This window comes from Stieleria magnilauensis (assembly GCA_007753675.1).
Taxonomy (GTDB): domain Bacteria; phylum Planctomycetota; class Planctomycetia; order Pirellulales; family Pirellulaceae; genus Stieleria; species Stieleria magnilauensis.
The window spans coordinates 8827576-9058261 of record CP036432.1; the positions used below are offsets into that span (position 1 = coordinate 8827576).

Sequence of the window (230686 nt, forward strand, 5' to 3'; positions counted from 1 at the left end):
ATTGAAACCCTTGGTCGACAAGACCGCGGGCGACGCCGAACGAGACGCGTTCGCGACGTTGGCTGCGGTGATCACCCAGCGGATCAAGCCCCACGCCCCGAGCGGAACCCCATGATGCGCGCGGCGAAACGGATTCGAATCGAAACCGGCGCTCGGCTGCACTTCGGGTTACTCGACACGTCGCCGCCATTCGGTGGTCTTGGTGCGATGATCGACCGGCCGGCGACCGTCGTCGAACTTTCCGCGGCCGAGCAATGGACTGTCGCGAGCGGCTACCAACAACGCGCCTGCCCGATCGCCAAACGTTTTTGCCAAGCCACCGGCCAGGCGGCGTTACCCGCCGTGGCGATCGACGTCGTCAAGGCCGCGCCGCCGCACCGTGGGTTCGGCAGCGGCACGCAACTCTCACTGGCCATCGCCGAAGGGTTGCGTCAATTGACCGGTCAGGAGATGACCGATGAAACACTCGCCGTCCAGATCGCCGATCGGGGCAAACGCTCGGCGGTCGGAGTCCATGGCTTTTTCAACGGCGGCATGATCTTCGAAACCGGTGATGACGATCACCAAACGCTGAACCCGATTCGCCAACGTGTCGAATTACCCGAGCGATGGCGGTTGCTGACACTCAGCCCCACGACGGTTGCCGAAACCGTTTCCGGCAACCACGAATCCGATCACTTTGACAGGCTGCAATCCGAACCTCTCCGCTCGGCGGCAAACCGTCTTCGCGATGAGCTACGCCGGCACATCCTCGACGACATTCTGCCGGCTGCCCAGGCCCGTCGCTTCACCGAATTCGCCCGCGCGATCGAAAGCTACAACCATGCCAGCGGCATGCTGTTCGCCAAAGCCCAAGGCGGTCCGTACAACGGCCGCTGGGTCACCGAACTGATCGCGTCGCTACAAAACGCCGGCGCGATCGGCGTGGGACAAAGCAGTTGGGGGCCAGGCGTGTTCGTGTGGTGCGAAGACGAATCGTCCGCCCAAGGACTGGCGGAACAGTTTGCCAGCCCCACGATGAACATCCAAATCGCCCGCATCAAACGCACCGGGCGAACGGTGAGCCGCGCGTAGGTCATGCTGTGCATGACGACCAACCGTAGGTCATGCTGTGCATGACGACCAACCGTAGGTCATGCTGTGCATGACGATCAACCGTAGACGATTGGCATGCACAGCATGACCTACTTACTGCACCGTCAACCTGTCGGCCGCCCCGGCCGCGGCGTAAACCTTTTGGACCAATCCCATCGCCCCTTCGGCCTCGCCCTGGATCGACAACGCGTGGGGTGCCCGCAACGACAACAGCCCCGGCAAATCAAAGTACTTCGCCGCGCCCGGCACAAAGTGTTCGTCGCTGTAATCGGGCACGCTGCTCAAACGAAATCCGCCGCTGTCGAGATGAACTTCGTCAACCAAATCGCCGGCGACCACGGAGGCTGCGGCGGTGCTGACGCAACTGGATTGATTCGCGACCAGCGTCAACGGTCCATCGGGCGTGGAGTGATCGAGGTACGCCACGACGCACAACAGTTGCTCGAATCGCTTGACGGTGAGCGGCCGGTTGTAGCCGAACGTCAATCCGGAATAACTTCGTTCGTCGTCAATCAACGGTTGCTGGTGTTCACTTGCCATCGCTTCTCGCGCGTGGTCTGCGGTCGCAGCAAGCGCCGGGGTCAGGTAGGCGATCACCGTCGTTCTGCCGTCGCCCTCGGCGGCAACCGACTTCACGATCGCATCACGCCGCGCCCTCTCGCGAGCCGATGTCGTCGGCACCACGACGTGCCCCGTCGCGCTGCTGTTTTTCCCCGCAACGACGTCGAGGTCCACGACCGTCTTCCAGTCCCGATGCTCAAGCCGATAACTCACCACGCGATCGTCGCCAGCTCCTTCGCTCCTCTTTGTGACGACCAAATCTTGTGCCGCTGGCATCGATCGATCAAAGATCACGCTCCAAGCCCCGCCGACGACGCGACGATACTCGGCAAGCCGATCGGCCGCCGCGGCAGTGTCCGCCGCCGGATCAGGAATCAACGCGTTTAACTTTTGATCACTCTGCCGCTTCCACCAAGCCAGCACCTTGCGTTCGTGCGAAATGGAGACCTCCGTCGGCGCCGGATGATCGTCGTCCCAAACCTTCATGTCCGCTTCACTGAGCGGTTCGAAATCGCTTTCCACCAGCGGCACATCGGCGGGCAACCCCAGGTGCTTGGCCATCCAGGGATACATCATCGCGCGTGTGACGTAGTTGTAGTTGTGCGGGTAGGTGAGCACGTCACCACACATCACGTTTTCTTTGGCGCCCAACATCGAATAGAGTTGTTGCAACTGGGGAAAACCGTCGGTCAGCATGTCCTTGGTCCAGTCATTGGCCGCCGTCATGCCTTGCGGTTTAGGTGCGAACAGGGCAGCCAGTTCGACATTGCCGGTCCCGATCCGCAGATAGTTGCAGTTTTCGCAGTAGCAACCGCCCTGCATGGACGTCGACACCATCCCGTTTGGAAATCCGACTTTGATTCGCGGATCGATCGCGCCCAAGAGAATCGTTTGCGTCCCACCGCCGCTGCCGCCGGTCACGCCCAATCGATTCGGATCGACATCGGGTAGCTCGGCCAAGAAGTCCAACGCGCGGATGGCATTCCAAGTCTGCAGCCCCATCACGGATTGCAAATTCAAATCGGCGTCGATGCTGAACAGACAAGGCCGCTCGCGATCGGACTCTTCAGGTCGGGGCTGGGCATGGCGATGCGCGGTCTCGAATTCGACCTGCTGCGAATCGGCATAGCCGAGCATGTCAAAGATCAACGTGACGCAGCCCATGCGTGCCAGGTGCGCACAGCGAGCCAGCTTGGGGTAACGCCCTGAATTCTCAAAGACCTCGCCGCCGGATTGGATCTGCTTGGCCAGTTCGCCGTCGCTCAGTCGCATCGTTCGGCCCCCGTGTCCGTGCGGCGAAAGCACGGCGGGACGTTTGCCATCGACCAGTCCAAACGAATTCTCTGCCGCAGGACGGAACAGCATCCCGGTGACGAAGTGCCCCGGCAGCGATTGAAAGTAGACCTTTTCAACCGTGAACCCGTCGCGCCGGATTTTGCCGTGCAAGACCGGCTGCAACGGAGTGCGGTCCGGCATCGGCCAAAGTCCCGTGGCGACCAACACGCGACGACGTAACGCATCGGCCCGGTCGTTCCAGCGGTCGACGGAATCCGGTACCGCGAAGGGGAAGTGGCCGTTGAGTGTCTTGAGGTCTTGTTTTTCCGACTGGGCCTGCGACGTCATACCGGATGAAACGACGACCAGGACGACGAGCGGCCAAACGGAGAAACGCGGCATGGCGGTGGGACTTTGATGTGCGTGGCGGGAGGGGAAGCAGGCCTATAGAGTACCAAACCCGGCGGTGGCCTTGGTGAGACGGGGATGGCAGAATGATGGGATGGCAGAATGATTCCGGCTCCGCGAACGGATCGCCCAAACTATCATTCTGCCCCGTATCATTCTGCCACATTGAATCATCCTGTCCTTCCGCTCCTGCAGCACCAGCCATTCCCGGCGACTCGTTTCCTTCGTGCACGGCACATTGGCCAAAAGTGACAGATCTCCTAGGCTAGGGGCGAGACCATCGAATCCTGCCATCGTCCCCTTGGACCGTTCGCCCATGTCCGCACTGCATGCCGATTTTTACGCCGACCAGATGGTCCAGCACGAAACGGTGCTGGAGCAAAACGAGTGCATCGCCGAAGCGACCTATCGGCTGCGAGTGTCGGCCCCGGGGATCGCATCGATCGCGGTTCCCGGCCAATTCGTGATGATCCGGCTGGCGGGTGTCGATGCACCGCTGATCGGTCGAGCCCTGGCGATCTGGGACGTGCTGCCGGGCGAGGATGGCAAACCGAAATACATCGATCTGATCTATCTGAAAAAAGGCAGCTTCACGACGGCCTGTGCCGAAAGCCCGCTGGGAACCAGAGTCAGCTTGTGGGGGCCGCTGGGCAACGGTTTCTCCGCACGGCCGTGTGACCGCTTGATCATGGCCGTCGGTGGGATCGGGCAAACACCGATGTTGCTGCTCGGACGCGAAGCGATCGGCAGCCAATCGTTCGGCCGGCCGGGCGGCTGGGCGAACCACGTGGAACTGATCTACGGGGCGCGGCGTGAATCATTGCTCGCCGGCGTCCCCGATTTCCGCCAGGCCGATTTCGACGTCCAGCTCTGCACCGATGATGGATCCACAGGCCGACAGGCGCTGGTACCGGATGTCTTGGCCGCCCGGCTGGATGAACTCGATGACGCCTCTTCGGTGCGCGTCGTCACCTGCGGACCGGAGATCATGATGGAAAAGGTCGCCGACGCTTGTCGACAACGCGGCGTCGATTGCCAGGTTTCGATGGAAACCCCGATGGCCTGCGGAATCGGCATCTGTTTTTCATGCGTCGCCAAAGTCAAACAAGACGACGGCGAGTGGGATTACAAACGCACCTGCGTCGAAGGCCCGATCTTTGACGCCGACAAGATCGTTTGGTGACATCGATCCCGATGTAGGTCACGCTGTGCGTGACGGAGAGTATTGACGGACGGCATGCACAGCATGCCCTACGCCATCAACAGTGCTGCTGCGCCGAGCCCACCGGCGACCAGGAACCCGGTGGCATCGATCAACGCGATCCGCCAAATCGGTTCGGCTTCGGTTTGGTAATACGCGCGAACGCTCTCGCCGTGCAGCCAAGCCCAGATGCCGGCGCCGATCAGGATTCCTCCGACCCCCTTGATGATGCTGAATTCCACGTCGTCTGCCATCGCCTCTTGCGCCACTTCGAAAATCTTAAACGCCAGCCCCCAACCATAGCTGAGCAAGACGACATACCAGCACACCCTGCCGCGGAAGAAGCAGCAGATGCTGGTCGCCAACGACAGGGCCGCCATCAACCCCAGCATCCCGGCGATCAGGTAATAGACGAACCCGACCACGTCGGCCATGGCATCGTCCATGTTCTCCAGCATCTCGGCATCGACGAAGCCGAGAAACAGCAGCATCAAACCGCCGTAGAAGATCGCCGAGAGTCCGTTGATCAGTCCGATAAAGATCAAGAAGGGCGGCCGCGGCGCCTCCCCTTTCATCACCAACGCTTCCCCCCGCCGGTCACTTCCCGAAATCGCCTCGTTGAGCATTTTCGCCGCGTTGGCGCCGGGCGCCTTGACCGCCACCTTGGCTCCCGGAATCTGCACCGCCTTGATCGGCGCCAGATCGGTCTCGGTCAACTCGTCGAACAACCCCGCTGCCGCCGCGGGTGCGGGCGTCGCGAGCGGTCGAGACTGGGCGGGTGCCCGTGTGGCGGCGGATGCTCCCTGCCGTGCCTGTCCGGGCGGCTTGGCTTGTGCCGACGTCGCCGCAGGTCCCCCGGGTGCCCGCAGCTGTTTCCCGCACTTGCATTTGACCACCTTGCCGGCCGCCGTGTCGGGGATTTGAAGCAGAGACGCGCAGCCGGGGCACTTGATTTTCATGGATGGAAAAGCGTTCTTGGCAAAGGAAACGATGGCGATTCGGGGTGCCCATCTTAGCAACTCGGTGCCATTTGTCTGTCAAAATGCCGCGTCAGACTGGAATAAATGGGCTCGGCCGGTCCATTTCTATGCGGCAAGTTTCCTGCCCCGATTTTTCGGCCCACGCTATCTGAACAGTCGCGGCAACCCTTCCCCGACACTCTGCGCCTTTTGACTCAATGCCGCGTTCATCAACTCGATCGCGATCCGCGACTCCAACGTCACGCCGGCACGGACACCGACGCAAGGGTCATGACGACCTTTTTCAAGCTGGAAATCGATCTCGCTGAGATCTTTCGTGACCGACTGTTGCGGCTTATTGATCGTCGAGGTGGGTTTGAATCCGACGCGAAACACCAGCGGCATGCCGGTGGTCATCCCGCCGATCAGTCCGCCGTGGGTGTTGGAAACATACCCACCGCTGCGGATCGGATCGTTGTTCTCGCTGCCGACCCGCTCGATCACCGCCGCACCGGCGCCGACCTCGCAGGACTGGACCGCGTTGAGCCCGCCGAGTGCCCCCATGATCCGTACCTTTAAACTTTGATACAGCGGATCTCCCAGCAGCGGCGGCACATTGAGCGCCACCACCTCGACTCCGGCACCGAGTGAGTCGCCGGACTTGCGTGTCTCTTTGATCAGCTCCGCAGCCTCGGACGCAAAACCGCTGTCGATCGATGGGATGACCGCAGCGTCGATGTCTCGCTGCATCGCGGCGATGGTGTCGGCATCGATCGTGACCGAATCCTGTTGGGCCAACAGTGCCTGGCAGCGGTCGGCCAGCGAAACGTTCGCCCGCAACGGCCCGACTTGATCGATCGAGGACAGCAACACGGTGCCGAAGGTCTGCTGCAAGAACATTCTGGCGATACTGCCGCCGACGACATCACTGATCGTGACGCGGTAACTGCTGCGTCCGCCGCCGCGGACATCGACGAATCCACGCGACTTGTGGTACTTCACCAGATCCGTGTGCCCGGGCCGGACCTGACCCTTGGGGCCAATGAATTGTGTGTAGTCGCCCGATTTCTTGCTAGTCGACAGCACCATCGCCGCGATCGGCTCGCCGGTGGTGTACCCCGCCTCGTAGCCCTGGGATTCAAAACTCGCCCCCTCGACCTCGACGGTGATTTTTGATTCACCGCGGGTTGCGTCTCCCAGCAACGCCTCGTGATCGGTCTGATACAGGCCGGAGAGAAAGACGACCTTGTCTTTCTCGTTTCGGGGCGTGCCGTATTTATTGCCACCGGGGCGGCGGCGATCCAAGAACGCTTGGACTTGGTCGCGTCGGATCATCAGCCCGGCCGGACAACCGAACACGATGGTCGTCACCGCCGGGCCATGAGATTCGCCCGCGCCCGCGACGCCAAAGTAAGGTCCACCAAGAATTTCCATGGTTGTTTCTGTCAGGAGCAGTAAGTGGGAGAGGCGTCCGGCACCATGCCGCTAAAGCCCCAGCGCGTCGCGTCCCTGGGCCTCGATTTCCATGACTTTGTCCAAACGACGCTGGTGGCGTTCGCCCGGCGTGTAGCGTGCTCCCAAAAACGCGCGAACGATTTCCAGGGCGAGTTCGCTGCCGATGATCCGTCCGCCGATGCACAGCACGTTCATGTCATCGTGTTCGACGCCCTGATGAGCCGAATAGGTGTCGTGACAGATCGCCGCCCGAATCCCGGGAATTTTATTCGCCGCGACACTCACTCCGACCCCACTGCCACAGACCACGATGCCGCGGTCGGCGTTGCCCAAAATGATCTCGCGTGAAACCGCGATCGCAAAATCCGGGTAGTCGCACCGCGCCGTGCTGTCGGTGCCGCAGTCGATGACGTTGCCGACCAACGTCGCATAGGGTTCGGCAGCAAGCTGTTGGACGACCACCTGTTTGAGCGGGTAACCGGCGTGGTCGCCGCCGATGGCGACGCGCAACCGGTCGCCGGAGGGGTTCTGATCGATCATGAATGAATGGGCGGGAGGGGCAAAATACTAGTCAGGGCGGACAGTTTAGCCGCCAAGTTGAAAATTCGTTAGCCGCGAAAAGAACGTCGCCGCCATTTGTCCGCCGTGCATCAACGATCACCGTTGACCTGATCCATCAAAAAACCTAACCTAAGCCCCCCAAAGCATTTAGCTTCTCCTGTCCGATCCGGGGTGTGCCCAGAGCGGAGCGTAAATCTGGACTTTCGTCGGATTGGCCCCATATTGGCTGCTCTAGACGCGGGGGCCATTGCGCTGCCAATCTGACTCTCTTGCGGGCGAATCTGTATGCTCGCGACGAAACATACATAGAAACTTACTAAGCGATTCAGCGATGTCGTTTTTTGAAACCCTGGCAGATGTCACCGGCGCAGTCTTCGGCGGTGCCCTCAGCTCCTTTGAACGTGCGATCACGTCCGTGTTCGGATCGGCCAACGCGCGTCAAGTCACCGCACTCCGCGCCAAAGCGGAGGAGATCACGGCGCTGGAGCCGAAATATGAGGCGATGACCGACGACGAGTTGCGTGAACAGACGCAACTGTTCCGAAAACGGATCCGTGACGGCGAGACCTTGGACGACATCTTGCCCGAGGCGTTTGCGGTCTGTCGCGAGGGCGGAAAACGCTTCCTGGGCATGCGTCACTACGACGTCCAGTTGATCGGCGGCATGGTGCTGCACCAGGGCAACATCGCCGAAATGGTCACCGGGGAAGGAAAAACGCTGGTCGCGACCCTGCCGGCCTATCTCAACGCGCTCGAAGGCAAAGGCGTTCACGTCATCACGGTCAACGATTACCTGGCCCGCCGTGACATGGAATGGATGGCGCCGCTGTACATGAACCTGGGTCTGACGGTCAACGCGATCCAATCGGGGATGTCGACCGGCGAAAAACAGGCCGCCTATCGCTGTGACATCACTTACGGGACGAACAACGAATTCGGTTTCGACTACTTGCGCGACAACATGCGGCCGGCCGCCCAAGGCGATGACCGTTTTCCGCCCGAAGCCCAGCAATGCCAAGGCCCGCTGAACTACGCGATCATCGACGAAGTGGACAATATTCTGATCGACGAAGCGCGGACGCCGTTGATCATCAGCGGCCCTAGCGAGATGGATCTGGGGCGATATGCCGACGCCGACCGCGTCGCCCGGGCCCTGCGAAAAGAAGAACACTTCACCGTCGACGAAAAACAGCACAACGTCACGCTGACCGACGAGGGTGTCCGCGAAGCCGAACGCCTGGCCGGCGTCGAAAGCTTCTACACCGCCGGCAACATGGAATGGCCGCACCTGATCGACAACGCGCTCAAGGCCCACTACCTGTACAAGTTGGACGTCAACTACGTCGTCAAAGATCGCCAGATCGTGATCGTCGACGAGTTCACCGGTCGCTTGATGGACGGCCGGCAATGGAGCGACGGGTTGCACCAAGCGGTCGAAGCCAAAGAAGGCGTTCCGATCAAACCGGAAACCCAAACCTTTGCCACCGCCTCGCTGCAAAACATCTTCAAGATGTACAAGAAGCTGTCCGGCATGACCGGCACCGCGATGACCGAGGCCAACGAGTTCTGGAAGATCTACAAGTTGGACGTGATCGCGATCCCGACCAACCGCGTCTTGCAACGGATCGAACATCCCGACGTCATCTACCTGACCGAAGAATTCAAATACAAAGCGCTCGCCGAAGAGATCGAACGGACCAACAAGTGGGACGTCGTGGGATTGAAGGACGGAACCGAACGGTGGGGCAAGATCACCGAGGAACAGAACGACCAGGTCAAGTTCATCGGCAAGGGCGAAAAGAACCCTGACACAATCCCCAAATCAAAGATCACCTCGATCGAATACGCCGGACGCCCCGTCCTGGTCGGTACCGTCAGTATCGAAAAGAGCGAAAAACTGAGCGTTTTGCTCGAACGCCGTGGCGTCAAACACGAAGTGCTCAACGCCAAACAGCACGAACGGGAAGCCGACATCGTTTCCCAGGCCGGACGCAAATACGCCGTCACGATCGCCACCAACATGGCCGGTCGTGGTACCGACATCATCCTCGGCGGCAACCCCGAAACGAAAGCCTGGGCCCAACTGCAACACAAGTACGCCACTCGCCTGGATGTTCCCGACGACGAATGGAATGAGTTGGTCGAATCGATCGACAAAGCCGAAGGCATGAGCGAGCAGGGCGAGCACGTCCGCGAACTCGGCGGGCTGTACGTGCTGGGAACCGAACGTCACGAATCGCGACGTATCGACCTGCAGCTTCGCGGGCGTTGCGGACGCCAAGGCGACCCGGGCTCGAGCCGCTTCTTCTTGTCTCTCGAAGACGACTTGATGCGGATCTTCGCCGGCGAGTGGGTCAAGAACATGATGGAACGAATCGGCATGAGGGAGGACGAGCCGCTAGAGTCCAAGCTCGTCACGCGCCGAATCGCTGCCGCCCAAAAGAAAGTCGAAGAACGCAACTTTGAAATGCGAAAGAGCTTGCTGGACTATGACGAGGTCATGGACGAGCAACGAAAACGCGTCTATCGCTATCGCCAAAACCTGCTCGACGGCCACAGCTCTCGGACGATGATTTTGGATCTGATCCGATCCCAGATCCAAGAACAGGTCGAAACGTTCTTGGAACCAGGCTACGGCGCCGAAACGTTTGCCTCCTTCGCCGGCGCCCAACTCGGCTGCACGCTGGATCCCAAGGATTTCCAAAACATGGAAATCTCCATGGCCACCAGCTACGCCCGCGAACAAGCCGAGCGAGCCGCCGAAGTCACGGTCGAAGAAACGGTCGAAGAAAACCTGCCCGAAGGCATGGAGGACGAATGGAACTGGCAGGCGCTCGCCAAATGGTGCAACACCTCCCTGGGCACCAACTATCAAGACCATCAACTGAAAAAGATGGAACGTGATGAGCTGATCAACACCTTGATCGAGAAGAGCCATCAAGCCATCGAAAAAGTCGATCTCAGCGAAGGCGAACCGTTCCTCGATGCCGACTACGGACTCCGCGTCCTTTGCGGTTGGATGCGTCACCGGTTCGGAATCGAAACCACCCCCGAAGAGTTTCGCGATGTCGAAGATCGGCGTGCGGTCACCAAGGCGTTGGTCTCACGCGCCGAAGAAGCCTACGCCGAAAAAGAAACCGAATACCCGGCGCTGGCCGGTATCTCGCAATTCACCGTCCAGCAAGGTGCTCAAGTCATCTTGGATCGCGAAAACCTGGTCGGCTGGATCAAACGTCGATTCGAGAAAGCCGTCGACATCGATGAGGTGCCGCTGAACCGTGACGACCTGAAAGCGCAACTGATCCAGTTCAGCCGCGAAACCAGCGACTCCGCCGGCGCCATGTACGCCAAAGCCGATGAGATGGTCCAAAACGTGTTCGGTGATGTCCAGGATGATACGACCGCCGCGGTCGCAGCCAGTGGCACCGACAAATTGGAAACCCTCGCCGCGTGGATGAAAAACGAACTGGGGGCTTCGATCGAAGCGGAAGACCTGGCGCGGATGAATCGCGAAAAACTTACCCTGGCCGTCGACGGTGCCGTCGATGATCGCTTCCATCCCGAAATGCGACGCATGGAACGCCAGATCTTGCTGAACATTGTCGACGACGTCTGGAAAAATCACCTGCTGACGATGGACCACCTTCGCAGCAGCGTCGGATTGAAAGGCTATGCCCAACTGGATCCCAAAGTCGAATACAAACGCGAAGGCATGCGACTGTTCGACCACATGTGGGAATCGGTCGGTGAACAAGTCACCGGATTGATCTTCCGCATGGAATCGTTCAACCAAGACTTCATCCGCAGCACCTGGGTCGACGCCAAAGCACGACACGATGAAGTGCACTCGGTCGCCGGCCAAGCGGGCACGGCCACCGCGACCAAAGCCGCCACCCAAACGGCCGCACAGCAGGCCGCCGAAGCGAGCAACCAGCAAACCGATGCCAAGCCCGAGCCGATTCGCAACACCGGCGTCAAAATCGGTCGCAATGATCCCTGCCCCTGCGGCAGCGGCAAGAAATACAAAAATTGCTGCCTCAGGAAATAGCGAATCAATCCACCCAGACCAGGCGGAGCCTGGGCACGAGAACGAACCACGCCCCGAGAACGGAATCTCAAATGTTCGCCAACGCCGTCTACCTGATCGCACTTGCGGCGCTCTCCCCGTGGATTCTGTATCGCCGCATCCGACACGGACGATACCGCCGCGGATGGCGACAGAAATTGCTGGGCCTGTCACGTGCCGACGCGTTTCGCCTGGTCGGTGCAGCGCCGACATCGCAGTGCATTTGGCTACACGCGGTCAGCGTCGGCGAAGTCAACTTGCTCGGTGGGCTCGTCAAGCGTTTGCAGAGTCAGTTTCCGCAGACGTCGATCGTGATCAGTTCTAGCACCGACAGCGGATACGACTTGGCGGTCCGGCGGTTCGGAACCGAGCGCGTGTTCTTTTGCCCGCTCGACTTTTCGTGGGCGGTCAAGCGCACCCTGGCCCGGCTTGAACCGAAACTGTTGGTGCTCGCCGAACTGGAACTCTGGCCGAACCTGATCAAGACCGCCCGACAGCGAAACACCGACGTGATCGTCATCAATGGACGGTTGAGCCAACGCAGCGCCGCCGGCTATCAACGATTCGCCTGGCTGACGCGCCCGATCTTTACGTCATTGAGCAGCGTTCAATGCCAAGACGAATCTTCGGCAGACCGTTTCGTCGCCTGTGGAACGCCACGGTCACGCATCGCCATCAGCGGTTCGCTCAAGTTTGACGATGCCCCGCAATCGCGCGAATGCGTCGAGGTGCAGTCGCGAGCGAGATGGGCGGGCAGCGATCCCTGGCACATGGTCTGGGTCGTCGGCAGCACGCAAGACGGCGAAGAAAAAATGGCGTTGGACGTCTACCGACGGCTCTGCCAACGTCACTCCGAATTGCGGTTGATCCTGGTGCCACGCCACCCCGAACGGTTTGACCGCGTGGCGCAAGTGATCGACGCCGAAGGGCTGCTCGCGCACCGCCGCTCGCGAGACGGTTCGTTGGAAGATTTGAAATGGACCGCCGATCGAGTCCTCTTGATCGACACCATCGGTGAACTGCGGCACTGGTGGGGCGTTGGCCAGATCGCCACCGTCGGCGGCACCTTCGGCGACCGCGGCGGACAAAACATGCTTGAACCGGCCGGCTACGGCAATGCCATCGCTTTTGGTCCGGACACGCGAAACTTCACCGACATCGCACAACGGCTGCTCGATGCCGGTGGCGCGGTGCGGGTGGCCGACGCGATTGAATTGGAAGCGTTCCTCGAGCGTTGTTTGACCGATATTCCGGCAGCCGATTCGCTCGGCCGCGCTGCAAAGCAGGTCGTCGAACAACACCGCGGCGCGACCAAACGCACGGTCGACGCCATCGGCCAGTTCCTCGCCCCGGACACGCAGTCACAACGACGCGCGGCTTGAACCGCCGATTCGCTGCTCCGCAGCGCGGGAGGATGCGCCTGAAGGCTGGACACCAACATGCGCTGGTGTCCAGGCTTTAGCCGCTCCATCTTGCTGCTCCGCAGCGCGGGAGGATGCGCCTAAAGGCTGGACACCAACATGCGCCGGTGTCCAGGCTTTAGCCGCTCCATCTTGCTGCTTCGCAGCGCGGGAGGATGCGCCTGAAGGCTGGACACCAACACGCGCTGGTGTCCAGGCTTTAGCCGCTCCATCTTGCTGCTTCGCAGCGCGTGGGGATGCGCCTGAAGGCTGGACACCAACATGCGCTGGTGTCCAGGCTTTAGCCGCTCCATCTTGCTGCTTCGCAGCGCGGGAGGATGCGCCTGAAGGCTGGACACCAACACGCGCTGGTGTCCAGGCTTTAGCCGCTCCATCTTGCTGCTTCGCAGCGCGTGGGGATGCGTGAGGTGGTGACCTGATTCCGGGCGCGCCGAAGTCTTATTTTTGACCTGGGTGAGTGGATTCAAATTGTGTAGGTGTCTGGTAGCCAAGACTCGAGTGCTTTCGATCTCGGTTGTAGTAGCCGAAGTAACCTCCCAACTTACGTTCTCCTTCAGTCACAGTCTCGTATTCGGTTATCTCCAGCTCGGTCTTGATCGTTCCGAAACAACTTTCCATGAATGCGTTGTCGTAACAGTCGCCGGCACGGCTCATGCTCTGTCGGATCGAAGAACGCTTCAATATCTGACGAAACCGATTGCCAGCGTACTGGCCGCCGCGATCGCTGTGATGGATTAGGTCTCGACCAGGTTGCCGACTCCTGATCGCATCCTTCAAGCCATCAATGACAAGTTGTTCAGTCATCGTCACATCCAATTTCCACCCGATGATTCGTCGTGAGAATCGGTCCATCACCATCGACAGGTAGGCAAACCTTCGACCCGCGATGGGGATATAGGTGATGTCTGCGACCCAAAGCCTGTTGATGGTGTTGAGTTCGAATGGATCCAACAGCAAATTCGGACTGTATCCCAATCGATGTCGACTTTCGGTTGTTTTTGGTTTGAAGGATTTGGGCTGAATTGCCCTCAATCCCTGTAATTTCATCGCTTCCGCCACCGTCCTTCGGCAGACGACGATGCCGCGATCGGCCAATTCACTGACGATTCGCCGAGCGCCGTAACGTCGCCGATGCTTCCAGAAAATGTCGATAATCATGGGTGAAAGCTCCTCGGTCCGAGTCGGCTCGTCACGTCGACTCACCTGTTGAAATCCGTAGAACGAACTTCGCGAAAGTGATAGAGCGTTACAAACCTCGCTGGCCGATACGTTCGTCGAGTCAATGACTTCTGCTGCGGCGACAAACCGATCAATCAGTCGCTTCGGCTGAAAATAGACAATGCTTTTTTTAAGATGTCACGCTCTCGCTCAACTCGCCGCAGCTCGACCTCCAATTCCTTCACCCGATTGTCAAGCGACGAGGCAACTGGGCCGCTTTGCCGAAGCTGCTCTCGTTTCCAACGGTATAGCAAATTGGTGCCTGATAAACCGAGCCGGTCGACTATCGAGGTCGCCGTGTGCCCGTCGAGCAGCATCTGTACCGCGTCCCGCTTAAATGGATCGGAATACTGACGTCGTGATTTGCTGTTGTCTTTAAGAGGCTTCTTGCTCATTCTGGGGATCTCCTTGGTCGGCCATTCTAAGCCCCAAGCGCGCCCGGAATCAGGTCACCACCTCAGCGCCTGAAGGTTGGACACCAACGTGCGCTGGTGTCCAGGCTTTAGCCGCTCCATCTTGCTGCTTCGCAGCGCGGGAGGATGTGGAATTGCCCACGAAAAGTTGACAGTGGACCGATCTTAACGGGAAGGTAAATAGCGAGCCCTGATGGATCAGGTTTCACCAACGAGTGACGTTCTGGTAATCGCTTGCTCAAAGTCGATTGGACTTCGGTAGTCCAGTGACGAGTGCAAGCGGCGAGGGTTGTAAAATTGTTCGATGTATTCTGACACGCCGCGTGTGGCGTGTTCATGGGTGCCGTAGACTTCTTGGACTTCCTCGGTCTTGTAGCTCTTGAAGAAAGATTCCATCGGTGCGTTGTCGTAGCAGTTCCCGCGGCGACTCATGCTCTGAACAAGTTCACGTTCGGCCAACCGGCGTCGAAACGCTGCGCTCGCATACTGAGAACCGCGATCGCTGTGGACGATCAACCCCGCACTTGGGGAACGAAACGCGATCGCTTGATCGAGCGATTCAATCACCAGCTCGGAATCGATCTTACGACTGGTTTTCCATCCGATGATCTTTCGTGAATGCAGGTCGACAAACGCGCACAGGTAGGTGAATCCTTCTTTTGTAGGGATGTAGGTGATGTCGGTAAGCCAGACTTGATTGATGTCTTCTGTCGAGAAATCTTGGTTGAGTCGATTGGGGGCGATCGGCTGATCGTGATTGGAATCGGTTGTCGATATTCGGAACTTAGTCCGCCGATTCGCCTGGATTCCGGCCTTCTGCATGTATTTGGCTACGGTGTTTCGGCAGCACTGGATGCCTTGCTTAATGACCTCACGATGCATCCGCGGACTTCCGTAGGAATCGAAGTGATTCTCCAACCGGATTTCGTGGATGGCCTGAGTGACCTGCATTTCTTTGACTTTGGTTTCGCTAGGATCACGGGCGACAAACCGGTAGTATGCCGCACGCGTCACTTCCAGGACTCGACAGAGGACCGCGATCGGCCATCGATCGCGATGTTCGCCGATAAACTGCAGCCTCAGTTGCTTTCTTTCGCAAAGAACGCCGTCGCTTTTTTTAAAATGTCTCGCTCCATTTTGAGCTGCCGGTTCTCTTCACGCAGTCGTTTGAGTTCAGCTTCAACCGACTGATTACCAGCGACCCCGTCTGCGAGAGTCCCATCTTCCTCGAAAGACTTCTTCCAATTGCGGATCAGGTTATCGCCAACGCCAAGGTCTCGGGCGACAACGGTATACGACAGTCCTTGTTCCATCACTTTCTTGACGGCGGCCAGTTTGAATTCTCGGCTGAATTTTCGACGCTTGTCCATGAATCGGTTCTCCTGTCAGAGAAGTCTGACATCTGCCAATCCACTGTCAACTTTTCGTGGGCAATTCCAATGCGCCTGAAGGCTGGACACCAACATGCGCTGGTGTCCAGGCTTTAGCCGCTCCGTCTTGCTGCTTCGCAGCGCGTGGGATGCGCCTGAAGGCTGGACACCAACATGCGCTGGTGTCCAGGCTTTAGCCGCTCCGTCTTGCTGCTCCGCAGCGCGTGGGATGCGCCTGAAGGCTGGACACCAACATGCGCTGGTGTCCAGGCTTTAGCCGCTCGATTCGCTGCTCCGCAGCGAACCGATTACAAAGACCGCGATCGTCATCATCACGCACGCTCTATCGAGCGGCCAATTGGCTCTGCGATGGAAGGGGCGTGATATCGGCCCGTGCTTCATCGATCAGACTTCGCAGGAACGCTTTGGCTTCCAAGTAGTCGCTCTTTTCGTAGTACGCGACGTTTGCTTTCAGTTCGCGTTCGATTCGCTCAATCCAATCTCGCATCGGCAGAAAATGATCGGGGTTGATGCGTCCGACGCGGCTGCGTTGATCAAACACCAGATCGATGGGGCCACGAGCCTTTTCATAGTAGCTCGACCGCAGCAAGATCGGCCACGCGACTTGCCCGGTCATCGGGTCGACGGGGCGACGGCGCGGGACGCTGGACACCAACCGCTCCTCGGCCTGTTTCTGCTGGCGAACTTGTTCACCGCGAGCGTGCAGGTGACCGAAACGACTTTGTGAGTTGATTTGTTTTCGTTCCAAGCGGGTCGCCAGGAATTCGACACTGTTTTGCATTTCCAACCGGTCGGCATGCAGGTGTTGCGTCCGAGCGCTGGCGTTCAAGACGTTTGCCGTCGCCGCCGCCCTGAGCAATTCGGCACGCCCGAAGGCGGGGTCATAGCCGTAGCCGTGGTGGCGGTATCCGTAATGGACCGGACGAACGTAGTGGACTCGGTGGTGCGAGACGTGTCCGCTGTGACAGTGCCCCGAATCACACCCGCTGGAGCTCGACTGGGCCGCCGCCGGATCCGCTGCCGCCAAGATCGAGAGCAACACAACCGAGCAAAAAGCGACGTTTGCAAAAGCAACCTTCATCGAACAAATCCCCGTGAAATGACTGGTTTGACGTGCCAACACCCAGCCAAGCGGAGCAAACGGGGCGGTGTTACAGAAAAACGCGTCAGAGGCCCCAAGCCAGGGAAAATGGTCTACCTGGTGCCCTGTCAGAATTGAGACTTCGGATTGCGATTGCCGAGCGGAACAGGGGGGCAGGCTGTAACTTGCGGAGCGACAAAACGACTGCTGAGCCCACGGATCGCAGCGCGAACCCACGGATGGCTGGCCCCCTGCCATCGGTGGGTTCGACCTGCCATCTGCGGGTGTTATTTTCGATGGTTCGCCGTTATAGCCCGGTCGGCGCCGATTTGGACTTCATCCGATTGATCAGCGGAACCGTCACCGCGATGATCATCAACGTCACGGCTACGGGAAACGGGATCAGGAACAGCCCCAGGACACCGATGACAAACAACCAGACCGCCGGCTCTTGAATCCAACCTTGGAACCGACCGCGGAACGGCCACATCAGGATGATCGCCAAACCGAATGTCAAGAGCGTGATGCCGTTGACCAACAGGTCCTCAAGCGACTCGCGCTGCGTAAACGCCTGCGTCAACGGCGGCCCCTGGTCGATCGAATCCAAGCGTCGGATGGCGACCACATCGAAACTGGAAAATCGATGTTGTGCGAACAACGTCTGCGGCAATCTGGGATTCGATTGCAAGAAGCGTCCGGCCAATTGCAGCAGTTGGCGGTCATAGGCATCCCATCGCTTTTGGGCGTCGCGATTAAGACTCGATCCGTCCGCCGCCATCGGAGACGCCTCCGCCGGACCGGAGTCCGACGTCGGCTGAGCGGACGTTGCGGAATCCTCGGTCGCCTGCGCGGTGCGGTTGGACGCCGCATTGTCCGAGGTGTTGCCCGAGGTGTTGCCCGAGGTGTTGTCGCCCGGTTGCGGGGGCGTCTCGACCATCCGAAACACGTGGCCGCTGCGGCCTGCGATTCCGTGGTAGCGGGCAATCCATGGCAACAGCCAACGTTTGATTTCTTCGTCGCTTCGTTCGGCCAGCATGTCACGGGAGCGATCGATCGCCGTGACGACACTCTCGGCCAACGCAAAGGCACGCATCGTAGCTCGTCGTTCGAGATCACGCTCGGGGCCCTCCCCGAGACCGACCTGTTGCTCAAGTTTCAATTGTCGATTTTGATCGGCCAGGGGAGCCTGATAAAACGTGACCCAAATGTCTCGCGTCGGCACGCCCACTAAGTCGCTCAAGTAGTGGGTGATGGCTCGTCCGGCGACCGGGACTTCGACCAAGACTTCCAACGATTGCGGAAGCCGGCTGTAGGCGAGCGGAACGCGCAGCTTGGTTGGGGGTGGGGGCGTTGTCTCGTCAGCGCCCCGATCTGCATCATTCGCGTCGGGGTCGGAATGCAAATCACTCAAGTCCACCTCGCGGCCGGCAGACCAGATTCCGATACAGGTCGCCCCGACCGGCAAGGCGACCGAGACTTCACTCCGGGTTTCCGGTAGCACGTCGAATCGCTGCAAAACCAGCGCGTGATCACCATCGAGAAACACCCGGGCGTCACAGGACAGGGCCAGCGGATTGATCGTCGCCTGCAACAGTGGTTCTAACTCGATCGACCAGTTGGTTTCGATCGGGGTGTAAAAGGAATAGCGTTCGGGCGATTCCACCTCGTTTTTGAATGAATCCAACCACCCTGTCGTGGCCTTGACCGAACGCACCGACTGGGCACGCCATTGAATCGCCTGGGTCGTCAACTGGCCCGGCACCGCGATTCGGTGGTTGCGTAGCCTGGCCCCCAGCACTGTCACCGCTGGCACACTGACTCGGACCTGATCCCGGTTCTTCAGGCTACCGGTGATCTGCACGCGGCGGACTTGCTCGTCGCCACGTTCCGATGGAACGGCGTCGTCGGGCATCGCGACGCGGATCACCGTCACGACGTCATCGCTGGACTCGCGTTTCGCCCAGACCCGTGCGCCGGTCACGTCCAGGTCGGCCGACCAACGTGTCGGCATCGTTAAATCGACATAGTCGGGTCGCTTGCCGCCGGGCAATTCCAACAGCGTGTCGCAAAACCACTGCCCGTCGGAGTATCGCATCCGGGTGATTTGATCACAGGTAAAAATCGAACCGGCGGCGCGACGGCTGACCACGATCTGGTCGTCCGCCGACGGTGTGCTGCCGGAGCGGGAATCCACCACCGGAATCCGTCCGGCCAACAAATCGTCCTTCGTCAACGCGGCTGGGGTCCACTTGTCGACGGGGTCGTCGCCATCGGGCACGGCGTTGTCAACGGGCGCGTTCGGGGTTTGGGTATTCGGGGGCTGGGTATTCGGGGTTTGCGTATTCGGGGGCTGGACCACCGTCACGTCGAGCGAGCGTTCACGCGTGATGCGATACGTCTCGTGGGTCTGGCCGTCGGAAGAGATCGCAAATCGGGGCAGCGAGGTCCGTCCCCGAATCGGGACCAGACTCTCGGCAAACAACTCGATCTTGGTGGTCCCATTGATTCGGTTGTCGCCGATCGCCAATTCGGTCTGCAGCCCCGTCGGCGTCTGGACCGTCAGGGGCGTGATGGACGTGACGGCTTCGTCGTTGACAAAACAATTGACCAATCGAAAGCGTGGGGGAATCGAGACGCGGATGCGTTGCAGACTCGGTCTCAGGTCGACCAGATCCGCCTTCAACCGGAGTTCCATCTTGGTCTCGGCGACGTGCAATCGGTGATCCAGTTTGACCGTCGGGGTCGGATATTTGTCTTGCAACAGAACGAAGGACGGGAACGACTCTTCGATCACAAAGGCGCGTTGAATCTTTCCGGGGTAGCCTCGCCAAACGGCGAGAAACTCGTCTTCAGTCGCCGGTTGCGATCCCTTTGCCAATTCGGAAACGCGAATCGACGCGGCCGACTCGATGGCGAACAACGTGGGGGATGAACGCTGGGACGCCGACGCGAAGACCTCGGGGATCGGCATCGTTTCACTGTCTTCGGTCGACGTCGGGTCGTTAAGCACCGACGGGAGCCGCCACAACAACCGGATCGGCGTGCTCAGACTGGATTGTTTTTCGAAGCGGTAGATTCCATTGCCGAGTGTCGCGTTGGCGTTTGAGGGGCGGTCGGGGCTATCGACAAGATCCGATTCGGCCATCGCCCAACCGACCGACGTCAGACTCGGTGGTGGCCCACCGAGAATCGTCAATTGCACCGTGTCGCCTTCCCGGAGTGTTTCTTCCGGTTTGATTTCACACTCGACAATCGTCGCTTCGATCCCGGCCGAAATCCGGTAGGCTCGGCTCAGGTTCTGCGCAGCGGTCTGCCCGGGACGCTTGACCGGTCGACACCGAATCGACAACTCACGGATCGGCCCCAAGTCAGCTTCGTATCGCCCCAATTCGGGACGGAACAACGACCGTCCCATTGGATCACCGAGCGAATCGACCTGGATTTCACGCGGCGCCTCGACGATCAACGTTGCCGAATGGATCGCCGGAATCGCCAACCGGATGACCGTGGTCGCCATCCCCGGCAACACGTCACCGTTGGCGATGTCGTTGAACAGGTCGGGACCGCCGAGCGAGTTTCCGCCGCTACGATTCTCCGACAGCGGGCGGTCAAGGCCATCCGCTCTTGCGTCGACGTTTCCCGATTCGCCGCCGAGCGTCAACACCGACGGCAGGTACGTCAGACGCAGCAGACTCTGACGACTCGACGGAATGGCCGCGGTCACCATCCCGCGTTCGTCGACGGTGAATCGGATGATTTGCGTTTCGCCATCCCCCACCCATTCAATTCGACGCAACGAGTCGGCGCGGACGGGCAGTCGCACGCGCGTCGATTCCCGCACTAACTGAATTTGATAGTCGGCTTGAACTTCTGCCGTGATCGAACCGGACGCATCACGTGGCGGCGTCAAGACGACACGGTACTCGGCCGATTGAAATTGGGCGTCGACCGGGCGGTCAGGATCAACGACCGAACGTATCGATTCGTAATCCGCACGCGACAGGTAAACCTTGTCCCCGACGGGCGCATAGTCCGCCGCCAGCGGCACCAACAACTCGATCGGATCGTTTTGCGGGGTCTCGCCGGTACCACTGCTATCGATCTCGCGACGCGGTTCCTCGCCGGACGAATCCTGCGCCGTCGCGACACCGGGGACGGCGGCAAGCATCCCGATCGTCAGCATCAAAATGGAATGCGTCGCTGAGACCGAAAAGTCCGCCGATCGGTCACGCGCACTTCGCTGCGATTGGGTGTCGTCCGACCGTAGCGTCCCACTACTGCCGTTGCTCGTCGTCTTGTCGCGGCGGCGTCGATCGGCCACCACCACCTGCAACAACCCGGCGGCGGCAAGCGGCACCGCGATCCAAGCCACGATCGCGTGCTGGGCCGGCCACCAGATGATCGATCCACTGATCGACGTCACCACCAGCACAAACAGCGTGTGAATTCCCAACGAGAACCAGCGTGCGATCGACCAGCCCAAACAGAACAGGACCGTCGCGGTCAGCCACCCCAGTCCGATGGCCGCGTCTCGCGAAACCAGAACCAACTCCGTCCCGTCCGCCGAATCCTCCGATCCCCCGGACTGCGCCGCCAACAGGTGCGGTGCCAGCAGGTCCGACGCCGAAACGCGGTGCACGAGCAGCGTTCCCGCACCGGCTTGATAGGACGCTTGATTGCGAATCACGTTGCCTTCCACCTCGACACGAGGAATCGGGCAGCGGCGAAACCAACCGCTCGACGAGTGGCGTCGACGCATCACGACGGAGACCTGATCACTCTGTTTTTGCGGGTTGATCCAAATTTCACCGGCACCGATGCGATCGGGAACGTAGCTGGTGTTGTTTCTGGAAACCGACACGAGTTCCAACTCTTCGTCGAACAAAACATGAATCGGTTTGCGAGTCGAAACGTCGGCAACCAAGTAAAACAGATCTTCAATGCGACTGTTGGCGACGACCTCCAGACGCTGGTCCCAAATCAAGGTCGCGGCGGAGTCTCGACGCGCCCGCCGCAACCGGATCTCCGGGCGAAGCAATGGTTCGTATCGCAGATGTTGCGGTTGGTCTCCAAATGGCTGCAAGGCATCGGCCGGTTCCGACCCGGGCACCAATTGAACGCCCGGCGGGATTTCGGTCACCTCCCAACTGGCATCGATCATGACCTCGGCGGTCTGCCCGCGCGTCCGCCGCACGCTCGGCAGCGAAAGCGTCAACTGGTCTTGGACGGGAAAGTACCGTCGTCCGACCAGTTCGTATTGGCGCAGGTCACGGCCTTCGAGTGTGATGACATAGGTCCCCAGCGGATCCAACGGCATCCGCTGGACACTGGAACTGGGCAGACTGACGGTTGCCGATTGATCGGTGCGGCGAAGCGACCAATCGAATTCTTCTTGCCGAGCGTTTCCGGTCAGCACCGAGAGTTCCGAGATCGGCTGCGTCGTCTCGGCGCGGACGACAATCGTTTCGGCAACGTCGCTGCCCTCGGTTTGAATCACGTGACGCAGCGCCACGCCGAAGGAGTCATCGACCGGTTCCAAGGTGACCGCGGGGATTTCGCCGGTGGGACTGCGGATCAACAAGGTTTCCGAAGTCGGTTGAAAAAAGGCGATCGATTCTTCGTCCAGCGTGGAGGACTCGAAGCGTCCCGGAAGCATCACCGAATTGCCATCCCATCGCCGTAGCGGCGGAGGTTGGATGGAGATCAGATGAGCACCGACGTGCTGCTCGGGGCGCACGATCCAAGTCGAATTCATCGCCAACCGGTTGCGATTCCTCGGCAAATTTTTTCGCGCAATCACTTCGACTTCGAATGTCGCCTGCGCCGACTCGCTCGGTGTCGGCCAAATGACCCATTGGTTGGCGCCGACGGGCACTGTGATTCGGCGTCCGGAACCGAGAACGGTGACCGAGTCGACGTTCCAGTCCGGATTGACGTTCATGCGAAAGGGCGACTGGTGGTTTTGCAACAACCGGCATCGAATACGGCTGTTGGATCGGACCTCTGGGGCCGGGGTCTGCTGGACACGCAAACGCGTCCAAATCGCCTCGATGAATCGCTCTTCCTTTTCAATCAACCTCAGCCGCGACCAGGTGGAATCCGCTTCAGCGGATTGCGGCGGCGGACCGTCGGCGATCAATAGGGTTTCGCCGGCGCGGGTCGGAGTCTGAATCGATTGCCGCCATGTCGGCGGCAAGTCCCATTGTGCGACTTCCAAGGGGTCCATCACCGCCACGATGGTTTGCGTCGACGCTTCGGTCCACAGCACGTTCGGTTCGACCGGGATCACCGACGGCAACTCGCAAATGCCATCGTCGAGCTCCCAAGTCGACGTCCCCTCGATCGTCAACGTCACCACCTCCGACACCAGTTCGGGGCGGAGTGTTCCGCCGGCCGCGTTGGCGTTCAACGAATCCATGACACCGGCGACATTGCCGGGCAGATCGACATCGATCAACGATTGTCCGTCTTCACGACGCAACACTTGATAAGGCGCTTCGATCGAGTTGACTCGGATCGCCGTGACGGTCCCCAACGGCGAACGCAGACGCAGACGGTTGCGTTGGCGAGGGAGCTGGAGCGTCATGCGGTGGATCCACGAAACGCCCGATAAATCCACCTCGTATTGTTTGGACTCTCGGCGGATGAACAACGGTTGATTGGTATCGTCGCTGGACCGTCGCCGCGCAAAGATCTCCAGCCGATTCAGGCCACCGGCTTCTAACACATACCATCGGATGTCGCCGGTACGGGTCTGGACATCCGCATCCGGGGGCGGGCCGGGACGTTCGACCAACACTCCCTGGCTGGATTCCAGAACGATGTCGCTGGGTGTCGAAATGACCAACCGCGTCTGTGATGTCCTTGGCAATCGCAAATCAAACCGTTTCGCCGCGCCCAAGGATTGACTCCGCAGCGTCCATCCGAAACGAATTTCGGATTGAGTCCAACCGTCGGAAACGACGTCTGCCGATGAACGGTTGCCGGCAGCCCCGCCCGGCTCTTGCGGTGCCCCTTGAGACGCTGCTCCCTGAGAGACGGAGTCCTGAGATGTCGCGTCCTGCGATGCTGTTCCCTGCGATGCGGAAGGCGTGTTGGCGGTAATCGGCTTGGGGATCACCGCAATCAACTCGCCCGCGGCATCGATTTCCAGCCGCGGCAAATTCACCGTCGACGCCGACAGCGGCGAACGCAGTCCGCCGGCGGAGTCCGTGATCGCCAAATTGACCTGTCCCAGCTTTCGCCGAATGATCGGGCGACGCCGGTGCTCGAGCACCAACTTGCTGCCCTCGCTGATGAACAGATCTTCGTCGAGCCGGATGTCATAAAACCCGCTGACCAAGCGGGCCTGATCGGAATCCGCGAACCGCTCGGTGCCCGTCCCGATCGCCTCACGCAATTCACTGATCGAGACCGCACGAAAATCAGGCGGGACCAAATCGACGATCTGTGAAAGGAACACACCGATCGGTCGCAGCGGCCGACCGTCGCGGTCGCGATGCGGTAGCGGCAGCGTCAAACGCTCGCGTGGTGCCAGTACCGGTGCCAGTACCGGTGCCAGTGCCGGTGCAACATCGCCCGCCTCCGCATCGGTCACCCCAGAACCGGAGCGTTCCCCCTTCATCCCCTCCGTCTCTCCTGCCTCCTTGTCTCCTGTCTCCTTGTCTCCCGTCTCCTTGTCTCCCGCCTCCTTGTCTCCCGTCTCCTTGTCTCCCGTCTCCTTGTCTCCCGTCTCCTTGTCTCCCGTCTCCTTGTCTCCCGTCTCCTTGTCTCCCGTCTCCTTGTCTCCCTCCTCCTTGTCTCCCGTCTCCTTGTCTCCCGTATCCGCCGCGGGTTGCACGACCGCCGGTGTCGGTGCCTCGCCTTGTTCTTGTTGACCGAAGCCGGTCCCCGTCCAGAGCGTCCCGCAACCGATCACGGCCAGCACACACAGCAGCACGGATCGAATGCCGGACGAGCACCGGGCACTGCCATCGGGAACGCTCGACGTGCCCGAGGAGGACGCCCCGGCGTGCCCGGCCTGGCAAGCCTTGATGTCGCTCACCGGGCGGTTCATGAAGCCACCTCGTTGGCCGATTTGGAGACGTCTTCGGGGCCAATCGAATGCGTCACGGCGATACTGCTGGGCGGCCGATAATCGGGCGGTTGCCGACGACTTTGTGTCGATGCATCGAGCCGCGGTTCACGCGTGCTGGTCAACACGCGCGAGGGTGTGGGCAAGACCAGGTTGCGGATGGCCAGCATCACGATCACCAACACCAACGACAACATCGAGACTTGTCCGACCAGAATTGCGGCATCGGGAGCCGCGGCCAACAGGCCCGCAAAACAGACAATCGCGACGACGGCCGACAACGGATTGCGCGTCGCGGGAATGTACGTCAACACCGCGGTCACAAACACGATCACGCCGGCCACGATCATCCACAGGATGGTTCGGGTACCGACCAGCGCCCGAAACGAGCGGTCATCCATCGACGAAAAGAGATAGCGATTGCCGGTCGGCATCGGACTCAGATCGACGAGATCGGGCTGCGTCGCGGCGATCCGATTGACCAGCGTGGTCTCGGTCATCAGCGGGCTGCGAATCAACCGCCAACGGTCAACCCCCCACTGCATCTCACGTCCGACCGAAGGCGTCGCCCATACCAGATGGCAATCCGATGGCACCGTCATCTGCCATACAAGTTGCCCAGCCCCCGGACCGACATGCGCCAGCGGGACGATGGTCTGAAACAGACCGCCGCTGGTTCGGTCGACCCATAATCGCACATCGATCAGGTGCTGCTGTGTGTCGGAGGGGACACGCACGACCAGGCGTTCTCCCACCATCTTAAACGCCGCGGGTTCGCCGTTGAGCGTGACTTGGATTTCAGTTTGATCGGGATACAAAAGTTCCAATTCGAATTCGCCGGTCCCCTCCAGACTGGCGATCAATTGATCGTGCTGCGAGATCTCGCTGATCGCCGTTCGCACCACAATCTTGCCGGTCAGCAATTCGCTGCTGGCCGGTGCCCGCGGCGAGATCCGCAACGGAACCGTTTTGGTCGGCAGCGTGCGAAAGACCAACTGATCGGTCAGCGATTTCTCGGCCGGCGTGATGTCATGCGATTCGCCTCCCAACAACTCCAACTCGACCTTGCCCCGCAACGTGATGTCTTGAACCAGCGGATACGGCAAGCCGATTTCGACCAGTGTTTCGGAGGTGTCGGGATTGAAGGTCACGGTTTCCGAATGGATGAAACGCACCTCCATTTTGCCATCGGCAAGCGCATCGGAAACCAGATCGTATTGCTGGGTCTGCGACGACCCCGCCGCCGGATCCTGCTCCGCGTCCTGCTGGCTATTCTCGACCGCGGCCGACGAATCCGACTCGACCGGCTGCAGCTTCGCCGCACGGTCATTCACTTCGACGGACCATTGATTGGGCGTCGAGCCCGGTGCCGCCGTGACCTCCTCGCCGGTCGGTCCATCCGATGACGTCGCCGATGCCGCCCCGGCCGATGCCGCCCCGGCGACGGCCTTGATCGGCTCGGGGATCGCAACCTGCAATCGCCCTTCCAGGTCGACGGGGGTTTCGATCAGCCACGTGACGGTCGTCACCAACTGATCACCGATCAACTTGACGTTGGCTTGGTTTTCCAGACTGATGCGGGGCGGACGCTCGACCATTTCCCCGATGATGCGGGCGGCCGATTCGGGAGGCATCACGGCGAACACTCGGATCGCGTCGACATCCCGCGGATCGTCCACCGAGGCGCGTTCACTGTTGCCGACGCGTTCCAACCCGCTGCCGGTTGCCGAATCCGCCGTTCGCTCCAGATTGACTGAGCGTTCCAAATCGACGACGAACGAACGTCGTCCTTTACCGGACAGCCGCACGATGGCTTCTTGGATCGTGATCGGATCGCGACGGTCCCCCGAACCGACGATCCGCGGCACCGGCAAGTCGATCCGCTGATCCTCCTGTGGCGACGACGCCTCCTGGATCGGACGCCGCGCCTTGATCAACACCGGAATGCTCTCTTCCATCCCCGTGTAACTGACTTCGATTTCGATCAAGTCGTCCGATTCGTACCACGGAAGCGGAGCACCGGTGCGGGCATTTTCAATTTGGGTCACCTGCCAATCCGACAAATCGACGCTCAACAATTGCGAGCGATTGCCGTTTCCGACCGATCGAATCTCCATCGCCAGATTCGCATAGTTGTCCTGCAACTCGATGTCACACTCGCTGGAAACGCGGAACTCACGTTTGGTCGCGTCCAACCAGATCGGCAACGTGAACGCACCGCGAATGAATTGAAAGGAATAGCTCCGCTGATCGACCGTCGTTTCCTCCTCGACGGCCGGCGTCGTGTTTTTGACATACGATCGTTGGTGCCACCGCAATCGATAATCCGCGCCCGTGGTGATGTTGATCGTGCCCTGGTTGCGAAGCGCCTCCTCGACGACGGGGACCTGCAAGGACAACGGTTTCTTGACCGTCGGTGAATCACTGGGCAGCTCCAATCGGAACTCCAACACGATGCTCTGTCGACGCTCGAACTTGGGGATCGTGACGAGATACAGTTCGTCGTCGTCGGCGTCGGGTTTGGAGAGTTCGACTTGCTGACCGAATTGACCGCTGGTGATCAATTTCGGCTCGTCGCGCAACGAGGCGCCCGGTGGAAGCCGGAGTTTAAAACTGGAGATCGGACCGCGCGAATCACGCACCGTCATCTTCACGTCTTGCAACAACGGATCCTGCGGAGAATTCCATTGCATCGAAATCCCGCTGGTCGCTTCCAGCAACGGCACCGAAACAGGACGATCCATCGTGCCCCACTGAAGCGTGAAACGGCCTCCGCTGCTGATCACCTTGAACTGGCTGCGTCCCGCGTTGTCGGTCGACGTTTCAATGACTTCATCGTCTCGATTGGGAATCACGCCGACGACGTCGCGCGAATCACTGACCAAGTTGATTTCCGTCGCCGCGAGCGGCAAGCGAAAATCCAGGGCGTGCAGCACATCGGTCTCGACCCGAGCGGACATCTGCATGCGGAATCCGACGACGGTGTCCCGGGCGACGGAGGCGAGTAATTCATAATCCCCGGTGTCCTGGTCGACCGATACGGCCAGCTTGTTGCCGTTCTCGGCGCCGGAGAAGAACTCGACCGGTCCCAGGCGGTGAAAGTTCTCCATCGCCAACGGAATTTCGATCATCTCTTCGGCGGTCGCGTCGACTGCCACGCGCACCTCCACCGACAACTCCGCCCGATTGCCATCGACACGCCCGTCGATCTTGACCGTGTCATAGACATAGCGACGGGTCTGGTTCTTGCCGCCCCGTTCCAGTTCCAAATACCGCTCGTAGTTCATCCCCGGCGCATAGATCGGGTTCTCGGAGACGTCCAGAAACATCATCCCCTTGATCGGCAACTTTCCCGACTCGGCCGGCGGCGCCGAGGGGCGGAGGATTTCCGGTGGCGGATACGTGCCCGGCGGCTGCCCGTGGCTCGGTCCGCCCAGCGCCAGTGACAACCACACTCCGGCGTACACCAACACCGACGCAGCGATCGATCCGGCCGACATCAATGCCGCCGAAAAGATATTCGTTACCGAATCGGTGCGATTCATAAACCAGGTGGACTCGATACGGTCTGCGGCAACGCGGCGAGCCGACCGGGACTCGCGAGCAAGCAGCACGTGGCGGAAATAGAAAGGAGAGGGAAGCGGCCCATGCTTGCGTCAATGGCGGACCATCCGTTCAGGAAACACCCCTTTAGTTTACGCAAACCACGCAACCGGAAACAGCAAAAGCGCGCCCTTCGGGCCCGGATTTCGTCGGTCCGCCCTCGGCCCGGGACTTTAAATCATCCAACCGCACAATTCTGCAACATCGTCACATTCGTCCCAGCTGCCCCACCATTGGCCGGACGCGTCCAACAGGGCGGGCCGACCCGTCGCGTCACGGGAGAACGCGCCCCAGTTCGCCACCGGGAATTGCCAAGTGTTTCGGATCCGTCGCCGAACCGCAAAAAGCCTTGGCAGCTTCCGCTTCCGCGTTAACCCCTTGGATTGAACCTGGACGAAGCACTAGTTCAGCGGCAGCGGGCTTTCCGATAACGCGTCGCTCGCCGCGCTGATCCACTTCGCGTCGATCACCGTGCCGGCACGATTGACAATCAGCCAGGGTCGGGCTCGCCGAATCACGCCCTTTTCTAGAAACTCGCCGAACAACGTCACACGCTGCGTCTGTTCGGTGTCCATCGCCCCTGACTCTCCCGCATCCTGGGGCCCGAGAATGACCGCGACGGCGCAATCGCCAGTGTTGGCGTGATGGATACGGCATTGCGATCCAGCCACGCGCTCGCCGCGGGCCCCCTCGCCGGCGGGCAAGACCAGATCGAGCGTGGGGTGGGAATCCAACAGCGTCGTCTGAATCGAAACCAGTAACTCAAAGCAGGCGTGGGTCGGGTCGGCGGCGAACCCGTTCCATCGAACCGGCCGGACGACCAATCGAAACCCGAACTGACGGTCGTCGGATTGGGGAAAAGACAGGTGCAACTCGTCGCCGCGGACGAATTGTTCATCCAAACGCGGCAACGTTTGATCACCCGGGGCGACCAACTGGATGGACTGGTCCCCGACGTGGAGTGCGACACCGTCGCGACCTCCACGGGCTTCGATTCGCCAAACCGAATCTTCGATCTGCCAAGCCGCGATGCCGATTCGATTTGGGGCCGTCAACCACATTCCATTCAGCTCGCGTATTCGGCGCCGAAGAATTCTTTGCTGTCGTCGACGTTCGGCTTGATCGTGCGAGCACCTTCCTGCCAGTTGGCCGGGCACACTTCGCCGTTTTCTTCAAAGTACTGAAGCGCCTTGACCATTCGCAGGGCTTCATCGACGCTTCGCCCCAGCGGCAGGTCATTGACCACTTGGTGCCGCACCACGCCTTCTTTGTCGATCAGGAACAGACCACGCAAGGCCACGCCGCCGTCGAGCAAGACGTCGTAGTCACGCGAAATCTGCTTGCTCAAATCCGAAACCAAGGGGTATTCGGTTTTGCCGATCCCGCCGGCGTTTCGCGGCGTGTTGGTCCACGCCAAGTGGCTGAAGTGGCTGTCCACCGAGACACCCAGGATTTGCACGCCCAACTCGGCGAAATCCGAGGCACGATCGGAAAACGCGATGATCTCGGTCGGGCACACGAAGGTGAAATCCAGCGGCCAGAAGAACAGCAGGACGTATTTGCCCTTGTAATCGCTCAAGGAGATTTCTTTGAACTGGCCGTCGGGCAGAACGGCTTGTGCTTTGAAGTCAGGGGCCTGTTGGGTAACCAATACGCTCATAGGACCGGTCAAAACTCGCAGTCGAGGAAAGTTCGAGGTGAACGGCGACTGCAGATGAGTCGCCATAGCCGGGCGGAACGTGACCGCTCCGCCGCTTCCCCACACTATCCAGCAGGTGCAAGTTTCGGACAAGCGGGCACAGAAAAAACACCCGCCCTGATCCGTCAGTCCCGAATCGCTTCGCCCTGATCACTCCGTCGGCGGTCGACGCGGTCGTTCCCCACCGGGCGTGTCCCCGCCGCGGTCCGCACCGGGTCGATCTCCGCCGGGCCGACCACCGCCGCCACGACGCATGTTGGCCATCCGCGCTTGCATCGCCTTTTCGATCTCTTCACGCGACAATTTGCCGTCTTCGTTGGTATCAGCACGGTCTAGCATCTGGGCCATCCGTTCGGGCAATTCGTCGGCAGCCAGCAGGCCGTCGCCGTCCTTGTCCTGGGTCATCAATCGATCCAACATGGCTTTGGGATCGCCAAATCCGCCCGGACCACGTCCTCCTGGACCACGGTCTCCCGGACCACGTCCTTCTGCGGCATCTCCCGGTCCGGGCCCTCGTCCGGCCTCACCGTCGCGGGGTCCGCGCCCGCCGGGACCTCCCGGTCCGCCGGGTCCGCCGGGTCCGCGGTCGCCAAATCCACGTCCACCGGGACCGCCGCGTGACGGAACCATTTCAGCCAAATCAATTTTGCCGTCTTTGTTTTTGTCCAGTGTTTTGAGCGCTGCACTCGCACCGGCGATTTCTTCCTTCGAAATCACGCCGTCTTTGTCAGCGTCCAGTGCAGCGATCACCGGCAGCCGCAGCAGCATCTCCGGTCCCGGGCCGCCCGGTCCTCCGGGGCCGCCGAATCCGCCGCGGGGGCCTGCCTGGTCTCCCCGCTCTCCCCGTTCTCCCTGTTCGCCGCGGCGGCCGCGTGGGCCCCCACGTTCGCCACCCCCGTCTCCCTCGCGAGCCTCGGGACGACCGCGTCGCCGGCCCTCCTCGGACTCCTGTGCCATGGAATGGGAAGCGGAAATCGCGACGGCGAGCCCTGCGACACCGCAAAGGGTCAACCGCAGGGCGGTCTTGGTTCGAATCTTCATTGGATGGTATCCCGGCGTGATGAGCAAACGTCTAGCGGCCAACAACCTCGATTGCCGCTGTTTCGCAAGACTCGAAGATACTTGACCAACACGTCCATCAAAGTGACGACGATGGCGGTAGAATCGAGATTGCGAAGGCCGACAAAGGTGTCGGCCCCGTGATTGAACGCTGTGCGATCGCTATGGTTTCGCAGCACCAGCCCAATTTAGCAGTGTCAGCCGACGAACGCTGGGCCTGCCGAACGCTGGGCCTGCCGATTTCCTTCGCCGAACCACTCAACATTTCCGGGCGAATTCGATGAGTGAACCAGACCATGATCCGCCGCCAGAATTGTTCGACAATGATGGCAGCTATATTTGTGACAGTTGCGGCGAAGAAATCGTGATCCCTTTGGACCCGGCCGCTGGCCACTCCCAAACGTTCGTGGAAGACTGCCCGGTTTGCTGCAACCCGAGCGTGATTCATGTCGACTGGGACGGCTCCGAAGCACGCGTTTGGGCGGAATCCGAACAAGACCGCTTCTGAACGGCGTCTCTCATTTCCCCCTTTCCCTTTGCACTGTCCCCCTTTCCCTTTGCCCTGCGCCCCGCGAGAACACCCTCCATGCGACTTCCACCCTGGGCCATCGAAGCAATCCGTAACGGCGTTGCCGACGTGGCCCGCAAAGCGAGCGACACCGAAACGATCGTGCGAGTCAAGGCACAGGCCGCCGAACTGCTTCGCGACCTTCCCGAAAACGCCTCGCGCGGCCTCGACGCGCTCGTCAAAACGGCCAGCGAGACCGCGCGCGGCGCGATCGACCAGGGCCGCGAATCGGTGCTCCGCTGGACCGAGCGTCAGACCGATCTGGCGGTTCGCTGCCTGAATGCCAGCGGGGTGTTACTTACCCGCCGGGGCTCGGGAATTTCGGTTTCGGATCATGTCTTACAACTCGGTTGCGATGTCCTCCGCGGAGACTGCGTCGACAACGACCTGAAACAACAACTGGACCGGTCGCTGACGCGTTTGCTCGATGTCGACGGACACGCCGTCGCCGTGGCCACCAGCCTCGATGCGGCGATCGCGTCGCTGAGCGTGTTGGCGAAAGAGCGAAAACTGGTCATGCACCGCAGCCAAGCAATCCGATTGCCCTCCGGCACACCGCTGCCCGATGCGTTCCCCGGCCTGACGCTGACCGAATGCGGCGGAGTCCAAACGTTGGAGCCGAGTGACTTTGACGGCATCGACCACGCCTGCGTGATCCTGGCCGACGATGGCATTCACCCCGTCACGGCGATTCCATTGAAAGGCCGCGATGTGATCAGCATCGCCGTCCTTCCCGTCGCCACGATTCACCAAGGCCATGAATCGATCCCCAGCGCCGAATCGCTGCTGCGGTCCGGAATCGATCTGGTCGTGCTGCCCGGCGGCCCGCTGACTGGAGGCACGACGGCGGGCATCCTGGCGGGAAAAAAAACATTGATCGAATCCATCCAGCAGGACAGTCGTTGGAACACGCACGCCGCATCCGCGGGAATCGTTGCGATGACAGTCGCCGCCATGACCGCTCCCGATCCCAGCCCGTTGTCGGTCCTGATCGAGACCGGCGAAGACAACTTGCGCAGTCGCGCCGAACGGATGGCGACCCGGCTGACGGCCGAAGAATCGATCACCAGTTGTCAGATCACCGATCGATCGGCCCGGCTTGTCGCGGGCGCCCGCTGGGAATTTCCCTCACGGCAACTCAACCTCCGCCACCAAACGCTTTCGGCCGAACGCTGGGCGGATCAACTGGTCAAACAAAACCCCGCGGTGCTGACCACGATCGACGGCGAGAACCTGGTGATCGACTTTCGCTGGCTGCCCGCCGGCGAAGACGCCACCCTGGCCGACGCATTGGGTTCCAGTGAAACATCCGAGACGGCAGCCGTCCCCACCGAGGGTCACTAACCGATAACGCGTTGATTGCATCGACCGACAGCGTGCGAATTAGCGATCTTCACTCCGTGGCCGCCCCGTCCAGAATTTGCCGATCTCCCAAGCGTAACCACTCGGGATGAAGCGTTCGAATCCGGCGCCCGGATAGTTCGTCAGCTCGCCGATGTACAGCTGCTGGCCGATCACGTAGAAGTCGACGCGTAGGAACTCGAACGGCTCGGCCAGGATCTCGGCCAGCTCGATCATGCGTGGCAAGCACGCCGGACACAGATCAGGTTCGTGGTTCTGCAGCGTCCAACGCGCCGGCAGCGGGTTCCATTGTGGGTCGTACACGTTGCGAGTGTGCTGATCGAAGCGGCCGCGGTCCACCTGCAGAAAACGCACCTTGCCGCCGATGACATAGGCCTTGTAGTCGGGCGGCAGCCCGCCGCAGTCGTCGCTCAACATCGTCTCTGCCATCAACCGACGTGGCACACCACGATAGCACCATTCGCGATTGACTTGGCTGTAGCAGCGTCTCAGCCAGCGACGCATTTGGTCCCGCACCTCGTCCTCATTAAGCTCGTCCTCAGCCCGTACGATCAGCACCAAGCCACTGGCAGCGGTGGGCTTGAGCACCAACGGGCGCGGCAGGGTCGACAGCGGCACGTCTTCGGGCCGGTCCCACACGCCCAACAGCGGCACCAGCACATCAGCACCGACGCGTTCGGCAATATAATGGCGCGACTTAATCTTGTCGGCGGGAATGCTCAGCATCGGATCGCGACAGCGCAGCATGTATTCGTGGATGTGCTCGTTGAAGCTGCGGGGGTGCCGATAATCGGGCCAGGTGCCGAAGAAGACGCGATAGCCCAGACGCAGGTAGACGCTGTCGGGGAACGGCCACAGCAGGACGCGGCCGATGCCTACCGACAGCTTGTGTAGATCGTATTCCCGCCAACGGCGAATGAATGCCGTGACGGAACTTCGCAGGCCCCGCCGCCGGCGTTTGAGCGGTTCGCATGGATGATTGGACAGAGCTTCTACGCTGACGGTTGTCTTCGTTCGGCTTACATGAGAGCCCGCTCCGGCGTCGGCCGCCGGAGCAGAGTGGCGGCAAGCTGAACCATCGTTGGTTTCCTTCACAGGTCGATCAACCTCTTGGACCGATCCGGTCACTTCACTGGCGAGCATCGGTCACCGTTTCGCATCTTCCAGCGACGTCTTGATTCTGCCGGGCGTCGGGATTTGCATCGCGATCCCGATCACCGCCAACACGATCGGGATCAGGTGCGCCAAGTTGTTGTCGATGAACATGAAAATGGCGTTGATGATCGCCGGGCCCTCCACCAACGCTTGGCCGATCAGCGTGTACGTTGCGACGGTGCCGAGAAAAGCCTGGCCCGACGGTGGCAGCGGTGAATCGCCTTCCAGCGGTCGCGGCAACTCCTCCGCAGACGCCTTGAGCTGTGCCGCCGCTTGGTTCTTCATGATTCCGCGCAGCACGATCGCGGCCCCCGCGGCGCCGATGAAGATGCCATAACCGATGATCAGAAACAGCATCGCGTCCCCGTCAAATCGCAGCAGTTGCTGATCTTCGGGAGGGTTCGAGAACACCAGATAAGCCAGAATCACCGTGATCATCACCACACCGCTGATCAGCGCCAATGAAATCACGGTACCGATTCGCGCCGCCGCGTTGATCGTCCCTGCCGATCGTCCCTGGGGAAACAATCCCCCTGGTGTTGTCGAACTTGCCACGTAAGGATTCTGTGCTGGGTCATTCATGTCGTGTTCGTTCGCCCTGTTTTTTGTTTTCTGACGGATCGCCTGTGCGTCTGTACTATACCGATCATTTCGAATTGCCGTTGCCGCCGACGCACCGGTTTCCGATGGACAAGTACCGTCGTCTGCGACGTCACGTCGCGACCAGCGATGCCCATCGCAACGACGTGTTGCTGGTGCCACCGGCGGCCACGGATGATCAACTGCGTCTCTGTCACGACGCGGACTACATCGCTCGGGTGGTAGACGGCAGCCTGTCGACTCCGGAAATTCGGCGGATCGGATTCCCCTGGTCGCCCAAAATGGTCCAGCGGTCACGGCGCAGCACCGGTGCGACCATCGCGGCCTCCCGCAGCGCCTTGACCGACGGCATTGCCGCCAACCTGGCCGGCGGCACGCATCATGCATTTGCCGACGCCGGTGAAGGGTACTGCGTGTTTAACGACGCGGCGGTCGCGATACGAACTTTGCAATCAGAATCGCTGATCAAGCGTGCCTGCGTGATCGACTTGGACGTTCACCAGGGCAACGGCACCGCATCGATCCTCGCCGCTGACGCCTCGGCGATCACGATGTCGATGCACGGGGCGAAAAATTTTCCGCTCCGCAAGGTCCCCAGCGATCTGGATGTTCCGTTGGACGACGGCACCGACGACGACGCGTACCTGGAAAAACTCTCGCAAGCCCTTGGCACCCTCGACCGTTGGCGGGCCGACGGCGAATTCGATTTGGCGATCTACCTGGCCGGAGCAGACCCCTACGTCGGCGACCGTCTGGGCCGAATGTGCCTGTCGAAATCCGGACTCGCCGAACGCGACCGCACCGCCTTGCAGTGGTGCATCGACCGCACGATCCCCGTCGCGATCGCGATGAGCGGCGGTTACGCCTCGAACATCGATGAGATCGTCTCCATCCACGCCGCAACCCTGCAACTCGCCAGCGGCCTGGCGGCAGACCGATAGTGCTAAGTGAAGCGAAAACTAAGCACCATGGCTCCCCTCTCCCCCGATTCCTGACGAGCCTAAGCGAGTCAGGAATTGGGGGAGAGGGGCTGGGGGTGAGGGGGATTGATTCTGTGCGCGGTTGCTGGATGACGGCAACGATGCGCTTTCGATACCCGGTGGGTCTGGCGGTATGTCGTACGCCGGAAGGCGACCTACATCAAATCGACTCAGCAGAAATCAACTTCAAATTCATTCGATCGGCCGCGCTGATCACGAGCAAACTCGGTGGCGCGAGATTGCATCGTCGGTTCATCATGCGGATTCCCCCTCACCCCCGGCCCCTCTCCCCCAAACAAGCCTCTACTCGTCGCAACGTTTTCGATTTCTAAAATCACTTGACGTCCATGATCGATCCGAATCAACCCAGAGGCTTGTTCGGGGGAGAGGGGAGCCATTTTCGGGTAAGTCGCTTCTCGATTTAGCGGCATCGCCCAACACCTCCACCAAAATTCTTTGAAACACCCGCCCGCCCCGTCCGCTTGGTTCTTCAGTCAAGGACAACGAATGCGGCGAGTGACTCGACGGACTGCCGCCTTCTAAATTCAAAATCTCTGTCGAATCGCGTGAAGGTCTAGAACCATGTTGAAACGAATCCTGTTCGCTGTCGCTCCGTTGGTGATGATTTTTGGCTCGGTCAGTGCCGATGACGACTTGCTGCAATCGCTCGCCGCCCTGGACACGAATCTGATCGCCGCGGCGGAGGCATCGGCCGACAACGTCGCGGATGATCAAGACAACTTCGGGCAAGCCGACGTCGACGCCTTGCTGGGCGATGACGACAAAGACGAAGACACCATTGCAGCCTGCTTCCGACGCGTCGGATACGGCTACGGTTATTCGTCCAGCTATCGCAGCTACGGATACAGCTACGGTTACAGCCGCGGCTACAGCTACTACCGTCCAACCTACAACTACCACTGCTACCGTCCGGTCTCGTACACGTACTACCACCCCGTGACCTACCACGTCCCGGTCTACACCAGCTACTGGGCCTGCTACTAAGACAGCAGCGTCCCCGAACAACGGTGTCGGCATGCATTGTTACCCACAGGCCCGGCGAGTGCACTGAATCACTCACCGGGCCTGTTTTTTTGACAGCACCCAAACTCTCACGAGACAAATCTCATGAAACGTCATTCTCTCCTTTGCCGGTGGATGTTCGCGGTGATCGCGGGCGCCCTGATCGGCAATTCCCTGGCCGTCGCACACGCCGACGAAGCCGCATTGCGACGATTGCTGCACGGCCCCGATCGTTGCGACCACGTGATCCCGATGCTGCTTCGATACGGTGTCAACAACGACTCCAGTCCGGCCGCAGCGATGAACACGTTTCATCCCTACGGTCCGATTGCGATCCCAGCGGCCGAACTGGGCGATCTGGAATTGATTTCGATCACGCGTCATGCCGACACGGCGGCCGGATGTGGCCCATCGTTCGACCTGGTCATCAAGAACTGCAGCACACGTGATGTCTGCGGTGCGCACGTCACGCTGGTCGGACTGCTCGGACGCATCCGTCCGACCAGCCCCAACGTGACGACCAAACTTGATTCGATACCAGCCGGGCAAGCGATTCAAGTCACCGCGACGTTACCGATCCAGTCGCTCGCGATGGGCAATCTGAACGGGCAAGCGATCGCCATGAACCAAGTCTTGGTCGTCCTCGACAGCTTTGATCAATTCATGGAATCCAACGAAGCGAATAACTTGCGGTTGTACGATGCCGCAACGATCCCGGTGGCGGCGACCGCGGCCATTGAACCAACCGCCACGACGGAAACGGCGACACCGGATCAAGTGACCAATGTCTCGCAACCGGTCATCGAACCCGCTTCGCCGAGTGATTCAGGCGTGGGACTTTCCTCGCCCGATCTGCGTTCGGCGATCGATCAGTTCACCGATGGAACCGCCACCGGGCAAGACGCCTCGTAGCAATCCACGAAACAGGGTCGCCTCTCGTCGCGCGAAGGATCGCAATGCGACGAGAGGTTTTTTTACAACGACAAAATCGTATCCTGCTTACTCGACAGCACCGGTGCCAGCACGGAGCATTGACGCAGGATGTATCGATAGGCGGAGAACGCGGCGAACAAGCCCAACCCCGTCGCCGCAATCGCGATCAACATCACGTGTTTGGCAGCCTCGTTGCTGACCAACAATAGCGTCGCGCCGAGCAACGGCACCATACAGGCCAACAACAAGTAACGCTCACATCGACGAACTAACGTGGCGACGTGTTGGTCAAACTTTGGATCTTTCAATTTCGAACGCACCATCCGAGGATACAGCACGGAGATGGCATAGATGCTCAACCCGAAAAACGGGTAGATCGCCGCGACGCCGCCGCAGATGACATGGGACAAAAAGAAGTGCCCGACTTCGCGACGCGAAAACTCGGGGTGCATGTACGACAAGATGCTCGGATACAGCACCGCCGCCAGACACCACAGCAGACCACCGATGACGGCGGCGCGATGAGCAAGCTCCAGCGCCGACGAAAGGTCTTCTTCGGTCGCTTCGTTCCCGGCGGAGGTCGATTCGAGCCCTTTGACCACACGACTGGTGTAATAAATCGCCAGCAACACCGCCAAGGGATAGGCGACTGAGTTGATACACAGCACCAAAGTGATGAACGTCGTCTGCAACCCCTCCACTTCCTCGAACAACGCTTCCAACGTGTCCTTGTTGTTATAGAAAAACCCGTACACGCCGGCGATCGCGTTGGGCACCAGGATCAGGGTCGCGGCGACCCACCACGGCGATTGACGACTGAGCCAACCCTGCCAGCTCTCGGGTTCTGGATCAAACAACTGCGCCGCGTCGGGGTGCAGTGCCAAGATCAGTCGGGCTTCCAGTTCCGCGCCCGATCCGATCCGATCGTTGGGATCGAAGGCCAGCGTTTGACGCAGAATTTTTTCCAACAACCTCGCCAGGGCATCTTCGCTTTGCGACGACGGGGCGCTTAGTGACGAGCGGGCGGTCAGCTGTTGCTCGACCGCATCGGTCCACGATTTCGGCCGCCCTTCGGATTCGAACGGGCGTCTGCCTTGCCACAGTTCCCACAACAAGATCGCCAACGAATACAAGTCTGCTTTCGGTCCCACCTCCTCGACCGCCGAGAACGTCGTCGCGGAGATCGCGCGGAGGTGCTCGGGTGCCATGTAGCCGATCGAACCGCCGAAACTGCTGGCCGCTCCGGCGCGTCCGGCGCTGCCGGAAAAGCTGACGTTAAAATCGGCCAGTTTGGGAACGCCCTCGGCCGACAACAACACGTTGGCCGGTTTGACGTCGCGGTGCATCACGCCACGTCGATGGGCGCTTTCGAGCGCGCGAGACAATTGGATTCCGACCCAGGCAACGGCCATCGGCCAAGACATCGTCCGCAACGCTTCCCGCAGCGCCGACCGTTCGGGAACCGCCTGGGCCGTCTTCAACAACGATCGGTCGACCGCATGCAAGATCATCTCGCCGGATCGATCCCAAGGCCGCGTGTGACGCACCCGTTCGACCACGTCGGCCAACGTTCCACCGGGATGAAACTGCATGTACAACAAATGCGACGGCGGATCGTCGAGCATGCGTTGATCATAGACGCGCACGATGTTCAGATGATCAAACTGGGCCAACGCCTGGGGTTCGTCACCGGTGCCCTTGGAAACCTTCAACGCCACCAATCGACTCATCGACAGCTGGCGGGCCAGGTACACGTTGGCGAACGCCCCGCTGCCGAGCGTCTGGATGATCACAAAGTCATCGACTTGTTGCCCGATTTGAAACTCGGGCGGACGTTTGCGATGGGCAACCGCGGCGGTCGCTTCGGGTTTTGCACTCAACTGCCCGCCCAGCAGTTCGGCGATCATCGAGTCGTGTTGGGGAAACCGTTTGGCATAGTCGGCCGGATCGAGCACTTCGCCGGCCTCCTTGCGCAACTGGATTTCCTCCATCAACAAATCCAGCGGCACATCCGCCGCGGTCATCACGTCGGAAAAATGCGTCAAGTAATCTTCGACACGCGGCGTCACGCCCATCTGCGATCCCGTGACCGTGGCTTCGGAGACACTGGCCATGTCCAATTTGATCAATTCGACCAACAGGAATCGCCGGGTGGTCAGATCGACATCGGGCAGAAACCGCATCAACTCTTGCGGCGAACTCAACGGGGCGGCTTGCAGGTATTGCTCCAGCGCCTGCTCCAACAACTCATCCAGCTGGTCCAGATCGATCGGCGACGGACCGTCGGATTCCTGGCTCGGGACGTCGGTGGTCGCGTTGGGATCCACCGACCGGTCCGAACCGGCGGCCGGCCCGGATGTGTCGTCAGTAATGGGTGTCCTGTCGGTCATGGAACGGAGTAGACGAGCAGGAGAGCGTTTGCCGCGTGCAAACCGCCGGTCGTTTGATCTCCGTTATACTCGTTGGTGACGATTCACGCACCCGTTGCGGAGCAGCCCAACCGTCGCGGATCAAGCCAATCTGTGCGAATCAACACTGAGCCTTGCCAACCCTTTCCATCAAGACGATTTGAAATGTCCGATGAATCCCCTGCTGAATTGGAGCTGATCGAGCGGATCAAACAAAAAGATGCGACGGCGTTGGCGGAATACATCCGGCAGCACCACGCCCAGCTCTCCGGTTTCGTGCGATCGATCACCGGCGAACACCTGCTGGCCGTCGTCGAAGTCGATGATTTGGTCCAGGAGGTCTCCGCGGCTGCCCTTGCCGGGCTGGAAACCGCTCCGCTGGACGAGTATTCGCCGATGGACTGGCTGCAACAACTCGCCCGTCGACGCGTCGTCGATGCCCATCGCTTTCATTTTGATGCCAAGCGACGCGATGTGAATCGGCAACAATCCCTCAACGCCGCCGGCAGCGGCAGTTCGTCCGGCGATTCCGCCCCCGGGCTGGAACAATTGCTGGCCGCCAGCATGACCAGCCCCAGCGCGGCGTTCAGCCGAGACGTGCGGATGATGCGTATGCAAGCGGCCGTCGAGTCACTCGGTGAAGAACAACGACAAGCGATTCGGATGCGCTATGCCGAAGGATTGCCGACCAAGAAGATCGCCGAAAAACTGGGCAAAAGCGACGTGTCGGTTCGTGTCCTGCTCTCGCGCAGCATGCGACAGTTGGAAAAAATCCTCGACGACGTCCGCCCGACGCGGAAATAGCAGCCGTTGATGGAACGCGGGTTGGCAGAATGATTCGGGGCAGAATGATGGCATCGAGTAGGGGGCCATGCGGTGCGTGACTGTCCCGTATGGCATGCACAGCATGCCCTACTGGTCCTGGTCTTCGGACACTTTCACGCGGCCCTGCTTTTCCCACATCGCTTGCCGCTCGGCGAAGCGTCGTTTGCGTTCTTCCGAGATTTCGTTGACGCAATTGGGGCAGTGAACACCGGCTTTAAAATCCGGGTGCTGCTGATCCTCTTTCGACACCGGCCATCCGCAAGCGAAACACATCACATGCTCGCCCTCGGCCAATCCGTGGCCGACCGAAACACGCTGGTCGAACACGAAGCAGTCGCCGTTCCATTTTGACTGCTCCGGCGGGACGGTTTCCAGATACTTCAAGATGCCGCCGCGGAGGTGGTAGACCTCTTGGAAACCTTTTTGTTTCAGCAGCGCCGTCGACTTTTCACAGCGGATCCCGCCGGTGCAGTACATCGCGACCTTTTTCTGCTTGGACGGATCGAGCTGCTGGTCGACAAACTCGGGGAACTCGCGAAAGGATTCCGTGTGCGGATTCTGGGCGCCTTCAAAGCTACCGATGGCGATCTCGTACTCGTTTCGGGTATCGATCAGGACGACTTCGGGATCGGAAATCAAATCGTTCCAGTCCCGCGGATCGACATAGGTTCCGACCGATTCTTGGGGATCGATGCCCTCGACGCCCATTGTCACGATCTCACGTTTCAATCGGACGCGGCTGCGTCGAAACGGTTGTTCGGCGCACCTGGACTCTTTGACGTCCAGATCCGCGAACTCGGGAATCGACCGCAAGTGGTCCAGCACGGCATCGATGCCGTCGCGCGACCCCGCGATGGTTCCGTTGATGCCTTCAGTCGCCAACAACAACGATCCCTTGACGTTGTGCTCGACAAGCACCGCTTCGATCGACGGCCGCAAGTCTTGAAACTGCGGCAAGGCGACGAATCGGTACAGCGCCGCGACGACGATCGGCAGGTCCTCGTCGGTCCGTTGGTGTGATTCGTTCGACATCGTGATAAACAGTGAATCGGGTCCGCTGACTGGGACGCGTTGACTTGAAACGACCTCAGCGCCCCGCCTTCTATCAAGCCCCCGTTGGTGTCCAGCCTTCAGCCGCAACCGTTGGTGCCCAGCCTTTAGCCGCAACCGTTGGTGCCCAGCCTTTAGGCGCGCCCCATGCCGCCGTCAGGCGCAACCGTTGGTGTCCAGCCTTTAGGCGCTCCCCATGCCGTCGTCAGGCGACACCCCCAAAGTGAAACACCGTTTCCTCTAGCTCAACGCCCGTAGGCTCGCGCCATACGGCTGATCATCGTTTGACATCAGCCGGTTCGCGCCAGCGTCCGGGCACCTCGCCGATGAAGTGAACTGAGCGGTCTTAGGCTAACCCCCAGACAACAACGTGCAGTGATCGCCTGAAGCCTGGCTTACAGCAGCATCCGCAACGCGGCCATGGCGGTGGCGTAATCGGGTTCCTCGGTGACTTCGGCGACGATTTCCTTGTGGACGATTTCGCCGTCGGCGTTCAAGACCAAGACGGCACGGGTGAGCAATTTCAGCTCTTCGATCGTCAATCCGTAGTCGTTGCCGAAGGCGTGGGTTTGGTAGTCGCTGGCCGTCCGCATCTTGATGTCCTCGGCCCCACAGAATCGGGCTTGGGCGAACGGCAGGTCGCGACTGACCGTGACGGCATTGATTTTGTCACCCAGCGAGGCGAGTTCTTCGTTGAACTTTTTGGTCTGGGTCGCGCAGGTCGGCGTGTCCAAACTCGGGACCACGCTGATGATGCTGGGCTTGCCTTTCAGATCGGCCAACGTCAACGTTTGGATGCCGCCTTCGGCGTAATGGAGTTGAAAGTCGGGTGCCGGTGATCCGACAGCGAGCGCCTCTCCGGCCAAAGTCATCGGATTGCCCTTGAAAGTGATGACGCCAGTTTGAGTCATGATAAAAACCTTGTGTGGTGATCGGTGCGACACATTTTTACAGAACAATGTTAAGCTGTTGAAATTATGTTGCCCCGACACGCAACCGGGAATGGGTCTCACCCCGGATGCACGGACGAGAGAATAAAAATTTCCAATGTTTTTGCCACATTCGCCTCCGCCAACCCTTCGTTTCCTCGCTTGCCTCGCCGTGCTGGCCCTGGCCCCCGCGTCCCCTCGGCTGACCGCCGCCGACGGGTCAAAATTCGCCCACAGCGATGGCGACGCCCGGTTTCTGCACCAGATCCACCTCTACGATGCGAACAATCGCCGCATCGAACCGGACTCGACGACGCCCTATTCCAGTCTGAACACCTGTGGCCGCTGCCACGACTATGAAACCATCTCCCACGGCTGGCATTTCAACGCCTTTCTGCCCGAGTCCGCCGATGGCCGTGAAGGCGAACCCTGGATCTGGACCGATCCCCGCACCGGCACTCAATTGCCGCTGTCCTACCGCGGCTGGAAACAAACCTTCGACCCCCGGAAAATCGGAATCGACCAGTGGGCCATGGTCCGACAGTTCGGCGGACGCCTGCCCGGCGGTGGCCTGGGACACGCCCCCGAACCGGACGACTCCGATACCGATGCCGACGCAGAGACCGACGGCGACGCCGATGCTGCGGCCGAAACCGCCGAAGCGGACGCGACCGCATCACGTTGGCCCCTGTCGGGATCACTGGAAATTGACTGTCTGGCATGCCACGGCGTTTCGGGGTCCTACGACTTCAACGCCCGGCGGGAACAGATCGCCGAAGAAAACTTCGCCTGGGCCGCCACCGCCGCGCTAAAAATCGGCACGATCGACGGCCAGGTCTCGCGGATCAAAGAGGGTTCCGACCCCGACGACGAAGCGACCCAAGAAAAACTGCCCAAAGTCACTTACAACGCCTCCCGCTTCGCGACCGATGGCACGGTGTTCGTCGACTTGGTCCGCCAACCGCAAAACAACGCCTGTTACCAGTGCCATAGCAATCGAACCGTCGACGAATCGGGCATCCAACCCCGCTGGACGCACGACGAAGACGTCCACTTGCGAGCCGGAATGCAATGTGTCGATTGCCACCGCAATGGCATCGACCACCACATCGTCCGGGCCTTTCCCGGCGAAGAACACCCCAGCGGCGAAGACATGGTCACGCTGTCGTGCGCCGGTTGCCACCTGGGCGCCGACTTTGTCAACGAACTGAATCAACCGTCCGACGACGACGAACCGGAATCCCACGCGTACGACACACATCAATTGGCCGGGCGGCTGGGTTCACCGCATCCCGCCCACGCCGGACTGCCACCGCTGCACTTTGAAAAACTCTCCTGCACCGCCTGCCACGGCGGCCCGCTGCCCCGCGACCAGGCACTCGGAATCATGACTTCCCTGGCACACTCCCTGGGCGAAAAAGGCCACCGCACCGGGACGGAACTGCCGAGGATCGCCGGTCCGGTCTACGCCAAGGGCGACGACGGCCGAGTGTACCCGCACCGCGTGGTTTGGCCGGCGTACTGGGCCAGTCTGGTCGATGGCAAACTGCAACCGCTCGATCCCGACGCCGTTTACGAGACCACGCGCCGGGCACTGCGGGTGCGAAGTGACTTCAGTAGCGAATTACTGTCACCCAAACTCGGCAGCTCGGAACTCAAGGAAGCGCTCGGCGAAGAACGCTACCGCACCAAGCCCGAAGAATGGACCGAAGAGGAAGCCGCAAAAGTCGAAGCGGCGACCAAGGCAGCCGGGGAGCAATTGTTCGGCGAAAAGATCTCCGCAGCCATCGCCGCCCTGGAAGAAGAACTCGGCGTCGCGCAGGCTGTCTACGTGTCCGGCGGTTTTGTCTATGCCAGCGGAGACGAAGAAGAGACGGTCAAGAAAATCGAAGTCAAAGACGTCGACTCGATCGACATGGTCCGTTGGCCGATGGCACACAACGTTCGCCCCGCCGGTTGGTCGTTGGGGATCAGCGGATGTGTCGAATGCCACAGCGACACGGGCATGATCTTCGCCAGCACTGTCTCGGCAGTCGGTCCCGGCCCGGACCAGGGTGAGCCGGTGGCGATGTTCACGCTGCAAGGCATCGATGCAGACCAGCGGCTGACGTGGAACGAACTGTTCACCGGACGGGCCAGTTTCAAAATCATCGTCGCCACGTCCATCACCGTCCTGTCGATCACGTTACTGCTGGCCGCCGGCATGTGGGTCGGCCGCCTGGGACGTGCTTGATCCGGTAACAGGCTTCATGGTTGCTCCAATCACGGTCCACCGATTCAACGTCCTTTGTCTGGCGGTGTTGCTGTGCATCGCCTGCCCGGTCGCGGCCGACGCCGAAACGTTGCGTGTGGGCTTGATCGATCCGATCGATGGGTACGGTCTGCCGGTCGAGCGATTGCCGCAGCTGCGACGTTGCCTGGTGACGGTGGACGACTCGGGGTCAATCGGCAATTCCATCCACTTGGCGAAGTGCCCGCACGACGTGATTTCGGTCTCTGATCACAGTGTCCAAGGCGTGTGCGGGCGACCGATCGAACTTCCACACGACTGGGACCTGGACACCGATCTTCGTCTCTATCGCGGTGTGGCCTGCGGCCCCTGGCGTCCCGCGACCGTCGTCCGCGAACGGCTGCTCGAACAGCGACCCAACCCACTGCTGTCCAGCCCTTGGTCCAAATGGAAGCCGCTGGCTGAATCGAATGTCCCCAACGATGTCATCGCTCGCATCAACAAACGTGGGGCATGGCAGGTGGCGTTTGACTGGGACGCCAACCTCGTGATCAGCGAGGACGAGGTTTTCACGTTGCCGCCCGGGTCGCTTGAACAACCGCATCTGTTTCAGCGCGACGATGCGATCTTGATGATGCAGCCGGTTGCAAATCCGACATCCGACTCGGCGGACCAGCTTCGCTTAAAATGCTGGACGATCTCAGGCTCAACTCGCGACACCAATCGACGATCGGAACCATCGCTGTTGAGCTTGTTATTGCAGGCGTCCGGCGAACTGCCGAGCGAACGAGGCGGCATCGAGTTGGTTTGGTTGGATGTCGGCGGTCTGTTGCCTGCGGACCTGGGTGCCGCGATGGACGCGGCCAAGCGTCTCGGTTGCGAGGTCGTGTTTGCGAATCTCGATTCGCCCGGAAACGTCGCAACCGACACGGCGCAGCTTCTCGCCTGGTTGTCACACCAGACCGGTGTTGCCGTCATGTTGAATCAGCGAACCACGGTCGCGCCAGACTTCTTGGCCCACCCCGCCAAAACCTCGATTCCAGACATTGCGGAATTCCGCGACCGAGTCCAGCCTGGTTCACTCGGAGCGTTTCGACAAACAACAAAATTAATTTTGCAGGACCCAACGTTGTTGCGTCGCACGGTGGCGGAACAACCCGGCAGTGAACCGTCCGGCCCAATCAACGCGCTGTTCGGTGAATCCACTGCGGCACTCAGCACCCAGCGGTTTCAGAGGATCGACGGACGAACCGAGGTGGTGGCGCGCGTGCCCTTGGATGCGATCGACGGTCGGTTGCTGTTGAGCGATGACGGACCAGCGCTGCGGTTGCATCAAGTGGAAGGCATTCGGCTCTACGATCTGCACGGACAACGGATCGGTGGTCCGGAGCTGAATCATCTCCCCGGCGGCAATCATGGCTGGCCGACGCAAACGCTCGATCATCGGGGCGGCTATGTCGTCGCCCCCGAAGCGATCTCGTGGATGGGAAAAACTTGGAACACAACCGATCCCCAATGCCAGCTCTCCTGGACGCGAGGCACGACTGCCATTGTTGAGAAGACGACCAACCGAACGGGATCGGAACAACCTGAATCGATTCGCTTGATCGGCAGCCAAGAGACTCCGGACACGCTGATCTTGTCTGCCGTCACCCGAGTGGAGCAACTGGAGAGGAAAGCGGAATCAGAAGTCCCCAGCGCCGTCCTCCAGTCGGCAAGCCACTTGTTGAATCGCGGACCGTCGGTTCAATCTTGGTGGTATCGCGCATCGACCAACGGCGGAGCGGTGCGAGACCAGACCGTCTTGCAGGCATTCGGCGGAACCGCGGCGGCCTGGGATCAAAGCCATCTGCAATGTTGGACACTGTTGGAAACGGGTTGGCTGCAAACCCCGGCGGATCGTCTGGGAGCGTTTCGACGGTCGAGTCCGCAAGCCGGATGGATTTTTGTGCAGGCTGTGAAGCTCCCGGGGTCCCCGAATCAGCCACCACGATTGGTTCTAGCCTCTAGCCTCAAGCAAGAAGCCCCTGAAGATCCTTGGGAACGAACACTGCACCAACATCGAGCGTCGGAAACCACCTTTGCCAGCGACGGGCGTTTGTGGGTCGATGAGTACCGAGGAACGATGCCGCCGATGTCGATGGACGGCGCCGACGCCCTCTGGTACGCGTTCCATTCACCGGGCGAACGAAGTCCGGCGAGGCGGTGGCTGCGACTGTTGGGCGATCCCAGCGAGCCGGCCGAACCGCGTGATTGGCTGTGGCACTATGACCACGACCCCGCCGCCGAGCTGCTGCATCAACGGTTGCTGGCCGGATCGAGCCCGTCGGAAATTTTGAGTCGAATACCGAAGCCGGCGGATTCAGTGGATGATCCCGTCGCTTGGCGATCTTATCTATTGGCACTCGACCAACCATCCCTACGCAAGCAGCACTTAAACGAAGTGGTCGTTGCTGCCGATCACGTCTTAGAACTTTGCCGGCAGCGACTGGGTCAATTGCCCGTGCAGCCGGCGTCTGCCGCGACCGAGACTAAAACGGCTGAATCAGAGCCAGCGTCACCGTTTTCGATGCCGACCGATCCGGCCGGAATTTTGGCGTACGCCTGGGCGGCCGACGCGGCGTATCGTCAAGTCCGCGCGATCGGCTATCGCGAGCTTCCCGATGTGATCGAACGACATCCGATCAAGGACATGGAATCGCAGACCCGCGAATTCGAATCCGCCTTTGCCCGCCTGTGTGGGATCGTCGACATCCTCGACCCGCGTTTTGCGCTCGCGCTGGTCCGGCATGAAAGACGGCGTGGGCATCCGGCGAAAGCCTATCAAGTGCTTTACCACCATGCCTACGAAGGCCCGGCCATGGCATGGTACTTCAAAAAGGAACGCGATCTTTGGAGCGATTCCGGTTGGGAACCGCTGCGGCGGCTCGGTCACGCCCGATGGTTTCTGCGGCAAGCAAACGAGCCGGTCATGCATTAGCCGACCGAAGCGGATGCGGAGCTAAATCTGACCGCCGAGCTGACACTGCGCGAGCAACGCCCCGCGATCGGTAGTTTGCCGGCGTTTATCGATCTTACGTGCGCGTTACCAAATTTCGACGACTAAGCCGAGGATATAAACGAGGATTCCAAGGACCCACAAGACAAAGCACGCACCCACCGCAGCAACCTCTGCGGAGCCGACGAGGAGGATGAGGTTTCGCAGATGCGATCCATCCGTTTCTGCCAGTTGCGACCGCCAACGCCATGCAAAGCCGAGAGTGAACAACAATGCCGGAAATACGATTAGCCTGGCAACATTCCATTCCCAATCGGGAATCAGACCGATCGCACCGGCGGTGCTGACCGTCACGAAATAGATCAACGAAGGCGTGAAGGTGACGACGACAAACACGAGGGGGAAAAGAGACAGGATATCGCCGATGTAACCGAGAATCACTTCAAACCAGGGATCACCACTCAGCCTTTCCTGCTCGCGAAGCGGTCTGCCGGCGTCCGTCGTTTCCTCAAGCTCCTCCTCTTCCTCCTCCTCGTCGAAACTGAGCTCCATCGGATCCTGCAGCCCGAAGACCCCACTCGACTCGTCCTCCGAATCGTCAGCGCGGTCGTTGCCCAGCGGTATCCTGTCACCGTCGTCTCCTGTGATCGTGAGCGCCAAAAAGTGGATCCAGCTCACCAGCCAAATCACGGCGCACAGGCCGCTGACCGCCGATAGGACGTACAGTCCGACGCGTGCCCCTCCGACGACCTCATCCGACCGCGTCATCAGCCAAGCGACGAGAGAAAAGAAGCCGCAAACGATTCCCTTCAACAGCACGGGAATCGAGTCACGAGCCTGTCGGCGCGGGGACTCCTCATCGACCATTGCGTTTCGCTCGCATCCGGAAATGACAGGTTTCGGAGGCACATCGCGAGAAACGATGAATCGTCATTATACAACGCAGCGTTGCACTCGGGCGAATGCGACAGAGCGTTGATCTGCGGTGATCTCCCGCGAACCGCGAATTGTGCGTGAACGCGCGGCGACGGAGGCCGTTCGCACGGTTGAGAAACGACGCCCCGGCGTTCGGTGAATCCAATCGACACGCACAAGCTGACGTCGTTTGGCGCGGCGGTCGATACAACCTCGGCCCGACCTCGGTTTTCAATGTGTGTTGCTCGATCGGGCAAGACGATGGGGGCAAAACGATCACAGCCTGAAATTGTTTTGCCGTTCGTTCGAGGATGGAGCAACGATCGTGCAACGGGACCAATAGAACAGATAGAACTTATAGGTCCCCTATGTCCTATTGGTCCTATCGATCACGGGCCCCCTACACCACATCAGCCGGACCAACCGACACCGCTCAGCGGTCTAGCCCGAGTTTGTTCAGCAACAGATTCAGATAGCTGGAACGGACGGTCGTCACTAGACCGAGACGTTCTGCGAGCGCGTCGATCCGCTCGCCCGCTGACTTGACCGCGTCGGGCGAATTGTCCTGCAGCAGTAACTCGAGTTCGGCGAACAGCCCCACCTGATCGACCTGGTCGATGGTCAAGGTGAAATCGGCGTACTGCCGATCCGTCTGTGGCCACGCGTACGACCGTCGCTCTTTTCGCACCGTCGCGACCGGATCAAACCCCAACGCCTGAAGCAGACGTGTCATTTGGCTGCCGTCGGCGTCACCGGGTGCCAGACACCACTCGATCTCTTCGCGAGCCTTCAACGCCGATTCACCGACGTCCATCTTGGGCCCCTTGTAGGTCACCGAAGCGACCGAATCAATTAGTCGAATCCGAAACGCTTCCTTGGTCTGCACAAAGTCTCGCGACGGGTGACGATAGTAGGTGTCGGCGTGGCGTTCCACGTTGCCACCCACCGCACCCATCGCGTCGAGGCGTTTGACTAAATCATCCTTGTCGGCAAGCTCGTATTTCGTTTCGACTTCAAGCATGATGGTTTCGTTAACGCTCTAGACGGCTGAGAATTTGCTGGCGGATCTTTTCATCCGACTCGCGTTCGAAGTGCTGGTGCAACGCGGCGAGCGATGGCGGGTCGCCACGCTTGGCAAGCTCGGTGACGGCCCCTTTTCGCACAAACGGACTGGGGCTCTGCAGCTGCGCGATCCAATACGACGTTGAATCAACGTCAGCGGTCATGCGCTGTTTGGTTTGGTCGGCCAGCGTGGCGGCGGGCCGAAATCGTGGCTTTAACAACCGGGCATCCGAGCGGACCGAACCTTCATCATCGGCCGCTTGATTCAACACGACGTCGGACGGTTCGATCGGATCAAGCGTCGCGACGGTCCGGCGATACAGTGTCGGCGTTGTCGATGTCGGCGGCCAATCCGTCCAGCCGGCTGCCTCAAGATCGACCTGATCAATCGGCAACGGTTGATCCTTGTCGGCAATCTCCTCAAGCGGCGGACCGCCGGGTGTGATCGTCTCCGTCGCGATGACTTGCATTAGCCTGCGATACGTCGCGTCGTTCTCCGCACAGCCCGAATCGAGCAAGTCGCGTGCGGCCAGGCGAGCCAATTCTTGAACACGGCTCCAGCGCGGATCCTGGGCGTCGGAAATCGTGCCGGAGACGGCCGCGAGCTGATCGGCAAACATGAAACGCCGCTCGGCCAATTGATCAGACGGCAACGTCGTCCATTGCCGGCTCAGGTCGGCGAGCAACTCGGCGGACCTCGCCGAGACCTCTGGTTTTTCGTCAGCGATCGCGGCCACGATGCCGGGGATGCCATCGATCCCGGATGCTTGCAATCGATCCAGCTGCGCCAGCTTTTCCGCCGTCGTGAGCTGCGAAAAACCGCTCACGATTTCAGCCAAACGGGCGCGCTGAAGGTAGACCTGGGCCGCGCTCACAATGCCAAACAAGACAAACGCGAACGTCAAGTATTTTGCGGTCGATGCGAAGTGGCGTCGCGATTGGTTGCGAGATTCCGCAAAGGCCGAAAACGGGTTGGGCGTGCGTTCCAGTTCATAATCATCCATGATCGTACGCCTGAGGATGGGGGATGGATCGGGAGGCGGCGATCATCCTCGACAAGGCCCAGGGACCGCAAGATCAGCTTGTTTGGCGAAGGGGGACGCAAGCTGGAAGCTTACGCCACTTGTATTCCGCCGCACCTTGGTTTTCGGGTAGGCGGTCGTGGACGAGACGACGAGTCCTTGCCATTACCGTAGTGGACGAGGCGACGAGTCCCCCGCCATTACCGTAGTGGACGAGGCGACGAGTCCCCCGCCATTACCGTAGTGGACGAGCCGACGAGTCCCCCGCCATTACCGTAGTGGACGAGGCGACGAGTCCCCCGCCATTACCGTAGTGGACGAGCCGACGAGTCCTTGCCAAGATGCCGAAGACAGGGGACTCGTCGCCTCGTCCACTACCGGAAAGTCGCCTCGTCCACTATCCGAAAACTGAGTGGAGGACTCGTCGCCTCGTCCACTACCGGAAATTGAGCTGCGGTAGACGATTAGCGGACGCTTAGCTCGTCCAGTTTCTCTTGGTAGGCGTCTCGATCGGCTTCCCACTGTTGGTGGATGGCCCGCGCCACATCGACTCCGGCGATTCGGTCTTGGACGATCGCCGAGAGCGAGACGATGTCGGCCGGCGAAAACGGATCGCCGATCCAAATCACTGTGCCGCGAGAATCGACCAGCATCGCCCGCCCCGGTTCCAGATCCAGGTTGCGAATCCCGTTGTCGCTACGTTGAGCCAAGACGACCCAGAACCCGTTGGCCAGTCCCGCGTCGGTGAACAATCGCCCGGTCGAATCACTGACCACCGCGACCGGACTGACTTGGTCGCGGATCGATTCGGGCGACTGACGTAGCCAAACCGACAGCACCTCCGCCGCTTGCATGTTTTTGGCATCGGCCCCATCGATCGACTGGGCCAAACCGGCGTACCACAGCGTCAACGGTCGACCGACGCCCCGTTCGGTCACCTTCACCCGCCCGGTCCGGTCAACGACCTGAAACGCGGCAACCTGACGCCCCAACCGACGATCAGGCGGCGGCGGGGGCAGCGGGACCAGCGACCGAAGGTACCTGGGACGACGCGGCAAATCCGACTCGGGCATCTGCTCCATCCGATACGGTGACTCGGGCGGCTGGAAACTCGCCCCGCTCAACACCAACTCCAGCGAGTGAACCTGCCAGCCTTCCAGCTCGATTCGCTTGCCCGCCATCGCCACGGGAAGCTCGACGCAATGAATCAGCGACCGCTGGGGATCGATCCAAAAACGATAGACCTCATCGCCGGCGACCGTTTCCACGATGACGCACTGAACGTTCTCTCGCCGCGCCATTCCCTCGTAGCGGATCGACCGTTGCTCCGACTCCCCGGCTTCTTGGCCGGAACCCTCCTGAGCGGCAGATTCACCCGCGCGGGTGCTGCGGCCGAACAACTTGCCCATCGGGTTGGGATCGAGCAGCCATTCCAACTGGGGCGGGGGGCCGCCGAGCCCGGAGACCATCCGAGCGGTCAGAACCGGGTCGCGAAGCAGTTTCTCTAGGGCAGGGCGACTGGCGGATGGCCCGTCGGCAGCTGCCCCGGCGAGCAGCACCTGCCCGTCATGGAAATCGGTTTGCTCGTCGGCGATCCAGCCGATCATTCGTTCGGGATCAGACCAGACCCGGGCGTCGTAGGCGGCGATCCAGATCGTCGGTCCGTCCATCACCACGTGCATCGGAGCGGTGCGACGGACCAGTTGTCCGTCTTTTTCCACCCGAAGTCGCACTTCGCCGCGATCACGATAGGATCGCGTGTTTTGATATCGCGTCAGGACACGCTTCAGATAATCGGCGGCGGGAATCTCGGGCAGCGAAATACTCATCTCCTCAGCCGCTGAATCCGCCGCCGACGAGGGGGCATGTTCCTTGCCACCACAGCCTGAAAATGCCACCAACGCCGCGATCGCGAGGAGTTTCGGGAGCGATCGAACAGAGGACTTCATCGTTTTCTGGGGTTGGCCGGCTAAGATTTCTGTGGCAATGGCGGGGGGCCGCGTGCGAGTTCCGCAGTGGACGGCACCCAACCGTGTCTGATAACGACTCCCATACAACATTGCGTGGCCGGACGCGAGGCGGTTGCGTTTTTTGCCCGAAAGCGTGATAACCGCGCTGGAGGCGCATCCGGAATTGAGCTTGCCCGGAGCGGCCTGCCCGGCCGACGTCGCCTGCCCGGATGACGTCACGCGATCGCATTGCCCACAGAACCTTTCAACGACATTTTGGAACGTCGCATGCCCGACAACCAAACCGAACCCTCTGGCGCTTTCGAAGCCGCATCGGCTGATGGAGGCGTCCATTTCGCGACGAAAAAGACCGGATTGAACTCCGCTGAGATCTGGGAATACGACGCGGCGACGAACCGGACTAGCCGCGATGTGGTCGCCGACACCCTGCGGGCCCTGACGGCACCCGACGATTTCCCACCGATCGAAGCGGCGATTGTTGCCGGGGACCGCGTCGCACTGGCGGTCGATCCCAACGTCCCGGACGTCGACGCCGTGATCGAAGGTGTCTTGCGGATGCTTCGCAGCACTCCGGCCGAGCACATCGAAATTGTCGTGTGGGACGAAGCGACCGATCAAACCCTCCAGCGGATCCGCGCCGCCGCGGGTGAGCACACGGTCATTCCGCATCAAAGCGACATTCGCGAATCGCTGTGTTATCTGGCGGCCGATGTCGACGCGGAACCGATCTATCTCAATCGCGCGTTGGTGGACGCCGACTTCGTCTTGCCGATCGTCGCGATCCGCCCCTTCAACCTCAGCCAGCGGCGCGATTTGACCGGCGTGTTCCCTTCGCTCAGCGATTCAGCCACGCGGACCCGGTTTGCCGACAAGATTTCCTCCGGCGTCGCTTCGTCTCCGGCGATGAAGTCGGGAAACACGATCGCCGAAGAAGTGCCTTGGTTGCTGGGCGTGCAGTTGATTCTGGGCGTGACGGCCAACTCCGATGGGGCGGCCGGAGAAATCCACGCCGGAACGTTGGAGGCGCTCGCCAAACGCATCACGCCCACGCTTCGTCGCCCCGACCCGGTTCCGCCGGCGGCGGAGTTGGTCGTTGCGGCGCTCGACGGAGACGCCCAACAACAGACCTGGGAGAACGTGGCCCGGGCCGCCGACGCCGCGTTGGCCTACGCGTTGCCCGAGGCGACGATCGTGATCTGGTCGTCGTTGGATCAGCCGCCCGAAGGAGCGTTGCTGGCACTCGACCATGACGACAAAGCACCAACGGACACGACGCAACACGGCGATGACTCGGAAACCTTGCCGCCCCGCGATCGGTTTTCCGAACTGGCCCGCACGCTCAAGCGGGTGGCGGAAAAACACCGCCTGATGCTGCGCAGCAACCTTCCCCGCGAAGTCGTCGAACCCCTCGGGCTCGGCGTCATCGAATCGCCACACGAACTGGCCAATCTGAGCCGACATTTTCAAAGCTGTGGCGTGCTCCGCGCCGCCAGCTTTGCCGGCGGCCACTAAATCTCGATTCCAACGACAAGGTTTCTTTGATGTCGATCCCGATGGAACAGGCGTACTTGCATTGCCCGCGTTGTGGCTGCAAGCAGAGTGATGTCGGTCAGATTCCGTTTCGCTGCGACCACTGCCAATTCGCCGTGTTCTTCGGTCCGGTCGCTGCCGTCGGCGGCTTGATCGTTGATTCCGCCGACAAGTTGCTGCTGGTGCGGCGGGCACGAAATCCCGGCAAAGGCCAATGGGGACTTCCCGGCGGTTTTGTCGATCGAGGGGAAACCGCCGAAGAAGCGCTCGAGCGTGAAGTTTACGAAGAGACCCAATTGCGGTTAAAGACACGTGAGCTGCTGGTCACCCGTCCCAACCAATACAACTATCAAGGCGTCGTGACCGAAGTCATCGATCTGTTTTATGTCTGCCGGGCCGTCGATCCGAGCCACGTGGAATTGGAACCGGCCGAACTGGACGACTATGTCTGGGTTCATCCCACCGACGATTACCTGGACAACATGGCGTTTCCGTCCAACCGCTACGCCATCGAATTGTGGATGAGTGAACTCCCTTGAACGGTCTGATCCTGGTTCCGACTGACAACGAACGACGCCTGATCGAGTCGTCTCTCCGCATCAAGTCCGACCAATGGACTGTCAACACGATCGGTTTTGGTGTGATCGCGGCGGGAGTCGAAACGACACGTCTGTTGCTGAGCGAACGGCCCCGCCAAGTGATTTTGGCCGGTATCGCTGGATTGTTTCCCGGCCCAAATACCGCGTCCCATCGACTCGGCGATGCGATCTGGTTCGACTCGGTCGCGATCGATGGAATCGGTGTGGGACAAGGGGACGCGTTTGTCGACGCGTCTGACCTCGGTTGGCGCGCCGAAGGCGAGGCCGAGCCGACGGAGACGATTCACCTGGCGACCGTGCCCCAGAGCCAAGCATCGATTGCCCAGCCGGCCCTGTTGCTGACGGTTTGCTCGGGGTCGGCGGCCGACGACGATGCAGCGCGCCGGCTGCGACGCGTTCCCGATGCGATCGGTGAAGACATGGAGTCGTATGCGGTCGCCTGCGCCTGTCGGTCGGCCGGCGTGCCACTGCGGGTCGTGCGCGGGTTTTCCAACCGCGTCGGCAACCGCGACAAGTCCGCGTGGCAGATCGCTCCGGCACTGGCGAGCGTCGCCGAACAACTGCAACAGTACCTCGACGGGGAGACTCCATGAGCGAAAGAATTCGACTCGGCATTTCGACCTGCCCCAATGACACGTTCGCCTTTCATGCGTTGATGAATCGCTTGGTGGATTGGCGCGGACTGGAATTCGATCTCCGGTTGCTGGACATCCAACAGCTCAACGACGAATTGTTCGCGGGCAAATTCGACGTTGCCAAATGCAGTTTCCACGCCGCGTTGTTGTTGTCGGATTCGATGGTGGTCCTACCGAGCGGCTCGGCACTCGGCTTCGGCGTGGGCCCGTTGCTGTTGTCGTCGAAATCCGTCGCCTCGACCGGCGCCGCGCCTGCGACGGCAGACCAAATCACGCTGTGCCCGGGGCAACACACGACCGCAACGCTGCTGTTTCGTTTGTTTTATCCCCACACCACGTCGATCGAGCAGGTCGTGTTTTCCGACATCATGCCGCGACTGGTGCAGAACACCGCCGATTTCGGAGTCTGTATTCACGAAGGCCGGTTCACCTGGCAGGACCAGGGGCTGGGCTTGGTGGAGGACTTGGGGACGCGTTGGGAGAACGAGACGCAGTGCCCGCTGCCGCTGGGCGGATTGGTCGGCGACAAAACGCTGCCCGATGAAGTTTTGTGGAAAGTCCAGAGCGTCGTTCGCGACTCGCTCGACTACTCGCTCGCCGATCCCGACGGTGCCCTGGAAACGATGCGACACCACGCGCAAGAATTCGACGACGAGGTGCTGATGCAGCATGTCCATTTATACGTGAACGAATGGACGGTTGATCTGGGCGACACCGGGGCCGGAGCGCTCGACCGATTGAACGAAAAAGCCAAGCTGGCCGGCATCATTCCGCCCTCGACGGCGGGCCTGCAGATCCTGCCGTAGCGGTCGGCGCCGCAGCGATCCCACACAGTATCGTTGTGAAGCATCGATTCCCTGTGTTTTGCGAGGTTTTAGCGGCAGGGCGCAAGCCCTCCGGTTCCACCGGTTCCAGCTTCAAAACACGCTGAAAGACCGGAGGGCTCGCGCCCTACCGCTAACAAATGCTTCACAGCCTTGCCCGGCAGGCTCAATTTTGACGTTCAACGGCGCGTTTGTCGCTGACGAGAGCATTGAACTGAACGTCCGTCATCGAATAATCTATCGGTACCCGTGCCGCACCGATTTATCTTCAGCCTTCAATCCACGAATCGTCACAATGTCAAAACGCGTCCTTTTTGTTTGCATGGGCAACATCTGTCGCTCGCCGGCTGCCGAAGCGGTGATGAAGCGTTTTGCCGAGGAATTCGGGCTGGACGTGGAGGTCGATTCCGCCGGGACACACGACTATCACATCGGCAAACGCGCCGACGCACGGATGTTGAAAGCCGCCGAAGCACGGGGGTATGAATTGACCAGCCGTGGTCGCCAGGTGACCCAAGACGATCTCGCCGACGGTGTATTCGATTTGGTGCTGGCGATGGACAACGCCAATTACGAATACCTGACGGCATTGGCCGGTCGGCCGACCCAGCACATCCGGGTCTTCAGCGACTACCTGGATGACAACTGGCCCAACGATGTACCCGATCCCTACTACGGCGAAGCAGAAGGGTTCGATGAAGTGTTGGACATGCTCGAAGAGGGCTGCCCGATCATCTTGCAGACGCTAGCGGGCGAAGCCATCTTCGACGACGGCTTCGTCGAGTGACGGCATGCCGTCGAAGACTTCAAAGTCATAGCGTGCCCGATAGGTCTGGCCCGGCCGGATATCAAACGCACCGACGACGCACGGCGAGATACTGAAATACGGTTTCGTCGGATGCAATCGTACCGGATCGGGATAACGCTCATTGAGCGGCGATGGAGTGACTCGGACACCGGCAATGTGGTTCTGACCCTGCGTCCGGTCCACGATTCCGAACAGCGCGGCCCACTCGGGACGGCTGTGGTTGCCGAGTCGACGATCATGGCCTTCGCTGGTGAGAAACCGATGCCGCGTCAATTCCAACGGGGGCGCGTCGGCCTGCGGTTGTTTCACGAATGCGGCCAGGGCTTTAGCCGATGGACCGGAAAACCAAGCGTTGTTGCCACGAAATCCGATTCCGCCGTAGTGATACTCGTTGATCGTTAGCGGGTGCTCGGTGATGTTGGTTTGTTCGGTCGAAAACTGGATCAGATAACGAGTCGTTTTTTGATCCGCGCCGGAATCGTTTTCGCCGCTCACTCCGGTGTTCACCCCGGTCACGCTGACCGTCCAGACGTCGTCCAGAATCGCTTCACGCACTCCCTGGTCATCGATGGCATAGTGTCTGACCGCGACGGAAAACTCGGTGCTTTCGCCTTCGTCGCCGACCGCAATCACTCGATCGTGAAGCACCACGCCGAGCTGCTTGAGTTGATTCCAGAAATCCACCTTCTTGCCACGAAAACTGGTGTCCGTCCACGCGGCGAACAACCCATGTTGATGCGGATGATCGGCGGCAAAGTCACCGCTGACCATTCGACCGGCCGGCGAATAGATCGGGTGAATGTAGCCGCTGCGTTGGTACGTCGGATCGATCCCTTCGGGCGCCTCGGGTGCAGCGATGTTGTATCGCAAGACCTCGGATCGACCGCAATAAACGATCACGTGATCCTTGGTTTGCACACAGCGAAACAACTGTTTCGGAGGCGGTCCGGTGTCGCTCGGTGCTGGCGCCGCATCCTGGGACTGCGCCCCGTCAGACGCGATCAGCGAGGACAGGAACACGGCGGAGAGGGAGAGACGACGCCAAAACGATGAATTCAACATTGCCGGACCAGAGCTCGTCGGAGGAAAGAACCACCGGACGATTGTAGCAAACGCCGCAGTCACAAGCGTCCGGCTAAACGACTCGGTAGGCCTGCTTGGTGAGTCGCCGCGCGACGCCGGTCTCCAACGCCGATTGGGCGACGGCTTTGGCCACCTCGCCGCAAACACGACGATCAAAGACGCTGGGGATGACGTAGTGGTTGGTCAGATTTTCCGGCGAGATCACGTCGGCGATCGCGTCGGCGGCGGCCAGCTTCATCGCGTCGTTGATGGCACTGGCACGAACGTCCAAGACGCCGCGAAATAGACCGGGGAAACACAGCACGTTGTTGATCTGGTTGGCATAGTCACTGCGTCCGGTCGCGACGATTTGCACGTGTTCGTCGGCGACCTTGGGGTCGATCTCCGGGTTCGGATTGGCCAGCGCAAACACCACGGCATCTTTTCCCATCGAAGCGACATCGTCACCGGTCAACACGTTGGCGACACTGACTCCCACGAACACGTCCTTGCCCCGGATCACGTCCGAGAGCGTCCCGGATTGTCCGTCTTGGTTGGTGTTTTCAGACAACCAAACCTTGATCGAGTTATGAGCGATGTCGGTGCGTCCCTTGTGGATCGCGCCTTTGCTGTCACAGACGACGATGTCCGGGACACCTGCTTGCATCAACAACTTTGCGATTGCGGTGCCCGCCGCACCGGCACCGTTGATCAAGACGCGTGCCCCGGCGAGATCTTTGTTTAGAAAACGCATTGAATTCTTGAGCCCCGCCAGGACAACGATCGCCGTCCCGTGCTGGTCGTCATGGAACACCGGGATCTCAAGCTCGCGTTCCAGCCGTTCTTCGATTTCAATGCACCGCGGTGCAGAGATGTCTTCCAAGTTGATGCCGCCGAAGGTGGGCGCCAGTTGCTTGACGGTCGCGATGATTTCTTCGGTGTCCTGGGTGTCCAAACAAATCGGGAACGCATCGACTTCGCCGAACTCTTTGAACAACATCGCCTTGCCTTCCATCACCGGCATGGCGGCGCGCGGGCCGATGTTCCCCAGCCCCAAGACCGCACTGCCGTCACTGACGACGGCGACGGTGTTCTTGCGAATCGTCAAGGCAAACGACGACTCGGGGTCTTCGTGGATCGCCGTACAGACCCGCGCCACGCCCGGGGTGTAGGCCATCGATAGATCGTCGCGGGTCTTGATCGGCATCTTCGGATTGACTTCGATCTTGCCGCCCAGGTGCATCAAGAACACACGATCGGAAACATTGACGACTTCGATGCCGGCGATTTGCCGGATCGTTTCAACGATCCGTTGACCGTGCTCGACGTTGGTGGCGTTGACGGTGATGTCGCGCGAGATCAACCCGTCCGACACGCCGACGATATCAACGGCGCCGATGAAACCGTTCGAATCGCCGATCGCGGTCGTGATTTTCCCGAGCAGCCCCGGCTGGTCTCGGTAACGGAGGCGGACGGTGATGGCGTACGAAGGGCTGTGATGCGTCATGCTTGCTGAAGGACTCGGTCTATTCGAAGGCGCGAATGCGAATGGCGCTGGCCTGGCCCTGCGGCGTCACGTTCACGTTGATGAACTGCTTGCCTGCGGCGGTGGAGTCGTCCACGCAGGCGTTGATGGGACAATCGTCCGCCGGAGCGTCGCAATTGAGGATCGGAAACAGGTTCTCGCCGAGCGACTTCAAACTGGCGATCGTTTCGACCATGCCGCCGCCGGCACCCAGATTTCCGATGTGCCCCTTGGCGGTCGTCACCGGTGGCTGTTGATCGACCGGCCCAAAGACGTCATTGATCGCGGCGGCTTCTTGAGCATCACACTCGACCGTTCCCAACCCATGGGCGTGCACGTGCCCGATGTTCGCTTTGTCTTCGTCGCCCAACGCGGCGCGTAAGACGTTGGTGATCGCCGCTTGGTAAAAACGCTCTCCGAACGCCGGGCCGACGGCACTGCTGCCGTAACCGACGATTTCACCCAAGATCGTTGCCCCACGAGCCTGGGCGTGCTCCAGCGTTTCACACACCATCGCCCCGGCGCCTTCGCCGAGCACGCTGCCGTCACGCGTGGCCGTGAACGGTCGGCTCATCGTGGACGGATCCGATTGATTTTTTGCCAACGTCTCCTGCATGTCCGCATGCAAGGACCGCAGCGGGTGAATGCGTGAACCGGTCGATCCGACCAGCAACACATCGGCTTGCCCACGCGAGATCGTCGAATACGCTTCGGCCATCGCCGCACACGCCGAGGCTTCGCGCAACGTGATCGAATTGTTCGCTCCACGCAGGTCGTTGTAGATCGCCACGTGGCTGGCCGGCATGTTCGGCAGGTACTTCAACAACCACAGCGGATTGACTTCGGGTTTGCCGTGTTCACCCCAACGGTCAAAATCAAAGTTCCCGTCGGCGTCGATGCATTTCTGAATGCCCGCTGCAAACTCGATCGGCTGTGACATGATGTAATCACAGCCATACAGCACGCCGGTCCGATCGCGATCACGCTGGTTGACTTCCAAGCCTGCATCGGAGAGCGCCAACTGTGCGACCGCGACACCCATTTCGATCTCGCGGCACATCACCTTGCTGCCCTTGCGGATCGTCCGCTGCAGTTTCTTATCCATCGGACCGTAGTCCGCGATGTCGCCGGTGAACTCGGACGCTTCGGCACCATAGTCGACCGACAGGACGCCGTGCGGGACCTGGGTCAACGGGCCGATCCCGCTGCGGCGAGAACGCAAACCGGAGAGCAAACGATCAGAGTCGTTTCCGAGGGGAGTGACCACACCAACACCGGTGATGACCACTCGTCTGGACGTGACATTTACCATGAATCAGCCGAACGACGCGGAGCAGGGAGAATACGGGATGTCCGCATTCTAGGCTCTGGGGGAATTAGCAAAGAGGGGGTGTATCTCAGTAACGACCGCGGTGGGGCGCCCCGAAACCGGCAGAAATCTGGGGGACCAGGGGGGTGGTCGTCAAATTGTCCGACGCCCGGCCACGAAACTCGATGAACATCAACGCGTCGGCCCGGCCGGCGGTCGTCCCGGTCAGCATTTCCAAGTTGAACAGCGGCATCGCCGCCTGCGGCCGCTCGGGGCTGGCGATCACCCCACACGACAACAACAGCACCATGTCCGACGGCCAGCGAAACCGCTCGTGCAGCCGCCAGCTGACGACTTGGGGCACGTCGATTTTGGTGCGATGGACCTGGGCGTTGGGCAGCGGAAGATCCAATTCGACCGGTTTGAGCTGGTCGACTTGATCGATCGACGCCTTGATCACGCAATCGATCGCCGAACCGTCCACGCTCAAGAGCGGGCTGATTTCCAAGCGGTAGCCCTCTTGGATTTCCCCCGTCTCGGGCTCATAAGGCGGCCAGCCCGTCGCGGCGGGTTTGACGTTTTGCACGTAATTGCGACCGCGTGTGCTGGCCAGTTTTTCGGTTTGGCCATTGTAGGTGATCAGATCAAGCGCCTGAACTTGCCGTGTGTCGGTCCGCTGACGCAGCAGATTCAAGACCAACGCCGCGTTCTCTTTGCTCAGCAACCAGGCCTGGACACCGGGCGAGTCGACGTTGACGTGCTGCATCAACAAGTGCGCCCGCGATCGCCAGTTCGGATTGCCAACCGTCATCACCCGCAACGACAACACCTGGGGATCTTTTTCACCGGCGACAAACCGGTCCACGATCCCCGATACCACTTGGTGCATTTCGGGGGTGTGATACACCGACAATTGATCGCGGTCGGCATTCAAAAAACCGAATGGAGACGTGAACCAGACGTCGGTTCCCGTTTCACGAAGCACCCAGTCGACGATCGCCTGCTCGGGATGGTCGTGTTTGGTCAGGTAACCGGTGTAAGGTCGCAGATCATAGATGCGGTGCTCCTGGCCGGCAGTCTGCGGCAGATTTCCGCCTCCGCTGGCTTGCCCACCGGGAAGCGGCGTCGGCCGGTTCGGAGGTGACATCGGCTGATTTTGTAAACTCGGTGGCGTTCCCGCGTTTTCGGGCATGCCTCCGGCGGCGGCGCCGGCACCGGTAGGACCAGCCGGCCCCGTGCCGGGCAGCGGCATCCCCTGAGCATGAACCGGATCGCTCGACACGGAAAAGGCGAGGAGAAAAGACGCGATCGCTGTCGCAAGACTCGCACTGGATCGATTCGGACAAAAACGCATGGCAGACCATCCCTGTAAGACCTGACGAACGGTTTCCTCCCGTCCGCTTCTTTGACCTTGGCTATAGCCGCCGCGCGGTCTCCAAGGCAAGGTGACTTCTGGTTTCTTTCCCATGCATCTCCAGCGGGACGCGTTAGCGAGCGGCGCGTGTGCAACGAACGTTCACCATGCGCCACTGGCTGACGCCGCGTGCTGGTATGCGGGCCCCAACCCACCGGTTGGTTGCAGCAATTTCACCACCCCCGCCGCGGATGCACTTGCACCACAGCCACCAGGGGGCGATAAATGCGGTTCTTGTCGCCAGCGCATTTTCTCCGAAAGCAACCGAATCGCTGAAATGTCCGAGTTGCCGAACGAACTCCAGCCCACGTCCCGATCCCAGCCTTCGCCCAATCCCCCCACCGACCCGAACACTGATCAAACGTACCGTCATCGGCTGCGTGAACTGGAACTGGAACTCGACAGAATCCGCTGCCAAGCCGACGCAGCACGACTGGACGCCCAAGCCGCCGAGTTGGAATTGCAGATTGAGCGGCTCCGCGAAGGCCACGAACACGACGACGATGCCGATCTGGAATCGGAGTTGCCTGTCGATCATCGGCCTGTCGATTCTCGACGCAGCCGGCCGGCCAAAGCCGCCACGATCTTTCACCGCGACCAAGCCACCGCAGACGATTCCGGTGACGAATCGAGTCGTGCCGAGCGCGATGCGGGATCCCGCCCGAATCCCACCGACCGGCGCTTTGAAAACTGGAACCAGGTGCGGGACGCGCTCGGTCTCTCTGTCGTCGCTCCATCGGGCGGCGACTCGTCGAGCGGCGACTGGCTCGGAAGTCATTCGCAGGACTTGCGAAAGCGGGGTTCGAAACGAGAAGGCTCGCGGGTCGACCCTGCGCACACCAAGCGGTCGCAATCGTCGTTGCCGTCGCCAAGTCTCTCAGGCGGGCCGGCCGCTGATCGGCGTCGGCGTTCGGATCCGGCGGAGAAGCCGGCGGCGAAGATTGATTTGGCCACGCAGGCGTCCGACCCGCCGCGGCGACGCAAACCCGCCGCCTGGGTGCTCAGCGCGGTGTTTCACGGCTTGATCTTGCTCGCCCTGGCGTTCTTCACGCTGGCATCGCCGCCACCGGGAGACCAGATCGCGATCGCCGGTTCGGTCGCTGAAACGGAAGAATTGGCCATCGAATCACTCTCGATCGAAACCCCCGAACTGCCGCCGACATCGAGCGAACCGACACCGAGCGAATTGGAAGCCGAGATCAGCGACATCGGAGAGATTTCCGTGGTCGATCTGATCAACGATGTTCCGCCGGCACCACCGACTCCGTTGATCGAGTCGATGATTCAGCGTGACGTGACCAGCATGACAGCGATGTCGTTGAAATCTGATTCGGATGCGACGATGAGTTTTTGCGGCGTCGATGGCGGCGGCAACCACTTCGTCTATCTGGTCGACAGCAGCGGCAGCATGGGCGACGCGTTCGATTCGGCACGTGCGGAGTTATTGCAATCGATTCGCTTGCTGAAACCCGATCAGCGTTTTTATGTCATCTTCTTCGATGCCGACCCCGACTACATGCGGCTGTCGTCTGCCGACGAAGACGAGCCACGCAGTGTGTACGCGACGGCGGAGAACAAGCAGAAGCTGCAGCGGTGGGCGATGACGATCAAGATGGATCGCGGCCGGGCGCCCTATGACGCCTTGCCGTTCGCATTGGAATTGAACCCGGACGTGATCTTTCTGTTGTCCGACGGCGAGTTCCCCCAGCGGATCGAGGACATGCTGGGGGAGATCAATCGGATCGACAATCTTTTCGGTGACGACGGTCCGATCAGCATCGTGCACACGATCGGCTATCACAGCCGAGAGGGCGAGAGCCGGATGCGGCGGATCGCGAAACAGAACGGCGGCCAATACCGGTACGTCCCCAAACCAAGCCACTAACGCTCGATCCAGGGATTGTCGGTTTCGCTGATCGGCACTTGCGAGGTGACGAACTTGACGATCTCGGGGATCACCTGAGCCGATTCATTGACCAAGAAGGGGCCTCCCAAGGGCTGCTTGACCTGCAGCAATTCCAGCCCTTCCGGATCCTTGCCGCCGGTAAGTTTCTTCTTGGCCGCCTCGACCCGTTTGTAGATTCGATCCGTGTCGCTCTGTTCGGGCGAACCTTCACCGACAACCATCATGATCGGCAATGAGGCGACGGTGGGAACCGCGATCGAGGTTTCGATCGGCACGCCCTTCAACAAGCGTTCGGGCGACACCAGTACCAACGCCTTGACGTCTTGGCCTTGTTTACGCGTCCCGACCGGCACAAAACTCCAATCGCGTTGGGTCCAGCCGGCGGCCAACACGCACCCTTCGCGGATGCCGATGACGACCAGCGCGTTCAAATTCAGCTTGCCCTCGTTGTTTTCCTTTTCCAGGAACGCTTTGGCCGCATCCAGGTCGTACTTGACGATCGCCAGAACGTGTTGCTTGCGCATCCGTTCCAAATCGAATTCCTGCGTTTCCCCGCGTGGATCGGTGTACTCTCGCGATCCACCGTGTCCGCGATAGTCGAGCGCCAAGACGGCGCAACCGGCATCGCGAAGCGCGATACAGAGCTTGCCGTAGGGTGCCTTTTGGCCTTTCCACTCATGGACGATCATCACCGGGATCGCCGCCTTGCCTTTATTGGAACCGAAATAATATCCGCTCAGTTCCAAACCGTCCTTGGTCGGCAATTCGACGGGGCCCGGCGGAGGCGGCGGCTCCACCTTCTTCCGGGGACCTTGTGCGGACAGAGTCGACTGCGTCAACAACGTCAGTGTGAACGCAAGGATGACAACTCGTACGGACAAACGGCACATTCTAAACTCCTGGGCAGACAATCTCGGTTGGCAATCTCGGTTTGCTCATTTCCCTCTATTATGCGCTGAAACAAGCCCCAATGCCTAATTGAGAAGCTCTAAAAAGGCGCGCATCCAGGCGGGATGGGCCGGCCAGGCCGGTGCACTGACCAGGTGTCCGTGCGTGTGAGCCGAATCCATCGTCGCGGCCGGCTCGACATATTTCCCACCCGCGGCGGTGACTTCGAACTGCACCGCAGGGTAGCAACTGCAGTCTTTTCCGACCAAGACGCCTGCCGCGGCCAGGATTTGCGGGCCGTGGCAGATCGCGGCGATCGGCTTCTTTTCGACGTCAAATTGCTTGACAATCTCCAACACCCGGGCGTTGAGACGCAGGTATTCCGGCGCCCGGCCACCCGGCACCACCAAGGCGTCATAGCTCGCGACGTCGACCCCGGAAAAGTCGGCGGTGATGGCGAAGCGGTGCCCGGGCTTTTCGCTGTAGGTCTGGTCACCGTCGAAATCGTGGATCGCCGTGGCCACCGTGTCACCGGGCGTTTTGTCGGGACAAACCGTGTCGACCGTATGCCCCATCGTCTGCAGGATCTGCAGCGGCACCATCGCCTCGTAATCCTCGACATAGTCTCCGACGATCATCAAAATCTTCTTGCCCATTTGAATTTTCCTTGCGGTAAGTAGAGTCTTGCGTTTTCCGACTCCGGCCGGATTCCGGATCGAAATCGTGACCTAGAGTGGCTATGAAATTTAAACCGGGGGATACGTTTATGCGATACGCGATACTACTGAGCACACTGCTGATCACATCGATCACACCCACATCAGCGACCTCTCCGACCGGCTGGAGCCCGATCATTCTGCCGACCGGTGAGTACCGGGCGAGCATAAAATCGATGCCGATCGAGCAACGCCCGGGTCGTCTGCTGCATGTCTACGGCAACACGGTCCGGTTGTTGGACCAATCCCGTCGCGGCATGCCGGCGCGACCGATGCGACAAATCTTCTTGGGCACCACAGACCTTCGCACCGACGTGCTCGGCCGAGAATAAATCGTCCTTTCGTCGCGCGGTGCGGTTTTGGTACCGAAGAATCATGAGAGTGATTCGCCCTGATCAGCCCACCCAAACACCCTCCCCGTACCTACCGCCGACGCAGCCTGACGCGATTGTCGGATTTGACGCATTGCGCGCGTTCGCGGCGTTGGCAGTCGTCGCACTGCACGCCGGCGTTCCCTATGCGCGGCACCCGATGCCCGGTTTGGTTTGGCCCGTGTGGGATACCAGCAGCCGGATCGTCGATGCCGTGTTCTGGAGCATCGAAGTCATCATCATGCCGTTGTTCTTGATGATGGCAGGATTCTTGTTGTGTCGTTCTTCACGCCGAGACTCCCCCAACCGTCTGATTCAATCCAAAGCGAAACGGTTGCTGATTCCGTTGGCCTTTGGCATCGTCGTGATCCTGCCGATCAGCCTTTACATTTGGACCGCGGGTTTGGTGGTCGAAGGCGTTGTGCCGGCGATCAAACTGAAGAGTCTGAAATTTCCAACACCGATTTCCGAACAGATCTGGGGCCTGAGTCATCTGTGGTTTCTGCTCTATGTTTTTCTGTACGTTGTTGTCGCAGCCTGTCTGATCCAGACCGCTTCGCGAACCCCGTTTGCACGAATTTCTCAAGCGGTTTCGCGGCCGAAGGTGCTGCTGGCAATCCTGGCGTGTGTCGCGGTCACCACCTTGGCGGCGGCCCCCCAAGTCGTCTGGGGGTTCCAGCACGCATTTCTGCCGGTTCCAAGTAAGTGGATCTATAGCGGTGTCTTTTTCGCAGCCGGCTACGGCCTCGCGATACACGACGGGCAACTGCAATGGGTCGCCCGATCATCCCCCCGGCTGTTGTCCCTTGGCGTCGTCCTGCTCAGTACGTCCGTCTTGCTAGGAACCTGGTCGCTGGAGCATTCGCTCGGCGGGCCGACGCCCAATCACGCCGCCACGTTCCTGATGGCGTTGCTCACCGTCGCCGCGGCAGGCACAATCACGCTGGGGTCGATCGGAGCGAGCACGCGTTACATCACCCATGTTCCCCGTCCAATTCTGTACGTCGCGTCGGCTTCCTTTTGGATCTACTTGGTCCACCACCCGCTGCTCGGATTGATCCACTGTGACATCAAATGGCTTTGGCCCGCCGCATCACCGTTGGTGAAAATGAGCGTTTCCTTCTTCACCGCGACGAGTCTCTCTCTGTTGATGTATGAATCGTTCGTCCGCCGGACACGTTTCGGGCAATGGCTCGGGTTTAGCCACCGAGAAAAACCCAAGCCCGCAACCGTGCAAACGGACCAAGAAACGACGCTCCCGATCCCGCGCCGGGTCCCCGAGACGGAAACACGACGCGCAGCGTAAGCGGTTTCTGAAAGAGGCGGCTTCTGGTCGCAGGAAGATGGCGGCGGATTCGCGAGATGCAGGGGAGGGGTCCGCTTCAGCTTCGCTTCGGACGGCATGCGGAAACGGGCGAGCACGCTCTCGAATCCCTTCCGGCCGGCAAACTGCGGACCAACCTCGCCAATCGGCAAAGTCTGCCAAGATTCCTTAATCAGACGAACCGTCAATGTCGAAAAAGTCTGTACCGGGCGCGGTGTCGGCAAATTTCCGCGCGGGCACGGCGCCACTCAACGGCGACAATCAATTGACCTGATGCAACATCTGGAATCCTCATGATTCAAGACGCACTTCGACGTTTCGCGTTTTTGACCTGCTTCCTCTCTGTCGCTTTCTTCAGCTGCGGCTCGGGCGCCATCGGCGGCGATCGCACCCTCCGTCGCAAGCAACCCGATCGAAGTACCTATCAGCCGCCGGTGCTTGAAACCGACCACCTTGAATCCGTGACGGTCACGCCAGCCGAGGCCGGCGAACAAACCAGCCAACAAAGCAGCGGGCTGGTCGACGCGCCGTTGGACACACTGCCCCAGCCGCGACGCCGCGCCGAACCGGTCGTCAGCGAAGCGTCCTTGCCAGACCCGGTGGTCCTGCCAGAGACCGGAACGGCCCAATCGCCGGTGCAGACGGTCAGCTATGAAACATCCAACCACCGACAGCAGCACGTCGCTCCGCAGCAGCACGCGGTGGAGACCTGCTCATGTGAATCCTGCCGTAGCGGCGGTGCCCATGTTCCGCTGCCGCCGGCGATGCACCACAGCGTCGATGCGACGCCCTACGGTTTCGCCGGACAGGTGTTTGACGGCGGATGCGATGCGGCACCCATTTGTGATTCCCAGTTCTGCGACGGAATCTCCTGTGGTAGCGGCGGATGCGATTCGATCGGATGCGGTCCACTCGGTCGCTTCGGGCTGTCAGCGGATGACTGGTTCGGATCCGTCGAGTTGCTGTTGATGTTCCGCTCGGGCGATCGCTTGCCCGCGCTGGCATCCGATGGCTCTTTGGACGATACCGACACGCAAATCTTTGCCGGTCGCGAAACCGTTTTCAAAGACATGACCGCGGGCGGCCGGCTGACCGTCGGTGCTTGGCTGGACAATTACATGGACCGCAACATCGTCGCACGAGGCTGGTTCGCCGGGGAACAAACCTATGGATTCAATGCCAATCAAAACACGCACGCGACACTCGTCCGCCCGTTCTTCAACGTCACCGATGGCGTGGACCCGATCGACGACACGCGGATCATCGCGACGCCGGGTGAAGCCAGCGGCGAACTGAGCATCCGCGCCGACAGCAACACGTTTGGAGCCGACGTCTCGATTCGCCAGCTGTGGTACAAACGCCAGGGTGCGACGGTCGACCTGTTGTACGGCTACCAATACATGGGAATGGATCAATCCCTTTCGATTTCAGATCGCGCGACCGCGTTGAGCGACGGTGCCCGGCCGATCGGATCGGTCTTGGCGACGTCGGATTCGTTTGATGTCGAAAACGACTTCCACGGCGGTCAGCTCGGCGTCGCGACCCACTACCGCGAAGGCTGTTGGTCGTTCAGTTCGCTGGCGAAAATCGGATTCGGATCCGTTCGCCGACGCGCCGTGTTGGCCGGTAGCACGTTCACCAGCATCGACGGCAACAATGCGACCAACCCCAACGGAATCTTAGTCCGCTCGACGAACTCGGGGACGCACAGTGACAACACCTTCGGCTGGGTTCCCGAATTGGACTTTACCCTCGGCTGGCAAAAGTACCCCTGCTTTGACGTCACGTTCGGTTATCACATCATCGCCATGACCGACGCCTTGGAGCTGAGCGGCGTGATCGACCCTGAATTGGCCGTCAACCTGGCCGATACCGCCGTCGGTGCACAACGCCCCACCTCGAACTTTCGCCACGGGACGTTCTATGTCCAAGGCATCCACTTCGGTCTGTCGTACATCTACTGATCCGACGCCTCCAACGGAACAGACGGCCCCACCACGCAAACACCCCAAGCACCTATTGAACCAAAAAGGTGTCGGACACCTTTTTCTCGTACGTGAAGGTAATGAATGATGGCGGCCAAGGAACCCGTGGGATGTCAGCGTTTTGTGGACATGTGGGCGCTGCCGGGAGTCCACCCTAGCAACGTCGAGTTCCTTCAAAAGCTGAAAACAGCCGACACCAATCACTTCACCACGCACATGGATTGCGTCGGCACGGTCAACACGTTGGACCAGGAAACCGGTGACTGGGAAAAAACGCATCTGGTCGGCATGCGAACCGACGTCTGGAAACCGGACGACGAGGAAATGCACAGTTGCTTGGATGCGATGAAGGACAAGCGGCGCAACGAGCTGAAACGTTCGATCAAACGTTCGGGGCGATTGAATGCGAAGCAGAAGCAAAAGCTAGAAGACCAACTCGCTGACGATGAAATCATGCAGATGCAATGCGACGACATCCAAACTCGTCGCCTGGTCTTGAAGCTGTTTCGCACCACCGGAGATCGCGTCCGCTGGGTCGGCACGATCGAAGAGGTCACGGCGACGGAAGTCCACAATTCGATCGGCACCGGCAAGCCCCTGCTGACGATGGCCGCGATGCTCTCGCGCAGTGATCTGGTCACCTACGTGCAACAAAACCACCGCACCTTTCGCATCCCGTCGCTGTTCAGTTTTTGCTATCACGACGGCCAACGGATGTGGAATCTCTTGCTGCGGCGCTATTGGCTATCGATCGGCGCAGATTTTGAGATCGAAGCCGAGGGACAGGGCATCGGAGAGATCGACGGTAAACTGTTCTCCTTCGGCAGTGACAGTCATTTGGTGTTGGATCCGCACCCGCTGGCCGCCCAATCGTCCTTCGTCGATCTGATCACGCTGTTCGCCGCCTCGGTCGGCTACCACCGCGCGATGCGAAAAAGTGTCAACCGCCGCGTGGAAGCCGCCCTGAGCGGGGAATCCCACCGCAACCTGCTGCAAAACGAAGAACTACGCCTTCGCCAAAACGGCCGCGCCGCCGCCTGACACGTCCAATCAGGCCTGGGGAGTCATCACGCTTGTTCATGCCCGCGATGGCAGAAAATCGATAATACGACCGTTAGGAAAACAGAACTGACGAAGCCGGGATCAGGCCCACTCCATTTTCTTGTCACCCATTTTCCTGTCTGCCATCTCCCCAACCCGCGCCCGATCAGAAATCCGGCAGCCCCGTGTCGTGTTCTTCTGATCGCCTTCCCGCAAAATCAAACCGTCCAAGTTGCGAAAAAGGGAGCAGGTACCAAGCCTGAATCCGATTCGCGTCATTCTTTTGTCACGCAGGGACGCGCCGTTCGGCACTGCATTTGCGTCCTCCTGGAACTCCGTCTCGCACCGTTCCACAACCCCGACCGTCATGACGTTTGGCGGCAGGAACGGATCGCTGAACTACCACGGTGGTATCTGTTCGGCCAACGCATTGGCGTGAGACACATCCTCCCTCTCCATGCAGGAAAAAATTCACATGAAGACTTCATTTCGATTGATGACAGCAGGCGCCGCGCTTGCCTTGACGATCCCGATGGCATCGGCACAAAACGCAATCTCCGATGCGATCGAAGATCGGTTGAGCCCGGGGAACCGCATCGATTCGCGCGATTTCCAATCAGAAGACGCGATCCGAAGCGGAATTCGGGGTGCCACCCGCAGTGCGATCCAAGGGAACAGTTTTGACCAAGTTGTTCGCGATGGAATCAACCAAGGTCTGCAATCGACCTACTCCGATCGCCAACCAAACTATGGCCCGCAATACAACAACGGTTACGGACAGCCGTACAACCAGGGATACAACCAAGGACAGGGCTACGTTCAAGGCCGCTCCGCAACCGTCTACCGCGACGAACAAGGCCGTCTGTTTCATCTCGATGGCCAAGGCCGAGCGGTCTACTTCCCAGCGAATCAACCTCAATATTCGCAGCAACCCAATCGTTCACAATGGAACGACGGCTACAACCAATCATATTCTCGGTCGTACCAAGACCAGCGGATGCAGTCCTCCGGGCAGGTGAATGCGCAAGCCTATGACCGATCGCAATATCAAGCGGATCGCAACACGCAGTATTCCGCTCAAGCCAACCAAGGCGGGCGGCTAGGCGTCGCGATCGAGGAAACCGATCAAGGAGTTCGAGTGACCCGCGTCGCACGCGGTAGCGCTGCAGCTCAGGCCGGAATTCGCGAAGGTGACGTGATCATCACCGCGGACGGACAAAAGATCGAGTCCGCGGGTTGGTTGAGCGAGCGAATCGCTTCGGCCGACGACAATGCTCAAGTGGCACTGACAGTGAAACGCAATGGCCAAGAGCAAGAATTGACCGCCACCTTGAACGAACAAAGCCACAGTCAATCTGGCGATCGTCGTTCAAACAACAACCGTCAACAAATGGACCGCGACCAAACGCAGTTCGCCAATCGAGTCGATCGTCTTGAACGCGAAATGTCAGAACTGCGGCGTGCAATCGCTTCGCTGCGTAGCGACCTGAACCTCAACCAGGCGACTGAACAGGATGCCAGCACTGAATCGGCAGCCAGCGTTCAGGTCGACCGACGCGACGCAAACCGACGAGGACAACGCGACAACGATCGTGCCGATCAATCGAGTCGCGACGAAACCACGCTCGATGTCCAAAGTCGTGTCGACGGATCGAACGACGCCGCGGATGCACGTTCGAACCGCCGTAACAATCGCAACCAGAACGCTAACACGGACGCCGAACTCAATGCCGACGCTGAAATCAATGCGGACGCTGAGGTCACCGGCGACACCAAAGTCGAAAGCAACACCGAAGTCGAGTCCGCTGTCGAGTAATCACGACAATGACGCGTGATAGATCATCGCTTCGATCAGGCACCCCGGACATGTTTCGGGGTGCCTTTTTTGATTCCTGTCGATGACGTCATGGCTGGGATGGCAGAAAAATGTCGGGCAACAGAATAACGACGTCGGAAACCAGACAAGAAAACAAGCAGAGCACCGCAGACCAAGCCGGGGTCGGATCCCCACCCTTTTCTTGTCACCCATTTTCCTGTCGACGTTCTCCCCAGCCCTCGCCCGATCGAAAATCCGGTAGACTTGTGCCGTTTTCTTCTGTTCTTCTTCCCGCAAAATGAAACCGTTTATGTCGCTCTCCATTCGCTCTTTCGGTGGGATCACTCCGCGTCTGGGCAAACGCGTTTATATCGATCCGGCGGCCACGGTAATCGGCGACGTTGTCTTGGGTGATGATGCCTCGGTCTGGCCGGGGGCGGTGATCCGCGGCGACATGGAGCCGATCAAAATCGGCGACCGCACGAATGTGCAGGACACCGCCGTCCTGCACACCACCCATGACGGTGATTTCAATCCCGGCGGATGGCCGTTGACGATCGGCGACGACGTGGTGATCGGCCACCGCGCGATCCTGCACGGCTGCACCGTCGCCAACCGCGTTCTGATCGGCAACGGCGCCGTGGTCAACGATGGCGCCGTGATCCCCGACGAAGTCATCGTGGGGGCCGGCTGTGTCGTGCCACCCGGCAAGACACTCGAAAGCGGTTTCGTGTACGTGGGCAACCCTTGCAAACAGCTCCGCCCCGTCAGCGAAAAAGAGGTCCGCTTTTTCCTCTACTCGCCGGCCCACTATGTCGAGATCAAAGATCAGTATCTGGCCGAAGCGAAAGGCCAGTGACGCGAACCTGCCTTGCGTTGCCCCACGGAAGTGCCAAGGTTGGAACCAAGACATTTTCCTGTCACCCATTTTCCTGTCGACCTTCCGCTTGTCCCCCATCGAGGCAAGCTGGAAGCTTACCCCACGGTCATACCGGCCACCGCGTCGCGGATTCTGGTGACCAGGGAATCATCCAGGTCGCTGAGCATCGGCAGCAGCGGACCGGTCGCCGCGATGCCGGCTTCGGCGACAGCATGGTGCAGCACACGGATCGGGCTGTAGGTGTTCCGTAGGTCTTCCAGCGGCAAGAACCACTGTCGAATCGACTCGGCGGTTTCCAAATCACCGGCTTGGATCGCGCGGAGCATTTCCATGCTGCGTGCCGGCGCGACGCAGACGCATCCGCTGGTGAAACCGGTGATGCCGAAGTCACGCAGGTGCACGATGGCGGGTTGCTCGCCGATTCCGCTGACCATCCGCGAGGCCGGAAAGACGTCGCGGATTTCATTGAGATAATCGTCGTGGCTGGGATCATCCCGAACGACGGCGTACTTGATCCACGAGATGACGCCGTCGCGGTGCAACGCCTCGACCCATTGGGCATCCAGCCAACGATCAAATTTCAGGTACAGCACCAGGGGTTTGCCGTAGCGTTCGGCCAGCAGACGAATGCCGGTCGCGATGCCTTGCTGGTCCACGACATCACGCGCCGGCAGCAACATCGCGGTGGCAAAGTCATACTCGCGCAAGATATCGACTTGATCGACGGCCAATCCGTAGGCCGGGCCGATCGAGGGCACGACGGAGGTCTGGTCGCCGGCGGTTTCACTGAGCATCGTCAGGGTCTTGGCGTACTCGCTGAGCCGCATGTGATAGAAGACGGCGTTTCCACCGTACAACAACGACCGGATTCCGCCGTCTTCGAGAAACCGAATCAGTTTGGCGTTCTCGACGGAACAGACTTCGCCATCACCGTCACGCGCCAGCGGCGGCACGGCGAAAACACTTTCGGACAAATGGCTGGGATCAAACGAACTGGTAAGCATGGTTTCAGTGCAATCCGGGAATCGGCATGGTGACGCGGTACAGACCGGTGCGGGCGGTGACAAACATGGTTTTCCAATCGTCGCCACCGAAGCAGACGTTGGCCGGCTGCTGGGGAAACGAGACGACGCCGATCTGTTCTCCGGCGGGAGAAAAGATCTGCACACCGATGTGGGTGGTGATGTAAACATCGCCTTGAACATCCAACGCGATCCCGTCGGCGCCGGTTCCCGATTTCCCTTCGGGTTGCTCCACGGTGCAGAACGTTTTCGGCGGAGACAACTTTCCGGGTCCGGTGACCTCGTAAACCAGCATCTCGGCCTGTTGGCTGGGACAGACATAAAGACGTTTCCGATCGGGCGACATGCCGATACCGTTGGGCGCGGCCAAACCCTCGGTGACGCGAGAGACGGTGCCGTCGGAGGCGATGTAGTAGACCGCCTGAACGGTTTGCGGCAGCGGCGTGGGGGCGCGGAACAGCGGGTCGGTGAAATAGATTCCACCCTCGCCGTCAACGGTCAAATCGTTGGGCGCGTTGAATCGTTTGCCATCGTACTGCGACGCCAACACGGTCGCGTTGGCGTGTTCGTCATAGCGAACGACTTGGCCATCCATTTGACAGGCCAAGATGCGTCCGTCGCGGGGGATCAAGATGCCGTTGGTGTGTTTGGAGTCACCGGTGAACAGGCTGATCGATCCGTCGGGGTGGAGCCGGTGGATGGCGGAGTTGGGAATGTCGGTGAACAACAGCGTTTTGGATTTCGGCTCCCAGGCAGGACCTTCGGTAAACGCGAATCCGTCTTGAACCAATTCGACCTTGCCGGTCGGCTTGATGGTCTCGGCCGTGTCGCCTTGAGTCGTGTCATCTTGAGCCGATACGAGCGGTTGCCCGATGGCTAGCGCTGCGAAACCGACCACCAACGCGTAGAGAGCAGAATGCAGATTCATTGTGGGTGCCTCACGTTAAAAGTTCCTGTCGAAGCCGTTCAAAATAGTCCAACATTGGTCGCGGCACACCGAGCGAATCGATCACGCCGGAGTGACTTTGCACGTGCCGTTCGTTGTCCGCCCAACCGTCCCAAACGATCCCATGCACCACGTGCTTGGCGAGCAACGTGCGGACGATCGGACCGGCGATGCGAAGCTGGTTGGTCGACAATTCCAATGGATTCGTTCCGCTGATCAACGTCGACTGTTTGCACATCGCTTTTTCGTCTTCGCCGGAACCGCCGGGGATCGTCAATTGGACCAACATCGGCATCCCCAACGTCGCCCAGCGGTCAATCATCTGGCCGAAGTCGAGCGCCGACCGTGGCAACGTCGCATCGCTGGAATAATTTAATCGTACGTCCAGCCCGACGCCCGCCATTCCCAACCCGCTGCGTGCGAGTGCATCGGCAAAGTGCAAGGCGGAAATCCCATCACGGTGCTTTGCCAAGTATTCGCCGAAGGGCTGATCAAACGAAATGATCGCCGGCGTATTGGGATCGATGCGGCGGACGGTTTGCAGCACGGCGACGGCGAGCCGCATGACTTGCTCGTCGTCCAACGCGATCGGCCCGGGCGTATTCAATCCCGCGGCACAATTCCAAAGCTGCACCGAACCGCGATAACGTTCAACCACCCGCTGCGTGTAATGCGTGATCGATTGCACAAACGAATCAAAGTTGTCTTCGATCAGATACATCCACGGCGGCATCAGCTCTTTGCGAAAGTCAATCAGCGGCCCTGCCAAGACGCGAATCCCACGCTCGACGCACCACTGAATCGTTCGATCGCTGGCTTCAAATTCGAAACGCCCCGCTTCGGATTCGATCGTCCCCCAGTTCAATCGGACCGCCGCGCAATTGAATGCTTTCTGGAAACGCGAACTCAACGCGGAACGGGTCGGAGACGGCGGGATCACACTGCCGGCCAGAAGCGTGCCGAGTTGTGGTTCCCGCTGCTTGCGATAAGCGATCGATTGGAGCGCGAACGATTCACCGAGATCGGCGATGGCCTGCTCGAGTGTGGCGATGGCTTGCAAGGCATGCCGAGAACACTCCTGCAGATCCGACCGCGCTTCGGCCGCATCGAGAAACTGCGACGTCCCCCGCGCGACCAGCTCCGGAAATCGATCTCCCAGCGATAGCCCCGCCCGTTCCCAATTGCTGGACTGTTCCCGTGCCCGATAACAACTGCCACGCGCCAGTTCCAGGTACAGCAGATGCGGTTGCTCCTGCGGCATCAGCGAGCAAGTGGAAAGCGTTCGATAACCGAGCCCCTTCGTCGGACAGGTCAAATACAGCTTTCCCGAGGTGTCGACCGGTCGTGAAATCGAAAGAACGCCTCCCTGGACGCTGTTCTTGCATTCCCACGGCACACCTTCGATGCCGCAGATGTACGCATCTTTCCACAGCGTTTGTTTCAACAACTGGGTCGAATCGGATGGGACAGCGAAATGAAATTGCCCCATGGTGCGGGCCAAACAATCCGGTTGCGGGATGGAAGAGGCAAAGGTCAAAATCCAGACTGGCAGAATCCGGAATCGGACGCCAGTTTACCGACTGATCGTGTCGTCCGCGACCATGGCGGCTCGCTCGTCACGAAACGCCACTGGTTGGCAGCGGCGCCAGATTCTCGACAATACGCCGGTCCAATCGGCCGCTCCCGCAGCCGGCGCCCCAGGCGGGAACGACAGACCACTCCCAACCCCGAAGAATCGCCGTGACGCAGCCCGCTGAATCGAAGTCCGAATCGCTGTACGAATTCGACGATGCCGGAGCGCTCCTGCAGACAAATCTGCCGCTGCCTCGAAAGAGCGGGAAAGTTCGCGACCTGTACGACTTGGGCGACGATTTGCTCGTCGTCAGTACCGACCGCATCAGTGCGTTCGACTTTATTTTGCCGTGTGGGATTCCCGAAAAGGGCCGCGTGCTGACGCAGATGAGCGCATTCTGGTTCAACCACCTTGGCGTCCGACATCACCTGAAATCGACGTCCGTCCCCTCGGATTTATCCGCGTCGTTCGACACCGGCCCGCTGGAAGGTCGCATCATGGTGGTCGAAAAGGCCGAGGTCGTTCCGTTTGAATGCGTCGCGCGGGGGTACCTGGAAGGCAGCGGCTGGCGGGAGTACCAGGAGACCGGCGCGGTCTGTGGCAACAAGCTTCCCGCCGGGCTACGCCAATGCGACCGCCTGCCCGAACCGATCTTTACCCCGGCGACGAAGGCCGAAGAAGGCCACGATGAAAACGTCAGCATCGGGCGGATGATCGCGGACCTGGGCAGCGATCTCGCGCTGCGTCTGCGAGCCGAAACACTGAAGATCTATTCAGCAGCAGCCGACCACGCCCGCTCGCGAGGGATTTTGATCGCCGACACCAAGTTTGAATTCGGCCTGGTCGACGGCGAGGTTGTTTTGATCGACGAAGTCCTAACGCCCGACTCGTCGCGTTTCTGGGACGAATCCGTTTACGCCCCCGGTGCCGCCCAACCCTCGTTCGACAAACAATTCGTCCGCGAGTGGCTGTCACAATGCGGCTGGGATAAACAAAGCGACCCGCCGAAGCTGCCCGACGACATCATCCGGCAGACCGCGGCCAAGTATCGCGAAGCGTTCGAGCGTTTGGCATAGCCGCGCAGTCGGCCCGTCCGCAGGCAGCGATGTAGAACAAGCCAATGCCGCTCAATCGACATTGATGGGCGCCGCTCGCGCGAACCGGCTGATGTCAGTTGATGATCAGCCGTTTGGCGCGGGGCCTACGGGCCCTGTGCTCAACGCTGTGAAGCATTGATTCCCTGCGTTTTACGAGGTATTAGCGGCATTGAGAACAAACCCGCCTGCTAGCGGACCTTGCAGTGGTCCAGGATCTCTTCGGCGCCGGCGCGATAGCCGACATAGAACGGCCCGAATTCCGCATACTTGGCACTTGCGACGTCAAAACGCATCTTATAAACGATGTCCTTCAGGTAGTCCGGGTTGCGAGCCCACAGCGTGACCATCCATTCCCAGTCATCCAAGCCGACACCGACGGTGATCAACTGAGACACCTTGCCGGCAAAGGCGATCCCGCTCTGAGCGTGCTCGGCCATCATCTTGTTGCGATGGCTGAACGGTTCGGTGAACCAGTTGGCTCCCGGCACGCGACTCTTGTTCATCGGATAAAAACACGCCGCCGGCCAATCGGGAAACTCCGGACGCAAACGCTGCTCATTCATCATCGGCAAACGGCGCTCATAGGCAGCCACCTTGGCTTTCAGTTCGTCGGATTCCGGGTCAGCCCCTTCAGAGATCAATCGATCCCGAAATCGCTCGATCGTCGGAACATATTCGCTGACTTCGCTGATCGAGACAAATGACCAAACCCCTTCGATGAATTGCCCCAACGGAGGCGCGATCAACGACTGGTGAATCGCATCGACCTTCGCCGGGTCTGGGTCCATGACGATCAATCCGAAATCAGCCTCGTGTCCGCTGATCCAATAGCTGGCGATCCGCTCGGGAGCCATATCGTCCGGCGGCGACAGTGCCGCACAAAACTGCGTCACGCATTCCGGCGTCAACGGCGCCGCCATCGCTTCACGACGAAATCGATAAAAGAAGTGACCGCAATGCCAACCGTTTTCGGGAATGGTCGAGGGCTCGGGAAGCGGGGCGGCGTGTGGACTGGGACGACCGGACATAGGCGAAGAAACGCTAGTGGACGGGGGGGAAGGAATGGCAATCGCGAGGGCGCGGTGAACGATTATCCCAGCTTTGCCGCTGGCGCGCAAGCCCCGTACATTTTCACCCCTCAACGGCTTCAGAGCCAGCCGGCGCCCTCGCCAGAGACGATCGCGTCGTCACGGCGGGAGGCGTTGCGGGGACGCACACGTAACTCGCGCCACTGGCTGACGCCACGTGCTGATGCCACGTGCTGATGCCACGTGCTGATGCCACCGGCTGACGCCGCGTGCTGACTTGCAACTCATGGGGCGAACTTGCAACTTGAGGAAAAACTGAATTCCTCTAGCGGAATCATCGACTTTTTCGCTAACAGTGATCCCACCACGGCTCACGCTGCATCCCGAGCGGAATCGACTCCTTTAATTTGATGGTGTTGATCCGGTCGAAACGCTCGGCAACGGATACGACGATTGCTCCGGATGATTGCCTGCCAGTGGAACTCCTCATCTTCACGTAGCATCTGCGGCGATACGACCACCAAGGCCGTCCTTTTTTCCGGTCGTCCGACGCACGCGCAAGGAAGCAATCGAGATGCAACGACGTCAATTTCTCGCCCTTCTGGGCTCACTCGCAGCGACCTCCGCTGCCGAACAATCGTTCGCCACGCCGCCCCACTTGGTTGAACCGGTCCATCGCGTGGCCAACGCGGCGAGCCTGGCCCCCAGCCCCCCGGTCAAACTGTCGGCACTCGACGAGGCTCTGATGCGGGCGCGCCGGAGCCTGGTGAACTGTCAAAACACAATCAACGACTACACGGCGCTGTTGATCAAACGGGAACGAATCGGCGACACGCTCGGCCCGCACGAGTACATGTCGGCAAAAATTCGCTGCCGCAAAGTCGTCGACAACCAGATCGTCCAGCCGCTCAGCGTTTACCTGAGCTTCGTCAAACCGGCCAGCATCAAGGGCCGCGAAGTCCTGTACGTCGAAGGCCGCAACAACGGAAACCTGATCGCGCACGAAGGCGGTTTCAAAGGCCGCTTCCTGCCGACGGTGAATCTGCCGCCGACCGGCACGCTAGCCATGCGCGGGCAGCGGTACCCGATGACCGAGATCGGGCTGGAGAATCTGCTCGTCAAACTGATCGAGCGGGGCGAACAAGCCAAACAATTGCCGGACGTCAAAGCCGAGATGCGAACCGGCATCAAGGTCAACGACCGACCCTGCATGCTGCTGACCGTCACCCAGCCCACACCACGACCGGACCTGCTGTTCTACCAGGCCAAGGTGTACATGGACGAAGAACTCAACGTGCCGATCCGCTACGTCGCCTACGATTGGCCCGCGCCGAACCAAGAGAAGCTGTCGGTGATTGAAGAGTACAACTACTTGAATCTGAAGCTGAACGTCGGACTGACCGACGCCGACTTCGATCCGAACAATTCGAAGTACAACTTCTATTGATCGTCGCGTGACCGAATGCTCAAGGCTGAAGCCGTAGCGGACTGTTGATTGAATCAGCCGTTTTGGGCGAGCTAGCAGCGCAAGCCGCATGCCGCCTATTGTGGCACCAATCGGGGTGCTTTTTGTGAGCGGAAGGGCGCGAGCCCTCCGGTCTTTCAGGGCGTGTTCACGCCGACACCGGACGGCTCGCGGGCTGTCGATTTAGTGAGCCGTCGGCGCTAGCCGCGGGCCTAGTGGTGACGACGTTGCCAAATTAAGTGGCATTGGGCGCAGACCCCACGGGCCTCGGTGCGGCAGCGAACGTGCTGACGACGCACTATCCCAGCACGGGCGGCACGAGAAAGCACTCGTCATCGGCCGCGGGGGCATTGGCCAAGGCGGCGGCGCGATCCAGTCCCGGCGTGATCTCATCGCGGCGCCAGCGGTTATCGACGTCCAGCGCCGTCGTCATCGGCTCGACGTCGCTGGTGTCCAGCTCGGACAACTTCGCGACGAAACCGAGAATGCTTTCCAACTGCGGGCCGAGATGCTCGACTTCTTCGTCGGAAATTTCCAGTCGCGCCAGCAGGGCCAGCTTGCGAACGTCGTCTGCCGATAATGCCATGACTTCCTCGCGGTCGGCTATTTGGCGCCACTGACGTCAAACGGCTTGGTTCGCACTCGCTTGCGAATCGCTCCGCTGCGGATGCACTGAACGCAAACGCGCATCGATTTGTTGACGCCGTCGGGCAGTGTCACGTGGACCTTCTGCAGGTTGGGAACAAACTTGCGACGGGTGATTCCGGTGATTTTGGTACCGACACCGCCCAAATACTTCGCTTTACCGCGAGTTTCGATGCGATTGCCCATCTGCACTTTCTTTCCGCAAACTTCACATTGTCGTGCCATGGCACATTTCCCCCCATCGTATCGCGTGGGGGCTCCTCAGCCGGTTTGTTCGTTGGATTGCTATTGTGATCTAATCGACTTCGACACGGCCAACCCGAGTCCATCGGAACCGAGTCCGTTTGACCTGGGTCCATCGGAACCGAGCAGGTCTCGCTCGGGTCAGCGATGGCCGGGCGAGCCCCAGAGCGGGCCGCCCGTGTTGTCTCATTTTTCGCCGGAAACGCGTCGAAGGGTCAAGACTATACAAACACAGGGGATCCGGCGAAAGAAGTAATCCCCCACCAATCTTTCTTGAGCGAAAGAGTTCAGATTTCTCAAGATCCACGCTCGGGCGGCCGAAAACTCTTCCTAAGCCTCCTTCCCCGACGCATTTCCCGTCGATTTCGGCACTTCCCCGGCGCCGTGCGACGATCACACGGCGTCTTGCGACCAACCTACCGAGCCTTGCGACCATGACCGCCTCCGATCGCACCATCGATTCACCTCGAAAAACGGCCATCACCCGCGTTCTGCCGGCCCGCTGGGCGACCGCGTCCCTCGCTCCGCTGCTGATCGCGTTGACCACCGGGTGCTCGACGCTCCCCTCGGCACGCGGACTGGACCTGATGAACCCCGCCGCGAGCCTGCTGTCCCCCGGATCGGCGAAAAACACATCGCCCTACCAAATGCTCGACGGCACCGCGCCGGCGACGGCGCTGTCGGGTCATGCCGGGCTGACCGAGGAGGCCTATCACAAAATCCGTGAAGCCAAAGCACAAAACGCGATCGTGCTGCAAGTCGCCGAAGACGAACAGCCCGTCCGTGTGCTGCCGCTGCCGCCGGGCCAAAAGAGCGTCTTTGTCAGTGAACTGCTGACCCAAACCGGCGTGCTCAAAAAGCTCGGCAACGTCCAGGCAACCCTCTACCGCCCCTCACCGGATTCGATTTCCGGGGTGCGGATGGAGATCCAATTTGCCGACGACGGGACCGTCGACCCCACGACCGACTACGGATTGCGGCCCGGCGACCGGGTTCAGATCCAAAAGAAGACGACGACCGCCATCGAGAGCCTGGTCAACATGGCCCTGCGTCGCTAGTGCAGCTCAATTTCCGGGTAGTGGACGAGGCGACGAGTCCTCTGATTGAGGATGCCGCGGAAAAGCCTGGTCAACATGGCCCTGCCTCGCTAGTGCAGCTCAATTTCCGGGTAGTGGACGAGGCGACGAGTCCTCTGATTGAGGATGCCGCGGAAAAGGGGTCAGGTACCGTCAAACGAGCCGCTGACAAAGCTCTCGTGCGGACGAGGTGAACCACTGGAAGTCGGCTGTGGTGCTACGATAATATGAAGGCAATCCGCCGCGTTGTCTTTGCCCCACCCCTCCGTGCGATCCCGATCGGGTTGCTGGCGAGCCGTCCATGTCTGATATCGTCCATTGCCCGAAGTGCCATTCCGCCGTCACGGTCGGTGCGGCCCATGCCGGCAGACGCGTGCAATGCCCCAGTTGCCTGAAGGAGTTCCTCGCCCCGTCTTCACTCGGTGGAGCCGGATCGAGCGCGGAGGATGAGGACTGGTTGTCGCTGGCCGATCCAGAGGAACTCACCGCGACACCCACCGCATCCAAATCCGGATCACCAGCGGCCGCGCCACCAGATATCGACGACGACGACGACGATCTGTTCGGCGAGAATCCGTTCGTTGACGTCTCCGATGACGATGGCCTGGAGAGCGAATCGGATCCGGCAGACCTGTTCGCTGGACTGCCATCACTGGACGAACTGCCTGGCTTCGCGGCTGGTCCCGCAGCCGGCCCGACGACCAGTCCGGCGGCGGCCAAGCCGACCCCGACACCCGAAGCGGCCCCAACGATCGACCCGAACGAAGAGTTTCGGGTGACCTGCCCGATCTGTGGCAGCATGCTGTCGGCCAAAGCCAAGCAGACCGGAAAGACGATCAAGTGCGGGGACTGCTACAGCGAAGTCCGCGTCCCCAAGCCGCCGAGAAAGAAGACCAAGCCGCAGCGTGACGACAACGCCGAGACGTTTCAATTTATCGAAACGGGCGCAACCGGGCGGCCGGAGGATCCCTTCAAGAAAAGCGCCGACGAACTGCTCCGCGAGGCCGCTCGGGAGCCCGACGAGAAGCGGTCCGAACCGGCGTTCGACGCACCCAGCACCATCGGATGGTTCAAAACCGTCTTCGGGATCTTCGTCGACCCTGGAGTCATCAGCCATTTTTTAGGACTCTCGATCCTGCTGGCGATTCCCGCGGCCCTGACGGTCGCAGTGCCGGTCTTTGCGTTGGGCATGTTTCCGCTGGGATTACTCGGGATCACCCTGACGGTGTCCTGTGGATTCGCGATCCTTTTCGGCGTTGCCAACGAACATGACCGCATCGAAGACTGGCCCACGCTCGACCCGACCGCCTGGTTTGAATCGCTGTGGCTGGTCGTTGCGGCGACCGCGATCGCCGTGGGACCGGCCTACGTCATCGCCACGGTGTTTGGCGCCGACCCGGTGGTCAAGCTGGGTCTGGTGATGTTCTCGATCTATGCCGCGTTTCCGATCATCTTGCTTTCGATGCTGGACGAGCAATCGATCACGTCGCCCTTTTCCGCCGACATCAGCAAGAGCATCACGCGGTGCCAGGAAGAGTGGGGCGCGTTCTACTTTTCGACCGGACTCCTGTTTGCCGCCCTGTTCGGCTACTTCGTGATGTGCTCCCTCTCGCCGGCCAGCATCGCGATCGGCGTGATCCTGTCGATCGGCGTGGTGTTCATGTACTTCGCCATCCTGGGGCGACTGGCGCTGGCGATCGGTGAAGTCGTCGACCTGACGGCCTTGGACACCGAGGACGACGAAGAAGAAGATTAGTCGGCAACAAAGTGGCGTAAGCTTCCAGCTTGCGTTCTCGGTTTCACTTGTGAAACGCAAGCTGGAAGCTTACGCCACCCTTTAATGTTTTGTACTTAGGCGTTGCTGCCGTAGGGCCGCGTGCTGATGACACCTTCGGCGGGACTTGATGCGGTCCCATAAAGTCGCTTGGGAATGCGGCCGGCCCGATAGGCGTGACGACCTGCGATCGCGGCGTGCTTCATCGCCTTGGCCATCAGAACCGGGTCGCGGGCGTGGGCGATCGCGGTATTCAACAGCACCGCGTCCCCGCCGAGTTCGAACGCCTGGCTGACGTCGCTCGCGGTGCCGACTCCGGCGTCGATGATCACCGGGTAATCCGGATCGTCTTCCTTGAGATATTCCAGGATGATTCGCAGGTTGTTGGGGTTGAGCAATCCCTGTCCGCTGCCGATCGGGCTGCCGGCGGGCATCACACTGGCCGCGCCCGCCTCTTTGAGTCGCCGCGCGGTGACGGGGCAATCGCTGGTGTAACAGAGGACTTGGAATCCGTCGGCGGCCAGTTCGCGACACGCCGCCACCGTCTCGGCGGGATCGGGCAACAAGGTCTTGCTATCGCCGAGGACTTCGAGCTTCACCCAATCCGCACCGGGGTTGCCGAGCGTTTTGAGGATTTCGCGACCCAGTTTGGCGGCGCGAATGGCATCCGCGGCGGTGTAGCAACCGGCGGTATTGGGCAGCAAGGTGTAACGATCCAGATCGATGAAATCCAGGATATTCTTGCCGCCGCGGTCGTAAAGCCGTTCGCGGCGGACGGCCACAGTGACGCAATCGGATCCGGACGCATCGAGCGAGTCACGCATCTGCTCCATCGTGTCGTAACGCCCGGTGCCGACGATCAGCCGGCTGGCCAGGGTGTGAGAGCCCACGACGAGCGGTGCGTCATCGGTCTCGGCGGAAGCGTTGGATGTAGATGCGATGGACAATGGATTATCCGCCTCCGACCAGGGTTACGACTTCGACGTCGTCGCCGTCACGAACGATCGTGTCGGCATACGTTTCACGTGGGACCACGTCCGCGTTGATCTCGACGGCCAAGTAGTTCGGCGGCACATCGACGGTGTCGAGCAGTTGCTCGACACTCATTTCCGAATCGATTTCGACGCGTCGGCCGTTGACGGTGATAGAGATCATCGGTTGGACTCAGTCATTGTCGTCGTCAAAGGCCGCGTCAAAGGCGCGGGTGCTGGGCGAGAAATCCAGCTTTTTGGTGAACTGGCAGGCTTCGGCGGCGCCGAACTCGCGTTCCATTCCACTGTCTTCCCACTCGATCGACAGCGGTCCGTTGTACCCGATGTCGTTGAGCGCGCGAATGATTTCTTCGAAGTTCACCCCGCCGCGTCCTGGGCTGCGGAAGTCCCACCCGCGTCGTGGGTCACCGAAATTCAGATGGCTGCAGTTGATCCCGCTCGTTCCGTCCAAGGTCACGATCGCATCCTTGATGTGCACGTGGTAGATCCGATCGGGGAAACGACGCAGGAACTTGACCGGATCGACGCCCTGCCAAATCAGGTGGCTGGGGTCAAAGTTGAACCCGAATTCGGGCCGGTGGTCGAGAGCTTCGAGCGCTCGCTCGGCGGTGTAGATATCGAAAGCGATTTCGGTCGGGTGGACTTCCAGCGCGAACCGCACGCCGCATTCGCCGAACACGTCCAGGATCGGATTGAATCGCTCGGCCAGCAGATCGAACCCGGCATCGATCATGCTCGGCGGAACCGGGGGAAAGGAGTACAGCAGGTGCCAAATGCTGCTGCCGGTGAAGCCGTTGACGACTTCGACGCCGAATTTCTGGGCCGCCCGTGCGGTGTTCTTCAGTTCTTCGATCGCCCGGGTGTTGACCCCATCGGGATCACCGTCGCCCCAAACATATTCCGGCAAGATCGCTTGGTGGCGTTGGTCGATCAGATCCAAGACGGCTTGGCCGACCAGGTGGGCGCTGATCGCATGGCATTGCAGCCCGGCGTCGTCGAGCGCCTGGCGTTTCTTGTCGCAGTAATCGTCCTCCGCGATCGCCTTGTCGACCTCAAAATGATCGCCCCAGCATGCCAGTTCGATGCCGTCATAGCCGAATCCGCTCGTTTTTTGGACCATGTCGGTGAACGGAAGGTCTGCCCATTGACCGGTAAACAGGGTGACAGGACGCGACATGAAGCTCTCCAGAGGGAAACGGGATGGTCGGAATAATGAAAAGATGAAATTGGAAGAAATGCAATCCGATGCTTCCAGGGGTATTTTGCGCACCCGCTGCTAAAACCTGCAACAACCCTGAAAACCCTGCGAGAACCCCCAAATCGCGATTCCCGGTCAAAATGGTGGTCATCGGACCCAATTTGGGTGCCCCGGTCACCGAGAGAGTTTCGATTCAAAGCGGATCGAGCCCACGCCGAGTCCATTGAGCGTTACCATCCTTGGCCTAGAATAAGATGGCTGAAACTCCCGCAAGGCGATTTCTGACCCGTGTGCATTTCTGACCCGCGCGTTTGGCCCGGCTCCTCCTTTTTCTGTAAGACTCGAAATGGCTCATAAAAACGGCAAGACTGCTTCGGCTCCCCACCCCACCGGTTCCACCACCGCAGAAGCTGTCGCCAATCGACTCCGCCAATCGCTGCTCCATCAGCGGGAAGAGCTGGAGGTCGATAAACTGTTCCGAGCCCTCGTCAAGCTGGAAGGCAGCGACTTGCACCTCAAGGTCGGCCAGCCGCCAATGGTCCGCGTCGGCGGGTCGCTCAAACCACTCAACCGCGGCCCGATCGACTCCGAAGAGATGGTCGACCTGTTGCTGCCGATGATGGACGAGCGGAACCTGCTGATCTTCGAAGAAGAAGGCGGTGCCGACTTTGCCTACCTGATGATGGTCGACGGCGTGCGGTGGCGTTTCCGTGTCAACATGCTCAAGTCGCTGGGGAATATCGGCCTGGTCGCCCGGCGGATCAATAACTTCATCCCCGACTTTCGCGGGCTGTACCTGCCCGATTCGATCGAAGGCCTGTGCCACTACGAACAGGGCATGGTGCTGCTGGCCGGGGTGACCGGTAGCGGCAAAAGCACGACGATCGGATCGATGCTCAACTACATCAATTCGATCTACCGTAAACACATTCTGACCCTCGAAGACCCGATCGAATTTATCTTCACCGAAGACAAGTGCCTGATCAACCAGCGGGAAATGGGACAGGACGTCAAGGATTTCAGCATCGGGATGAAGCATGCGGTGCGGGAAGACCCCGACATCATCTTGGTCGGGGAACTTCGTGACGAAGAGACCTTCATGACGGCGATTCACGCCGCCGAAACCGGTCACCTGGTGTTCGGGACCATCCACGCGGCGAGTGCGTCGACGACGATCGGCCGGATTTTGGACCTGTTTCCCGAAGAAATGCACAACGCCATTCGCAGCGCCATCGCGTTCAACATGAAAGGCATCGTCGCCCAAAAACTACTCAAAAGCATCAAACCCGGCGTCTCGCGGGTTCCCACCTGCGAAGTGATGACGTTCAACCCGACGATCCGAAAACTTGTCCTGGAAGGCAAGGACGAGAAACTGCCCGACGCGATTCGCATCGGTGCCGATGACGGAATGCAAGACTTCACCATGAGTCTGAAAGGCCTGATCGATGACGAATTGATCGATCGCCCCACCGCCTTCGCCGTCGCGCCGAACAAAGACGCGCTGAAAATGGCTCTCAAGGGCATCGATGTGAAAGCCCCCGGTATCTTGTAAGCTCTTGCGGCGACCACTTCCTTTGCCAACTCAACTCATCTGCTCTTGCCCGTAATTGATGGCCGAACAACCCCCACCACAGCTCTGGCAATCCGTTGCCCCCGTCGAATTCTCGCCCAAGCTCAGCGACAACACGAAAGTCCAGGCACTGCTGATCAGCACCCGCCAGGGTGCCGGTTATGAAGTCGCCGCCGGGCAGATCTCCCACGCGATTCAGTCGCGTGCCACGCAGGTCTTGCTCGACTTCACGGCCGCCGGCTGCGCGATGCGGTACCTGATCGACGGCCTGTGGGAACAGTTGCCGGCACTCGATCGCGAAACCGGCGACGGCATGTTGTTCGCGCTCAAGCAACTGTGCCTGCTCAACCCCGCCGATCGACGGAGTGCCCAGTCGGGATCGGTCGCGGTCAAACTCAAGAAAGAAAAGTTCGACCTGGTGATGCAGTCCCAAGGTGTGCCCACGGGCGAACGCGTCCTGGTTCGCCTGGATTCGCTGCAGATCCCCTTCGAGACGCTCAGCGATCTCGGCATGCGGGACAAAATGGTCACCGCCTTGAAACAGCACCTCAATGACGAAGCAGACATCGTGCTGCTGACCGCTCCGAAAACCGAAGGCCTGACGACGACCTGGAACGTCGCAATCAACGCCGCCGACCGCTTCTTGCGAGATTTCCAGTCGTTCGAAGACCAGGCCCGACCGGAGCCTGAAATCATCAACATCAACGCCAATCTTTACGGCGGCAGCACGGGCCTGACGCCCTACGAAGCGGTCCGCAAGGCGATCCTCAAAGAACCCGACGTCTTTCTGTTCCCCGGAACCGTCGATGCCGAATCCTTCCAACTGGCGCTCGACCAAGTCAGCAAAGCGGAAAAGAAAATCATCACACGGATGGTCGCCGGCGGGGCGGTCGAGGGCCTGGTGCGTTTGATCGCCCAATACCCCGATCAACGCGCCGTGATCGCACAAAAGGTTTCCTGCGTGCTCGGCCAACGTCTCGTCCGCCGACTTTGCGATAACTGCAAGGTCGGATTCCAGCCGCCGCCTCAACTGTTGCAACAACTCGGCATTCCGCCGGGACGCGTCACGCTGTTGTACCAGCCCTTCATTCCGCCGCCGATCGAACAACAGGTCGATGAGAACGGTCGCCCCGCGCCGATCACGCCGTGCCACAAATGCCAGGGCCGCGGCTACCTGGGACGCATCGCCATTTTCGAACTGCTCACGCCCGGTCCGCAGCTGCGCGACGCATTGACCAAAACCCAGGACGTCGCACGGCTGGCGGGGATCGCCAAATCCGAAGGCTTCCACGGCGTGCAAACCGAAGCGGTGCTGACCATCGCCCGCGGTCTGACCGGTTTGGACGAACTGAAACGCGCCTTCGCCAAGAAAGCGTAACCGTAGGGTAAGCATCCTGCTTGCCAATCGAAGGCGCTGGCGGAAGCGGCGCGTGCCGCCCGGTCTCTGCCTCCACCGAAGCGGTGACCAGGCATGCCTCGCGAGCTCGGCAATCGCAAGCTGAAAGCTTACGCCACTTTAGATCACGCCTTCAAACAGCGCCGACCCGATCCGCACCATTGTCGCCCCCGCGGCAATGGCTTCGCGAAAGTCTCCGCTCATCCCCATCGACAACTCCGGCAACTCGTAACCACCGGATTCGACCAGCCGATCACGCAGCTCCGCAACGCTGCGAAACTGGCCCGCCGCCTCCGCCGATTCCGTTCCCCATCCCGCCATCGCCATCAATCCCACGACCCGCACCGCGGTGAGTCCGGGAATCTTCAACAGCTGACCGACCGCCTCGGGCGAAAGACCGGTCTTGCTCTCATCGCCGCTGATGTTGACTTCCAACAAGACCTCGGCGACGCGTTGCTGACGACTCGCTTCCTGGTCGATCGCGCGCAACAACCGCTCGCTGTCGACCGAATGGATCAGCGGATCAAAGCGGAGCATCCGCCGGAGTTTGTTGGTTTGGACATGACCGATCATGTGCCAGCGCAAGTTGCGTTGGGGGTCAGCGGAAACGGCCGGGGCGATCGCTGCGGCTTTCTGCCACAACACTTGCGGACGGCTCTCGCCCAGGTCACTGCAGCCGGCGTCAAAGAGCATTTCTGTCGTGGCGGCGTCGACATACTTCGAAACGCCGATCACGCGGACCGAACCGGGGTCCCGACCCGCCGCGTCGGCGGCGTGACGAACCTCGTCGTTGACGGCCATCCAATTGCGACGGATCCGTTGGGCGGTCTCATGGGGCTGCGACATCGCGTTCATTGCGTCAACTGGGATTGTCTTCCACCGTGATCAAGTCTTCGTAGGACTCTTCCTTGGCATCGAATCGGGCACAATAAAAGTCCGCGATCAATTGTTTGCCCATGAACGTTCGTGGCCCCGACGCTGCCATCGAACGGTACACAATCCACTGGGCCTTTCCCATCTGAATCCGATACGCCGCGGCGGTACGCTGCGGGATCAGTTTCAATTGCTCGGCAACGGTCAGCTGTCGCCACGTTCGTTTCATCGAAAAGCGGTCCCGAGAAACGTCCACCCACAGGGGCACAAACAACTGACCGTGCCCCTGTGACGCGAGCAACAGGTGTCGATCTTCGGTCTCCCGCAGCCGCGTCGGTGAAAGCGAATTTTTCCATTCCGCTGCCGACAATGGCAACACCAACGCGCGTCGACGATGGTCGCCAAGAAACAACTCCGTCGTCTCCGCTTCGGTCTCTACAGCGATTCCATCGGCCAGCGGGAAACGGATCTGATAGTCGATCAACGGCAGAGAGACCGATGCCGCGTCGTTGCTCCCCCCCTGGTCACGGTCGTGCCGCGCGTCGGCGGCGCGACGCAACTCTTCATGAAACTGTCCCCGAACGATCGCGTCGGCAAAGAAACAACAGCGATCTTCACGCAGGACCATAAACTGCCGCTGCAAGATATAACCGGCCTCGTGCAGTTGCTCCATTTCCAGATAGTGGACATCGTCATCGGTGTACTCGCAGGTCGACACCCAGTCGCCCAGGGGTTCAAGCGGCTGACCGTCGATCGCGATGGTCGTTTCGCAGCGACCACTGATCAGGGTCGATTTGCCCGCGATCCATTCCAGTCGCGACTGGCGATCGGCGTACTCGACCACCGTTCGCCCGCGCCGCACGTCCCATTCGGGAAGCAGGCAGACGACCTTGGCCTCTTCGTCGTGCAACATCGCTTCCGGCAAACTGACCTGCCACGCCAGTCGTCCCTTTGTCTGCCCTGTTCCCAAAGCGGCCTTGATGGCGGGCTGCAACGTTTCCGGATCCAGTTCGGCGGCGGAGATCAAAAGCCCGTGTTTCCCCAAGTCATCCTGAACGTCTCGCTCGCTCAAACTTGAGAACGCCTGGACACCGCCGCGGCCGGTCAACGCCGCAACCCACGTGGTCAATTCGATTGCGATCTCGTCGATCGCTTTTTCAAAGGCCGAGCAGCCGATCGACGTTTTGGACTTTGACTTGCGGTCTTTTTGCTTCGTCTTTTTCACCGGCTTGGGCGGTGGGACGAACCGCAGCAGACGACGCAATCGCAACAAGGAAGCCAACGCGAGCCGGCACTGGTGTGGCTGGGCGAGCACGGCGGAAACGGAAAGATCATCTTGCTCACACCACTTCTTGAGCGCCTCGATGCTGCTGCCGGCCAACCGACGGCACGAGGGCAACGCGGCGAGACGATGCGAAAGTGTCAGCCCGATCTCGGCAACACCGATCAAAACGGCTGGATCAGTCGGATCACATTGAAGCAGGCCGTCACGATAATCTTGAATCGTCCCCAACAGGCTCCACCAGTCGGCTTCCTCAAGGTGCTGCAACAATCCCGGCATCGCCGCCGACCAAACCAAGACGTTCCAGACCTCGCTCAACTCGGCCGGGCTGCGGATCAATGACTCTTGAAAACGTCGCACCATCACGTCCGGCTCGATCGTGCGAAATCGCTTGCCACTGGTGCTCGCGCCGGTCGCCGTCCGGGTCAACCATTGGGTTTGGATGTCGCAGGGCGTTTGCAACGCGGTCGCCGCCCCCCAACGATAAATCGTTCCCCGCCACACCGCGTCGCCAAAGACCACGTCGATCGGTTGCTTCTCTTGATCGGCGAGGATCCGTTTGCGCAACGTCGTCCACTGCGCCGACGTCAGAGGGGATTCCTCGAGCACCACCGCGTCAGTTCCGGCAGTCGATGCAGCGACCGCCGCAACGGCCTGCGGTGAGGATTCGCTCGGGTCAGGCATTTCAGGTTGTCGACGCTTTCGGGGCATTGGAGGCTGGATTCGGGCAGGTCAAAAGGCGAAGATGGAAGACAGACAGCAGCGCGACAAAAATGGCACCGGCAGATCGGACGCTACCTTACTCGCCATGCTCGACTCTTGCACCCACTGGTCTTGTACCTACTGTTCACGCGTCCCATCGCATCCCAATTCAATCTCTCCAGCGGCCTTTATGAATAAACGAATCCGACTCGGTTTAGCCTGTTCGCTACTCGGGCTGTTGATCCCGTTGGTCGGTTGCGGCAAATCGGCACCGCAAGCTGGCACCGATACTGCGACGGAAAACGCGTCCGAACCTCTCGTTGCGTCGCATTCGACGACGGTCGACGAACCCGAAACTCAAGCCTCCGATCCGGCCGTCCCCCCGGTTGATCCGAAACCTGAAACGCCCAAGCCCTCTGACCTCGTCGCGACGCCTGACGAGAGGGAGTCCGGCTCAGGCCGGCCGCTGCCGTCACCGCCGGACATGTCCCCGGACCAGAACAACGCGAACGCCCAAACAACGACTGCCGACGCCGGCCCGGAACCTGCCGCTCCCGAGGATGACCTTCCCCAATGGGAACCCGAGGGGCCGACCGCCGAAGAAATCGCGCGGAAAGCCTTTCAGCCGCCGCCGGGTGCGAAACAGCTGAGCGCGACCGGTCGGCTGTGGATTGATCCCAAACGTCAGCGTGTGATCATCGATGGCTACGTGGCGCTCAAACGCGGTGCACTGGAAATGTTTGCCTGCCCGGTCGGGACGAAAGAGCATGAGTCGATCGTTGCGGCGTTGGCGCGATCGCGTGAAGTGCATGCCGCCCTGCTGGCGGTCGACGCGACCCCGGGAACCCCGGTGCGATTTCGGCCAGAATTTGCCCCGCCGACCGGCCAGGTGATCCGGGTCTGGGTCTGCTGGTACGACGCCAACGATGAATTCCACGTCGTGGATGCCCGAGAGTGGGTTCAGGATTTACAGACGGAAAAGGCGATGACGGCCGAATGGGTGTTTGCCGGCAGCGGGTTCTGGCAGGACGAAGAAACCAAACAAGAACACTACATGGCCGACTCCGGCGACATGATCTGTGTCTCGAACTTTTCCAGCGCGATGCTGGATGTTGCGATCCCCAGCAGTGCCGACGCCGACTCGCTGAGATTTGTCCCGTTCGAAACTAAAATCCCCGATCGCGACACCCCGGTGCGTCTGTTTTTGGTTCCGATGCCCAATCCGGCGGACGCGCCGTCACCATCAAATCCGGCCGATCAAGTCGAATTACCGTCCGCGAGGGATGTCCCGCGGGCCCAGTGATCGGATCGACGACATTTGACCGGAAAACAGGCCGCCAGCGGTAAAAATAGGCGGAAATGCACAACCGGCATGGCCCCAATATCCATGGTGTCCGGGGGGGCTGATCCCAAGTCATCTGACGATTCCGGAGATGAGATGAAAAGTGCAACGTAGTGTTCGATGACGAAAACCGCCCGGTCTGGGCGATTCCAACCGTCGGAGCACAACACCATGCACGCGTTGAAACAGAAACTCTCTCGAACGTTCGGCCCGGACAGCCTGATTTTCGGATCGGCGGTCCTTTTCCTCGTCTTCATGCACCAGATGGCGTTCGAGGATCGTTTCGTCCTGATTCTGTATTATCTGGCGGCCGTCGGATCCGCCTATGCGCTGGTCCGTCGTCGCGCCTTGGGTCTGGCCAGCGCGATTGTCGCCGTGGTCACCGCGACGATGTTCGCCCAGCTCTACTACGCGGCCGAACCGACGACCTGGAGTCCGATCTTTGACGCGGTCCGGGACATGGCCGCCCTGGGAGCGGTGCTGTTTCTCACCGTCCGCGTGTTGATGGCCAGCTATCGGCTGCAACGCGAAGAAAAACAGCGGGCGTTGGAAAACCAAATCCAGGAACAACTCGTCGCGATGCGTGCCCAGGCACTCCGACAAACCTCCCATGAAGTCCGCACGCCGCTGTCCACCATCACGGCCATCAGCGAAACCTTGCTCGACGGAAGCACCGGCGAGCTGAACGAATCGCAACGTGAGTTTGTGCAGGACATCGATGACTCCGCTCAGCATCTGCTGGCGTTGGTCAACGACATTTTGGATTACGCCAAAGCCGAAGCAGGCATGATCCGTTTGGCACCGCAACCGGTCGCGTTGGCCGAATTGGTGTCCCAGTGCGTGTCGATGGTCAGCGTACGGGCGAAAGACGAAGAGATTTCGATCACCGCTCAAGTCGACGTGGAGTTAAACGAAGTGATCGCTGACCCGTTGCGACTGCGACAAATCCTGTTGAACCTGCTCTCCAATGCGATCAAGTACAACTCCAGCGGCGGCAACGTGATCGTGCAGATCCGCCCCGACGAAAAGAACATGTTCCGCATCAGCGTGCGAGACACCGGCCGCGGCATCGCTCCAGAACACATGGAGCATTTATTTGAGCCCTATTATCAAGCCGCCATCGCCGACCAAGGCATCGGCACCGGACTCGGTTTGGCGATCATCAAGCACCTGACCGAACTGCACGGCGGAACCATCGACGTCGAAAGCGTCGTCGACACCGGAACCATGTTCACGATCCGTTTGCCGCGTGAAGCAGAAATGTGCGACGAACCGGCCGGCGAACGAACGCTGCGTCCCGAAGACGCGGTGTTGAATCTTGATCTCGCCGGCGTCTAAGCCATTTCGCAATCACCACTTGCCGCGAATCACAACTTGAACCAGCACGGGAATAGATAGGTTGATCATGATCGAACGCAACGAATTGAACAAAGGATTCGCTGAAGGGTTCGCGGAATCGTTTTCACAAGCGGCCGTCGATGCCCAAGGCAAAATGCGAATCCTGGTCGCCGACGGGAACGCCACGATTCGCAAGTTGTTGCGGATGGGGCTGGCCGGAGAATCCTACGAGATTATCGAAGCCACCAACGGGCCCGACGCTTACGCCTGCGCCACCGCCACACCGGAACCACACGCGATCCTGCTGGACGCCGGCCTGGGCGGAGGAATGGACGGATTGAAGGTTTGTCGCGAATTAAAAAGCGACATGCAATACCGCACCATTCCGATCGTCATGTTGACGACCACCGGTTCGAACGAAGAAATCAACGAGGCGGTCGAGGCCGGCGCCGACGAGTTCCTGAGCAAACCCATCAACCGCGGCGAATTAAAAGTTCGCTTGCGATCGATCACGCGGCTTCACAAAGGCAATGCGGAATTGATCGGAGCCGAAAGCGTCGCCCTGTCACTGGCCCGTGCCGTCGCCAGCAAAGACGGATACAGCAGCGGCCATGTCGAGCAAGCGGCCAACTTCGCCGTCGCGTTCGGGAAAGCCATCGGCCTCGACGCAGCGGAATTGAAGATGCTTCGCTACGGAGCCATCCTGCACAACGTCGGAAAGATCGCGATCCCCGATTCGATTTTGGAAAAGACGGGCCCGCTCACTCCGCGCGAGCGCGCCCTGTTCCACCAGCACCCGCGAGTGGGCTGTGACATCTGCGCGCCGCTGAAACCATTGGTCCCCGTGCTACCGATCATCCGACACCACAAAGAACACTTCGATGGCACGGGCTATCCGGACGGTTTACGCGGCAACGAGATTCCGCTCAAGGCTCAAATCGTCGGCATCGTCGATGTCTATAGCGCACTGACCAATGATCGCCCCTTTCGACGCGCCAAGTCGCAAGCCGAAGCGGTCGAGATTCTGCAACATCGCGCCAAGCAAGGAATTCACGACCCCGAACTGGTCAACAAGTTTTGCGAAATGATTCAAGACGAAGCCCCCGAAGACGCCCCGGATGCTGTGACCGACTCCGCTCCCTCGCAACTCGCCACTCCCACCCTTTAACTTCTGGCCTGCCGAACTGCCATGCCCACCGAAAAACGAAAAGTGCTGATCGCCGAAGACAATCCCGGCTTGGCTCGCGTGTTGTCGTTCAAATTTAAATCCTGTGGATTCGAACCGATCACCTGCGGCAACGGCGGCGAGGCATGGAAATCATTCTGTGACAGCCAAGTCGCGGCGGTCGTCAGCGACCACGAAATGCCGATCATGTCGGGGATCGAATTGATCGAACGCGTCCGAGAAATGGACGCGACGGTACCCTGCTTTTTGGTCACCGGACGTCAACTGGAATTGTCGCGCGACCCCCGCGTGGTCAAGCTGAAAATCGACACGGTGTTCGGCAAACCCTTCAGCCCCGGAACCGTCGTCTCGGCCGTCAATGACGCCATCAATCAACACGCCTCCAAAGCGGCCTGCCCACCCGCCCTCGCGGCATCCACGCCGAGCGGGGGAATGCCGTCGACCGGTCTACCAGGAGCAAGTGCATGAATCCAGCGGTTGCACAAAACGGTACGCTCCCAGGCAATGCAGACGAGACAGCGTCTTCCGAGACAGCGTCTTCGATCGTCAAAGTCTGCACGTATGACCAAGGTGGGCTCGACGGATCACTCGCCCATATCTTGGCCGAGGGGATCGGTCTGTCGGTCACGGTGGTCGAAGCGCGTGACGGCGGACACCCCTTGGTCGTGCAAGCGACCTCCGACCCGCATCGTGTGCACACCGAACAAGCGTCTGGCGCCGCGACGGTTCGCCAGGCACTCGCGCTGCCTGCCGGAGGGATCGCCGTCTGGTCGGCGCCCGCAGACCATGCCGAACGAATCGGCCGCCACGCGATGACACTGCTCGAGCTTGAAATTTCACGCAACGAAACCAAACAGTTGCTGGCCGAAGTCGATTCGTTGACCAACCAGGTGATGCAGGACTTTGAAGAGCTGTCGCTGATCCGCGCGCTCGCCTCCAGCCTGGAACTGCCGCAAACCGAAGAGGACACCGACGGTTTCGTACTCGCCTCACTGATGCCCTTGGTCAGCGGCGTGGGTGCCGTCTCGATCGCAGCCATCCTGGTCGATGATTCCGGACGACAGCAACGTCGCCCCCTGTGGACCGGAACGCGACTGATCCAAGACGAATCGGTGTTGGAACTGATCCAAAGCCATGCCGCGGAACTGAGTCAGCAACCGGTCGTCCGCAATCGCAACATCGGCGATCAACATTGCGGCGTTGCCGGGCTGGACGAATATGTCATTGTCGAGTGTTCCAGCGAAGGACGGCTGCACGGCTGGGTGATGGCCTGCAATCGGGTGAAAGATGATGTCGACGACGTGCCGTGGGCGCAGCTCGGATTCACGACCGTGCAAGCGTCGCTGATGGAAACGGCGACCAATCAGTTGGCCGCGCAGCTCAACAACATTCGCCTGCTTCGTCAAAAAGAAGAACTGTTCACCGACGTCATCCGCGCACTGGTCAATGCCGTTGAAGCCCGCGACCCCTACACCTGCGGGCACAGCGAACGCGTCGCCAGCTTCGCCCGCTGCCTGGCATCGAAGATCGGATTCACGTCCGTCGAATGCGAACGGATCTACCTGACCGGTCTGTTGCACGACGTCGGCAAAATCGCGATCCCCGATGGCGTGCTCCAAAAACCCAATCGGCTCAACGACGAAGAACGCGCGATCATCGAAACGCACACCGACTCCGGCTGGCGAATCTTGCAAGAACTCGATGCCCTGCAAGACATCCTGCCCGGTGTGCTCTACCATCACGAACACTGGAACGGCGAAGGCTATCCCGATCAATTGGCCGGCGAAAACATCCCGATCGACGGTCGCATCCTGGCCGTCTGTGACGCCTTCGACGCGATGACCAGTGACCGCCCCTATCGCAAAGGCATGTCGATCGACCGCGCGGTTGCGATTCTCAACGACGGCGCAGGCACATTTTGGGATCCCAACCTGATCCAAGTCTTTCATCGGTACATCGACGAAATCAACGAGATCCGCATCAACCACCAGCCTCGTCAGCCCGCGACCCGACCGGCCCCCGTCGATGGACGCCCCATCATCGGAACCCCGGGATTTACGGTCCCCGCTGAGACGCCCCAACCCTCCACGCGCGGCCAGTGACTGGAACGTTGATGCATCGCCAGCACCACTGCGATTCAAGCGGCGCGGCGCTGCCCGAATCCGGTCTCGCCGGCCGCCCGATCGATCAGCAATGAGAAATCACCCGGCTTGGCAATCACCAGGTCGACCCCGGCCTCCATCGCCGCGGACTTTGATTTCGGCGTGATGTTTCCGCTCACCCATACATGCTCGCGGGGCGGATCCACCAAGCGGTCCATCAAGCGGTCCCAGGATTCACCTTCAGTCGCCGAATCATCCCACCAGATTTCGTCGAATCGATGCAGGGTCGCCAACTGGTCGGGCCGGCACCAGATCGCCGACGCAGGGCCGGAAGAGGCGATCGACAGCAGCGCTGACGCGTTGGCGTAGCTCGACGCAACGACCGCGATACTTTGCGGCGCGCCACTGGGCGGGTTGGCCCATCCGCAGCGTCGTAGGTACCCCGGCAAAAAGGATTCCCACTGATGCCAATGAATCGTCGGCACGTCAAACAGATCCGCCGGCGATGGTCGCGCTCCGGCGCACAGCGGCCCCAACAGCAACACCGCTTTGGCATCCCCATGCAACCGACAGAGCGTTTGGAACAGCTCGATCGATTCGGCCGAATCATTGTCGCGGCAACACAAGATCGTCCGCACCGCCGACGCCGGACGCAACAGCGCGGATTTTAAATCGACGCGATAAGCCAGCTGCGAAACGTGCGACTCGCAAAAGTCATAAGCATCGCAGTAAGCGTTTGAATCGCGATCGCCGATCCACAGCAACGTCCCGTGATCCGTCACACCGCCGTGATCGACCAAATGCATCGACATCTCCCCACCCCGAAGTCCTGTTCGCTTCCATTATGCCGACAACAAAACGTCTGCCTCTTGCAGGCAATGCCATGCTTCGCTCGGGTTTTCACAAGCCCGCAACCGGTTCAGAAAGGATTCCATTGCGATCAGTCGGCTAATCTTGGCCAGGGTACGAAGGTGTGCCGAATCGTCGTAAGAGCAGATCAGAAAAAAGACATCGGTCATGTGACCGGTGTCGGAGAACGGGATCGGCGCTTGGCTGACGGCCAAACCGACGACGGTGTCGGCCAAAATCGAGGTCTGGGGGCGACGGGGGTGTAACAGCGCCACGCCACAGTCCAACGCGGTGGGATGCATTTGTTCACGGCTCTTAACGGCCTCCGCCATCGCCGGCGCGTCCCACATCATTCCCGAAGCGGCGACCAGGTCACACATCGAGCGGATCACCGATCCACGCGTGCGAGCCCGCAACGGGATCTCGATGGTGTCGACGGTGCACAATTCATGCAACTCTCGGTCCTGCGTCTCATCGGTCATGCGGTCCACAACGCGTTGGACACGTTCCAGTTCGACGCTGTCGTCGCTGGCACCGATCTGATCCTCCAGCCAATGGTGGATCTCGGCCTCGTTGAATCGCCATTGCCCGCCCACCTTGCGCCCCGGCAGACGACCGCGGAGCACCATTTTCTCCACTTTGGCGGGCGTGATATGTAGGTATTGCGCTAACTGGGCTAAATCAAATTCTTCCATTGTCGGCCTAATCAGTTTCTTGGTTGACGCACGTGTTGGCTGATTCCTTTGGTCGACACCGTTCGTCAGTCGACACCGTTCGTCAGTCGACACCGTTCGTCAGTCGACACCGTTCTGGCAAGGGGCCCAGAAAATCTTGTTGCGTGTTGTCCGTCCACAGACGCGGAATTCGCACAACGCGTCTGATCTATTCGCACGCGTGTCGGTTTCGTTGCCGCGTATGGTGACTGACCGGCACGGGTTTAGGGAGGTCCAAAAACCGCGGATTCTCCGTGAAATCTTTCCAGATTCACTCAAGTTTCATCGCTCCGAAGCCGGTCTCGGTCTTGACCGTGATCGCCGATGGAAGCTATTCCCGAGTTCAAGCATTCGATTTTGACAGCTCCCAACGCTTTGCGGCATTCGTGTGACACTCAGCTCGCCCAGTCCCAGTCCGGCATCGACGCGGCCATTGCGGCTTGCGGGAAGGCCTCATGGTGCGCCGTCCCTGTTCCGTCTGGCGGGCGTGCTTGTGTGGATGGGTTGGATCGCAGCCGCGGCAGCGACCGCACAATCGCCCGGCAACTCGCTGGATGTTCCACAAACGCGTCTCGCCCCGATCACCACCCCGACCGGACCCGCCGCATCCCCGCCGGCAGCTTCGGGGCAGGTCTATTCGGGACAGGGCTACGGGTCGCCTTACAACGCGTCGCCCTACAACAACCCGGCAGGCGTTTCCCAGTTTGATCCGTATGCCGGAGCGCCGGCGTCAGGGTTTGTCCAACCGTCTCCTTCCTCGCCGATTTTGGGCTCATCCTCGGGACTGGGCGGCGGTTTGTTCGGCGCCCCGACCACCGTCGCGCCCCAGGGTGGATTCTTCGCGCCCGCTTCGCCACAACCCTCCTACGGAACGCCGATCTATGGTGGGCTGGCCAATCAACCGCCACCGATGATCGACGCGGGAAACCTGTTCGGCGGCAACGCGTCGGCGGGCCTGCCGTTGAATCCGTCCAGCAACTATGCCGCACCGCCGTCGTACGGCTATCCGTCGACCGCCTACCCCAGCGGCTCGCCTTCGACGCTGTTTCCCGGCGGACTGTTCGGCAACACACCTTCGTTTTCACCGCAGCTGAATCCCTATCGTTTGATCCAACGGATGCGGTTTCGCCACACCTACCTTCAGGACGGCAACGGCAGCGACGACCTGGGGATCAACGACACCGATGTGGCGTTGGCGTTTGCGATACCGAGTTTCCTGTATTCGACTCAACCGCTGTTCATCGCGCCGTCGTTTTCGCTGCACCTGTGGGACGGCCCGCAATCGATCACCGGCGCTGATCTACCGGGAAGCGCCTACAGCGCGTTTTTAGACTTTGCCTGGCAATCGGATCCCAATCGAATCCTGGGCGTCGACTTGGGTCTCAGCGTGGGCATGTTTAGCGAATTTCAATCCTTCGACATCGACGCGTTACGAGTCCGCGGCAAGGGTCTTGGCACGTTTCGCATCACCCCCGCATCGACGCTGAAAGTGGGCGTTTATTATTACGATCGCGTCGACGTTAAACTGCTGCCGGCCGTCGGGCTGTTCTGGCGTCCCAACGCGTTCACGAAAGTCGATCTGTTTTTCCCCCAGCCGCGTTACTCACGGTATCTGTCGACGGTGGGCACCAACGATGTGTGGTGGTACGTCGCCGGGGAATACGGTGGCGGGTCGTGGACGATCGAACGAGATGGCAAAGGCGAAGACCAGGTGGACATCAACGACATTCGCTTGACCACCGGTTTTGAATGGGGCGAAAGCCAACGGATGCGCGCCGGGCTGCGGACGTGGTTCTTTGAATTCGGTTACGTCGGCGACCGAGAACTCGTCTATCGTCGCAACCCTGCCGACAACCTCAGCATCAGCGACACCTGGATGTTCCGCCTGGGCCTGGGATATTGACTGGCCACACCGCGTGTTGTGAAACGGCAACATCGTTGTGCAACCTGATGTGGCGAATGATCAACACGTTCGCCGTCAACATCTTGATTTACGAGAGAAACATGGCCTGAGATGCCGCGGCACGCCGGTTGCGTGTGTCGCATCGGCATGAACACCTCTTCCATCGATCGACTCCTCGCGCCGCCACGTGCCGCTGTTGCACGTTTCCTTCTGCTCGGTTTCCTCGGGTTCAGCCTGCTCGGCCTTGGCGGCTGCTCGCCTCCCGCGTTGTTTGAAAACGAATACGGCGCATACGTCCCTGCGATCGATTCGGACGCCGTGATCCCACGCGGAATGCGGCGGACCAAAAATGGTTGGGAAGACGCGTCGTTGTGGTTCGTTTCGACGGAGTTTCAATCGCGATCGATCGAATCGTGGCTGGACATCCAGCGGCACCGAGAACCGAACTGGTTGAGGAAGTTTTTTGAACGGATTCGGACGACACCGCCGCTGATGATCGCCGTCATCCAAATCACTGCGATCGCAGCGATTGTCCATATCAGCCACGCTCACAAAGCGGAACCGGTCAGTAATTCGGCTAAAACTCCCTCTCCACCTTTGCCCTGATCTATGATGCACTGCTGCACCCTCCATCCCGTCTCCGCCACACGCACCCGGCGCAGGTTACCGTGACTCGCATTCTTATCACCGCATTTGAGCCGTATGACCGTTGGAAACAGAACTCCAGCTGGTTGGCGCTGGTCGACCTGACGAGTTGGTACGAAGGCGCGTTGGAGATCGCGACCCGTCGCTACCCGGTCGATTTGCCCAAGCTGCGCGAGATGCTCGAAGCCGACTTGGCCCGCAACTATGACTTCGCGATTCACCTGGGTCAGTCGCCCGGATCACCCGTGATCAAACTGGAATCGGTCGGTCTAAACCTGCGCACCAACGGCGAACCCTTGCTGGTCGATGCGCCGGCGGCCTATCGTTCGACGCTCGACCTGGACGGTTGCCTGGAACGGTTGACCGCGGCGGGAATCCCGGCCCAGATCTCCCATCATGCGGGCACCTACCTGTGCAACGCCGCGCTGTTTCTGAGCCAACACTATGCCGAGATGATGGGGCGTCGAACGCAGAGTCTATTCCTTCATCTGCCACTGACACCGGCGCAAGTTGCCGCCGACGGATCGGCGATGGCCAGCATGAGCACGCCGATGCAGAGCGCCGCGATCGCGGTTGTCAGCGAGCATCTCGCTCAAGCCGATCGCTAGTGCGTCGTGACTGCTACAGCGAGTTGGAGAATGCGGACTGCGTGTGCTCTTGGCCGGGTCGGGCGGTCGGCAAATTCTTGTGGCTGAATGGCGTCAATGCGCCAGCGGGAAAATAGAAAGCCTTGACATCGGGGTGGCGAGAATCCGACATTGCGCCGACACGAACAACCGTGCCATCAGATAACTCAAGCGTGTAGTCGCAGTCTTTCATTGTTCACCTTCCTGCGTGCTGCTGGACACCAAATCGATTGCCCCCATGCCTCAAGCGTTCCGATCAACAACAGTGGCTTGGACACTGAAGTAACGCGGCAGTGCGTCACAAGTCCGCATCGAACTGCAAGGATTTCTTGGAAATGCTTGTTTCCTGCTTCCCCCCCGAGACGATCTTTCGCCGAACCGGGTGAAGCGACATGGAAGTCGACACGGAAGAACCGCGTCAAAGAATCCTAGACCATGTTCAAGCCAACGCCGCACCGGAACCGCTCGCGCGGCGGTTAACCGTCAAGACCATATTCCTTGATCTTCTTATGGAGCGTGTTGCGGTTCATCCCCAACCGAGTCGCGGCTTTGGTTTGTACACCGCCGCAGGCCTGAAGCACTTGCGCGATCAATTCCTTCTCCACCACATCGACGACACCGCGATGGACATCCGTTGAGTCGCGTCCGGCTTGGTCCAATCCGAGTTGCACGACGGTCTTTGTCATCGTTTCGAAGTCAACCGGACCGGCCGCCTCCAGATCCGCCGCCGGGATCGGCTGACCACTCGTCACGCAGTCGGGCAACAGCTCAACGAGCAACTCATCGGTTTCAGCCATCACCACCGCGCGTTCGACATAGTTCTGCAACTCGCGCACGTTTCCGGGCCAATGGTAATCGCGCAGGGCCTCCATCGTGCCGGGGCCGATGTGGGCCACGTAGCGATCGTTCAGCTCGTTGTAGTAGTCCAGGAAATGCGAGACCAATGCGGGGATATCGTCACGGCGATCACGCAGCGGTGGGATCTCGATCGGCACCACATTCAACCGCCAGTAAAGGTCTTCGCGGAAGCGTCCCCCGCGAACTTCGCCCATCAGATCACGGTTGCTGGCCGCGATGATTCGCACGTCGGTTCGAAGCGTGGTGGTGTCGCCGACGCGTTCGAATTCCTTTTCCTGCAACACGCGGAGCAGTTTGACCTGCAGGGTCAGGGACGTGCTGTTGATTTCATCCAAGAAAATCGTGCCGCCCTGGGCGGCTTCGAAGCGGCCGGTGCGATTGCTGACCGCACCGGTAAAGGCGCCGCGAACGTGCCCGAACAATTCACTTTCGAGCAGACTTTCGCTGAGCGCGCCACAGTTGACGCGGACAAACGGACGGCCGCTGCGATGGCTCAACTGGTGAACCGCACCGGCGATCAATTCTTTGCCGACCCCGGTCTCACCGAGCACGAGCACCGAAGCGTTGCTGACCGCAACACGTCGGGTGATGCGATAGACCTCCCGCATCGCCGAGCCATTTCCGATGATTCCCGGCAAGGGAGCGTTCTGAAGTGTAGTTGCAGGGTTGCCGAGCATTGCCATGAAGCGATCACGGCGGAACCGGACTCTCAAGTCGAGCCTCGATCACCGCAGGCGTTTCGCCTGATCCAGGAAGTCGTAAAGATTCCGCCCGTTCCGCCAATGCATCGGAGTGCCCCAATGCCAACGAGCAATTGTGCTACCTCAGCACTGCCGCGAAAGTAGCGTTTTGCGGCGGATCCCGATACCGGGTGTGTTTTAACGAGGCTACGAATCACCTTGCAAGGCTGCTGCGCCGGTCATGCGAAAACGGGCCCGCTCACCGACCGAGAGTGGCGGCAATCGACGCTTCGACTCGACTTCGAACAACACATCGGTCAACGCCGCCGGGCTGCCCGGCAGCGGGACCAGGTAAACGGCAGGCGTGTCATTGCTGATCCAGCGATTGGAGGTGGTCTCCAACTCGGTCCGCCGGAGACTCTTTTCGCTGGTTTCGGCATCACTGTAAAACACAATCGGAATCCGCTTGCCCTTGGGCTGCCGCCGGACGCGATCGACCAATTCGGCCGGTGCCGCATCGGCAATCCTGATCTTGCTGACAACCATTCGCAGGTCACCGCCACGCTCAATCGCCCGCTCGACCTCAATCGCCGACGTCACCCGCTCGACCACGTACCCCATCTGGTTGAGGATCGATTCCTGACGCAGTGCAATGACCGGACGCGTTTCCAACAAGATGACCAGCGGGCTGGAATCGAGTGACGCCATCTCCGCCAACGTCTTGCGAACGTAGCTCGCCCCTGGAAACGCAAACCCCCTCTCGGACCTGGAAACGGCCTGCCACAGACCGTCCGCCGCCTCATAACGAATCCGCGGCTGGGGATCGCGAACCGCCTCAACCAACTCAGAAAACCCACCGTCGCGACCGACCAGCAAGTCGGAACCCGCGTTGCCTGAAGCGATGGAATCCGACAACAGACGCACGATGCCGACCGAGGCGGGAATGTCGTTTCGACTGCGTAGCTCTGCCAGTGCGACCAATAGCGAGGGTGGATCCACTTGATCGCGATACAGCTGACGGACTTGCTTGACTTGGTCAGGATCCCCCCAATTCACATCGACCATGACACGATACGCCAGATCAGCCGCCAGCACGCTGCGGCCGACCGCAGGGGGCAAACTCCCCAGCCGCCGCAATCGTTGCGCCGCGTCATAGGCCTCGCGGTATCGCCGAAAAATCTCCGTGCTGCGGTTGAACTGCACTCCCGTGCGATCGTCATTGACCGACCACAGGACCGCCGGTGACAAGTCGTTCGGCGTTCGCATCGCAACCGAGCGCAGCGTGTTTAATCGATCGGCCAACACCGCGATGGCGTCCGGTTTTTCAAAGCCTGGGGGAAACACCGAGGAACGACGCGCGACTTGGGCTTCTTCCGCCGTCGCATCGGTCGCCAATGCCGAAGCGATCAACGTGTCGGTTGCCGCTGCAGGATCGAGAACCCGCAGTGCGTCCAAGGCCGACGCGCGAACACTCGGGGCTCCGTAGAGTGCGAGTTGATTGAGTGCTTGAGCACCACCGTCGCCAAGCGCCTTGAGCACGCCGAGCAACTTGGCGCGATGACCAGCACCCACCCCCCCGGTGATCGCGGAGACGATCGCTTCAATGGAAGCGTTCCCGCCGGCCATCAAGGTTCGGTTGGCGCCCAGATTGGCATCAATCGCATCGCCGGCAAGCTGATCGATCGCGGCGCGTAGACGCTCCGGCGACTGCTGGTTCGCCTTCGCCGCAGCCGTCATTTTTTTGATCGCCGAACGGCTGGCGTCACTCAGGTCGCTTCGAAGCGAGATCCGCAACAGCAATTCGTTGCCGATCGCATCGGCGGCTTGGGCCAGCTGGGTCGAATCGCCGACGCCATCAATTTTCGCCAGCCAATGCTCGACTTCAGGCCAGGCACCGATTCGAGCCAGCGAGCCGATCGCTTCGGCCCGGTAGATCCCGCCCCGGGCGGCAGTCGATTCGAGCTGACGGACCAGCTCATCGGTTTTGGCCGGGGCCTCGGTCGGATCAGAGGCCTCCGACGGCCCGTCGTCGAATTGACCGGGAGCGCCGGCGGCCAGAAAAGCCACCGACGCAAGAGAGACGGCGATGATCAAGACGTGAAACCGCATGATGGACAAACGGGGGGGGAGAGGAGTGGAAGAGTGCCAGGGGACCCAGCGATATCTTAGTCACCGAAAGACCGACGTGCGCCCAATCCCTTTGCGTTTGGCCGAAGGGGACACCGCTTTACCTAGTGGTATTGGCACTGGGGCCGCACCGCCAACAAGACACACCAGGCGAAGGAGCCCGGTGACAGGCACCCTTCTGAGGAGCCAACCGGCATTCAGCGGCCGCTCACTCCTCGCTCGGGGCATCCGCCATGATCTTTTCCAACTCCTTCCAATTCTGCCATTCAATTGTGCCTTCCTGAGGCACCGGATCGCCCGACTCCCGGACCATCTGATTGAGTTGCTTGGTGCGTTTCTCAACGCGCTGCTGCCACTCTTGGTGCAACTCGTCTTTTGTCCGGCCCGATGTACCGGGGCGATTTTTGTCCTGGACGCGAGCGAGCAACCGTCGATCGATGTCGCGGGTGTGATTGACGTATTCTTCGGCGCTCAACCGTGCCTCATACTCCTGGCTGGTGAGGGTGGCGTGCGCCGACGAAAGGCCATTCTTCTTGCCCGTCAGAGCTCCCGAGCAAAAGGGCAGGGTGAAGGCCCATGCGATCAGTCCGGTCGAAAACAAGAACGAGCCCAGGATCGCGAACTTTGCGACGTTGCTGCGTGGCAACGCGTGATTGCGATCACTCTTACGTCGTCCACCGGCCTGCACGCCGCTGTCGTGACCGGTCCGGTCACTTTCGCGGCGGTTCATCTCGGGCGGTTCGCCCGGCGTTGCGTTGCTCTTCTCTGACATGGTTGCTTCCCCCGACAGGTTTGGACGTGGACTACTTGGTCAAGATGGTGGGCAAGTTGTTGGCGATCTCCTCAAAGATCCGCACCAGATCCTCGCCGGTCGCAGCGTGATAGTGCTTTCCGCCGCCGATCGCCGCGACTTCCCGCATGTCTTGCTGGTTGGCACCGTCGCCAAAGGTCACGGTGTGGATCGTCAACAGATAATTGTTGACCAGCGACTGGGCCACGTTTTCGGCCCACGGAGTTTGGTTCTGATTGCCGTCGGTCATCACGACCATCGTCTTTGCCGCGAACGGCCTTGCCCGGCTATGAATCAAGCCCTCGATCCCTTCTTGCATGCCTTTGCCGATGGCGGTGCTGCCACCGGTATTGAGCTGGGCGACTTTATTGCGAACAATTTGAAGATCCTTTTCCAGCAACGTGTCCAGCGTCGCACTGCTGGAATAGCTGGCCAGTGAGACCTGTTCTTCTTGGCTGGTCCCATCCAGCACGTCCAAGAACGCGTTGACGGCGACTTCAAGATCCTGCCACGCGTTGGTCGGCGGCGTGCCCTTGTTGAAGTAGTTCTCGTACATGTACTGCTGGTAGGTCACCCAGTCATGGCCGTTGGCATAAGAATAGCGCCAGCGTCCGCGGGACCACCATCGATTGAGTTGGCCTTGGCCGGCCGCCCAATCCTTGGCCGCGGTCGAGAACGGGTTTTCGCCGTAAGCCCAACCGAAATCGATGTCGTCCATGGACCCCGAACGATCCAAGATCAACGAGATATCTCGGTCCACCTGCATTGCGACCGAGTCGTGTTGTGTTTCAAAATCGTTGGTGCTGAGCAAACCGGGGATGATCAAGGGAACGTTGCCCGACAACGAGCCTTCCAGTCGTTTTCCATGAACCCGAACGGCACTGGCAACCGTTCCGTTGCGAACGGCCGGGGTCGGGATCTTGATGAAGTGGTAACGGCTTCCGTCGCCGCCGTATTGCTCCGTTCTTCCGAATTCGATTTCGCCGTCGTTGTCGCCCGAACGCAGCCGCAGCGGTTCGCCATCGACCGTGTTCAGCGCGGCGGTCGCAACGGCGGCATCGATCGCGGCGTCGACGGTTTGCACCTCGCTGAACGCACGACCGGCCGAGCGTGCCGCCGCGTCGGTGGCGATCGACAGCTCCGTGCGGGTCAGTTGCATGTGCGCGGCGTTGATTGCAAACGCGGCCAGAATTGCAAGAACGGGCAACACGACCGCAGTCATCGCCATCACCGTCCCGCGACGGTGTTGCGATCGGGCGTGGTTCGCGCGTCCTTTTCGAGCAGATTTGACGTTCATGGTGTAACTCGCGGAATTGGGACGAAAAGGAATGTCTGAGGAGTGGAAAAGAAAGACAAGGATTACTGTTCGTAAAAACCGTCGTAGCGTTCGGTCCGAATCCGAGCGGTCGATTCGATCGTCGCGTTGGGCAAGAACATCGGTGCAAACAGTGCGATTGCGTCGAAGTCGACGGTCACGGTGACCACCACATCGCGTGCATCCGCGTCGAGCGGCTCGACGCGGACCTGGTACCCCGCGTTGGTCATCATCCCCATCACTTCGTCCGCGGCCGCCTCCGCTTCTTCGGCCGTCGCCCCAGGCACCATCGCGCGGCGCGCGGCAAAGTAGGCCGCATCTTGTGCCAGGTTTCGGATCATGTTCATCCGAGCAAATTCCATGCACGTGAAGATCAACACGAAAAAGATGTTGGCGCAAATGGCGAATTCCACGGCAGCCGCGCCGCGTCGACGCTTGCCGGTGTGTCGACGTTTCGACCGAGTCTTACATCTGGAACGTGGTTTCATGGCTGGGGTCCGCAGCGGAAATGATGGGGCTAGTGAAGCGTTGTTTCAGGTGGAACGGTCAGTTGTTCGGCAGATTTTTGTACTCTTTGCGCAACGTCACATCCGCGGAAAGACTCGTCCCAGAGAACAGCGCCGAGGGGATCAACAGGTTTCCATCGCAGGGCACGGTCACGGTCGTGGTGACGTTTTCCAGCGTGTCCGCGTCGGCAAAATCTGGCGAACTGAACGTACAGGGATTTCCGCTGTATTGAATGTTCCGCTCGTCCAAGAACTGCTGCACCCTGGCGATCACATCGGCGTTGGTGCGGCCCCTCGCGACGCCGCGACGAGCTCCCTCATAGGCCGCCAACTTGATGGACTCTTTCAAGAACAACATCGAACAAAGATCGATGGTTCCGATCGTCAGCGCGATCAGTGCTGGCAAGCAAACGGCGAATTCGACGGTGGCGGCACCACGACGCCTGAATCGGCGGGAGGAACGACACGAACTCGTGTTGCGACGCTTGGAAAGAATCATGACGAGAGGCGATGGAGTGAACGAACGAGTGAATTCCGCTGTCGGAACCCTAGCTCGCAATCCTGTCGCAAGACGGACATTTCATCCGTCGCCTCTCACAAAAAAGACGGAGTTTTTCCGTCACCGGCTAAAGACAATCGGTACGGCCGGACTCGTTGAGTCGCTTGACGGCCTCGCGGACGCGCTCTTCGGCCGATTTGGGCGCCACCAGCGTCGCGTCCTTGGTCTGCACGACGATCAAGTCCTCCACTCCGATCGTAACGATGGTGTGGCCTGGTTCGCCAAAGATGATTGAACCGGTCGTATCGATCCCCAGATGTTCGCCGACGACCGTGTTGCCATCGGCATCGGCGTCGTGCAACCGTCCCAGCGATTGCCAACTGCCGACGTCATCCCATTGAAACGGAGCCTCGATGACGGCGACGTTGGAATACGATTCCATCACCGCATAATCGATCGACGTCCCTTCGATCGCGCAGAATTCTTTCTCAAGAACCTCGTCGTAGTCGGGCGAACCGATCGCGTCGGCAATGGTCTGGATGTGCGAATACATCGCCGGCTGGTTGGCCTTGATCGCCTCAAGGATGACCGATGCCCGCCACAAAAAGATGCCGCTGTTCCAATAGAAGTCACCCGACTGCAGGTACTGCGTCGCGGTTTCCTGGTTCGGCTTCTCGCGAAACTGGTCGACCTGATACGCCTTAACGCCGGACGCCCTATCGGCAGGGCTGTCAGATTCGATCGCCGGTCCCCGCTGGATGTAGCCGAAGGATTCGGCAGGATAGGTCGGTTTGATTCCGAAAGTAACGATCCGCTCGGGATCCTCGATCACCAACCGTTCGGCCGCCGAGATCGCACTGCAGAATTGCTCGTCGGTGCCGATCACGTGGTCTGACGGCATCACCGCCATGATCGCGTCGGGATCCTGGTGAGCAATCAACGCGGCGGCCAATCCGATGCACGGAGCGGTGTCGCGTTTGGCCGGTTCGCCGATCAAGTTTTTCGCCGGATGCGACGGCAGTTGTTCCGCGATCGGATCGACCAAGACTTTGTTGGTCACGATCAGTTGCCGCTCCGGCGGCACCAGCCCGGCCAGCCGATCGCTGGTCGACTGGATCATCGTCCGTTGCCCGGAAAGGGCCAACAACTGTTTCGGCCGCAACGTCCGACTCGCCGGCCAGAATCGCGTCCCACTTCCGCCTGCCATGATCACCGCGTACAGCATGTCCGATCTTCTTGAATCGTGTAATGAAGTGTCTTTGGCAAACCTAGCGAATCAATCGGCGTAGGGTAAGCCGTCAAGGCGATCAGGGTTGGGTCGCCCAAAAATCCAGCACCCGTACTTTGTCCAATACCGGCTTAAGTACTTCCACAAACGCTTGGTGATCGGGATGCGGCAGATACCCTTCGCGTCCCTCTTCACTGTCGAATGCGACCAAGAAACAGTGGGTGAATCCGTCGTCGTGCTTTTCCGGGCTGTTGTTGGTCGACCATTCGAACGCGCGAATCGTGTCGATCTTCTCCGGCAGCTCGGCAAATGCTTGTTCAACCTTCTTCACTTCTTCACGCGACGCCGAATCCTTGAACTTGAAGAACACCGCATGCTGCAACGCTTTCTCGGGTTGTTCCTGTTTCGGATCGCCCCAATAGTCCAGCACAAACACGTCTTTCATGTGCGGCCGCAACACATCGCCGAACGCCTTATGCGCCGGATGGGGCAGATAGGCTTGACGCCCCGCTTCGTCGGCGAACGTCAGTAAGAAACAATGCGTGAATCCGTCATCCAACCCTTCGGGGCTGTTGTTGACGCCATACTGAAAATCGATGATCGAATCGATCTTGGACGGCAACTCGGCGAACGCATCAACCACGCCTTGAATGTCCTCTTCGCTCGAAGACTCTTTGAACGAGAAGAAAACTGCGTGTCGTAACATGCCGCTGTTCACATTGTCGGGGTTTTCGGGGTGGACGATTTTGTCGGCCGCTGCGCTAGCCGGTTGGTCGGCCGGTTCGCTGGTTTGGTTGTCGGTCACCGGCTCCGTCGTGGCTGCATCGGCGGTCGCGGCGATCGGCTCGGCCGTCGTCACCGCGTCGGGATCGTCGGGGGCACCGCAACCACAAACGGCGATCAACAAACAACAGCCCATGACGAATTCAGAACGAAACATTTTGGCAACCTTGTGGGGAAATCGAGAACGGGAAAGAACCATCACGCGTGCCGCGGTTCAATCGTAACGGATGTGCTCGTCGCGCGGTTGCTTGGATCGCGGCCGCCTTGCGTGCCGCAAAACATCACCCCGCAAACACGGTTTCGCGGTGCGAAAGCCGACCCTGTCGCTGCGGCATGGCCCCGCTTCACGGGTGTTTCCGGTAACGCGGCGCAGCGTCGAGTTGCGGTGGTTTACCAGGTTTGAGCGACCGACCGCGATTCAGGCGGACTTCTGACCTGCCAATCGCAGCTTTGCCTGCCGGGCCAACAGCTTTTTCTGATAACGCCCCTGGACGACGTCGACGATGATCAACACGGCCAGCACAAAGTAGAACGTTGATTTCTGCATCGCTTCGACCTTATACCCGAACAACTGAATGTGGGCCAAGTGGCCGCCTTCGCTGACCAGCATCACACCGACGATGAACAGGATGAACAGCCCCAACACCTCGTACATCCGATTCTTCTTCAAGAACTCGGCCACGTGATCGGCCAGCCAAATCATCAACAGGCCGCTGATGATGATCGCAGTCGCCATGATCGCAAATGATTTCGTCAGCGCCATCGCGCTCAAAATGGAATCGAAGGAAAACACCAGGTTCATCGTCACGATCAGCGAGATGGCCTTGGTGACCGAGTTTCCCTTCCCCCCCTTGTCGCCGTCTTCCCCGAAATCCGAAACCGCCAGCAGGTGATAGATCTCTTTGATCGCCGTCCAGAGGATGAAGGCGCGCCGCCGATCACGATCAAACTGTGCCCGGAAAGATGCATTTCCAGCGGATGCGAAACCAGATTCATGAACGGGTCTTCGAGCAACTTGATCAGATTGACGACCACGAACAACAAGATGATCCGGAACACGATCGCCAGCCCGATTCCCCACTTCCGCACCATTGACTGTTTCGATTCTTCGACCCGTTTGCTCTCAATCGAGATGTATAGCAGGTTGTCGAAGCCGAGCACCGCTTGCAGCACGATCAGCATTCCCAGCGTCAGAATGCCGCCGATGGAAAACAAACTCTCCTCGGACGGTTCGGCCAACTCTCCCGTGACCACGTCCGGCGTGGCGGTCTCGGCCAACAACATCAGGGGCTCGGTGAGCATCCCCAACGATAACGAGGTGCTGAGAATCGAACTGACGGTTGAGCAAAAATCGAATTCGAGCATCGGGTCAGCCAGTCGCTGGGGTGGTTCAGATTTCCCGCGGGCACAATCCCCGCCGGAGTGGTGACGGGATTATGATGCCATCATCGATTCCACCTCAACCCCGCAAAAAACTCGCGTCACGCCATCGCACGCCAACCGTGAGAGTCAAACGATGAAAAAAACCCCACGCCGAAACCTCCTGATCACCGCCGCATCCCTGCTGACGCTCACCCTGTTCGGTCCGGGCGTCACCCACGCCGCCGAATCGGATACGCCAATGACGAAGCAGTATTATGAAGTCCGCACCTACCTGCTGGGCGACAACGGCGACGCCGCAGCGGTCGACCGCTACTTGGAGCACGCCTTGCTGCCGGCATTGGGGCGTTTGGACATCGGCCCGGTGGGTGTTTTTTCGCCGGCCGCAAACGACACCAATGACCGCGACAGCATCATCGTCGTGATTCCCGGCAAGAGCGCCGAACAACTTGCCGAACTGCCGACGCGGCTCCAAAACGACGAACAATACCTCACCGACGCCAAACCCTACCTGGAACGCGGCCCCAAAGACGCTCCGTTCGCGAGAATCTCCAGCGAACTGCTGGTGGCGATGGACTGCATGCCGACGCTAAACGTCCCCGCGGGCACCTTGGACAACAACGATCGCGTCTACGAACTGCGGCTGTACGAAAGTGCCAATGAGCGATTGGGCAATTTGAAAGTCGATATGTTCAACAATGGGGAAGTCCCGATCTTTCTCGATTGCGGCATCGCCCCGATTTTCATCGGCCAAGCCATCATCGGTCCCCAAACGCCAAGCCTGACCTACCTGACGGTCTACCCCAACGATGCGGCGCGACTGAAAGCCTGGGACGCCTTCCGCGCCCACCCCGATTGGCAGGTCCTCAAAGGCGTCGCCAAGTACAAGGGCACCGTCAGCAAGATCGACAAACACATTCTGACGGCCAAACCGTATTCGCAGATGTAGCGGCCGACGAGCGTTCTGACCACATCACCGCCCTCGCCCTGCAACTTGGCTGAAGGAATGTGGGTCAATTGAAAGGTGTTGAGAAGGATGGGATATAAAACGACCCGATGCACGCTTGGGATCAAGCATGCATCGGGCCATTGTCGGTGACGGTCATCTGACCGTGTCGCTTCGTCGTGACAGCGGGGCGTCTTAGGCAGCCGCGTTCTTTTCTTTGGCTTTCTTCTCTTTGGCATTGCGGTAGTCAACCACGTCCCAAACCAGACCCAGCGTTCGGAACAGACGAATGGCTTGCCAGGTGATGTCAAATTCCCACCACTTGTGACCGTGCTTGGCCATCCGTGGGTGAGCGTGGTGATTGTTGTGCCAGCCCTCGCCGTAGGCGATGATCGCGACCAGCCAGTTGTTTCGACTGTCGTCGGTCGTTTCGTAGTTCTTGTAGCCCCACATATGCGACGCACTGTTGACCATCCAGGTCGCGTGCAACACGCCCACCAGTCGGACGAACAGCCCCCACACCAACAACGAGGCGCCGAAGGAGGCACCGCCGAAGTAGTATCCGACGCCGAACAGGATCGCTCCGCTGGCGATGTGAATCGGCAGGAACAGATAGTCCATGATTCGCATGCCACGAAGCTTGTAGAGATCCGGAGCCCATTTCTGTAGATATGCTTTGCGATCACCGTTGTGGGTGTGGTAGGCGAGCCAAAACATGTGGCTCCACCAACTGCCGTCGTGCGGCGAATGGGGATCCCCTTCCTGGTCGCTGTGTTTGTGGTGCTTGCGGTGGTCGGCCACCCAATCCAGCGGCGTGCCCTCGCCGGCGAGCGATCCGATCCCGGCCAACACGTATTTGAACCAGGTCTTCGTTTTCATACCCGAGTGCGTCAACAATCGGTGATACCCCAAGCAGATCCCGATGCTGCCGGTCAGCCAGTGCAATCCCAGCATGACCGCCAGTCCGGTCCAGGTGAACGTGTACCAGGCAAAACCCAGCACGACGGCATGGGCCAGCCCCAACCATCCGATCGCCCACCAGGAGATGTTGGCGAAACGCTTGCGATCGTTCGCCGTCTCCACCTGACCCTCAGGCTTGGACTGCTTGACCTCCAGCGTGTTGGGATCATTCCAAGGTTCCGCTGCATTGGGTTCGAGTGATCCAGCGACCTGTTCCCCGGCGACTTGCTCCAACTCGGGTAACTCTAGCGTGGTTGAATTCTCAGATGACTTCCGGTGCGATTTCCGCGGTGTCTCTACTACGTTCGCCATAACGACGATTCCTCGATCAGGACGTTGCTTTGTGCTGAGCGGCATTCGGTTGCCGCTCGGGTCTGCGAAAGTCTAAGGATTTGTAAATCCCTGTCTGTCTCGATCGGGGCATTTGAATGTAACGGAGATGTAAAAGATTCGGCCAACCCCCTCCGGTGAGCGTCACAACACCAGTGATCCGCATGCGACAAAGCGTGTTCCGACCGATTCGAGCATGCGAGCGTCGTGAATTCGCCAATTCGGGATGACAGCATTGGCGGCGACGCGACGGGCCAACGACGGGTTGGCGACGGGGGGGACAACAGTCAGCCGGAAAACTCAACGCAGAGCGATCGACCGGACGCAAAACGCCATCGCGGAAGACGATTCAATCGCAACGGTCGTTTCAAGCGGAAGCTCGCCGTGAATATCGTCCGATGAATCGGGTTACCGGTGAGAGTCTGCTGTTCAGCGGACTCGGCGCGGACGAATAGGAGGGAGGTACGGTGGGTTCACTGTGGGAGTGAAATCGTCGTCACCGACCACTTGCGATTCGGTTTTCAAACAACGGTCGAGTTTCGCTTTCGAGTGAAACCCGGCCGTTTTTCTTTGGCCACACGACGTGGACATTCGCAACCCCGACATTGAATGGAGCCAGAGACTAGTGGTGCGTCAAAGTCTAATTTTAGGGTAGACGGATTTGAGTTTAACCCGGGCGTCGTCAATTTTCATCTGCCAGTCAACGCCTCGTTGTCTTGCATTGATGTCCGATGACCATGCTGCAATCTCTCTGGCCAACTCCTCAATACTTCCAATGCGTCGCCCGCCAACACATTGACGGGTGATGCTGCTTAACTCGTTCTCTGCGATATTGAGCCAGCTACCGTGCTTGGGCGTATAGCACCAGTTGATTCGCTTCACCAACGCCCGTGCTCGAGACGGCTCAAACACTTCGTAGAAAGCCCCGCGAGTGTGCGTGTTGAGATTGTCGCAAACCAACGTCACCGTCTCGCAATCGGCGTAACGTCCCTCAAGCAGCTCAGCCATTAGCAAGGCCCAGTCCGCTTTGGTCTTGGTCTCTCTGGCGTAGGCTTCTCGCCATCCTGCCAGCGGCTCGGTGTACATGAAAATGTTCGCTACTCCGGCACGTTCGTATTCATAGTCCACCCGGCGGGGATGTTCGGTGGTCGCTTCGATCGGAACGTTGACGTCCTTGATCAGTTGGACCGGTTGTTCATCCATGCAGATCACCGGATGACTCGAATCGTACGGTTTTTCGTAAGTTTCTAGCACATCTTCCATGCTCGCGGCGAACTCCGCATCGCACTGTGGCGGGATCACCCAGTACTCGATGTTGCGATTATTCATGCGATTTTTTTTAGCGTCTGGCGAACGGTTTCATGCGAGACCGAATCGCAGATCCCCAGTTCGACGACTTTCTCGGCGAGCAATCTCAGCGACCAGTTGGCATAGCCTGCTGGCGGTTTGCCTAGACGAGTGGCGATGATTTTCGCCTCTTCTTGACCGCTGAGGCATTTAGGTCTGGCAGGCTCCGCACGTTTCTTTCCCTGCAGTGTTTGCTCAAAGCCAAACTCGACAAACCGCTGTCGTATATTTTCGACCGTCTTGGTGCGGCAACGATAAGCTTCAGCAATCGCCGCATCGGTCCATGCCAAATCGTCTGCATCCGCAGCAAGCAAGATTTGGGCACGACGCACCTTCTGGCTAGAACCGCTAAACTTCTTGACGATTGCATCGAGCGTCCGACGCTCCTGATCGTTCAACCGAACGATGTACTTTTTCTGCATTGGAAAACCCTCCGTGTTCCCCAAAGCATGAAGCTTTTACGCGATTAGACCAACCCTAATTCTTGAAGCTGACGCACCACTAGTGCTTTGTGTCACCTTGCCTTTCGGGTAGGCGGTAGTGGACGACGCGAGGAGTCCCGCGATTTGCGGTGTTGTTCAATTATAGGAAATGTCGGAGGACTCGTCGCCTCGTCCACTACCGGAAAATTGAGCGGAGACGGAATACTAGTGCGACGGTGGTTGCTTGAACGGGTTTTCGTATCCCGGCGTGTCGCCAAAGCAGATGCCCATCGCCCGGGCGGTCTGAACGGCCGAGCCGGACGGATCGACGGTGCGAATCTGGTCGACCGCCTCGGCAATGGAGACATCGCGAATGTCCGGCGGATCGCTGCACACCATTTGCCCGAATTTGCGTTCGGTGATCAGCCGCACCGCATGGGCGCCGTATTCGCTGGCCAAGACGCGGTCAAAGGTTGTCGGGCCGCCGCCACGCTGCAGGTGTCCCAGCACGACGAATCGGACATCCTGTTCGATCATCCCCTCGAGACGCTCGGCGATGACCTGGCCGATCCCGCCCAGACGGACCTGTTTGTTTTGCACCCCGGCCTGTTCTTCGACGACCAGTCCGCCGGAAGGCAAATGGGCCCCTTCGGCCACGACGACCAACGTGAAGTACTTTTCTTGTGCCCGACGTTCGGCGATTTTCGCAATGATGTTGTCATAGGTCCATTCGATCTCGGGAATCAAAATCACGTCCGCACCGCCGGCGATCCCCCCGTGCAGGGCGATCCAACCGGTGTGCCGCCCCATCACCTCCAACACCATGACCCGCTGGTGGCTCGCGGCGGTCGTGTGCAGCCGATCGAGCGCGTCGGCGCAGCACAGCACGGCGCTATTGAACCCGAACGTGAAGGCGGTCGCTTTGAGGTCGTTGTCGATGGTTTTGGGGACTCCGACCACCGGTATCCCCGCTTCGTGAAACTGCAGTGCCGTCGACAGCGACCCGTCTCCGCCGACGACAATCAGCCCCTCGAGCTTCATCCGTTGGACCGTCTCGGCGACGCGACCGATCAACCGCGGATCCAGCTCCGCGCGGCCGCTTTCCCCAACCCGCGCCGCAAACCGGCCCTTGTTGGTCGACCCCAGAATCGTGCCCCCCTGCACCAGAATGCCTGCGGTGTTCCGCGGGCTGAGCACCTGATAGCGAATCGGATCGACAAGCCCCTCGAATCCGTCCCGAAACCCGACCACGTCATAACCCAGCCAAAAGGCGGTTTTGGTCGTCGCCCGGATCACCGCGTTCAGCCCCGGGCAATCGCCGCCGGAGGTCAGGATTCCGATCCGCGGTCGCTCCCCCAGTCGCTCGCGACCGTAGATGTGGACCTCGCCATTTTCAGTGATTTCAACGGACATCCCGCGATTGCTCCTGCCTGCCGATCGTTCTCCCAACGCCCCGCTGACGGGCCGCGGGGCGGTTTACCCTGCGAAAGTAGACATCGAGGACCGATTCCAATAGCCCAAAATGCAATTCCTGACGACGATTTCACTTGGTTCTGCTAGGGCGCCGATCTATGATGGGGTTGGCAAGAGGAACGATTTGCGATCATCCCCTGGGGAGGTTCGGGCCGCGAATCCAAACGCCTTATTCCTCTGGCCCGGTTTCATCCACCCCAATCGACGCTGCGCGCAGCGTCAGGCGGGGTGTCGAAAGGTATCCCCATTTCATGGTCGCATCCGGGCGTTAATCTCATCACCGTTGCGGCTCCAATCGCACAAGGAATTCGAACGTGTCCTATCGCACCCAATCAATCCCTGCCCGTCTTGTTACTCGCCGCGTGTTCGCCGGCCTGATGTCGCTCGGCGTTGCCCTGAGCGCCGGTCTGGCGTTGGCAGACGCTCCCGCCGAAGACGAAACCGTCCAAGCCGAACTGTTTGCCGCGATCGATGAAGGAAAAATCGACGTCAAATTCATCCCGCTGAACACCACCAAAGCGAACGTCATCGTCAACAACCTGACCGACAAGCCGATGACGCTGCGACTGCCCGCGGCGTTTGCCGGTGTCCCAATCAACCGTCAAGGAATGATGGGTGGTATGGGCGGCATGGGCGGCGGCATGGGTGGCATGGGCGGAGGCGGCATGGGTGGCGGCGGCGGCGGCCAAGCCATGGGCGGCGGAATGGGCGGCGGCGGCATGGGTGGCATGGGCGGCGGCATGGGCGGCGGCATGGGCGGCGGCGGCATGGGTGGCTTCATGCGAATTCCCCCGCAACGTCAACAAAAACTCGCCGTGACCACCGTTTGCCTGGAACATGGTCGCCCCGACCCGACTCCCAAAATGGCCTACAAAATTGTCCCCTTGGACTTCGTCACCCAAGACGACCGCGTCCATGTGCTGTGCGAAGCGCTCGGCAATCGCCAAGTCGCTCAAAACACCGCCCAAGCGGCAGCCTGGAACTTGATGGACAAGCTGCCCTGGGAAACCCTGGCCGCCAAGAACCGCGTCGAGAGCAAGTACACCGGCAACGTCCGCTGGTTCTCGCCGATCGAAATTCAATCGGCCATCGCCGTCGTTCGTGAAGCCACGCGGATCGCCGAATCCCGCAGCGAAACCGAATCTGAATCCAACGACTCTCTCTCCAGCGAGTCTCTTTCCAGCGATAGCTGAGTCCCCCCGCACGACCGAGCGTTGGATCATGCTCGGCCGCCCGTCGGATCACACCAACGGCTGACGAACTCCGGTTCGCCAGCCGTTTTTTGTGCCACCGAGTTGGTGCCCCGATGCTGAGCAACCGCCCCGCACCGTCTCGGCAACGGCCTTCCCCGCGCGAAATCCGTGATTCGCTGCCGCAGCAACGAAACTGCCCTGGCAAGTGAAAATGTGACGGTTGTATTGAATATCAAGCGGTCGATCTGCCGATAAGCCCCTGTGATGGATGCCCTGTCGTGAACTGTGCGCATGGAGGCGCACTGCAATGGTCATATTTTCGCTCAAGCTATTCAACAACGTCCGAAAAGCGATTGCGGGACGACGTTTCCCGCACCAATTGGCCGGCGGTGTTGCGTTGGGCGTGCTGCTCGGAATCATCCCCCACGGCAACTTGATGGCCCTGATCGTGTTGGCCACGCTGCTGTGCTTCAAGGTCAATCACGCCCTGATGGGAGTGGTCGCGATCGCCGTTTCCTTCGTGGCAACCCGGCTGGATCCGTACTCACATCAAGTGGGCGAATACCTACTGACGCACCCCTCGGGCAGCCAGTGGGCGGCCCAGGCCTGGTCGTTGCCGGTGGTGCCATGGACCGACCTGAACAACACCGTGGTGCTGGGCAGCTTTGTGATCGGATCGCTTTCGGTGTTGCCCCTGTTCGCCATTTGCTTGCCGCTGTTTCAATTGGCCGCCCCTAAAACAAACAGCCAGACGGACATTGAAACAGCCGGTGAAACGGAAGCATCCGACACCGTGACACAGACATCGCCGGCGACAGAGCCGGCGACAGGCCATGACCGCCAAGACGGCGAACACGAGCTGCGGTCACCCCGCCGATCGGCTGGCGAGGTTTCCGAAGACGTCAGAGCCCCCGAGGCGGTTTCCGTGCTGATCGATCAGCAGGATGCAGTGCCGCCGCCACGCTTCGCGCTCCGCAAACGCGACTTGACCGAACCGAGCGCAGCCGACCCGACGACGATTCCGATTGACAATGTCCTTGCCAACGAGCCGATCTTTATTCCGATCGACGCGTCCGAGGACCGCGACGACAACTCCGCGGCCGATCACGCCGTGACGAGAACCGAAACCGACTTGTCGGACGCGCTGCCCACCAACGAACAAATGGTTTCCGTCGAAACTCGGATCGACGTGATTCGGATGAAGGATTTTCGCGACGACGAAGCGACGCCCGGTGCGTCCGACCGCGATGTCGCAAACCGTGAAACCGAGCAACCGATGGACGAAGCACTCAACTACCTGCTTCGTCAATTGCGTCACTCCCAGGAAAGGAAAGCAGCAGGATGATTCGCTGGCGATTTGTTGTAACACGACTGTTGATCGTTTCGGCTGTGCTCGTGCTGTTGGGTCTGGGTCTGGGCCCGGTCGCCCGGTACGTGACGGTCCTTGGGCTACAGAGCGCCACGGGCGCGAAAGTGGAGATCGGAACGACGCAAGTCAAACTGTTTCCGCCCACGATTCGCTATGAAGATTTCCGTGTCGCGGACCCCCGCGACGCCAAGGAGATGCGTGACGCATTCCGCGCCGACGCGATCGAATTGGCGCTCGATGGAAACGCGATCTTGCATCGACGTTGGGTCGCCCGCGAAGGCAGCATCACCGGTCTGCAAATCGGCGCCAAACGCGACACGAGCGGACACCTCAGCGGCGACGAAGATTTCGAAGCCCCCAGCTTGTCCGACAAGCCAGGCGTCCTCTCCAATCTGCTCGGCAGCATCACCGATCGGCTCGGCGACCAAGCCGAACAAGCCGCCAAGGACTTGGAAACCGTTCGCCGCAGTGAAGCGATCAAGGCGCGGTGGGAACGGGAATACGAGTCGCTCGCCAAACGAGCCGGCGCGTTGGAACAAAAGGTTCGTGATTTCAAGTCCAACGCGGGCGAAATCGAAAACCCGCTTCGCGACTGGGACAAGATCGGCAGAACGGTCGGACTCGCTGACGAAACACGCGCCGAACTGAAGTCGATCTTGGCGGCACTCGATGCCGTCCCGGCCCAATTCCAAGCCGATGTCGCGTCCTTGCAGCAAGCCAAACAAATCGACCTGGACCGAATCGATCAATACGTCCCGGGCAACCTCAACGAGTCCCAAAACTTTGGCATCGATCTGATCAGCGAAGCGGTCCAGAACCAAATCGCCACGATCCGTGACTACTGGGAAGGCGGACGCACGCTGGCCAACTACACCATCGTCGCCCCGGAAACCGAACGCGGACGCGGCGTCGATATCGACCTGCTCGGCCGCACGCGGCAACCAACTATTCTGGTGCGCCGCTGCAAGGTCCAAGGTCTGATGCGCGCCGACGGCAACGCGTACTCGCTGACCGGCACGGTCGAGAACCTGACTCCCGACCCACAGCTGCTCGCCGAACCGCTGCGGGCACAACTCCAACTCGATGGCCCCCAAGTGGTCAACGTCGATTACATTCGCGACCGACGCAATGACTCGGACATCGATCGCTTGACCTTGCACTGGCCCCAATCCCAGGCTCCCGAAACTCGGCTCGGCGACGATAGCCGCGCGATGGTGAAGGTCAGCGGCGGGAAACGAGAAATCTGGGTGCAAATGCGGAGCGAAGGCGAACAGATCCAAGGTCGCTTCGTCAGCAAACAGACCGGCGTTCGGCTGGATCTGGATGTCGATTCAAAATACGAATCGCTCTCGGCAACTCAAGCCTTGCGTGAAAGCTTGGCCGCGGTCGACGCGGTCACCATCGACGCCGGATTCGAAGGCCGTTGGGACCACTTGTCGATGAACATGGAAACCAACCTTGGCGACATCCTTCGCGACGCCGCGCAGACCGCCATCACACAGCAAGTCGCTGCTTCGAAACAACAGATGAAACAAAAGGTGCAACAGACCTTTGATCAGGAACAAGCCAAACTGGCCACCTGGTTCAATCAACAACAAGTGGCCGCCCAATCGCTGACCGCGAAAGCCGACGGGCTGCTGGAAGACCTCGGCAAAAAACTGCTCGATGGCGTGGACTCCTCCGAAGTCACCATCGGCCGGATGAACGAGTTCCTCAACGGTCGGTTCCGATGAAATGGAATCCGATCCCCGCATCCGCAAGTCACTGCACCAAATCAACAACGACCTTTCGATCGCCTCGATGAGGCTCGAATTGATCACCATCAAACTGCAACGGGAACCCGAAAGCCCGCTGCGCGAGGAGCTGCTGCAGTCCTGCGCCGACGCCCTGGACGCGGTCAAGCGGGCCGGCCGGACCGCCAATCAAACACTCCACCAGAATCCCTGAACCGTGATTCCGGAACCCGAATCAACCCGACAAACTCCGCCGCATCTGCGTCTCGTCCCAGTTTTTGCTAGACTCAACGGCAAATCAGCATCGGTTGCGCTTTTGCGAACGCCAAAGGATCGATTAAAGTGTAGGCGACGAAAAATCCGTCCGAGACATGTCGCCAGCAAGGCCGTCAAACGATCTCACCGCGAAGGATGGCAGCAGAACGCAGGGCTGATTCTGGAAAACGACTCCCATGTTGACCTACACAGAACGATTTCACGACACCTCGATCCTGTGGGTCACTCTCGTTCATCACTCCAACCTATTGAACAGCCAAGATGCCGCTGATCAGCACGAATCCGGTGAAAGAACTTGTTGCACCCGATGAAGCGAGTCGTCTGTACATCGTTGACGATGAAACGGAGCTGCTCACGACCCTGGCCGAATCCCTCCGAGAGTTGGGATTCTCCCCCCAGACGTTCGATCGGCCCGAGGATTTGCTTCTCGCCACGTCGGAGCACGAGACCGGCTGCGTCATCACCGACCTGAGGATGCCCGGTATTGGCGGCGTGGAACTGCTCCGACGCCTCAATCAGCGTGACAGCTGCTTGTCGGTGATCCTGCTGACGGCGTTCGCCGACGTGCCGACCGCCGTCGACGCGATGAAACTCGGTGCCGTCAGCGTCGTCGAAAAACCGTTCGAGCTGCACGCCCTGGCGGATGAAATCAATGCGGCGATGCGGTGCAGCGTACAAGCCTACGCCAGACGCCAAGACCTCCGCTCGGCCAGAGAACGCCTGGACCAGCTCACCAACGAAGAGAAGGCCGTGCTGGACTTGGCCATCGAAGGACGCCCCAACCGCGAAATCGCCGAACAGCTGGAAATCAGCCCCCGGACCGTCGATCGCCGGCGACAATCCGCACTGCGAAAACTCGTCGCCGAGTCAGTTGCCGAATACGCCGTGCTAAAAACCCGCGCCGGCAGGGACTGATCCCCCCACGCAACGCGTCGACGAACGAGAGGGATCGGTCAACGGCCATCGACAAACGCCACTGCGACAAACCCCATCAAGAAACGGGAGTTTCCCGCCGACTGGCGGATCCCCGACGCCAGCCGACACAGAGGGGGGACGAAGGCCTTCCGCCAGGCCTGTTGCCAACCACCCTTAATGGTGGACGTCCGCAGTCGGTTTAAATTACCGAAAAAAGTCGGCGCGCGGGCTCCTGAACTTAACTCGTCATCGCTCAACGGGTTACCGTCACAGGGCTGCATGGGCGTTCTCAAAACTCCAGAATCTGCGGTTGACCACACCGGCTGGCTGCGTACTCTTAGGCTACCGATTGGGTTGAATCGACGCAGTTCAGGTGGCCGCTGGAAATCCACTCCCGGAACGTAAACCATTGCTATCTATTGGTTTGCGGAAAAAGGAGGTCTTGGTAAACCACTCCGGCACCGCGCCGTCGATTCGATCTCCTATCTTCCGCGAGTTCGCCTCGCGTGGGGTTCACGCGGTCAGCTTGCGGCCACGGGCTGACGATCGTTGATGGCACGGAGTCCTCCGCTACAGTCATCTCCGACAACCTCACGGACCGGGTACACGAAGTGCCCGGTCGCGAACGCTCGCGAAGGTAGACCTGCCATCACGGTAGACCTGCTACCTCCGCTCGGCCACACGTAGCTTGGCACTGCGAGACCTCGCGTTGTCCGCGACCTCTTCCTCACTCGGCCGCAACGGTTTCTTGGTCAACACATTCCAGCGATCGTCGTCACGGAATGCATTCTTGACGATCCGGTCTTCCAGCGAGTGAAAACTGATCACGGCAAGACGGCCGCCCGAGGACAGCCAGTCGGGCGCCTGCTGGAGCGTCCGCGTCAGGATATCCAGTTCTTCGTTGACGGCGATTCGTAACGCCTGGAACGTCCGCGTTGCAGGATGAATGTCGTGATGCTTGCCGCGCGGGACACAACGACGACAAATCTCGACCAAAGCCGCGACAGTCCTCACCGGTTCGCGACGTTTGCCGCGCGCGACAATCTCGCGTGCGATCCGCCGGCTGAACCGCTCTTCGCCGAACTGGTAGATCGCGTCGGCAATCGCCTTCTCGCTATTCCGGGCGAGCCATTCACTAGCCGGGATCCCGTTCTCCGGATCGAAACGCAAATCGAGCGGACCATCGTGCTGAAAGCTGAATCCGCGATCGCGATCGGCTAGCTGATCACTGGACAGCCCCAGGTCCAACACCATTGCATCAGCATGCTCCAGCCCGCTGGCCTGTAGCGCCTTGGCGGCCTGCTCGTAACTGCCCAAGAACACCGACAAGCGATCGACCGCAGGTTCGGATTCAACGCGGGCGAGCACCGCCGGATCGCGATCCAGCCCGATCACCAGCCCCTCGTCGCCGACCACATCCAACAACAGACGCGAATGACCGCCGGCTCCGTAGGTCCCATCGATCACGACCGTTGGCGAACACTCGCTCACCCAATGAACGATCTCCTCGGGCATCACCGAGACATGGCAGGGGCGATTGTCGTTTGGTTCAGTCACGCGTGTCAGGCCATCAGGCGAAGTTGGAAACGGGAGCGGAGTATCGTCGATCGATTTTGTTCAGCCACCCGTCACGCAGAGCGTGACCTACCTATTGACCGAGTGTAGGGCATGCTGTGCATGCCACCCGTCACGCACAGCGTGACCTACTTGTTGACCGAGCAGTGCAGGGCGGCTTCCATGTTGTCGGCGACTTCTTTCAACCGAGCCGCATCTCCGCCGCCGACTTCGGCCGCGCACCAACCCTTGAAACCGATCTCACGCAGCGCCGCTTCGACGGCCGGCCAATCGACGTCACCCTCGGTGATCTTGGTGAACTTGCCCGTCGCTCGCGAAAAACCTTTGATGTCCAGCTTCTTGATCCGCGGCCCGAGCTCCCGCACCCACTGGGCCACGTCGCCATATTTCCAGTGGTTGCCCAAGTCGAACTGCAGCCCGACCAAAGGTGAATCGAACTGGTCGATGTACTTGGCCAGCGGTTCGACCGACTGATCGCTTCCGCCTTCGTGGTCATACAAAAAATGGTTCCAAACGTTTTCGACCAGGATCGCGACGTTGTGCTTTTCGGCGGTCGGCAGTGCGGCACGAATGTTGTCGCTCGATCGCTGGTAGACCTCTTCATGCGTGCCGTCTTTGCCGTGACCGACGACCAACAGACACGAATCACCACCGACCGCGGCGGTTTCTTCGATACCGCGTTTCAGATTGTCCAGTGCCTTTGCGCGGACCTCCGGATCGGGGTCGCTGTGCCGAATGTTCCAGTGCGTGCCGCCCACGCTGCCATCGACGATCAATCCCGACGCCTTGGATGCCTTGTTGACTTCGTCGACATCGATCCCGGGGACGTTGACTTCGACGCCTTCAAACCCGGCCTCTTTGGCCACCCGAAACTTCTCTTCCAACGAGCCCTTGACTCCGATCATCCCGATCTTGAGCGTCTTGCGAAGCCAATCGTGACCGTCGCCGGATTCGGCAAACAGCGGGGTGGATCGCATCGCCACAGAAAGCCCGGCGACACCGAGCGTGCCCATGGCTTGAAGTGCAGTTCGTCGTCGCATCTCGAATATCCTCGTCGTGTATGGGGGCGTTAAGGTGTCACTCGATTCTACTCAGCTTTCTTGGCCAGGCTACGCAAATGCAGTTCGGTCAACTGATCTTGATCGACCGCTCCGGGAGCCTCGGTCATCAAGTCTGACGCCTTTTGCGTCTTGGGAAATGCGATCACTTCGCGGATGTTCTCCAAACCGGCCAGCAGCATGACCCAGCGGTCGACCCCCAAGGCGATCCCGCCGTGGGGTGGTGCACCGAACCGAAGCGCGTTGAGCAGGAACCCGAAACGATCTTCTGCGGTCGCCTCGTCGATCCCCAACAACTCAAACACTTTCGATTGTGTTTTCTGGTCGTGAATCCGAATCGTGCCGCCACCGGCTTCGCTGCCGTTGATGACCAAGTCATAGGCTTGGGCGCGACAGGCCTGCGGATCGCTATCCAGTTTCTCGAGATCGCTTTTCAGCGGCGCGGTGAAGGGGTGGTGCATCGCCACCCATCGGCCCGATTCCTCGTCGCGTTCGAACATCGGAAACTCGGTGACCCAACTGCAATGCAACTGATCGGCATCGTAGAGTTTGAGTTCCGCACCGAGCCGTTTTCGCAGTGCGTACAAGCCCTTGCAGGTGACTTCCCAACTATCGGCCAGGAACATCAACAAGTCACCGGGCTCGCCGGCCATCAAGCTCTTGATCTCGGCCAGGTGCTCGGCATCAAAGTTCTTCGCCACGGGGCTCCACAGCGAACCGTCTTCTTCGACGCGGAACCAGGCGAGCCCTTTGGCGCCGAAGTCTTTGACGAATTCGGTCAGCTCGTCGATCTGGCGACGGGAGTACTTTTCAGCGGCCCCTTCGGCGCGGATGCCGCGGACGAAATTGCCGGCGTCGGCGGTCGCCCGGAACACGCGAAACTCGGTCTTCTTGGCGACCGAGGTCACGTCGACGATTTCCATGCCGAATCGCAGGTCGGGCGCGTCGTGGCCGAACCGCCGCATCGCCTCGTCATAGGTCATTCGCGGAAGCGGCAATTTGACTTCTTTGCCGAGGACGTTCTTGGCCGTTTGAGCCACCAAGCCGTCGATCAAGCCCATGATGTCGTCGGCATCGACGAAGGACATTTCCAGGTCCAACTGGGTGAATTCGGGCTGGCGATCGGCACGCAAGTCTTCATCACGGAAACACTTTGCGACTTGGACGTAGCGATCGAATCCGGCCACCATCAAAATCTGTTTGTACAGCTGCGGGGACTGCGGCAACGCGTAAAAGCTGCCGGGATGCACGCGGCTGGGGACCAGGTAATCGCGTGCGCCCTCGGGTGTGCTGCGTCCCAGAATCGGCGTCTCGACATCAATGAAATCGTGCTCGGCAAAGTAGTCACGCATCTCTTTGATGATCGTGCTGCGCAGCACCATCGCCCGCAGCATCTCCGGCCGTCGCAGGTCCAGAAAACGGTACTTCAGCCGCAGGTCTTCACCGGGAAGATCGGCTTGGCCGGGGGTGAACGGCGGCGTCTGACAGGCGTTGAGGATTTCCAGTTCGGGGCAGCGCACTTCGATCGCCCCGGTCGCCAGCTTGTCGTTGGTTTTGCCTTCCAAGCGATCGGCCACTTTGCCGCGCACCAGAATGACACTTTCCGCCGGGACATGTCCCGCCGCATCGATCTGAGCCTGATCCGCCTCGGGCGGCCCGATCACGACTTGGGTCAATCCGTATCGGTCCCGCAGATCGATAAACACCGCGCCGCCGTGGTCGCGTTTATTCTCAACCCACCCACAAAGAGTGACTTCGGTTCCGACGTGTTCTTTGCGGAGCTCGCCGCAGTTGTGGGTGCGTAGCACGGATCTTGACTAATTCGGGGGGAAGGGAAAGGGGATCAAAACTGCCGATGGGGGCGGATTCTAAACTGTGGCGAGCGAATTGCTTAGGGGCCCCAGGGCGGCTGGTAAAAATCCAACAAAAAACGCCCCGAATCCGGCTGGAATCGGGGCGTTGAACGCGTTTTTGCAAAGACCGGCCGACCGGATCAATACTCGGCAGGACCCGTCTGGGCGATCTCCTCGGCTTCCTCCGGTGGCACCTGTTTGGGTGCCTTGAATCCGAACAACAAGATCAAATACAGGACCGCCATCGTCGCCGGGACCAAGGCCGTCACGCGAATCGCCATCCGGCTCCCGTGCAACGTCGCTTCGGCAACCGGCTCGGCATCAACCGATGCGTATTCCTTGTTCTCTTGCCACCATTTGTACTGCGCCCGCAACCCCTTGAACTCTTCTTCTTCGATGCGATCGCCGGCGATCTCGACGTCCGAGACGATCGACTCGCCATTGTCGGCAAGCATCCCCGCCTTGGCACCGTCGATCCCGGTGATCGGAGGGAACACCAAGAACTGGTTCTCGTTGGGCGCTTTGACGCGTTGGAATGTTTCCGGTGCCTGTTCCTGGATGTACTGCGATGCAAAGTAATCCTGCTTGTAGCCGATCCCCGGGCCGCCGAGCACACCGGCCGACGTCATCCCGACAAATCCCATCAGGGCCATCGCGACGGTCGCACTTTGCGGGAACCGCTCGCCAACCACACCCAACATCGTGGGCCACAAGAACGTCTTGCCCAACGCGTAAACCGTGGCGGCGAAGAACATGAACGGCACGCTGTCGCCGATGCTGATCAAATAAAGCCCAACGGCACCGGTACAGGCGCTGATCAACAGCAATCCCAACGACGAGATCTTGTGCACGATCGGCCCGGCAAAGAAACGCAGCCCGGTCATCAGCAAGGACGTGTAAATGAACAGCGCCGTCCCCAGGAAGGCACTCTTGAGAATCCCACCGGTGATCTTGTTGATCCAACTGTCGGTCCCCAATTCCACGTACCCGACACAGGCATGAGCGATCAGCAGGATCACAAAGAACGGACCGATCAACTTGGCAAACATCCCGCCATAGGAAATCGAACCCTGCTGGGCATCGGTCTGCGGAAACGGTTCCTTGACGGAGATGAAGCCGTACATCGCGACGGGGATCAAATACGTCGCCAACAGGATTTCCCAACCCACGCTGCCCTTGAGGAACACGATCAGCCCGCCGAGCACGAGTCCGGCCGGCCATCCGGCGTGCAGGATGTTCAAGTAGTGCGTCTTCTGCTCCGGATAAATCGCCGCGGTCAGCGGGTTGATGACCGCCTCGCAAATGCCGTTGCCGACCGCAAAAATGAACGCCGACCAGAACAAGATGTTGTAGACCGCGTCCTTGCCCGCCGCATTAAACACCGGCGTGGCCGAAAACAGCATGATCGCCGAGATCAAGTGACAAGCCATCGCGATGACCAACAGCGTCTTGTAGCCGACAAAATCGACCAGCAAGCCCGCGAACAAAATCACCAGACCAAACCCCAGCAACCCCCCACCGGTGATCTGGCCAAGTTCGGTCATCGTGAACCCGTACTGCTTTGACCAAACATCTAACAGCCCCGCCCGGACTGCAAATCCGATCCCTGCGGCAATCAGAGTCAGAAACCCTGCGGTGAGAAGCTTTTTCCGGTTTTCCATCGTCAGTATCTATACGGGGGGAGGAGAGAATTGGAAGGCGGTCGAGATGCTGCCACTATTGGCCAGCCAAGTCAAGCAATTACGGCGTTAAATGACCGAATGCCAAACGTAATCCCCGCGGCCCCCCGTCGCCACTAGCACCCCCGCTATACTCCACGCAGAAGTCAAAAATTGTGTGAAAAGACGCCCCACCCGTTGGTGTCTAGCCTTCAGGCGATGCCTCTCGCTGCGAAGCAGCGACCCCAGGCGGCTAAAGCCCAATACCGTTAAGTTAAGCGTCGTTTCCTCTAGGGAGGGCCCGTAGGCTCGCGCCAAACGGCTGATCATCGTTTGACATCAGCCGGTTCGCGCCAGCGTCCGGGCCTGAACCTAGTGGTTTTGGGCTAAAGCCTGCACACCCGCGAAAACGGCCCAACACCTTGACTTTCCACTCAATCTGTAACAATCCTTCCAGTTTCCCACCCCACCCCAACGCGAGTTCCCCATGCGACTGATCCTCTCTGCCGTCCTCTGCCTCGGAGCCCTGACCGCCATGTCCCAAGCTGACGAAGCCGCCAGCGGCGAACACAAACACGACCACGAATGCGCCCTCGATTTCAAGATGAAGGACATCGACGGCAAGCAAGTCGACCTGGAAGACTACGAAGGAAACGTCGTCCTGATCGTCAACACCGCCAGCCAGTGTGGCTTGACGCCTCAATATGCGGGCCTGGAAGAGCTGTACGGCAAGTACAAAGAAAAAGGCTTCGTCGTCCTCGGGTTCCCGTGCAACCAATTCGGCAGCCAAGAGCCCGGCACCGAGGCAGAAATCAAGCAGTTCTGCAACTCACGCTACAACGTGTCCTTCCCCATGTTCAGCAAGATCAATGTCAACGGCGACGACGCCACACCGCTGTACAAGTACCTGACCAGCAAGGACGTCAAACCGGCCGGGAAAGGAAACGTCAGCTGGAACTTTGAAAAATTCCTGATCGATCGCGAAGGCAACTTGATCCACCGCTTCGCCCCACGCACCAAGCCCAGCGACGCTGAGTTGGTCAAAGCGATCGAAGCCCAACTGTAAACACGGACGCGGGCCGCCGACCGTGGCGACCCTCTTGCGCACGGTTGCCACGGTCGTTATCGTTTTGGACAGAGGTCTCGCCCCCAAGTGTGGGATGAAATCAACGCGAGACGAATCACTGAACAAACCACCCTCTACTCGGAGAAAGCTCGCAATGGCTTACTCACTACCCGAACTTCCCTACGCTCTGGACGCCCTGGAACCCCACATCGACGCCAAGACGATGGAGATCCACCACGGCAAGCACCACAACGCCTACGTGACCAAGGTCAACGCGGCGATCGAAGGGACGGACCTGGAGTCCAAGTCGATCGAAGACCTGATCTCGGATCTGGCCAGTGTGCCCGCCGACAAACGCGGCGCGGTGCGTAACAACGGCGGCGGACACGCCAACCACTCGCTGTTCTGGACCGTCATGGGCCCCGGCAAAGGCGGCAGCCCCAGCGGCGACCTGGCCGCGGCGATCGACTCCACCTTCGGCAGCCTGGATGCGATGAAGGAACAGTTCAACAACGCCGCAGCCACCCGCTTCGGCAGCGGCTGGGCCTGGCTGTACGTCGAAGGCGGAACGCTCAAGGTCGGCAGCACCGCCAACCAAGACAACCCGCTGATGGGCACCGACATCGCCGGGATCAGCGGCACGCCGATCCTGGGCTTGGACGTTTGGGAGCACGCCTACTACCTGAACTATCAAAACCGCCGTCCCGACTACATCAGCGCGTTCTGGAACGTCGTCGATTGGGACGCCGTCGCCGAACGCTTCGCCGCAGCCAAGTAAGCAGCAGCCGCGTCAACGGCATCAAGTGAAGAAGTGACCCTCCCGAGTGCGGGAGGGTGACTGGGGCAAGCCGACAGAGCGTCGACGAGGTGGCGCCGTCCCAGTGCGCGTGCCTTAAGCTCTAATCTGAGAAGACGGTAATCACACGTCCCGAGGCGAGCGACGGAATTCGAATTGATGCCCCCCACCAATCTCGCCCATCTATCCATCCACCCGACAAGCACTTTCTTACAATTGTCCCTGTCCGCATGCGGACGGAGGTTGGGCAGATGAGCAGGGGGGTCAAAAGATTGATTGGTCAAAAAATGGAGTCACCGCGAAGGAACCACTCGTTCGTCCCCAACATTTTTTGACCACCTGATTTTTTGACCACCCTCCGATGCAAGAACAGACTCGACAAATGTGGTTGAAGCGCTAGTATTCAGCCGCACCTTTTTTTTCGGGTAGGCGGTAGTGGACGAGGCGACGAGTCCTTGCCAATCTGCCGACTACAGAGGACTCGTCGCCTCGTCCACTACCCGAAAATTGAGCTGCGGTAGACTACTAGTTCCCGGGGAAGCCGGGGAACTGCATGTTCTGCATTCCGGGCGGCATAGCGGCCGGATTGGGCGATGACTGACCCGAGGTGTCGAACAACTCTTCGCGGCTGATTCGCAGCTTCGAATAGGTCGCTTCGGGGATCACGTAGTACCAATCGGCGAACCGTGCGTTGAGAGCCTGACTGGTCAACCGAGCTTGCTGGAGGTTCTCCTTTCGCTCTTCCAGCTTGCGCTCGTTTTCCTTGGTGATCTTTTCCTGCACCGCGGCCAACCGCTCCAGCTTCTCCTCTTCGGTTTCTTTGACATCGCTCGAATCCGGCTCCGGCTTTTCGGCCGGCGCCGTCGTTTCAGCGGCTTTGCTATCGGCGGATTCACTCGCCGCCTTCTCGTCGCCGTCTGCAGGCGATTCATCAGCCGCTTGCTCGTCGGCTGCTTCCTGGGCTTCACCGACCGTGGTCGATTCGCCTTCGCCGCTGGCATCGGTCTCGCCGCTGGCGGGCTCGGCGTCGCCGGAGTCAGCTGCATCAGAGTCAGCGGATTCAGCGGGCTCGCTCGATTCGGCTTCGCCGTCCTGTTCGGCGGTCACTTCCTCGACAGCCTTTTCCGTTTCAGCTTCTTTCTTCTCATCGCCTTCCTTTTCGCCGTCTTCCTTCGGGGTGGCCGCGTCGTCGGTCGCCGATGGGTCCGCCCCGGCTTCCGACTCGCCTTCTTTCATTTCCGGCGTAGCAGGGGCGGGCGCTTCGGCCGGGTTCAGTTCCGTCGGCAATGGTTCGTCCGCCGGCGGCGCGGGATTGTCGAGCGCGTCCAATTCTTCAAGCGTTTGCGGGATCGGTTTCAGTTCAGGCACGGGGAACATCGACTCATCGACGACCGTGCTGACCATCAAGTAACGATTGACGCCGCCGGTAACATCGCCCTCGTCGGCCGATGAGGCGTCGCCTTTGTCACCGCCCTTGTCATCGTCGGCGATCCCGCTGATGTTGCCGAACCGCAAGATGTACTTGACGCCTTCTTTAGTCGTCGCGGTCAGTTCTCCGTTGGCGGACAGGATTTCGATTTCACGATTGGGGCCCAGCGGCACCGGGATGAAACCGCGCCCGGCGAGCTGCGTGGCGGCTTCCTGATCGGCGGCAAAATCTTTGTCGGCCTTCAAGTTGGCGCTGATGCCTTCGGGTTTTCGATTGACGTCGACGAACTTCAAGTCGTCCAGTGCGTTGGTCAGGTCATTCAACTTTTGCGAGTTCAGCTCTTTGTCCGGATCAACCGAAACCAGGGTCGGCTCGGCCAACGGATTGGTCTTGTCATATTCCTTTAGCGCCGTCAGCGACCATGTCGTGCCGTCCTTAGCCAACTCGACGTCGTAGTTCTTCGTCAACGAAACACCTTGCAGACCCAACGAAGCGTTGTAGTCCTTCAGTTCGACGTTCTCGATATCGATGCTGCTCAACTGCAGCAGGTCTTCTTCGATCCACTCTTGAAATTCGGTCGACAGCGGCGTGTCGTCCAGTTTGACCACATAGACCGGATCTTGCCCCGGTTTCCGAACATAGACCTGACCTGCCTGGCCTTTAACTTCGTTGCCGACGATCAGCGAGGCCAGCACCTTTTGCGAACTGTCCTTGAACGTGACCAGTCGTCCGACCCCTTCATCACCCGGCTCCAGATCTTCCAGTTTCGGTTCCACCACCCCCATCCCGGCGTGATCTTCGGGGTTGTCGGTCGGCACGTCCAAGACGTCCAGACCGACCAGGGCATTGGCTGCGTCGCGCATCTGCTCGATCGCGTCGGCCGGGTAGCCGCCCTTGGACGGGATCGTCCACAGTCCGGACTCGGCGTCCTTGCGGACTTCAAAATTCTTGAGTTCGCCTTGCGCTTCATTGAAGGTGACGATCTTCAAGCTGGCCGCGGTCAGCGGATCTTTGAACTCGGAAAACAACGGAGTGCCGATCACGTTGCCGATGTTCCCCCCGTCGTCGTTATTGGACGAGGGCCAGGAGACGATCGCAGCGATCAGTGCCACCACGACAGCGACGCCCCAGAAAATTCCGGTCTTTTGTGTTTCGTTCACCGTCAAATCTCTCGTAACGAACTTGTTGACGTTTTTTGTGGAAAGGTGAGTGCGTGCGGCCGAAAAAGACCGCGACGCTGGGATCAAATCATTTCAGCCGCGACTTGCTGATGTTTTCGCGTTCTCGCAAACGGCGCGAGGCGAACACGACGACGCCGACGATCAGCGGCGGGATGCAGGGCAACGCAACCGCGTAGGCCTTGACTTTGTTTTGGATCGCCGTGACCTGTTGATCGGACTCGCGTTGAATCTTGGCGATGTTCCGCTCGGCTTCGCGTTCAAACTTCTCTCGCTTGACCGCCAGCGCCCGTTGCAACCGTTCGGACTTCGTCTGAAACTCGATCGACTTGGCATCGATCAGCGGCCGGGGGATGCTGCCGTCCTTGCTTTTCTTTTGCAACTCGGCGACTTCCTCACGCAACTCTTTAAGCTGCTCATCGCGGGCTTCCTCGGCCTCACGAATCGCTTCTTCGGATTGCCGCTGAAACTCCTTTCGTTTGGCGCGGACATCCATGCTGGCGGTTTCCTTGACCTCATCGATCATCTTCAGACTGGCAAAGATCGGTTCGTGTTTGCGAACGTCAATAAAGTCCGTCTCGCCGGTCAACCAATCGATCGTGTTGAGCAGGAAGGTCACGTTTTGGAATTGGAATCGCAGATCGGTTGCTTGATTCGGATCGGCACGAATCTGCAGGAACACCGGCAACATCAAATCGATGTCGGCGACATACGCGGCGCGGATCGGACTTCCGGACGATTTGCCGTCGCCTTCGGATTTGCCGTCTGCGTCGGCCGACGAATCAGCGGCAGACGGCTTGCCTTCGACCGTCATCGCCAAAATCTGGTTGGGCGACGGACCCTCGATGGCGCCGGACAATCCTTCCATCCCGGTCTGCATCAGCTGCACCAACTTGGTGACCGGCAGTGTTCCGCTGGCCGTTCCGGTGGCCAGCAACGGCGTGTGCGTCAACGTCGCACCATCGGCCGGCAGGATCGTTCCGGAGTAGAGTGCCAACACCTGACGCAGCCCATCGGTGATCGGACTGGCGGCACTGAGCGCCTGGCCGGGTTCGACTCCGGGGGCATTTTCATCGATGAACGCCCAGAACGGATCGACGTTCATGTCCAGGTTCGGATAGGGATTGTAATCCTGCCAAACGATGTCGCTGTTGTAATACTGGACGCCGGGCGAGCCCGTGCTTTTCAGTTCCAAGATATCCCACAGTTCGCGGATGTCGCCCTTGGGCTGCTGCCCGCCGCCGCCCATGCCGAACATGCCGCCGGGTTGTTGCTTGGGCTCGCCTGTCGCCGTGATGTCTTGACGGGCGTAGGGAAGCGGGTCTTCAAAGATCGCCGTGGGCACGCCCGCCTTGATCGCTTCGAGCAATCGTTCGAACTGCGGTGGCGCCAGCGATGAGGGCTGGACCACGAACAAGGCGTCGTAGACGCCGGGACTGATCGGGGCATCCAGGCTGACCTCTTCCACTTCGTACTGCTTGCTCAACTCGTCGACCAACGGGTGCTTTTCGATCGGTCGCATCTGCATGCCGGCCATCGACATGCCGCCCATCAATTGGGCATCGGTGCGGACGATGCCGACGCGTTTTCGCTCGCCGCGTGCAACGGTGTTGATCGACCGAACCAGCTCGTACTCGACCGGGATGCCGTATTCGAAAATCGGCACGACGACCTTTTCCAGGCCGGCGCGGAACGCGGCCCCCATGATGATTCGCTTTTGCTGATATGAACCTTGTTCGCGAACCATTCGCGTGACCGGCTCGATCCCGAAACGATCGGCCGCCTCGGCAGCTTCGTCGCTGAACAAATCAATTTCATCAAACAGATTGACTTCGATCGTTCGTCCGCTAGCCGCCGCTTCGCTTTGAAACTCTTTCAACAAGTTGACCAGCTCGTAGCGGGTCCGGGCGTACATTTCGGGAATGTCCTTGCTGATGTACGCGTCGATCTTGATCGGGCGATCGGACTCCAAGTTTTTGATCAACTTGGTCGTCGCCGGGGCCAGTGAACTGACCTGGCCTTCGGTCATGTCGTGGCGAACGATGTCGCGGTTGCGGAACAACACGACCGCGCTGGCGGTGACCACCACCAGGGCGATGATACGCCCCAGATAGTGATACGCCATCGTGTTGCCGTCCTTGCCGCCGGTCCAGTGACGGCGACCGATCAGCACCATGCACATGTAGAGCGCGACCACGGTGACCAGGACAAAGTAGATCACCGAAGACGTGCTGATCACACCGCGACCGAAATCGTCGAACGGCCGGGCGATGCCGCTTTCCTTGATCAGCTCGGCAAAGTTGATTCCGAACACCGCATCGCCGCTGCCGACAACCGAGTCGGCCAGCGAAGCGAACGCCAACGGTGCGTTGAACAACGCGCCCAAGATAAATCCGACGGTCAGGTTGCCGGTCAAGAACGAGGCGACCATTCCGATCGCGATCATCGTGACTCCGACGAACCAGTACCCGATGTACGTGGTGAAGATCAGCCCGGTATCCAGTCCGCCGTCGGTCAGAACCGTCAACGTGACAAAGGTGCTCAACTGCGAGAACAACAGCGACGCGGTGAAGATCGCCGCGGCGGCCATGTACTTTCCGATCACGATGTCGAAATCGTCGGCCGGCAGCGTCAGCAACAACTCGTCCGTCCCGGCCCGCCGCTCTTCGGCCCAGATGCTCATCGTGATCGCCGGAATGAACACCAGCATGATCAACGGGTACCAGTAATTCAGCTGATCCAGCGTTGCCAGGTTTTGATTAAAAAACTCGTACGGCCAAAACGCAGCGACCGAGGTCAAGAACACAAAGATGCATAGAAACACATAGCCGGTCGGATTGCTGAAGTAGCCGACGAAGTTGCGTTTCATGACCGCAAAGGCGGCGCGTTTGGTTCCGGCGACCAAACCGAAAACGGCCAACACGATGCACAGAAAAATGGCATCCATGACGACCAGGTTCAACAACGCGGCGATGTTGGGGTTCATAGTGAATCGGGCAGAGAAGGTGTGGGGTGGGAAAATGTGGGAGCGGCTTCCAGCCTGCCATCGGTGGAAAGAGGCTTCCAGCCTGGCAATTCAGCACTGACAGGCTGGAAGCCTCTCCCGCTCGACGATCTTACGCGTCGAACTGCGTCAATTGATGGAACGCTTGATCCAAATCGTCGTTGCCGTGCTCGCGCAAACCTTGCACGTCGCCGTCGTAGACCAGCCGCCCTTCGTTGATCATCACGACGCGGTTGGCCATCGCTTCGACCTCTTGCAGAATGTGCGTCGACAGCAGAATCGTCTTGGTCTCGGCCAACTTCCGCATCGTCTTGCGGACGCCGCGAATTTGATTGGGGTCCAACCCCGCGGTCGGCTCGTCCAAAATCAACACGTCCGGATCGTGCAGCAAGGCCTGGCTCATCCCGACCCGCTGCTTGAATCCTTTGGAAAGCTTGCTGATCGGCTTGTACATCACCGACGACAGGTCACAGATCTCGACGACCGCTTCGACACGGTCGCGTTTCTTGGCTCCGACCAATCCGCGTGCTTCGGCAAAGAAGTCCAGCATCCCCGAGGGAGTCATTTCCATGTACAGCGGACCACTTTCGGGCAGGTAGCCCAGATGACGACTGCCCTCGATGCGGTCGTCCATCATGTTGTGCCCGGCGATCCTCGCCTCACCTTCGCTCGGTGCGATGTAGCCGGTCAGCATTTTCATCGTGGTGCTCTTGCCGGCACCGTTGGGGCCGAGAAACGCAACCAGTTCGCCCTGCAACACCGAGAAGGTAACCTCGCGGGCCGCCGCGAACGGACCATAGAACTTACTCAGTCCGTCCGCTTCGATCATCGGACGCCGCTGTTCCGTCGTTGTCATGTTCGTCTGTTGGGGGTAGGGGTCGGGATAGACGTCAAGCGTCAGGTACGCCTCAAGCCGAAGCGTGGTTCAGAGACGTCGCCGAGAAATCTCGGCTGACGCGTGCAATGACGGTGACGACAGCATCGCAAACCGCCATGCCGAACGCGAGATGGCCAAAGACAGCCTCGCGACGGGGCAGGGGGGCGAGTGAAGAGTCCTGCGGCGGCACAGGCCGCGAGATGGCCGAGACAGGAAAGACCGATCGGCGGGACGCCTTAGGACTTCAGGCCTTCACGCTCGATGATCACATCCGCGCCGGGCGTCAATCGTTTCAGTTTTCGGACCACTTCCGACTTGTCCATCGTGCCGGCCTTGGCTCGGGCCAGCAATTTGGCGACCTTTTTACGGCGGGTTCGAAGGCGTTTGATCTCGCGGACTCGTTCGATGCCACTTGGCATAGGGAACTCCAGAAAGTGAATGGGGGTTAGAAATGTTTGGATGTTATCGGTGGGGCCGCGAAGTTTAGTCAGTTTTCGGCGCGCCGAGTAGTGCGTTTCCGGGACCGACAGCCTGGAAGCCGATCCCACCTTCGGTTACGCCTTTTTCTTGACACCCTTCTTCTTGGTGGCCTTCTTCTTCGTCGCCTTCTTCTTGGCCGACTTCTTTTTGGTCGCCTTTTTCTTCTTGGTCGCCTTCTTTTTCTTCTTTTTCTTCGAGCCACCCTTGGCGGCCCGCTCGGCCAACAGATCGATCGCGGACTCGAACGTCAGCTCTTTCGGATCGACGCCCTTGGGCAACGAGGCGTTTGTGTCGCCGTCGGTCACGTAGGGGCCGTAACGCCCGTCGAGCACCTTGACCTCGGCTTCGGTCACCGGCGATTTGGCCTCAAACACCTTGATCGGCTCCTTCGGCGCCGCCCGACCACGCCGCTTGGGCTCGCGCAGCAACTTGATCGCCTCTTCGAGCGTGACCTCCAGCGGGGAGACTCCGTCGGGCAGCGATCGCGTTTCCTTTTCGCATTTGACGTAAGGCCCATAGCGACCGTCAAAGGCTTGGATGGGCTGGTCGTTGTCGGGAAAATTCCCCAGCGTTCGCGGCAATTCGAGCAGCTTGCACGCCATCTCCAACGTCAAATCTTCGATCACCATGCCCTTGAGCAGCGATTGGTTTTTCTTTTCCTCGTCATCGGGCGCGCCCAACTGGACATACGGGCCGAAGCGACCAATTTTGACGTAAATCGGCTTCCCGGTTTCCGGGTGCGTTCCCAACGGCTCCTCTTCGACCTGCCCGGCATCGAGCAGTTCGATCGCCTTGGCCAAATCCAATTCATCCGGCGGCAGGCCTTCGGGGATCGGCGCCTTGCGTTCGCCCTGTTCCAAGAACGGCCCGTATTTGCCGACCCGCACAAACACTTCTTCGCGGTGATCGCCCTCGGTCGGCGTTCCGATCAAAAACCGTGCGGTCACGCGGGGATCGATCTCTTCGAGCTTCTTTTCCAGCCGCGGCTTGAGCGCGACGTTGTGATCGGCCGCCAATTGCTTGATCGCATCGCTGGCGGGGCCGTCGTCGCCGAAATAGAACCGCCGCAGGTACTCTTCCGCCCCGCCTTCGTTGCGGCTGATCGAGTCCAAAAAGTCCTCCATGTCGGCGGTGAACTGGTAATCGACCAGCGTCCCGAAGTGCTCTTCCATCAACCGCGTGACGCTGAACGCACGCCAACTGGGGACCAGCGCGTTGCCTTTTTTGTAAATGTAATTCCGGCGTTCGTCGGTGATCGTCCCGATGATCGAAGCGAACGTACTGGGGCGACCGATCCCTTTTTCTTCCAGCGTCCGGGTCAGCGACGCTTCGGTGTAACGTGCCGGCGGCTGGGTCGTGTGGCTCTTGGGATCCATCGATTGGGGAACCAACGGATCGTTTTCGACAACGTTGGGCAAAATCCGCTCTTTGTCGGCCAATTCGGCTTCGGGATTGTCGCTGCCTTCGACGTAGGCTCGCAGAAAACCTTCAAACAAAATGCTGGTCCCGGTCGCGGTGAAGGTGGCACCGCCGCCTTCGATCACCACGCTGATTCGCTGTTTGCGGGCATCAGCCATCTGGCAGGCGACCGTCCGCTTCCAGATCAGGTCGTAAAGCCGGAATTGATCCGAATCCAGCTGGCCACGCAGCGATTCGGGGGTTGGAAAGCTGGTACCGGCCGGACGAATCGCTTCGTGAGCCTCTTGGGCGTTTTTGACCTTGCCCTTGTACACCCGCACACTCGGGTGCAGGTACTTTTCGCCGTACACGGACTGGACCAACGACCGAGCCGCCGAGATCGCCTCTTTGGACAACGTCGTGCTGTCGGTCCGCATGTAGGTGATGTAACCGTTTTCATACAGTTTCTGGGCGGCACCCATCGTGCGTTTGGCACCAAATCCCAGCTTGCGGTTGGCTTCCTGTTGCAGGGTACTGGTGGTAAACGGTGCCCGGGGGCGTTCGGAAAACGGCTTGACCTCGACCTTGGAAACGGCGAACGAGGTGGACCGCAATGTCTCGGCCAGCTCGTTGGTTTCCTGCTCGCTGAGCAACAGCAAGTCGGGTTTGGTCGGCTTGCCGGTTTCGGAATCAAAATCCTTCCCCGTCGGCACTTTTTTGTTGTTGTACCGGGTCAAGGTCGCCGGCAGCGATTCGTTGCTGCCGGTTTCGAACACGGCGTCGATGTCCCAGTAAGTCGCTTTGACGAACGCGATTCGCTCACGTTCTCGCTGGACGATCAACCGCACCGCCACGCTTTGCACCCGCCCGGCGGAGGTCCCGCTGCCGACCTTTCGCCACAGCAATTGGGACATGTCGTAGCCATACAGGCGATCGAGAATCCGTCGCGTCTCCTGTGCCCGGACCAACCCCTGGTCGATCTCCCGGGTGTGCTGGAGCGCGTCGGTGATCGCTTCCTTGGTGATTTCGTGGAAAACCAGTCGGTGCACGGGCACTTTCGGCTTGAGCAACTCGTGAAGGTGCCAGCTGATCGCCTCACCCTCGCGGTCTTCATCGGTCGCCAGATACAGGCTGTCTGCTTCCTTCAGTGCCGCCTTCAATTTGCTGACGTGTTTTTTTTTCTCCGTCGGCACGATATAGAGTGGTTCGAACCCCTCGTCGACGTTCACACCCAGGTACGCCCACGGCTGATCTCGATACTTATCGGGAACATCTTTCTTGCCTTCGGGCAGATCTCGGACGTGCCCGATGCTGGCTTCGACTTGATAAGCCGCGCCTAAAAACTTCGAGATCGTGCGTGCTTTTGCGGGTGATTCGACGATCACCAGGCTCTTGCCGTTGCTCTTTGCCATCAAAAAAAGCTGTTGTTCTCGGGGTCGGTAGATCGGGTTCGCTCGGTTTAGTGGTAGCGGTGAAGGCAGGATCTCGTCAATCCGCTAAGCTCAAGAAGCTGCCGCCGCGATGCGTCTGGATAACCGACAAGCCGCCGGCAAGCAACGCGAATTAGCGTGATTCCGGCTTGACCCTTGAAAAGACGCGGCGATACGCTTTCCGCTTCCCATTTCTGCACCCCCGTTCCTTTTCTCCACTCCGAAAGCCCCCACTATGAGTCCTCTGGAGCTGTTTCGACGCAATCAAAAGGTCACGATGACCTTCCTGATTCTGCTGGCCATGTTCGCCTTTGTGGTGCTGCCGACAGTTTCGGAGTACATGCAGCGGAGCGGGCCCGGCATGACCGATCCGGTCCTGGCCGAGTTCAACGGCGTGTCACTGACGGCCAGCCGCGTCAACGGATTCACCCAGAAACATTACGCCACGGTGCAGTACCTGCGCAAATTGGCCGAAGAGACGATCCGCCGCGGGGGCACTCCGAAAGTCCCCGGATTTACCTTCGACCAACAATCCAATCAGATCCAATCGGTCGGAATCAACGGCTCGCCCAGCGACGACATGTCGATCCGGACCCTGCAATTCGCCGCCGAAGCCCAGGAACAAGGCTTTGCGCTCGATGACACCTCGCTGGACATCTGGATGGAACAATTCACCGACGGCAAGCTGAGCGAGCGAGAGATGTTCGCGTTGCTGCGGCGCGAAACGAACAACCAAATGGGCCAGTACCAGCTGTACGACATGCTGCGAAAACAGCTGCTGGCAAACCTCTACCTCCGCGGTGCCAGCGCCACCGTCGCCCGCGGCCAGTTCCCGCTGCAATCGCCGCTGGATCACTGGAACAACTTCCTGAAACTGAACCAAAAAGCGACCATCAATGCCTACGGCGTGCTGGTCGATGACTACGTCGCCGAAACCGACGCCAACCCCTCCGAATCCGAAGTCGTCGCCGTCTACGAAGCCGGAAAAGATCGTTACCCCAACGATCAATCCCCCGAACCCGGCTTCCGCCGACGTGAAACGGCGAGCTTTGAATACGTGCTCGGGGAATTGCAAGCGTTTCGCGATGCCGAAGTCGCCAAATTGTCCGAGGAAGAAATCAAAGCCGAATACGAACGACGCAAGGCCGGCGGAGCGTTCCAGTTGCCGGCGGATGTCGTGATCTTGCCGGAAACGACCGAACCGGAAAGCCCAGCACCGGAAATGACAGAACCAGAGACGACCGAACCGGCCGAAACGACGCCTCCGGCTGAGCCCGCTGACTCCGAGCCCGCTGACTCCGCGCCCGCCGCGGAAGAAGCGAAGGAGATGAAGGAAGAACCCACCGACGAGCCGCCGGCGGAAAACACTCCGGCTGCTGACAACAGCGAATCGGCCGAAGACACCCAAGCCGCCCAGCAAGAGCAAGTCGAAGCGTTCTCCAAAGAGCTCGAAGAAGCCGGCGACCTGGACGACGCCACCCCCGACACCGACGACCAGTCGACGATCGACCCCGACCACAACGGCGTCCGCCTGGTCGTGATGCAAAGCGACGTCTCCACCGAAACCGCCAGCTCCCAACAAGACGAAGAATCGGCGACCGAGCCCGAAACCACCGAGCCCGAGACCGCCGCAGAGCCGGAAACCTCCGCCGAAGAAACCGCAACCGAAGAAATGGAAGCGGCCGAACCGGAGCCGCGCTACCGGCCGTTTGAAGAAGTGCGAGATCAGATCGCACAAACCATGGTCGATGGCCCGGCCCGCGAAGCCCGTGATCAGGCGATCGCCAAACTACGCAACGTGATGCGAAAGTACTCGCGGGCTCGCGCGATCTACGGCGACGGGACCGACGCGACCACGCCTCCGCCGGAACGTCCGAATTTGAAAGCCCTCGCCGAAGAGCTTGGACTGAGCTATCGCAAGATCGGCCCCTTCGACCCGGTCGCGCTGGCCGACGAACCGATCGCCGACTCCGTCGAAGAGAGCACCGCACTGACCCAACGCGGCGTCCCCTTTGCCGCGATGATGTTCGGCGTCGAAGGCCAAGTGATCAAACAAGAACTCTTTACGCCAGCGACCACGGTCGACTTGGAATCCCAGCGAACCTACCTGAGCTGGAAAACGGAAGAGAAAGAAGCCTACACCCCCGAGCTTGATGAAGTCCGTGACGAAGTCGTCGCCGCGATCCGTTTCGCCCAAGCGCGCGAATTGGCCAAACAGGCCGCCGAAGCGATGGCAGAAACCGCCAACGGCGGCACCTCCCTGGAGGAACTCGTCCCCGAAGATCGCCAGGAAAACTACTTCAAAGACCTGGGACCATTTTCGTGGCTCAACATGGTCGGCTTCGGCAGCTTCACCATCGGCAATATCCGCGAGCTCGACTCGATCGATGAAGACTTCATGAAAACCGTTTTCAATGCCGACGGAGCCAAACATGTCGTTGCTCCCAACGGTCCCGAACGAGTTTACTACGTCATCAAACGCACCAGTTTGCAACCGGCGACCTCAGACTTGCGGGCGATCTTTTCCCAGCAGTCCGAACGCATCATGGCAATGTTCATGTCCGACGGCACCGCCGGAAAAGTCCAGCAAGGTTTCTTCGAAACCATCGATGAAAAAACCGGCTTCGAGCAATACCAGTTGCCGCAGTAACGCACCGGCCGCCTGTCGATTGAAAGTGATCTGTAGGTCAGGCTGTGCCTGACGCACCGCCTGCATGCACAACATGCGCTACGCGTTGACGCACCGCCGCGAAAAAGCGCCAGGTCGTAACTTGCGGAACGATGAAACGGTTCATGGGCCCACGGATGGCAGCGCGAACCCACGGATGACAGGGTGCAAAAAATCCGTGGGTTCGCGCTGCCATCCGTGGGTCTTGTTTTCCGCGGCATCCTTAATTCAAACGTCGCCAGAGCGCGAACCAACCGTCTCCAGCGCCGAATCGATCGCACGGACGACCCGATCGATTCGGTAATCGGCAATCCGACGGCGACATCGCTCGCTCAGCCGCTCTCGGTCCGCCGGCGTTTGCAATCCCTTGATGATTTCGGCGGCCTGTTCGATCGCCCTGTACCGCAGTGACTCCGGGACGTACTCGACATAGCTCAGTCCATCGGGCGTGACCGGAATCGCGCCGGCCCAGATCGCTTCACAAATCGCGATGCCAAAAAATTCGTGTTCGGCGGTCGAGACCACGACGTCGATTTGGCCGAGCCGAGCTTCATACGCGTCGCGCGACTCGGCGTAGTCGTCAAACTGAATCGATGCCCCGTGGCGAGCGCGAATCTCATCGATCACTTCGCGACGGCGTCCCCTCTTTCCGAGCAGAATCAACTCGAATCGCACCGCTTGAGCAGTCAGACAATCGAGCAACGCCAAGAACCGATCGGGTCGCTTGTCATGCTCGAATCGCCCCACCCACCCCAACCGGATCGGTGCATCATCGCGACTCGCGGTGTCACGGATTTTCGGCGGTCGAAAACCCGGAGCGATCACCCGGCTCGCCTGTTCGATCCCCTTCAGATCGATCGTTTGTCGAGCATCGGGCATGCGGCTGATGAAGTCACGTGACAGCTCAAAAAACGTCCGTCGATTGAATTCCGAATTAAACCAACACGCATCGGAGGCGGCGGCGGTCAACAGATTGGTGAACCCGAAATGATGATCCGTCCTGGCATCGGGTGCCTGCGGATAAGCCCACTGGTTCTCGTGAAAGTAGGTCACCACCGGTACGTCACCCAGCCAGCGGAACCGGGCATCGCGTGACGCCAACCCCAGCCAAGTCGGCAGATCCAACATGTCGCTGGCCAACACCACCTCGGGCACGCCGTGTGATTGAACCAAATCAGCAACCAACGGGCAGAGCTGCACCGGTGCCGATCGCATCCGCCATTTCCAGTGACGCGCCGGCAACGTGGCCAGTGACCAACGGTGCCGGCTGCCGGCGATCACGCCATCCAGGAACGCCTGATGGCTGCCACCGTAATATGGCTCGATCGCGAGGACCTGCATCAGCACTTACGAATGCGTTCGCGGTGCGACTTGACCGCCGCGGTCGCGTTGCGGGTGTCGACGACCAGCGCGCTGTGCCGGACGATTTGTTCGTAGTCGAACGCCGTGTGGTCGGTCGCGATCAACACCGCATCTTGCGACGCCAAAAATTCCGGGGTGAGCGTCTGACTGTGCATTTCCGGCAGATCGTAGTGCCGCATCGAAGGCAGGTGGGGCACATGGGGATCGCTGTACGTCAGCTCGGCACCTTGTTCGAGCAACAATTCCATCAGCTCAAACGATGGACTCTCTCGGGGATCATCGACGTCCTTTTTGTAGGCGACGCCCAACAGACAGATCTTGCTGCCGTTGACGGGTTTTCGAAACTCATTCAAGAACTCCGAGGTGCGCGAGACGACATACGCGGGCATCGAGCGATTGACTTCACCGGCCAACTCGATGAACCGCGCATTGCAGCCTTGCTTGCGTGCCAACCAAGAAAGATAAAACGGATCGATCGGAATGCAGTGGCCGCCCAGCCCGGGGCCGGGATAAAACGCCTGAAACCCGAACGGTTTCGTCTTGGCGGCGTTGACGACTTCCCAAACGTCGATGCCCATTTCGTCGAACAGTACTTTCAACTCGTTGACCAACGCGATGTTGACGGCACGATAAATGTTCTCCAACACCTTGGCCGCTTCGGCGACTTCGCAATTGGAAACCGGCACCACGCCGGCCACGGCCGATTCGTAGAGCGCCGCGGCACAGGCCTGGCTGTCTTCGTTGATCGCACCGACGACCTTGGGGATCCCGGCAGCGGAGAAATCAGGATTGCCCGGATCTTCGCGTTCGGGACTGTAGGCGACAAAGAAATCGCTCCCTGCCGATAGCCCGGCCTGTTCAAGAATCGGCACCATCACGTCGCGTGTCGTCGTCGGATAGGTGGTGCTTTCCAGCACGACCAGTTGCCCGGCGCGCAGCGTCTTGGCAATCGCCTGGCAGGTGCCGACGACGTATTTCAAATCCGGGTCGCGGGCTTCATCCAACGGCGTCGGAACACAGATCAACAACACGTCCGGCTCGGACAGACGGCCCATGTCGTCGGTCGCGTCGAACAGTTTCTTTTCAATCCAAGCGGCGATCTTGGAATCGTCGATGTGCTTGATGTAGCTTTTTCCGCCCAGCAAACTCTTCACCTTGCTCGGATCGACGTCGAACCCGACGCACTTGAAACCGGCCTGGGTGAACGCGTCAATCAACGGCAATCCGACGTACCCAAGCCCGATCACCCCGACGGTGCAAGTGCGGTCAGCGATGGCACGGAGAAGCGACTGACAGGAATCGGAGGACATCAAACGACCTGGGGGGCAAGGCAACGGACGAAAACGCCGAAAACGGGCAAGTTTAGTCCTGTCGGCCAATCCTACCAGCGCCCGCCCCGACAGCTTTCTCAGTAGCGCCGCACCCGATTCACTAAAATCACCCCGATCGCGCCAAGTGCAACGTTGCCCAGCCAGACCCCGTAGGGAGGGATGACGCTGTCCTTGGCCTGATTCAATCCCAAGATGAACAACGGGTAATACAGCAGCAGCGTCGGTAGAAAACAGCGTCCAAACGTCGTCCAGTAGTCGCTGGTCCGAGCCAGCATCGCCAGTGGGGCACCGATAAAGACGAAAAAGAAACAGCTAAACCCTTCGGCCCAGCGGCGCCACGGTTCGATCCGCAGCCGCGTCAATCGCCGTTTACTCGCTTCCAGCTGAGCCATCTTCTGCTGGCCGGCTGGACCCGCGATCTCCTCGGTCCTGCTGGTCAGAATCGAAAAACCGGTATGCGCCGCCAATTCGCCGATCGCGGCGTGCGAACGCGCGTCCTGGCTCAGTCGTTCGATCTGGATCAGACTCAACGGCAGCTCGCTGGGACGCGTTTCCGCTTGCGACGGCGTCCGCAGGGTGCGGGACAATTGGATCGGCACCTCCGTTTTGCCCGGCACGAAGCCCTGAATCGAACCGCCTCGGTCCCAACGACTATCGGTCAGTTCCAACATCAGCGTTTCGTTCTCCACATCCAATGTCAACCGACCCTCACGGGCCTGCATTTTCATCGGCGTCCCGCCGCTGTGGACCGTCACCGTCGGATACTCCAACCGTTGCCCTTTGACGTCATGGACGTGAATCGAAAACCCATCATCGGTGTATGAAAGCTGACTTCGCATCTTGCGATAAACAATGTCTTCGATCGAGAGCATCACCACGCGATTGACGCCCGGTCGCCCCCAGGACACCGCCAAATCACTCATGTAGACCGCGATCGGGCTAAGCAAAAACGCGAACACGAAGGCCGGTTGCAGGATTTTCAGCGGCGAAATCCCCGACGCCTTCACCGTCGCCACCTCGCCGTCGCCGGCCATCCGCCCATACACACACGACACCGCGAATAACGCCGTCGCCGGAAACGCGAATTGAAGCGAAATCGGCAGTACAAAGGGCAACAGTTTGACGATCGCAAACGGGCCCAACCCCTCGCGCAGCAGCGTTCGCCCGACGCCGATCAACAAGATCAACAGCGTCAAAGCGATCAATGCAACGACGAAAATCTTCATGATTTCCGCCAAGATGTAACGAGTTAGCCGAGTGGGCATGGAGTGGATTCATTCACGTTCAGCGAGACACCCTACGACGGACCAAGCGTTTGGACCCCGCACCAACCGCCACACAAACGAAGTTTTCACTGCGGAACCGGTTCGTAACAAAAACACACCTAACGGGGGTAGTCCGGTTTTTCTTTGAAAAATGGAAGAAGCCAACCACTTTCCGAGACAAATTGTCTACCTTTGATCGTCTACCCAGTGCCCCGGTGACTTTTCGACCTGGGGTTCCACGGATATTCGACCTGGGGTTCCACGGATAAGGGGTCGGGAACCCAAAACCGAAGGGCCTAAAGGTTGCTTCGCATTTTTGGTACCAGCCCCCGATTCCGCTCGCAATTTGTTTGTGCGTCTGGTCTCGCCCGGTCATACTACCGAGTCCCCCTACCGCCTCCTTCCCTTTTCCCGATTTCGGTGATTCGCGGTGCCCCAACGACGAATTCACAAACCAACGCTGACGTACCTGATCCTCCTGGCGATCACCGCTGGCCCGACAACCCTGTGGGGTCAGGCGCCAACGATGACGGTCGTCGGACCGGACGGTAAGCCACGAGCCATGCCGGTCTCGGGCGACCCGTTCTCGGGCCCCAAACCGGCCAATCCCAACGCCAAGCCAGGGGAAACACCGGAGCCGGGCAAAGCAGAAGCGAAGGAAGGCGACAAGAAGCCGGAGCAACCGCCCGAACCTAAAATCATCCGACGCGGCGACCAGGAAACCGGCGATGCCGATCCGGATGAATTGAAAGCCACCGTCGGGCCCGACGGTAAAGTCGCGTTCCAATTCCGCAATCAGCCCTGGGTCGAACTCGTTCAATGGCTGGCCGAGATTGCCGATCAACCGCTCGACTGGCAGGAGTTGCCCGCCGACCGCGTGAACCTGCGCTCCCCTGGACGATACACCGTCGAAGAAACCAAAGACCTGTTCAACCGCCATCTGCTCGCCCGCGGCTACACGTTGTTGGAAATGCCCGGCGGGATCACCGTCGCAAAAACCGAAGGGATCAACGCGGCGATGGTGCCTCGGGTGGACATCGACGAGCTGGACGAAATGATGCCGCACACCTTTGTCCGCGCATCACTCGAACTCGGCTGGCTGTCGAGTGAAAAGATGGCCGAAGAACTCAAACCGATGATCAGCAGCAACGGCCGACTGACCGCGTTGACGACGACCAACCGCATCGAGGCGATGGACGCGGCGATCAACCTTCGCCAAGTCGTCCAGTTGCTCGAACAGGAACGCAACCAATCCAGCCGCGAAGCGCTCGCCCCGGAATTTCGATTGCGGTACATCCCGGCCGAGACGGCTAAGACCATGCTGGAAGAGTTCTTGGGCGTCGAAAAAAAATCCAATGCCCCGATGTCACCGCAACAGATGGCGATGATGCAGCAGATGGCGCGGCAGAACGGCGGGCAACCGGCGCCACCGCCGAAGAAAGCCGAAATCTCCATCGTCGCCAACACGCGTCAAAACTCCGTCTTCATTCGTGCCCCGGTGGATCGGATCGCGATTGCGGGCGAATTCATCAATCGCATCGATGTCCCCAGCCAAGGACTCGCCTCGCTGTCAGACATCGAATCGCGCCTTCAAGTCTTTCGCTTGACGTCCATCGACCCCGAAAAGCTGATCGAGATCATCGGCGAAATGAACGTCATGGAACCCACGACTCGGATCCGCGCCGATGAAGACAACAAAGCCCTGATCGTGTCGGGCTCGGCTGCGGATCGCTTCATCATCGACCGACTGATCAAGCGGCTCGATGGCAGCGGACGACAATTCGAAGTGCTCCAGTTGCGCCGACTCGAGGCCAACGAGGTCGCCGAGTCGATCGCCTTTTTGATGGGCCAAGACAAAGACGACGACAAGAATTCCAACTCGCGGCGTTCCTACTTCTACGGCTATGGCTACGGCAACCAACAAGAAGACAAGAATGAAGACGAGTTTCGGGTCGCCGCCAACTCGCGGTTTCGGCAAGTCCTGCTGTGGGCCAACGAATCGGAGATGGAACAGGTTCGCAACCTGCTGATCAAGCTCGGGGAATTGCCGCCGCCGGGAGGCAGCCCACGCACCGTCCGCCGCATCGATGCCACCTCCGGGCCGGAAACCTATGACTACCTGATGCGTCTGAAACAACAATGGTCCCAGTTGTCCGACGCCCCCTTGGAGCTGCCCGACGCGACCGAGTTCGTCGACCCCGTTGCCCGCGAGGACGACGACGACACAGACGACGAGACGGAGCAGGGCGAAGCGAAACCAAAAATCGACATGGGCTTGGAAACCAGACATGAAACGCCCGACAGGCGCGACGCGTCCACCTCGACCGTTGCGGCCGAGTCGGCGCGGTCGAGTAACGGCGATCAACTGACGGCGACCCAGGCAGATACGCCGCAAACCGCCGACCCGGCGACACCGTCGAGCGAATCGAGCGACGATTCTCCGATTCGATCCGCCCAAGACTTTGATCGCTTGTTCGGAAGCCGCGATCAAGAGAAAGCGTCAACAGAAAACCAACGCGCGACGGGGTCACAAGAGTCCTCGTCGGATCTGTCCCCGATTCAAATCCAACTGGACGAAGACGGCAATTTGTTGTTGCTCGGATCCAACACCAAAGCGCTCGACCAACTGGAAAACCTGATGCTTCAGGTGGCGCCCCCGAAACGACCCTATCACGTCTTCAAAATCAAACACCAGTCCGCCGGATACATCCAGCTGAACCTGGAAGAATACTTTGAAGACAAAGAAGACAAGGACGACGACTCGAATGGTTCCTACCGCTACTATTTCTACGACTTCGAAGATTCGTCCGACGACGGCCCCAAGGGATTGGAAAAGGACAACGAACTACGATTCGTCTACGACCCCGACACCAACACCATCGTCGTCAGCGGCGCGACCTCTTCGCAGCTACGCACCATTAGCGAGCTGATCGAGTTGTGGGATGTCGCCGAACCGGTCAACAAACGCCGCATGCGTTACACCAAACTGGTGAACATTGAATTCGGCAGCGCCGAAACCATCGCCGAAACCGTCAAAGAGGCGTATCGCGATCTGCTCAGCAGCAACGACAAGACGTTTGCCAAGGCGGGACGCGGCGGCGGGGGTGGAGCACCGGGCGGCGACGAGAAATCGTCTGGACGAGAAAAACAAGGCAGCGGCCTGGTCGACGGCGACAACGGCCGGGACGGCGGCGACGTGGATTTTTCGTTCAAAGGCAAACTGTCGATGGGCGTCGACACCGTCGGCAATACGCTGCTGGTCAGTGCCGAAGGCGAACCGCTGTTGGATCTGGTGATCGAAATGATTCACAAATTAGACCTGGCCGCAAAACCCGCCGGCGACATGCAAATCATTTCACTCTCGGGCAACACCAGCGCCAAATCGATTCAAGATGCTCTGAAGGCCTTCGGCGGCAAGGGAGCCAGCGAATCCAGTCCGCCGCAATCCCCCGCCCGCCCCGGCGGCCCGCCGGCCAGCGATCGCGAACCTCGCTAGTCGTCTATCGCAGCTCAATTTCCGGGTAGTGGACGAGGCGACGAGTCCTCTGCAGTCGGCATCTTGGCCAGGACTCGTCGCCTCGTCCACGACCGCCTACACGCGAACACCAAGGTGCGGCAGAATACGAGCGATTGAGCCACATAACCGGGTGAACCAGCGGTAAGAATAACCACGGATGGCAGCGCGAACCGCGGATGACAGGGTGCAAAATATCCGCGGGTTCGCGCTGCCATCAGTGGGCTCAGTCAGTGGGCTCAGTGTGCGGAAACGGGGACACGCGTTGGCCAACGGCCATCGACAACATCGGCTTGGTCTTGGGGTAGGGCGTCGTGGAAATCTAGCGGCAAAAAAGGATGGGTACAGGCACACCACCCAAGCGCCGGCCATCCCCCTGAAAACAGGCCCCCGCATCACAAGTTGCCCCCATTGGTGTACGCTTGTCGGACGACGTTTTGCCGCGGTGTTTAAAATGCCCGGCTGTTGACATCCCCACGATGTTCACCGCACGACGCCCACCGCCCACAATCCACGATGCTCGCTGATTTAACCAAACGACTTGCGAGATTCGTCACCCATCGATGGCGGCCCGTGCTGGTCTTTTGGGTCGTCGCGACGGTCGTTCTGTTTACGATCGCGCCGAAATGGAAAGACGTCGCCTATGACGGTGATTTCGAGTACCTGCCCGACCGCATGACCACAGTCGCCGCCGCGCGGGTGCTCGACGAAGCCTTTCCCGGCGATCGGGCGCGGAGCCAAATTGTGATCGTGCTCGGTCGCAAGGAAACGTCGCTCGATAAAGACGATTTGATGGTCGGTGACGATTTGCTCCGCCGCTTGCATCACCGCTTCGGCGAAGTGTGTTGGCAACGCGCGATCGGTCTCGGCTATTCCGGTGGCCCGATCGATCAGGCCCCCGAGCTTGCCCAACCCTGGCTCCAACGCGCCCTCGAATCGCTCGACCACAGCATCGCCGTCGACCAGCGATTCTACGAACGGTTCGCCGACTCGGTCCCGGATCTGGCCCCCACCCTGACCGAACCGCGGATGGCGATCGCGTACTTTGATCGGGCAAAATTGCTCGAACAGATCGGTAGCCAAGAGCGGCAAGCCCAAGACGATTATCGCGATGCCCTGCTGCTGGTCCCCGACATCGAGACGCTTGCCGAGCCGATCGCCGCGCGTGATCTGACAGCGTGGGCCTCGATGCTGGACCTGCTTTCCTGGGACGATGCCGTCCTGGGGTCGCTGTTGACCAAACCGTCGGCGCGATTGGCTGTGATGCAACTGAGCAGCGAGTTGGCCGCGACCGGAAACATCGACACCGTCGAATCGGTCGGCAAAATACTCGACCAGGTTCGCCGCTACAGTTTGGCTCGGATCCCGCAACCGGAAGACGCCGCGGAGCGTTTACAGTTGGAAATGACCGGCTCGGCGGCGATCGGCGGCGAAACCTTGATCGCCGCCCGCGATGCGATTCGCTACACCGAATCGATCACCGTGATCATGATCCTGTTGATTTTGATTCTGGTCTACCGGGCACCGTTGCTGGTCGCCGTCCCGATGATCTCCATCGGTGTCGCGGTGATCGTTTCGACGTCGATGGTGGCCACGCTGACGGATTGGTCGATCCGCGGCGTGCTGCCCTGGCTGGACATGCGTGTGTTCACGACCAGTCGCATTTTCATCGTGGTGATTTTGTTTGGCGCCGGAACGGATTACTGTCTGTTTCTGATCTCGCGACTGCGCGAAGAAGCCGCGTTGGCTCCGTGGCCCGTGGCGTGCCGCAATGCATTGACCGGGGTCACGTCGGCGTTGCTGGGCAGCGCGCTGACGACCGTCTTCGGACTCGGCACGCTCTGGTTCGCTGAGTTTGGCAAGTACCATTACACCGGCCCGATCATCGCAATCTGTTTGCTGGTCGGCCTAATCGTTTGCTTGACGCTTGCACCGGCGCTGCTGCGGGCGCTCGGCCCGAACGTGTTCTGGCCCAACGTCGTGACTCCCGAAACGGAAACCACGCGCTCGCTGCTCTCGGTTCCGGTCGGCCCCGATGGGAAATCGACGCGGCGTTCGAGTGGTTTGTGGGAATGGATCGCGATCACCCTGACCCGCCGGCCGATGACCGCCTTTCTGTTGGGCATCGTTTTCCTGGCCGCCCCGGGTTGGTACGGATGGGTCAACGAAGATTCCGTGACGTACAACTTGAGCAGCCAGTTGGATACTGACGCGCCGAGTCGACGCGGCTATCGCTTGCTGTCGGACCACTTCAAAATCGGCGAGATCAATCCGGTGACGGTCTTGATGGTTCGCCCCGAAGACGAACCACGAGAGACGTTGAAAAAGCAACTCAAAAGTCTGTCCAACCTGCTCTACGCACAGCCGGGCGTCGTCGCCGTGCGGACGCCGAACGATCCCCTGGGCGACTTCCCCCCGGACCGAGAGATGGGGCTGCTGAGCGCCGACGCGTGGCGCAGACGGGCGCTGCAACAGCACCGTGTCGCACAGAATTATTTCTTTTCCAATAACACCCAATACCAAGACCGCTTGGCACGCCTGGATTTGATCATCGAAGGCGATCCGTTTGCGCTTCCGACGCAGCAGTTGGTCTCACAAATCGGTGACACCCTGAATCAACTCGCCAGCGACCCGGATTCCGACTGGACCGGATCGAAGGTTTATTTGACCGGCACGACGCCTTCGATCATCGATCTGCGAAGCGTCACGATCGCCGACAACCAACGGATCAAAATCGCGGTCGTGCTTGCCGTCTTCCTGATTCTCGTCGCCGTCATCCGCCGGCTCGGGCTGTGCCTGTACCTGATCTTTACCGTCCTGCTCAGCTACTACGCCACGCTCGGATTGACCGTGCTGTTTTTCCGTGGCATCTACGCCGATCAGTACGTCGGCCTGGACTGGAAACTTCCGCTGTTCCTGTTTGTGATCCTGGTCGCGGTCGGCCAGGATTACAACGTCTACCTGGTCACACGGATCGTCGAAGAACAACGCAAGAGCGGCTGGTTGTCTGCGCTCCGCCACGCGGTATCCAAGACCGGCGGAATCATCACCGCGTGTGGAATGGTGATGGCGGCAACCTTCTTCAGCATGACCGCCTCCGCCTGGTTACCCGGCTTGCTGCACCTGCTGGGGATCGAATCCGATGCGTCGATCGGACTCCGCGGGATCATCGAACTCGGCTTTGCACTCGGTCTGGGCGTCCTGATCGATACGTTCTATGTCCGCACGATTCTGGTCCCCAGTTTTGTCGCCCTGATGGGACGCTGGAAACCCAAGCAGAAAAACGGCGCGAAGTGATGGAACGGGCCAGGTGGCAGAACGATGGAAAGACAGAATGATTCTGCCCCGCCTCAATCTGCCATCCCGCTTCTCCGATCGTCATCCGCTGTTCCACGCCGCAGCAATCCACACAAGAAGTCCCAGACCAACCATTCGGCCACGAGCATGGCCAACGGCAGCGCAAAGAGCCCGAACTGCATCACCCCTTTGCGATCCGCCCACGACGGGTCGGAGTCGACCAATGCGCCGAACAGGACCAGGGTGGCGGTGCCGTTGACGAGCAGCAACAACGTGGTAAAGAACGCGAAGCACAAAGCGCCGCCCAGGCCCCCCAACACTGCCCAAACACCGCCGCGTGGTCGCGAGGTCGATCGGAACCGGGTGTGTCGACGATCCGCTTGAGCGACTGGCCGGAGATGTTTCTTCACCGCGTTCGCCGTTGCCGCTCGATCCGAATGCGGCAACCGATCGGAATCGTCTCGGTGACCTGGACCTCTCGACCGGCCAGGGTGGCTTCGATGGCATCGATGAGGTAGGTCTTCGTCACCTCATCGCCGGCGGGGCTATCATCCATTGCTCCCATGTAGACGACCTTGCGATCCTCATCCAACACATAGAACTCCGGCGTGTACTTTGCGCCGTACTCTTTGGCAATCTGTTGTGACTCGTCCCACAGGTACGCAAACTCGAATCCCTTCTCCTTGGCCCGCCGTTTCATCGCCGGCATCTGATCTTCCTCGACCTTGTTGACGTTGATCGCGACCACGGCGACTGACTTGTCCTCAAAACGACTGACCAACGCATTCAAGCGGTCTTCGGCATCGACCGCATAGGGACAGGAATTGCACGTGAACGCGACCACGACGACCTTCTTCTGTTCAAGCGTCTGCAAAGAATGCTCACGGTCGTCGGTCCCCGGCAACTCGCTCCACGCCGGAGCGGTCTCGCCGATGTTCAGAACCGTGTTGTACTTGCCGGCCGACGCAGCGGTCACCGCCAGACAAACCAGCATCATGACAGTTGTTGAAACAAAATGCCTGGATCGGATCATGGGGAGGGCGTCGTGATGGTTTGGGCTCGTTTGACGGGATACCAATTGTTGATTTTCTCCGCCAATCGGGCAACAACTTCGGGGTTCTCTTTGGCCAAGTTGTTGTTTTCGGCGGGGTCTGCGATCAGATCGAACAGCTGCGGCCCTTTCTCGTCTCTGGGATGAGTCGATTGATAGCGATTGACTTCCCCGTCATAGGTCAGCAGCAGTTTCCACTTGCCCTCGATACACCAGCGGTAGAGCAACGTGGCTTCGGGGTCTTCGATGTCCGCGATGTCGTGCGCGAATCCTTCGCCGAAAAGGGTGTCGCGTGGGATCGCGTCGCCACTGGTCAAATGCGGCAACAGGTTCAACCCGGGGCGATCATCGGGCAGGGGAGCACCGGCGGCGGCCAACATCGTCGGGTAGATATCGATGCTGCTGACCAGTTCGGGTCGCGTGCCGGCCTTGACCTTGCCCGGCATCCAATAAAAGATCGGCGTTCTCACTCCGCCTTCATAAGGCGTTTGCTTGCTCCGCGGTGCGTACCCGTTTTTCTCTGGATCTTGGATCCAACCGTTGTCGGTCAGATACACGACCAGCGTGTTTTCGGCGAGCCCGCGTTGTTCGAGCGACTCCATCAACTGGCCACAGGTTTCGTCGAACCACTCACACATCGCGTAGTACTTGGCAATCGTGAGCGGTCGTCCGTCGCGATACTTGTCCAACAATCGCTGGGGAGGCGTGTGGGGAGTGTGTGGCATGAACGGGGCGTACCACAGATAAAACGGTTTGTTCTCCTCAACAGCCAGATCCAAAAACTCGTTGATCGGCTCGATGCCGTTGCGTCCGATTTTCAATCCGTCGTCTCCGTGACGTCCGCCGGGCTGAGGGAATCCGCGTGTCATGCCGTGGGTGAAACCGGCGTTTTGATAACTGCCCTCCCACAACTTGCCACTTTGGTGACTGAGGTAGCCGAGTTTGCCGAGCGCTTCGGGAACGGTTTCAAATCGATCCAGATACGAAATCAGTTGCGCCCGCTGCCGGTTAAACAACTCCGAATCGCGTGGAGCGTACTTGGGTGACGGATCGTTGCCGGTCACTCCATGAGTCGACGCGTAATGGCCCGTCAACAACGTCGCCAGCGAGGGTCGACACAGTCCCGTCGGCACATAGCCGCGCGGGAACACCGCGGCTTCGGAGGCCAGCTTGTCCAAGTTTGGCGTCTCGATGTCCGGATGCCCCATGAACCCATAGTCCGTCCAGGCCATGTCGTCACTGAGAAGCAGGACGATATTGGGCGGAGCGGCCGAGCTGAATGGAACAAACAGGGCGCTGAACAAAACGACCGAGAGGAAAAGCCGAAGTCGGTGAGCCATGGCGTGAGGGTAAGCAGGTTGTGGGGGGGCAGGAATGGAGGACAAGGTTGTTATTGTAACTCGCATGCCGCGGCGGCGCAAATCGGCCGGAACCAGACGGCGTGGTGAGCATTCGGTGGCGTCACTCGGCGATCAGCTCGACGACGACGCCCTTGAACGCCGGCGTCTTGCTTTGCGGATCGGCATGCCGGGCAACCAGCACGTTGGATTCGGGATAATACATCAACGCATTCCCGCTGCGAATGGAATCATAGGAGCGAGCCAGAATCCCGCTCATCGCTCCGGTTTCGCTTTTGACGGTGACGCGTTGGTCGTTCTCCAGACCAAAGCGTTTCAGATCATCCGGGTGAATCAGAATCAAATCGCGCCGTTCCTGATTGCGATACAGATCCTCTTCTTCATAGACAACCGTATTGAATTGTCCTTCGCTGCGTACGGTCATCAATCGCAGGTGATTGTTTTCGGTGCCCTTGAGATCCGGCAGTCGATGGCAATGCAGCACGCCGCGTCCGTCGGCCGTCCCGAATTTCGGATCGTGAAAGGTGCGACCTTCGATCTGAAATTCCTGTTTGGTCTGATCGATCTCGGCGATCTTGCCGTAACCGGGAACCACCGCGCCGATCCACTTGCGAATGGTCGAGGGATTGGCCAAGTCATCCCAATCAACGCCGGGCAGGTCAGGCACCACGGCTTTACCGAGCGCGGCGATTACAGACACCTCGCTGCGAGGTCCGGGCAACCGAGCCGGCCCGCCGTCGCTCAGCCGCACAAAGTTGAACATCGACTCCTGTGTCGTCGGCGCCGGTTCTTCGTCACGCGCCAACACCGGCAAGACGATCGTTTCTTTCGCCAAACCATGGGCATGGCCGGTATTCATGGTCGTGTTCATCATCACGTTCATCTCCAGGCTGGAGAGTGCACGATCGGCGAACGTGGAATCGGGATTGGATCCGTACAAATTGCCCCCCAAGCAGAATCCGACTTTGATCTCGCCGCTCGCGGCGGCCTCCATGCATGCCAGCGTGTCCTTGCCCGGCGTCTCGGGCAGTTGGACCCCGAACTTGTCTTTCAAAGCGGTAAAGATCTCATCCTTCAGCTTCGGTGTCACTCCCACCGAACCGATGCCTTGCACGTTGCTGTGGCCGCGGATCGGCATCAGCCCACACCCCGGACGCCCCACCATCCCGCGGGCGAACGCCAGATTGGCGATCGCCTGAACATTGTCGACGCCGTGGGCATGATGAGTGATGCCCATCGTCCAGGCGAAGACACACTTCTTTGACGCGGCATAAAGTTCGGCGATCGATTCGATCTCGCTGCGAGCGACACCGGACTTGGTTTCGATCTCTTGCCACGTCAAATCATCGACCGCCGCCAACCACTCCTTGGACCCGCTGGTGTGCTCGGTCAAGAACGCGTTGTCGATCGCCCCCAACGACTTCGTCGCCTTGGCCAGCCCCCACAACAACGCCAGGTCGCCGCCGATGTGCGGCTGAACGTAGTGACTGGCGATCTTGGTGCCCGCCAACAGCGAAATCGGATCGCTGGGGATGCGAAAATTAATCAGCCCCGTTTCACGCACGGGATTGATCACAATGACTTTGCCACCGGCACGACGCACTCGCATCAAGCTGGTCATCAAACGCGGATGATTACTGGCCGGGTTCCCACCGATCAGAAACACCGTGTCGGCTTTTTCCAGGTCGTCCAAGACGATCGTTGCCGTGCCGCTGCCGATGCTGCTTTGCAACCCGACGCCGCTGGCCTGGTGACAGTAATAGCTGCAATTGTTGACGTTGTTGGTGCCGTAAACCCTGGCCAACAACTGCAGCAAGAAACCGGCTTCGTTGCTGCTGCGACCGCTGAAATACCAAAACGTCTCGTCGGCCGCGGTCGCCGAAAGCTTTGCCGCAATGCTCTCGAAAGCCTCCTTCCACGTGATGACCTCGTAATGCGACTGGCCCTGACGATAGCGGAGCGGATGGATCAATCGGCCGAGCGATTCGAGCTCGCGTGGCGAGAGTTGTTTGAGTTGTTCGATCGAATTCTGTTTCCAATAATTCGGATCGATCCCCGGCTGCATGTCGGCGACCATGGCCTGCATGCTTTTCTTGCAAACCTCAAAGGAATGGCCGAGTTCATTGACCATCCCGCCTTTTTGCCCCCCCATCCCGACGGCGCAGGTTTTGCAACTGTTGCGGGTCCGCATGGCTTTGAACAGCTTCCAAACGCCCCCCGCCTCACGCCCCTTTTTGAACGTGTACCAGATCGCCCGAAATCCACCACCACTGCCGACTTTCACTGCGTTTTTTCCTCGAACGAATCACGGTTTGATGCCGTCAATCTTAACACCGATGGGCCGGCGGCGGGACCAACGGAGAGCCGTGCGGCGTGATTTAGCCACCGCCGTTTCAATCAGCCACCCGACCCCGGCGTTCAGGGGGAACAAGACGTTGCGTCAAACCACCGAGAGGGCGATGATTGAAGCTGCCCGACGAGCCCTCTTTTTCGCACCTCTTCCATCGGACGAAAGTCATGCCCTGCGAACACCTGCGAGAACTGTTTGCCCTTTGCGAAAAACACGACCTTCACATCGCCAGCCAAGATGCGATCAAGGTGGTGTGCCGCCAGTGCCATGAACAAGAGGTTTGCCCCTCCTCGCTGACCGACGGCGAACAAGTGATCGAATTGCCTCGCCGCGTCCAGGACGCGGCCGTCGATGAAGCAATCGGACCGACCGACGATGCGTCTCCATCAGCCACCTAACGGGCCGTTGAAGCCCCGGCGTACTGCCTGGCGTCGAAGAAACGGTAAGAAGATTTCGGAGGTAGGAAAATTGGATTAGGAGGACCTCTTTTCGACCCCCAAAATCTTCCTACCCTCAAAATCTTCGTGCATCTCCGCATCTCCTTTCAAAGACGCGTGATCACTTGCGGGAGCGTTTCGGATCCAAATTCGCATCCAGGTCCGATGCCGAAACCGAGGACTCGACGCCGCCCTCGGGCACCTCGGCCTGGGCGATCCAGAGCAGCCCGTTGAGCACGACTTTGCGGAAGTTGTCGTTGCCCCAATTGTCATGAAAGTGACCGCCGGTGAAGCCGAATCCCCGGCCGCCGTCTTCCCGCTCGACCGTCCACATCATCGCCTCGGCGCGGCCCTCGGACGCTTGGATGTGCGGGTACGGGCCTCTCGGATAGACATAGGGTCCGTCGCGGACGTCCGCCGAGGGCACTGCGACCAGAATCGGGACGAACTTGATTCCGGCGGCCTCATCGGACCGGTTCCCGACGATGTCGGCCACAAACCGCATGTTGAAATACCATTCGTCCTTGATCTCGAATGGCTCGACACCCCGCGTCACGGGATGCTCGGGAAAGGTCTCAAACGCCGGTTGCCAAATCGGGTTGCATGAAAACAGGTGCTCGTAGTGGCCTCCGATCCAACGCTTCATTTCGTTGCCGGCTTGATCGGCCAGGACTTCTACCCCGTAGTGCATGAACCCCAGGCCCACACCCCGCTTGGCCCAATCGTCGATCAATTTCAATCGACGTCCGTACTGTTGGACGATTTCGTGCTTGCCGCCGCCGTCCATGAAGAATACCACCGCGTCGGCATCATCAAAAATCGTTTCGTCCTGTGGCCAGCCGTTGAGCACAAACTGGACGTCCACCTCCGGCACGCCCGACAAGCATTTCGCCATCAGTTGCACCCCGGCGTTGAATTCGTGCATCCGGGGCGGGTGGGACGGCTTGCCGGCGACCAAAACAATTTTTTTCGTCTCGGCGTGTGCCAGGCCAAACGAAAAGGCTGACGTGATCAGCAATCCGAACGCGATGATTGATTTCAAGGGACTCACTCGCAAGAAAACGTAAACGGGGAACGAGTCACATCATCGCTGCCGTGATCGTCTGCCGCAACTTCCGAAAAGGGGTCCGGCACCAAAAATGCGAAGCCCCCGACGCGCCATTTGGGTTTTGGTACCTGCCCCCGTTTCCGCTCAGGCACCACTCCGACGACTCTATGGCCGATCCCCCCGCAATCTCCGGCCCGCCTCTTGACGCATTCGGCGGGAACGCCAAGCTGGACGGTTGATTTTCAGGCCGTTGTTCATTGCAGGTTGGCAAGATGAGTTTAGGAATCGCGTTGAAGGCTTTTTTCGCCGCGTTGGGGAACAAAGAAAAGGCGACTCAGATCGATCAGATCCTGCGTGGCCAGCAACCGAGCGTCCCGGCGATCGAAGAAAAACCGGCGGAATCACCCGCCGCGAAGCAACCCGAACCCGTGCGTCGCGACCCCGCGGTGACGCTGTTGGCGACGCTGCAGCGGGAAGCCCGGTTGGTCGATTTGATCCAAGAAGACCTGAGCCAATACTCCGACGCCCAAGTCGGCGCAGCCGCACGGCCCTGTCTGCAACAGTGCGGCGGAGTCCTGCAGCGGGTGATGGGCCTGAAACCCCTGCTCGATGCCGCCGAAGGCGCCGTGGTCGATGTGGCTGCCGACGCCTCGCCGACCCGTTATCAGTGGATCGGCGAAGGCACCGGCACGTCGGGCAAATTGGTTCACCACGGCTGGGAAGTTTCCAAGGTGGAATTGCCGACGTGGACCGGTGACGCCGCCGATGCCAACATCGTCGCCGCGGCCCAAGTCCAAGCCCCCTAGCAACTGTTCATCGCGTCCTTTCACTTCACACCAATAGATTCGACATGGGCTCACGGTATTGCATCGGCATTGACCTTGGCACCACCAACTCGGTGGTCGCCTTTACGCCGCTTTCGCAGGACGGAAAAAAATCCGAGCCGAAACTGGAACTGCTTCCGATTCCCCAAGTCATCGCGCCGGGTCAGATTGAATCGCGGCCGTCGCTGCCATCGTTTCTGTATTTGCCTCGCGAGGGCGAAATCGAATCCTTGAAGACGCCGCTGGTGGGCGATCCGGGTCGCGGCATCGCGGGCGTCTTCGCGCGACAACAATCGGCTGAAAACCCACAACGCGTCGTCGTGGCCGCCAAGAGCTGGTTGTGTCACGGAAACGTCGGGCGCACCGAAGCAGTCCTGCCGTGGCAATCCCCGCCGGAAGTGACCAAGGTGTCGGCCTTTGATTGCACCCAGCGATTCCTCGCCCACCTGGTTGCCGCCTGGCACGCCGCTCATCCCGAAGCGCCGATAGCGGACCAGCAAGTCGTGCTGACCGTGCCCGCATCGTTCGACCCGGCCGCCCGTGAGCTGACCCGTCAAGCGGCAATCGAAGCCGGTTTGCCGGATCACTTTGTCTTGCTGGAAGAACCGCAAGCGGCGGTGTACCACTGGCTGGGCTCCAATGCCGACCAATGGCGCGAGCAACTCGGTGCCGGTGACGTGCTGTTGGTCGTCGACGTCGGCGGCGGGACGACCGACCTGACTCTGGTCACGGTCGAAGAGAACGGTGGCGAGCTGAATCTGCAACGACTCGCCGTCGGCAACCACCTGCTACTCGGCGGCGACAACATGGATCTGGCCTTGGCCCACCACGTCGCCACGCGGCTACAAGAACAGGGCCACGATCTTGATCCCTGGCAAAGCGTTTCGCTGTGGCACGCCTGTCGCGATGCGAAAGAAAAACTGCTCGCCGCCGAGGGTCCCGAGGAACACACCATCTCCGTGCTCGGTCGAGGCAGTTCGTTGATCGGCGGCACGATCTCGACCGCACTGACCGCGGCCGAGACCCAGAGTTTGATCGTCGACGGTTTTTTCCCCCAGTGCACCGCCCAAGAACGTCCCGAGCGCCGCACGGCGTCGGGTTTCCAAGACATCGGTCTGCCCTACGAAGCGGATCCGGCGATCACCAAACAAGTTAGCGCCTTCCTGGCCGACCACGCCGAAGCGTTTCCGGCGTCCAGCGAGGATGGCAAATCCGGCGGCGCCACGGGACTGACCCACCTGCTGTTCAACGGCGGCGTGTTCCGCAGCGAAACGCTACGCACGCGGATGCGCGACGTCATCAACAGCTGGTGCGACACCGCGCCGACGGTGCTTGGCCAACAGCAAGACCTCGACTGTGCGGTCGCCCTCGGTGCCGCCTACTACGGTTGGTCCAAACAGGTCGGCGGCATCCGAATTCGCGGGGGCACGGCGCGTTCCTATTACATCGGGATCGAGACGGCCGGCCTGGCGATCCCCGGCGCACCGCGTCCTTTACGAGCACTCTGTGTCGCTCCACAGGGAATGGAAGAAGGCACCGAAGCCGAAGTGCCCGGCAATGAAATCGGTCTTGTCGTTGGAACGCCCGCACGGTTCCGTTTCTTCGCCTCCTCCAAACGCGGCGACGACGCCGTCGGAACCCAACTGGATCGTTGGTCACCGGAGGAACTGGTCGAAAGCGAACCGATCGAATTGACACTCTCGCGCGACTCCGCCGGCGAATCTGGCAGCGAATCAGGTGGCGGCGAACCGTTCGTCCCCGTGCGGTTTGTCAGCCGCGTCACCGAACTGGGAATGTTTGAACTGTGGTGCCATTCGACGCGCACCGACGAACAGTGGAAAATGGAGTTCAACGTTCGCGAGAAACGATAACGGTCTACCACGAGATGGAAGCAGGTTTTGTCTGAGCATAACGACACGTCAACGGACCCCACCGCAACACCACCACGATTTGTCGTCGGAATCGACCTGGGTACGACGAACTGCGCGATGTGCTACGTCGACACGTCCCGGCCGGATTGGCAGGTCGAAACGTTTCGAATCCCGCAGTGGGTCGATCTCGGTCAACTCGAAAAACGCGAGACCCTGCCTTCGTTTCATTACGAGCTGACGGCCAGCGAAGCGGGCGGACAAGCCGGCGCGCTTCCCTGGCAAGACGCTTCCTCCAAACCGGCGTCCTGTGTCGGCGTGTTCGCCCGAGATGCGGGCGCGCGACATCCGGGTCGACGTATCAATTCCGCCAAAAGTTGGCTGTCCCACGACGGGGTCGATCGCACCGCCGACTTCCTGCCCTGGCACGGGGATGCCGACGTGCCGCGGATGTCGCCGGTCGCCGCGTCGAGCGAGTATCTTCGTCACCTGCGCGGAGCCTGGGACGATGCCTTCGCTGAACATCCCCTGCACGAACAAGACGTGGTGATCACGTTGCCGGCGTCGTTTGACGAAGTCGCGCGCGAATTGACGATCAAAGCCGCCAAGCAGGCGGGGCTGAAACGGGTTTATCTGATCGAAGAACCCCAGGCCGCGTTCTATGCCTGGATCGACGGCCATCGCAGCGATTGGCAAGATCTGGTTCGGCCCGGTCAGTTGATCTTGGTCTGTGACATCGGCGGCGGCACGACCGACTTGACCCTGATTCGCGTGCGGCCGGCCGGCCAGTCCAACGATCAAGTTCAGTTCCACCGCGTCGCCGTCGGTCGCCACCTGATCCTCGGCGGTGACAACATGGATTTGGCGGTCGCCAAGTTGGCAGAGGCAAAGCTCAACGAGACCTCAGCTGGCACACCTCCGTCGGCCAGCCAGTGGGACCGCATGGTCCAGGCATCTCGAACGGTCAAAGAATCCATGTTGGACGAAGCGCGGGGAGCATCGTTCACACTGAACGTGGCTGCCGAAGGGGCAAAGTTGTTGGCCGGCGCGATCCAGGTCGAACTGACGGCCGAAGAAATTGATGCCACGTTGTTGGACGGTTTCTTTCCACGCGTCCAGCTTTCCGATCGCCCGAGTCGCCAGCAAAGCGGGTTCCAAGAGTTTGGGTTGCCCTACGCAACCGACCCCGCCATCACACGTCACCTGGCAGAATTCCTCTCCGAACATCGTCGCAGCGGCATCGACCAACAGGACACCGAGTCGGCCGATCGCCCGGATCTGGTTTTGTTCAACGGCGGCGTGTTGGCCGCTCCGGCGATTCGACAGCGGATCGTCGATTCGCTCCGCGACTGGTTCCAAGACCCCGGCGAAACCTGGCAACCGAAGGTCCTGGCGTCACAGCGTTTGGACTTGGCCGTCGCTCGCGGCGCCGCTTATTACGCGATGGTCCGGCGAGGCCAGGGCGTTCGCATCGCAGCCAACCTGGGTCGTTCGTATTACATGCAAGTGCAACACGATCCGCCTCGCGCCCTGTGCCTGATCCCCGGCGACGCCGAAGCGGGACAACAGTTTCGCGCCGATGATCATCCGTTGCACCTGCAAGTCGGCGCGCCGGTGCAGTTTCCGCTGTGGGTCAGCAGCACGCGATTGGCCGATCGCGTCGGCGACTTGGTCGCGATCGACCCGAACGAGATGTCCGCGCTGCCGCCGATTTGCACGGCCCTGGTGCGCGGCCGACGCCGCGAAGAAACCGAATTGAGCGTGTTCGTGGAATCCGAATTGAGCGAGATCGGGACGGTCGGCATGTACTGCGTCGACGCCGAACACGGCAAACGATGGAAACTGGAATTCGACATTCGCAGCACGCTGGAAACCGACCGAGACGCACATACCGGAAGCGGCGAAACGGCGGGGATCGTCGATAGCGAAACCGTGGAAGCCTGCGCCGATGCGATCGAATCCACCTTCGGCGACCAGGCCGACATCAAACCCAATCAGATCGTCAAGCGACTCGAATCGATCACCGAAACCAGCCGCAATGATTGGCCGCCCACACTGATTCGCGAACTGTGGCAATTCTTGGCCGATCTCGAAACCGGTCGCCGCAAAACCCCCGCCCACGAAGCCCGTTGGTTGAACTTGGCCGGCTTCTGTCTGCGGCCCGGGTATGGCGTCGCGGTGGACGATTGGCGGGTTCAACAAATGTGGCGAATGCTGCACGGGCGGTTGGCGTTCCCGGCATCCCAATCACGCACCGAATCGATGATCCTGTGGCGGCGGATCGCGGGCGGACTGACGGCCGGCCAACAACAGCAACTCGCCGCTCCGATGCTGGCCGCACTGCGGAGCAAGTCTCGACGCATCGAGCCGCACGAGGCCAATGAGTTCTGGCGACTGATCGCGTCGTTGGAACGGTTGGACGTGCGTCAAAAAATCGAACTCGGTGACATCGCCTTGAAAGAATTCGGCCGCAAAAAAAACGTCCGGTTGCGCCCCGCACTGCTCTGGGCGCTCGGCCGACTCGGCGGACGCCAACCCGCCTACGGCCCGCTCAACACCACCATCCCGGTCGCCACGGTTCAGTCGTGGATCGAATCGCTGATCGCCATCGATCCGCCTGAATCCGACGTGCCACTGACGCTCGTGCAACTGGGGCGTAAAACGGGCGACCGCTACCGAGACATCGCCGCAGCGACCCGCGACAAAGCCGCTACGTACTTGCAGTCCAGGGATGCGGCGGACCACTTCGTCACCCTGCTGACCGAAGGCGGAACGCTGGATCGAGACGAAGAGACCGCCGTGTTCGGCGACTCGCTGCCCCTGGGCATCCGACTGGGACGGTAGCCCGCACAGCTTGCCAAACCGGCACCAAAGCGAAACCCGACAGTTTCCTTCGATTGATCAACCACTCACCGCCGATTCAACACCGGTGTGTCGTTGGTTTGTTTCGTTTGGCGCTCTAGTATCGGTGAGGGTGTGATGCCACTTCGAAAACTCTGGAACTCGATTCGTGGCAAGTCGGCCACGCCAAAAGTCCACGCGAGTTCAGAGACGGTGAGTCCAGGGACACAGTGCCCGGAACCAGGTTTGAATCCAGCACCGCGGATCCAGTCCGCCCAGCAAACCTCCCCGCCGGCCCAACGCCCCGCGGCCGTGCCGACGCGCCCGGCGACGTCCAAGTCCATTTCAGGTGCCGCCACACGCGACGACAAGAAACTGTTTCGACGGATGGAATCGCTGTCCGTTCAATCGGTGTTGGAAGTCGGTGTCGGTGACGGACGGCGCTCACTGGCGATGTTGCACGCGCTGACCCACAAAGGCCACTCGACCCCGATTCATTACATCGCGATCGATGAGTTTGAATTGGGCGGTAACGCGCTTTCGCTGCGAGACTTTCACAAACAGCTGCGTGAGTACCCGGCCAAAGCCCATCTGGTGCCGATGGCGATCGACGCCGGCCTGGATCGTGTGGTCCGAACGTACGGCCAAGTCGATCTGATCCTGTGGTCCGCCGAGCAGCCGCCGACCCCGGCCCAGCACAGCGCTCTGGCCCGCCTGAGCAAGTCGCACACCATCGTCTTCGCCCAGGAAAACGGTCGCTGGACCGAAACGCTGCCCGGTCTGGCCGCCGGCAAACGGGCCGCCTGATCGATCCCAGCCGCTCCAACCGGCACGGTTGACCCGACCGGAAAGATTTCTGGGATCGGCAGCGTCTGTGTTTTGAGCTAGGTTTGTTCATGCCCGAAACGGCAACTAAATTGATTCCCCCCGGTCAAGGCCGGTCGGGATGAACAGACAGGCCTCCAAAACAGATTGAATTGCGATGTGTGGAATTGTCGGATATGTCGGTTCGGACAAAGCAGGCGACTTCCTGCTCAGTGGTCTGCGCCGCTTGGAATACCGCGGATACGACAGTGCCGGCGTGGCGATCCACGGCGGTGACACGTTCCACATCACCCGCGCGGTCGGCCGAATCGACGCCCTGGCCAGCTCGTTGGGCCAAAACCCCGTCGACGGACCGATCGGGATCGGCCACACCCGCTGGGCCACCCACGGACCGGCGACCCAGGAAAACGCCCACCCGCACGTCGGCGGCGACGGCGAAGTGATTCTGGTGCACAACGGAGTCATCGAGAACTTTCAAACGCTGAAAAACGAGCTGATCGAAAAAGGCTACGCGTTTCAGTCCGCGACCGATAGCGAAGTGGTCGCCCATCTGATCGCCGAAGGCCTGCGTGTGACGCCGGAGACTGCCGAGGATCCGTCGTTGCAATACGTGCAAGCGGTCCAGTGGGCCATCGCCCAGCTCCGCGGCACCTATGGGCTGGTGATCGCCTTCCGGGATCAACCCGACTTGTTGATCGCCGCTCGATTCGGCAGCCCGCTGGTGATCGGAATCGGCAACGGCGAGTACTTCGTCGCCAGCGATTCATCCCCGCTGGCCGGCTGCACCGATCGCATCGTCTACATGGCCGACCACCAATTGGCAGTGCTCCGCCCCCAAGGCTTTTCGGTGACACACCGGGAACAGGGCAAAGTGACGGTTCAGATCCAACCCCTGGAAGCGGCCGAAGAAGAGGTCAGTTTGCAGGGCTATGACCACTACATGCTCAAGGAAATCTATGAGCAACCCGAATCGCTGAAGAACGCGATGCGCGGCCGGCTGGACGAGGAAAACGCCACCGCCGTGTTTGGCGGATTAAACCTGACCCCGCAACAATTACGCAGCGTCGAACGCATCATCCTGACCGGATGCGGTACCAGTTGGCATTCCGCGCTGGTCGGCGAGTACCTGATCGAGGAACTCGCGCGGATTCCCGTCTGTGTCGAATACGCCAGCGAATTGCGGTACCGCAACCCGCCGATCGAAAACAATACGCTGGTGTTCGGGATCACCCAAAGCGGCGAGACGGCCGACACGCTGGCCGCCTTGCGGGAAACCAAACGCAAAGGCCACCGCACCCTGGCCCTCTGTAACGTCGTGGGAAGCTCCATCGCCCAGGCCGCCGACGGCGGCGTCTACTTGCACGCCGGGCCGGAAATCGGCGTGGCCAGCACCAAAGCCTACACGTCACAGTGCTGCGTCTTGGCCATGCTGGCGCTGTACTTCGGACGCATCCGCCACCTCAGCTTCGAAGCCGGACGAAACATCATCCGCGATCTGCAGCAAGCCCCGGGGGCGGTTCAAGAGGCGCTCAACTGCAACGAACACGTCAAAACCGTTGCGGAAAAGTACAAGGACGCCACGAACATTCTGTACCTCGGCCGCCAATACAACTTCCCGACCGCCCTGGAAGGCGCTCTCAAGCTGAAAGAAATCAGCTACGTCCACGCCGAAGGCTACCCGGCGGCGGAAATGAAACACGGCCCGATCGCACTGGTCGACGAAAAAACTCCCAGCGTGTTCATCATCCCCCAAGGCACCACCTACGACAAAGTGATGGCGAATATGGAGGAGGTGAAGGCTCGCGGAGGCCCGATCATCGCCGTTGCAAGCAAAAACGATCCGCACATCGAAGCCGTCGCCGACGACGTGATCCACATCCCCGATGTGCCGGCCATCATCCAGCCGATCGTGTCCGTCGTGCCGCTGCAATTGCTCTCCTATCACATCGCACTGCTGCGGGGCTGTGACGTCGACAAGCCGAGAAATTTGGCCAAAAGTGTGACAGTGGAGTAGTGACATTCCACCCAAAATGGCATTCTTTCCTTGCGGATACCCGCAGCGAAATTACGCTCTTGATTGTTGCCCAATCAGCATGGGATGATCGTCGCCGAGACGGGGGCCAAGTCGACCCGGCGAGCAATCCATGACCAGGAACCCTTTTCTATTCGGATGAAAAAGACGATGAATCGTAACGGCCTGACCTTTAATTCTCGCAAGGCGCTGATGAACAATATCGGAGAGGCTGCGGGGACGGAAATTGCAAATCTGATTGCCGAAATGGCCGCCGAAATCGAAGAATTGCGACGCAACAAGGTCAACGTCACCCGCATCGTCCCGGCCACCAACGTCAATCTGATGGGCCGCAACGAAGACGCCATCTAACGCCTCGTCACCCAGCCTCGTCCACGAGCCGCCGAGCCCGCCTCCACGTCCGGCCCTCCACGTCCGGCCCACCATCGAGCGCCGCGATCACCGCCGGATCGACGAAAATCCGGGGTCTGTCCCCAGCGACCCAGGACTGACAGGGCACCTGGGCCCTCAGAGGCAAATAGGACCTATAGGACAAATGGGCCCCATAGGTCACATACGTCCAATTCGTCCCATTTCTTCCGTGGCACCGGGGTCTGTCCCCGTACCCTCGTGTGCTCAGTACTCAGTACTCAGCGTGACACACGGGGTCTGTCCCCGCGTTACCACGTGCCCGTTCCTTGCACCGTGTTTTCCATTCGGTGCCCACTTCGTGGGCAGACCGCTTGCTCGGTCGGCTGGCAAGATCCGCTGATGCCGTTTTTCTACAACGCCACCGAGCTTCTCAACGGCGACCAACGCACCACTACAGCGACAATAGCGTCCCCTGCATGCCGTTGCGGCTGCGACCTGAAATTCCGGTCCGTGTCGCACGCGGACTGGCACGTCGCATGCAAACGACTCAGGGCAGGGAGGAAGCAGGGATGCACACGCTTCTATGGATGGTCGCTTGAGACGTAACGGGGAATTGCGTCTCAGGCATCAGAGAGTGCTGCCGAGACACCTCGCTGGGCAGAACTTGACGGATGGCTTACGAGTCGGGTGATCTGGTTCCGGTGCCGGATCACCCGACTCCGCCGTTCCCTACGCACCGCCTAAACCTGTGCACTGTACCAGTGCGAACTCTTATCGGATGGGCTGCGATCAGCGTCGAAACGCTGATCGCGACGGACTGTCCGCCATCTCAGCTGCGATTTGCCAGCCGATCAGTTTCCGAACGGGTCACCACCAAACGGATCGGGTGCGCCGCCTGCCGGCGCCCCAAACGGATCGGCTCCCGTATCAGTGCCGAACGGATCGCCTCCGGCAGGAGCAGCGGGCTCGCCAAACGGATTCGAGTTGTCGCCTGCGGCCGGCATGCCCGCATCGCCGGCGTCGGCGGCAGCCCCTGCCGGTGCATCGTCGGCAAACGGATTGTCATCAAGCCCTTCCAAGGCATTGTTCTTTTCGACTTTGGGCTGTCCGTCGGCCAGCGCGGGACCGTCGTCGGCGAACGGATCATCGGCCACGGGAGCACTGGGAGCCGGCGGCGGCGGCTTCACACCAACCGGCGGAGCCGTCGCGCTCGGCGCGGCACCTGCCGGTGCGGCACTGGCTGCTGAAGCACTCGGCTGGACTCCCAATTCCATCATTCGCGTGTCGGATCGAGTCGCCGCGTTCATCATCGCGTTGATCCGTGCTTTCTGCCGAATCTCTTCCAGCTTCAGGCGAGCCGAACCCTGGAATCGCGACAGGGACCGACCGATACCGTCTGCGCCTCCGGTGCGTGCTTCCATCTGTGCTCCCACCTGCCAATCCAACTCCGCCTCGGCATTCCGCCCCTGGTTGTAGGCCACGATGCCGCGGAAGTAATAGGCACGGGGGTCACGAGTTCCGCCGTCGATGGCTTGCGACAGGTAGTCATACGCCTCGGTGTATTGACCGGCATAATACGCGTGCACCCCCCGGCCGTAGATCTCGGCCAGGACGGATTCGTTCTGCGCACTGGCCTGGTGTGAGCCGAGCATTGCTCCGATGAGCGCGAGCGCGGCCAGCGGTGCGAGAGAAAAAGAATGTCGGATCATCACTTTGGGGTCCTCTGACAAGTCGATCGGTTGATTGCGTGCAAGTAGCCGTTGCAGGCGACTATTGCGGAAGAATAGACGACAGCAACCTTGCCGATAGGTCGGCGTACAGACCGATAAGAGAATTCGGCCATTGAACACCTGTTAGGATACTTGTGCCAAGATGCTCGGGCAAACGGATTCGAGCCGTCGATCCAGAATTTACACGTTCACCAGACGGTCAGCCCCCCTCTCAGGCGGCTTTCTCTCGAGGTTGCTCGGGCGGAGTGTCTGCGGGAGGATCCACCGCGTCCGGTTCGGCGTTTCGCTCCGCGCCGGACAGTTCCAGCAACCGGCCGACCGCCGCCCGCAGCGGAGGATCGTCAGAAAGCTCCTCCGGGCCGCGAGCGAGATTCGCCTTGGCCTGGTCGGACAGGACCGACCGCTGAATCTTGGACTGCAGCGCGTTCAGTTCCTCTTCCAACTTCAAAATCTCCCGCTTCCTGGCGTCTAGCACGGGTGAACCGACGTCGGCAGGAGCGTCCGACTCGCTCGGCGGAATGGCCTCCGGCGGATCGATTCCGACCAGCATCGGGAACGACGCCTCGCGCCAGCGGTCGGCCAGCTTGGCGATCGCTTCGGGTTCCATCGGAATCACGAACCCCGGATCCGGCGTCACCCCCCAATCGTCGTCTTCGGTCGCATCGGCGGTGCGGTGGATGTTCTTGTTGTTGGGGCGAAAGTATCTCGCCACGGTCAACCGCAAGGCGCTGCGGCCGTATTGCAACGGCATGATCTCCTGCACCGTTCCCTTGCCGTAGCTACGCGTGCCCACGACGAGCGCCCGCCCGTTGTCCTGCAAACACGCCGCGACGATTTCGCTGGCGCTGGCGGAGTTTTCATCGATCAAGATGGCGATCGGCTTGGAGGCATCGACCAGCGTTCCGGGTGTGGCCGCATAAGACTCTTCGATTTCGCCGTCACGGATGCGGGTGGAAACGATTTGCCCCTTCGATAAAAACATGTCGCTGACGTCGCGGGCGGCGTACAACAACCCGCCACCATTGCCGCGCAGATCCATCACCAAGGCGTCGAAATCGTTGTCCAAATCGGCCAACACCTGCTCCAACTCGCGGACCGTTTTTTCTCCAAAACTTTTCAGCCGGACATAGGCCACCGACGGCTCGCCGGCCAACCGGTACACCCAACGGTTGGACTCGTCGCGATGATCACCGACGACCGATTCCAATTCGATCGTCGCGCGTTGGACGGACATCGTGTGTTGCTCATCACCACGCAGCACCGTCAGGGACACCATCGTGCCCGGCGGTCCCTTCAATCGATCGCTGACATCGGCCAACAACATCTCAGAGACATCCTGACCGTTCACCTTGATGATCAAGTCGTTCGGCAAGACGCCCGCACGCAACGCCGGCGAATTGACCAGCGGCGTGACCACCCGAACCGCCTGCCCCGGAGTGGGTTGGTCCACGTAGATCCCGATGCCGGCGAATTCCTGATGCATGTTGTCCTGGAATGACCGATACGCATCGACGGCGAAATACCCGCTGTGCTCGTCCAACTGACTGACCACACCCTCCATCGCCGCCATCACCAACTGCTTGCGGTCGACCGGGTCGACATAGTTTTGTTCGATCAATTCGATCGCTTCACCCAAAATGCTCGCCGTCCGGGTGTTGCGGTACGTGAAATGACACAAAATGCTGACGACCACCGCAAAGAGAATCAGATTGAAGTTGCGTGGTGGCATGCGCGAAAACAAACTCGGGAAGAAGGCAAGAAAGACGATCAGGGCGTGTGCGATCAGTCAGTGATCGTGGCATAGCAAACGCCAGCAGCGACTCGCCTATTGTACGGCGTCGATCAGCCCAACGGAAATCCCCACCTGCCCAGCCGCCAATCGGCTACACCCCGCCCAGAAATGGAATCGGAATCAGCACCGCGTGCTGTTGCACCCAGGTTTGCAATCCGTCCCAACTGGTGTACTGCGAAAGCGTGACGAAGAACAAATAGATCGCAACCACACCGGGCATCAACAATCGCACCGTCCAGCGCGAAAGAAAACTCCATTTGCCGGTCGGTTTCACGGCCCCGTCCCCGTAGCGGAGCGCAATTCGCCTGGCCCGACGCATCGCCAACCCCTCGGCCAATCGCGCCGGCAAGATGAACGCCACAAACACCAGCGTCGGCAACCAAACCACCTCCCGCGGAGTCGCTTCGATCTTCAACAGGTAGAGCGGAATCGGCAAGACCACCAACCCCAGCACCATCGCCACCAGCCACGCCCAGGGCGCATAGCAAAACAGCCGACGGATGCGACGCACCTCGAACAGCGCCCGCACGCGGTTCTCCGCCGCAAAGTGCGCTTGAAGCATCGGCAAGTACAGCAGCACCACCCCCAAGGCGATCAACGCCAACCCGCCGACCAGCCCCGCCAACCCGGTCTCGCCGTTGCGGTTGGCGGCGATGATGATCATCGCCGGGATCAACCACACCAACGTCCCCAATGCTCCACGCAATCCGAGCCAAAAGAAACGCCCCAGTTCCAAGGAATGCGTGAAATTCCAAAGCCGGTCGGGCAACGGAAGATACGTACTCGGCCGCCACGCCTGACGCAGCATCCGCTTCGGCTGCGGCCACACAAAATGGACCAGCCGTCCGCCCCGCGCCAACGCCCAGAGCAAGTACAAAACCCCCAGACAAGCCGCGGCGATCGCGGCGATGCGGAGAGCGGTTGCCGGAGCCGCATCGGGCGCGATCAAGGACGCGACACTTTCCCAGTGGGCCAACAATTGCACGGGCAACGAACCGACAACGACCGCCATCACCACGATTCCGATTTGACCGGCCGCACGAAGATGGGGCAACGATTCACGCAGGGTTCCACCACGCGTCAAACGGCCGGCAACCTCCAACAGATAGCCGAACGTGATCAACTGCAGAATCGGGATCGCCGCCAAGACCGCCAGGCAAACGATCAACGAGGCAAGGCTAAACAGACCGCTGATCAACCAAGCGACGCCGGCGATGACGGTCCGAACCACACCCCGGCGGGCCGGCGGAGACGTCTCCTCCACGGGAACCGTCGCATCGCCTCTGGCTGGTAACTCGCCTCTGGCTGGTAACTCGCCTCTGGCTGGTAACTCGCCGCTGGCTGGTAACTCGCCGCTGGCTGGTAACTCGCCGCTGGCTGGTAACTCGCCGCTGGCTGGTAACTCGCCGCTGGCTGGTAACTCGCCGCTGGCTGGTAACTCGCCGCTGGCTGATAACTCATCCTCGGTCGTGAACTCATCCTCGGCTGGCAGCTCGGTCGTTGGCATCGTGCCGACTGCGGCCGCGGAGGTGTGAGCGTCGGCCTGCCGACCGATCGGCGCGCCGCCCGACACCTCCACCGGTTCGATCTCCGGGGAAGACAATTCGTTGGTTGGTTCAATCACTTCATTGCACAAAATTCGGTGTGAAGCGGTCAACAGCGAGCCGCGATCGGCCGAGGCGAAAAAAACTTTGAAACTCTTGCCCGCTTTCGCGGCGGCTGGGCTCATCGCGATGGCGCGATCGCAGGGCGACCCCAAATCCAGGCTATCTTGTTCGCCCGTCAGATGGGCATTCTTGGCAAACTGAAACGCGAATTCGTTCACTTTCTTTTCATTCTTCGCGTGATTCACTTCAGCCAGGCATCGGAGCGTCTTGCGCCAGCGGCCACAAACGCTGCGTGACCGTGCAATTTGAACACCACCCGGTGGCGGTTAGTTAAGGCTGGTAAACCTTGCGGCGTTCAGACCATGCCATCAAGGGATCCTACTGGTTGTTCCGATTCACTCTCTCGTGCCGGGGATTCCGGCTCCCATGACGATCGAAAGCCCGCAACCTTCGATCGACAAGCGACGCATCCAGTTCTGCTCACCGGGTACGGGGACCTATGCGACCACCGATCCAACTTGCCCCGACCAACAGACGATTCGGCAACGCCCCGCCCCAGTGGCTGCGTCGAATCGCGAAAGTCGGCTTCGCCCTTTCGATGATGACGGCGATTGATGCTTCGAGCGTTAGCGCTCAAGTTGCCTCGCTGGCATCGTTCGAACCGGCGACCGCATCGAGGCGTGTGACCGATTCCAGACGTGAAACTCCGACGGTGCTCGCGGTCCGCCGCGCCAGCCCCTCGGTGGTCAACCTGCACGGTCAAAAAACCATCCGCAGCACCGCCGCCGGCCTGGCCGGTGCCACCGACGGCGGCGGTTTCCGACAGGTCAACGGGATGGGCACCGGCGTGGTGATCGATCCGCGTGGCTACGTGATCACGAATTATCACGTCGTCGAAGACGTCGATAACATCCGCGTCACGCTGCACGACGGAACCGTGACGTCGGCCGAACTGATCGCCGCCCGGCCGCGGAACGACTTGGCTTTAGTAAAAGTCGACGTCGAATCGGACTTGCCGACCGTGCCCCGAGGCACCAGCAGCGACCTGATGGTCGGCGAAAGCGTGATCGCGATCGGCAACGCGTATGGCTACGTGCACACCTGCACCCAAGGCATCATCAGCGCCCTGCATCGCGACGTCCCGGTCAACGACACCCAAGACTACGAAGACCTGATTCAAATCAGTGCCGGGATCAATCCGGGCAACTCCGGCGGTCCGCTGTTGAACATCGACGGTGAAATCATCGGCGTCAACGTCGCCGTCCGTGTCGGTGCCCAACAGATCGCCTTTGCGATTCCGATCGACCAGGTCGTCGAAATCGTCACGTCGATGATCGACGAACACAACGCCGAACGTCTTGATACCGGATTGCGAACCAACGGCGGTCCGCGCGACGGCGATGGCATTACCATCGCACATGTCTCCGCTAGCAGCCCCGCCGCACGAGAGGGGCTGAAGCCGGGTGACCGCGTGGTCCGCGTTGGTTCGCGTCCTGTTGACGATCGTTTGGACTTTTCACTCGCCCTGTTGCAAATGCGACCGGGTCAACGGATCCCGATCGCCGTGGAGCGTGACGGCGGCACACTGGAACTGGCCGTCGCAACGACGCCGTCCAAGGCATCCGACGCGAACAACCCCAGCGACACCGCATGGGCCGTGATCGGAATCCGCGCCAAACCGGTCAGCCAATCGACCATGAACCGGCTGAACTCGCGAATGCGAACACCCTACCGCGGTGGTCTGTACATCAATGCGGTTCGCCCCGGCTCGGCCGCGGCGGAGCAGGGGATCCAAGTCGGTGACGTGCTACTGGGCATCCACGGTTGGCAAACCGCCAGCATCGGTGACTTGGCGGGCATCCTGGACCACCCCGACATGAAAAAGGGTCCGCGAGCAAAGTTTTACATCGTCCGCCGCGAACAAACCCTCTACGGACATTTCCAACTCGCCTCACGCGACGAAAACGTTCGTCACTAACGCCGGCGGTACAGGCGACCGCTTGGGGGTGTCCCCCGAGCTGTCGACGGGGCCCGAAGCCGCCCTGCCCGAAACCGCCCTGCCCGACACAGCACGCTCGTCCCGGAGTAAGCTCGCAGCCACCGCAACGGTTGCGAGCTTACTGACCCAGCCGGGACGAGCGTCTGTTTAAAATGGAACGCATGAAGATTCCATCGATTCAGAGTGGTTGGCTCACGGCCATCAATAAACCTCTCGTCAAACGCGGGTATTGGGCATGGCCGTTGGCCAAATTCGACGCCACGACCCTCTTCCTCTGCGCCGCGCTGCCGTTCATCACGACCGTCGCGGTCGCCCAGCAGCCGACCGTTGACGATGCCGACCGCATGGTCGCCGTCACCATTTCAGCAAACCAAGCGGATCGCCAGCCGCCTGTCGGCAACAGCGCGCGGCGACTTTGCCGTGCCGAACCGGACAAGAACATCCCCGACTGGAACGTCGAGGGCTGGCAGGCCTACCAACGTCTGTGGAATGAATTGGCCGCCAATCCCGACGACCCGGCGCTGCGAAAGTACCTCGGGCTTCCGATCGGATCGGCCGCCGAACGCGATACGTTTGTGATCAAGTCGGCGCGCGGCCGCAGCGCCCCGAAGTGGCTGGGTTGGAGAAGTGGTTCGTATCGGCAAGTCGAGACGCCCCATCTGCAACTCTTTTCCCACGCCGACGAAGCCACCACGCGTGAAGTCGCGACGGACATGGAACGTGTGTACTGGATCTGGACACAACTGTTCTTTCCGCTGTGGGAAGGCAATCATCAAGTCGCGCTTCATCTTCGTGACATCGATCCCGAACAAAGTGTTGCGTCCTCGTTGGCCAATAATCCCGCCAGACTCGCTTCGCGGCGCAAGCTACGCATCGTGTTGCTCAAAGACGCCGACGACTACGCACGAACACTCGGCACATCAACGCCCGGCATCAGCCAGTCGACCGGTTTGTACAGCGACCAACGCCAGACGTCGTTCTTTTATCCCTCGCCATCGGCCGACGCCGTCGCATCGCGCCGGCACGAATTAGTTCATCAACTGTTCCGCGAAGCCACTCGATCCCGACTGACGGGTGAACTGCCTGGCGCGCGAGCTGATTTCTGGTTGATCGAAGGCATCGCGGGTTACTTCGAATCGCTGCACGTCGACCGTGCCCGCGCAACGGTCGGCGGCTGGGATAGCCCGCGTCTGCAATTCGCCCGTTACCGCGTTCTCGGCGGTCGTGATTTCATCCCGCTACAAGAATTACGAACCGCTGGTCACGCTGCCGCACAACAACAATCCGATCTGGCCCGTTGGTACGCCAACGCGATCGCCTACACGCACCTGCTGCTCGACGGTGACTCCGTTGCCCATCGGCGCTGGGTTTACCAGCAACTCGCCACGCTTTACCAAATCCCGCTCGACGTGCCGGCCGCCGCCGCTCCCGAGTCGCCCGAACGGGGGCTGATCGATTTCCTTCGAGTCGACGACGCCGTGCTTCGTGAGAACCCGACCAGCCGTCCGTTGACGCAGCTGTGTTTTTCAAATTGTGAAACCACCCCGACCGGACTCGCTTCACTGACAACGTCGACCGATTGCCAATGGATGGATCTGTCACGACAACCGGTTGCCACCGCCGATGTCACGCGACTTTGCCCCACACCAAATCAGCTGGATCAGTTGTCACTCGAAGCGACGCGGGTCGATGATTCCATCCACGCCTGGCTGCGGCAGGCGACGAACTTGCGCGAACTCGATCTCAGCTGGACAACCTGCGGCGATCAAACCGTCGCGGCCGTCGCGAACCACAACGCGCTGCAAACGTTGTGGTTGACCGGAACCCAAGTCACCGACGCATCGATTCCCACACTCGCCGCAATCGGCACGCTGCAATCGATCGATGTCCAACGCACCGCCATCACCAGCGCCGGCTTGGCAAAACTCAAAACGCTTCGTCCCGATTGCAACATCAACCCCCTGCAGCTCCGCGTCCAATGACCTTTCCTCGCTTCTTCACCGCGAAGCAATCACTCACCTCGCATCGAATCGGCGATGTCGCGGCCGAAGTGACCGAGCAGCTCAAGGCGGAAGCGGCGATCGAGCAGATCCGTCCGGGACAATCGGTGGCGATCGCCGTCGGCAGCCGTGGCATCGACCGAATCGCCGAAGTCACGCAAACCGTGGTGCGTCTGTTGATCGATCGCAACGCCCAGCCCTTCGTCGTCCCAGCGATGGGCAGCCATGGCGGTGCAACCGACCAAGGCCAAGCCGCCACGCTCGCGGCATTGGGGATCACGCCCGAATCGGTCGGTTGTCCGATCCGGTCATCGATGGAAACGGTCCCCATCGGTGAAGGCCCCGGCGGCATCCCGCTGTCGTTTGACCGCAACGCCGCAGCCGCCGATCATCTGATCGTGATCAACCGCATCAAGCCCCACACCAAACTGGACGGTTCGATCCAAAGTGGTGTTTGCAAGATGTTGATGATCGGACTTGGCAAACATCGCGGTGCGATCGCCTTTCACCCCGCGTTCAAATCCTTCGATTATCGGCTGGACCGAATCACCGCCGACGTGATTCCGAAGATCCTGGCGGCGACCCCGTTCTTGTTGGGAATCGCACTGGTCGAAGACGCCCATGACTCGATCGGCCAGATCGCCGTCGCCACCGGTGATCAATTGCTGGACCTGGAACCGACACTGCTGCGCAGGGCCATCGAGTGGATGCCCAAGCTGCCGTTTCGAACGGCCGAACTGCTGATCATCGATGCGATCGGCAAAGAGATCAGCGGCACCGGATTGGACACCAACGTCGTCGGCCGCAAGTGGCACGACAAGATGGCCGGCGACGACGAATGGCCCAAGATCGATGAGATCTACGTTCGCTCGCTGACGGAAAAGACCGCCGGCAATGCATCCGGGATCGGCATCGCCGAATACACGCATCGACGCGTCGCCGAGCAGATCGATCCGGTCAAGACACGCATCAATTGCATCACCGCAGGCCACCCGACCGCGGCCGCGCTGCCGGTCTGGTTCGACAGCGATCGCGATGTGCTCGAGGCCGTCACTGGACAAGCACCGATGGACGCCGATCAACGGCGTTGGCTGCGGATCCCCAACACGCTCGATCTGGAGACACTCCATTGCAGCGAAGCCTATTGGGAAGACGCACGACGCAGCGACCACCTTGAAATCCTCGACGATCCCCAACCACTCCGCTTCGATGACCAGGGCGATTTGGTTTGAGCCTCGGCCAGGGCGGGGAGGTAAGGTGGCGGCGGGGAGGCAGGAAGATTTTGGAGGTAGGAAAATTGCCGAAATTGAATGGGCCGAAATCCATTGGATCGTGCATCGCATTATTTTCTTACCTCCGAAATCTTCTTACCTGTTTTCCGCAAGGGCTCGGTAACCTGGAGATACGCCCACCCAGATGCAGGGCACCCAGACGCAGGGCACCCAGACGCAGGGCACGCCGCTGGTGGCGACACTTCCATTCGATCTGTCGATGTCCTCCGGCCGGGGCCGCCATTGCAAGACAACCAAGAATCCTTGATAAACAGCGACGAGATTTCCCCGTTTTACATTGCCACCCGACCCCTTCATGCCTGCTTCGAAACCCGAAACGCTTGACCAACTTGATCTCCAATTGCTGCGGCTGATTGAACAGCGCCGCCAGCTGGTCGAGACGTTGGCCGACGACCAATCCCTTCCCTCGGTCGGCCAATCGAACACCCACCTCGCCCAGGCATTGGACGGATTCTGCCGCGAGTCCACTCAGACGCGTGAAAAAAAGAGCGTCGAATCGCTGCGTCAAACCCTCCGCCACATCGACAGCTATTGTCGCCTTGGGGTGGGCCCAGGTGCCGTCAGCTTTCTCGGCCCGAAGTACAGCTACAGCCATTTGGCGGCGATCAAGTATTTCGGAGACGCGACCCCGTTTGCTCCGGTGGCAACGATCCCCGCGGTCTTCGATGCCGTCCACCGCGGCGATGCCGCCTGCGGTCTGGTGCCGATCGAAAACAGCACCGACGGCCGCGTCGTCGACACGCTGGGCATGTTCGCCCGCCGCCACATGCAAATCTGTGGCGAAGTCTTACTGCCGATCCACCACAACCTGCTGGCCAGCGGCAAACGAGATCAAATCACCGAGATCCACAGCAAACCGCAAGCCCTGTCCCAGTGCCGCGTTTGGCTGGCAGCCAATTTCCCGGCCGCCGCGCTGATCGAAGTCGGCAGCACGACAACGGCTGCGGAATCCGCCGCTCAGTATGCCCACATCGCCGCAGTGGCCAGTCTGCCGGCCGGGCGTGAATATGGACTCGACGTGCTGAATCAAAACATCGAAGACAACCGCGAGAACGTCACGCGTTTCGCCGTCCTCGGCCGCGACGAAACCCACCCCACCGGCAAAGACAAAACGTCACTGCTGTTCCAAGTCGAACATCAACCCGGCGCCCTGGCCGGCGCGATGAGTATCTTCAGCCAATCGCAATTGAACCTGACCTGGATCGAATCCTTCCCCTTGCCCGGGTCGCGGAACGAATACTTGTTCTTCGTCGAATTCAGCGGTCATCGTGGCGAGGACCGCGTGGCCACCGCGATCGATCAATTGAGTTCGATCACACGCCGGCTGGAGATTTTGGGGTCGTATCCGGTCGCCGTGCTGTAATTGCGCGATTTGCCCGGGTTTCCCGGCGACAGTTTCACAACTGACCTTCCCACCAGAGCGGGTAATCACTAAGAGGTGTTCGTTCATCGGTCAATCAAGGAAGGTTCAATGAAAAAATCGCAAAGAAACGGCGGCGGGCAGAGCGAGGATCTGGCCCCTCCACCCCGCACGACGTTCGACTATCCCGTCCGCTTAGTCGCTTACACCTTGATCGCCGCAGCCCTCTGTCAATTAATCTTGCTAGCGGTCCGTGGCGTGGGAATCGAGTTCGTCGCCCGCGAAAACGGTCCTGTCGAACTGGCACAAGTCGGCATGGCCCTGTTCGCCTCCGTCTGCCTGATGATTGCCGCCGTCCAGATGCCCTTCGGCCGCACGCTGTTGATCGTGTGTGGTTGCCTGGTCGGTTACGCCGCGGCGCGTGAATGCGATTCCTGGTTCGAATCCGTGTTCTTTGATGATGCCTACAAGTACCTGGCCGGACTGCCGCTGCTGGGCGTGGCACTGGTGGCCTTGGTTCGCGGTCGAAAACGGATCGTCGTCGAGTCGCGGGTGCTACTGAGGACGCCTTCGATGACGATCTTCGCGATCGGGGGCATCTACATTTGCACCCTCTGCCAGGCGTTCGATGTCCCAGACCTTTGGACCGCCGGCGGACTGAGCGAATCGCCTGAAATGACGAAGGCAGCGGTGGAGGAATTCGCTGAACTGTTCGGCTATCTGTTGCTCGCGTTCTCCGGCGTCGAATCCCTGGCGATGGCATTCGCACACGGGAACGTCGAAACCAGATCGGTCGAATCGGCTGCTGCCGAAGCGACTTGCATCGAACTCACGACACCGCAGGTCGACGCACCGTCGCGGAAAGCCGCTTGACCACCGCTGCGATCCGGCTCAACCGCTGACGACGCCGGTGACGATGCACTTGACCGATTTGCCGCCATCCAGATCGGTGTTGATCAGAATCTCTTGTCCGACGCGGTCCTCGGTTTCCCCCGCGTTGAATCGCAAGGTCACAAAGTGCAGTTTCTTGCTGCCGCTGGGGGCCATGAATTCAAACCGTTGGTCGGCGCAAACGATGTCTTTGATGGTAAAGGGTTCGTCGCCCCGAATCACCAGCCGCTTTTCAACCGTCGCCCCAGGTTCCGCTGTCCCGAAACTGACCGCCGAAGGTGAAACACTCAACGACGGGCGGATCCGTCCGTTGATCGACATTTCCGTCGTCGGAAAATCAACGTCGTTGCTGATCAACGTCAACCGTTCGTGAACATCGCCCTCGGGCATCGATCCCAAGACCTTCACCCGCATCCGGTAACGCACCATCCCCGGTGACTTCTGCGGTGCACTCAGTTGGACTTCCAGGTCGTCGCAAAACGATCGCACATCGGTGATCTGCCAATCACGATTTCCCGTGTGCGTGATCACGATGTCCTGCTGAGTTCCAACCCCCGAGGCGATCTCACCGAATGCGACTTCAGGCGGATCAAACGTGACATCGGTTCGAATGAACCCGCTGACCTTCAGTTGAACTTCGGCATAGTAGGGCCGATCAATCACAACCGTGATGACCGCAGACTTCTGGCCGATGAAGGTGCTGGTGTTGAAACGGGCCACCACCGAAGCGGTCTCGTGAGTCTTCAGCGTGTTTTGGGTGACCGTCGGCGTCGTGCAACCACAACTCGATCGGACCGCCGCAACGTGAACGTCTTCCTGATACAGATTCGTGAAATCGAACAGGTATTCACACTTTGCCCCCCGCCCGACGATGCGAAAATCGTGGCTCGTCGTCTTGAACATTTTCTCCGCCCAGTTTTCACCCGAAGAGGATGGAGCGGCGGAAGTCTGTCGTGACGAAACCGTGCGGGAATCAATCTGCCCGATCGCGGAGTCGCAATTGACAGCAAAACAAACGAGCAAGCACCACGCAACCAGAGGCATGGTGCTACGTCGAGACAACACGGCGGGAAAACTATGAATCATCAATTCGGACCGTTCGGCGAGAGTCGATGTGGGCCATCGGCATACCACCGTCAAACTTTACCAAATCTCACTCGTTTGAAGTAGGCGTTTCCGATTGTCTGGCATCTATGGTTTCGGCAACTGAGTGAAAATTTTCCAGTAATTCTTTCAGCCGCTCCATTGGAAGCCCGACAACGTTGCTTTCGCTGCCCCCACCGACGATTTCAATCCAGTCATTTCCGTCCTGAAATCCGAACGCCCCCGCTTTTCCTTCCCACAACAGCGTGTCGAGGTACTCTCGAATCATGGTTTCGGACAGCGATTGCATCTGCAACTCGGTGCGGACGACGTCGACGATGCAGCGAGACTCGCCGGTGGACCACAGGCAGACGCCGGTGTACACGTCATGGCGACGTCCGCTGAGCGTGCGCAGCATCTCCGCGGCGTGCTCCTCGTTGTGCGGTTTACCCAGGATCTGCCCCCCGCACGATGCGACGGTATCGGCGGCCAAAATCATCGCCCGACCGTGTCGCCGCACCACGCTTTCCGCTTTTCGGTACGCATAGCGTGCCACCAGCTCGGGCGCCGTTTCGCGACTGCAGACCCCGCACTCGGCGTCGTCGCTGGCCGGATCGATCGTGAACTCATACCCGGCCGCCCGTAGCAGCTGCGCGCGGCGGGGCGAACCGCTCGCCAACACCAACGGCATGGCGTCGGGGATCGGGGCTCGGCTCAAACCACGCATCAGCGGCAGATCATCTGAAATAGCCATCGCGTCCTAACTGCCGTTTGAATCCGAAGGGCCAGCCGGTGGTAGGTCCGTCGGCGGTGGGCCGGTTGGGGGCGGGCCAGACGGCGGTGGACCCGACGACGGCGGAGCGGGGGGCGGCGGATCGGTCGGCGGCAACCCCAACCGGCGTTGCTCCAGTTGCCGAACGGCCCCCTTGAGCGATTCCAACAGACGCGGCACTTGGCCAGCGGCGACAAAGACGCGGGCACTGACCGCCGATTGCGGAAAGAAGCTCGTCAAGAAATCCAGTCCGAACTCGGTCGCACCGTGCCCGATCATCACGCCGTTGGCGTAGGTCCCACTGAGCACCTCGTCGGGCATCTTTAAATCGTCATAGATTTCTTGTGGACTCGGTCGGCGTGCGTCCGGGTTGGGCGGCTGCGGTTGTGGCGTGTGCGGATCGCCGAACCGCCCCCGATAAAGCTCCAGATTGGTCGTCAATGCCTCGATGAATTGCGGCATCACCGGATGGGGAATCACCACCCGTGCGGCCACCTTGTGTGGTCGTCCGATCGTCTGCAAAAAGTCGACGATGTACTCGCTCGGTCCGGTCATCACGATCGCGCCGGTGCTGAACGTCCCCCCGGCGACGTGATCGGGCACCCGCGCCCGCAGCGGAGGGTTGGGCTGCGGCTGCTGGCCGGGCTGGCCGGACGCGGGTGGATCAGGCGTTTGGTCGTCAGAGGACATGCGTGGGACGCTGGTGCTTTGGTGGGGGAGGATTCAGCCGCGGATTCCGATCGGAATACCGCCACCAGTCTAAATCTCACCGCCACCGTCCGAAACCCGTCACGCAGCGCCGCCATCGTGCCCCTGAGCCCCTGCGATTGGGCAGGGTGGCTCGGTGGAGTGGTAGGAGAATTCTGGAGGTAAGAAAATTAGCGACACGTCGTGGACGGTGCCTTCCAAAATCTTCCTACCTCCAAAATCTTCCTACCTCCAAAATCTTCCTACCTCCAAAATCTTCCTACCTCCAAAATCTTCCTACCTCCAAAATCTTCCTACCTCCAAACAATCCGCGTGTGGCAGAGCCACACCACCAGCGCGTTCCAAAGCGGAGCCTTGGAGCCGAGTGAGCGGAGGAGAACGAAGACGCTTGACACCGCCAGCCCCCTGTTGTATCACTGCATTAATACAAAGGTGCAAGCATGCTGATCCAAATCCAATCCGGCAGCCAGCCGATCTACCAGCAGATCGTTGAACAGATTCGCTTTCGAATCCTGTCGGCGCAGCTCAAGGCCGGTGACGAGCTGCCGACGATCCGTGGGCTTGCCGAAACGCTGAAGGTCAACCCGAACACGATCGCCCGGGCCTACCGCGAGCTGGAACACGAAGGGCTGGTCGAAAAGCGTCGCACAACCGGGACCTTCGTCGCGGAAACGTCGGGAACCCTCAGCCGCACCCGCCGCCGACAGATTCTCACGCCCGAGATCGACAAGCTTGTGGTGCTTGCCGGCCACCTGGGCGCGGACCCGGCCGAGCTGGATGAATTGATCGCATCACGTCAGCAAGCCCTTCAACGAAAGGAATAAAGCCATGACTTCCACCGACGATTTTGCCGTGCGGGTCCAGTCACTCTCGCGTTCCTTTCGCGGAACGCACGCGCTGATCGATGTCAGCTTGCAGATCCCGCGCGGGTCCGTCTTCGGACTCGTCGGTCTCAACGGGGCAGGGAAGACGACGTTGATCCAGCACCTGATCGGCTCGATGAAGGCGTTGCACGGCACGGTCAACGTGCTCGGCCAGGATCCGACAATCCGGCCGGAAAAACTACTCGCCCGCATCGGCTACATGACCGAAGAAGACTCGCTGCCGAAGTGGATGCGAATCCGGGACCTGATCAGCTTCTGCCGGACCGTCTATCCGACCTGGTCGGACAGCTATGCGACGCAACTGTGCGACATGTTCGGTTTGTCGACGACCGCAAAACTCAAGTCGCTGTCCAAGGGCGGACGAGCCCGCGTGGCGCTGTTGGCGGCGATCGCGCACCGACCGGAATTGCTGATCTTGGACGAACCGAGCAGCGGATTGGATCCGATCGCGCGGGCCGACATTTTGGAAGCGATCATCCGCACCGTGGCCGACGAAGGCCGCACGGTGTTGTTTTCCAGCCATCTGCTTGAAGAGATCGATCGGGTTTGCGATCACATCGCGCTGCTGCACGACGGCGTGTTGCTGGAATCCATTCCCGCAGCGACCCTGCCGGAGCGTTACACCGAGTGTTTTTATCGCACCGAAACAGCTTCGTCACGTCCGCCCGAGATCCCGGGCTCGTTCGGCGGCGCCGGTGACACATCCGAATGGTCTGTGTTGATCGATGTCGAAAACGCGTCATCCCGCCCGACGGTTCCGTCCATTGAATCAGACGGCGCGCGGTGGGAACTTGTGAATCAACAACCGGCCACGGTTCACCGCTGGTTTGCCGGTCGCGTTCAACGCAAGCCGGCGACAACATCCTCGACCTCGGCGGAGGGCATGCAGCATGTCTGAGATCGTTGCACTGGCCAGGTTATTGATCACGCGTTCCAGGACGGCACTGACCCTCGCCATCGCCTACATGTTGGTGATTCACATCAGTGCCGCCCTGTTTAGCGTCGGCGTGTTCAGCGACGGCGATGTCGGTGGCCAACTGGCACTCAAACGCACCGCGACCATGATCGTCGTCATGTTCTCGCTGCCCCTGCTCGGCATCACGTTCGCGTTGTTCGACTTCAGCGAACGAGCGGACGTCAGCGGCGGCGCGACGGGTTACCTGCCGTGGTTGCTACGGATGCCGGTGAAAACATGGAAACTGGCCGCCGTTCCGCTGGGGCTGAAGACGCTCTGGACCCTCGCCATTTGTGGCGCCATTGCGATGACGGCGCGGTTCTTCGGAACCCCGTTGGAACGCTGGTTCATGCCCGCGATCGGGATCGCCACTCTGTTCGTCTTGGCTTGCGTGATCACCTGGCATCCGTTTCGCTGGTCCTACACGCGTGCCTTTCTGATCGGCATCCTGTTTGTACCGGCCTACGCGTGGTTGATCGTCTCGGTTTCGTTCGCGTTCGCCGACAAACGCTCCGATCTCCCCTCCGACACGACTTCGATCGCGGCCGCGTGGATCGTCGGCCTCTCGGCCTACACGGCGCTGACGCTACTCGCCCTACGCGCCGTCCGACTGGCCCGCTTCCACGTCGCGGGGCGAATCAGTGAATCGGCCGGATGGCTGGCGACCGCGGATCCATTGCCGTCAGTGGGCGCCGATGCCACATCGGAGGCATCGTTCCTGCGGCCGGCGCGGGTTTCACCGATCGCCGCGCTGGTCAGGTTCGAAGCGAGCAAGTTCGCCGGCACGGGCGCGAAAATCATCGTCGCCGGTTGGTTGCTCATCGTGCTCTTCTTTTCCCTATTCAGTTACGCGGGGACCGACTCGTTGGTGTTCCTGGTGGTAGCGTTGCTGTTCCCCGGCATCTTCATGAACGAATGGAAGAACTATGGTTTGCAGCAGCGTTTTTTGCCGAACACACTCGCCGTCGCCCCGATCGCAACGACCACCCTCGTCTGGACCCAGCAGCTGATCGCGACGGCGATTTGGTTTGCGTCCCTGTTGGGTGTTCCGATCGTGTTTGCGATCTGGTCGTTCAACGGTGCAAGTGCACCGTTGATCCGAGCGTGGCAGCGGGCGATCGGACCGCAGTTCGAAACTCCCGATGCGGATTGGAAACTCACCCTGGTCGCAGCGGTCATCGGCGTCTTGCTGGTGCTGCGTCAGACGACCTGGAATATCGCGGCGCAATCGACCGAATCGAAACGTTTCGTGTACTGGACGATCGCAGCGAAGTTTGCCGTCGCCTTTTTTGCCTTCAGCTGGTTCCTGTATCAATTTCTGCGGTTCCCTGATTGGGAAGCCTGGACGCTGTGGGCATGGCAATGCATCGCCCAGTTGCCGACGCTGCTGCCTTGGTTGGCCATCGTCAAAGGCATCCTCGTCGTCACCGCGACAACGATGCTCTACCGATCCGGTTTGACTAGGCGTCGAACGGTCGTCGGACTGTTGGTCGGCTATCTCGTTTGCACGTTCGCGACCGCGGCAGTCGTCTGGCAATGGATGCCCAGTGATCGAGTCCTCTTGTGGCACTGCCTGACGGCCGCAGCGGTGTTGATGCCCTACAGCCGAATCGTGCTGGCCCCGCTCTGCCTGGCCCACAGTCGCCACGCTTAGCAGCGTCGGGCATGCTGTGCATACCAAATAGGCGTAGGGCATGCTGTGCATGCCAATAGGCGTAGGGCATGCTATGCATGCCAATGGCGTAGGGCATGCTGTGCATGCCAATCGGCCGTCAGGCACAGCCTGACCTACACGGAACGTTTCGCTTTACACGGCCAGTCCATCTGTTTTCCCATCCGATTCGAAGAGACCTGGTACGATCTGGTAGGGTGACGCAATGCGAGAAACCGAAGTGGATGACGATCACCGACACGATCCGTGTTGGCATCGGTGGGTCCGCGGCCGCTGAAACCCTCCCCTCGCTGCGATCGACCCTCACTGCCAGGGAGGGCTTCTCACGGTTAGCCTGACAGGAGTTTGCTTTCGAAACGTTCCCCTCAACGTTCTGCGTCGCAACCGCTACTCCTTCAGCCCGCTCAGGTCCCAGACGCGGATGGTTCCGTCGCGGCCACTGGTGGCGATCTGGTGTGTGACCGGCTCCAGGGAAACGTTATGGACGGAGGATTCGTGTCCGGACAGCGTGGTCACCAGTTCGCCGCTGGCCAAGTCCCAAATGCGGCACTTTCCGTCTTGGCTGGCGACGACGGCATGCGTTCCATCGCCGCAAAAGGCGACGCTCCAATTGTCACCGCTGCTGCCGACCAACTGACGGTCTTCCAACCCCGTCGCCGTGTCCCAAATGTGAATGGTCTTTCCCCAACCGACGGTTGCCAATTGCGTTCCCGTCGGTGCAAATTTGACGTGGTAGATCGGACCTTCGTGACCGAGCAGCGTCTGCCGCGTCTCCAGTGTTTCGGCATCCCAAATCCGCACGATCTTGTCACTGCCGACCGATGCGATCAACCGTCCGTCGGGTGACCAATCGACACTATAGATCGATCCCGGCTGTGTCACGCTGGCCAGCGGACGCCCCGAATCGATGTCCCAGGTGTGGATCACGCCATCGTGATCACCGGCGACGATCCGTCGGCCGTCGGGTGAAAATGCGATCTTGCGGACCGCGCTGTGGGCGTCCCATTCCTGCAACAATTCCAACGACTCCGAATCCCAGATCTTGACCATGCCGTCGTTCCCGCTGGTCGCGACGATGTCCTTGGTCGGGTGATACTGAATCATCCAGACGATGCCACGATGGGCGTCGAAACTTCGCAACACCTTTTGCTGTTTGACGTCCCACAATCGCACGCTGCCGTCTTCGATCGCGGCGACCACCTTTTCACCACTCGGATCAAAGTCCACCGCCCAGACCGTTCCCGGGTTGCCCGCCAAAACGGTCGACGGAAAAACCGGACCGGCATCGACTTGAGCGACCGCGGCCGGTTCACCACGCGTCGCCAGAAAGATCACGGCGGCAGACAAGCTGGCGATCCCGATCAATCCCGCGGCCCAAGCGGCGCGAAGTGTGTTGCGGGAAACGAGCCGATGCGAACCGCTGCGGCGCAGTTTCTTCGACGTGTTCGCAACCGCCGGGACCTGCAGCGGTGAAATCGGGCCATAACTGGTCACGATTTCGGCCAAGGTCTCGGCGACAAAGGCTGCCGACTCGGGCCGCCGCGCGGGGTTCTTGTCCATCAGTGCCATCGTCAGTTCGGACAATGGCAAGGGAATCTTGGAATCCAACTTCACCGGCGGCGTCGGCGTCTCGTCCATGATGCGTTTCATCACACCGACGATCGACGGGGCTTCAAACGGCGACACGCCGGTCAACATTTCGTAGAGCACCGCACCGAGCGAGAACAGATCACTCTTTTCGTCCGCGGTCGCGCCGGTGGCTTGCTCGGGTGACATGTACAGCGGCGTTCCGGTGACCATCCCGGTTTTGGTCAGGCGGACATCATCGGTCGCGCGGGCCAAACCGAAATCCGTCAACTTGACGCGTTCGGTTCCCGATTCGATCAAGATATTCGCCGGCTTGATGTCACGATGCACCATGTCGCGTCCGTGCGCGGCCGACAGCCCCGCGGCGATCTGCATCGCGATCCGAGCAGCCTCACTCGGCGGCATCGGTTTCTCCTCTTGCAGTCGTTTTTCCAGCGTCACACCTTCGATGTACTGCATCACCAGGAACGCGACTTCGCCTTGATCCTCGCGCGCCACTTGATGCATCGCCACCACGTGTTCATGGGAAATCGCCGCCGCGGCGCGGCCTTCGCGACAAAAACGTTGACGAGCCACGTCGTTCTTGGCGTACTCGGGATTGAGCACCTTGATCGCGACGTTGCGTTGCAAGTGGGTGTCAAAGGCTTCCAACACGATCCCCATGCCGCCCCGACCGATCACTCGTGAAACTTCAAAGTGGTGCAGACGCCCGATGTAGGCGGGGTCGTCGGACTTTTTCAGAAACGGCAGCGCGACGGGGGTGGCCGCTTCGATCGTCGGCGTCAAATCCGGATCCGATGCCGCCGGGGACTGATCCGATGGGCCGGCTGAGCTCGATGGGCCGCTCGTGTTCGATTCGCCGCCCTCGCTAGCGGGCAGGTGCGTGACGCTGGCGTCCACGTTCGGCGTGTCCTGACCGTGAACGCTGCCCGACACCGCGGCGACGGCTTTCCAATAGGCAGAATCGCTCGGCGGCAGCGCCCCGACCGCTTGCCCGACGAGATCCTCGATCGGCACGTCCTTGGAGCCGGCACCTTCCAGGATCGCAGTGCCTGAAATCGCGACCGATTCGAGGACACTTTGGCAACGCGTGCAGCCCCCGATGTGCTCGGTTGCACCACTTGCTTCCGCCTCCGGCAACGAACCACCGACCAACGCTTTCAATTGCGTCTTGGTCGGGCACGCTGAAACAGTCATTGCGTTTCCTCTTCTTGTTCCAGTCGCTGGATCTCGGCACGGAGCCGCGCGGTCACGCGACTTTTGGCGACGTAGATCGCGCCGGTGCTCATTGACAATTCCTTCGCCGCCTCGGCAGCCGAACGGCCTTCGACCGCCGTGATCCGAAAGGCAGACCAAGTTTTGGGATCCGAATTTTCTTCGACGGTTTTCATTGCGATCGCAGCAAGTGAACGAAGGTGTTCCAATTCCCACTGCTCGCTGAGTTCATTTCGGTCGTCAGCAGCTTGGGATAACAATTCCAATTGAGCCGTATCATTTCCCGACGGTCCGGCTTTTTTTCGCTTTTCAAAATAGGTGTACAGCCGGTTCCGGGTGATCGTGAACAACCACGAGCGAAAGCCGCCTTTTTCCTTGTCGTACTCCAACCGCCCGATCGCCGAACCGACCCGCCGAAAGACGTCTTGCACGATGTCTGCCGCGTCGGCGTCTTGCAGCCCCCGGCTGCGGACGAATCGGTAGAGCATCGGGCCATAGTCACGCAAAAAATCGCTCCATGCCTCGTGATCGTTGGCGTCGCGAAGCCTCAAAAGGAGCGTCGCTCGCGTCACAGGAGATTCGCTCACCCTGTCTGTCTCAATTTTGAAGTTCGGTCCACTCGGCCACCGGCAGTGACGGCGCAAAAAACCAAGCGTGCGATTGTGCAAGACAGTATAGCGACCGAACCGACGCTCACAGTCGGCACGTTCCTCCGCAAGAACTACCTGGCCGAGATCGCTGTCTTACAACCGCCGGTTTGGAATTCGCGTCTTTTGGGATTCTTCGCCTCCCTCCCGACCCGAACATCCCACCCCACCGCCCCCCCCGTTTAGAATCCGTTGCGGAAGCCCCCGCGGGAATTCGCGTCCTGCCGGGTAATCCGATTAGTTTCACCACATCGCCCCACTCCTGTTTCTCAATCAGCGATCCTCGCAACCACGCCCGTGCCGAGTTCTACGAAATCATCTGACGACGCCGCGGAGCCGAACGCCCCCCACGACGAATGGCAACCGGCGCACCCGACGCCGTCCGACGCCGTCGGTGATCGAGGGCTGGAACTGCATGATTCAGCGGATCCGATTTCGACGACCGTTCTGGCCATCGCCGCTCAGTCATCCAGTCCGACTGAATTCCTGGAACAGATCGCCGACCGCTGGCTGACAGCGTTTCGGGCGGACGTTGTCGCGGTCACGCACCCCAACTGGCCCGCGGCGATGATGCTGGCGTCCGACGCGGAGCTGACTCGGCGGCTGGACGCCGATCGCATCGGCAACCTGCTGGCTGCTTCCACCTCGGCCGCGACCGCTTGCGATCTGCCGCTGCAGCCCGCGTCTGACTCGCCGCTTTCCGAATCTCTCTCTCGGGCGCTCGAATCGTCCGGACCTGATTCGGGAAATCAAGCTCGCGGGTTGCACGTTCGTTTGATGGACGGACGCAACCCCTGCGCCGTGTTGCTGATTTACGCCGATCGCCGTGTCCCCGACGTCGCCGCTCAAATTCGTCAGTTACGGCGGTTGGCCGAATTCGCCGACTGCTGCCGGATCGCACTTCACAGCTACCGCGACGATCACGCCAAGCAACCGCTGCCGATGCCCGGCGACGCCGCCGGTGGCGAGCGTGCGTTGCGTCATTTCCACCGCGATTTGGATGTCACCGGAACCGCCTTTCGGATCGCCAACGAAACCCGACGAGTGCTGGCGCTCGATCGCGTCACGGTCCTGATCGCCAAGGGGAGCCGGCTGCGCGTCGAATCGGTCAGCGGCGTTGCCGTTGTGGATCGACGGGCCAACGCGATCACCGCCGCGGAGACGCTTGCGCAGCGGGCGCTGGTCCTGGGGCGGCCGATCAAGCTGCCTTCGCCAGACCCACTGCCGCCACAACTGGCCGATCCGCTTGATCACTATCTGGAAGAAACAGACGTCGCGTCGGTATGGGTCATGCCGCTGTATCAGCCCCGCTCGTCCAAGACAGCACACGACCATCGAAATCGATCATCCGCCACCGACCTTGCCGAAACTTCACGCGCCGAGTTCACCGACGACCTCTCCAGTGACGCCGAACCGATCGGCGTGCTGTTGCTGGAATCGTTTTCCGAAGACGCCGAAGTCGAACCCACTGCCGCGATGCGTGAAATCGCTGCCGAAGCCGCGATCGCGTTGGCGAACTCTCGCGAGCACCATCGCATCTTCGGCTTACGCGTCCTGAAAACCCTCGGCGACTGGTTCGGTGGACGTCGTCTGCCGTACACCACGCTCGGCTTGATAGCGACGGTCCTGTTGCTGATCGCGGCAACGGTGATCCAAGTCGATCACAAGATCATTGCGACGGGATTCGCCGAACCGTCGGGACAGCAAAACGTCTTCGCACGTACCGATGGCGTCGTCAAAGAAATCTTGGTCCGCGACGGCCAACCGGTTGCAAAGGGTGACGTGTTGATGCGTCTGGAAAACGCCGACTTGGAATCCACCGCCGAATCTCTGTCGGGGGAACTCCAAACGACCGCGCAACGCCTGACATCGATCCGATCGATGCTGTTGGATCCGGCCACGGATTCAAAACAGTCGGGTCGGATGGGGATCGAACAACGCCAACTGCAAAGCGAGCTGAACAATCTGCAGAGCCAGCTGGATCTTGTTCGCAGCCAACTTGCCGAACTGCAGATCACCGCTCCGATCGATGGCGTGGTGTCGGCGTGGCAACTCAAACGCAAACTGTCCGACCGGCCGGTCGCCCGCGGCAATCATCTGCTGAGCATCGTTCGTACCGATGGCCCGTGGCAGCTGCGGCTCGAAATCCCTGACAAAGACGCCGCCGAAATCCTTCGCGCGTCGACCGCCCACGATGCACTAAAAGTCGAATTCGCCGCCGCGTCCCATCCCGAATCAACCTTCGTCGCCACACTCCAGTCCGTCTCCACCGCGGCTAGACGAAACGCACAGGGCGCGACCGTCATCGACGCCATCGCGACGGTCGATCGCCCCGTCGACGCCGATCGTCGATTTGGGATGCAAACGTTTGCCTCCGCCGATGCGCACAACGGTGTCGAAGCGACGGCCAAGATCCTCTGTGGGCGACGCTCGCTGCTGGGCAGCTGGTTCGGGGACGTCACCGATTTCGTCCATCGCAACCTTCTCTTTTACGTGCGATGACACCGATACGATGACGCTGACGCCGCTTCGTCACCACCGATCGCAAAGCTCCGCGAAATCACCGATCGGTTTGCGCAAACGCCCGGATCTGGTGTTCGTCAAAACCGAGCACAAACATGATTCCGCGGTCGTCGTCAAAGATCCGATTGCGATGAAGTATCACCGCATGCGCGACGACGAATGGTTCGTGCTCCAGCGGCTCCGTCCGGGTGTTTCACTGGAATCTCTTCGTGACCAATACCAGGCACGCTTTCGCCCGGCCAAGGTCACGCTGTCACAATTAAACGATCTGCTGTTTCGACTTCATCGACTCGGGTTGACCGTTTCGGACAGGGCAGGGCAGGGCGATCGATTGCTGGAAAAACGACAGTCTGATCGACGACGACGCATCACCCAACAATTCTCAAGCATTCTGTTCCTACGGTTTCCGGGGGTCGACCCCGAACCGCTGCTAAAACGTCTCTATCCCCTGGTCCGACCGCTGCTGAGCGGCGCGGGCTTGGCGGCGATGTCACTCGTTGCGATCACGGCGATTCTGACGCTGGCTGCCAACTGGGATCGTTTCGCGGCCGAGTTCCCTGCCGTGCAACAGTGGTTCCAACTGCGTTCCGTTTTCACCCTGGCCATCGTCCTCGGTGTCACCAAAGTGCTGCACGAACTCGGGCACGCGTTGGTCTGTAAACGTTTCGGCGGGGAGTGCCATCAGATCGGTCCGATGCTGCTGGTGTTTACCCCCGCGCTCTATTGTGACACGTCGGATTCGTGGATGTTGCCCAACCGGTTCGCGCGTGCGGCAGTCGGGCTGGCCGGCATCGGCACCGAAGTCCTCTTGGCATCGATCGCGACGCTCCTCTGGGCATCCACGGGGCCGACGTTGATTCATTCGCTGGCCATGAATGTGATGGTCGTTTGCAGCGTCAGCACGGTCTTGTTTAACGCCAATCCGCTACTGCGCTACGACGGTTATTATGTGTTGTCCGACCTCTGCGATGTACCCAACCTGGGCCAGAAGTCGCGTGAACTGACGTCGCGATTGGCAGCACGCGTGATGTTTGGCGTCGCGGCCCCAGACGACGAACCGATCAGCCGCGGAGAACGGTTTGGGTTGATCGTTTACGCCGTGATGGCGACCGTGTATCGCTGGGCACTCACGCTACTGATCTTGTGGTTTCTGATGTTGATGCTGCGTCCGTACCGATTGGAATCGATCGGCATCTTGCTGTGCATCGTCGCCGCCGGCGGGTTGCTCGTGTCCAGTTTCCGTGGCCCCTTTTTGTTACTCCGCCACCCTGGCAAAAGGAGACAGATCCGCATGACTCAATTGATCCGTTCCGGCTTAGTGATCGCGACATTGCTGTTCCTGGCCAGCATTCCGTTTCCGTCCGGCGAATCGGCCGACGGTCGCATCGTGCCTCGTGAAGAGACGTCGATCTACATTGCCACCGGCGGTCATCTGGATGACTTGGTCGTCTCGGCCGGCATGTCGGTGGACCAAGGCGATCTGATCGCGACGCTGTCCAACCCCGAAGTCGTTCATCAATTTTCGAAAACCGAAGCGCGGGTGAAGTCCCAACGCGAACTGGTCCAAACGTTGAAATCCAGCCGCCTGAAACTTCCCGACGCCGCCAATGAATTGCCGGTGGCCGAAGCCGTGCTCGTCGAACTGGAACAGCAACTCGAAACACATCGGCGACGGCGTGAGGCACTGAAGATTCGCGCGCCGGCGACGGGACGGTTGATCGCACCGCCGCGACGTCCACTGACCACGGATCCCGCTTCAGGCCAAGCGACAGATTTGACGCTGACCCGATGGAGCGGCGATCCGACGGAGTTCCGCAACCGCGGGTGTTTTGTCGAACCCGGCACCGAATTGTTCACCGTGGTCGGCGCCGACCGCTGGGATGCCGAACTCGTGGTCTCCGCGTCCCAAGTCCAACGCATCAAGGTTTCCAACGCGGTCAAGTTGGTCTTGGAATCAGACCCCGCGCATCCGCTGACCGGGACCGTCGCCGAGATCTCCTCGAAACAGTGGACCGTCGACGACAACCGACAACGACGCGACGACGAACAGGCAACACGGAGAGAGACGCCGGATGAAACATCGTACGTGGTCCGTGTCGAACTCGACCTGACCGATTTCGCCGCCCGAGATGCCGTGGTCACGGGAACCGACGTCTCGGCACGCATCACTGCCGAACCGATTTCGGTTTTGGGTAGAACCGTCAGATTCTTAACCCGGCTGCTGCGGTTTCGCTAAGACTTCAGCGGGAAGCGTGACGGCTTGTTGATTTAATCAGCCGTTTGGCGCGGGCCTACGGGCGCCGGCGAGTATTCGACATGATGAATGCCCGTACGCTTGCGCGAAACGGCTGATCCCACGTGTGATCGGATTAAATCAACAGGCCGGTGAGCGAGCGGCGCCTGCAAAACAGTACGAAGCTGTATCGAACGGAAATAACCGCAAGGTAATGGATGACGTGAAGAAGGTGGTGACTCGTCGGCATCTAGACACACAAGATCATTTGTCATCGAACGACGAGGGGGAGTGACCGTCCGGTCGATGAAACCAGAGCAATGAATCAGCCTGACCGAAGGCGTTCTATTTGTTGTACCAAATCAATGTCGACGGCCGCCTCCAACCGGTTTGCAGCTGCGAGGCAGTACTGCCAATCGAGCTGTTTCGCATGGATTTCGACGATGCCCTCTACATCATCCAGATCTCTTGGGCGCCCAGCCAGGATCTTCAACACAACCAAATCCTCTGGAGTCGCTACAAAAATCTCGCAACCTCCGAAGATCATCGGATCGGCCCGCTCAACGATTTCTTTCTCAAAACCAGAAAGACCGACCGCCAAAATGCCTCCTCCAGGCTACAAAGTAAGATGAGGTCCAGACCTTCCGTTGCTCGAATTCGTCCCCTAATCGAAGCAGCAACGGCTGCTTCCAAGCCGTGGGTGATCTTCGCATCGGTCCCATTTACCGGCGTTCTGATTCGCGGGCGTGAACAATCGAACCTAGTTCGCGAACTGGACGGGAGTGGTCACCATCGCATCTCGCTCGTCGGTCAACGCGATGAACCATGTATTGGCGTTCCCCGGCGGCCGGGGCGCGGTGACTTCATCGCTGGCGATTTCCGCCGAAAGACTTTGCCAATCGCGTTTTGAACGCAGCCCCGTATCGGTCGTGTAGTGCAACTGCGCAGACTTGAGGGGCACCGCACTGGTGTACGACAAACGGACCGTGTCGCCGTCGGTCGCCATCGCACCAGGTGCCGGCAGAGGCGTGCCGCCGCGGCAAAAGGAATCGATGTACAAGCCAATCTCTTGGGGAGCCCAACCGGGCTGGTGCCCGTGTCGCATCTTGACCTCGATGCGCATCTGCTTTCGCCCTGGCACCACATCGTAGCTCTTCTGGTAACTGTCCAGTGGATAGTGAATGTCGTTTGTGCCGTTGACAAACAGTATCGGTACGCGGCAGCGAACGAGCAGACTCGACGGATCGTACGCTTCGATCCACTGCTCGCGTCGATCACCCAATTTGTCGATAGCCGGCTTTTGCACCGATTCACCCTGATACAGAAAACCGCAACCGTAAACGGGGACAGCGGCTTTGAAACGATCATCGACCGAAGCAACCAGACAGGTCGTGTAGCCACCCCAGCTGATCCCCGTCACCGCGGTGCGATCCGCAATCACCTCGGGAAACGATCGTAGCAATGAATGGGCTCGAACGACGCTTGCCACCGCATGAGAGGGCCAGTCGTCGGACACATCGCCGCCAATACTGTCGAACTTTTCCGCGTGTCCGTGGTTCGGCCCTCCGTTCGGGAGACGCGTGCGCGTGCCCGCTTTGCCGGCTTGATTCGGAACCGGGACTCCGCTGTTGTCGTAAAGAGGATCGATCGGCCGACTCCCCGATAAATCCATCGCGATCGCGGCGTACCCGCGTTTGGCCCACAACCAAGCCCACTCGGCGAATGCGGTGCCACCACCACCGTGAATCAATACGACACCCGGAAATCGTTCCTCGGCATTCGCCTCACCGAGCGTCGCGGGGGAGGCATAGAACGCGAACACCTCAGTCGAACGGCCTTCATACGCTTCGCCCGCGTACAGCAACGAACGCACGGGACCGGTTTGTGATAGCCAGCGCATCTCCGGCGTCTTTTTCAACTCGGTCAGATTCCAGACGCCGATCTGTTCTGCATGGTCAGTCGGTCGCTCCTGGGCAACGGAAACACCCAGCCACGTCGCGCAAACAGCAACGCTGAGCAAAAAACAGCGAAGCAGGAACATGATCGAATTTGAGTCTTGACGCATGAGTCGATTCGCCAGATCAGGCGTGAGTAGAAGGATGATGGGAGGGACTCCGATGACAGGAGTTTATCGCAGACACCTTCCGCGAACCACCAACATGCCCCCGTGCAGCAGCAGCGCCGTCAACCGGAGTCAACGTCATGCTGGATGCCCATACGCTTGCGCGGAACGCGATTATCCAATCGTGCGATCGGATTCCTGCGATCGGATTCAATCAACGGCCCACCAAGCATGTCAGCACTTGATCAGGATGGTCGCTGAACAGACCGTCGACCTTGGCTTGTTGGAGCGTGTCGATCAATTGCTGCAGGGTCGCGCATCCCTTGGGCAAATCATCGGCCCGCACGGTCCAGGGGTGCACCGCCAAACCGAACCGGTGCGTCTCGGCCACCAGATCGGTCACCTTTGCCGCGTCGGCTTCGTCCCAACGGACGATCGCGGCCAGGTTGGGGCCGATGCCATCGACGACCTTCGCCAAATCGGCCAGCCCCTCGGACGTCTTCATCCGACTGTAATCGGTTCCGGAGCGGGCGTCGTGTCCATCACCGACCAGCTGGATCAAGCGTCCCTGATAGGACAATTCCTCTCGGATCCGACGGACCTCGAATTCATCGAAGCACTGCAGGAAACAGGGGTCGCGTTTGTCTCGATAACCGAATCGGTCCAAGGATTGGAGCACGATGCTGGTCAAATCACAGCCTTCCTCGCGGTGCCAGGACGGTTGCTTGATCTCGGGATAAATGCCCACCTGGCGGCCGGTCGTTCGGTTCAGGTTTTGGATGAAACGAATCTCTTCGTCCAACGTACAGATCCGGAACCCGCCGGCGCCGCCGGAATAGCGTCCCGGAAAGACAATCCGTGCGTTGCGGTGATCGAACCGCTCCAGAACCTCCAACGTCTTCAGTTCGGCGAGGGTGAAATCGATCGCGTAGTATCGGCCGTTCGGACGACTTCGCCCATGAAAGCGCCGCGCGACGTCGGTCACCGTATCCAAATGAATGTCGTGCAGCACGACGGGATGATGGTCCTTGGTCGCAACCACGTCCTGTTCCAAATAGTCCGCACCCATCGCGTGGGCGATTCCTTTAGCGACCAGCGTGTGTTCGGGCACATAGCCGCTTGCACCTCGGTGCGCGATCACGATCGGCCTGGATACAGGGGCAGTCATGGAGCGTCCGCCTCGACGATGACGTCGGCCAAACTGCTTCGCAACGGATCATCATCGGGCCCGCAGAATCCCCAATGAAGATGTTTCCGCCAGCCCTCGGCATACTCAAATTTGCCGCTCATCTGTCCCGTTTCGGCGTTGATGTCCCGCATCGTCTGCAGATAACTGTCCATCCCCTGACTTTCATCCAACCATTCCTTCTGGCTGGCATGACAGGCGAGCAGCTCGACTTTCTTGTCGATCAAATCGGAATGATCGACGAAAAAATGGGGCATCACGAGTTCGCCGAGTGGAGTCCGATTGCCGACCGGCTGGCAGTGATACACCGTGACCGGTTCATAGAACGGCGGGACCGGCGGGTCGCTGACCAGATTGGGCATGCCATGCGAAAACGCTGCGCTGACGGCCAGACGACAGGCGATCTCGTGGTCCTCCATGTAGTCCGAAGGCGAATGGGTCAGCACAATCGACGGCTTGGCCGTCCGAACGATCGCGGTGACCTTGGCCAGATTCTCGAAACTGTACGTCGCCGCCATGTCGGGATAGATCGGATCGTAAAACGTTGCCCCCATCATCTCGCACGCGTTCTTGGCTTCCGCCAAACGCGTTCGCGCGCACTCCTCGCGGTCCATCGTCGTGCTGCCACGCGAACCGTCACAGAGGTTGACGTAGTGCAAATCCCAGCCGCGCCGCGCGAGCTGTAACATCGTGCCGACCATCAGATACTCGATGTCGTCTGGGTGGGCGGCAATGGCAAGAACCGAAGGCATCAAAATCTCCTTTCATTCATCGCCGGATGCGAGCACCAACTACGCCACGCTTCCGGACAGTCACTCGTTTTCATTGTCGTCAGTCAGCACTGTCTGTCAGGACTGTCAGTCAGCACTGCGAAAGAGCGAGCCGAGGGATCGATCAAATTGCCCGCGCGTCACGACGACGGGAATCCCCGCCTGCTTGGCCTTGTCCAACCGGGCAACTTGAACATGTGGTCCATACGCCAACACCTTCGCGTCGGGACAAATCTGACCACACCGCTCCATCAATCCTTCGACGACACCACTTCGTGTCGCCAGATCGACGATCACGTAGCGGATGTCGCGGCGGTCGGGCAGCGAGGCGGCGAGTTGAAACTCCAGCCCCTCGGCCTCGGCCGCGGCGCGGACCCGCGACGCAAACATCAGATCACCCGATAAAAAAACGACGGCCGGTTCGACGGCTGAATCGCCGGCTGGCTCCGCTGACGCTTGGCTCACTTGCGTTTTTCCATTTCCGATTTCATGAACGCCAGGCCCTCGGTGGCCAGTGTCATCTCGTCCGAAAACATCTTGCGCCAGATCTTCGTGGCCGCCGCGATTTCGGGAAGCGCCAATCCGAACGCTTCGATCACCAGCCAACCGTCGTAGCCGCTCTTGGCGATCGCGTCGAAGTTTTCGTCCCAGTTGACGCCGCCCTTTCCGGGGGTGCTGCGATCGTTTTCGCTGATGTGGATGTGATACAGCTTGTCACCACCGGCCAGCACCGCATCGGTCACACTTTTTTCTTCGATGTTGCTGTGGAAGGTGTCATACATCATGCCACAGGCCGGATGATCGACTTCGCGCACGAACCGCGCCGAATCGGCATGGCAATTGAGCAGGTAACACTCGAACCGGTTCAACGCTTCGACGCCCAACCGCACGCCCACTTGTCCGGCATGTTCGGCGACCTGCCGCATGCTTTCGACGCCCCATTTCCATTCGTCGTCGGTCGGGCCGGCGCCGCTGAACAGGCCGATCGCCGAATGGTAGGGTCCGACGAGCGTTTCGACGCCCGCGGCGGCACACAGATCCAACGTCCGTTTCGTCAAATCAATTCCTTTCTGACGCACGGCGGCGTCGGGAGAAATCGGATTGTCTTCCTCGCCGCGAATCGTCACGCCGGTGCGGCCCAGCCCCAATGAATCCAGCTCCGCACCGATCGCTGCGTAATCCAAATCCAAATTAAAAATCGGCAATTCCACGCCGTCGAAACCGGCTGCCTTGAGTTTTTCACAAACCGGATACATTGCTTCGGTGACTTCGCCGCTCCACAGCAGCAGATTCATGCCGTACTTCATTGATCGTTCATCCTAGGGAATGGGTGGAAAAAGAGTCGATCCGTCGGGCGGAGTCAGGAATCGAACACGCCGGAATTCTACCAACTCGCTGGCTTCTTGGAGCCAGGGCAGAACCGAATCCGGCAATTCGGCCAAACCGACACGGCGCATCACCTGATTGAGCCGCATCAACAACCGGCGGTGATCCACGTAGTCGTACAAAAACCGGGCTTCGGCGTAGCGACGGATCGCGCCGCCCAATCGGTCGGTCGGTTTTCCGGTGATCTGATTGACGCACCGCTGAATCAATTCCGGCGACGTGTCATCAACCAGTTGATAATATCGCTCGATCAGCTCGGGTCGATCGCGGATCCAAAACGCATCCAACAAGATCTCGATCAGAATGTGCCCGACGAACATCGGGCGAAATCCGCGATCACCGGGCAACAAATCTCGCAGTCCCACGGCTAATTGCAAATTGGACTCGACGAACACCGTCGTGTTATGAAACCAGCGATCGTCACGAATGTGATGCAGAATCCCGGTCGCGACGTCCCGCACCGCATCGTCGTCCGAACCGAGCGCCGCCATCGCCATCCGCTCTCGGGCGCGAATCTTGCGGTCCACCACGCTCAGAAAATCCGGCACACCGGTACTGACCGCGACCAGCGGATGATCCAGATAGGGTATCGCGTGGGAGAGAAAATTCATGCGGGACAGGGCAGGGCGGGGCAGAAACCACTCGGGGCAACGACGAGCGGAAAAGGGGGCAGAACGGAAAAGGGGTCAGGCACCAAAAACCAAAAGGCCCAACGGGTGCTTCGCATTTTTGGTACCTGACCCCTTTTCCGCGACACAATTCAAAGTCGACGGAGCACTAGGCAAGATACCGCTCGACCCCCGCCTGCGGATAGCCGTCGTAAAAGCGTCGGATCCAGTGCCGTCCCGACCAGTGCTGCAGATGTCGCTCCCATCCCATGCGTTCCAAGAATCGGTCCGAGATCGAACCGTTGGAGACATGGGCGACGATCGCCGACGCGCCCCGCAACCGTGCGATTTCGTGCAACACGTGGCAGGCACCGACGAACGACCGGTAACCGGCACGGCGGCCACTGCGAACATAGTCCAGCGTCAAAAACGACGGCATCCCCAACGGCTGGTGATAATCCAGCCAACACAGATCATCGTCGGGCCGCCCGTAACGACTCTGCCACCAGACCTGCGCCATCGAAACGCTGCCGCAGATCCAGCGTCGCTCGATCCGCACCAGCTTGCCCGCTTGCATCACGATGCGTCCACACCGCCAGCGGCGGATCAAGTCCGGTCGTTGTTGGGGGTTCGTGATCGAGCGGCAGAACATCGTCGTCGGCGGCGGCGAGAGGGGAAGTGTGGCGTGCTGAACTCTAGCTCGCCGCTACTGCCGTGCCGGCGTTTTATCCAAGCTCGTTCCGTCGCCGGAGCGTCACGCTGTGAAGCATGTATCTGCCCGTATTTGACGAGGTTTTAGCGGCAGGGCGCGAGCCCAATACCGCTCAATCGAGAAGCGAAAATTAAACACCATGGCTCTCCTCTCCCCCGATTCCTGACGAGCCTAAGCGAGTCAGGAATCGGGGGTGAGGGGGATTTATTCTGTGCGCGGTTGCTGGATGACGGCGACGATGCGCTCTCGAAACCCGGTTGGATCTGGCGGTATGCCGTACGCTGAAATGCGAACTGCATCAAATCGACTCAGCAGAAATCAACGGTGTATCGCCCATCGGATGCTCACGACGAAACTCTCCTCCGGCGCAACCACGATCGCGCGCCATCAGCTAAACCGAGTTTCCAAATTCAATCGATCGGCCGCGCTGATCACGAGCAAACCCGTTAGTCTTGTGATTGCATCGTTGCGAAAACACTGAAAGCCTCACGCTCATTGGAAACTCAACGTTTTCAAGAACTGTTGACCAAACCGTCCGTAGTCCTGGCCGTCAACATCACCATCGCCGTCATAATCGAGCGATTCATCAAACGCCGACACACCCATCGTCTGCAAGAACGACAACCCGAACCGTCCGTAGTCTTGGCCATCAACATCGCGGTCGCCATCGGTATCACCATAGTGCCGAAAAAATCGATCCGCCGCGACAGCTCCGTGGTCGTAGTTCCCGGCCATCACGGCTCCGCTGATCGGCGACGTGATCTGGGCGGCGAGCAAGGTCAGTTGATAATTGCCGTCGGCCAATGAGTTTCGTAGCCCCGTCGTTCCACCCGGGTCTCGATCGACCACCGACGGCCCACTGCCGAACGTGATTTCGACAAACGTCTGTCCCGATTCGAAACGACGGTCGACGATCAACGACGTCAGCTGCGTTTGCGTGTCACGATTGATCAGCTGAACCGCCGAGGCCGGTACGTCGACGTTGCCGTCAAACACCACCGTCACTTGATCCACTGTCGAACGCTGCGACTCCTCAACCGGCGCACCGGAATCACCGCCGACCAGTAAGTCGATCACCGACGGTGAGACTTCCTCGAGTACAAACATTTCGCGTCCGAAAGGTCCGTTCTCGGCGACGAAATACAACTTGCCGCCGATCTGGACGATCTCGTCCGGATGGCTGCCAAAGAACTCCGGCGGATACAGATCTTCCACCAACAACGTCAGGGCGTCGCTTCCATCGGTCGCCCACAGCTCGCGGTCGTTGTTGGTGGTACCGGCTGCACTGAACAGCAATCGTTTGCCGGTGTCGTACAGCGGCACCGGCTCGCTGCCGCCGCCGGGTTGAATGTCGGACACCAACGTCGCGTTGCCGGCCACGCCGCTGGTCTTCCACAATTCCTCCCCGACGGTTCCATCATCGGCGGCAAAGTAAACCTCTCCGAGTGCGGAAAAGAAACCGGAGGCGTCGCTCGATCCGCCGCCCGAATTGATGTTGGCGATCTGGCTGGTGCCACCGCCGGTGCCGTCGGAACGGTAGGGTTCGAATCCGTCAGATCCGTTGTTGGCCGAGAAGTAAAGCATCCCGTTGACCTCGGTCAAGCCAACCGGATCCGAGCTGTTGCCTCCGCTGCGAATGTCCGCAACGATCGCGGTGTTCCCCAAGCTATCCCTCCGCCATAACTCTCGCCCGTTGATCCCGTTGTCTGCGGTGAAGAACAACTCGGTCCCCACCACCGTCAACTCCTCGGGTGATGAATCAAACGTGCGATTCAAATCATTCGGATCCACGACGGCATTGATGTCTTGGACCAAACTGACCGACGTCCCATCGGTCCTGAACAACTCCCGGCCGATGTCCTTGCGATCGACGCCGTCGGTCACCGTCTCCGCGGAGGTATCGGCAGAGAAGTAAAGAAAACTATCCAGCGCCGTCAATTCCATCGGATTGCTTCCCACCGAGCCCGGGATCAAGTCCCAGACCCTCTCGGCCGGACCGCTGCCATCGCTTTTCCACAACTCGTTTCCGCTGACCCCGTCATCGGCCACGAAGTAAATCAGCCCGTTGGAAATCACAAACACCGTCCCGTCTTCATCCAGCGGGACGGGCCGCCGATCGGACAACTGTCGCGTCGGACCATTCGGGTCGGTCAGATAAACGCCTCCCTCGGTGCCGAGCGAGTTGTTGTAGAAAACGACTTGCTCGGTCAGGGCGCTGTACACCGTCAGCGTCGAGATCCGGTCGGTGCTTGACGGAGAAATGTCTTCGAACAGTTCAACCGTTCCGGCCACGGTATCCGCTTTCCAAATCGCTTCGCCGTTGAGCCCGTCATCGGCGACGAAATAAATGTCCGTACCGAATGGAACCAGATCTCTGACGTCGGCGTCAGCGGTCGATGGATTCAGATTGACCAGCGTTTCGGTGTTCAACGGATTGCCGTCGGTGATCCACAATTCACGGTCGCGTGCCAAATCGGTTGTCGTAAACAGCAAGTTGCCATTCAGTTCACCGAACAACCTCGGTGCACCATCCAGCGGAGCACCATATAGGTCATTGCCCGGCAACGAGTCGATGACTTGCACCGTGCCTTCTTCGGTTCCATCGGACCACCAAAGTTCCAAACCGTCGACAAGGACGTCATCGGCGGCGAAGAATAACTTGCCGCCGACTTGGGTCAATTGAAACGGATTGGAACTGCCCATCGGAACAATGTCTTTGACGATCTCGGTACCACCGGTCGTCCCATCGGTCTTGTGCAATTCACGACCGGCGTCAACCAATTGTGCCGTGCCGGCACTTAGATCAGCCGACAACGTCGCACCGACGACAAACGCTTCGGTGGACTCGTTGGGGAAACCTGGAAACGTCGAATTGCCGAACGACAATCGAACCGTTGCGGTGGTCACCGTCGCACCGCCGGGGTCGGTCAAATTGACATTGTTGGCGTCTCGACCGAGGTACCAATTGTCCAGCTCGGGGCCCGAGACGGTCGTGGAGTTTGCCGGGGTCGTGCTACCGTTAAGAAACAACTCGAACAACAATCCTTCTTCACTTCCCGACGTCGCCTCCGTCAATCCGTTCCCCGACGCGAATCCGGAAAAACGGAGGTTCGTCAAACCGGCGGAATCCGCAATCGTCCATTCCCATGCGTTGACCGCCAACTCACCATTGTTGTCGATGTCTTCGACGTACAAGTCACCGACTTCGATCGATTGCAGCCCGACGCCCGGGTCGCCGATGCGGGCGCTCGACGAGACCCAACCCAGATTGTCATTGGATCCCCCCTGCGCGGTGCTGTTGAACTGGATTGATGCGTTGAACCCCGACAACGTCCCACCGTAGGCCGTCGTCGTCTCAGCGACGATCCCCGCATAGTTGCCGTTGACCACGCGAGAATTGTCTGCCGTCATCGTCGGCGAACTCACCGAAATCGTCGTTGCGGGCACCGCCCCGTTGGCGACGAAGAACAACGTATCACCGACCACTTCAAACTCAAACGGCGTGGATGAACCGAGTCCACGCGTCGTGTCGGCGACTAACGCGATCGTGGCACCGTCGGATTTGTACACATGACGTCCGCCGGTTCCATCGGTGGCCGCGAAAAACAGCTCTGACCCGAACGAGGTCAGCTCTTCGGGGTACGACGAACCGTTCGGGTTCAAATCAAACACCCGCACCGTTCCGGCCTCGGTTCCATCGCTTCGGTAAAGCTCTACCCCATCGGTAAAGTCTTCGGCGGCAAAGAACAACAGCCCGTTGTGGCTGGTCAAGTACGTGGGATTGGAGCTGACCGTAGGATCATCGTCGGCGGTGCCGGGATCCGTGCCTGGATCAATCCCCAGATCCTTCACCATCACCGTCCCATCGGCGGTCCCGTCACTCGTCCAAAGTTCACGGTTGTAGTAACCGTTGTCGTAACTGGTGAAGAACAGCGTGCCATTGACGTCGGTCAACTCCTGCGGACGATCGATCACCTGTTGGTCGGGATTGATGTCTTTGACCAACGCGGTGCCTCCCGACGTGCCGTCGTATGCCCAAAGCTCATATCCGGTCGCCGGTTGGCCCCCGAACGCCGGTTGGTATGCCGTGAAAAACAGCTTTGATCCCGACGCGGTCAGGTCGGTCAAGTAATACACGCCCACCGCATCGGCATCAAAGACCTTGACCGTCCCCGCTTCGGTTCCGTCGCTTTTCCACAAATCGGTTTCGCCGCCCTCATCCAATGCGGTGAAAAACAATTCGTTTCCGAGCACGGTCAATTCCGCCGGCGATGACGTGTCCGGCCCCGGCAACAGGTCTTTCACCATCGCTGTGCCGTCGACCGTCCCGTCGGTTTTCCAAAGCTCAGTTCCGTGCACGCCGTCATCGGCGACGAAAAACGATTCATCGCCGAACGAAACCATCTCGTCGATTCCCGACGACACGCCGAGCATGTTGATGTCTTGGAACAGGTCAATCGCGAACGTCAACAGACGACGGCTTTCCAGCGATTCGATCGCCGCCCCCAATCGCCGACGACGCGATCGACGAACACGCGATCGTTGCCGTTTTGCATCGCTTGGTCCAGACAATCGTGTCCGCGACGGGAACCGCGAAACTGCCGATTGTCGCGATCGCAATCCATCCATAGGGGCTTCTCAACAGAGGTGTAGCGTGACGAGGATGAAGCAAACCGCAGCCATCAACACCGACGTGCTGCGGCGCTGACGCTGAGCCGAAAACGGCCCCAGAGAAGGCGACGTTGGTAGCGGCCGATGCGGCCTCCAAGGCGACTTGATCTGACTTCACCGAAGGACAAGGGTGGCAGTATAAACCAACCAAACGTTCCAAGCCGCAAAATCAGACAATTCAGTAGGGCCGTTTTCTTTGAACGCAATCGCCACCGGCACCGCCCAGGATCGCATCGACCTGCTCGCCACGCGGGACCACCCAGACGGGCAACTGCTGATCCTCTCGCGGATAGGGTCCGCACACGACCGTTCGCTTGCTGCCATGCATCACCTGAACATCAAACAGCTCCTCCACGCCACTTTCAAACTCCAGAAACGCAAGACTCTGCCCTGACATCCAATCGATCACAACAATGCCACAACGCATCGCATCGCGATCCTGACAAATCGGCACGCCTCCGAAAACCGATGTCTCCCTCGCCCGACTCATCCCCACAAAGGCGTACCGGCCATGGAACGCCAACCCGCGCCCGTAGCCCGGATAGGACGCCACCTCCTCGGCTTGGCCACTGTGTGGATCGATCGTGACCAGTCTTCCGCGACCACTGTCAAGCATGAACACCTTTCCGCCATGCAACCGCGGAGAATGGGGCATGCAGAAACCGCCCGCGACCACCTGCCCACTGGACACGTCGATCAGCACCCCGCCGTCGGACTTGTTTTCACGCCAGCCACGCGCCACATCACTCGTCCCCAACGCGCTGACATACTTGGGCCGCCCCTCTTCCATCGCCAATCCGTTGAGATGACAACGATCCTGTGGCGCCAGCTCAGTGATGAACGGGGGTTGCCAGCGTGGAACGAAATTAAAATCCTCGTGCAACGTCGAGAGACACGAAAACAGAGTGTTCACGATCCACAATTGGCCATCGGCTCCCCACTGCATTTCATGCACATGGATGTTGCCCGTTACAAACGATTCTCGGGCAAGGTAGGCGCGGTCATAGGTCCCCGCCGGATCGACTTGGCTCGCCAACGATCCTCCATCGCGAAGAAACCAAATCACGTTCGGCCCCCCGACCGCAATCGATGACGTCTTCACCCCGTTCGCATCCGACGCCTGCCTCGGCGGTGCAATCCCCATCGCCTGTTGAAAATTCGAAAACCCCAAATGAAGCTGGCCGTCACAGGCTCCGACGCTGACGACTTTGCCTGCCGCATAGGTCGAAATGAGTAACGAACAACCGAGGTGCTCGAGCAACGGAACGAATTTCGAACTGTGCCGGTAGTTGATCTCGCGCATCGCCACCGGTCGCTCGCCGCCGGCGACGGCTGGGTCGATCGAATGCCCCGGTTCCTGTTGGTTTTCCATCGACTTGATTGGGGTTAAACGCGAACGTGTGCCGACCCGGCGAAGCCTCCGGTCCCGCAGGGGAGTGATTTCCTACCGCTGGAAAACCTCACGAGTTCCACCGCGGCGGGAAACGCAGAATACGCGTCCCTCGCCCAGGTCACAACCATCGACCGCAGCCTACGGGATCACCTCTGACACCGGCCGCTCGATCACGTGGCTTCGATCGACCGCCAACGGCTGCAGTTCCTGGCGCAGTCCGTCGGCCCACTGGACGACGATGCGATCGACTCGATCGGCCATGCCTAGGCCGAACGTGAGCGGCAACTCGACTTGCGACAGATAGCTTCGTGTCGGCATCACTTGTTGACGGATGATCTGATCGCCCACCGTCAATTCGACCCACGAACCGATCGCGTCGCGATTGCAATACCGTCCGTCGCCTTTCAATCGCAAACGCAACCAATGATGGCCGAGCTGTTGATCGTTTCGCAACAAACGCGGACCGCGCCCGGTCGCGGTGATCAACAGATCCAAGTCGCCGTCTTGATCAAAGTCGGCATAGGCGGCACCACGACCAGGCATCGGCCGCAACAAATCTTCGCCAACCTGAGCCTCGTTCATCGCCAAAAACTCCGTCCCGTGCTCCGGGCCGGCGTTCCAGAACAATTGGGGCGGCTGTTCGTAATGCTGGCTCGGCTGCACACGGTTGATGTCCTCTTCCAAGTGCCCGTTGGCACAGAACAGGTCCGATCGACCGTCCAGATCACAATCCAGATACACCAAACCGAACGTCAACAACAAACGCGTGCTCGGGCCCAACCCGGTCGAGACGGCTTCGTCGTAAAACTGCATCCGTCCCAACTTGGTCACGTACAGCGCCGTCATCTCGTTGGAAAAGTTGCCGATGGCCACGGCGAGTGCCTTGCGTCCGCGAAACGAAGCGACATCGATTCCCATCGCGCCGCGGGCGTTACCACTGGAATCAAACGCGATTCCGGTCAGCGCTCCGACTTCGCTGAAATGACCTTCGCCGTCGTTGCTGAGCAACAGGTTCTGCACGGTATCGTTGGCGACGATCACGTCCAAGGTTCCGTTGGTGTCAAAGTCACAAAACGCCAACCCCAGCGACTTGGACAACGGCACTCCGGTCGACTGATTCTGAATCTGAACCCCGGCCTGCTCGGACACATCGGTGAACGTGCCGTCACCGTCATTGCGATACAGATAGGGATACGTGCCTTCAAAGTTTTGCGGACGCCCGTACGCCCGTCCGCCACCGACGAGTTGAAAATTCTGGGACTGATCGTACTCCCGGCTCCAACCAACGTAGTTACAGACGAACAGATCCAGATCGCCATCGTTGTCGTAATCGAACCACCCGGCACTGGTGCTCCACCGTTCCGCCTCGCCGCCCACACCGGCCGTTTCGGTGACGTCTTCGAATCGGCCGTCGCCGAGGTTTCGAAACAGATGGTTTTGACCGATGCCGGTGATCAACACATCGACATGATCATCGTTGTCATAATCGCCGACCGCGACACCCATCGCATAGTCGGACAAATTCAAACCGGACGCTTCGCTGACATCGACGAACCGGTCGCCGTTGTTGCGATACAACACCGAGGTTTGGGTGCGACCGCTGGGCGGATCCCAGGGCCAGTCCTTGCTATTGACGAACAAGATGTCTTGATCGCCGTCGTTGTCGTAATCAAAGATCGCCATGCCGCCGCCCATCGTCTCGGGCAACAACTTGTCACCGACGGCTCCGTTGTTGTGCACAAAATCAATTCCTGCCTCCGCCGTGATGTCAGTGAACTTCAACGTCGGCACTTGCACGTCGGGCAACTCACGAATGCTGACTTTGGCCAATTCGGATTCGCGTACCGGTGGTGCGGCCTCGGGACGTGACAAGTAAAACGCAAGAGTCCCCCCGACCACGAGCAGCGCCACCAAAGCCAACAAGGACCTTCGCAGCGCTCGGCCGATCTCGGCATCGTCGCGGAGCACCTCCTCTTCCTCACGCTCCACTTCTTTCGGTTCGACCTCAGGCGCCTGTTGATTGGACATCGGTCGCCTCCTTTTCTTCTTGACGGGTAATCGCTTTCGTTTCATCGGATTCGGGTTGGTTGAGACTGCGATCGAGTGGGTAGATCACGACCGCTTCGGCAGCGTGATTCGCCGCGGGATACTTTTCACGGGCCAACCGAATGGCACGGCCCGTCGCGTTGTCATCCGGTTTGTACCGCAGATGCAACTTGCGATGCAGGGTTGCGTTCTCCGTGTCACCGAACGTCTCGTGCAACAACTGTAGGTTGTGGTGCGCGGTGACGTTTTCGGGGTCGATTTGCAGGGTTTTCTTGTAGCGTTGCACGGCCTCATCGAAATAACGCCGACTCTCGTCTTCGCGACCCTGACGCTCACGCACCACCCCCAAGTCGAACAGCGTCCGACCGAGCGCGTTGATGACTTCAATGTCCAAGCTGAAATCAAATCCGCGACGTCGCATGTCCTCGGTGTTGTCCTCTAACACGCTCCGCAGATTCTGTTCGGCTTCGACGAGTCGGCCCTGCTGCGAATTGACCACACCGGACAACCACGCCCACGTCCAACGCGGGAATCCCTCGGTGTCACGATAACGGTCGGCCCGGTTGAGGGCTTCGACGGCTTCATCCAAACGCCCTTCCAGATTCAGCACGCGGGCCAGGTTCATTGGACCGTCATAACGGTCCAGCTTTTCCACTTCGGTGAACGCCTCTTCGGCCTGACGCAGTTCCGCTTTGCCTTTTAACAACAAACCGATCCCATAGTCGTTCCAACGTTGCCAGACAGGAATCTCTCGCGGTGCATTTTCCACGTCCTGATCAACGCCTTCGACGGGGAAGACAATCGAGTCCACCGCCATCGTGGTGATCGGCAACTCGTTGGTGTAATCCTGACCCGGTTGGTGCCCCCGAATGATCCGTCCAAACTGCTCATTCTTCTTCGCCACAAAATCCATGTACCGCTGATCAAACTTGCGGTACTGCAGTTTCAACTCGACGCGGATCGGCGCGGTGACATCTTTCGGAATCGTCAGCCCATAGTGCACCGTCTGGCCCGCGCCCGGCGGGATCTGGTGGTTGTACAAGGGCGTAAAAATGTTCTGCGGATTTCGCCGATCGATTCGGTTGCCGTCCTTGTCCAACATGAACACGTTGACAAAGTGCGACCAGGGATCCACTTCGTTGTGATTCTGTGGGTTGATCGCTCCGCTACGTCCGATCACTCGATCGCCGCTGGTCACCGTCACGTCCAACCAGATCTCGTTGGAATCGACCGTGCCCTGCGAGAAGAGATGCCCGAGCTTTAACGTTCGGATCACCGTTTCCAGCAAATAGGTTTCGCCCGGTTTCAACGCCGGAACCTCGGGACGCAGCGGGGCGATTAGCTTTCCATCGATTTGGCCTCCTTCGCGGATCCCGAAAATGTCGACCCGCATCACGTCCTGCAAATACTCCTGGTGCGCGGTGATGATCTCGTCGCGGTCACGCAACCAAGCGATCCCGGTGTTGGCCGACGGGAACAGGTGATCATGGACACTCAGCTCCGTCGCGTCATCAAACAGCTTCGCGCCAAAGTCATCCGAGGCGACCAGCGGCATGTGACATTTGCTGCAGTTGTCCACGGCCTTGGGCGGGTAATAGAAGCTTCGAGCCCCGTGTCCGGAGACGCCACTAAACAAATAGGGATCGTAGTGGTTTTGGCCACGCAAAAATTCCTTGTAGTGATTGAGCGCTTCGGGCAAGTGCACCTTGTGGCACGTCGAACAAAACTCAGCCGTCTTGTGGAATGGTTTTAGAAACGTCTTCTTGTGAAACGAGGGTTTGGCTTTGACCAGCTGTTTGTTGATCCACTGCAATGCCGCATTGTCGCTATTGGCAAAGGGGTAATGCAGCGGTTCTTCGATCGTGTAGTCCGCATTGCCACGCACGCTGTTGACGTTCGTGATCGCGTGACAGGCCGTGCAGGTGATCCCGGCACTGGCGGTCTTGTGTTCCAACATGTCGAAATTCGGGTCGTCAAACGCGCCCGAGAAAAACGGCACCGGGTCGTGACAGCCGGCGCACCATCGGGACGCCTGGACCGATCCGTCTCGCGCCAGCGAAACCTCCCGCGTCTCACTCACACTGGCGAAATACGGTGCGTTATTGAAGGAACTGAAACGGTGAACGCTGTCGCTCCAGTCCTTGTGAATGTCGGCATGGCACTTCAAACAATACTGATCGTTCATCAACGCGTCGGCGGGGATGAAGTTGCCGCTGGCCGTCCGAGCCAACGAAGGTTCAAAGTACTGTGTTCCCGATTCGGGACCGACGGCATTCCACTGTCGCGGGTCTTGCATTTGCAACACCACCATCGCCGCGATCGCGACACCGGCGACGCCGGCAAACGTCATTCCGATCCGCCATTTGATCCGTGGTCCGGCCAGCCGATGCAACCAGTACAGCCAAACGACTGCCAACGGGCATGCCACGTGCAACCAATACACGGTGCTGCGGGCGACGGGTTGCTTGAGATCAAACCCGCCGATCCGCACCAGCAATAGCCCGGTTGCAAGAATCAACAAGCTGACGGCAAACAAGGCATAGCCGATCCGCACGGCCCGTCGATTGCGGCGATCCTTGGTGTTCCAAAGGTGGACGAACCCAAAAATCACCAGCGGCAAGATCAAGATCAGCCCCAGCACCAGATGGGCCAGGAACATGTATTGGTAATAGAAATCCTGGTAAGTTTCTTCGCGCAACCACTCCAAAAACGTGACGATGGCTAGATAGCCGGAGTTGGCGAAGAGCAGGGCAACAAGAACAAAAATAAAGTACAGCAACTTCCGAAGACGTGGCCCAACGGCGCGCACGTACTTCTTACGCGGCACCGCGGTGGCGGCGCCCGAAGCAACGGATGACATCGAAGATTTCCTAGCGAAATGAATGGACTATTATGGGGCGTCGATCCCCGTCGCACGGGAATCATCGCTACCTGACCGAAACCCATCGCAGGGTTCGGTCGAACGTCACACCATCAATCGTCGCGTTTCCGCGCGTGCAGTCTGCGCGGAAGAACGTGCGTGACCGGCGAGAAGCCTCTCCCACAATCAGCACGATCGACCGACGGCACCACGAGCTGCCGACGGTCCAACGTTACGACGACGAACAAGCTAGGCTTGGGGAGGTCGCTCGATCGGGTGCGCGTGACCGCTAGGAAGAATCAAAGAATCGTCGCGACCAAACCGCACCGGAAACAACTCCGGCTGGGGGCAATGGTCCGACAGGCAGACGGCGTCGTGATGGTCACGCTGAACCTGAGGCGCCGGCGGTAACGGGGACGAACTCGGCCCAGAAGGTGACTGCCGACACAACGGACCGTCACACGGTTGCGGAGCAGGAGAGGGTTCGTCGATCGAGTCGCTACTCTGCTGTGACATCGCGTGCTGTGACATCGCGTGCTGTGACATTGAGACGTCATCGGGATGCGCCAACCAATCACCGCAACTTGCATCGGCCCGCCGCGACGTCAAAGCGCCCGCCGTGAAGATGACAAGAGTGAGAAGGAGAAGGTGACGCAACATCAGGCCCGGCTCGGTGTAGACGAATCAACGCGATAGGCTATCGCGTGGTCTTCCCGATGTCAACGAAATCTTCGCCGGAACAGCAATCCACGAGGGTACCTGGGCGCCGGCATGCCCCCGAACGGCGACCCCAAGCTTTGATGTGGCACGCCGCTGGCGTGCGGGCCGCAGGAGCGGTTGCCGCTCGCGAGTCGTTCCCACAACGCGGTACGGCGAGTGATTCGTCAGTGATACGATCGACGTCCCGAACGCATTACAGCGACCACTTACAACCCTTTCACGATCCGGCTGATCGCTTTGAATTGGGGATGATCGGCGGTGCCGAGCCACTGGAACAAGACCGATTCTAAACTGGTGATCGTCACCCCCATCGAGCGCATCTGCTCGATCGCCAGCTCATGTTCCCAGCCTCCCCGCGCCGCGACCGCCTCGGCGACCACGACCGGATGCAACCCTTCTTCGACCAAATCCAGCACCGTCTGCAAGACGCAGACATGGGTTTCAATGCCGCAGATCAGAATCTGGTCGCGCCCGGCGGCAATCCACGCATCGAGTTCGCGGCGGCAAACCGCGGACGAGAAATCGAGCTTCTCTTCGGCGCCGGGAAACCGGTGATCCAACGGTTCCACCAGACCGCCGAGCCCTTTCGGATATTGCACGGTTGCCGCCGACGGAATCCCCAACACCTCGGCCGCTTCCAGCAATGACTCGGTAAACTGCACCGCGTCCTCACCGGAGGGAACCACCGGAACCAGCTTTTCTTGAAAGTCGATCACCAACACGGCCGAACGATCGGCAAACAAGCGGCGCGAAGACAACTGGTGCGGCATGCTGAACCTTGGGGTGAGAGATTCGCGATCGAGCTCAGTCGCCCGAACTCGATTTGCCGCTCGACTTGGATTTTGAATCACTGGACTTGGATTCCGACTTCGTCTCCGACGTCGACTTCTTGTCCGCTTTGGCAGCCTTCTTGTAGCCCTCGCTGCGATAATCGGTTTGGTAAAAACCGCTGCCCTTGAACACGATCGCGGCACCGCTGCCGAACAACCGCTTCAGTTTCAATTTACCGCACTCCGGGCATTTCTTCTTGACCGGGTCGTTGATGCCTTGGAACAACTCCATTTCATGTCCGCAGGCACCGCATTCGTAGTCATAGGTCGGCATCGATGTGATTCCAATGATAGATGAATTGCAAAACCAAACTGTCCGTTAGGCAGGTCCCGTGCTGACAACGACTTGGCTGGGTCGGATCACACGATCATGCAGCTTGAATCCACTGACGGCCACGTGTGCCACCTTGCCGCTTTCGACGTCGCTGGGGATTTGCGAAATCGCTTCGTGTACATTCGGATCAAAGACTTCGCCTTCGGCCGGAATCTCAACGACGCCGTGTTTGCCGAGCACGTCGTCCATCTGTTTGATGACCATGGCAACGCCTTCCAACAAGCCGCTGCCTTGCTCACCCGACTGCGCCGCGTCGATCGCACGGTTCAAGTTATCGCGGACCTGCAACAGGTCGACGATCAAATCGGTGGAGGCGAATTTGACTTGATCTTCGAAGTCCCGTCGCATCCGCTTGCGAAAATTTTCGGCTTCGGCCTGTGCCTGCAAGACACGCTTGTCGGCTTCGGCGGCGGCCGATCGCAACCGCTCCATTTCCTCGTCACGCGTCGGAGGCACATCGGCAACCGACTCATCGAGAAATGCTTCATCGGTCGTTTGCTGCTCGGCTGCCGAGACGTCTTCCTCGGACGGGCTTTCGTTTTCCAGCTCTGTCTTTCCGTCACTATTCATGATTCGCTATCGCAGATTAAATGAACGTTAGAAAAATGTCCTAAAACAGGTCCGCTACCTTTTCAAGAAATGTCTTCCGATGCGGCAACACCGATTCGGAATCCAGATCGGCCAATTTCCGCAACAGCTCTTCCTGCTCTGTGGACAGATGCTTGGGGACCTCGATGAAGACTTGCACCAGCAGATCGCCGACGCGTCCTCCGCGGGGGTCGACCACGCCTTTGCCACGAACGGTGAACACCTCGCCGTTCTGTGTGCCCGGCTCGATCCGTAATTTTTCTGGCCCATCGAGCGTCGGAATTTCGATCTCGGCGCCCAACGCGGCTTGGCTGTAGGAGATCGGCAATTGCAGGATCAGACTGCTGCCGTCGCGTTTAAACAACTCGTGTTCTTTGACGGTGATGAAGCAGTAGCAATCTCCGGGCGGACCGCCGTCGGGACTCGCTTCGCCTTCACCTTGCACACGCACCCGCATCCCGTCGTCGACACCGGCGGGAATCTCGACGGTCAGTTCGGCTTTTTCGGACTGCAATCCGCTGCCACGGCAATCGCTGCAGGGTTGGCTGATTTGTTGTCCGGCACCGCCGCAATGGGGACAGGCCGTTTGGACCCGCAGAATCCCCGCCGACTGCACCACTTGCCCGCGTCCGCCGCACGTCGCACAGGTTTCCGGTTGACTGCCGGGGGCGGCACCGCTGCCCGCACAGGTCTTGCAACCGACGTTGCGACGAAACGAGAGATCTTTGCTGACGCCCTTGGCGGCTTCATCCAAGGTCAACGTGACGTTACAGCGAATGTCGGCACCGCGCCGTGTTCGTCGCCGTCGACCACCGCCGCCGCCACGCCCGCCGAACAAATCGCCGAACATGCCACCGCCACCGAACATCTCTCCGAACGCTTCGAAGATGTCTTCGACGTCGTTGAACTGGCTGTGAGCCCCATCCACGCCGGCATGCCCAAAACGGTCATAGCGAGCGCGTTTGTCGGCATCACTCAGGACTTCATAAGCCTCCGACGCCTCCTTGAATCGCTCGACGGCGTCTTCGGCTTTACTGCTGTCGGGATGGTACTTGATCGCCAGCTTTCGGTAGGCGCGATCAATCTCGACTTTGCCAGCACCCCGGTCGACACCAAGGATTTCGTAATAACATTGCTTTTCGCTCATCATCACTCACGGCACACGCCGTTGGGGTGGCGACGCCGCCACGTCGCATGAGGATCGGACAAAAAAGCGGGCCGCTTGCCGATGGTTAGGCAGCGACCCGCTGTGGTAAATGCAAGTCTCCAGGATCGGCTACGCGATCACGCCTTCGACAGGCAGACGGTCTTTGTCTTCCTGTTCAAAGTTCGTCACCAAAGCTTCGGTCGTCAGCAACAAACCTGCGATGCTGCCGGCGTTGGTCAACGCGGTGCGAACCACTTTGACCGGGTCGATGACGCCGGCTTTGTACATGTCGACGTACTGACCGGTGTGGGCGTTGTATCCGATGTTGGTGTCCTTCTGGCTCACCTCGTCGACCACCACGCTTCCGTCGATCCCGCCGTTGTCGGCGATCTGCTTCATCGGGGCGCTGAGTGCATGGAGCACGATTTCGACGCCGATCTTCTCGTCGCCCTTGGCTTTCGACTTGGCCGCCTGGACGGCTTCGGCACAACGCACCAAAGCAACGCCACCGCCGGGCAAGATGCCTTCTTCGACAGCCGCACGGGTCGCGTGCAAGGCGTCTTCCAAACGCGCCTTGGTTTGCTTCATCTCGGCTTCGGTTTCGGCACCGACGCTGACAACCGCAACACCACCGGCCAGTTTGGCCAATCGCTCTTGGTACTTTTCCTTGTCATAGTCGCTGTCGGTTTGCTCGATTTGAGCCCGAATCTGAGCCACACGCTGATCGATGTCGCTGCGTTTTCCGCCGCCTTCGATGATCGTGGTGCTGCCCTTGTCGACCGTCACGTTCTTGGCACGACCGAGTTGTTCCAGCGTGACGTTTTCCAGCTGGATGCCGAGGTCTTCGCTGATCAACGTTCCGCCGGTCAGCGTCGCGATGTCGCCCAACATCGCCTTGCGACGATCGCCGAACCCAGGCGCCTTGACGGCACAGACGTTCAACGTGCCACGCAGCTTGTTGACCACCAACAACGTCAACGCTTCGGCGTCGACGTCTTCGGAAATGATCAACAACGGCTGGCCCGTTTGAGCCGTTTTCTCCAGCAACGGAACCAGGTCGCGGATGTTGCTGATCTTCTTTTCATACAGCAGCACCAAAGCGTTTTCCAGGTTCGCTTCCATCGTGCCGGGATCGGTGATGAAGTACGGGGAAATGTATCCCTTGTCGAACTGCATCCCGTCGACGTAGTTGACTTCGGTCGTTCGCGACTTGCCTTCTTCGACCGTGATCACACCGTCTTTTCCGACGCGTTCGAGTGCGTCGGCCAACAGACTGCCGATTTCATTGTCGTTGTTGGCACTGATGGCGCCGACGTTGGCGACTTCGGCCTTGTCCTGGACCGGACGGCCGATTTCGTGCAGCTGATCGCAAGCCGCTTGGACCGCTTTATCGATGCCGCGACGGATCGCGGCGGGATTGCTTCCCGCGACGATGTTGCGAAGGCCTTCTTTGAAGATCGCACGGGCCAGAACGGTCGCGGTGGTCGTGCCGTCACCGGCCAAGTCACTCGTCTTTTGAGCGACTTCGATGACCAGCTTCGCACCCATGTTCTCGAAACGGTCTTCGAGTTCGATTTCTTTTGCAACCGTGACACCGTCTTTGGTCACGGTCGGTCCGCCGAACGACTTGTCGATGATGACGTTGCGGCCGGTCGGGCCCATCGTCACCGCGACGGCGTCGGCCAGTTTGTCAATGCCGGCCAGCATGCGTGCGCGTGCGTGGTCTTCGAATAGGAGTTGTTTAGCCACGAGAGGATTCCTCTATCAATGTAAACGAGTGCTGAATGAACGCATCCAAAAACACCTGGACTCGGCCCGCCGGACGTCCTGCCGCCGCGTCGAAGCGGGGCAGGGCAGGGCGGGCAGTCGCCGGTGTCACTACAGGACCTTTGCCAGGATGTCGCTCTCGCGAAGGATCTTCATCTCTTGTCCATCGACCTCGATGTCGCTTCCGCCGTACTTTCCGTAGATCACCGTGTCGCCGACGTCGACGCTGAGCGTGCCACGACTGCCGCTTTCGAGCAGCTTGCCGGGGCCGACGGCGACGATCGTGCCGCGTTGCGGTTTCTCTTTCGCCGAATCGGGAAGAACGATGCCGCCGGCGGTGGTCGTTTCAGCTTCGACGGGTTGAACAACGACTCGGTCATCGAGCGGACGCAGTTTTGGTTTTGCCATGATTAGGTTGTGATTTCGAAAGGTGTGTGAGTTTGAATTGTTTCGCTTGCGATCGCGACGCCATCGACGGATGCCGCGGTGCGGATCCCCTGAAGCAGCGTCGCACCAGTGGGGCAGAGCAGGGGAGGGCAGGGCAGTGTGCCGATCGCGACAACACCGCCCGCTTGACCTGCAACCGGGTTACATCATGCCCGGCATGCCACCCATACCGCCCATGCCTGGCATTCCGCCGCCCATGCCACCCATGCCCGGCATTCCGCCGCCCATGCCGTGATCATGGTGATGGTCGCCACCGCCTTCTTCTTCTTCGACGGGGATTTCGGTGACCAACGACTCGGTCGTCAGCAACAGCGCCGCAACGCTGGCCGCGTTGGCCAGTGACGTCCGAACCACCTTGGCCGGATCGACGATCCCGGCTTCCAACAGGTCGCAATACTTTTCCGCGTTGGCGTCGTAGCCTTCGGTCTTGCCCTTGAGTTGCAAGACGCGATTGACCACGACGGCTCCATCGAGTCCGGCGTTGTTGGCGATCGCACGCAGCGGTTGGTCGAGCACGTTTCGGATGATCCGAACGCCCAACGCTTCGTCGCCCTCGATCGATTTTTCGAGCTTCTCAACCGCAGCCCGGCAACGCAGCAGGGTCGTTCCGCCACCGGGAACGATGCCTTCTTCCAAAGCGGCTTGGGTTGCCGCACGGGCGTCGTCGATCAGCGCCTTGCGCTCTTTCATTTCCGTCTCGGTTGCGGCACCGACGTTGATCTGGGCCACACCGCCGGCCAGCTTGGCCAGACGCTCTTGCAGTTTCTCGCGATCGTAGTCGCTGTCGGTCTGCTCGATCTCACGTCGAATCTGCTCGACGCGTCCATCGATGTCCGACTTTTTGCCGGCGCCACCGACCATGGTCGTCGCATCGCTGGTGATGCGGATCTTCTTGGCACGTCCCAGATCAGACAGCTTGACGCTTTCCAGGTCGATTCCGAGATCCTTGAAGATCGCTTTGCCACCGGTCAAGGCTGCGATGTCGCCCAAGATGGCTTTGCGACGGTCGCCGTAACCCGGTGCCTTGACGGCAGCGGCGGAGATGATGCCGCGCATCTTGTTGACGACCAACGTCGCCAACGCTTCGCCTTCGACGTCTTCGGCGATCACCAGCAAGGGTTTCTTTTCTTTGCTGATCGCTTCCAACAGCGGAATCAGTTTCTTGTTGTTGCTGATTTTTTCTTCAAACAACAGCACGTAGCAGTCGTCCAACTCGACCGACACTTCGTCTTGGTTGGTGACAAAGTGCGGCGACAGGAACCCGCGATCGAACTGCATGCCTTCGACGATGTCGACGTAGGTTTCGTTCGAGCGGCCTTCTTCGACGGTGATCACACCGTTCTTGCCGACTTTGGTGAAGGCATTGGCAAGGACGTCACCGATGGTCGGGTCATTATTCCCGGCGATGGTGGCGATTTGCTTGATTTCACTCTTGCTCTTTTCATTGACGGGCTTGGCGAGCTTTTTGATTTGCGCCGCGGCAGCCTCCACACCCTTGCTGATCCCACGCGAGAGCGCCATCGGATCGGCGCCGGTGGCGACCATCTTCAGCCCTTCGCGAAAGATCGCTTCGGCCAACACGGTCGCAGTCGTGGTCCCGTCCCCGGCGACATCGTTGGTCTTGCTGGCAGCCTCTTTGACCAACTGTGCCCCCAGGTTTTCAAAGGGGTCATCCAACTCGATATCTTCGGCGACGGTCACACCGTCTTTGGTCACTTTGGGCGATCCCCAGCCTTTGTCGAGCACCGCGTTACGGCCGCGTGGACCGAGCGTGCTCTTGACGGCTCGCGCCAGTTTACTGACGCCGGCCAACAGTGGCCCGCGGGCGTCGTCGTCGAAAACGATTTGCTTTGCCACGACGTTGTTTCTCCTGTGGTTTACAACGCACCTCGGACCGGACGCAGTGCGGCTCAACCGAGCCGGCACGTCTGCCGAGGTGATCAATAAGGGGGAAATGGATTGGACCGGCGACCGTGTGCGCCGGAGGTGTTTCGTGCAGGCGGATCCGTTCCGTCGCCCAGACCCAACCGTGGTCCGGCTGGACTGCTCTCGCGTCCCGTTTGGCAGGCGACGCAAATCAAAATCGGCGACGGAATGACAGTTCCGCTGAATGCCCGCCACGGATGGCAACCGGCGTGCCAAGCCGGCTTCTGCCCTGCAAAAAATGCCCGTCTCCTCCGTTCTCTCCCATCGCAACTGCGAAGAAACGCCGTTGGGGAGCAAAAAATGGGGTGGGCCACGAAATTCGCAGCGGGTCGGAGAGATTAACGCTCGTGCCACGTTGGCAGAAGGCCCCAATCCGAAAAGCCGCTCAGAATGTCGCTCCGACAGAGCCCCCACGGTCGCAACTGTCGCACCTCGCGCCCGAGATCCCCCAATCCCGTTACGACCGTCAAACGCCCGCCCAAAACGCTTTCCAACTGGCCAACTGGGGTCATCAAATCATTGACCAAACGCAATCTGCAGCGTCCACTTCTCCGGGAACGCTGTGGACTTTCCGCAACCGGGATCCCCCCAAACGATTGACTCGCCCCCAAAACGCCGTTCACGGAATCGTCGCATGTCGACAGGCCGACTGCCCCTTCGCACCCTGACCACCACCCTCGTCGTCTCGCTCGCGTCGCTCTGCGGAGCCGACGCCTGTCAGGCCGGCTGCTTGGATTGGCTGTTCGGCCGCTCGGCGACCTACACCGCCAACTACCCCTACGCCTACCCGGTCGCGGGAACCCAGGTCGTCGGAACCCCGGTGACCACGGCCCCGATCACGTCCGGCCCGATCACGTCCGGCCCGTTCAGCTCCGGCGTCGTCCAGGCCCAACGCCCGGCCTACGGTGCCCCCCTGACCGCCGTGTCCGGGATGACCACCGTCCAATCGTTCGACAACCCGTCGGTCTACACGGGCATGCCTGTTAATTCGACGCCCCAGTACTCGGCCCAGCGACTGCCGATCACCAGCTACGCCCCGACGACCGTCATCACGCCGCAAACCACTAACGCGTACCGCTTGCCGATCGTGTCCGGCCAGACTTACACGCAACCCTACACGACGGCCAACCGCGTCCCGATCAGCAGCACGCTGCGGGGCACCGCGGGGCTCAACCCGATCACCCCGGCGCCGGTCTACACGCCGCCGGTCTATACGTCCAATTATCCCAGCAGCGTCGCGCCGGTCACCTACAACGCCCCCGCCACCACGTACGCGCCCGCAGCCTACGCGCCGCTCGTGCCGGTGGGACCGCAGCCGCCACGCCGCTTCGGTTCGGGACTGGCACGGTTCTTCAACTCGCTGCTCGGACGCAACACCAACTACGTGACGTCGTACTACCAGGCTCCGATCACCTACTACCGACCTGCATCGATCGTCGATCCGACCACCGGAACCACCGTCACGGTCCAGCAACCGTGCAGCTCGTACGTCCAACAACTGCAACGCGTGCCCTATAACTCGTCGTTCCCGCTTCAACCCGGAACCACGACGCTGCCAACCGACCCAGGCGTCTGCTCCACCCCGATGCTCGGCAGCACCTCCCCAACTTCCTCGTTTCCCCTCGCCGGAACCCCTGGCAGCTTCGCGCCGCCTAGCGGTATCGGTCAAGTCGGCGGACAATTTGCCCCCGGCGATCCGGGCATCACGACGATTCCCTCGACCATGCCCGATTCCGGCTACCCCAACGCGGCACCGCTGACCGGCGGCTCGTCCGGAACGGGAGACGATGAACCGGTTCCCCAGCCTCGACTGGAATCGGGCCGCCCTGAGCTGAACGGCTCTGCCAATTCGGCGGCTTCGGACGAGGGATACCTAGACAACGGCTACCTGGACAACTCCTACGACAATTCCTACCGAGACGATCCGTATCCCTACGGTGACTCCGCTCCCGATCCCGGCCAAACCGAAAACGACGGCGCGGACGACCCGAATCGCCCCGCAATCCAATTGGATCCGCCGGTGACGCGTCACATGCGAACCCCGGATCCGAGCGGCCGGTTCCGCCAAAGCGAACAATTCACAACGCGGACGCCGCCCTCGATGGCCAAACCGCTCTCGCCCCCGGAATCGGATTCCAGCGGGTCTCAACTGAGCACCCTGCGACCGATCGGCGTTCCCTCCGGGCCGCCAACGATGACGGGCCCGATGGATCCCACGAACCGATCGACCGACGCGGTTCCAAATCGCGAACCGGCTCCGACACGGCGCGTGGTCCAGCCGCCTAGCACGCAACCCTTCCAAGCCCCACCGCTGCCGGCCCCGTCGGCTCGTGGGGCGGACCCCTCGGCCCTGTTTCGCAACACCGAATCGTCAGCCTCTTCACGCAACACGACGCGACCGCGAGTCAGTGTCCCGGTCCGCGAAGCAACCACGCGTCACCAAAACGTCCGGCAGGTCGCTGCCTGGGAAGAGACTGCTTGGGAAGAGACAACTCCGGCGCTGAAAGCGACTCCAACGCCGCCGCAGCGTCCGGCTCCCGTGCAACGTGACAGCGGCGGTTGGCTTCCGGTACGCTAACGGCTACCGTTCAATCCACCCCATCTCTCTTCAGTGGAACGTCACGCAACGATGGACAATTCCACCATCGCGAATGTCTTCGATGAACTCGCGGAACTGCTCGAATTCAAAGGCGAAAACCCGTTTCGCATCCGAGCCTATTCACAAGGTGCCAAAGCCATCCGCGATCTTGACGAATCGGTGGCCGACATCGTCGCCGATCCGAATCGAAAGTTAAGCGACCTGGCCGGCATCGGAAAAACGCTCGCCGAAAAAACGGAAACGTTGCTGCAATCCGGCTCGCTGCCGCAACTGGAAAAGCTCCGGGAAGAAGTCCCCGAGGTCCTGATCCAAATGGCGCGAGTGCCAGGCCTGGGCGCAAAGAAAGCGGCCAAGCTGCAGAAGGAACTCGACATCGATTCGCTTGCGGACCTTCGCGCCGCGTGCGAATCCGGCTCGGTCGCCAAGATCAAGGGTTTCGGTGAAAAGACGGCTCAAGCAATTTTGGACGGTTTGGCGATCGCCGAACAAGCCGCCGAGCGAATCCGCTGGGCCGAAGGCGACGCGTTGGCCAGATCAATCGGCCGACACATGGAATCCTGCCCGGCCATCGAAACCATGCAGTGGGCCGGATCCTATCGACGCGGACGCGAAACCATCGGCGACCTGGACTTGCTGGTCGTCGCCTCGGACCGAAACGCCGCGATGGATCACCTGGAAGCCTACGGCGACCGATCACAAACGATCGCCCGCGGCGACACCAAGATCTCGATCCGCGTCGGCAAAGCGTTTCAGGTCGACATGCGATGCGTCGATGCCAACCAGTTCGGCGCGGCACTGCAGTACTTCACCGGATCCCAAGCCCACAACGTGCACACGCGGCGGATCGCCAAAGACAAGGGACTGAAAATCAACGAGTACGGTGTGTTTCGCGTTGACGACGAAACACAAATCGCCGGGGCAACCGAAGAAGACGTCTACGCCGCGATCGGACTGCCGTGGATCGCCCCGGAACTGCGCGAGGACCGCAACGAATTCAAACTGGCCGCCGCCGGAGAGCTTCCCGAGCTGATCACGGAAGACGACATCCGCGGCGACTTGCACATGCACACCACCGCAACCGACGGCCAAAACACGATCCGCGAAATGGCCGACGCCGCGATCGCGCGGGGGCTGAAGTACATCGCGATCACCGACCACAGCAAACGTGTGACGATGGCGATGGGCCTGGACGCCGATCGCTTGCGCGACCAGTGGGCGATGATCGATGAAATCCGCCCGGAGTACGAAGGGAAACTGGTGATCCTGAAAGGCATCGAATGCGACATCCTGGAATCCGGCGGCATGGATTTACCCGACGATGTGCTGGCCGAAGCCGATTGGGTGCTGGCCAGCGTCCACTATGGTCAACGTCAACCGCGTGAGAAAATCACCGAGCGGATTCTCGGCGCGATCGAAAACGAACACGTCGACTGCATCGCCCACCCGACCGGCCGTCTGATCAACCGACGCCCGCCCTACGACGTCGACATGGATGCGGTGATGAAAGCCGCCGCCGCTAACGGCACCCTGATGGAACTCAACGCCAACCCCGCCCGTTTGGACCTCAACGACGTGCACTTGGCGGCCGCAAAAAAGCTGGGCATTCCGATCGTCATCAGCACCGACGCCCACACCCTCGACGGCCTGGATGTGATGCAATACGGCATCAAACAAGCCCGCCGCGGAGGCCTCACCAAAGCCGACGTCGCCAACACCAAGACCTTCAAGCAGTTTGCAAAACTGCTGTAGTTTTCCGCGGTCGGCCCAAGCTGTCTTTTGATTCCGCCGACAGAAGACTTGCCAGATCAACCCAGAGCACGCTCCCGTCAACATGGGGAGATAGAACGCTTACGTTTCAGCGGCCTTCCAACGTTGAAAACAAAATCTCCTCGGCCGACAACCAGGAATTCATCATGGCAAAAAATGTTACGGCGAGGACTACGCCACAACGTCAGGCCTTCTCATGACATTGCATTCTGATTTTCCGAGTTGTTGAGAGAATCCAACTGACCTGCTTCCTCAACAAGACCGTCTGTTCGCACGTTCTGCATTCGCCCCAAAGCTTACAGTTCATCACTCCACAAATACTTGTCAACCTTCAGGGACATGACAATCACTCACCTTGGAACAGACTCACTGGGGCCGATGCCGGCTCCGTTGGTTCGGCTGATTCCAAATCCCGGCACGTTGGGAACACAGAGCTTGCCGCTGCGAATGGCAAATTTGGAGTAGTCCAGGTTTCTGCCCACACCTGGAATGCCTTCCACGATCAGGACGTTGCCAACACCGGCAGCGAGGTGCGCACAATAAAGCGGCTTCGGCGTGCAGCCCCAGAGGTGTGGCGCTGCTGCGACTCCCGCCTCCCTAAGGATCGGCATTACTTTTCTCCAGCGAGTGAATCCCAGGGCTCCAATATCGAAAACACATACGTCGATCAGCTTTTCTTCGGCGAGTTCAAAAAAGCGGTCGATAAACTTTTTTTCGTACTCGCCCCATTTCCAAAGTTTCGGTGCACTTCCGGTTCGAGCCTCGCCGTCAGCAATCAATGCCTTGCAACCGACTTTGTGCATATGATCTTTCAGTCGCGCGAGTCCGTCCCGATTTTCGACGAACGGTTCTTCGATCCAGAACAGATCGCAGTCCGCGACACCGGTTACATATTTCAGGAACCTGTCGACTGAGTACCCGTCGTTTGCATCGACAAGGACCTTGCAGTCGGGAAATCTTTCTCGAACGGCTCGCGTGACATCAATATCGCGCCGGTCACCTTCATCCCGCTTCATCCACCGGGCGCGGCCGATCTTCAATTTGAACGCTCGATACCCCGAGTCGTAGTCCATTTGACAGGCATCAAGAACAGCCGATATTCCGCGCGGTTTGACTTTCGGCACCAAGTCTTCCATGTAAATCGCGCCGCTGTACGTATCGATCTCAGTGGGACCGTGACCGCCCATCAACTCATAGACCGGCTTGCCGAGAATTTCGCCGGCAAGATCATGCAGCACATAATCGAGCGTGTGCGCTTCTTCTGTGACGCCGACGGACGGATCGAACAGGTCACCCAATTTCGCGCCCACAAACGGCTTGATGACATCTTCCTTCGGCCAGCACATGCCGATCCCACGTGCCCCCTGGTCAGTGGTCGCGATTCGAAAAGGCCTCGAATAGCCCGATCCGCGTGGTCCTTTCTTGGCGTTGGGTCCAAGCGCTCGCACGTACCGGTCGCGCGAATGAAACGTTTCAAAACTTACAATGCGATGGTCCGCCAAATCCTTGGACCAACTCGGTGCCGCGTCGCAACGCCCCGCAAAGGAAAAGCCGCGGCCTGCACCAATCACCCCAAGGCCACCTGACAGAAAATCGCGACGACGCATTCAAATCTCCATGTTCAATCGGGGAGGAGGAGGATGATCGCTGAGAGCGAACCTGTTGACAGCGAAAACTACAGGTGTAGTATACAACCATTTGAACTTCAGTGCCAGCCAGAGGCGGAAATGGTTGAACCACTTGGCGAGCTACAGTCGGCGGTCATGCAAATCCTGTGGGAGCACGGCCAGAGCACCGTTGCGGAGGTTCACGAACACTTGTCCCAAGACCGTGAGATCGCGTACACGACGGTGGCGACCGTTCTTCGGCGAATGGAGGCTCGTGAGATCGTCTCGCATGAATTGCATGGACGAACCTTCGTCTACTCGGCCTTGCTGGATGAGCGGACGGCAGGCAATTCGCTTGTTGGTACGTTGCTGGACAACATGTTTCGTGGCAAGGCAAGTCGACTGGTCAGCCATTTGTTGGATCGAGAGGAACTCGATCCTGTGGAGCTGCAGGAGATCAAACGTTTGATCAACGAACACGAAAAACGCAAGCGTTCCAAGGATCGCTAACTTAGGATCGCTAACTTATCGTTGGAGAAACCCTCCGTGCTGGAAATCAACGTCGCCGAATCGGTCTTCGCTTTCCTAGCGACCTATGCCTTGCACTCGACAGTTTGGCTGTCGCTGGCATGGCTTGGAATTCGGCTTTATCGGAGCCTCTGCTGCGAGCATCAGTTGGCGTTACTGCGGATGGCGATGGCCGGTGGAATCCTTTCCAGCCTCGGGCAATCCTCAGGCGTCGCACCAAGTCTCGGCTTTCAATGGTCTGTATCGCGTGCCGTTTCGGCAGTTCCGCTGGGTTCGGCTGATGAAGTGCAATTCCGCTCCGCTGCCGAGCTGGGGATTTCGGCGAGTGCGATGACGGAGCGCACGCACGCCATGTGGAATGTCTTGGTCGTTGCCGCGGTTACGATTTGGGCAATGATAATCGCCATCCACCTCCAACGCATCGCGCGAGACTGGTGGGCGATTGAACGATTGCGCCGAAAGGGACGCCCGGTCACTTCTGGCACTCTGTCGCGACTGCATGCGGAAGTCGCAAGCAACTTGGGATTGCAACGATCAGTGCAATTGCTGTTGGTCAAGGGGCGGCAATCGCCGATCGTTTCGGGCTATTTCCGCCCTTTCATACTCGTTGGTGAAGCTGCATTGGCGGGCTTGGATGAG

The 230686-nt window shown here is 59.9% G+C and carries 173 protein-coding genes (2 of these 173 running past the window's edge); 71 read left to right on the forward strand and 102 right to left on the reverse strand.

The features are described from left to right. Positions 1-115: the 3' portion of a DUF447 domain-containing protein gene (locus TBK1r_RS31725; RefSeq protein ID WP_145219422.1), read on the forward strand. 503 nt of this gene lie to the left of the window's left edge; 115 of the gene's 618 nt are visible here — the last part of the coding sequence; its start codon lies off the left edge, out of view; it ends in the stop codon at positions 113-115. Continuing rightward, complete coding sequence (locus TBK1r_RS31730; protein WP_145219424.1) at positions 112-1074, forward strand: GHMP family kinase ATP-binding protein; 963 nt, start codon at positions 112-114, stop codon at positions 1072-1074. The genes TBK1r_RS31725 and TBK1r_RS31730 overlap by 4 nt, the downstream gene beginning before the upstream one ends. A gap of 114 nt (positions 1075-1188) precedes the next feature. Here the strand turns inward: TBK1r_RS31730 and TBK1r_RS31735 are convergent, their stop codons facing one another. Continuing rightward, positions 1189-3333 carry a glucuronyl esterase domain-containing protein gene (locus tag TBK1r_RS31735; protein WP_145219426.1) on the reverse strand — a complete coding sequence of 715 codons (2145 nt, stop codon included), beginning with the start codon at positions 3331-3333 and terminating at the stop codon, positions 1189-1191. A 322-nt stretch (positions 3334-3655) separates the two neighbouring features. Here TBK1r_RS31735 and TBK1r_RS31740 point away from each other — a divergent pair, with 322 nt between their 5' ends. Next, on the forward strand, positions 3656-4522 hold the full coding sequence (locus TBK1r_RS31740) for a dihydroorotate dehydrogenase electron transfer subunit (RefSeq protein ID WP_145219428.1): 867 nt from the start codon (positions 3656-3658) through the stop codon (positions 4520-4522). A gap of 68 nt (positions 4523-4590) precedes the next feature. Here TBK1r_RS31740 and TBK1r_RS31745 read toward each other — a convergent pair whose 3' ends face one another. The 3 genes from TBK1r_RS31745 to rpiB all read right to left on the reverse strand — a co-directional run bounded on the left by TBK1r_RS31745 (position 4591) and on the right by rpiB (position 7494). Further along, positions 4591-5499: a hypothetical protein gene (locus TBK1r_RS31745; RefSeq protein WP_145219430.1), complete on the reverse strand. Its 909-nt coding sequence runs from the start codon at positions 5497-5499 to the stop codon at positions 4591-4593. A 165-nt stretch (positions 5500-5664) separates the two neighbouring features. Continuing rightward, complete coding sequence (locus tag TBK1r_RS31750; RefSeq protein WP_145219432.1) at positions 5665-6933, reverse strand: chorismate synthase; 1269 nt, start codon at positions 6931-6933, stop codon at positions 5665-5667. Between the two features lie 51 nt (positions 6934-6984). Then, a complete protein-coding gene (gene rpiB / locus TBK1r_RS31755; protein ID WP_145219434.1) occupies positions 6985-7494 on the reverse strand; it encodes a ribose 5-phosphate isomerase B in 510 nt (169 codons plus the stop codon). Positions 7495-7846: 352 nt separating this feature from the next. Here rpiB and TBK1r_RS31760 point away from each other — a divergent pair, with 352 nt between their 5' ends. Together TBK1r_RS31760 and TBK1r_RS31765 are read left to right on the forward strand one after the other, a co-directional pair. After that, positions 7847-11563, forward strand: coding sequence for a preprotein translocase subunit SecA (locus tag TBK1r_RS31760; protein ID WP_145219436.1), 3717 nt, complete (start codon positions 7847-7849; stop codon positions 11561-11563). 71 nt (positions 11564-11634) lie between these two features. After that, a complete protein-coding gene (locus TBK1r_RS31765) occupies positions 11635-12963 on the forward strand; it encodes a 3-deoxy-D-manno-octulosonic acid transferase (protein ID WP_145219439.1) in 1329 nt (442 codons plus the stop codon). Between the two features lie 477 nt (positions 12964-13440). Here the strand turns inward: TBK1r_RS31765 and TBK1r_RS31770 are convergent, their stop codons facing one another. The 9 genes from TBK1r_RS31770 to TBK1r_RS31815 form a co-directional block, all read right to left on the reverse strand. Further along, positions 13441-14343: an IS3 family transposase gene (locus tag TBK1r_RS31770; RefSeq protein ID WP_145207883.1), complete on the reverse strand. Its 903-nt coding sequence runs from the start codon at positions 14341-14343 to the stop codon at positions 13441-13443. Continuing rightward, the gene (locus TBK1r_RS31775; RefSeq protein WP_419580593.1) at positions 14316-14615 is read right to left on the reverse strand and encodes a transposase; all 300 of its coding nucleotides are present in this window, start codon (positions 14613-14615) and stop codon (positions 14316-14318) included. Before TBK1r_RS31775 ends, TBK1r_RS31770 begins: the two co-directional genes overlap by 28 nt. 216 nt (positions 14616-14831) lie before the next feature. After that, positions 14832-16003 (reverse strand): IS3 family transposase gene (locus TBK1r_RS31780; RefSeq protein WP_145207848.1). Its coding sequence is split into 2 segments (ribosomal slippage): positions 14832-15754 and positions 15754-16003, totalling 1173 coding nucleotides; the frame shifts between segments, so codons are not numbered across the junction. Positions 16004-16346: 343 nt separating this feature from the next. Further along, the gene (locus TBK1r_RS31790; RefSeq protein WP_145219441.1) at positions 16347-17105 is read right to left on the reverse strand and encodes a hypothetical protein; all 759 of its coding nucleotides are present in this window, start codon (positions 17103-17105) and stop codon (positions 16347-16349) included. A gap of 307 nt (positions 17106-17412) precedes the next feature. Beyond that, positions 17413-25161, reverse strand: coding sequence for a hypothetical protein (locus TBK1r_RS31795; protein ID WP_145219443.1), 7749 nt, complete (start codon positions 25159-25161; stop codon positions 17413-17415). Then, positions 25158-28724, reverse strand: coding sequence for a hypothetical protein (locus TBK1r_RS31800; protein WP_145219446.1), 3567 nt, complete (start codon positions 28722-28724; stop codon positions 25158-25160). Before TBK1r_RS31800 ends, TBK1r_RS31795 begins: the two co-directional genes overlap by 4 nt. 459 nt (positions 28725-29183) lie before the next feature. Continuing rightward, on the reverse strand, positions 29184-29837 hold the full coding sequence (locus tag TBK1r_RS31805; protein WP_145219448.1) for a hypothetical protein: 654 nt from the start codon (positions 29835-29837) through the stop codon (positions 29184-29186). An 11-nt stretch (positions 29838-29848) separates the two neighbouring features. Then, positions 29849-30442, reverse strand: coding sequence for a peroxiredoxin (locus tag TBK1r_RS31810; RefSeq protein ID WP_145219450.1), 594 nt, complete (start codon positions 30440-30442; stop codon positions 29849-29851). 189 nt (positions 30443-30631) lie between these two features. Then, the gene (locus TBK1r_RS31815; protein ID WP_145219453.1) at positions 30632-31522 is read right to left on the reverse strand and encodes an EF-hand domain-containing protein; all 891 of its coding nucleotides are present in this window, start codon (positions 31520-31522) and stop codon (positions 30632-30634) included. 298 nt (positions 31523-31820) lie between these two features. Between TBK1r_RS31815 and TBK1r_RS31820 the strand changes: the two genes are divergently transcribed. Then, positions 31821-32048: a CPXCG motif-containing cysteine-rich protein gene (locus TBK1r_RS31820; RefSeq protein WP_095739390.1), complete on the forward strand. Its 228-nt coding sequence runs from the start codon at positions 31821-31823 to the stop codon at positions 32046-32048. Between the two features lie 78 nt (positions 32049-32126). After that, positions 32127-33452 (forward strand): hypothetical protein, encoded by a 1326-nt coding sequence (locus TBK1r_RS31825; protein ID WP_145219455.1) that lies wholly within the window; start codon positions 32127-32129, stop codon positions 33450-33452. A 39-nt stretch (positions 33453-33491) separates the two neighbouring features. Here TBK1r_RS31825 and TBK1r_RS31830 read toward each other — a convergent pair whose 3' ends face one another. Together TBK1r_RS31830 and TBK1r_RS31835 are read right to left on the reverse strand one after the other, a co-directional pair. Further along, positions 33492-34565 carry an ATP-grasp fold amidoligase family protein gene (locus TBK1r_RS31830; protein WP_419580594.1) on the reverse strand — a complete coding sequence of 358 codons (1074 nt, stop codon included), beginning with the start codon at positions 34563-34565 and terminating at the stop codon, positions 33492-33494. Positions 34566-34616: 51 nt separating this feature from the next. Next, complete coding sequence (locus TBK1r_RS31835; protein ID WP_145219459.1) at positions 34617-35207, reverse strand: hypothetical protein; 591 nt, start codon at positions 35205-35207, stop codon at positions 34617-34619. Positions 35208-35251: 44 nt separating this feature from the next. Between TBK1r_RS31835 and TBK1r_RS31840 the strand changes: the two genes are divergently transcribed. The 3 genes from TBK1r_RS31840 (at position 35252) to TBK1r_RS31850 (ending at position 38140) form a co-directional block, all read left to right on the forward strand. Continuing rightward, positions 35252-36166 carry a histone deacetylase family protein gene (locus TBK1r_RS31840; RefSeq protein ID WP_145219461.1) on the forward strand — a complete coding sequence of 305 codons (915 nt, stop codon included), beginning with the start codon at positions 35252-35254 and terminating at the stop codon, positions 36164-36166. Positions 36167-36787: 621 nt separating this feature from the next. Continuing rightward, entirely contained in the window at positions 36788-37210 is a 423-nt protein-coding gene (locus TBK1r_RS31845; protein ID WP_145219463.1) for a hypothetical protein, read from the forward strand. A 123-nt stretch (positions 37211-37333) separates the two neighbouring features. Then, positions 37334-38140, forward strand: a complete 807-nt coding sequence (locus TBK1r_RS31850) for a hypothetical protein (RefSeq protein WP_145219465.1) — start codon at positions 37334-37336, stop codon at positions 38138-38140. A 62-nt stretch (positions 38141-38202) separates the two neighbouring features. Here TBK1r_RS31850 and TBK1r_RS31855 read toward each other — a convergent pair whose 3' ends face one another. Next, positions 38203-40551, reverse strand: coding sequence for a serine/threonine-protein kinase (locus tag TBK1r_RS31855; RefSeq protein WP_145219467.1), 2349 nt, complete (start codon positions 40549-40551; stop codon positions 38203-38205). A gap of 183 nt (positions 40552-40734) precedes the next feature. On the opposite strand from TBK1r_RS31855, the gene TBK1r_RS31860 reads away from it, so the two are divergent. Further along, positions 40735-41373, forward strand: a complete 639-nt coding sequence (locus TBK1r_RS31860; protein WP_145219469.1) for an RNA polymerase sigma factor — start codon at positions 40735-40737, stop codon at positions 41371-41373. 108 nt (positions 41374-41481) lie between these two features. On the opposite strand, the gene trhO is transcribed toward TBK1r_RS31860, so the two are convergent. Both trhO and tpx read right to left on the reverse strand, forming a co-directional pair. After that, a complete protein-coding gene (gene trhO, locus TBK1r_RS31865; protein ID WP_145219471.1) occupies positions 41482-42426 on the reverse strand; it encodes an oxygen-dependent tRNA uridine(34) hydroxylase TrhO in 945 nt (314 codons plus the stop codon). A gap of 413 nt (positions 42427-42839) precedes the next feature. Further along, positions 42840-43355, reverse strand: a complete 516-nt coding sequence (gene tpx, locus TBK1r_RS31870) for a thiol peroxidase (RefSeq protein WP_145219473.1) — start codon at positions 43353-43355, stop codon at positions 42840-42842. A 136-nt stretch (positions 43356-43491) separates the two neighbouring features. Here tpx and TBK1r_RS31875 point away from each other — a divergent pair, with 136 nt between their 5' ends. Both TBK1r_RS31875 and TBK1r_RS31880 read left to right on the forward strand, forming a co-directional pair. Further along, positions 43492-45606, forward strand: a complete 2115-nt coding sequence (locus TBK1r_RS31875; RefSeq protein WP_145219475.1) for a hypothetical protein — start codon at positions 43492-43494, stop codon at positions 45604-45606. 16 nt (positions 45607-45622) lie between these two features. Further along, entirely contained in the window at positions 45623-48583 is a 2961-nt protein-coding gene (locus TBK1r_RS31880) for a hypothetical protein (RefSeq protein ID WP_145219477.1), read from the forward strand. A gap of 105 nt (positions 48584-48688) precedes the next feature. Here TBK1r_RS31880 and TBK1r_RS31885 read toward each other — a convergent pair whose 3' ends face one another. From TBK1r_RS31885 to TBK1r_RS31900, 4 genes are all read right to left on the reverse strand, one after another. Next, the gene (locus TBK1r_RS31885; protein WP_145219479.1) at positions 48689-49468 is read right to left on the reverse strand and encodes a hypothetical protein; all 780 of its coding nucleotides are present in this window, start codon (positions 49466-49468) and stop codon (positions 48689-48691) included. Between the two features lie 481 nt (positions 49469-49949). Next, a complete protein-coding gene (cyaB, locus tag TBK1r_RS31890) occupies positions 49950-50537 on the reverse strand; it encodes a class IV adenylate cyclase (RefSeq protein ID WP_145219482.1) in 588 nt (195 codons plus the stop codon). Positions 50538-50547: 10 nt separating this feature from the next. Continuing rightward, positions 50548-51582, reverse strand: coding sequence for a HEAT repeat domain-containing protein (locus TBK1r_RS31895; protein ID WP_145219484.1), 1035 nt, complete (start codon positions 51580-51582; stop codon positions 50548-50550). A gap of 482 nt (positions 51583-52064) precedes the next feature. Next, the gene (locus TBK1r_RS31900) at positions 52065-53549 is read right to left on the reverse strand and encodes a hypothetical protein (protein WP_145219486.1); all 1485 of its coding nucleotides are present in this window, start codon (positions 53547-53549) and stop codon (positions 52065-52067) included. 288 nt (positions 53550-53837) lie between these two features. On the opposite strand from TBK1r_RS31900, the gene TBK1r_RS31905 reads away from it, so the two are divergent. From TBK1r_RS31905 to TBK1r_RS31925, 5 genes are all read left to right on the forward strand, one after another. Then, positions 53838-55082 (forward strand): nickel-dependent lactate racemase family protein, encoded by a 1245-nt coding sequence (locus TBK1r_RS31905; RefSeq protein ID WP_145219488.1) that lies wholly within the window; start codon positions 53838-53840, stop codon positions 55080-55082. A gap of 29 nt (positions 55083-55111) precedes the next feature. Continuing rightward, positions 55112-55639 (forward strand): NUDIX hydrolase, encoded by a 528-nt coding sequence (locus TBK1r_RS31910; RefSeq protein ID WP_145219490.1) that lies wholly within the window; start codon positions 55112-55114, stop codon positions 55637-55639. Further along, the gene (gene mqnB, locus TBK1r_RS31915; RefSeq protein ID WP_145219491.1) at positions 55636-56292 is read left to right on the forward strand and encodes a futalosine hydrolase; all 657 of its coding nucleotides are present in this window, start codon (positions 55636-55638) and stop codon (positions 56290-56292) included. The genes TBK1r_RS31910 and mqnB overlap by 4 nt, the downstream gene beginning before the upstream one ends. After that, the gene (locus tag TBK1r_RS31920) at positions 56289-57140 is read left to right on the forward strand and encodes a 1,4-dihydroxy-6-naphtoate synthase (protein WP_145219492.1); all 852 of its coding nucleotides are present in this window, start codon (positions 56289-56291) and stop codon (positions 57138-57140) included. Before mqnB ends, TBK1r_RS31920 begins: the two co-directional genes overlap by 4 nt. A 313-nt stretch (positions 57141-57453) precedes the next feature. After that, positions 57454-57945, forward strand: a complete 492-nt coding sequence (locus TBK1r_RS31925; RefSeq protein ID WP_145219493.1) for a low molecular weight protein-tyrosine-phosphatase — start codon at positions 57454-57456, stop codon at positions 57943-57945. Here TBK1r_RS31925 and TBK1r_RS31930 read toward each other — a convergent pair. The 4 genes from TBK1r_RS31930 to TBK1r_RS31945 form a co-directional block, all read right to left on the reverse strand. Continuing rightward, positions 57904-59028, reverse strand: a complete 1125-nt coding sequence (locus TBK1r_RS31930; RefSeq protein WP_145219494.1) for a DUF6807 family protein — start codon at positions 59026-59028, stop codon at positions 57904-57906. The two genes, TBK1r_RS31925 and TBK1r_RS31930, sit on opposite strands and share 42 nt — an antisense overlap. A 73-nt stretch (positions 59029-59101) precedes the next feature. Beyond that, entirely contained in the window at positions 59102-60535 is a 1434-nt protein-coding gene (locus TBK1r_RS31935; protein ID WP_145219495.1) for an NAD-dependent malic enzyme, read from the reverse strand. A gap of 19 nt (positions 60536-60554) precedes the next feature. Next, the gene (locus tag TBK1r_RS31940; protein WP_145219496.1) at positions 60555-61865 is read right to left on the reverse strand and encodes a beta-ketoacyl-[acyl-carrier-protein] synthase family protein; all 1311 of its coding nucleotides are present in this window, start codon (positions 61863-61865) and stop codon (positions 60555-60557) included. An 85-nt stretch (positions 61866-61950) separates the two neighbouring features. After that, complete coding sequence (locus tag TBK1r_RS31945) at positions 61951-63144, reverse strand: hypothetical protein (protein ID WP_419580595.1); 1194 nt, start codon at positions 63142-63144, stop codon at positions 61951-61953. Between the two features lie 409 nt (positions 63145-63553). On the opposite strand from TBK1r_RS31945, the gene TBK1r_RS31950 reads away from it, so the two are divergent. Beyond that, the gene (locus TBK1r_RS31950) at positions 63554-65161 is read left to right on the forward strand and encodes a vWA domain-containing protein (protein WP_145219497.1); all 1608 of its coding nucleotides are present in this window, start codon (positions 63554-63556) and stop codon (positions 65159-65161) included. Here the strand turns inward: TBK1r_RS31950 and TBK1r_RS31955 are convergent. Continuing rightward, the gene (locus TBK1r_RS31955) at positions 65158-66072 is read right to left on the reverse strand and encodes an alpha/beta hydrolase (protein WP_145219498.1); all 915 of its coding nucleotides are present in this window, start codon (positions 66070-66072) and stop codon (positions 65158-65160) included. The two genes, TBK1r_RS31950 and TBK1r_RS31955, sit on opposite strands and share 4 nt — an antisense overlap. A gap of 84 nt (positions 66073-66156) precedes the next feature. Then, entirely contained in the window at positions 66157-66726 is a 570-nt protein-coding gene (locus tag TBK1r_RS31960) for a DJ-1/PfpI family protein (RefSeq protein ID WP_145219499.1), read from the reverse strand. A 110-nt stretch (positions 66727-66836) separates the two neighbouring features. On the opposite strand from TBK1r_RS31960, the gene TBK1r_RS31965 reads away from it, so the two are divergent. The 6 genes from TBK1r_RS31965 (at position 66837) to TBK1r_RS31990 (ending at position 74182) form a co-directional block, all read left to right on the forward strand. After that, positions 66837-67118: a hypothetical protein gene (locus TBK1r_RS31965; protein ID WP_419580596.1), complete on the forward strand. Its 282-nt coding sequence runs from the start codon at positions 66837-66839 to the stop codon at positions 67116-67118. A gap of 43 nt (positions 67119-67161) precedes the next feature. Further along, complete coding sequence (locus TBK1r_RS31970) at positions 67162-68463, forward strand: acyltransferase family protein (protein ID WP_419580597.1); 1302 nt, start codon at positions 67162-67164, stop codon at positions 68461-68463. A gap of 311 nt (positions 68464-68774) precedes the next feature. Continuing rightward, the gene (locus tag TBK1r_RS31975) at positions 68775-70445 is read left to right on the forward strand and encodes a BBP7 family outer membrane beta-barrel protein (protein ID WP_145219501.1); all 1671 of its coding nucleotides are present in this window, start codon (positions 68775-68777) and stop codon (positions 70443-70445) included. A 105-nt stretch (positions 70446-70550) separates the two neighbouring features. Next, positions 70551-71507, forward strand: coding sequence for a hypothetical protein (locus TBK1r_RS31980; RefSeq protein WP_145219502.1), 957 nt, complete (start codon positions 70551-70553; stop codon positions 71505-71507). A gap of 475 nt (positions 71508-71982) precedes the next feature. Then, positions 71983-73323, forward strand: a complete 1341-nt coding sequence (locus TBK1r_RS31985) for a PDZ domain-containing protein (RefSeq protein ID WP_419580598.1) — start codon at positions 71983-71985, stop codon at positions 73321-73323. Between the two features lie 298 nt (positions 73324-73621). Beyond that, entirely contained in the window at positions 73622-74182 is a 561-nt protein-coding gene (locus TBK1r_RS31990) for a gamma carbonic anhydrase family protein (RefSeq protein ID WP_473772469.1), read from the forward strand. Between the two features lie 116 nt (positions 74183-74298). Here the strand turns inward: TBK1r_RS31990 and TBK1r_RS31995 are convergent, their stop codons facing one another. From TBK1r_RS31995 to TBK1r_RS32005, 3 genes are read right to left on the reverse strand one after another with little or no spacing between them, the layout of a single operon-like run. Continuing rightward, the gene (locus TBK1r_RS31995) at positions 74299-75207 is read right to left on the reverse strand and encodes a dihydrodipicolinate synthase family protein (protein WP_145219504.1); all 909 of its coding nucleotides are present in this window, start codon (positions 75205-75207) and stop codon (positions 74299-74301) included. Positions 75208-75211: 4 nt separating this feature from the next. Then, on the reverse strand, positions 75212-76153 hold the full coding sequence (locus TBK1r_RS32000; RefSeq protein ID WP_145219505.1) for an SMP-30/gluconolactonase/LRE family protein: 942 nt from the start codon (positions 76151-76153) through the stop codon (positions 75212-75214). Positions 76154-76163: 10 nt separating this feature from the next. Beyond that, positions 76164-77660, reverse strand: coding sequence for an endo-1,4-beta-xylanase (locus TBK1r_RS32005; protein ID WP_145219507.1), 1497 nt, complete (start codon positions 77658-77660; stop codon positions 76164-76166). Positions 77661-77911: 251 nt separating this feature from the next. Between TBK1r_RS32005 and TBK1r_RS32010 the strand changes: the two genes are divergently transcribed. Next, positions 77912-78820, forward strand: a complete 909-nt coding sequence (locus tag TBK1r_RS32010) for a phosphoribosylaminoimidazolesuccinocarboxamide synthase (protein ID WP_372895366.1) — start codon at positions 77912-77914, stop codon at positions 78818-78820. Positions 78821-79029: 209 nt separating this feature from the next. On the opposite strand, the gene hemQ is transcribed toward TBK1r_RS32010, so the two are convergent. Beyond that, complete coding sequence (gene hemQ / locus TBK1r_RS32015) at positions 79030-79869, reverse strand: hydrogen peroxide-dependent heme synthase (protein WP_145219509.1); 840 nt, start codon at positions 79867-79869, stop codon at positions 79030-79032. Between the two features lie 574 nt (positions 79870-80443). Between hemQ and TBK1r_RS32020 the strand changes: the two genes are divergently transcribed. Further along, complete coding sequence (locus TBK1r_RS32020; protein ID WP_145219511.1) at positions 80444-81316, forward strand: DUF1571 domain-containing protein; 873 nt, start codon at positions 80444-80446, stop codon at positions 81314-81316. 316 nt (positions 81317-81632) lie between these two features. On the opposite strand, the gene gatC is transcribed toward TBK1r_RS32020, so the two are convergent. Further along, positions 81633-81920: an Asp-tRNA(Asn)/Glu-tRNA(Gln) amidotransferase subunit GatC gene (gene gatC / locus TBK1r_RS32025; RefSeq protein ID WP_145219513.1), complete on the reverse strand. Its 288-nt coding sequence runs from the start codon at positions 81918-81920 to the stop codon at positions 81633-81635. 17 nt (positions 81921-81937) lie between these two features. Next, on the reverse strand, positions 81938-82204 hold the full coding sequence (gene rpmB, locus TBK1r_RS32030) for a 50S ribosomal protein L28 (RefSeq protein ID WP_145219515.1): 267 nt from the start codon (positions 82202-82204) through the stop codon (positions 81938-81940). Positions 82205-82656: 452 nt separating this feature from the next. Between rpmB and TBK1r_RS32035 the strand changes: the two genes are divergently transcribed. Beyond that, a complete protein-coding gene (locus TBK1r_RS32035; protein ID WP_145219517.1) occupies positions 82657-83280 on the forward strand; it encodes a hypothetical protein in 624 nt (207 codons plus the stop codon). A 319-nt stretch (positions 83281-83599) separates the two neighbouring features. Continuing rightward, entirely contained in the window at positions 83600-85054 is a 1455-nt protein-coding gene (locus TBK1r_RS32040) for a BRcat domain-containing protein (protein ID WP_145219519.1), read from the forward strand. Between the two features lie 95 nt (positions 85055-85149). Here the strand turns inward: TBK1r_RS32040 and TBK1r_RS32045 are convergent, their stop codons facing one another. The 3 genes from TBK1r_RS32045 to TBK1r_RS32055 are packed head-to-tail and all read right to left on the reverse strand — an operon-like array spanning position 85150 to position 87241. After that, complete coding sequence (locus tag TBK1r_RS32045) at positions 85150-86019, reverse strand: thiazole synthase (RefSeq protein ID WP_419580599.1); 870 nt, start codon at positions 86017-86019, stop codon at positions 85150-85152. Positions 86020-86023: 4 nt separating this feature from the next. Beyond that, the gene (gene thiS / locus TBK1r_RS32050; RefSeq protein WP_095738006.1) at positions 86024-86227 is read right to left on the reverse strand and encodes a sulfur carrier protein ThiS; all 204 of its coding nucleotides are present in this window, start codon (positions 86225-86227) and stop codon (positions 86024-86026) included. A gap of 9 nt (positions 86228-86236) precedes the next feature. Further along, on the reverse strand, positions 86237-87241 hold the full coding sequence (locus tag TBK1r_RS32055) for a sugar phosphate isomerase/epimerase family protein (protein WP_145219521.1): 1005 nt from the start codon (positions 87239-87241) through the stop codon (positions 86237-86239). A 367-nt stretch (positions 87242-87608) separates the two neighbouring features. Here TBK1r_RS32055 and TBK1r_RS32060 point away from each other — a divergent pair, with 367 nt between their 5' ends. Both TBK1r_RS32060 and TBK1r_RS32065 read left to right on the forward strand, forming a co-directional pair. After that, positions 87609-88814: a type IV pilus twitching motility protein PilT gene (locus TBK1r_RS32060; protein WP_095738008.1), complete on the forward strand. Its 1206-nt coding sequence runs from the start codon at positions 87609-87611 to the stop codon at positions 88812-88814. A gap of 58 nt (positions 88815-88872) precedes the next feature. After that, a complete protein-coding gene (locus TBK1r_RS32065; protein WP_145219523.1) occupies positions 88873-90210 on the forward strand; it encodes an ATPase, T2SS/T4P/T4SS family in 1338 nt (445 codons plus the stop codon). A gap of 138 nt (positions 90211-90348) precedes the next feature. Here TBK1r_RS32065 and TBK1r_RS32070 read toward each other — a convergent pair whose 3' ends face one another. Beyond that, on the reverse strand, positions 90349-91083 hold the full coding sequence (locus TBK1r_RS32070; protein WP_419580600.1) for a YggS family pyridoxal phosphate-dependent enzyme: 735 nt from the start codon (positions 91081-91083) through the stop codon (positions 90349-90351). A 4-nt stretch (positions 91084-91087) separates the two neighbouring features. Next, the gene (locus TBK1r_RS32075) at positions 91088-93067 is read right to left on the reverse strand and encodes a hypothetical protein (RefSeq protein WP_145219525.1); all 1980 of its coding nucleotides are present in this window, start codon (positions 93065-93067) and stop codon (positions 91088-91090) included. Positions 93068-93275: 208 nt separating this feature from the next. On the opposite strand from TBK1r_RS32075, the gene TBK1r_RS32080 reads away from it, so the two are divergent. The 5 genes from TBK1r_RS32080 to TBK1r_RS32100 all read left to right on the forward strand — a co-directional run bounded on the left by TBK1r_RS32080 (position 93276) and on the right by TBK1r_RS32100 (position 99053). Beyond that, positions 93276-94388, forward strand: coding sequence for a YdjY domain-containing protein (locus TBK1r_RS32080; protein WP_145219527.1), 1113 nt, complete (start codon positions 93276-93278; stop codon positions 94386-94388). Positions 94389-94598: 210 nt separating this feature from the next. Next, on the forward strand, positions 94599-95765 hold the full coding sequence (locus TBK1r_RS32085; protein ID WP_419580601.1) for a sensor histidine kinase: 1167 nt from the start codon (positions 94599-94601) through the stop codon (positions 95763-95765). A 67-nt stretch (positions 95766-95832) separates the two neighbouring features. Next, positions 95833-96933, forward strand: a complete 1101-nt coding sequence (locus TBK1r_RS32090; protein ID WP_145219531.1) for an HD domain-containing phosphohydrolase — start codon at positions 95833-95835, stop codon at positions 96931-96933. A 21-nt stretch (positions 96934-96954) separates the two neighbouring features. Next, a complete protein-coding gene (locus TBK1r_RS32095; protein ID WP_145219533.1) occupies positions 96955-97419 on the forward strand; it encodes a response regulator in 465 nt (154 codons plus the stop codon). After that, complete coding sequence (locus tag TBK1r_RS32100) at positions 97416-99053, forward strand: HD-GYP domain-containing protein (protein WP_145219535.1); 1638 nt, start codon at positions 97416-97418, stop codon at positions 99051-99053. Before TBK1r_RS32095 ends, TBK1r_RS32100 begins: the two co-directional genes overlap by 4 nt. 35 nt (positions 99054-99088) lie before the next feature. On the opposite strand, the gene TBK1r_RS32105 is transcribed toward TBK1r_RS32100, so the two are convergent. Together TBK1r_RS32105 and TBK1r_RS32110 are read right to left on the reverse strand one after the other, a co-directional pair. Further along, on the reverse strand, positions 99089-99865 hold the full coding sequence (locus TBK1r_RS32105; protein ID WP_145219537.1) for a hypothetical protein: 777 nt from the start codon (positions 99863-99865) through the stop codon (positions 99089-99091). A gap of 30 nt (positions 99866-99895) precedes the next feature. Further along, positions 99896-100597 (reverse strand): PTS sugar transporter subunit IIA, encoded by a 702-nt coding sequence (locus tag TBK1r_RS32110; protein ID WP_145219539.1) that lies wholly within the window; start codon positions 100595-100597, stop codon positions 99896-99898. A 517-nt stretch (positions 100598-101114) separates the two neighbouring features. Here TBK1r_RS32110 and TBK1r_RS32115 point away from each other — a divergent pair. From TBK1r_RS32115 to TBK1r_RS32125, 3 genes are all read left to right on the forward strand, one after another. Then, positions 101115-102518: a hypothetical protein gene (locus tag TBK1r_RS32115; protein WP_419580602.1), complete on the forward strand. Its 1404-nt coding sequence runs from the start codon at positions 101115-101117 to the stop codon at positions 102516-102518. Between the two features lie 147 nt (positions 102519-102665). Beyond that, a complete protein-coding gene (locus TBK1r_RS32120; protein WP_145219541.1) occupies positions 102666-103124 on the forward strand; it encodes a hypothetical protein in 459 nt (152 codons plus the stop codon). A 62-nt stretch (positions 103125-103186) separates the two neighbouring features. Beyond that, positions 103187-103771: a pyroglutamyl-peptidase I gene (locus TBK1r_RS32125; RefSeq protein WP_145219543.1), complete on the forward strand. Its 585-nt coding sequence runs from the start codon at positions 103187-103189 to the stop codon at positions 103769-103771. A gap of 13 nt (positions 103772-103784) precedes the next feature. Here the strand turns inward: TBK1r_RS32125 and TBK1r_RS32130 are convergent, their stop codons facing one another. The 11 genes from TBK1r_RS32130 to TBK1r_RS39510 all read right to left on the reverse strand — a co-directional run bounded on the left by TBK1r_RS32130 (position 103785) and on the right by TBK1r_RS39510 (position 113940). Continuing rightward, complete coding sequence (locus TBK1r_RS32130) at positions 103785-103982, reverse strand: hypothetical protein (RefSeq protein ID WP_145219545.1); 198 nt, start codon at positions 103980-103982, stop codon at positions 103785-103787. A 283-nt stretch (positions 103983-104265) separates the two neighbouring features. Continuing rightward, positions 104266-105255, reverse strand: coding sequence for a sigma-54 interaction domain-containing protein (locus TBK1r_RS32135; protein ID WP_419581606.1), 990 nt, complete (start codon positions 105253-105255; stop codon positions 104266-104268). A 279-nt stretch (positions 105256-105534) separates the two neighbouring features. Further along, positions 105535-107436 (reverse strand): hypothetical protein, encoded by a 1902-nt coding sequence (locus TBK1r_RS32140; RefSeq protein ID WP_145219547.1) that lies wholly within the window; start codon positions 107434-107436, stop codon positions 105535-105537. A 226-nt stretch (positions 107437-107662) separates the two neighbouring features. Beyond that, positions 107663-108226: a hypothetical protein gene (locus TBK1r_RS32145; RefSeq protein WP_145219549.1), complete on the reverse strand. Its 564-nt coding sequence runs from the start codon at positions 108224-108226 to the stop codon at positions 107663-107665. Between the two features lie 31 nt (positions 108227-108257). Then, the gene (locus tag TBK1r_RS32150) at positions 108258-109541 is read right to left on the reverse strand and encodes a VWA domain-containing protein (RefSeq protein ID WP_419580603.1); all 1284 of its coding nucleotides are present in this window, start codon (positions 109539-109541) and stop codon (positions 108258-108260) included. A gap of 62 nt (positions 109542-109603) precedes the next feature. Beyond that, positions 109604-110047, reverse strand: a complete 444-nt coding sequence (locus TBK1r_RS32155) for a TadE/TadG family type IV pilus assembly protein (RefSeq protein ID WP_145219552.1) — start codon at positions 110045-110047, stop codon at positions 109604-109606. A gap of 58 nt (positions 110048-110105) precedes the next feature. Then, positions 110106-110564 (reverse strand): TadE family protein, encoded by a 459-nt coding sequence (locus TBK1r_RS32160; RefSeq protein WP_145219554.1) that lies wholly within the window; start codon positions 110562-110564, stop codon positions 110106-110108. Positions 110565-110691: 127 nt separating this feature from the next. After that, complete coding sequence (locus tag TBK1r_RS32165; RefSeq protein WP_145219556.1) at positions 110692-111789, reverse strand: mannose-1-phosphate guanylyltransferase; 1098 nt, start codon at positions 111787-111789, stop codon at positions 110692-110694. 82 nt (positions 111790-111871) lie between these two features. Next, a complete protein-coding gene (locus TBK1r_RS39275) occupies positions 111872-112732 on the reverse strand; it encodes a Dabb family protein (RefSeq protein ID WP_419580604.1) in 861 nt (286 codons plus the stop codon). Positions 112733-112993: 261 nt separating this feature from the next. Beyond that, positions 112994-113497 carry a TerC family protein gene (locus TBK1r_RS32175; protein ID WP_473772527.1) on the reverse strand — a complete coding sequence of 168 codons (504 nt, stop codon included), beginning with the start codon at positions 113495-113497 and terminating at the stop codon, positions 112994-112996. Further along, positions 113386-113940 (reverse strand): TerC family protein, encoded by a 555-nt coding sequence (locus TBK1r_RS39510; protein ID WP_473772470.1) that lies wholly within the window; start codon positions 113938-113940, stop codon positions 113386-113388. Before TBK1r_RS39510 ends, TBK1r_RS32175 begins: the two co-directional genes overlap by 112 nt. 151 nt (positions 113941-114091) lie before the next feature. Between TBK1r_RS39510 and TBK1r_RS32180 the strand changes: the two genes are divergently transcribed. Then, positions 114092-114904, forward strand: coding sequence for an NIPSNAP family protein (locus tag TBK1r_RS32180; protein ID WP_419580605.1), 813 nt, complete (start codon positions 114092-114094; stop codon positions 114902-114904). A 192-nt stretch (positions 114905-115096) separates the two neighbouring features. Here TBK1r_RS32180 and TBK1r_RS32185 read toward each other — a convergent pair whose 3' ends face one another. The 4 genes from TBK1r_RS32185 to TBK1r_RS32200 all read right to left on the reverse strand — a co-directional run bounded on the left by TBK1r_RS32185 (position 115097) and on the right by TBK1r_RS32200 (position 119373). Next, positions 115097-116173 (reverse strand): acyl-CoA desaturase, encoded by a 1077-nt coding sequence (locus TBK1r_RS32185; protein ID WP_145219558.1) that lies wholly within the window; start codon positions 116171-116173, stop codon positions 115097-115099. 651 nt (positions 116174-116824) lie between these two features. Further along, positions 116825-117520 (reverse strand): IS630 family transposase, encoded by a 696-nt coding sequence (locus TBK1r_RS32190; RefSeq protein ID WP_145209010.1) that lies wholly within the window; start codon positions 117518-117520, stop codon positions 116825-116827. Beyond that, the gene (locus tag TBK1r_RS32195) at positions 117517-117960 is read right to left on the reverse strand and encodes a helix-turn-helix domain-containing protein (protein ID WP_145209012.1); all 444 of its coding nucleotides are present in this window, start codon (positions 117958-117960) and stop codon (positions 117517-117519) included. The genes TBK1r_RS32190 and TBK1r_RS32195 overlap by 4 nt, the downstream gene beginning before the upstream one ends. Before the next feature lie 225 nt (positions 117961-118185). After that, complete coding sequence (locus tag TBK1r_RS32200) at positions 118186-119373, reverse strand: 6-phosphofructokinase (RefSeq protein WP_145219560.1); 1188 nt, start codon at positions 119371-119373, stop codon at positions 118186-118188. 374 nt (positions 119374-119747) lie between these two features. Here TBK1r_RS32200 and TBK1r_RS39280 point away from each other — a divergent pair, with 374 nt between their 5' ends. The 5 genes from TBK1r_RS39280 (at position 119748) to TBK1r_RS32235 (ending at position 124919) form a co-directional block, all read left to right on the forward strand. After that, a complete protein-coding gene (locus TBK1r_RS39280; protein WP_419580606.1) occupies positions 119748-120626 on the forward strand; it encodes a hypothetical protein in 879 nt (292 codons plus the stop codon). A 307-nt stretch (positions 120627-120933) separates the two neighbouring features. Further along, on the forward strand, positions 120934-121971 hold the full coding sequence (locus TBK1r_RS32220; RefSeq protein ID WP_419580607.1) for a TIGR03546 family protein: 1038 nt from the start codon (positions 120934-120936) through the stop codon (positions 121969-121971). Continuing rightward, complete coding sequence (locus tag TBK1r_RS32225; protein ID WP_145219568.1) at positions 121968-123728, forward strand: TIGR03545 family protein; 1761 nt, start codon at positions 121968-121970, stop codon at positions 123726-123728. The genes TBK1r_RS32220 and TBK1r_RS32225 overlap by 4 nt, the downstream gene beginning before the upstream one ends. Position 123729: 1 nt before the next feature. Beyond that, positions 123730-123942, forward strand: coding sequence for a hypothetical protein (locus tag TBK1r_RS32230; protein WP_145219570.1), 213 nt, complete (start codon positions 123730-123732; stop codon positions 123940-123942). A 323-nt stretch (positions 123943-124265) separates the two neighbouring features. Continuing rightward, a complete protein-coding gene (locus TBK1r_RS32235; protein WP_145219572.1) occupies positions 124266-124919 on the forward strand; it encodes a response regulator transcription factor in 654 nt (217 codons plus the stop codon). A gap of 663 nt (positions 124920-125582) precedes the next feature. Here the strand turns inward: TBK1r_RS32235 and rsmH are convergent. From rsmH to TBK1r_RS32255, 4 genes are all read right to left on the reverse strand, one after another. Beyond that, entirely contained in the window at positions 125583-126485 is a 903-nt protein-coding gene (gene rsmH, locus TBK1r_RS32240; RefSeq protein ID WP_419581607.1) for a 16S rRNA (cytosine(1402)-N(4))-methyltransferase RsmH, read from the reverse strand. A gap of 137 nt (positions 126486-126622) precedes the next feature. Next, positions 126623-127534 (reverse strand): sugar phosphate isomerase/epimerase family protein, encoded by a 912-nt coding sequence (locus TBK1r_RS32245; RefSeq protein ID WP_145219574.1) that lies wholly within the window; start codon positions 127532-127534, stop codon positions 126623-126625. A gap of 47 nt (positions 127535-127581) precedes the next feature. Then, a complete protein-coding gene (gene aspS / locus TBK1r_RS32250; RefSeq protein ID WP_145219576.1) occupies positions 127582-129360 on the reverse strand; it encodes an aspartate--tRNA ligase in 1779 nt (592 codons plus the stop codon). A 185-nt stretch (positions 129361-129545) separates the two neighbouring features. Continuing rightward, positions 129546-131066 (reverse strand): MFS transporter, encoded by a 1521-nt coding sequence (locus tag TBK1r_RS32255; protein ID WP_145219579.1) that lies wholly within the window; start codon positions 131064-131066, stop codon positions 129546-129548. Between the two features lie 484 nt (positions 131067-131550). On the opposite strand from TBK1r_RS32255, the gene TBK1r_RS32260 reads away from it, so the two are divergent. Beyond that, positions 131551-132129, forward strand: a complete 579-nt coding sequence (locus tag TBK1r_RS32260; protein ID WP_145219581.1) for a glutathione peroxidase — start codon at positions 131551-131553, stop codon at positions 132127-132129. A gap of 154 nt (positions 132130-132283) precedes the next feature. Beyond that, positions 132284-132907 carry a superoxide dismutase gene (locus tag TBK1r_RS32265; protein WP_145219583.1) on the forward strand — a complete coding sequence of 208 codons (624 nt, stop codon included), beginning with the start codon at positions 132284-132286 and terminating at the stop codon, positions 132905-132907. 543 nt (positions 132908-133450) lie between these two features. Here TBK1r_RS32265 and TBK1r_RS32270 read toward each other — a convergent pair. The 5 genes from TBK1r_RS32270 to topA form a co-directional block, all read right to left on the reverse strand. Beyond that, positions 133451-135514, reverse strand: a complete 2064-nt coding sequence (locus TBK1r_RS32270; RefSeq protein ID WP_145219585.1) for a DUF4340 domain-containing protein — start codon at positions 135512-135514, stop codon at positions 133451-133453. A gap of 88 nt (positions 135515-135602) precedes the next feature. Continuing rightward, a complete protein-coding gene (locus TBK1r_RS32275; protein WP_145219587.1) occupies positions 135603-138518 on the reverse strand; it encodes a Gldg family protein in 2916 nt (971 codons plus the stop codon). Positions 138519-138648: 130 nt separating this feature from the next. Beyond that, on the reverse strand, positions 138649-139392 hold the full coding sequence (locus TBK1r_RS32280; protein WP_095737199.1) for an ABC transporter ATP-binding protein: 744 nt from the start codon (positions 139390-139392) through the stop codon (positions 138649-138651). Between the two features lie 257 nt (positions 139393-139649). Continuing rightward, positions 139650-139832, reverse strand: coding sequence for a DUF6800 family protein (locus TBK1r_RS32285; RefSeq protein WP_095737198.1), 183 nt, complete (start codon positions 139830-139832; stop codon positions 139650-139652). A 135-nt stretch (positions 139833-139967) separates the two neighbouring features. Beyond that, entirely contained in the window at positions 139968-142703 is a 2736-nt protein-coding gene (gene topA, locus TBK1r_RS32290) for a type I DNA topoisomerase (protein WP_145219589.1), read from the reverse strand. Between the two features lie 253 nt (positions 142704-142956). Here topA and TBK1r_RS32295 point away from each other — a divergent pair, with 253 nt between their 5' ends. Further along, positions 142957-145371: a prolipoprotein diacylglyceryl transferase gene (locus tag TBK1r_RS32295; protein WP_145219591.1), complete on the forward strand. Its 2415-nt coding sequence runs from the start codon at positions 142957-142959 to the stop codon at positions 145369-145371. Between the two features lie 246 nt (positions 145372-145617). Here TBK1r_RS32295 and TBK1r_RS32300 read toward each other — a convergent pair whose 3' ends face one another. From TBK1r_RS32300 to TBK1r_RS32310, 3 genes are all read right to left on the reverse strand, one after another. After that, the gene (locus TBK1r_RS32300) at positions 145618-146730 is read right to left on the reverse strand and encodes a tRNA-queuosine alpha-mannosyltransferase domain-containing protein (RefSeq protein WP_145219593.1); all 1113 of its coding nucleotides are present in this window, start codon (positions 146728-146730) and stop codon (positions 145618-145620) included. Further along, positions 146730-148061 carry a nucleotide sugar dehydrogenase gene (locus TBK1r_RS32305; RefSeq protein ID WP_145219595.1) on the reverse strand — a complete coding sequence of 444 codons (1332 nt, stop codon included), beginning with the start codon at positions 148059-148061 and terminating at the stop codon, positions 146730-146732. Before TBK1r_RS32305 ends, TBK1r_RS32300 begins: the two co-directional genes overlap by 1 nt. Before the next feature lie 98 nt (positions 148062-148159). Beyond that, the gene (locus TBK1r_RS32310; protein WP_145219599.1) at positions 148160-149347 is read right to left on the reverse strand and encodes an LptF/LptG family permease; all 1188 of its coding nucleotides are present in this window, start codon (positions 149345-149347) and stop codon (positions 148160-148162) included. 430 nt (positions 149348-149777) lie between these two features. Here TBK1r_RS32310 and TBK1r_RS32315 point away from each other — a divergent pair, with 430 nt between their 5' ends. Continuing rightward, positions 149778-152843, forward strand: coding sequence for a secretin N-terminal domain-containing protein (locus TBK1r_RS32315; protein WP_419580608.1), 3066 nt, complete (start codon positions 149778-149780; stop codon positions 152841-152843). Between the two features lie 534 nt (positions 152844-153377). Continuing rightward, entirely contained in the window at positions 153378-156158 is a 2781-nt protein-coding gene (locus tag TBK1r_RS32320) for an MMPL family transporter (RefSeq protein WP_145219601.1), read from the forward strand. Between the two features lie 53 nt (positions 156159-156211). Here TBK1r_RS32320 and TBK1r_RS32325 read toward each other — a convergent pair whose 3' ends face one another. The 4 genes from TBK1r_RS32325 to TBK1r_RS32340 all read right to left on the reverse strand — a co-directional run bounded on the left by TBK1r_RS32325 (position 156212) and on the right by TBK1r_RS32340 (position 160851). Next, positions 156212-156568, reverse strand: a complete 357-nt coding sequence (locus TBK1r_RS32325) for a hypothetical protein (RefSeq protein WP_145219603.1) — start codon at positions 156566-156568, stop codon at positions 156212-156214. Further along, complete coding sequence (locus TBK1r_RS32330) at positions 156565-157155, reverse strand: thioredoxin family protein (RefSeq protein ID WP_419580609.1); 591 nt, start codon at positions 157153-157155, stop codon at positions 156565-156567. Before TBK1r_RS32330 ends, TBK1r_RS32325 begins: the two co-directional genes overlap by 4 nt. A gap of 32 nt (positions 157156-157187) precedes the next feature. Next, positions 157188-158549: a sulfatase family protein gene (locus tag TBK1r_RS32335; RefSeq protein ID WP_145219607.1), complete on the reverse strand. Its 1362-nt coding sequence runs from the start codon at positions 158547-158549 to the stop codon at positions 157188-157190. A gap of 121 nt (positions 158550-158670) precedes the next feature. Continuing rightward, positions 158671-160851 (reverse strand): FdhF/YdeP family oxidoreductase, encoded by a 2181-nt coding sequence (locus TBK1r_RS32340; protein WP_145219609.1) that lies wholly within the window; start codon positions 160849-160851, stop codon positions 158671-158673. A 233-nt stretch (positions 160852-161084) separates the two neighbouring features. On the opposite strand from TBK1r_RS32340, the gene TBK1r_RS32345 reads away from it, so the two are divergent. Then, positions 161085-161315 (forward strand): hypothetical protein, encoded by a 231-nt coding sequence (locus TBK1r_RS32345; RefSeq protein ID WP_145219612.1) that lies wholly within the window; start codon positions 161085-161087, stop codon positions 161313-161315. 160 nt (positions 161316-161475) lie between these two features. Here TBK1r_RS32345 and TBK1r_RS32350 read toward each other — a convergent pair whose 3' ends face one another. Further along, a complete protein-coding gene (locus TBK1r_RS32350; protein WP_473772471.1) occupies positions 161476-162405 on the reverse strand; it encodes a ThuA domain-containing protein in 930 nt (309 codons plus the stop codon). A gap of 269 nt (positions 162406-162674) precedes the next feature. Between TBK1r_RS32350 and TBK1r_RS32355 the strand changes: the two genes are divergently transcribed. The 6 genes from TBK1r_RS32355 (at position 162675) to TBK1r_RS32380 (ending at position 171143) form a co-directional block, all read left to right on the forward strand. Next, complete coding sequence (locus TBK1r_RS32355) at positions 162675-163208, forward strand: DUF2760 domain-containing protein (RefSeq protein ID WP_145219614.1); 534 nt, start codon at positions 162675-162677, stop codon at positions 163206-163208. Between the two features lie 44 nt (positions 163209-163252). Then, complete coding sequence (locus TBK1r_RS32360; protein WP_145219616.1) at positions 163253-165097, forward strand: Hsp70 family protein; 1845 nt, start codon at positions 163253-163255, stop codon at positions 165095-165097. 27 nt (positions 165098-165124) lie between these two features. Then, positions 165125-167938 (forward strand): Hsp70 family protein, encoded by a 2814-nt coding sequence (locus TBK1r_RS32365; protein ID WP_419580610.1) that lies wholly within the window; start codon positions 165125-165127, stop codon positions 167936-167938. A gap of 243 nt (positions 167939-168181) precedes the next feature. Further along, entirely contained in the window at positions 168182-168742 is a 561-nt protein-coding gene (locus TBK1r_RS32370) for a hypothetical protein (RefSeq protein ID WP_145219617.1), read from the forward strand. A gap of 175 nt (positions 168743-168917) precedes the next feature. After that, positions 168918-170774: a glutamine--fructose-6-phosphate transaminase (isomerizing) gene (gene glmS / locus TBK1r_RS32375; protein ID WP_145219619.1), complete on the forward strand. Its 1857-nt coding sequence runs from the start codon at positions 168918-168920 to the stop codon at positions 170772-170774. Between the two features lie 84 nt (positions 170775-170858). After that, positions 170859-171143 carry a hypothetical protein gene (locus tag TBK1r_RS32380; RefSeq protein WP_419580611.1) on the forward strand — a complete coding sequence of 95 codons (285 nt, stop codon included), beginning with the start codon at positions 170859-170861 and terminating at the stop codon, positions 171141-171143. An 851-nt stretch (positions 171144-171994) separates the two neighbouring features. Here TBK1r_RS32380 and TBK1r_RS32385 read toward each other — a convergent pair. The 3 genes from TBK1r_RS32385 to TBK1r_RS32395 form a co-directional block, all read right to left on the reverse strand. Next, positions 171995-172852 (reverse strand): tetratricopeptide repeat protein, encoded by an 858-nt coding sequence (locus TBK1r_RS32385; protein WP_145219621.1) that lies wholly within the window; start codon positions 172850-172852, stop codon positions 171995-171997. A 232-nt stretch (positions 172853-173084) separates the two neighbouring features. Beyond that, the gene (locus tag TBK1r_RS32390) at positions 173085-174602 is read right to left on the reverse strand and encodes a S41 family peptidase (protein ID WP_145219623.1); all 1518 of its coding nucleotides are present in this window, start codon (positions 174600-174602) and stop codon (positions 173085-173087) included. Positions 174603-174756: 154 nt separating this feature from the next. Further along, positions 174757-176517: a DUF4013 domain-containing protein gene (locus TBK1r_RS32395; protein WP_419580612.1), complete on the reverse strand. Its 1761-nt coding sequence runs from the start codon at positions 176515-176517 to the stop codon at positions 174757-174759. Between the two features lie 254 nt (positions 176518-176771). Between TBK1r_RS32395 and TBK1r_RS32400 the strand changes: the two genes are divergently transcribed. The 5 genes from TBK1r_RS32400 to TBK1r_RS32420 all read left to right on the forward strand — a co-directional run bounded on the left by TBK1r_RS32400 (position 176772) and on the right by TBK1r_RS32420 (position 183796). Next, positions 176772-178250, forward strand: a complete 1479-nt coding sequence (locus TBK1r_RS32400) for a trypsin-like peptidase domain-containing protein (protein WP_372899208.1) — start codon at positions 176772-176774, stop codon at positions 178248-178250. 182 nt (positions 178251-178432) lie between these two features. After that, the gene (locus tag TBK1r_RS32405; RefSeq protein WP_145219625.1) at positions 178433-180253 is read left to right on the forward strand and encodes a leucine-rich repeat domain-containing protein; all 1821 of its coding nucleotides are present in this window, start codon (positions 178433-178435) and stop codon (positions 180251-180253) included. Continuing rightward, positions 180250-181503, forward strand: a complete 1254-nt coding sequence (locus TBK1r_RS32410) for a nickel pincer cofactor-dependent isomerase, group 22 (RefSeq protein WP_145219627.1) — start codon at positions 180250-180252, stop codon at positions 181501-181503. Before TBK1r_RS32405 ends, TBK1r_RS32410 begins: the two co-directional genes overlap by 4 nt. Before the next feature lie 355 nt (positions 181504-181858). After that, positions 181859-182926, forward strand: a complete 1068-nt coding sequence (gene pheA / locus TBK1r_RS32415) for a prephenate dehydratase (RefSeq protein ID WP_145219629.1) — start codon at positions 181859-181861, stop codon at positions 182924-182926. Between the two features lie 108 nt (positions 182927-183034). Then, on the forward strand, positions 183035-183796 hold the full coding sequence (locus TBK1r_RS32420) for a hypothetical protein (RefSeq protein ID WP_145219631.1): 762 nt from the start codon (positions 183035-183037) through the stop codon (positions 183794-183796). 18 nt (positions 183797-183814) lie between these two features. Here the strand turns inward: TBK1r_RS32420 and TBK1r_RS32425 are convergent, their stop codons facing one another. The 3 genes from TBK1r_RS32425 to TBK1r_RS32435 form a co-directional block, all read right to left on the reverse strand. Beyond that, positions 183815-184717 carry a DUF1573 domain-containing protein gene (locus TBK1r_RS32425; protein WP_145219633.1) on the reverse strand — a complete coding sequence of 301 codons (903 nt, stop codon included), beginning with the start codon at positions 184715-184717 and terminating at the stop codon, positions 183815-183817. A 250-nt stretch (positions 184718-184967) separates the two neighbouring features. Further along, entirely contained in the window at positions 184968-185624 is a 657-nt protein-coding gene (locus TBK1r_RS32430) for a Maf family protein (protein ID WP_419581609.1), read from the reverse strand. A 33-nt stretch (positions 185625-185657) separates the two neighbouring features. After that, positions 185658-186359 (reverse strand): DUF3467 domain-containing protein, encoded by a 702-nt coding sequence (locus TBK1r_RS32435; RefSeq protein ID WP_145219637.1) that lies wholly within the window; start codon positions 186357-186359, stop codon positions 185658-185660. 458 nt (positions 186360-186817) lie between these two features. Between TBK1r_RS32435 and TBK1r_RS32440 the strand changes: the two genes are divergently transcribed. The 3 genes from TBK1r_RS32440 to TBK1r_RS32450 are packed head-to-tail and all read left to right on the forward strand — an operon-like array spanning position 186818 to position 189870. Continuing rightward, positions 186818-187201, forward strand: a complete 384-nt coding sequence (locus tag TBK1r_RS32440; RefSeq protein ID WP_145219639.1) for a GntR family transcriptional regulator — start codon at positions 186818-186820, stop codon at positions 187199-187201. A 4-nt stretch (positions 187202-187205) separates the two neighbouring features. Next, a complete protein-coding gene (locus TBK1r_RS32445; RefSeq protein ID WP_145219641.1) occupies positions 187206-188159 on the forward strand; it encodes an ABC transporter ATP-binding protein in 954 nt (317 codons plus the stop codon). After that, positions 188152-189870 (forward strand): hypothetical protein, encoded by a 1719-nt coding sequence (locus TBK1r_RS32450; RefSeq protein ID WP_145219643.1) that lies wholly within the window; start codon positions 188152-188154, stop codon positions 189868-189870. The genes TBK1r_RS32445 and TBK1r_RS32450 overlap by 8 nt, the downstream gene beginning before the upstream one ends. A 405-nt stretch (positions 189871-190275) precedes the next feature. Here TBK1r_RS32450 and TBK1r_RS32455 read toward each other — a convergent pair whose 3' ends face one another. Both TBK1r_RS32455 and TBK1r_RS32460 read right to left on the reverse strand, forming a co-directional pair. Continuing rightward, positions 190276-192672 carry a WD40 repeat domain-containing serine/threonine protein kinase gene (locus TBK1r_RS32455; RefSeq protein WP_145219645.1) on the reverse strand — a complete coding sequence of 799 codons (2397 nt, stop codon included), beginning with the start codon at positions 192670-192672 and terminating at the stop codon, positions 190276-190278. Next, positions 192669-193277 carry an RNA polymerase sigma factor gene (locus TBK1r_RS32460; protein ID WP_145219647.1) on the reverse strand — a complete coding sequence of 203 codons (609 nt, stop codon included), beginning with the start codon at positions 193275-193277 and terminating at the stop codon, positions 192669-192671. The genes TBK1r_RS32455 and TBK1r_RS32460 overlap by 4 nt, the downstream gene beginning before the upstream one ends. Before the next feature lie 357 nt (positions 193278-193634). On the opposite strand from TBK1r_RS32460, the gene TBK1r_RS32465 reads away from it, so the two are divergent. Both TBK1r_RS32465 and TBK1r_RS32470 read left to right on the forward strand, forming a co-directional pair. After that, positions 193635-195839: an efflux RND transporter periplasmic adaptor subunit gene (locus tag TBK1r_RS32465; protein WP_145219649.1), complete on the forward strand. Its 2205-nt coding sequence runs from the start codon at positions 193635-193637 to the stop codon at positions 195837-195839. 10 nt (positions 195840-195849) lie between these two features. Beyond that, positions 195850-198096, forward strand: coding sequence for an HlyD family efflux transporter periplasmic adaptor subunit (locus TBK1r_RS32470; RefSeq protein WP_419580613.1), 2247 nt, complete (start codon positions 195850-195852; stop codon positions 198094-198096). Between the two features lie 322 nt (positions 198097-198418). Here the strand turns inward: TBK1r_RS32470 and TBK1r_RS32475 are convergent, their stop codons facing one another. The 20 genes from TBK1r_RS32475 to groL (TBK1r_RS32565) all read right to left on the reverse strand — a co-directional run bounded on the left by TBK1r_RS32475 (position 198419) and on the right by groL (TBK1r_RS32565) (position 223477). Beyond that, complete coding sequence (locus tag TBK1r_RS32475; RefSeq protein ID WP_145219653.1) at positions 198419-198694, reverse strand: nucleotidyltransferase; 276 nt, start codon at positions 198692-198694, stop codon at positions 198419-198421. A 159-nt stretch (positions 198695-198853) separates the two neighbouring features. Further along, positions 198854-200158 (reverse strand): alpha/beta hydrolase family protein, encoded by a 1305-nt coding sequence (locus TBK1r_RS32480; RefSeq protein WP_145219655.1) that lies wholly within the window; start codon positions 200156-200158, stop codon positions 198854-198856. Positions 200159-200369: 211 nt separating this feature from the next. Continuing rightward, on the reverse strand, positions 200370-201323 hold the full coding sequence (glpQ, locus tag TBK1r_RS32485) for a glycerophosphodiester phosphodiesterase (RefSeq protein ID WP_145219657.1): 954 nt from the start codon (positions 201321-201323) through the stop codon (positions 200370-200372). Then, positions 201320-202093: a PIG-L deacetylase family protein gene (locus tag TBK1r_RS32490; RefSeq protein ID WP_145219660.1), complete on the reverse strand. Its 774-nt coding sequence runs from the start codon at positions 202091-202093 to the stop codon at positions 201320-201322. The genes glpQ and TBK1r_RS32490 overlap by 4 nt, the downstream gene beginning before the upstream one ends. 105 nt (positions 202094-202198) lie before the next feature. Beyond that, positions 202199-202576 carry a histidine kinase gene (locus tag TBK1r_RS32495; protein ID WP_419580614.1) on the reverse strand — a complete coding sequence of 126 codons (378 nt, stop codon included), beginning with the start codon at positions 202574-202576 and terminating at the stop codon, positions 202199-202201. Beyond that, complete coding sequence (locus TBK1r_RS32500) at positions 202573-203418, reverse strand: sugar phosphate isomerase/epimerase family protein (RefSeq protein WP_145219662.1); 846 nt, start codon at positions 203416-203418, stop codon at positions 202573-202575. Before TBK1r_RS32500 ends, TBK1r_RS32495 begins: the two co-directional genes overlap by 4 nt. 12 nt (positions 203419-203430) lie before the next feature. Then, a complete protein-coding gene (locus TBK1r_RS32505; protein WP_145219665.1) occupies positions 203431-204108 on the reverse strand; it encodes a hypothetical protein in 678 nt (225 codons plus the stop codon). Positions 204109-204274: 166 nt separating this feature from the next. Then, a complete protein-coding gene (locus TBK1r_RS32510) occupies positions 204275-204757 on the reverse strand; it encodes a hypothetical protein (RefSeq protein WP_145219667.1) in 483 nt (160 codons plus the stop codon). Between the two features lie 552 nt (positions 204758-205309). Further along, a complete protein-coding gene (locus TBK1r_RS32515) occupies positions 205310-209287 on the reverse strand; it encodes an ELWxxDGT repeat protein (protein WP_419580615.1) in 3978 nt (1325 codons plus the stop codon). After that, positions 209284-209442 (reverse strand): hypothetical protein, encoded by a 159-nt coding sequence (locus TBK1r_RS39285; protein ID WP_419580616.1) that lies wholly within the window; start codon positions 209440-209442, stop codon positions 209284-209286. The genes TBK1r_RS32515 and TBK1r_RS39285 overlap by 4 nt, the downstream gene beginning before the upstream one ends. A 224-nt stretch (positions 209443-209666) precedes the next feature. Next, a complete protein-coding gene (locus TBK1r_RS32520; RefSeq protein ID WP_419580617.1) occupies positions 209667-210860 on the reverse strand; it encodes a TIGR03032 family protein in 1194 nt (397 codons plus the stop codon). Between the two features lie 159 nt (positions 210861-211019). Then, positions 211020-212909 carry a CRTAC1 family protein gene (locus TBK1r_RS32525; RefSeq protein ID WP_145219671.1) on the reverse strand — a complete coding sequence of 630 codons (1890 nt, stop codon included), beginning with the start codon at positions 212907-212909 and terminating at the stop codon, positions 211020-211022. Further along, a complete protein-coding gene (locus TBK1r_RS32530) occupies positions 212887-215787 on the reverse strand; it encodes a multiheme c-type cytochrome (RefSeq protein ID WP_145219673.1) in 2901 nt (966 codons plus the stop codon). The genes TBK1r_RS32525 and TBK1r_RS32530 overlap by 23 nt, the downstream gene beginning before the upstream one ends. A 926-nt stretch (positions 215788-216713) precedes the next feature. Further along, a complete protein-coding gene (locus TBK1r_RS32535; protein ID WP_145219675.1) occupies positions 216714-217277 on the reverse strand; it encodes an isochorismatase family protein in 564 nt (187 codons plus the stop codon). Between the two features lie 34 nt (positions 217278-217311). Beyond that, positions 217312-217611 carry an FmdB family zinc ribbon protein gene (locus TBK1r_RS32540; RefSeq protein ID WP_145219677.1) on the reverse strand — a complete coding sequence of 100 codons (300 nt, stop codon included), beginning with the start codon at positions 217609-217611 and terminating at the stop codon, positions 217312-217314. Positions 217612-217656: 45 nt separating this feature from the next. Further along, positions 217657-218241 (reverse strand): nucleotide exchange factor GrpE, encoded by a 585-nt coding sequence (gene grpE, locus TBK1r_RS32545; RefSeq protein ID WP_145219679.1) that lies wholly within the window; start codon positions 218239-218241, stop codon positions 217657-217659. A 40-nt stretch (positions 218242-218281) separates the two neighbouring features. Continuing rightward, positions 218282-219406, reverse strand: a complete 1125-nt coding sequence (gene dnaJ / locus TBK1r_RS32550; protein WP_145223236.1) for a molecular chaperone DnaJ — start codon at positions 219404-219406, stop codon at positions 218282-218284. 129 nt (positions 219407-219535) lie between these two features. After that, positions 219536-221155: a chaperonin GroEL gene (gene groL, locus TBK1r_RS32555; RefSeq protein WP_145219681.1), complete on the reverse strand. Its 1620-nt coding sequence runs from the start codon at positions 221153-221155 to the stop codon at positions 219536-219538. A 129-nt stretch (positions 221156-221284) separates the two neighbouring features. Next, the gene (gene groES / locus TBK1r_RS32560) at positions 221285-221581 is read right to left on the reverse strand and encodes a co-chaperone GroES (RefSeq protein ID WP_145219683.1); all 297 of its coding nucleotides are present in this window, start codon (positions 221579-221581) and stop codon (positions 221285-221287) included. Positions 221582-221761: 180 nt separating this feature from the next. After that, positions 221762-223477: a chaperonin GroEL gene (gene groL, locus TBK1r_RS32565; protein WP_145219685.1), complete on the reverse strand. Its 1716-nt coding sequence runs from the start codon at positions 223475-223477 to the stop codon at positions 221762-221764. Positions 223478-224180: 703 nt separating this feature from the next. On the opposite strand from groL (TBK1r_RS32565), the gene TBK1r_RS32570 reads away from it, so the two are divergent. Both TBK1r_RS32570 and polX read left to right on the forward strand, forming a co-directional pair. Continuing rightward, complete coding sequence (locus TBK1r_RS32570) at positions 224181-226124, forward strand: hypothetical protein (protein WP_145219687.1); 1944 nt, start codon at positions 224181-224183, stop codon at positions 226122-226124. A 51-nt stretch (positions 226125-226175) separates the two neighbouring features. Further along, positions 226176-227894 (forward strand): DNA polymerase/3'-5' exonuclease PolX, encoded by a 1719-nt coding sequence (gene polX / locus TBK1r_RS32575; RefSeq protein ID WP_145219690.1) that lies wholly within the window; start codon positions 226176-226178, stop codon positions 227892-227894. A gap of 368 nt (positions 227895-228262) precedes the next feature. On the opposite strand, the gene TBK1r_RS32580 is transcribed toward polX, so the two are convergent. After that, positions 228263-229210 (reverse strand): enolase C-terminal domain-like protein, encoded by a 948-nt coding sequence (locus TBK1r_RS32580; RefSeq protein WP_419580618.1) that lies wholly within the window; start codon positions 229208-229210, stop codon positions 228263-228265. A gap of 429 nt (positions 229211-229639) precedes the next feature. On the opposite strand from TBK1r_RS32580, the gene TBK1r_RS32585 reads away from it, so the two are divergent. Both TBK1r_RS32585 and TBK1r_RS32590 read left to right on the forward strand, forming a co-directional pair. Continuing rightward, the gene (locus TBK1r_RS32585) at positions 229640-230029 is read left to right on the forward strand and encodes a BlaI/MecI/CopY family transcriptional regulator (protein WP_419580619.1); all 390 of its coding nucleotides are present in this window, start codon (positions 229640-229642) and stop codon (positions 230027-230029) included. A gap of 369 nt (positions 230030-230398) precedes the next feature. Continuing rightward, positions 230399-230686, forward strand: the 5' end (the start) of a protein-coding gene (locus tag TBK1r_RS32590; protein ID WP_419581610.1) for a M56 family metallopeptidase. Its footprint extends 822 nt past the window's final position; the window shows 288 of its 1110 coding nt (coding positions 1-288); it begins with the start codon at positions 230399-230401; the stop codon falls past the right edge of the window.

Coding starts and splice junctions, on each gene's coding strand:
- TBK1r_RS32285 (WP_095737198.1), bottom strand. CDS start 139,832: ATGCCAAGTGGCATCGAACGAGTCCGCGAGATCAAACGCCTTCGAACC.
- TBK1r_RS32120 (WP_145219541.1), top strand. CDS start 102,666: ATGAACACCTCTTCCATCGATCGACTCCTCGCGCCGCCACGTGCCGCT.
- TBK1r_RS32160 (WP_145219554.1), bottom strand. CDS start 110,564: ATGATTCTTTCCAAGCGTCGCAACACGAGTTCGTGTCGTTCCTCCCGC.
- TBK1r_RS32525 (WP_145219671.1), bottom strand. CDS start 212,909: ATGTCCAATCAACAGGCGCCTGAGGTCGAACCGAAAGAAGTGGAGCGT.
- TBK1r_RS31835 (WP_145219459.1), bottom strand. CDS start 35,207: ATGAATGACCCAGCACAGAATCCTTACGTGGCAAGTTCGACAACACCA.
- TBK1r_RS31750 (WP_145219432.1), bottom strand. CDS start 6,933: ATGGAAATTCTTGGTGGACCTTACTTTGGCGTCGCGGGCGCGGGCGAA.
- TBK1r_RS32165 (WP_145219556.1), bottom strand. CDS start 111,789: ATGCTGTACGCGGTGATCATGGCAGGCGGAAGTGGGACGCGATTCTGG.
- TBK1r_RS31855 (WP_145219467.1), bottom strand. CDS start 40,551: ATGACCGACAGGACACCCATTACTGACGACACATCCGGGCCGGCCGCC.
- TBK1r_RS32200 (WP_145219560.1), bottom strand. CDS start 119,373: ATGTCCGTTGAAATCACTGAAAATGGCGAGGTCCACATCTACGGTCGC.
- TBK1r_RS32335 (WP_145219607.1), bottom strand. CDS start 158,549: ATGGCTCACCGACTTCGGCTTTTCCTCTCGGTCGTTTTGTTCAGCGCC.
- TBK1r_RS31735 (WP_145219426.1), bottom strand. CDS start 3,333: ATGCCGCGTTTCTCCGTTTGGCCGCTCGTCGTCCTGGTCGTCGTTTCA.
- TBK1r_RS32505 (WP_145219665.1), bottom strand. CDS start 204,108: ATGAATTTTCTCTCCCACGCGATACCCTATCTGGATCATCCGCTGGTC.
- TBK1r_RS32385 (WP_145219621.1), bottom strand. CDS start 172,852: ATGATCCGACATTCTTTTTCTCTCGCACCGCTGGCCGCGCTCGCGCTC.
- TBK1r_RS32380 (WP_419580611.1), top strand. CDS start 170,859: ATGATCGTCGCCGAGACGGGGGCCAAGTCGACCCGGCGAGCAATCCAT.
- TBK1r_RS32130 (WP_145219545.1), bottom strand. CDS start 103,982: ATGAAAGACTGCGACTACACGCTTGAGTTATCTGATGGCACGGTTGTT.
- TBK1r_RS32530 (WP_145219673.1), bottom strand. CDS start 215,787: ATGTCATCCGTTGCTTCGGGCGCCGCCACCGCGGTGCCGCGTAAGAAG.
- TBK1r_RS32280 (WP_095737199.1), bottom strand. CDS start 139,392: ATGACAACGACGGAACAGCGGCGTCCGATGATCGAAGCGGACGGACTG.
- TBK1r_RS31820 (WP_095739390.1), top strand. CDS start 31,821: ATGAGTGAACCAGACCATGATCCGCCGCCAGAATTGTTCGACAATGAT.
- TBK1r_RS32500 (WP_145219662.1), bottom strand. CDS start 203,418: ATGAAGTACGGCATGAATCTGCTGCTGTGGAGCGGCGAAGTCACCGAA.
- trhO (WP_145219471.1), bottom strand. CDS start 42,426: ATGTCGAACGAATCACACCAACGGACCGACGAGGACCTGCCGATCGTC.
- TBK1r_RS32080 (WP_145219527.1), top strand. CDS start 93,276: ATGAATAAACGAATCCGACTCGGTTTAGCCTGTTCGCTACTCGGGCTG.
- TBK1r_RS31960 (WP_145219499.1), bottom strand. CDS start 66,726: ATGGGCAAGAAGATTTTGATGATCGTCGGAGACTATGTCGAGGATTAC.
- TBK1r_RS32330 (WP_419580609.1), bottom strand. CDS start 157,155: ATGATGCTGGTTTGTCTGGCGGTGACCGCTGCGTCGGCCGGCAAGTAC.
- TBK1r_RS32260 (WP_145219581.1), top strand. CDS start 131,551: ATGCGACTGATCCTCTCTGCCGTCCTCTGCCTCGGAGCCCTGACCGCC.
- TBK1r_RS32060 (WP_095738008.1), top strand. CDS start 87,609: ATGGCTCATAAAAACGGCAAGACTGCTTCGGCTCCCCACCCCACCGGT.
- TBK1r_RS31815 (WP_145219453.1), bottom strand. CDS start 31,522: ATGAAGATTCGAACCAAGACCGCCCTGCGGTTGACCCTTTGCGGTGTC.
- TBK1r_RS32405 (WP_145219625.1), top strand. CDS start 178,433: ATGAAGATTCCATCGATTCAGAGTGGTTGGCTCACGGCCATCAATAAA.
- TBK1r_RS32150 (WP_419580603.1), bottom strand. CDS start 109,541: ATGAACGTCAAATCTGCTCGAAAAGGACGCGCGAACCACGCCCGATCG.
- TBK1r_RS31980 (WP_145219502.1), top strand. CDS start 70,551: ATGATGGCGGCCAAGGAACCCGTGGGATGTCAGCGTTTTGTGGACATG.
- grpE (WP_145219679.1), bottom strand. CDS start 218,241: ATGAATAGTGACGGAAAGACAGAGCTGGAAAACGAAAGCCCGTCCGAG.
- TBK1r_RS31940 (WP_145219496.1), bottom strand. CDS start 61,865: ATGGTAAATGTCACGTCCAGACGAGTGGTCATCACCGGTGTTGGTGTG.
- pheA (WP_145219629.1), top strand. CDS start 181,859: ATGCCTGCTTCGAAACCCGAAACGCTTGACCAACTTGATCTCCAATTG.
- TBK1r_RS32235 (WP_145219572.1), top strand. CDS start 124,266: ATGCCGCTGATCAGCACGAATCCGGTGAAAGAACTTGTTGCACCCGAT.
- TBK1r_RS32155 (WP_145219552.1), bottom strand. CDS start 110,047: ATGAAACCACGTTCCAGATGTAAGACTCGGTCGAAACGTCGACACACC.
- rpiB (WP_145219434.1), bottom strand. CDS start 7,494: ATGATCGATCAGAACCCCTCCGGCGACCGGTTGCGCGTCGCCATCGGC.
- TBK1r_RS31740 (WP_145219428.1), top strand. CDS start 3,656: ATGTCCGCACTGCATGCCGATTTTTACGCCGACCAGATGGTCCAGCAC.
- TBK1r_RS32585 (WP_419580619.1), top strand. CDS start 229,640: ATGGTTGAACCACTTGGCGAGCTACAGTCGGCGGTCATGCAAATCCTG.
- TBK1r_RS31910 (WP_145219490.1), top strand. CDS start 55,112: ATGTCGATCCCGATGGAACAGGCGTACTTGCATTGCCCGCGTTGTGGC.
- TBK1r_RS32420 (WP_145219631.1), top strand. CDS start 183,035: ATGAAAAAATCGCAAAGAAACGGCGGCGGGCAGAGCGAGGATCTGGCC.
- TBK1r_RS31995 (WP_145219504.1), bottom strand. CDS start 75,207: ATGCTTACCAGTTCGTTTGATCCCAGCCATTTGTCCGAAAGTGTTTTC.
- TBK1r_RS31790 (WP_145219441.1), bottom strand. CDS start 17,105: ATGAAGGTTGCTTTTGCAAACGTCGCTTTTTGCTCGGTTGTGTTGCTC.
- TBK1r_RS32440 (WP_145219639.1), top strand. CDS start 186,818: ATGCTGATCCAAATCCAATCCGGCAGCCAGCCGATCTACCAGCAGATC.
- TBK1r_RS39285 (WP_419580616.1), bottom strand. CDS start 209,442: ATGGATTGCGATCGCGACAATCGGCAGTTTCGCGGTTCCCGTCGCGGA.
- TBK1r_RS31935 (WP_145219495.1), bottom strand. CDS start 60,535: ATGACGCATCACAGCCCTTCGTACGCCATCACCGTCCGCCTCCGTTAC.
- TBK1r_RS32455 (WP_145219645.1), bottom strand. CDS start 192,672: ATGACTGTTTCAGCGTGCCCGACCAAGACGCAATTGAAAGCGTTGGTC.
- TBK1r_RS39510 (WP_473772470.1), bottom strand. CDS start 113,940: ATGCTCGAATTCGATTTTTGCTCAACCGTCAGTTCGATTCTCAGCACC.
- TBK1r_RS31760 (WP_145219436.1), top strand. CDS start 7,847: ATGTCGTTTTTTGAAACCCTGGCAGATGTCACCGGCGCAGTCTTCGGC.
- TBK1r_RS32310 (WP_145219599.1), bottom strand. CDS start 149,347: ATGCCCACTCGGCTAACTCGTTACATCTTGGCGGAAATCATGAAGATT.
- TBK1r_RS32360 (WP_145219616.1), top strand. CDS start 163,253: ATGGGCTCACGGTATTGCATCGGCATTGACCTTGGCACCACCAACTCG.
- TBK1r_RS31730 (WP_145219424.1), top strand. CDS start 112: ATGATGCGCGCGGCGAAACGGATTCGAATCGAAACCGGCGCTCGGCTG.
- TBK1r_RS32445 (WP_145219641.1), top strand. CDS start 187,206: ATGACTTCCACCGACGATTTTGCCGTGCGGGTCCAGTCACTCTCGCGT.
- TBK1r_RS31795 (WP_145219443.1), bottom strand. CDS start 25,161: ATGAACCGCCCGGTGAGCGACATCAAGGCTTGCCAGGCCGGGCACGCC.
- TBK1r_RS32090 (WP_145219531.1), top strand. CDS start 95,833: ATGATCGAACGCAACGAATTGAACAAAGGATTCGCTGAAGGGTTCGCG.
- TBK1r_RS31925 (WP_145219493.1), top strand. CDS start 57,454: ATGTCAAAACGCGTCCTTTTTGTTTGCATGGGCAACATCTGTCGCTCG.
- TBK1r_RS32305 (WP_145219595.1), bottom strand. CDS start 148,061: ATGTCCTCCGATTCCTGTCAGTCGCTTCTCCGTGCCATCGCTGACCGC.
- TBK1r_RS32140 (WP_145219547.1), bottom strand. CDS start 107,436: ATGCGGTTTCACGTCTTGATCATCGCCGTCTCTCTTGCGTCGGTGGCT.
- TBK1r_RS31810 (WP_145219450.1), bottom strand. CDS start 30,442: ATGAGCGTATTGGTTACCCAACAGGCCCCTGACTTCAAAGCACAAGCC.
- gatC (WP_145219513.1), bottom strand. CDS start 81,920: ATGGCATTATCGGCAGACGACGTTCGCAAGCTGGCCCTGCTGGCGCGA.
- thiS (WP_095738006.1), bottom strand. CDS start 86,227: ATGATCTCTATCACCGTCAACGGCCGACGCGTCGAAATCGATTCGGAA.
- TBK1r_RS32195 (WP_145209012.1), bottom strand. CDS start 117,960: ATGCAGAAAAAGTACATCGTTCGGTTGAACGATCAGGAGCGTCGGACG.
- TBK1r_RS32135 (WP_419581606.1), bottom strand. CDS start 105,255: ATGCGGGAGGTCTATCGCATCACCCGACGTGTTGCGGTCAGCAACGCT.
- TBK1r_RS32110 (WP_145219539.1), bottom strand. CDS start 100,597: ATGGAAGAATTTGATTTAGCCCAGTTAGCGCAATACCTACATATCACG.
- TBK1r_RS31905 (WP_145219488.1), top strand. CDS start 53,838: ATGCCCGACAACCAAACCGAACCCTCTGGCGCTTTCGAAGCCGCATCG.
- TBK1r_RS32265 (WP_145219583.1), top strand. CDS start 132,284: ATGGCTTACTCACTACCCGAACTTCCCTACGCTCTGGACGCCCTGGAA.
- TBK1r_RS32345 (WP_145219612.1), top strand. CDS start 161,085: ATGCCCTGCGAACACCTGCGAGAACTGTTTGCCCTTTGCGAAAAACAC.
- TBK1r_RS32490 (WP_145219660.1), bottom strand. CDS start 202,093: ATGCCTTCGGTTCTTGCCATTGCCGCCCACCCAGACGACATCGAGTAT.
- polX (WP_145219690.1), top strand. CDS start 226,176: ATGGACAATTCCACCATCGCGAATGTCTTCGATGAACTCGCGGAACTG.
- TBK1r_RS32295 (WP_145219591.1), top strand. CDS start 142,957: ATGAGTCCTCTGGAGCTGTTTCGACGCAATCAAAAGGTCACGATGACC.
- cyaB (WP_145219482.1), bottom strand. CDS start 50,537: ATGCTTGAAGTCGAAACGAAATACGAGCTTGCCGACAAGGATGATTTA.
- TBK1r_RS32480 (WP_145219655.1), bottom strand. CDS start 200,158: ATGCGTCAAGACTCAAATTCGATCATGTTCCTGCTTCGCTGTTTTTTG.
- hemQ (WP_145219509.1), bottom strand. CDS start 79,869: ATGTCCGGTCGTCCCAGTCCACACGCCGCCCCGCTTCCCGAGCCCTCG.
- TBK1r_RS32275 (WP_145219587.1), bottom strand. CDS start 138,518: ATGAACCCCAACATCGCCGCGTTGTTGAACCTGGTCGTCATGGATGCC.
- groES (WP_145219683.1), bottom strand. CDS start 221,581: ATGGCAAAACCAAAACTGCGTCCGCTCGATGACCGAGTCGTTGTTCAA.
- TBK1r_RS32320 (WP_145219601.1), top strand. CDS start 153,378: ATGCTCGCTGATTTAACCAAACGACTTGCGAGATTCGTCACCCATCGA.
- TBK1r_RS31955 (WP_145219498.1), bottom strand. CDS start 66,072: ATGTGCCGTTTGTCCGTACGAGTTGTCATCCTTGCGTTCACACTGACG.
- TBK1r_RS31900 (WP_145219486.1), bottom strand. CDS start 53,549: ATGAAGTCCTCTGTTCGATCGCTCCCGAAACTCCTCGCGATCGCGGCG.
- TBK1r_RS32450 (WP_145219643.1), top strand. CDS start 188,152: ATGTCTGAGATCGTTGCACTGGCCAGGTTATTGATCACGCGTTCCAGG.
- TBK1r_RS32225 (WP_145219568.1), top strand. CDS start 121,968: ATGATTCGCTGGCGATTTGTTGTAACACGACTGTTGATCGTTTCGGCT.
- TBK1r_RS32400 (WP_372899208.1), top strand. CDS start 176,772: ATGCGACCACCGATCCAACTTGCCCCGACCAACAGACGATTCGGCAAC.
- TBK1r_RS32300 (WP_145219593.1), bottom strand. CDS start 146,730: ATGCAGGTCCTCGCGATCGAGCCATATTACGGTGGCAGCCATCAGGCG.
- TBK1r_RS32390 (WP_145219623.1), bottom strand. CDS start 174,602: ATGCCACCACGCAACTTCAATCTGATTCTCTTTGCGGTGGTCGTCAGC.
- TBK1r_RS32115 (WP_419580602.1), top strand. CDS start 101,115: ATGGGTTGGATCGCAGCCGCGGCAGCGACCGCACAATCGCCCGGCAAC.
- TBK1r_RS32055 (WP_145219521.1), bottom strand. CDS start 87,241: ATGTCGCGTCCTGTCACCCTGTTTACCGGTCAATGGGCAGACCTTCCG.
- TBK1r_RS32105 (WP_145219537.1), bottom strand. CDS start 99,865: ATGTCGATGCATTTGGTCGATCACGGCGGTGTGACGGATCACGGGACG.
- TBK1r_RS32035 (WP_145219517.1), top strand. CDS start 82,657: ATGACCGCCTCCGATCGCACCATCGATTCACCTCGAAAAACGGCCATC.
- dnaJ (WP_145223236.1), bottom strand. CDS start 219,406: ATGAGCGAAAAGCAATGTTATTACGAAATCCTTGGTGTCGACCGGGGT.
- TBK1r_RS32520 (WP_419580617.1), bottom strand. CDS start 210,860: ATGGAAAACCAACAGGAACCGGGGCATTCGATCGACCCAGCCGTCGCC.
- TBK1r_RS31765 (WP_145219439.1), top strand. CDS start 11,635: ATGTTCGCCAACGCCGTCTACCTGATCGCACTTGCGGCGCTCTCCCCG.
- TBK1r_RS32425 (WP_145219633.1), bottom strand. CDS start 184,717: ATGTTCAAGACGACGAGCCACGATTTTCGCATCGTCGGGCGGGGGGCA.
- glpQ (WP_145219657.1), bottom strand. CDS start 201,323: ATGACTGCCCCTGTATCCAGGCCGATCGTGATCGCGCACCGAGGTGCA.
- TBK1r_RS32435 (WP_145219637.1), bottom strand. CDS start 186,359: ATGTCCTCTGACGACCAAACGCCTGATCCACCCGCGTCCGGCCAGCCC.
- TBK1r_RS31800 (WP_145219446.1), bottom strand. CDS start 28,724: ATGAATCGCACCGATTCGGTAACGAATATCTTTTCGGCGGCATTGATG.
- TBK1r_RS32570 (WP_145219687.1), top strand. CDS start 224,181: ATGTCGACAGGCCGACTGCCCCTTCGCACCCTGACCACCACCCTCGTC.
- TBK1r_RS32470 (WP_419580613.1), top strand. CDS start 195,850: ATGACGCTGACGCCGCTTCGTCACCACCGATCGCAAAGCTCCGCGAAA.
- TBK1r_RS32430 (WP_419581609.1), bottom strand. CDS start 185,624: ATGCGTGGTTTGAGCCGAGCCCCGATCCCCGACGCCATGCCGTTGGTG.
- TBK1r_RS31930 (WP_145219494.1), bottom strand. CDS start 59,028: ATGTTGAATTCATCGTTTTGGCGTCGTCTCTCCCTCTCCGCCGTGTTC.
- TBK1r_RS31975 (WP_145219501.1), top strand. CDS start 68,775: ATGATTCAAGACGCACTTCGACGTTTCGCGTTTTTGACCTGCTTCCTC.
- TBK1r_RS31775 (WP_419580593.1), bottom strand. CDS start 14,615: ATGAGCAAGAAGCCTCTTAAAGACAACAGCAAATCACGACGTCAGTAT.
- TBK1r_RS32040 (WP_145219519.1), top strand. CDS start 83,600: ATGTCTGATATCGTCCATTGCCCGAAGTGCCATTCCGCCGTCACGGTC.
- TBK1r_RS32355 (WP_145219614.1), top strand. CDS start 162,675: ATGAGTTTAGGAATCGCGTTGAAGGCTTTTTTCGCCGCGTTGGGGAAC.
- TBK1r_RS32220 (WP_419580607.1), top strand. CDS start 120,934: ATGGTCATATTTTCGCTCAAGCTATTCAACAACGTCCGAAAAGCGATT.
- TBK1r_RS32000 (WP_145219505.1), bottom strand. CDS start 76,153: ATGAATCTGCATTCTGCTCTCTACGCGTTGGTGGTCGGTTTCGCAGCG.
- TBK1r_RS32065 (WP_145219523.1), top strand. CDS start 88,873: ATGGCCGAACAACCCCCACCACAGCTCTGGCAATCCGTTGCCCCCGTC.
- TBK1r_RS31985 (WP_419580598.1), top strand. CDS start 71,983: ATGAAGACTTCATTTCGATTGATGACAGCAGGCGCCGCGCTTGCCTTG.
- TBK1r_RS31880 (WP_145219477.1), top strand. CDS start 45,623: ATGGTTGCTCCAATCACGGTCCACCGATTCAACGTCCTTTGTCTGGCG.
- TBK1r_RS32070 (WP_419580600.1), bottom strand. CDS start 91,083: ATGAACGCGATGTCGCAGCCCCATGAGACCGCCCAACGGATCCGTCGC.
- TBK1r_RS32510 (WP_145219667.1), bottom strand. CDS start 204,757: ATGTTCTGCCGCTCGATCACGAACCCCCAACAACGACCGGACTTGATC.
- TBK1r_RS31965 (WP_419580596.1), top strand. CDS start 66,837: ATGCGATACGCGATACTACTGAGCACACTGCTGATCACATCGATCACA.
- TBK1r_RS31860 (WP_145219469.1), top strand. CDS start 40,735: ATGTCCGATGAATCCCCTGCTGAATTGGAGCTGATCGAGCGGATCAAA.
- TBK1r_RS31845 (WP_145219463.1), top strand. CDS start 36,788: ATGTTGAAACGAATCCTGTTCGCTGTCGCTCCGTTGGTGATGATTTTT.
- TBK1r_RS31895 (WP_145219484.1), bottom strand. CDS start 51,582: ATGGATGATTATGAACTGGAACGCACGCCCAACCCGTTTTCGGCCTTT.
- TBK1r_RS31850 (WP_145219465.1), top strand. CDS start 37,334: ATGAAACGTCATTCTCTCCTTTGCCGGTGGATGTTCGCGGTGATCGCG.
- TBK1r_RS32230 (WP_145219570.1), top strand. CDS start 123,730: ATGGAATCCGATCCCCGCATCCGCAAGTCACTGCACCAAATCAACAAC.
- TBK1r_RS32075 (WP_145219525.1), bottom strand. CDS start 93,067: ATGCCTGACCCGAGCGAATCCTCACCGCAGGCCGTTGCGGCGGTCGCT.
- TBK1r_RS32180 (WP_419580605.1), top strand. CDS start 114,092: ATGAAAAAAACCCCACGCCGAAACCTCCTGATCACCGCCGCATCCCTG.
- TBK1r_RS32145 (WP_145219549.1), bottom strand. CDS start 108,226: ATGTCAGAGAAGAGCAACGCAACGCCGGGCGAACCGCCCGAGATGAAC.
- TBK1r_RS31825 (WP_145219455.1), top strand. CDS start 32,127: ATGCGACTTCCACCCTGGGCCATCGAAGCAATCCGTAACGGCGTTGCC.
- TBK1r_RS32245 (WP_145219574.1), bottom strand. CDS start 127,534: ATGCGACGACGAACTGCACTTCAAGCCATGGGCACGCTCGGTGTCGCC.
- TBK1r_RS32540 (WP_145219677.1), bottom strand. CDS start 217,611: ATGCCGACCTATGACTACGAATGCGGTGCCTGCGGACATGAAATGGAG.
- TBK1r_RS32185 (WP_145219558.1), bottom strand. CDS start 116,173: ATGGCGAACGTAGTAGAGACACCGCGGAAATCGCACCGGAAGTCATCT.
- TBK1r_RS32410 (WP_145219627.1), top strand. CDS start 180,250: ATGACCTTTCCTCGCTTCTTCACCGCGAAGCAATCACTCACCTCGCAT.
- rpmB (WP_145219515.1), bottom strand. CDS start 82,204: ATGGCACGACAATGTGAAGTTTGCGGAAAGAAAGTGCAGATGGGCAAT.
- topA (WP_145219589.1), bottom strand. CDS start 142,703: ATGGCAAAGAGCAACGGCAAGAGCCTGGTGATCGTCGAATCACCCGCA.
- TBK1r_RS31990 (WP_473772469.1), top strand. CDS start 73,622: ATGAAACCGTTTATGTCGCTCTCCATTCGCTCTTTCGGTGGGATCACT.
- TBK1r_RS39275 (WP_419580604.1), bottom strand. CDS start 112,732: ATGTTTCGTTCTGAATTCGTCATGGGCTGTTGTTTGTTGATCGCCGTT.
- TBK1r_RS32095 (WP_145219533.1), top strand. CDS start 96,955: ATGCCCACCGAAAAACGAAAAGTGCTGATCGCCGAAGACAATCCCGGC.
- TBK1r_RS31970 (WP_419580597.1), top strand. CDS start 67,162: ATGAGAGTGATTCGCCCTGATCAGCCCACCCAAACACCCTCCCCGTAC.
- TBK1r_RS32535 (WP_145219675.1), bottom strand. CDS start 217,277: ATGCCGCACCAGTTGTCTTCGCGCCGCTTGTTTGCCGATCGTTCGGCC.
- tpx (WP_145219473.1), bottom strand. CDS start 43,355: ATGACTCAAACTGGCGTCATCACTTTCAAGGGCAATCCGATGACTTTG.
- TBK1r_RS32255 (WP_145219579.1), bottom strand. CDS start 131,066: ATGGAAAACCGGAAAAAGCTTCTCACCGCAGGGTTTCTGACTCTGATT.
- TBK1r_RS32005 (WP_145219507.1), bottom strand. CDS start 77,660: ATGGGGCAATTTCATTTCGCTGTCCCATCCGATTCGACCCAGTTGTTG.
- TBK1r_RS31875 (WP_145219475.1), top strand. CDS start 43,492: ATGTTTTTGCCACATTCGCCTCCGCCAACCCTTCGTTTCCTCGCTTGC.
- glmS (WP_145219619.1), top strand. CDS start 168,918: ATGTGTGGAATTGTCGGATATGTCGGTTCGGACAAAGCAGGCGACTTC.
- TBK1r_RS32085 (WP_419580601.1), top strand. CDS start 94,599: ATGCACGCGTTGAAACAGAAACTCTCTCGAACGTTCGGCCCGGACAGC.
- TBK1r_RS32020 (WP_145219511.1), top strand. CDS start 80,444: ATGCAACGACGTCAATTTCTCGCCCTTCTGGGCTCACTCGCAGCGACC.
- TBK1r_RS31885 (WP_145219479.1), bottom strand. CDS start 49,468: ATGGTCGATGAGGAGTCCCCGCGCCGACAGGCTCGTGACTCGATTCCC.
- TBK1r_RS31950 (WP_145219497.1), top strand. CDS start 63,554: ATGTCCGAGTTGCCGAACGAACTCCAGCCCACGTCCCGATCCCAGCCT.
- TBK1r_RS32190 (WP_145209010.1), bottom strand. CDS start 117,520: ATGAATAATCGCAACATCGAGTACTGGGTGATCCCGCCACAGTGCGAT.
- TBK1r_RS32100 (WP_145219535.1), top strand. CDS start 97,416: ATGAATCCAGCGGTTGCACAAAACGGTACGCTCCCAGGCAATGCAGAC.
- TBK1r_RS31745 (WP_145219430.1), bottom strand. CDS start 5,499: ATGAAAATCAAGTGCCCCGGCTGCGCGTCTCTGCTTCAAATCCCCGAC.
- TBK1r_RS31920 (WP_145219492.1), top strand. CDS start 56,289: ATGAGCGAAAGAATTCGACTCGGCATTTCGACCTGCCCCAATGACACG.